Origin of the sequence: Cupriavidus taiwanensis LMG 19424, assembly GCF_000069785.1 — a bacterium.
Classification (GTDB): Bacteria; Pseudomonadota; Gammaproteobacteria; order Burkholderiales; family Burkholderiaceae; genus Cupriavidus; species Cupriavidus taiwanensis.
Genome location: NC_010530.1, coordinates 1,653,969 through 1,879,342, shown reverse-complemented (window position 1 = coordinate 1,879,342; position 225,374 = coordinate 1,653,969). Strand labels below are relative to the sequence as shown.

General features: G+C 67.6%; 202 protein-coding genes and 3 pseudogenes (2 of these 205 cut by a window edge). 97 read left to right on the top strand and 108 right to left on the bottom strand.

The window, feature by feature from the left end; translation table 11 throughout:
• The 4 genes from RALTA_RS24020 to RALTA_RS24005 form a co-directional block, all read left to right on the top strand.
• Window positions 1-577, top strand: partial view of an enoyl-CoA hydratase/isomerase family protein gene (locus tag RALTA_RS24020; protein WP_012356551.1) — the 3' portion only. It extends 197 nt beyond the left edge of the window; 577 of the gene's 774 nt are visible here — the last part of the coding sequence; its start codon lies beyond the left edge, outside the window; its stop codon occupies window positions 575-577.
• Window positions 578-622: 45 nt separating this feature from the next.
• A complete protein-coding gene (locus RALTA_RS24015; protein ID WP_012356550.1) occupies window positions 623-1,585 on the top strand; it encodes a tripartite tricarboxylate transporter substrate binding protein in 963 nt (320 codons plus the stop codon).
• 65 nt (window positions 1,586-1,650) lie between these two features.
• Window positions 1,651-2,346, top strand: coding sequence for a TetR/AcrR family transcriptional regulator (locus RALTA_RS24010; RefSeq protein ID WP_242405275.1), 696 nt, complete (start codon window positions 1,651-1,653; stop codon window positions 2,344-2,346).
• A gap of 132 nt (window positions 2,347-2,478) precedes the next feature.
• Entirely contained in the window at window positions 2,479-3,204 is a 726-nt protein-coding gene (locus RALTA_RS24005) for an IclR family transcriptional regulator (RefSeq protein ID WP_157877231.1), read from the top strand.
• Window positions 3,205-3,220: 16 nt separating this feature from the next.
• Here RALTA_RS24005 and RALTA_RS24000 read toward each other — a convergent pair whose 3' ends face one another.
• Window positions 3,221-4,123 carry an HpcH/HpaI aldolase/citrate lyase family protein gene (locus RALTA_RS24000; RefSeq protein ID WP_197536825.1) on the bottom strand — a complete coding sequence of 301 codons (903 nt, stop codon included), beginning with the start codon at window positions 4,121-4,123 and terminating at the stop codon, window positions 3,221-3,223.
• A gap of 174 nt (window positions 4,124-4,297) precedes the next feature.
• Between RALTA_RS24000 and RALTA_RS23995 the strand changes: the two genes are divergently transcribed.
• From RALTA_RS23995 to RALTA_RS23965, 7 genes are all read left to right on the top strand, one after another.
• Complete coding sequence (locus RALTA_RS23995; protein ID WP_012356546.1) at window positions 4,298-5,746, top strand: MmgE/PrpD family protein; 1,449 nt, start codon at window positions 4,298-4,300, stop codon at window positions 5,744-5,746.
• Window positions 5,743-6,279: a MaoC family dehydratase gene (locus RALTA_RS23990; protein ID WP_012356545.1), complete on the top strand. Its 537-nt coding sequence runs from the start codon at window positions 5,743-5,745 to the stop codon at window positions 6,277-6,279. Before RALTA_RS23995 ends, RALTA_RS23990 begins: the two co-directional genes overlap by 4 nt.
• A gap of 26 nt (window positions 6,280-6,305) precedes the next feature.
• Window positions 6,306-7,520 carry an acyl-CoA dehydrogenase family protein gene (locus RALTA_RS23985; RefSeq protein WP_242405274.1) on the top strand — a complete coding sequence of 405 codons (1,215 nt, stop codon included), beginning with the start codon at window positions 6,306-6,308 and terminating at the stop codon, window positions 7,518-7,520.
• Window positions 7,517-8,005 carry a MaoC family dehydratase gene (locus RALTA_RS23980; protein ID WP_012356543.1) on the top strand — a complete coding sequence of 163 codons (489 nt, stop codon included), beginning with the start codon at window positions 7,517-7,519 and terminating at the stop codon, window positions 8,003-8,005. Before RALTA_RS23985 ends, RALTA_RS23980 begins: the two co-directional genes overlap by 4 nt.
• Complete coding sequence (locus RALTA_RS23975) at window positions 8,002-9,243, top strand: CaiB/BaiF CoA transferase family protein (protein WP_012356542.1); 1,242 nt, start codon at window positions 8,002-8,004, stop codon at window positions 9,241-9,243. Before RALTA_RS23980 ends, RALTA_RS23975 begins: the two co-directional genes overlap by 4 nt.
• Before the next feature lie 56 nt (window positions 9,244-9,299).
• Window positions 9,300-10,229, top strand: a complete 930-nt coding sequence (locus tag RALTA_RS23970; protein WP_012356541.1) for an HpcH/HpaI aldolase/citrate lyase family protein — start codon at window positions 9,300-9,302, stop codon at window positions 10,227-10,229.
• A 94-nt stretch (window positions 10,230-10,323) separates the two neighbouring features.
• Entirely contained in the window at window positions 10,324-11,361 is a 1,038-nt protein-coding gene (locus tag RALTA_RS23965) for a Bug family tripartite tricarboxylate transporter substrate binding protein (protein WP_050976520.1), read from the top strand.
• A gap of 129 nt (window positions 11,362-11,490) precedes the next feature.
• On the opposite strand, the gene RALTA_RS23960 is transcribed toward RALTA_RS23965, so the two are convergent.
• Window positions 11,491-12,066: a TMEM175 family protein gene (locus RALTA_RS23960; protein ID WP_012356539.1), complete on the bottom strand. Its 576-nt coding sequence runs from the start codon at window positions 12,064-12,066 to the stop codon at window positions 11,491-11,493.
• A 399-nt stretch (window positions 12,067-12,465) separates the two neighbouring features.
• Here RALTA_RS23960 and RALTA_RS23955 point away from each other — a divergent pair, with 399 nt between their 5' ends.
• From RALTA_RS23955 to RALTA_RS23935, 5 genes are all read left to right on the top strand, one after another.
• Entirely contained in the window at window positions 12,466-14,793 is a 2,328-nt protein-coding gene (locus tag RALTA_RS23955) for an FdhF/YdeP family oxidoreductase (RefSeq protein ID WP_012356538.1), read from the top strand.
• A gap of 230 nt (window positions 14,794-15,023) precedes the next feature.
• Window positions 15,024-15,869: a formate dehydrogenase accessory sulfurtransferase FdhD gene (gene fdhD / locus RALTA_RS23950; protein WP_012356537.1), complete on the top strand. Its 846-nt coding sequence runs from the start codon at window positions 15,024-15,026 to the stop codon at window positions 15,867-15,869.
• The gene (locus RALTA_RS23945) at window positions 15,863-17,074 is read left to right on the top strand and encodes a molybdopterin molybdotransferase MoeA (RefSeq protein ID WP_012356536.1); all 1,212 of its coding nucleotides are present in this window, start codon (window positions 15,863-15,865) and stop codon (window positions 17,072-17,074) included. The genes fdhD and RALTA_RS23945 overlap by 7 nt, the downstream gene beginning before the upstream one ends.
• A gap of 72 nt (window positions 17,075-17,146) precedes the next feature.
• Window positions 17,147-18,592, top strand: coding sequence for an aminotransferase-like domain-containing protein (locus RALTA_RS23940; RefSeq protein ID WP_012356535.1), 1,446 nt, complete (start codon window positions 17,147-17,149; stop codon window positions 18,590-18,592).
• Window position 18,593: 1 nt separating this feature from the next.
• Window positions 18,594-18,854, top strand: a complete 261-nt coding sequence (locus tag RALTA_RS23935; protein WP_012356534.1) for a helix-turn-helix domain-containing protein — start codon at window positions 18,594-18,596, stop codon at window positions 18,852-18,854.
• Between the two features lie 25 nt (window positions 18,855-18,879).
• On the opposite strand, the gene moaA is transcribed toward RALTA_RS23935, so the two are convergent.
• The 9 genes from moaA to RALTA_RS23900 all read right to left on the bottom strand — a co-directional run bounded on the left by moaA (window position 18,880) and on the right by RALTA_RS23900 (window position 27,717).
• Window positions 18,880-19,980: a GTP 3',8-cyclase MoaA gene (gene moaA / locus RALTA_RS23930; protein ID WP_041232811.1), complete on the bottom strand. Its 1,101-nt coding sequence runs from the start codon at window positions 19,978-19,980 to the stop codon at window positions 18,880-18,882.
• 126 nt (window positions 19,981-20,106) lie between these two features.
• On the bottom strand, window positions 20,107-20,937 hold the full coding sequence (locus tag RALTA_RS23925) for an HlyD family efflux transporter periplasmic adaptor subunit (protein WP_012356532.1): 831 nt from the start codon (window positions 20,935-20,937) through the stop codon (window positions 20,107-20,109).
• Window positions 20,934-21,146, bottom strand: a complete 213-nt coding sequence (locus tag RALTA_RS23920) for a DUF1656 domain-containing protein (RefSeq protein ID WP_012356531.1) — start codon at window positions 21,144-21,146, stop codon at window positions 20,934-20,936. Before RALTA_RS23920 ends, RALTA_RS23925 begins: the two co-directional genes overlap by 4 nt.
• A complete protein-coding gene (locus RALTA_RS23915; RefSeq protein ID WP_050976519.1) occupies window positions 21,133-23,205 on the bottom strand; it encodes an FUSC family protein in 2,073 nt (690 codons plus the stop codon). Before RALTA_RS23915 ends, RALTA_RS23920 begins: the two co-directional genes overlap by 14 nt.
• Before the next feature lie 5 nt (window positions 23,206-23,210).
• Window positions 23,211-23,360: a DUF2474 family protein gene (locus RALTA_RS29230; protein ID WP_012356529.1), complete on the bottom strand. Its 150-nt coding sequence runs from the start codon at window positions 23,358-23,360 to the stop codon at window positions 23,211-23,213.
• Window positions 23,360-24,367 carry a cytochrome d ubiquinol oxidase subunit II gene (cydB, locus tag RALTA_RS23910; protein ID WP_041232809.1) on the bottom strand — a complete coding sequence of 336 codons (1,008 nt, stop codon included), beginning with the start codon at window positions 24,365-24,367 and terminating at the stop codon, window positions 23,360-23,362. Before cydB ends, RALTA_RS29230 begins: the two co-directional genes overlap by 1 nt.
• Window positions 24,368-24,380: 13 nt before the next feature.
• On the bottom strand, window positions 24,381-25,820 hold the full coding sequence (locus tag RALTA_RS23905; protein ID WP_012356527.1) for a cytochrome ubiquinol oxidase subunit I: 1,440 nt from the start codon (window positions 25,818-25,820) through the stop codon (window positions 24,381-24,383).
• A gap of 311 nt (window positions 25,821-26,131) precedes the next feature.
• The gene (locus RALTA_RS30985) at window positions 26,132-26,254 is read right to left on the bottom strand and encodes an MFS transporter small subunit (protein ID WP_256504671.1); all 123 of its coding nucleotides are present in this window, start codon (window positions 26,252-26,254) and stop codon (window positions 26,132-26,134) included.
• Between the two features lie 35 nt (window positions 26,255-26,289).
• Window positions 26,290-27,717: an L-lactate MFS transporter gene (locus tag RALTA_RS23900; protein ID WP_012356526.1), complete on the bottom strand. Its 1,428-nt coding sequence runs from the start codon at window positions 27,715-27,717 to the stop codon at window positions 26,290-26,292.
• Between the two features lie 491 nt (window positions 27,718-28,208).
• Here RALTA_RS23900 and RALTA_RS23895 point away from each other — a divergent pair, with 491 nt between their 5' ends.
• Both RALTA_RS23895 and RALTA_RS23890 read left to right on the top strand, forming a co-directional pair.
• Window positions 28,209-29,600: a sigma-54-dependent transcriptional regulator gene (locus tag RALTA_RS23895; protein ID WP_081479515.1), complete on the top strand. Its 1,392-nt coding sequence runs from the start codon at window positions 28,209-28,211 to the stop codon at window positions 29,598-29,600.
• Entirely contained in the window at window positions 29,597-31,651 is a 2,055-nt protein-coding gene (locus RALTA_RS23890; protein WP_012356524.1) for a sensor histidine kinase, read from the top strand. The genes RALTA_RS23895 and RALTA_RS23890 overlap by 4 nt, the downstream gene beginning before the upstream one ends.
• A 157-nt stretch (window positions 31,652-31,808) precedes the next feature.
• Here RALTA_RS23890 and RALTA_RS23885 read toward each other — a convergent pair whose 3' ends face one another.
• Together RALTA_RS23885 and RALTA_RS23880 are read right to left on the bottom strand one after the other, a co-directional pair.
• A complete protein-coding gene (locus RALTA_RS23885) occupies window positions 31,809-32,612 on the bottom strand; it encodes an SDR family NAD(P)-dependent oxidoreductase (protein WP_012356523.1) in 804 nt (267 codons plus the stop codon).
• Between the two features lie 156 nt (window positions 32,613-32,768).
• Window positions 32,769-33,707 carry a LysR family transcriptional regulator gene (locus RALTA_RS23880; protein WP_012356522.1) on the bottom strand — a complete coding sequence of 313 codons (939 nt, stop codon included), beginning with the start codon at window positions 33,705-33,707 and terminating at the stop codon, window positions 32,769-32,771.
• A 122-nt stretch (window positions 33,708-33,829) separates the two neighbouring features.
• Here RALTA_RS23880 and RALTA_RS23875 point away from each other — a divergent pair, with 122 nt between their 5' ends.
• Window positions 33,830-34,594 (top strand): SDR family oxidoreductase, encoded by a 765-nt coding sequence (locus tag RALTA_RS23875; protein WP_012356521.1) that lies wholly within the window; start codon window positions 33,830-33,832, stop codon window positions 34,592-34,594.
• A 197-nt stretch (window positions 34,595-34,791) separates the two neighbouring features.
• Here RALTA_RS23875 and aac(3) read toward each other — a convergent pair whose 3' ends face one another.
• Together aac(3) and RALTA_RS23865 are read right to left on the bottom strand one after the other, a co-directional pair.
• A complete protein-coding gene (aac(3), locus tag RALTA_RS23870) occupies window positions 34,792-35,607 on the bottom strand; it encodes an aminoglycoside 3-N-acetyltransferase (protein ID WP_012356520.1) in 816 nt (271 codons plus the stop codon).
• Between the two features lie 206 nt (window positions 35,608-35,813).
• Window positions 35,814-36,764 (bottom strand): AraC family transcriptional regulator, encoded by a 951-nt coding sequence (locus RALTA_RS23865; RefSeq protein ID WP_012356519.1) that lies wholly within the window; start codon window positions 36,762-36,764, stop codon window positions 35,814-35,816.
• 330 nt (window positions 36,765-37,094) lie between these two features.
• Here RALTA_RS23865 and RALTA_RS23860 point away from each other — a divergent pair, with 330 nt between their 5' ends.
• Window positions 37,095-37,919, top strand: a complete 825-nt coding sequence (locus RALTA_RS23860) for an alpha/beta fold hydrolase (RefSeq protein WP_041232608.1) — start codon at window positions 37,095-37,097, stop codon at window positions 37,917-37,919.
• A 130-nt stretch (window positions 37,920-38,049) separates the two neighbouring features.
• On the opposite strand, the gene RALTA_RS23855 is transcribed toward RALTA_RS23860, so the two are convergent.
• A complete protein-coding gene (locus tag RALTA_RS23855; protein WP_012356517.1) occupies window positions 38,050-38,985 on the bottom strand; it encodes an alpha/beta fold hydrolase in 936 nt (311 codons plus the stop codon).
• A 215-nt stretch (window positions 38,986-39,200) separates the two neighbouring features.
• Window positions 39,201-39,698, bottom strand: a complete 498-nt coding sequence (locus RALTA_RS23850) for a DUF2306 domain-containing protein (RefSeq protein ID WP_025584680.1) — start codon at window positions 39,696-39,698, stop codon at window positions 39,201-39,203.
• A 376-nt stretch (window positions 39,699-40,074) separates the two neighbouring features.
• Here RALTA_RS23850 and RALTA_RS23845 point away from each other — a divergent pair, with 376 nt between their 5' ends.
• Window positions 40,075-41,091, top strand: coding sequence for an ABC transporter substrate-binding protein (locus RALTA_RS23845; protein WP_157877228.1), 1,017 nt, complete (start codon window positions 40,075-40,077; stop codon window positions 41,089-41,091).
• Window positions 41,092-41,341: 250 nt separating this feature from the next.
• Here RALTA_RS23845 and RALTA_RS23840 read toward each other — a convergent pair whose 3' ends face one another.
• The 3 genes from RALTA_RS23840 to RALTA_RS23835 are packed head-to-tail and all read right to left on the bottom strand — an operon-like array spanning window position 41,342 to window position 44,169.
• Window positions 41,342-42,751 carry a DUF2252 domain-containing protein gene (locus RALTA_RS23840; protein ID WP_012356514.1) on the bottom strand — a complete coding sequence of 470 codons (1,410 nt, stop codon included), beginning with the start codon at window positions 42,749-42,751 and terminating at the stop codon, window positions 41,342-41,344.
• 45 nt (window positions 42,752-42,796) lie between these two features.
• Window positions 42,797-43,327, bottom strand: a complete 531-nt coding sequence (locus RALTA_RS29225) for a hypothetical protein (protein ID WP_012356513.1) — start codon at window positions 43,325-43,327, stop codon at window positions 42,797-42,799.
• Between the two features lie 11 nt (window positions 43,328-43,338).
• Complete coding sequence (locus RALTA_RS23835) at window positions 43,339-44,169, bottom strand: DUF2092 domain-containing protein (protein WP_012356512.1); 831 nt, start codon at window positions 44,167-44,169, stop codon at window positions 43,339-43,341.
• Between the two features lie 601 nt (window positions 44,170-44,770).
• On the opposite strand from RALTA_RS23835, the gene RALTA_RS23830 reads away from it, so the two are divergent.
• The gene (locus RALTA_RS23830; RefSeq protein WP_025584690.1) at window positions 44,771-45,127 is read left to right on the top strand and encodes an EF-hand domain-containing protein; all 357 of its coding nucleotides are present in this window, start codon (window positions 44,771-44,773) and stop codon (window positions 45,125-45,127) included.
• Between the two features lie 115 nt (window positions 45,128-45,242).
• Here the strand turns inward: RALTA_RS23830 and RALTA_RS23825 are convergent, their stop codons facing one another.
• Both RALTA_RS23825 and RALTA_RS23820 read right to left on the bottom strand, forming a co-directional pair.
• The gene (locus RALTA_RS23825; protein ID WP_012356510.1) at window positions 45,243-45,584 is read right to left on the bottom strand and encodes a YciI family protein; all 342 of its coding nucleotides are present in this window, start codon (window positions 45,582-45,584) and stop codon (window positions 45,243-45,245) included.
• 113 nt (window positions 45,585-45,697) lie between these two features.
• On the bottom strand, window positions 45,698-46,651 hold the full coding sequence (locus tag RALTA_RS23820) for a LysR family transcriptional regulator (RefSeq protein ID WP_012356509.1): 954 nt from the start codon (window positions 46,649-46,651) through the stop codon (window positions 45,698-45,700).
• Between the two features lie 327 nt (window positions 46,652-46,978).
• Between RALTA_RS23820 and RALTA_RS23815 the strand changes: the two genes are divergently transcribed.
• The 15 genes from RALTA_RS23815 (at window position 46,979) to RALTA_RS23745 (ending at window position 65,313) form a co-directional block, all read left to right on the top strand.
• Window positions 46,979-48,439: a form I ribulose bisphosphate carboxylase large subunit gene (locus RALTA_RS23815; protein WP_012356508.1), complete on the top strand. Its 1,461-nt coding sequence runs from the start codon at window positions 46,979-46,981 to the stop codon at window positions 48,437-48,439.
• Window positions 48,440-48,487: 48 nt separating this feature from the next.
• Entirely contained in the window at window positions 48,488-48,907 is a 420-nt protein-coding gene (locus RALTA_RS23810) for a ribulose bisphosphate carboxylase small subunit (protein WP_012356507.1), read from the top strand.
• Between the two features lie 160 nt (window positions 48,908-49,067).
• Window positions 49,068-50,015, top strand: a complete 948-nt coding sequence (cbbX, locus tag RALTA_RS23805) for a CbbX protein (RefSeq protein ID WP_041232607.1) — start codon at window positions 49,068-49,070, stop codon at window positions 50,013-50,015.
• 3 nt (window positions 50,016-50,018) lie between these two features.
• On the top strand, window positions 50,019-50,783 hold the full coding sequence (locus RALTA_RS23800) for an HAD family hydrolase (RefSeq protein ID WP_012356505.1): 765 nt from the start codon (window positions 50,019-50,021) through the stop codon (window positions 50,781-50,783).
• A 1-nt stretch (window position 50,784) separates the two neighbouring features.
• On the top strand, window positions 50,785-51,486 hold the full coding sequence (gene rpe, locus RALTA_RS23795; protein WP_012356504.1) for a ribulose-phosphate 3-epimerase: 702 nt from the start codon (window positions 50,785-50,787) through the stop codon (window positions 51,484-51,486).
• A 52-nt stretch (window positions 51,487-51,538) separates the two neighbouring features.
• Entirely contained in the window at window positions 51,539-52,633 is a 1,095-nt protein-coding gene (locus tag RALTA_RS23790) for a class 1 fructose-bisphosphatase (protein ID WP_012356503.1), read from the top strand.
• A gap of 10 nt (window positions 52,634-52,643) precedes the next feature.
• On the top strand, window positions 52,644-53,522 hold the full coding sequence (locus RALTA_RS23785; RefSeq protein ID WP_012356502.1) for a phosphoribulokinase: 879 nt from the start codon (window positions 52,644-52,646) through the stop codon (window positions 53,520-53,522).
• Window positions 53,523-53,531: 9 nt separating this feature from the next.
• Window positions 53,532-55,544 (top strand): transketolase, encoded by a 2,013-nt coding sequence (tkt, locus tag RALTA_RS23780; RefSeq protein WP_012356501.1) that lies wholly within the window; start codon window positions 53,532-53,534, stop codon window positions 55,542-55,544.
• Entirely contained in the window at window positions 55,544-56,257 is a 714-nt protein-coding gene (gene gph / locus RALTA_RS23775; protein ID WP_012356500.1) for a phosphoglycolate phosphatase, read from the top strand. The genes tkt and gph overlap by 1 nt, the downstream gene beginning before the upstream one ends.
• A gap of 57 nt (window positions 56,258-56,314) precedes the next feature.
• Window positions 56,315-57,325, top strand: coding sequence for a type I glyceraldehyde-3-phosphate dehydrogenase (gene gap, locus RALTA_RS23770; protein ID WP_012356499.1), 1,011 nt, complete (start codon window positions 56,315-56,317; stop codon window positions 57,323-57,325).
• Window positions 57,326-57,334: 9 nt separating this feature from the next.
• The gene (locus RALTA_RS23765) at window positions 57,335-58,573 is read left to right on the top strand and encodes a phosphoglycerate kinase (protein WP_012356498.1); all 1,239 of its coding nucleotides are present in this window, start codon (window positions 57,335-57,337) and stop codon (window positions 58,571-58,573) included.
• A gap of 38 nt (window positions 58,574-58,611) precedes the next feature.
• The gene (gene fba, locus RALTA_RS23760) at window positions 58,612-59,649 is read left to right on the top strand and encodes a class II fructose-bisphosphate aldolase (RefSeq protein WP_012356497.1); all 1,038 of its coding nucleotides are present in this window, start codon (window positions 58,612-58,614) and stop codon (window positions 59,647-59,649) included.
• Between the two features lie 230 nt (window positions 59,650-59,879).
• The gene (locus tag RALTA_RS23755) at window positions 59,880-62,153 is read left to right on the top strand and encodes an FdhF/YdeP family oxidoreductase (RefSeq protein WP_012356496.1); all 2,274 of its coding nucleotides are present in this window, start codon (window positions 59,880-59,882) and stop codon (window positions 62,151-62,153) included.
• Between the two features lie 114 nt (window positions 62,154-62,267).
• Complete coding sequence (locus tag RALTA_RS23750; RefSeq protein WP_012356495.1) at window positions 62,268-65,057, top strand: ATP-dependent Clp protease ATP-binding subunit; 2,790 nt, start codon at window positions 62,268-62,270, stop codon at window positions 65,055-65,057.
• Window positions 65,058-65,115: 58 nt separating this feature from the next.
• Entirely contained in the window at window positions 65,116-65,313 is a 198-nt protein-coding gene (locus RALTA_RS23745; RefSeq protein WP_012356494.1) for a hypothetical protein, read from the top strand.
• 82 nt (window positions 65,314-65,395) lie between these two features.
• Here RALTA_RS23745 and RALTA_RS23740 read toward each other — a convergent pair whose 3' ends face one another.
• The 5 genes and pseudogenes from RALTA_RS23740 to fdnG form a co-directional block, all read right to left on the bottom strand.
• Window positions 65,396-66,352 carry a Dyp-type peroxidase gene (locus RALTA_RS23740; RefSeq protein ID WP_041232606.1) on the bottom strand — a complete coding sequence of 319 codons (957 nt, stop codon included), beginning with the start codon at window positions 66,350-66,352 and terminating at the stop codon, window positions 65,396-65,398.
• A gap of 93 nt (window positions 66,353-66,445) precedes the next feature.
• Window positions 66,446-67,309 (bottom strand): formate dehydrogenase accessory protein FdhE, encoded by an 864-nt coding sequence (fdhE, locus tag RALTA_RS23735; protein WP_041232605.1) that lies wholly within the window; start codon window positions 67,307-67,309, stop codon window positions 66,446-66,448.
• The gene (locus tag RALTA_RS23730; protein WP_012356491.1) at window positions 67,306-67,971 is read right to left on the bottom strand and encodes a formate dehydrogenase subunit gamma; all 666 of its coding nucleotides are present in this window, start codon (window positions 67,969-67,971) and stop codon (window positions 67,306-67,308) included. The genes fdhE and RALTA_RS23730 overlap by 4 nt, the downstream gene beginning before the upstream one ends.
• Window positions 67,968-68,882, bottom strand: coding sequence for a formate dehydrogenase subunit beta (gene fdxH, locus RALTA_RS23725; RefSeq protein WP_012356490.1), 915 nt, complete (start codon window positions 68,880-68,882; stop codon window positions 67,968-67,970). The genes RALTA_RS23730 and fdxH overlap by 4 nt, the downstream gene beginning before the upstream one ends.
• Window positions 68,879-71,963, bottom strand: a pseudogene (gene fdnG, locus RALTA_RS23720) (formate dehydrogenase-N subunit alpha). Before fdnG ends, fdxH begins: the two are co-directional and overlap by 4 nt.
• A gap of 460 nt (window positions 71,964-72,423) precedes the next feature.
• Between fdnG and RALTA_RS23715 the strand changes: the two are divergent.
• The 3 genes from RALTA_RS23715 to RALTA_RS23705 all read left to right on the top strand — a co-directional run bounded on the left by RALTA_RS23715 (window position 72,424) and on the right by RALTA_RS23705 (window position 75,275).
• Window positions 72,424-73,341, top strand: coding sequence for an IclR family transcriptional regulator (locus RALTA_RS23715; RefSeq protein ID WP_041232604.1), 918 nt, complete (start codon window positions 72,424-72,426; stop codon window positions 73,339-73,341).
• 47 nt (window positions 73,342-73,388) lie between these two features.
• Window positions 73,389-74,201, top strand: a complete 813-nt coding sequence (locus tag RALTA_RS23710; RefSeq protein ID WP_041232603.1) for an SDR family oxidoreductase — start codon at window positions 73,389-73,391, stop codon at window positions 74,199-74,201.
• A 96-nt stretch (window positions 74,202-74,297) separates the two neighbouring features.
• Window positions 74,298-75,275, top strand: coding sequence for a tripartite tricarboxylate transporter substrate binding protein (locus RALTA_RS23705; protein WP_041232602.1), 978 nt, complete (start codon window positions 74,298-74,300; stop codon window positions 75,273-75,275).
• Window positions 75,276-75,297: 22 nt separating this feature from the next.
• Here RALTA_RS23705 and RALTA_RS23700 read toward each other — a convergent pair whose 3' ends face one another.
• From RALTA_RS23700 to RALTA_RS23690, 3 genes are all read right to left on the bottom strand, one after another.
• Window positions 75,298-76,689, bottom strand: a complete 1,392-nt coding sequence (locus RALTA_RS23700) for an MFS transporter (RefSeq protein WP_081479514.1) — start codon at window positions 76,687-76,689, stop codon at window positions 75,298-75,300.
• Between the two features lie 131 nt (window positions 76,690-76,820).
• Window positions 76,821-79,460 (bottom strand): ATP-binding protein, encoded by a 2,640-nt coding sequence (locus tag RALTA_RS23695; protein ID WP_012356482.1) that lies wholly within the window; start codon window positions 79,458-79,460, stop codon window positions 76,821-76,823.
• A 35-nt stretch (window positions 79,461-79,495) separates the two neighbouring features.
• Complete coding sequence (locus tag RALTA_RS23690) at window positions 79,496-80,143, bottom strand: response regulator transcription factor (RefSeq protein WP_025584721.1); 648 nt, start codon at window positions 80,141-80,143, stop codon at window positions 79,496-79,498.
• A gap of 404 nt (window positions 80,144-80,547) precedes the next feature.
• On the opposite strand from RALTA_RS23690, the gene RALTA_RS29220 reads away from it, so the two are divergent.
• Window positions 80,548-80,712, top strand: coding sequence for an FmdB family zinc ribbon protein (locus RALTA_RS29220; RefSeq protein WP_018008406.1), 165 nt, complete (start codon window positions 80,548-80,550; stop codon window positions 80,710-80,712).
• 143 nt (window positions 80,713-80,855) lie between these two features.
• Complete coding sequence (locus RALTA_RS23680; RefSeq protein ID WP_012356479.1) at window positions 80,856-81,110, top strand: hypothetical protein; 255 nt, start codon at window positions 80,856-80,858, stop codon at window positions 81,108-81,110.
• A gap of 27 nt (window positions 81,111-81,137) precedes the next feature.
• Here the strand turns inward: RALTA_RS23680 and RALTA_RS23675 are convergent, their stop codons facing one another.
• Together RALTA_RS23675 and folE are read right to left on the bottom strand one after the other, a co-directional pair.
• Window positions 81,138-81,581: a BLUF domain-containing protein gene (locus RALTA_RS23675; RefSeq protein ID WP_012356478.1), complete on the bottom strand. Its 444-nt coding sequence runs from the start codon at window positions 81,579-81,581 to the stop codon at window positions 81,138-81,140.
• Window positions 81,582-81,659: 78 nt separating this feature from the next.
• On the bottom strand, window positions 81,660-82,406 hold the full coding sequence (gene folE, locus RALTA_RS23670) for a GTP cyclohydrolase I (RefSeq protein WP_012356477.1): 747 nt from the start codon (window positions 82,404-82,406) through the stop codon (window positions 81,660-81,662).
• 296 nt (window positions 82,407-82,702) lie between these two features.
• Between folE and RALTA_RS23665 the strand changes: the two genes are divergently transcribed.
• A complete protein-coding gene (locus RALTA_RS23665; RefSeq protein WP_025584725.1) occupies window positions 82,703-82,894 on the top strand; it encodes a hypothetical protein in 192 nt (63 codons plus the stop codon).
• Between the two features lie 9 nt (window positions 82,895-82,903).
• On the opposite strand, the gene RALTA_RS23660 is transcribed toward RALTA_RS23665, so the two are convergent.
• From RALTA_RS23660 to RALTA_RS23650, 3 genes are read right to left on the bottom strand one after another with little or no spacing between them, the layout of a single operon-like run.
• Window positions 82,904-84,157, bottom strand: coding sequence for an arsenic transporter (locus tag RALTA_RS23660; protein WP_012356475.1), 1,254 nt, complete (start codon window positions 84,155-84,157; stop codon window positions 82,904-82,906).
• Window positions 84,158-84,191: 34 nt separating this feature from the next.
• Window positions 84,192-86,315 (bottom strand): penicillin-binding protein 1A, encoded by a 2,124-nt coding sequence (locus RALTA_RS23655; protein ID WP_041232601.1) that lies wholly within the window; start codon window positions 86,313-86,315, stop codon window positions 84,192-84,194.
• 32 nt (window positions 86,316-86,347) lie between these two features.
• Complete coding sequence (locus RALTA_RS23650) at window positions 86,348-87,322, bottom strand: alpha/beta hydrolase (protein ID WP_025584731.1); 975 nt, start codon at window positions 87,320-87,322, stop codon at window positions 86,348-86,350.
• Window positions 87,323-87,511: 189 nt separating this feature from the next.
• Between RALTA_RS23650 and RALTA_RS23645 the strand changes: the two genes are divergently transcribed.
• A complete protein-coding gene (locus RALTA_RS23645) occupies window positions 87,512-87,754 on the top strand; it encodes a hypothetical protein (protein ID WP_012356472.1) in 243 nt (80 codons plus the stop codon).
• A 69-nt stretch (window positions 87,755-87,823) separates the two neighbouring features.
• On the opposite strand, the gene RALTA_RS23640 is transcribed toward RALTA_RS23645, so the two are convergent.
• From RALTA_RS23640 to RALTA_RS23590, 11 genes are all read right to left on the bottom strand, one after another.
• Window positions 87,824-88,225, bottom strand: a complete 402-nt coding sequence (locus tag RALTA_RS23640) for a DUF779 domain-containing protein (RefSeq protein WP_012356471.1) — start codon at window positions 88,223-88,225, stop codon at window positions 87,824-87,826.
• 2 nt (window positions 88,226-88,227) lie between these two features.
• The gene (adh, locus tag RALTA_RS23635; protein ID WP_025584734.1) at window positions 88,228-89,748 is read right to left on the bottom strand and encodes an aldehyde dehydrogenase; all 1,521 of its coding nucleotides are present in this window, start codon (window positions 89,746-89,748) and stop codon (window positions 88,228-88,230) included.
• Window positions 89,749-90,145: 397 nt separating this feature from the next.
• A complete protein-coding gene (locus tag RALTA_RS23630; RefSeq protein ID WP_041232600.1) occupies window positions 90,146-91,429 on the bottom strand; it encodes a cytochrome c in 1,284 nt (427 codons plus the stop codon).
• Window positions 91,429-91,989 (bottom strand): (2Fe-2S)-binding protein, encoded by a 561-nt coding sequence (locus tag RALTA_RS23625; RefSeq protein ID WP_012356468.1) that lies wholly within the window; start codon window positions 91,987-91,989, stop codon window positions 91,429-91,431. The genes RALTA_RS23630 and RALTA_RS23625 overlap by 1 nt, the downstream gene beginning before the upstream one ends.
• Window positions 91,986-94,820: a xanthine dehydrogenase family protein molybdopterin-binding subunit gene (locus RALTA_RS23620; RefSeq protein ID WP_012356467.1), complete on the bottom strand. Its 2,835-nt coding sequence runs from the start codon at window positions 94,818-94,820 to the stop codon at window positions 91,986-91,988. Before RALTA_RS23620 ends, RALTA_RS23625 begins: the two co-directional genes overlap by 4 nt.
• 312 nt (window positions 94,821-95,132) lie before the next feature.
• Window positions 95,133-97,613 (bottom strand): GcvT family protein, encoded by a 2,481-nt coding sequence (locus RALTA_RS23615; protein ID WP_012356466.1) that lies wholly within the window; start codon window positions 97,611-97,613, stop codon window positions 95,133-95,135.
• Window positions 97,614-97,702: 89 nt separating this feature from the next.
• Window positions 97,703-98,554, bottom strand: a complete 852-nt coding sequence (locus tag RALTA_RS23610; RefSeq protein ID WP_012356465.1) for an EamA family transporter — start codon at window positions 98,552-98,554, stop codon at window positions 97,703-97,705.
• A gap of 114 nt (window positions 98,555-98,668) precedes the next feature.
• Entirely contained in the window at window positions 98,669-99,802 is a 1,134-nt protein-coding gene (locus RALTA_RS23605) for a 2-aminoethylphosphonate--pyruvate transaminase (RefSeq protein ID WP_012356464.1), read from the bottom strand.
• 36 nt (window positions 99,803-99,838) lie between these two features.
• Window positions 99,839-101,659, bottom strand: coding sequence for a putative 2-aminoethylphosphonate ABC transporter permease subunit (locus RALTA_RS23600; protein ID WP_041232599.1), 1,821 nt, complete (start codon window positions 101,657-101,659; stop codon window positions 99,839-99,841).
• Window positions 101,650-102,792: a putative 2-aminoethylphosphonate ABC transporter ATP-binding protein gene (locus tag RALTA_RS23595; RefSeq protein ID WP_012356462.1), complete on the bottom strand. Its 1,143-nt coding sequence runs from the start codon at window positions 102,790-102,792 to the stop codon at window positions 101,650-101,652. Before RALTA_RS23595 ends, RALTA_RS23600 begins: the two co-directional genes overlap by 10 nt.
• Window positions 102,793-102,885: 93 nt before the next feature.
• On the bottom strand, window positions 102,886-103,920 hold the full coding sequence (locus RALTA_RS23590; protein WP_041232598.1) for a putative 2-aminoethylphosphonate ABC transporter substrate-binding protein: 1,035 nt from the start codon (window positions 103,918-103,920) through the stop codon (window positions 102,886-102,888).
• A 264-nt stretch (window positions 103,921-104,184) separates the two neighbouring features.
• Here RALTA_RS23590 and RALTA_RS23585 point away from each other — a divergent pair, with 264 nt between their 5' ends.
• From RALTA_RS23585 to RALTA_RS23570, 4 genes are all read left to right on the top strand, one after another.
• The gene (locus tag RALTA_RS23585) at window positions 104,185-104,907 is read left to right on the top strand and encodes a phosphonate utilization associated transcriptional regulator (RefSeq protein WP_012356460.1); all 723 of its coding nucleotides are present in this window, start codon (window positions 104,185-104,187) and stop codon (window positions 104,905-104,907) included.
• A 77-nt stretch (window positions 104,908-104,984) separates the two neighbouring features.
• The gene (gene phnA / locus RALTA_RS23580; RefSeq protein WP_012356459.1) at window positions 104,985-106,247 is read left to right on the top strand and encodes a phosphonoacetate hydrolase; all 1,263 of its coding nucleotides are present in this window, start codon (window positions 104,985-104,987) and stop codon (window positions 106,245-106,247) included.
• Between the two features lie 62 nt (window positions 106,248-106,309).
• Window positions 106,310-107,773: a phosphonoacetaldehyde dehydrogenase gene (gene phnY, locus RALTA_RS23575; RefSeq protein ID WP_012356458.1), complete on the top strand. Its 1,464-nt coding sequence runs from the start codon at window positions 106,310-106,312 to the stop codon at window positions 107,771-107,773.
• Between the two features lie 253 nt (window positions 107,774-108,026).
• Entirely contained in the window at window positions 108,027-108,782 is a 756-nt protein-coding gene (locus RALTA_RS23570; RefSeq protein WP_012356457.1) for a DeoR/GlpR family DNA-binding transcription regulator, read from the top strand.
• Between the two features lie 69 nt (window positions 108,783-108,851).
• On the opposite strand, the gene RALTA_RS23565 is transcribed toward RALTA_RS23570, so the two are convergent.
• The 6 genes from RALTA_RS23565 to RALTA_RS23540 all read right to left on the bottom strand — a co-directional run bounded on the left by RALTA_RS23565 (window position 108,852) and on the right by RALTA_RS23540 (window position 115,225).
• Window positions 108,852-109,772, bottom strand: a complete 921-nt coding sequence (locus RALTA_RS23565) for a helix-turn-helix domain-containing protein (RefSeq protein WP_012356456.1) — start codon at window positions 109,770-109,772, stop codon at window positions 108,852-108,854.
• 109 nt (window positions 109,773-109,881) lie between these two features.
• The gene (locus RALTA_RS23560; RefSeq protein WP_012356455.1) at window positions 109,882-111,204 is read right to left on the bottom strand and encodes an aminotransferase-like domain-containing protein; all 1,323 of its coding nucleotides are present in this window, start codon (window positions 111,202-111,204) and stop codon (window positions 109,882-109,884) included.
• A 269-nt stretch (window positions 111,205-111,473) separates the two neighbouring features.
• Window positions 111,474-112,724, bottom strand: a complete 1,251-nt coding sequence (locus RALTA_RS23555; RefSeq protein ID WP_012356454.1) for a fatty acid desaturase — start codon at window positions 112,722-112,724, stop codon at window positions 111,474-111,476.
• Complete coding sequence (locus tag RALTA_RS23550) at window positions 112,717-113,268, bottom strand: PaaI family thioesterase (RefSeq protein ID WP_012356453.1); 552 nt, start codon at window positions 113,266-113,268, stop codon at window positions 112,717-112,719. Before RALTA_RS23550 ends, RALTA_RS23555 begins: the two co-directional genes overlap by 8 nt.
• Complete coding sequence (locus RALTA_RS23545; protein WP_012356452.1) at window positions 113,265-114,452, bottom strand: radical SAM protein; 1,188 nt, start codon at window positions 114,450-114,452, stop codon at window positions 113,265-113,267. The genes RALTA_RS23550 and RALTA_RS23545 overlap by 4 nt, the downstream gene beginning before the upstream one ends.
• Before the next feature lie 29 nt (window positions 114,453-114,481).
• Window positions 114,482-115,225 (bottom strand): ferritin-like fold-containing protein, encoded by a 744-nt coding sequence (locus RALTA_RS23540; protein WP_242405273.1) that lies wholly within the window; start codon window positions 115,223-115,225, stop codon window positions 114,482-114,484.
• Between the two features lie 396 nt (window positions 115,226-115,621).
• On the opposite strand from RALTA_RS23540, the gene gdhA reads away from it, so the two are divergent.
• Window positions 115,622-116,965 carry an NADP-specific glutamate dehydrogenase gene (gdhA, locus tag RALTA_RS23535; protein ID WP_012356450.1) on the top strand — a complete coding sequence of 448 codons (1,344 nt, stop codon included), beginning with the start codon at window positions 115,622-115,624 and terminating at the stop codon, window positions 116,963-116,965.
• 46 nt (window positions 116,966-117,011) lie between these two features.
• Here gdhA and RALTA_RS23530 read toward each other — a convergent pair whose 3' ends face one another.
• The 5 genes from RALTA_RS23530 to RALTA_RS23510 form a co-directional block, all read right to left on the bottom strand.
• Window positions 117,012-117,362, bottom strand: a complete 351-nt coding sequence (locus RALTA_RS23530) for a hypothetical protein (protein WP_012356449.1) — start codon at window positions 117,360-117,362, stop codon at window positions 117,012-117,014.
• Window positions 117,359-117,658, bottom strand: a complete 300-nt coding sequence (locus RALTA_RS23525; RefSeq protein WP_232347798.1) for a hypothetical protein — start codon at window positions 117,656-117,658, stop codon at window positions 117,359-117,361. Before RALTA_RS23525 ends, RALTA_RS23530 begins: the two co-directional genes overlap by 4 nt.
• A gap of 72 nt (window positions 117,659-117,730) precedes the next feature.
• Window positions 117,731-118,159, bottom strand: a complete 429-nt coding sequence (locus RALTA_RS23520; RefSeq protein ID WP_012356447.1) for a hypothetical protein — start codon at window positions 118,157-118,159, stop codon at window positions 117,731-117,733.
• Between the two features lie 26 nt (window positions 118,160-118,185).
• Entirely contained in the window at window positions 118,186-119,091 is a 906-nt protein-coding gene (locus tag RALTA_RS23515) for a hypothetical protein (protein ID WP_012356446.1), read from the bottom strand.
• Complete coding sequence (locus RALTA_RS23510; protein WP_050976518.1) at window positions 119,088-119,600, bottom strand: C39 family peptidase; 513 nt, start codon at window positions 119,598-119,600, stop codon at window positions 119,088-119,090. The genes RALTA_RS23515 and RALTA_RS23510 overlap by 4 nt, the downstream gene beginning before the upstream one ends.
• A 441-nt stretch (window positions 119,601-120,041) precedes the next feature.
• Between RALTA_RS23510 and RALTA_RS23505 the strand changes: the two genes are divergently transcribed.
• Complete coding sequence (locus tag RALTA_RS23505) at window positions 120,042-120,347, top strand: DUF1272 domain-containing protein (RefSeq protein WP_012356443.1); 306 nt, start codon at window positions 120,042-120,044, stop codon at window positions 120,345-120,347.
• Here RALTA_RS23505 and RALTA_RS23500 read toward each other — a convergent pair.
• A complete protein-coding gene (locus RALTA_RS23500; RefSeq protein WP_025584762.1) occupies window positions 120,344-120,778 on the bottom strand; it encodes a phasin family protein in 435 nt (144 codons plus the stop codon). The two genes, RALTA_RS23505 and RALTA_RS23500, sit on opposite strands and share 4 nt — an antisense overlap.
• Before the next feature lie 282 nt (window positions 120,779-121,060).
• Here RALTA_RS23500 and RALTA_RS23495 point away from each other — a divergent pair, with 282 nt between their 5' ends.
• Both RALTA_RS23495 and RALTA_RS23490 read left to right on the top strand, forming a co-directional pair.
• Window positions 121,061-122,602, top strand: coding sequence for a methyl-accepting chemotaxis protein (locus RALTA_RS23495; protein WP_025584764.1), 1,542 nt, complete (start codon window positions 121,061-121,063; stop codon window positions 122,600-122,602).
• Between the two features lie 348 nt (window positions 122,603-122,950).
• Entirely contained in the window at window positions 122,951-125,188 is a 2,238-nt protein-coding gene (locus tag RALTA_RS23490; RefSeq protein ID WP_012356440.1) for an NADP-dependent isocitrate dehydrogenase, read from the top strand.
• An 84-nt stretch (window positions 125,189-125,272) separates the two neighbouring features.
• On the opposite strand, the gene RALTA_RS23485 is transcribed toward RALTA_RS23490, so the two are convergent.
• On the bottom strand, window positions 125,273-125,500 hold the full coding sequence (locus tag RALTA_RS23485; RefSeq protein ID WP_012356439.1) for a hypothetical protein: 228 nt from the start codon (window positions 125,498-125,500) through the stop codon (window positions 125,273-125,275).
• A 282-nt stretch (window positions 125,501-125,782) separates the two neighbouring features.
• On the opposite strand from RALTA_RS23485, the gene RALTA_RS23480 reads away from it, so the two are divergent.
• The 4 genes from RALTA_RS23480 (at window position 125,783) to RALTA_RS23465 (ending at window position 127,324) form a co-directional block, all read left to right on the top strand.
• Window positions 125,783-125,986 (top strand): cold-shock protein, encoded by a 204-nt coding sequence (locus RALTA_RS23480; RefSeq protein WP_012356438.1) that lies wholly within the window; start codon window positions 125,783-125,785, stop codon window positions 125,984-125,986.
• Between the two features lie 181 nt (window positions 125,987-126,167).
• Entirely contained in the window at window positions 126,168-126,467 is a 300-nt protein-coding gene (locus RALTA_RS23475) for a hypothetical protein (protein WP_012356437.1), read from the top strand.
• 67 nt (window positions 126,468-126,534) lie between these two features.
• Entirely contained in the window at window positions 126,535-126,861 is a 327-nt protein-coding gene (locus RALTA_RS23470; protein ID WP_012356436.1) for a hypothetical protein, read from the top strand.
• Between the two features lie 88 nt (window positions 126,862-126,949).
• Window positions 126,950-127,324: a hypothetical protein gene (locus RALTA_RS23465; RefSeq protein ID WP_012356435.1), complete on the top strand. Its 375-nt coding sequence runs from the start codon at window positions 126,950-126,952 to the stop codon at window positions 127,322-127,324.
• Between the two features lie 66 nt (window positions 127,325-127,390).
• On the opposite strand, the gene RALTA_RS23460 is transcribed toward RALTA_RS23465, so the two are convergent.
• From RALTA_RS23460 to RALTA_RS23445, 4 genes are all read right to left on the bottom strand, one after another.
• Entirely contained in the window at window positions 127,391-127,645 is a 255-nt protein-coding gene (locus tag RALTA_RS23460) for a hypothetical protein (protein WP_012356434.1), read from the bottom strand.
• A gap of 86 nt (window positions 127,646-127,731) precedes the next feature.
• Complete coding sequence (gene infA / locus RALTA_RS23455) at window positions 127,732-127,953, bottom strand: translation initiation factor IF-1 (protein WP_008646230.1); 222 nt, start codon at window positions 127,951-127,953, stop codon at window positions 127,732-127,734.
• Window positions 127,954-128,047: 94 nt separating this feature from the next.
• Entirely contained in the window at window positions 128,048-128,281 is a 234-nt protein-coding gene (locus RALTA_RS23450; protein ID WP_012356433.1) for a hypothetical protein, read from the bottom strand.
• 468 nt (window positions 128,282-128,749) lie between these two features.
• Window positions 128,750-129,658: a LysR family transcriptional regulator gene (locus tag RALTA_RS23445; protein WP_012356432.1), complete on the bottom strand. Its 909-nt coding sequence runs from the start codon at window positions 129,656-129,658 to the stop codon at window positions 128,750-128,752.
• Between the two features lie 148 nt (window positions 129,659-129,806).
• On the opposite strand from RALTA_RS23445, the gene RALTA_RS23440 reads away from it, so the two are divergent.
• Together RALTA_RS23440 and ycaC are read left to right on the top strand one after the other, a co-directional pair.
• Entirely contained in the window at window positions 129,807-130,484 is a 678-nt protein-coding gene (locus tag RALTA_RS23440; protein ID WP_012356431.1) for an isochorismatase family protein, read from the top strand.
• 85 nt (window positions 130,485-130,569) lie between these two features.
• Window positions 130,570-131,196, top strand: coding sequence for an isochorismate family cysteine hydrolase YcaC (ycaC, locus tag RALTA_RS23435; protein ID WP_012356430.1), 627 nt, complete (start codon window positions 130,570-130,572; stop codon window positions 131,194-131,196).
• 103 nt (window positions 131,197-131,299) lie between these two features.
• On the opposite strand, the gene RALTA_RS23430 is transcribed toward ycaC, so the two are convergent.
• From RALTA_RS23430 to RALTA_RS23415, 4 genes are all read right to left on the bottom strand, one after another.
• Window positions 131,300-132,658 (bottom strand): MFS transporter, encoded by a 1,359-nt coding sequence (locus RALTA_RS23430; protein ID WP_012356429.1) that lies wholly within the window; start codon window positions 132,656-132,658, stop codon window positions 131,300-131,302.
• A 49-nt stretch (window positions 132,659-132,707) separates the two neighbouring features.
• Window positions 132,708-134,312, bottom strand: coding sequence for a benzoate-CoA ligase family protein (locus RALTA_RS23425; protein ID WP_012356428.1), 1,605 nt, complete (start codon window positions 134,310-134,312; stop codon window positions 132,708-132,710).
• A gap of 85 nt (window positions 134,313-134,397) precedes the next feature.
• The gene (locus RALTA_RS23420) at window positions 134,398-135,945 is read right to left on the bottom strand and encodes a 3,4-dehydroadipyl-CoA semialdehyde dehydrogenase (RefSeq protein ID WP_012356427.1); all 1,548 of its coding nucleotides are present in this window, start codon (window positions 135,943-135,945) and stop codon (window positions 134,398-134,400) included.
• 9 nt (window positions 135,946-135,954) lie between these two features.
• On the bottom strand, window positions 135,955-136,419 hold the full coding sequence (locus RALTA_RS23415; protein ID WP_012356426.1) for a DUF4863 family protein: 465 nt from the start codon (window positions 136,417-136,419) through the stop codon (window positions 135,955-135,957).
• Window positions 136,420-136,508: 89 nt separating this feature from the next.
• Between RALTA_RS23415 and RALTA_RS23410 the strand changes: the two genes are divergently transcribed.
• The 4 genes from RALTA_RS23410 (at window position 136,509) to boxA (ending at window position 142,104) form a co-directional block, all read left to right on the top strand.
• Window positions 136,509-137,471: a helix-turn-helix transcriptional regulator gene (locus RALTA_RS23410; protein ID WP_012356425.1), complete on the top strand. Its 963-nt coding sequence runs from the start codon at window positions 136,509-136,511 to the stop codon at window positions 137,469-137,471.
• 158 nt (window positions 137,472-137,629) lie between these two features.
• Complete coding sequence (gene boxC / locus RALTA_RS23405; protein WP_041232597.1) at window positions 137,630-139,288, top strand: 2,3-epoxybenzoyl-CoA dihydrolase; 1,659 nt, start codon at window positions 137,630-137,632, stop codon at window positions 139,286-139,288.
• Window positions 139,289-139,351: 63 nt separating this feature from the next.
• A complete protein-coding gene (gene boxB, locus RALTA_RS23400; RefSeq protein WP_012356423.1) occupies window positions 139,352-140,779 on the top strand; it encodes a benzoyl-CoA 2,3-epoxidase subunit BoxB in 1,428 nt (475 codons plus the stop codon).
• Between the two features lie 44 nt (window positions 140,780-140,823).
• On the top strand, window positions 140,824-142,104 hold the full coding sequence (gene boxA / locus RALTA_RS23395) for a benzoyl-CoA 2,3-epoxidase subunit BoxA (protein WP_012356422.1): 1,281 nt from the start codon (window positions 140,824-140,826) through the stop codon (window positions 142,102-142,104).
• 95 nt (window positions 142,105-142,199) lie between these two features.
• Here the strand turns inward: boxA and paaX are convergent, their stop codons facing one another.
• Complete coding sequence (gene paaX / locus RALTA_RS23390; protein WP_012356421.1) at window positions 142,200-143,123, bottom strand: phenylacetic acid degradation operon negative regulatory protein PaaX; 924 nt, start codon at window positions 143,121-143,123, stop codon at window positions 142,200-142,202.
• Window positions 143,124-143,250: 127 nt separating this feature from the next.
• Here paaX and paaA point away from each other — a divergent pair, with 127 nt between their 5' ends.
• The 9 genes from paaA (at window position 143,251) to RALTA_RS23345 (ending at window position 152,384) form a co-directional block, all read left to right on the top strand.
• Window positions 143,251-144,249: a 1,2-phenylacetyl-CoA epoxidase subunit PaaA gene (gene paaA / locus RALTA_RS23385; protein ID WP_012356420.1), complete on the top strand. Its 999-nt coding sequence runs from the start codon at window positions 143,251-143,253 to the stop codon at window positions 144,247-144,249.
• Window positions 144,250-144,305: 56 nt separating this feature from the next.
• Window positions 144,306-144,587 carry a 1,2-phenylacetyl-CoA epoxidase subunit PaaB gene (gene paaB, locus RALTA_RS23380; protein WP_012356419.1) on the top strand — a complete coding sequence of 94 codons (282 nt, stop codon included), beginning with the start codon at window positions 144,306-144,308 and terminating at the stop codon, window positions 144,585-144,587.
• 13 nt (window positions 144,588-144,600) lie between these two features.
• Window positions 144,601-145,353: a 1,2-phenylacetyl-CoA epoxidase subunit PaaC gene (gene paaC, locus RALTA_RS23375; RefSeq protein ID WP_012356418.1), complete on the top strand. Its 753-nt coding sequence runs from the start codon at window positions 144,601-144,603 to the stop codon at window positions 145,351-145,353.
• 5 nt (window positions 145,354-145,358) lie between these two features.
• A complete protein-coding gene (gene paaD, locus RALTA_RS23370) occupies window positions 145,359-145,874 on the top strand; it encodes a 1,2-phenylacetyl-CoA epoxidase subunit PaaD (RefSeq protein WP_041232596.1) in 516 nt (171 codons plus the stop codon).
• Window positions 145,875-145,891: 17 nt separating this feature from the next.
• Window positions 145,892-146,968, top strand: coding sequence for a 1,2-phenylacetyl-CoA epoxidase subunit PaaE (paaE, locus tag RALTA_RS23365; RefSeq protein WP_012356416.1), 1,077 nt, complete (start codon window positions 145,892-145,894; stop codon window positions 146,966-146,968).
• Window positions 146,969-147,172: 204 nt separating this feature from the next.
• Window positions 147,173-148,837, top strand: a complete 1,665-nt coding sequence (paaN, locus tag RALTA_RS23360) for a phenylacetic acid degradation protein PaaN (protein WP_012356415.1) — start codon at window positions 147,173-147,175, stop codon at window positions 148,835-148,837.
• Between the two features lie 72 nt (window positions 148,838-148,909).
• Window positions 148,910-150,259 carry a phenylacetate--CoA ligase PaaK gene (gene paaK / locus RALTA_RS23355; RefSeq protein ID WP_012356414.1) on the top strand — a complete coding sequence of 450 codons (1,350 nt, stop codon included), beginning with the start codon at window positions 148,910-148,912 and terminating at the stop codon, window positions 150,257-150,259.
• Between the two features lie 155 nt (window positions 150,260-150,414).
• Window positions 150,415-150,723 (top strand): DUF485 domain-containing protein, encoded by a 309-nt coding sequence (locus RALTA_RS23350; protein WP_012356413.1) that lies wholly within the window; start codon window positions 150,415-150,417, stop codon window positions 150,721-150,723.
• On the top strand, window positions 150,720-152,384 hold the full coding sequence (locus tag RALTA_RS23345) for a cation acetate symporter (RefSeq protein ID WP_012356412.1): 1,665 nt from the start codon (window positions 150,720-150,722) through the stop codon (window positions 152,382-152,384). Before RALTA_RS23350 ends, RALTA_RS23345 begins: the two co-directional genes overlap by 4 nt.
• Before the next feature lie 22 nt (window positions 152,385-152,406).
• On the opposite strand, the gene fusA is transcribed toward RALTA_RS23345, so the two are convergent.
• From fusA to RALTA_RS29210, 3 genes and pseudogenes are all read right to left on the bottom strand, one after another.
• Window positions 152,407-154,470, bottom strand: coding sequence for an elongation factor G (gene fusA, locus RALTA_RS23340; protein WP_012356411.1), 2,064 nt, complete (start codon window positions 154,468-154,470; stop codon window positions 152,407-152,409).
• Window positions 154,471-154,671: 201 nt separating this feature from the next.
• Window positions 154,672-154,809 (bottom strand): annotated as a pseudogene (locus RALTA_RS29215) (short-chain dehydrogenase/reductase); the annotation flags it as partial.
• 67 nt (window positions 154,810-154,876) lie between these two features.
• A pseudogene (locus tag RALTA_RS29210) lies at window positions 154,877-155,656 on the bottom strand (LysR family transcriptional regulator); the annotation flags it as partial.
• Window positions 155,657-156,332: 676 nt separating this feature from the next.
• Between RALTA_RS29210 and RALTA_RS23330 the strand changes: the two are divergent.
• Window positions 156,333-157,106: an SDR family NAD(P)-dependent oxidoreductase gene (locus RALTA_RS23330; RefSeq protein ID WP_041232594.1), complete on the top strand. Its 774-nt coding sequence runs from the start codon at window positions 156,333-156,335 to the stop codon at window positions 157,104-157,106.
• Here RALTA_RS23330 and pdeM read toward each other — a convergent pair.
• The 8 genes from pdeM to RALTA_RS23290 form a co-directional block, all read right to left on the bottom strand.
• On the bottom strand, window positions 157,091-157,798 hold the full coding sequence (gene pdeM / locus RALTA_RS23325; protein ID WP_012356407.1) for a ligase-associated DNA damage response endonuclease PdeM: 708 nt from the start codon (window positions 157,796-157,798) through the stop codon (window positions 157,091-157,093). The genes RALTA_RS23330 and pdeM overlap by 16 nt on opposite strands.
• On the bottom strand, window positions 157,795-160,500 hold the full coding sequence (locus RALTA_RS23320; RefSeq protein ID WP_041232593.1) for a ligase-associated DNA damage response DEXH box helicase: 2,706 nt from the start codon (window positions 160,498-160,500) through the stop codon (window positions 157,795-157,797). Before RALTA_RS23320 ends, pdeM begins: the two co-directional genes overlap by 4 nt.
• Window positions 160,497-162,170: an ATP-dependent DNA ligase gene (locus RALTA_RS23315; protein WP_012356405.1), complete on the bottom strand. Its 1,674-nt coding sequence runs from the start codon at window positions 162,168-162,170 to the stop codon at window positions 160,497-160,499. Before RALTA_RS23315 ends, RALTA_RS23320 begins: the two co-directional genes overlap by 4 nt.
• Window positions 162,167-163,288 carry a ligase-associated DNA damage response exonuclease gene (locus tag RALTA_RS23310; RefSeq protein WP_012356404.1) on the bottom strand — a complete coding sequence of 374 codons (1,122 nt, stop codon included), beginning with the start codon at window positions 163,286-163,288 and terminating at the stop codon, window positions 162,167-162,169. Before RALTA_RS23310 ends, RALTA_RS23315 begins: the two co-directional genes overlap by 4 nt.
• A gap of 253 nt (window positions 163,289-163,541) precedes the next feature.
• Complete coding sequence (locus RALTA_RS23305; RefSeq protein ID WP_012356403.1) at window positions 163,542-164,987, bottom strand: NAD(P)/FAD-dependent oxidoreductase; 1,446 nt, start codon at window positions 164,985-164,987, stop codon at window positions 163,542-163,544.
• A gap of 16 nt (window positions 164,988-165,003) precedes the next feature.
• Window positions 165,004-165,405 carry a nuclear transport factor 2 family protein gene (locus RALTA_RS23300; protein WP_012356402.1) on the bottom strand — a complete coding sequence of 134 codons (402 nt, stop codon included), beginning with the start codon at window positions 165,403-165,405 and terminating at the stop codon, window positions 165,004-165,006.
• A gap of 139 nt (window positions 165,406-165,544) precedes the next feature.
• A complete protein-coding gene (gene pdxR, locus RALTA_RS23295; protein ID WP_041232592.1) occupies window positions 165,545-167,107 on the bottom strand; it encodes a MocR-like pyridoxine biosynthesis transcription factor PdxR in 1,563 nt (520 codons plus the stop codon).
• Between the two features lie 76 nt (window positions 167,108-167,183).
• Window positions 167,184-168,620: an amino acid permease gene (locus RALTA_RS23290; RefSeq protein WP_012356400.1), complete on the bottom strand. Its 1,437-nt coding sequence runs from the start codon at window positions 168,618-168,620 to the stop codon at window positions 167,184-167,186.
• Between the two features lie 334 nt (window positions 168,621-168,954).
• Between RALTA_RS23290 and RALTA_RS23285 the strand changes: the two genes are divergently transcribed.
• From RALTA_RS23285 to RALTA_RS23275, 3 genes are all read left to right on the top strand, one after another.
• Entirely contained in the window at window positions 168,955-169,803 is an 849-nt protein-coding gene (locus RALTA_RS23285; protein ID WP_041232801.1) for an IclR family transcriptional regulator, read from the top strand.
• A gap of 120 nt (window positions 169,804-169,923) precedes the next feature.
• Complete coding sequence (locus tag RALTA_RS23280) at window positions 169,924-170,880, top strand: AAA family ATPase (protein WP_050976560.1); 957 nt, start codon at window positions 169,924-169,926, stop codon at window positions 170,878-170,880.
• Entirely contained in the window at window positions 170,877-172,598 is a 1,722-nt protein-coding gene (locus RALTA_RS23275; RefSeq protein WP_041232590.1) for a cobaltochelatase CobT-related protein, read from the top strand. Before RALTA_RS23280 ends, RALTA_RS23275 begins: the two co-directional genes overlap by 4 nt.
• A gap of 39 nt (window positions 172,599-172,637) precedes the next feature.
• On the opposite strand, the gene RALTA_RS23270 is transcribed toward RALTA_RS23275, so the two are convergent.
• The 4 genes from RALTA_RS23270 to RALTA_RS23255 are packed head-to-tail and all read right to left on the bottom strand — an operon-like array spanning window position 172,638 to window position 175,252.
• Entirely contained in the window at window positions 172,638-172,967 is a 330-nt protein-coding gene (locus RALTA_RS23270; protein ID WP_012356396.1) for a 2Fe-2S iron-sulfur cluster-binding protein, read from the bottom strand.
• A 33-nt stretch (window positions 172,968-173,000) separates the two neighbouring features.
• The gene (locus RALTA_RS23265) at window positions 173,001-173,318 is read right to left on the bottom strand and encodes a hypothetical protein (RefSeq protein WP_012356395.1); all 318 of its coding nucleotides are present in this window, start codon (window positions 173,316-173,318) and stop codon (window positions 173,001-173,003) included.
• A gap of 1 nt (window position 173,319) precedes the next feature.
• Complete coding sequence (locus tag RALTA_RS23260) at window positions 173,320-173,655, bottom strand: 2Fe-2S iron-sulfur cluster-binding protein (protein WP_012356394.1); 336 nt, start codon at window positions 173,653-173,655, stop codon at window positions 173,320-173,322.
• Between the two features lie 58 nt (window positions 173,656-173,713).
• Window positions 173,714-175,252 (bottom strand): hypothetical protein, encoded by a 1,539-nt coding sequence (locus tag RALTA_RS23255; protein ID WP_012356393.1) that lies wholly within the window; start codon window positions 175,250-175,252, stop codon window positions 173,714-173,716.
• 359 nt (window positions 175,253-175,611) lie between these two features.
• Between RALTA_RS23255 and RALTA_RS23250 the strand changes: the two genes are divergently transcribed.
• The 10 genes from RALTA_RS23250 to RALTA_RS23205 all read left to right on the top strand — a co-directional run bounded on the left by RALTA_RS23250 (window position 175,612) and on the right by RALTA_RS23205 (window position 185,443).
• Window positions 175,612-176,379 (top strand): sulfite exporter TauE/SafE family protein, encoded by a 768-nt coding sequence (locus tag RALTA_RS23250; RefSeq protein WP_050976559.1) that lies wholly within the window; start codon window positions 175,612-175,614, stop codon window positions 176,377-176,379.
• 61 nt (window positions 176,380-176,440) lie between these two features.
• Window positions 176,441-177,373: an ornithine cyclodeaminase family protein gene (locus RALTA_RS23245; RefSeq protein WP_041232589.1), complete on the top strand. Its 933-nt coding sequence runs from the start codon at window positions 176,441-176,443 to the stop codon at window positions 177,371-177,373.
• Window positions 177,374-177,544: 171 nt separating this feature from the next.
• Window positions 177,545-178,276, top strand: coding sequence for a TenA family transcriptional regulator (locus RALTA_RS23240; protein WP_012356390.1), 732 nt, complete (start codon window positions 177,545-177,547; stop codon window positions 178,274-178,276).
• A 25-nt stretch (window positions 178,277-178,301) separates the two neighbouring features.
• Complete coding sequence (locus RALTA_RS23235; protein ID WP_012356389.1) at window positions 178,302-179,747, top strand: aldehyde dehydrogenase family protein; 1,446 nt, start codon at window positions 178,302-178,304, stop codon at window positions 179,745-179,747.
• A 28-nt stretch (window positions 179,748-179,775) separates the two neighbouring features.
• A complete protein-coding gene (locus RALTA_RS23230) occupies window positions 179,776-180,255 on the top strand; it encodes a GlcG/HbpS family heme-binding protein (RefSeq protein ID WP_012356388.1) in 480 nt (159 codons plus the stop codon).
• Window positions 180,256-180,276: 21 nt separating this feature from the next.
• Window positions 180,277-181,278, top strand: coding sequence for a 2Fe-2S iron-sulfur cluster-binding protein (locus tag RALTA_RS23225; protein WP_012356387.1), 1,002 nt, complete (start codon window positions 180,277-180,279; stop codon window positions 181,276-181,278).
• 71 nt (window positions 181,279-181,349) lie between these two features.
• The gene (locus tag RALTA_RS23220; protein ID WP_012356386.1) at window positions 181,350-182,060 is read left to right on the top strand and encodes a GntR family transcriptional regulator; all 711 of its coding nucleotides are present in this window, start codon (window positions 181,350-181,352) and stop codon (window positions 182,058-182,060) included.
• 108 nt (window positions 182,061-182,168) lie between these two features.
• Window positions 182,169-182,345 (top strand): hypothetical protein, encoded by a 177-nt coding sequence (locus RALTA_RS30665; protein WP_012356385.1) that lies wholly within the window; start codon window positions 182,169-182,171, stop codon window positions 182,343-182,345.
• A 258-nt stretch (window positions 182,346-182,603) separates the two neighbouring features.
• Window positions 182,604-184,094, top strand: coding sequence for an amidase (locus tag RALTA_RS23210; protein WP_012356384.1), 1,491 nt, complete (start codon window positions 182,604-182,606; stop codon window positions 184,092-184,094).
• Between the two features lie 44 nt (window positions 184,095-184,138).
• Entirely contained in the window at window positions 184,139-185,443 is a 1,305-nt protein-coding gene (locus tag RALTA_RS23205) for an MFS transporter (RefSeq protein ID WP_012356383.1), read from the top strand.
• A 27-nt stretch (window positions 185,444-185,470) separates the two neighbouring features.
• Here the strand turns inward: RALTA_RS23205 and RALTA_RS23200 are convergent, their stop codons facing one another.
• The 8 genes from RALTA_RS23200 to RALTA_RS23165 form a co-directional block, all read right to left on the bottom strand.
• Entirely contained in the window at window positions 185,471-186,241 is a 771-nt protein-coding gene (locus RALTA_RS23200) for a TSUP family transporter (protein ID WP_012356382.1), read from the bottom strand.
• Entirely contained in the window at window positions 186,238-187,272 is a 1,035-nt protein-coding gene (gene pta, locus RALTA_RS23195; RefSeq protein WP_012356381.1) for a phosphate acetyltransferase, read from the bottom strand. The genes RALTA_RS23200 and pta overlap by 4 nt, the downstream gene beginning before the upstream one ends.
• Before the next feature lie 232 nt (window positions 187,273-187,504).
• On the bottom strand, window positions 187,505-189,271 hold the full coding sequence (gene xsc, locus RALTA_RS23190; RefSeq protein ID WP_041232799.1) for a sulfoacetaldehyde acetyltransferase: 1,767 nt from the start codon (window positions 189,269-189,271) through the stop codon (window positions 187,505-187,507).
• Between the two features lie 399 nt (window positions 189,272-189,670).
• A complete protein-coding gene (locus tag RALTA_RS23185) occupies window positions 189,671-190,846 on the bottom strand; it encodes a c-type cytochrome (RefSeq protein ID WP_012356379.1) in 1,176 nt (391 codons plus the stop codon).
• 40 nt (window positions 190,847-190,886) lie between these two features.
• Window positions 190,887-191,765: an ABC transporter ATP-binding protein gene (locus RALTA_RS23180; RefSeq protein WP_193352071.1), complete on the bottom strand. Its 879-nt coding sequence runs from the start codon at window positions 191,763-191,765 to the stop codon at window positions 190,887-190,889.
• Window positions 191,759-192,820 carry an ABC transporter permease gene (locus RALTA_RS23175; protein WP_025584827.1) on the bottom strand — a complete coding sequence of 354 codons (1,062 nt, stop codon included), beginning with the start codon at window positions 192,818-192,820 and terminating at the stop codon, window positions 191,759-191,761. Before RALTA_RS23175 ends, RALTA_RS23180 begins: the two co-directional genes overlap by 7 nt.
• A gap of 4 nt (window positions 192,821-192,824) precedes the next feature.
• Window positions 192,825-193,841: an ABC transporter substrate-binding protein gene (locus RALTA_RS23170; protein WP_025584828.1), complete on the bottom strand. Its 1,017-nt coding sequence runs from the start codon at window positions 193,839-193,841 to the stop codon at window positions 192,825-192,827.
• A 45-nt stretch (window positions 193,842-193,886) separates the two neighbouring features.
• Complete coding sequence (locus RALTA_RS23165; RefSeq protein ID WP_041232588.1) at window positions 193,887-194,984, bottom strand: LLM class flavin-dependent oxidoreductase; 1,098 nt, start codon at window positions 194,982-194,984, stop codon at window positions 193,887-193,889.
• A gap of 194 nt (window positions 194,985-195,178) precedes the next feature.
• On the opposite strand from RALTA_RS23165, the gene RALTA_RS23160 reads away from it, so the two are divergent.
• The 3 genes from RALTA_RS23160 to RALTA_RS23150 all read left to right on the top strand — a co-directional run bounded on the left by RALTA_RS23160 (window position 195,179) and on the right by RALTA_RS23150 (window position 198,733).
• Window positions 195,179-196,390: an acyl-CoA dehydrogenase family protein gene (locus RALTA_RS23160; protein WP_012356374.1), complete on the top strand. Its 1,212-nt coding sequence runs from the start codon at window positions 195,179-195,181 to the stop codon at window positions 196,388-196,390.
• 106 nt (window positions 196,391-196,496) lie between these two features.
• Window positions 196,497-197,114 carry a cysteine dioxygenase family protein gene (locus RALTA_RS23155; protein ID WP_012356373.1) on the top strand — a complete coding sequence of 206 codons (618 nt, stop codon included), beginning with the start codon at window positions 196,497-196,499 and terminating at the stop codon, window positions 197,112-197,114.
• Window positions 197,111-198,733, top strand: coding sequence for a rhodanese-related sulfurtransferase (locus RALTA_RS23150; RefSeq protein ID WP_012356372.1), 1,623 nt, complete (start codon window positions 197,111-197,113; stop codon window positions 198,731-198,733). Before RALTA_RS23155 ends, RALTA_RS23150 begins: the two co-directional genes overlap by 4 nt.
• 70 nt (window positions 198,734-198,803) lie before the next feature.
• Here RALTA_RS23150 and RALTA_RS23145 read toward each other — a convergent pair whose 3' ends face one another.
• Both RALTA_RS23145 and RALTA_RS23140 read right to left on the bottom strand, forming a co-directional pair.
• Window positions 198,804-199,163: a type II toxin-antitoxin system PemK/MazF family toxin gene (locus RALTA_RS23145; protein ID WP_012356371.1), complete on the bottom strand. Its 360-nt coding sequence runs from the start codon at window positions 199,161-199,163 to the stop codon at window positions 198,804-198,806.
• Window positions 199,156-199,386, bottom strand: a complete 231-nt coding sequence (locus RALTA_RS23140; RefSeq protein ID WP_041232797.1) for a hypothetical protein — start codon at window positions 199,384-199,386, stop codon at window positions 199,156-199,158. The genes RALTA_RS23145 and RALTA_RS23140 overlap by 8 nt, the downstream gene beginning before the upstream one ends.
• Window positions 199,387-199,660: 274 nt before the next feature.
• Between RALTA_RS23140 and RALTA_RS23135 the strand changes: the two genes are divergently transcribed.
• From RALTA_RS23135 to RALTA_RS23120, 4 genes are all read left to right on the top strand, one after another.
• Window positions 199,661-200,107, top strand: coding sequence for a hypothetical protein (locus RALTA_RS23135; RefSeq protein WP_012356369.1), 447 nt, complete (start codon window positions 199,661-199,663; stop codon window positions 200,105-200,107).
• A 217-nt stretch (window positions 200,108-200,324) separates the two neighbouring features.
• A complete protein-coding gene (locus tag RALTA_RS23130) occupies window positions 200,325-201,773 on the top strand; it encodes a TolC family protein (protein WP_041232587.1) in 1,449 nt (482 codons plus the stop codon).
• A 2-nt stretch (window positions 201,774-201,775) separates the two neighbouring features.
• Entirely contained in the window at window positions 201,776-202,936 is a 1,161-nt protein-coding gene (locus RALTA_RS23125) for an efflux RND transporter periplasmic adaptor subunit (RefSeq protein WP_012356367.1), read from the top strand.
• A 6-nt stretch (window positions 202,937-202,942) separates the two neighbouring features.
• Complete coding sequence (locus RALTA_RS23120) at window positions 202,943-206,059, top strand: efflux RND transporter permease subunit (protein WP_012356366.1); 3,117 nt, start codon at window positions 202,943-202,945, stop codon at window positions 206,057-206,059.
• A gap of 263 nt (window positions 206,060-206,322) precedes the next feature.
• Here the strand turns inward: RALTA_RS23120 and RALTA_RS23115 are convergent, their stop codons facing one another.
• From RALTA_RS23115 to RALTA_RS23085, 7 genes are all read right to left on the bottom strand, one after another.
• Window positions 206,323-206,907 carry a methyltransferase domain-containing protein gene (locus RALTA_RS23115; protein ID WP_012356365.1) on the bottom strand — a complete coding sequence of 195 codons (585 nt, stop codon included), beginning with the start codon at window positions 206,905-206,907 and terminating at the stop codon, window positions 206,323-206,325.
• 11 nt (window positions 206,908-206,918) lie between these two features.
• Window positions 206,919-207,269: a hypothetical protein gene (locus RALTA_RS23110; protein WP_012356364.1), complete on the bottom strand. Its 351-nt coding sequence runs from the start codon at window positions 207,267-207,269 to the stop codon at window positions 206,919-206,921.
• A gap of 169 nt (window positions 207,270-207,438) precedes the next feature.
• The gene (locus RALTA_RS23105; protein WP_012356363.1) at window positions 207,439-208,554 is read right to left on the bottom strand and encodes an NAD(P)H-dependent flavin oxidoreductase; all 1,116 of its coding nucleotides are present in this window, start codon (window positions 208,552-208,554) and stop codon (window positions 207,439-207,441) included.
• Window positions 208,555-208,620: 66 nt separating this feature from the next.
• The gene (locus RALTA_RS23100) at window positions 208,621-209,508 is read right to left on the bottom strand and encodes a LysR family transcriptional regulator (RefSeq protein WP_012356362.1); all 888 of its coding nucleotides are present in this window, start codon (window positions 209,506-209,508) and stop codon (window positions 208,621-208,623) included.
• Between the two features lie 119 nt (window positions 209,509-209,627).
• Entirely contained in the window at window positions 209,628-210,245 is a 618-nt protein-coding gene (locus RALTA_RS23095) for an FMN-dependent NADH-azoreductase (RefSeq protein ID WP_012356361.1), read from the bottom strand.
• Complete coding sequence (locus tag RALTA_RS23090) at window positions 210,242-210,703, bottom strand: GNAT family N-acetyltransferase (protein WP_012356360.1); 462 nt, start codon at window positions 210,701-210,703, stop codon at window positions 210,242-210,244. Before RALTA_RS23090 ends, RALTA_RS23095 begins: the two co-directional genes overlap by 4 nt.
• Window positions 210,700-211,200 carry a carboxymuconolactone decarboxylase family protein gene (locus RALTA_RS23085; RefSeq protein ID WP_012356359.1) on the bottom strand — a complete coding sequence of 167 codons (501 nt, stop codon included), beginning with the start codon at window positions 211,198-211,200 and terminating at the stop codon, window positions 210,700-210,702. The genes RALTA_RS23090 and RALTA_RS23085 overlap by 4 nt, the downstream gene beginning before the upstream one ends.
• Before the next feature lie 67 nt (window positions 211,201-211,267).
• Here RALTA_RS23085 and RALTA_RS23080 point away from each other — a divergent pair, with 67 nt between their 5' ends.
• Entirely contained in the window at window positions 211,268-211,783 is a 516-nt protein-coding gene (locus RALTA_RS23080) for a MarR family winged helix-turn-helix transcriptional regulator (RefSeq protein ID WP_012356358.1), read from the top strand.
• Window positions 211,784-211,820: 37 nt separating this feature from the next.
• Here the strand turns inward: RALTA_RS23080 and RALTA_RS23075 are convergent, their stop codons facing one another.
• Window positions 211,821-214,286, bottom strand: a complete 2,466-nt coding sequence (locus RALTA_RS23075) for a DUF3772 domain-containing protein (RefSeq protein ID WP_012356357.1) — start codon at window positions 214,284-214,286, stop codon at window positions 211,821-211,823.
• A gap of 469 nt (window positions 214,287-214,755) precedes the next feature.
• Between RALTA_RS23075 and RALTA_RS23070 the strand changes: the two genes are divergently transcribed.
• Both RALTA_RS23070 and RALTA_RS23065 read left to right on the top strand, forming a co-directional pair.
• Window positions 214,756-215,424: an alpha/beta hydrolase gene (locus RALTA_RS23070; RefSeq protein WP_012356356.1), complete on the top strand. Its 669-nt coding sequence runs from the start codon at window positions 214,756-214,758 to the stop codon at window positions 215,422-215,424.
• 171 nt (window positions 215,425-215,595) lie between these two features.
• Window positions 215,596-216,330: a BON domain-containing protein gene (locus tag RALTA_RS23065; RefSeq protein ID WP_012356355.1), complete on the top strand. Its 735-nt coding sequence runs from the start codon at window positions 215,596-215,598 to the stop codon at window positions 216,328-216,330.
• Between the two features lie 12 nt (window positions 216,331-216,342).
• Here the strand turns inward: RALTA_RS23065 and RALTA_RS23060 are convergent, their stop codons facing one another.
• From RALTA_RS23060 to RALTA_RS23050, 3 genes are all read right to left on the bottom strand, one after another.
• The gene (locus RALTA_RS23060; protein ID WP_012356354.1) at window positions 216,343-217,065 is read right to left on the bottom strand and encodes a GntR family transcriptional regulator; all 723 of its coding nucleotides are present in this window, start codon (window positions 217,063-217,065) and stop codon (window positions 216,343-216,345) included.
• An 89-nt stretch (window positions 217,066-217,154) separates the two neighbouring features.
• Window positions 217,155-218,483: an MFS transporter gene (locus RALTA_RS23055; RefSeq protein ID WP_012356353.1), complete on the bottom strand. Its 1,329-nt coding sequence runs from the start codon at window positions 218,481-218,483 to the stop codon at window positions 217,155-217,157.
• 121 nt (window positions 218,484-218,604) lie between these two features.
• Window positions 218,605-220,260 (bottom strand): GMC family oxidoreductase, encoded by a 1,656-nt coding sequence (locus tag RALTA_RS23050; protein WP_012356352.1) that lies wholly within the window; start codon window positions 220,258-220,260, stop codon window positions 218,605-218,607.
• Window positions 220,261-220,391: 131 nt separating this feature from the next.
• On the opposite strand from RALTA_RS23050, the gene RALTA_RS23045 reads away from it, so the two are divergent.
• The gene (locus RALTA_RS23045) at window positions 220,392-221,216 is read left to right on the top strand and encodes an IclR family transcriptional regulator (protein WP_012356351.1); all 825 of its coding nucleotides are present in this window, start codon (window positions 220,392-220,394) and stop codon (window positions 221,214-221,216) included.
• Between the two features lie 22 nt (window positions 221,217-221,238).
• Here RALTA_RS23045 and RALTA_RS23040 read toward each other — a convergent pair whose 3' ends face one another.
• From RALTA_RS23040 to RALTA_RS23030, 3 genes are all read right to left on the bottom strand, one after another.
• Complete coding sequence (locus RALTA_RS23040; RefSeq protein WP_012356350.1) at window positions 221,239-221,871, bottom strand: uracil-DNA glycosylase family protein; 633 nt, start codon at window positions 221,869-221,871, stop codon at window positions 221,239-221,241.
• 53 nt (window positions 221,872-221,924) lie between these two features.
• Complete coding sequence (locus tag RALTA_RS23035) at window positions 221,925-222,539, bottom strand: hypothetical protein (protein ID WP_041232585.1); 615 nt, start codon at window positions 222,537-222,539, stop codon at window positions 221,925-221,927.
• Window positions 222,540-222,616: 77 nt separating this feature from the next.
• Complete coding sequence (locus RALTA_RS23030; RefSeq protein ID WP_012356348.1) at window positions 222,617-223,294, bottom strand: VIT1/CCC1 transporter family protein; 678 nt, start codon at window positions 223,292-223,294, stop codon at window positions 222,617-222,619.
• Between the two features lie 439 nt (window positions 223,295-223,733).
• Between RALTA_RS23030 and RALTA_RS23025 the strand changes: the two genes are divergently transcribed.
• Window positions 223,734-225,242, top strand: a complete 1,509-nt coding sequence (locus RALTA_RS23025; RefSeq protein WP_012356347.1) for a PQQ-dependent sugar dehydrogenase — start codon at window positions 223,734-223,736, stop codon at window positions 225,240-225,242.
• Between the two features lie 30 nt (window positions 225,243-225,272).
• Here RALTA_RS23025 and RALTA_RS23020 read toward each other — a convergent pair whose 3' ends face one another.
• On the bottom strand, window positions 225,273-225,374 hold the end of the coding sequence (locus RALTA_RS23020; RefSeq protein WP_041232584.1) for a tripartite tricarboxylate transporter substrate binding protein. It continues 909 nt past the right edge of the window; the window shows 102 of its 1,011 coding nt (coding positions 910-1,011); the start codon falls outside the window, past its right edge; the stop codon is at window positions 225,273-225,275.

Genomic DNA, 225,374 nt, shown 5'->3' with positions numbered 1-225,374 from the left:
TTCGCGGCGCGACGGCGCCGCGGCGCCGCGCAGCGCCTCGCGCATCAATCCGATCTACCTCGAGGCCTTGCGCATCTTCGGCTTCGGCAAGCCGATCGTGGCGGCGATCGAGGGGCCGGCAGTGGGTGGTGGCCTGGGCCTGGCGCTGGCGGCGGATTTTCGCGTGTCGTGCACAGAGGCCCGCTTTTCCGCCAACTTCAACCGTCTCGGCTTTCACCCCGGGTTTGCGCTCTCGTACACGCTGCCCGCGCTGATCGGCAAGCAGATGGCGGCCTGGATGCTCTACACCGGCACCCGCGTCGACGGCGCCCGCGCCAGGGAGATGGGGCTGGTGGACTTCATCGTGCCCAGGGACGAAGTGCGAGCGGCGGCGCTTGCGCTGGCGCGCGAACTGGCCACCTCGTCCCCGCGCGCGCTGCAGTCGACGCGCCAGACGCTCAAAGCCGATTCGCTCAGCCACATCCGCAACGCGATCGCGCGCGAGAGCGCGGAGCAGGCCGTCCAGTTTGCCGGGCCGGACATCGCCGAAGGGGTGAGGGCCATGGCGGAAAGGCGCCCCCCGGTCTTTGCAGACTGACGCCTGCAGGGCAGGCAAGGAACCTCGACAAACGGAGACAAGGACATGCAACGCAGACAATTTGGCGCCACCCTGCTGGCGGGCGCGGCAGCGCTGGGATTTCCCTGCATCGCGCGAGCGCAGGGCAAGGTGATTCGCGTGATCGTGCCGTTCACGGCGGGCAGCGGCTCGGACGAGGGCGCGCGCTTTTACGCCGAGCAGATCGGCAAGGCACTGGGGCGTCCGATCGTGGTGGAAAACAAGCCCGGGGCCAGCGGCCTGATCGCCGTACGCACCGTGCTGTCCGAGCCCGCGGACGGCAACACCATCCTGCTCGGCAGCAACTCGCTGATCGCGGTGAATCCGGTGATGGTGAAGAACCTCGGCTACGACCCGTTCAAGGACCTGGTGCCGCTGCACGGCCTGGCGATCTCCGCAGCGGCCTTTGTGACCGGCAATGATTCGCCCTACCACACCATTGCGGACGTGGTTGCCCGCTACAAGGCCAGCGGCAAGCCGATTTCAGTGGGCAACTATTCCGAGGGCTACCGGCTGGTCGGCGAGTGGCTGGCCCAGGCCACCGGCATCAAGACCACGCCCGTGCCCTACAAGGGCGGAGCACCCATGGTGACGGACCTGGTCGGCAACCGGCTGGATATCGCGCTGAACGACATCACCGGTATCGCGCCCATGGCAAAGGCCGGCAAGCTGCGCGTGCTCGCCATCACCGGCGCGGTGCGCGACAAGCTTCTGCCCGATGTCCTGACCATGAAGGAGGCAGGCTATGCGGACTTCGAGTCCTATGTGTGGTCGTCGTTCTCGATGAAGGCCGGCACCCCGCAAGACAAGCTCAAGGAGCTTGCCGCGGCAATTGCGGCCGCCCAGAAGACGGAAGAGGCCAAGGCGTACCAGGCCAAGCGCGCGGGTACGTTCCTGAGCAAGGCGCTTGGCGAGTTGGGCGACTTCCAGCGCGCGGAATACCAGCGCTTCAAGCGCGTGGCGGAAAAGGCCAATATCCAGCCTGCCTGAGCCGCACGGCCCGTCGCCATGCCGGCCATTGCAAGCGCGGCGGCCGGCATGCGCGGCAGCGGCGCATGCTGGCTGCGCGCGGGCGCAGGCTGGAAAGTGTCCCTTTCCCTTCGGTACAATCTGGACCGCGCGCGACTTTACTTTCCCTACCCATGAAACCGCAATCCAGTCGCACCCAGGAGCAACGGCGTGAGGAATCCGTCAGCCGCATGGTGCAGGCCGCTATCGAGCTGATTTCCGAAAAAGGCCTGGCGGGGCTGACGATGAATGAAGTTGGCACCAAGGCCGGCTATAGCCGCGGCCTGGCGCACACCCACTTCGGCTCCAAGGAAAAGCTGCTGGCGGAGTGCCTGGAACACCTGTCGCGTGAATTCAATGCCCAGCGCAAGAAGGACGGCAGCGATACCAGTGGCATTCATGGCATCTATTCGCTGGTGGATGCCTACACCCAGCGCCCGGAAAGCGCGGTCAACAGTATCCGCGCGATGTTCTTCATCGTGCTCGACTCTTCAGTGGCCGACTCGCCGCTGCACGGCTTTGTCCACGACTACAATGAAAAGAACATGGCCTACGTCGAGTACAAGCTCAACGAGGCCAAGGCCCTGGGGCAGATCCGCGCGGACGTTGATGCAAAGTCCGCGGCCTTCATCCTGATGAGCCTGCTGCGCGGTATCTCCGTGCATCGCCTGAACCGGGCCTCCATGGACCCGGCCGCCGTGAAGGCGGAAATCCTGCGAATGATCGGGGAGTGGTTGCTGTAGAAGACCCATCGCCATGGCGATGTTGGGGAGGGGGCTGAAACGGCAAGCACGTGAGCGACGCCGGACAGTCCAGGCACGGCAACGCAGCGCCGAGCAGGCGCGCGCCAGGGAGGGACGGCTATGGACAGCGGCATGGTCAAGTCGGCAAATCGCGTGTTCGACCTGCTGGAACTGTTCGAGCGCGTGCGACGGCCGCTGCGCGTCGGCGAGATCGCCGAGCGCCTCGGCATCCCGCAGTCCAGTGTCTCGATGCTGCTGCGGACCATGGTCGCGCGCGGCTACATGGAGTTCGACGCGCAGTTGCGCACCTATTGCCCGTCGGTGCGAGTCGCCTTCCTGTGCGGCTGGACCACGCGCAGGCAAGGCGCGGGCGCATCGGTGCACGACGCCATGCGCCGGCTGTCGAGCGAAACCGGCGAAACCGTGCTGCTGGGCCGCCAGAGCGGCAACATGCTCCAATACCTGTCCGTGATCGAATCCAGCCATGCGCTGCGTCTGTCGGTTGCGTCGGGCATCGTCCGGCCGATGCATCGCACCGCGATCGGCATCATGCTGATGAGCCGCATGGACGACGAGCAGATCGGACGCCTGCTGCGCCGCTACAACGCCGAGGCGGACACCGGCGAGCCCCCGGCACGGCCCGCCGAAATCCTGCGCGAAGTCGAGCTGGCGCGTCGCCAGGGCTACTACGAATCGGCCAGCCTGGCCACGCCGGGGGCCGGCGTGATTGCCACGCTGATGGCCACACCCATCCGCGGACAATGGCTGGGCATCGGCACCGGTGGCCCGGTGGCGCGCCTGCACGCGCGCCGGAAAAAACTGCTGGCCGCGGTGCTGGCCGTGGCGCAGGACTGTTGAGCGCCGGCGCGCGCGTTCAGCGGCCGGGCCGTTCCCCGCGCGCCCGGATGGCATCGAGGCGCGCCAGCAGGCGCGTGGCCTGTTCCAGGTGCAGGCGCTCGACCATGCGTCCCTCCAGGTTGATTACGCCCGCAGCGGCATGCTCGGGCCGCGCGAAGGCCGCGACGATCGCCTGCGCCTCGGCCGTGGCGGCGTCCGACGGCGTGAACGCCGCATTGGCCGGATCGACCTGCGACGGGTGGATCAGTGTCTTGCCGTCAAAACCCATCCTGACCGACTGCAGCACTTCATGGTCGAAGCCGGCGCGGTTGCCGAAGTCATTCCACACACCGTCGAGCACGTCCGTGCCGTAGCGCTTTGCCGCCAGCACCACCGACATCAGCCAGGGTAGCAGGTACCCGCGGTTGTCGCCCGGATAAACGCCGGTTTCCCTGGCCAGGTCATTGGTGCCCACCACCAGGCAGTCGAGTCGCACCTGCCGGCGCTGGCCGGCTTGCAGGATGCCGTCGATATGGTGGATCGAGGCAGCGGTTTCGACCATGGCCCATAGCCTGGGCGCCGGCCCATTGGCGATGGCGCCGATGGCCGCGGCGAAGCGCTCCAGGTCCGCACCGGTGTCGACCTTCGGCAGCAGGATGGCATCGGCCCCGCAGGAGGCGGTCACGCGCAGGTCGGCATCGAACTCGGTGGTTGCCAGCGCATTGACCCGGATCACCGTTTCATGCGCCGTAAACGGCTGCGCGGCAAACGCGCTGGCCAGGTTGTCCCTGGCCTGGGCTTTCATCGCCGGGGCCACGGCGTCTTCCAGGTCGAACACGATGGCGTCGCAGGGCAGGTGACGGGCTTTCTCGATGGCGCGGGTGTTGGTGGCAGGCACATACAGCACGGAGCGGCGGGGTGCGGGCTTGGTCATGGTCATCAGTGATGGCGTCGTGGACGCGAAAGGTGGACGAAGGCGAATAAGGCGGCCATGCAGCGGCCATGCGCGGCACGGGCGCCCCGCATGGCCACGGAAGAAAGTTTCGGTCACGCACGCCCGCACATCCATCACATATGTGATGGATGTCAGCGGCCGGCATTCATCACATATGTGATGCAGCGCCAGCCGGCCTTCGCCAATACTGGGTCCATCGACAACAACATGGCGCCGGCCGATGCGGCGATGCTTCCGGTGGAACCTGACCATACCTTCGACAACACCACGGACCGCACCGGCTTCACCCGGGCGCTGGCCGACTGGACCAGCACGGTCGACGATGCCGAGCTTGGCGGGCCGGCCTTCGCCTGGGCACGCCATGCCATGCTCGACTGGATCGCGGTGACCCTCGCCGCCGCGCGCGAGCCGCTGGTCGAAATGCTCGTCGCCGAATATGCCGGCCTGCGCGACTTGCCGTGCGCGCTGGTGGGTAGCCCGCTGCGGGCCGAACCGGCGCAGGCCGCGCTGATCAACGGCGCCGCGGGACATGCCCTGGACTTCGACGACGTTGCTTCGGCGATGCGAGGACACCCGACCGTGCCGGTGGCACCCGCGGCGCTGGCGGTGGCCCAGGTGACCGGCGCGAGCGGCAAGGAACTGCTGCGCGCGCTGATCCTCGGCCATGAAGTCGAAAGCCGGATCGGCGAGGTGGTGGGGGAGGAGCAGTATCGCCTCGGCCTGCACCCGACCGGCGCCACCGGCACGCTGGGCGCCGCCGCCGCCTGCGCGCGGCTGGGGGGCCTCGATCCGGTCCGCACGGCCCATGCGCTCGGACTCGCCGCGACGCAGGCCGCGGGGCTCAAATGCATGTTCGGCACCATGGCCAAGCCGCTGCACGCGGGCAAGGCCGCCATGAACGGCGTGATCGCGGCCCGCCTGGCCGCGCGCGGCTTCACGGCCAATGCCAGCGGCATCGAGTGCGAGCAGGGCTTCGGCCGCACCCAGGCGCCCGCAGCGCTGGCGTTCCCGCCCACGTTCGAGCGTCGCGCGGGCATGGCGATCGAACGCACCCTGTTCAAGTTCCATGCGTCCTGCTACCTCACGCATTCCACCATCGAAGCCGTGCGCCAGGCTTGTCGCGAGCATCGTATCGACCTGGACGCGCTCGAGTCGATGACCATCTTCGTGTCCGGCCCGCATCGCGGCGTGTGCGATATCGCCAACCCGCAGACCGGCCTGGAGATCAAGTTCGCGATCCAGCATCTGGCGGCGCTGGCGATGGACGGCGCGCCTACGGCGTCGCTCGCGCTGTACTCGCCCGAGACCGCGCTCGCGCCGCGCTATGTCAGGGCGCGGCAGCGGATCGGGTTGCAGGTCGTGCCGGGTCCCGACCGCAACGCCGCCACGGTCGAGATCGTGACGCGCGACGGCCGCACGCTGCGCGCGGAGGCCAATGTCGCGGTGCCGGCCGACGACCTTGCCATGCAGTGGCGCCGCCTGGTCGACAAGGCGCAGGCCATCGTCGTGCCGCGCATCGGCGCGGCCAAGTTCGCGAAGCTGGTGTCGGTGGTCGACACGCTGGACCGGCTTCCTTCCGTCGAACCCTTGTTTGAGGCAATGCAATGACAACCATCGATCCCGCTATTGAGTGCGCCCCCGAGATTCCCGTCGATCCGCTAGTTGCCCACCTGAAAGCCGAGGCCAGGCTGCGCGCCCGCGGCAACCGCTACGAGGACTTCGAGCCGGGCCGGCGCTTCGACCACCACTGGGGCCGTACCGTCACCGCGGCGGACAACACCATGTTCTCGGTGCTGACGCTGCACTACAACCCGCAATACACCAATGAGGCGGTGGCGCGCGCCAACGGGCACCCCGGCGTGCCGGTCAATCCGCTGCTGGTGTTCAACACCGTGTTCGGCCTGTCGGTGGAGGACCTGTCCGAGGGCGGTGGTCCCTTTCTCGGGGTCGACGAGCTGGCCTATCTGCGGCCGGTCTACCCCGGCGAGACGCTCTATGCCAGCTCCGTGGTGGTGTCGCGCAGGCTGGCGAGCAACCGGCCCGGCTACGGCATCGTCACGTGGCACACGCGGGGCACCAATCAGCAGGGCGATGCAGTGATCGAGTTCAAGCGTACCAATTTGGTCAGGACGAGGGGATAAGCATGTCAGGAGACGGTCTGGGTTACATGACGGAAGCGCGTTGCATGATCCGCGATGCGGCGCGCGAATTCACCATGAAAGAGGTGCTGCCGGTGGCCAACGCGCTGGACGGCCCGGATGCGGAGATCCCGATGTCGCTGCGCGACAAGATGGCCGAGATGGGCTACTTCGGCATCACCATCCCGGAGGAGTACGGCGGCCTGGGCCTCGGCATCTTCGAGTACTGCCTGATTTGCGAGCAGCTGTCGCGCGGCTGGATGTCGGTGGCGTCGATCGTGGCGCGTGCGCAGGGCGGCTGGATCATGAAGTCGATGCCCGAGGAAATGCGGCGCGAATACCTGCCGCGCGTGGTGCGCGGCGAATTCCTCAATGCCAGCGCGCTGTCCGAGCCGGATACCGGTTCCGACCTGGCCTCGATCTCGTGCCGCGCGGAGCTGGACGGGGATGAATGGGTACTGACCGGCAACAAGTACTGGTGCACCTTCGCCGACGGCGCCGACTACCTGATCGTGTTCGCGCGGACTTCCGCGCCGCCTTCGCCCGACAAGCGCTGGGAAGGCATCTCGTGCTTCATGATCGAGAAGCAGCGCGGCGGCTTTCCGCCCGGCATGACCGGCTCGCCGATCCCCAAGATCGGGTATTTCGGCTGGAAGACCTTCGAGCTGGCGCTCGACGGCGTGCGCGTGCCAAAGCGCAACCTGATGGGCCCGGAGGGCAAGGCCTTCCTGCTGATGGCCAAGGGGCTGGAGGGCGCCCGCGCGCATACCGCGGCGCGTGCGATCGGGCTGGCGCAGGGCGCGCTGGAAGACGCCGTCGCTTATTCGCTGGAGCGCCGCCAGTTCGGCATGCCGATTGCCGAGTACCAGGCGATCCGCTTCAAGATCGCCACCATGGCCACCGAGATCGAGGCCGCGCGCCAGTTGCTCTATTTCGTCTGCAATGAGATCGACAGCGGGCGCCGCTGCGACAAGGAGGCGTCGATGGTGAAGTACTTCGCCTCGGAGATGGCGGAGCGCGTAACCTCGCAGGCGCTGCAGATCTTCGGCGGCGCGGGCTATACCAAGCTGTTCCCGGTCGAGCGCTACTGGCGCGACGCGCGCCTCACCAAGATCTTCGAAGGCACTTCAGAGATCCAGCAACGCATCATCGCCAACAGCCTGCTCGGCAAGTCCGAGGTCGAGGGCATGATCGCCGGTCGCGCTTTCGGCGGGCAGGTCCGGCAGTCGAAGGAGGCCGCATGAAACCCTGCGCACTCACCAGCTCCGACGGGTACTTCGAGCACTTCGAGCCCGGCATGCTGATCCGCCATGCGCGCGGCAAGACGGTGACCGAGATGGACAACGTCATGCTGACCAACATGGTCATGAATACGGCCGAAGGGCACTTCAACGAAGACGCGATGCGGCGTGCCGCCGGCGGCATCTTCGCGCAGCGCGTGGTCTTCGGCGGGATCAACCTGTCGATGGTGCTCGGGCTTGCGGCGCAGGACACCGCCGAGCAATGCCTGCAAGAACTGACGCTGGACAAGATCCGCCTGTCGCATCCGGTGTTCCACGGCGACACGCTCTACGCCTTCACCGAGGTGCTGGGCAAGGAGGACTCCGACCGCGAGGATGCCGGCATCATCCGCTTCCGCCACTACGGCGTAAACCAGGACGACAAACTCTGCGTGCAGGCGGAGCGTACCGCGCTGGTCAAGCGCAAGAGCCATTGGGGCGGGCGATGAGCGCGCATGGCCGCACCAGGGGCGCCCTCGATGGCATGGTGGTGCTCGACCTGACCCAGATGCTGGCCGGCCCCTATTGCTCGATGATGCTCGCCGACCAAGGCGCGCGCGTGATCAAGATCGAGCCGCCCGGCGGCGACCAGACCCGGCGCAACGGCCCGCATCTCGACGGCGCATTGCGGATGGAGTCAGGCGGCTTTGGCGGCTACTTCGGCTCGATCAACCGCAACAAGGAATCGCTGGTGCTGGACCTGAAGCAGCCCGCCGGGCGTGAGACCTTGCTGCGGCTGGTGCGCGGCGCCGACGTGCTGGTCGAGAACTACCGCGCCGGCGTGATGGAACGCTTCGGGCTGGGCTATGAACGGCTCGCAGAGGAGAACCCGAAGCTGGTGTACGCGGCGCTGCGCGGTTTCGGCGACCCGCGCAGCGGCGAGAGCGCCTACGCCGGCTGGCCCGCGTACGATCCCGTCGCGCAGGCCATGGGCGGCATCATGGGGATTACCGGACCGCAGCGCGGCGGCGCACCGACCAAGATCGGCCCGGGCGTCGGCGATATCGTGCCCGCCATGTTCCTGGCCTACGGCATTGCGGCGGCGTGCTGGCATGCGCAGCGCACCGGTCGCGGCCAGTTCGTCGATGTGGCCATGGTCGACGCCGTGCTGGCCGTGTGCGAGCGCATGGTGTTCCAGTACAGCGCCTCGGCGCAGGCGCCGGGACCCGAGGGCAACGGCCATCCGCTGCTGTGCCCGTTCGGGCTGTTCCCGGCCAGCGATGGCTATATCAGCCTGGGTGTGCCGAACGACCGCTTCTGGCGGCTGCTGGTGGAACGGATGGGCCATCCGCCATGGGCCGACGATCCGCGCTTTGCCACCAACGAACTGCGCGTTCGCCACCGCGCCGAGGTGGAGCAGGCGGTCGCCGACTGGACCGTGCGCCACACCAAGCGCGCGCTTGCCGGGATGCTGGGCGGCGAGGTGCCGTTCGGGCCGGTGTTCGATGCCGCCGACATCTTTGACGATCCGCATTTCCGCATCCGCGGGATGCTGGTCGAGGCCGAGCAGCCCGGCGCAGCGCGCGCGCTGACGATTGCCGGCAGTCCGGTACGCATGAGCGCCACACCCGGAGGCGTACGGCATCGGGCGCCCATGACCGGCGAGCATACCGACTGCACCCTGGCCGACCTCGGCTTCGATGCCGGCGAGATCGCGGTGCTGCGCGCGCAGGGCGTGGTGCAGTAGGGGCACGCCGCCATGACTGACAGACAACACTAGTACAACAAGCAGGAGACAACATCATGCAGGAGAAAATCAAGCGGCTACGCCGCTGCCAGCTGTCGGTGCCAGGCTCGAGCGAGAAGATGATGGCCAAGGCCGCGGGCATGGGCGTGGACTTCGTCTTCCTCGACCTGGAAGACGCCGTCGCGCCCAGCGAAAAGCGCCCGGCCCGGCGCAAGATCGTCGATGCGCTCAACGGGCTCGACTGGGGCCGCACCACGCGCTGCGTGCGCATCAACGACCTGACCACCGAGTACGCCTACGAGGACATCATCGAAGTGGTCGAAGGCGCCGGCCGCAACCTCGATGTCATCATGCTGCCGAAGGCCATGTCGGCGGCGGATGTGCAGTTCGTCGACAAGCTGCTGTCGATGATGGAGAAGAAGCTCGGCCTGCGCCACCGTATCGGCATCGACGTGCTGATCGAGGAGGTCGAGGCAATGATGAACGTCGAAGCCATCGCGGCGTCGACGCCGCGGCTGGAATGCCTGATCTTCGGCATGGGCGACTACTCGGCCAGCCAGGGCGTGTCGATGCGCGACATTGGCGGCAGCGGCGGCAGCGGCGGCAGCGGCGGCTATCCGGGCGACATCTGGCACTACCAGCGCCAGCGGCTGACGATTGCCGCGCGCGCCCACCGGCTCGATGCCGTCGATGGCCCGTTCGCCGACTTCCGCAGCCCCGACGCGTTCCGCGAGGAAGCGCGCCGCGCCATGATTCTCGGCATGGTCGGCAAGTGGGCCATCCATCCGTCGCAGGTCGAACTGGCACAGGATGTCTTTTCGCCGGCCGCTGCCGACGTGGCGCGTGCCCGCGACATGATCCGCGCTTATGACGAAGCGCTGTCGCAAGGCCTGGGCGCGGTCCAGTACGAGGGCAAGATGATCGACATCGCCTCGGTCCGCATCGTCAGGAACCTGGTGCAGCGCGCCGACCTGATCGGCATGTAGCGGCATGCCATCCGTGCCGGCCGTGGCGCCTTGCCGCGGCCAGAGTGCCCGCGGCCATCGCGGGCGCGGGCTTGAAGCATTCGGGAGAAGACCCATGCATTCCATACCTGGTCCGGGCAACGACTTGGCCGCGGATACCGTCAACCTGCGCCGGCGCCAACTGCTCGGCGCCGCGGCGGGGGCGGCTGTGCTGCCCTGGCTGATGCCACGCCACGCGCTTGCCAACGACTGGCCCTCGCGTCCCATCCGCATCATCGCGGCGCAGGCGCCGGGCTCGTCCAACGACAGCACTGCGCGCGCGTTCGCCGAGTTCTTCTCCGCCAGGCTCAAGGTGCCGGTAGTGGTTGAAAACAAGCCAGGCGGCATCGGCATGATCGCCGCCGAGGCCGTGGCCCGTGCCAAGCCCGACGGATACACGCTGCTCTGTACGTTGCACAGCCAGCTGGCGCAGGCGCCGGTGCTGCTGAAGAAGCCGCCCATCGACCCGTCGCGCGACCTCACTCCGGTCGCGTCGATCAGTACCGGCGTCGGCGTGATGGTGGCGACCAAGGGGCTGCCCGCCAGCACCTTCAAGGAACTGATCGCGCTGGCGCAGAAGCGGCCGGTCAGCGTCGGCAACTACGGCATCGGCTCGGGCTGGCAACTGATGGTGGCCCAGCTGAAGAAGCTGACCGGGGCCCAGCTCGACATCATCAACTACAAGGGCACGGGGGCGATGATCGGCGACCTCCTTGCCGGGCATATTGATATCGGCGCCGGTTCGCTGCTCGGCATGTCAGGTGGGTTGGCGTCCGGCGGGCTCAAGCCGCTGCTGGTGATTTCCGGGCCGCGCTCTGCCAAGCTGCCCGGGGTACCGACCTGGGCCGATGAAGGCATCTCCGACCCGGTTTTCAGCAATCTGGCGGAATGCAACATGCTGTTGGGACCCGCCGGGCTGCCTGCCGACATCGTCGCCAGCCTGGCGGCGTTGGTACGGCAGTCGGTCACGGAGTCGGAGGCCGTCAGGAATGTGCGCGAGCAGCTTGGCAGCCAGGACACGCCGTTGACCGGCGAAGCGCTGCAACGGTTCATCGGGCGCACCTGGCCGACCTACCAGTCCATGACCCGGACAGTGGGACTCAAGATGGAATGATGGCCAAGGGCGAGGCCGGTGCCGCGGCCCGTGGTCATGCACCGGTTCGCCGGCTGTGCCGCCGGGCGATCCCGCATTTCGTTCGCCCGCAGCGCCCGACTCGCAAGAAGAGTTCCGGGGTGGGGCTTGTCAGTGATCGATGCGCTTCTCCACGCGCGGATCCGGAATGATCCACATGATTGCGACCAGGACATAAATGGCAACCCCGCCCCACGGGATGGCCAACGAAAGCACAATGGCCGCGGCATACAGGACGACCGAGAGCTTCCCCTTGAAATCGCGCCCGATCGCCGCGGACAATGGCGAGTCTTCCCCATGATGCCGGATCAACACATGCGTCAGGATGTAGTAGGCAATCCCGGCCATCATCAAAACCACCCCATACAGCGCCGTCGGCCATGGCGAAAGATGGTTCTCGGCAGTCCATCCGGTCACAAACGGGACCAGCGAAAGCCAGAAAAGCAAGTGAAGGTTGGCCCAGAGGATCGGTCCGTTGACGTCCTCGACGAGGCGGAACAAATGGTGATGATTATTCCAATAGATGCCGACGTAGACGTAGCTCAATACGTAGCTCAGGAACACCGGCAGCACAGGCGCTAACGCATCGAGATCGACGCCGTGCGGGGTCTTCATTTCCAGAACCATGATCGTGATGATGACTGCAATCACGCCGTCACTGAATGCTTCCAGTCGTTGCTTGTCCATGAGAAGTCCTTGTGCGCCAGCGCATGGTCTTTGATCATGGTTGTACACCTTGGGGCATGGTCCTGCGATACCAATTGCTGATGGGCGCGAACCTTGCTGCACTCGGCAGCGGAGTCAGGCAGGGCGCCCGTCGTGGCAGTGCCAGACACCGGCCATCCTATTATGGAGACAAGAGGGCTTCCTTCTTGCGGTGGAGGTAATGTAGAGCGCCCCGTCCGCTTTCGATCTGTTGGTCCCGATCCCGCAACGCAACACTGTACTCCCTGCCTGCCCGCCAATTTGTACACACCGGCCACCCCGCCGGAAATCTACTCTGGTGTCACCGCAACGAACCGGCCGTCCTCGCCCCGCAATGCAGGACGGACCGGACCGCGTCCCCCGTTACAGGACACCACGCCAATGAGCACCCCCAAGCCTGAAACAGGCCACATCGCCCCCTATACCCATCCCGCCGCCGGATGGGGTGCGCTGAAGTACGTTGCCATCAACCTGATCAAGGAGAAGGTGGCCGGCGGCAACTACAAGATGCTGTTCAAGCAGAACCAGGCCGATGGTTTCGACTGCCCCGGCTGTGCCTGGCCGGACCGCCAGCATGCCTCGACCTTCGAGTTCTGCGAGAACGGGGTCAAGGCAGTAGCGGCCGAGTCGACCAGCATGCGTGTGACGCCTGAGTTTCTCGCGCAGCACACGGTGACGTCGCTGATGACGCAGACGGACTACGAGCTGGAGCAGCACGGGCGCCTGACGCACCCGATGGCGTACGATGCGCAGACCGACAAGTACCGGCCGATCGCCTGGGACGAGGCCTTTGCGATGGTCGCGCGCCACCTGCGCGCATTGCCGGATCCGAACCAGGCCGCGTTCTATACCTCGGGCCGCGCCAGCAACGAGGCCGCGTTCCTGTACCAGCTGTTCGTGCGCGCCTATGGCACCAACAACTTCCCCGACTGCTCCAACATGTGCCACGAGGCCACCAGCCGCGGCCTGCCGCAGACCATCGGCGTGGGCAAGGCCACCGTGGTGCTGGATGACTTCGAGCACGCCGACACCATCCTGCTGTTCGGCCACAACGCGGCCACCAACCATCCGCGCATGCTGGGCGAACTGCGCGAATGCGCGCGGCGCGGCGCCACCATCGTGTCGATCAATCCGCTGCGCGAGCGCGGCGTGGAGCGCTTCACCAGCCCGCAGCATCCGGTGGAGATGCTGACCGGGTCCAGCACCAGGATCGCGTCGATGTTCGTGCAACCCCGCCTGGGCGGAGACTTTGCGCTGATCAAGGGCATGGCCAAGCGCCTGGTCGAACTGGACGACGAGGCCGTCCGCCACGGTCGCGAGCGCCTGATCGACGTGGACTTCGTGCGCGAGCACACCGTCGGCTTCAGCGATTTTGTCGATGACCTGCGTGCCGAAAGCTGGGCCGACATCATTGCCGAGTCGGGCGTGCCGCAGGAAGATATCGACGCCTTGACCCAGGTCTATGCCCGCGGAAAGCGCGTGATCGCCTGCTGGGGCATGGGGCTGACGCAACACAAGCATTCGGTGCCGACGGTGCAGATCCTGTCCAACCTGATGATGATGCGCGGCAATATCGGCCGACCGGGTGCCGGGCTGCTGCCGGTGCGCGGGCATTCCAACGTGCAGGGCGACCGCACGGTGGGAATCGAGGAGAAGCCCGAGCCGGAATTCCTCGATCGCCTGCAGGCCGCCTTCGGCTTCGAGCCGCCGCGCCAGCACGGCTATGACGTGGTGCACACCATCTCGGCGATGCTGGCGGGCAAGGTCAAGGTCTTTGTCGGGCTGGGCGGCAACTTCTCCACCGCCACGCCGGATACGCCGCGCACCTACGCGGCGCTGCGCCAGTGCGACCTGACCGTGCACATTGCCACCAAGCTCAACCGCAGCCACCTCGTGCATGGCAAGGAAGCCCTGATCCTGCCGACGCTGGGCCGCACCGAGATCGACCAGCAGGACGGCGTGGCGCAGGGCGTCACGGTCGAGGACTCGGTCTGCATGGTCCATATCTCCTTCGGCATGAACGCGCCGGCATCGCCGCACCTGTTGTCGGAGATCGCCATCGTCGCGCGCATGGCGGCGGCCACCCTGGGCTCGGAGCAGATCGACTGGCTCTGGTATGCACAGGACTACGCCCGTATCCGCGATGCCATCGAGCAGGTGATCGACGGCTTCGACAGCTATAACGAGCGCGTGGCGGTGCCGGGCGGCTTCCACCTGACGCCGCCGGCGTGCCACCGGGTCTGGCATACGCCATCGGGCAAGGCGCAGTTCCTGGTCAACCGCATCGACAAGGACACCCCCATCAGCCGTGCGCGCCAGCAGTATGGCGACCGGCTGATGGTGATGATGACCACGCGCTCGCACGACCAGTACAACACCACGATCTATGGGCTGGACGACCGCTATCGCGGGGTGTTCGGCCTGCGCCGGGTGGTCTTCATCAACCCCGCGGACCGTGAGCGGCTCGGCCTGGAGGCGGGGCAGCACGTCGATATCACCAGCGTCTGGGACGACGGCGTGCAGCGCCATGTCGAGGACTTCGTGCTGGTCGACTACGACATCCCGCAGGGCTGCCTGGGCGCCTACTATCCCGAGACCAATCCGCTGGTGCCGCTGGAGAGCACCGGCGATGGCTGCGGCACGCCGACGTCGAAGTCGGTGCCGGTGCTGCTGACGCCGTCACGGCACCAGCAAACCGCGATGGGCTGATCCGACGGCCGCGCAAGATCACTTGTCTAGCGGCCGACGCCCCTGGTGAACGCTCCCCTCTCCCGCTGCGCGGGAGAGGGGTGGGGGAGAGGGCCGGAGCGTCGACGAAGTACAGCGCGTCGGTATGCCAGTGCCTGCCCTCTCCCCCCGGCCCCTCTCCCGCAAGCGGGCGAGGGGAGAAACCGGCCGCGCGCAAAAGCACTGCATCGATCTTCTTCAAGAGACCCCACATGGAATCCACCCAACTGCTCGAACACACCGGCTTTGAAGCGCGCGGCATCGTGCGGCACAAGCGCAGCACGGCGCAGCGGGCCACCGACAATGTCGCCGAGGAGCTGCCGGTGGCGCTGGTGTACAACGGCATCTCGCACGCCGTGATGATGTGCACGCCGCTGGACCTCGAGGCCTTCGCGGTCGGCTTCTCGCTGACCGAGGGCATCGTTGCGCGCAACGCGGAAATCCACGATCTCGAGGTGCGCATGCATGCGCACGCCGCCGAAGTGCAGATGGAGATCAGCGAACACGCCTTCGCCACCATGCGCGCGCGCCGGCGCGCGCTGGCCGGGCGCACCGGCTGCGGCGTGTGCGGCATCGAAAGCATCGCGCTGCTGGACCTGGAGCCGGCGCGCATGCCGGAGCCGGCCGCCCGGATCGCGCCGTCGCGCGCCATGATCGAGCGCGCCGTCGCCGCGCTGCCGTCGCACCAGCGGCTGATGCAGGCCACCGGCGGCGTCCATGCCGCGGCCTGGTGCGATGCCGGCGGCGAGATCCTCCATGTGTTCGAGGACGTCGGCCGCCACAATGGCCTGGACAAGCTGATCGGCCACCTGGCGATGCAGCGCGTGGACATGGCGGACGGTTTCGTGCTGCTGTCCAGCCGCGCCAGCTATGAACTGGTGCGCAAGGTCGCGCGCATGAACATCCAGATGCTGGCGACGATCTCGGCGCCGACCGCGCTCGCCATCCGCATCGCCGAGCAGGCCGGTGTGCGCCTGCTCAGCTTCTGCCGGCAGGACGGTTATGTCGACTACACCAGCGCGTCAATCGAAGGCGCGTGCGGAGACGCGGCATGCTGAACTTCGACGAGGCCCAGGCCGTCTTCGCGATGTGCGCGCAGCCGGTGCGCGAGACCGAGACCGTGTGGCTGGGCCTGCTGACCGGCCGCGTGCTGGCCCGCGACGTGGCCGCGGTGATCGATACGCCGGCGGCCGACCGCAGCGCCATGGATGGCTATGCGGTGCGCTGCGCGGACTGCCGAGCCGATGCCTGCCTGCCGTTGCAGCAGGTGGTCTATGCCGGCACGCAGCCGCAGCCGCTGCTGCCCGGCCATGCCATCCGCATCTACACGGGCGGCGTGATCCCGCCCGGCGCCGATGCCGTGGTCGCGCTGGAGGATGCCGACGAGACTTACCAGGGTATGGTTTGCGCGCGGGCGCCGCTGCCCGGCCAGCATATCCGCCGCCAGGGCGAGGATGCGCGCCGGGGCGACCTGCTGCTATCGGCCGGCACCCTGCTGCATGCCGGCCATATTGCCGCGCTGGCATCGCAAGGCATGGCCGAGGTTGAAGTCTGCCGTCTGGTCGAGGTGGCGATCCTGACCTCCGGCGACGAGGTCGCCGTGCACGACGAGCCGCGCGATGTGTACCAGGTGCATGACGTCAACGGTCCCATGCTGGAATCAATGGTGCAGGCGATGGGCGCGGTGGTCAGCTGCCACCGCCATGTGCGCGACGACGAGCGCGCGCTGCACGACATGCTGCGCGAGCTGGCCGGCGCCGCCGACCTGGTGCTGGTCACCGGCGGAGCCTCGGTCGGGCAGCGCGACCTGGTGGCGGCGGCGCTGGCTTCCGCCGGTGGCGAGCTGCTTTGCCGCGGCGTCAACATGAAGCCCGGCAAGCCGGTCACGGTGGGGCGCCTGCGCGGCAAGCCCGTGGTGTGCCTGCCGGGCAATCCCGCCGCGGCCTATGCCACCTTCGCGCTGCTGGTGACGCCCTTGCTGCGGCGCCTGCAAGGGCGCGCCGAGCTGTTTCCGCCGGTCGGCCGGGTGCGGGCGGCGCTCGCGGGCACGCGTCCGCACCGCGGCGACGCGTTCTGGCGCGTGGGCGAGATCGGCAATGTCGGGGGACGCGACAGCTTCGTGCAGGTCAATGCACAGCAGGGCGCGGCGTCCGTGTCCGCGCTCGGCCAGGCCTGCGGCTTCGTGCGGGTGGAACCCCAATGCGCCGGATCCCTGCAAAACGTGCCGCTGCCGTACTATGATCTCCACCGTTGGCTCAGCTGAGGGCTGCGGCGCGCGGGCCGCGCCGGCAACGGGCGGGGGCCGCTGGGCACGGCAAGCAAGGGGGAGCGCGGCGTGAAACTCTATGAAAAGCTGGCTGCGGATATCGAGGCCCTGGTGCAACAGGGCGTGCTGCTGCCCGGCGAGCGGATTCCCTCGGTGCGTCAGACCAGCCAGCACCACCGCATGAGCATTACCACCGTGATCCGCGCCTATGTGCTGCTGGAAAGCCGCGGCATCATCGAAAGCCGGCCGCAGTCCGGCTACTTCGTGCGCGCGCGGGCGGGCGAGCCGGTGGCCGCGCTGCGCCCGTCGCGGCCGAGCGCCAGGCCTTCGGCGGTGGACGTCAGCGCGCTGGTGCTGTCGACGCTGCGCTCGATCCGCTCGGACGAGGCCGTGCCGCTGGGTTCGCCCTATCCGGATCCCGCGCTGTTCCCGTGGCAGCGCATCAACCAGTACGCCAACAATATCGCGCGCCGCTATGCCAAGTGGACCATGCTGGACGACCTGCCGCCCGGCAGCCCCGAGCTGATCCGGCAGATCTCGCGCCGCTATCTCGAAAACGGCTACGCCATCGACCCGAACGAGGTCATCGTCACCATTGGGGCGACCGAGGCGATCAACCTGTGCCTGCAGGCGGTGGCCAAACCGGGCGATACCATCGCGGTGGAGTCCCCGACCTACTACGCCATGCTGCACGCCATCGAACGGCTGGGCATGCGCGCCATCGAGGTCGCGACCGATCCCGCCGAGGGCATCGACATCGAAGCGCTGGCGCGGCTGATCGATGAAAAGGGCGTCGCCGCCTGCATGGTGATGCCCAACTTCCAGAACCCGCTGGGTTTCCAGATGCCGGACGAGAGGAAGCGTGCGCTGGTGGCGATGCTGACCGCAAAGGACATACCGGTCATCGAGAACGACGTCTACGGCGAGCTGTATTACGGCGAGGCCCATCCCAGTTCATTGAAGGCCTATGACGAGGCCGGCATCGTGCTGCATTGTTCCTCGTTTTCCAAGACGCTGACCAATGCCTACCGCATCGGCTGGGCGCTGCCGGGGCGCTACCGCGAGGCCGTGGAACGGCTCAAGTTCCTCAATACGCTGACCACGCCGGCGATCCCGCAGCTGGCGATCGCCGAGTTCCTGAAGAACGATGGCTACGACTTCCATCTGCGGCGCGTGCGCAAGGCTTATGCGCAGCAGGCCAGCATCATGGCGGCCACGGTGCGGCGGTTCTTTCCGGACGGCACCACGACCTCGCAACCGGCGGGGGGCTACGTGCTGTGGGTACAGCTGCCCGCGGGCATCGACGCGATGGAGATGTACCACGCCGCGCTGGAGCACCGCATTACCGTGGCGCCGGGGCATATGTTCGCGCCGGGCGCGACCTACCGGCACTGCATCCGGCTGAACTACAGCGGGGAATGGTCGCCCGGCATCGAGTCGGCGGTGCAGACGCTGGGCAAGATCGCGCAGCATCTGCTGGCGCGCAGCCGCGAGCAAAGTGAGGATGAACGCTAGCATGCAAGACGCCGATATCGATCCCGCCATCGTCGCGGTGCTCCAGGTGCTGTGCCAGGCTGGCCGCGACGGCGGGGGCCCGTGGTCGCTGGCCCGGATCGCCAAGCGTTCCGGCCTGCCGATGAGCGTGCTGCGGCGCGTGCTGACGCAGCTGCAGGCGGCCGGACTGGCCGACATGTCGATCGACGAGGCAGGGCGCGGCCATGCGAGCCTGACCCCGGCCGGCGCGGAGCTCGCCGCACAGGTTTTCCCGCAAGCCTGACAGCGTGCCGGCGCCGGGCCGCGGCTCAGCCCCCGACCAGCGACATGCGTACCGTGGGATATTGCCGCTTGCCGCTGGCAAGCTGTTGCGCGCGCAGTTCCGAGTAGCGGTCGCCGCGGGCCTGCCATGCCTGCCGGATCGCCAGCGCCAGGTCTTGCTGCGGGCGCGCGGCGTCCAGGTGCTGGCGCAGGTCGACCGAACGGGTGGCAAACAGGCACAGGTGCAGCCGGCCATCGACCGACACGCGGGCGCGGGTGCAGTCGCCGCAGAACGGCTGCGATACGCTGGAGATAAAGCCTAGCTTCAGGCTGCCGTCGGCCAGCAGGAAATTGCTGGCGGTCTCGCCGGCGCGCCGGGCGAGCGGCAGCAGCGCATGCGCGCGCTCGATCCTGCCGCGCAATTCCTCCGACGGCACCACGCGCGCTTGCGACCAGCCGCTGGGGCCTTCCACGTCCATATACTCGATAAAGCGCAGCGTGACGCCGCTGCCGCGGAAGTGTTCGACCAGCGGCAGCACCTGGCCGTCATTGGTGCCGCGCTCGACCACGCAGTTGACCTTGACCGGGGCCAGGCCGGCGGCGCGGGCCGCCTCGATACCCTCCAGCACGCGGCCGACCGGAACGTCCACATCGTTCATGGCGCGGAAGATGCCGTCGTCCAGGCTGTCGAGACTGACCGTGACCCGGCCCAGCCCGGCGTCGCGCAGGGCGCGGGCCTTGCGCGCCAGCAGGCTGCCGTTGGTGGTCATCGCCACGGCCACCGGCTTGCCCTCCCGCGTGCGCATCGCGGCAATCCGTTCGACCAGGGTCTCGATGCCCTTGCGCAGCAGCGGCTCGCCACCGGTCAGGCGCACCTTCTCGACCCCCAGGCCGACAAAGGCGCGCACAATGCGCAGCAGTTCGTCGTCGGAGAGGCGTTGCGCTGGCGTGAGGAAGGGATAGTCGCGCCCGAAGCGTGACTTGGGCATGCAGTAGGTGCAGCGGAAATTGCACTGATCGATCACCGACAGGCGCAGGTCGCGCAGCGGACGCCCGAGCTGGTCCAGCAGCGCTGGCGTGCTGGGGCCGGGCGCGGCGGCGGGATGGCCGGACGTGGCCGGCAAGGCTTGCACAGGCGCTGCTTGCATGGGCGTTGCTTGCATGGGGAGTCTCCGTGGGCGTATGCCGTCCATCGTAGGCGCCGGCGGCCGCGCCGCAGGCGTACAAAGCGGCTGGCGCGCAAGCAGAACAGTTGGCGCCCGGGCGCGACGGCGTCAGGGATGCGGCTCGCGGATGCGCACCGTGGCGGTCTGGCCGGCGATCAGCCGGACCCCGTCCGGGACCGGATCGAGCGCGATGCGCACCGGAATGCGTTGCGCCAGCCGCACCCAGTTGAAAGTCGGGTTAACGCTCGGCAGCAGGTTCGGTCCGAGCGCACGGTCCTGGTCCTCGATGCCGGGCGCGATGCTCTGCACATGTCCGTGCAGGGGCGCTGGCTGGCCCATGACATGCACTTCGGCGGCGCTGCCGATCCGGATAGCGGGCAGCTTGGTCTCCTCGAAATAGCCCTCGACGTATTGCGAGCCGCTTGCCACCACCGACAGGGCCGGCTTGCCGCGGGTGGCGAAGTCGCCGGCGCGCGGCAGGCGGTCGCTGACCTGGCCGTCGACCGGGCTGGTGACGCGGCAGCGCGCCAGGTCCAGCGCGGCGACGTCGACGGCGGCCTGGGCCTGGTCGAGGCGCGCCTGTGCGGCAGATACGGCAGCGGCGGCGTCCGCATTGGGGAGCCGCCGCGTCAGCGCCAGTGCCGCGCGTGCCGACGCGGCCTCGGCCTGCGCCTGCTTCAGGCGCAGGCGGAAGCGCTCCGGATCCACCTCGAAGAGCACCTGGCCGCGTTGCACCCGTGCGTTGTCGCCGATCAGCACGGCCGTGACCGGACCCGAGACATCGGGCGCGACCTGGATCACCGCGGCGCGCACGTGGCCGTCGCGAGTCCATGGCGCCGCGGTGTAGTACTGCCACAGGTGCCAGGCGGTCAGCGCCGCGGCGGCCACCGCGGCCAGGGTCACCGCAACCGGGACGAGCAGCGAGAGCTTTCGAATCATGATGGGGCCTGCCAGACGAGCGCGACGATGGCGCCCAATACGAGGATGTACAGCGAGAGGTTGAACAAGGACCGGTGCCATACGATGCGGTAGAAGCCGACCCGGACCAGCGCGGCACGCAGTGCGGCGGTGACCGCGAACGCGACCAGCATCCACACCACGGTGGCGGGCACGAACACGCCATACAGGTCGAATTCAGTGGCGTGCATGGCGTCCGTCCTGGTCATGGGGATAGAGGGCAAGGCGCAGCGTGGCCAGCGCCGCCAGGGCGGCACGCGGGCTGCCATGTGCGGGGGTGGCCAGCGCCGCGAATGCCGCGTCGATCTGCGCAGCCAGCGCCGGCGCCGGCGGGATGGCATGGCCGGCACGCGCGCAGCGGCGGTAGTGCCGTGCGACCCCGGCAAGCACGCGGGCAACTGCACGGTCCGTGGCGCGCCGCAGCGCCAGCACGGCAACTTCGACCAGGAAGTCGGCCAGCGCATTGGCCGCCTGTTCATGGCTGGCATGGTTGCGGCGCGTCAGCGGCGGCCACTGGCGCAGCAGGCGGTCCAGCAGGCGGCCGCGCAGCCGCGCGCTGTTGACCGGCGCGCGCGGATGGGCGGCCAGCGCGATCTCGTTCCAGTTGGCGCGCGCCAGCCGGTATGCCACCAGCTGCTGGCCGAACGGCTGCATCAGCACCGCCCACAGCGCGGCGAATACCAGTGCCGCCAGGCTCGCCAGGCTGCCATTGAAAATGCCGGCAAAACTCGCCGTCCCCAGGTTCTGCGGCCCTGGGAACGACGCCGCGGTCACGGCCAGCAGCACGCCGAACAACGCGAAGCGCGGCTGCGTGGTCATCGCGCCGATCACCAGGTAAGGCCCGAACAGCAGCGCGGCGAGCGAGCCGAAGTCATGGGCCAGCTGCAGCACCACGAACTGGTAGTACCAGGACAGCAGCGCGCAGGCCACGCTCCACGCGATCACGCGGCCGGCCACCAGCCGCGGCTCGGGCGTGCAGGCGATGAAGCAGCTGGCCAGCGCCGCCAGGCCGACCGGCACGGCGCCGTCGACCCAGCCGGATGCCATCCACAGCAGGCCGGCCACCAGCGTCGCCGAGCCCGCCGTGGCGGCGCGGAACAATAGCTGCGCGTGGTCATGGTGCCGCGCCTGGCCGGCCGGCTCCACGCGGTAACGCAGCGCCGCGGGGTCGCTGCCGCCCTGGCGCAGGCTGGCCTGCAGCAGGCGGCAGTCCTGCCAGAGGTCGCCCAGTTCATCGAGGTAGACGCAGGCCGCCGCAACCAGCCGCGCGTGCCAGTCGGCGGGCGCGGCCGGTGCCCGGCCCGCCGGGTACCACGACGGCGGCGGGCGCGACGAGCCGGCCGCACCGGCGATCCAGGCCAGCGTGGCGCGCAGGCGCTGCGCGACGTGCTCAGGCATGCCGGCCCGATGCCGGCGCAGCGCGTCCGCGGTGTCGGCCAGTGCCAGCACCAGCGGCAGCAGCGCGGTCATGCGCTGGTGCAGCGCGCGTGCGCGCCGCAGCGTGTGCGCGTTGCCGGATTCATAGGCGAGCTGCGCCATCTGGGTTTCCAGCGCGAGGATATCGGCGGCGAGCGTGCTGAAGCTGTCGTGGCGTTGCCCCGCGCTGGCGCCGCCGGCCAGCATGTCGGTGGTCCAGCGCGAGGCGTGGTCCATCCATGCTGCCGCGCGTGCGGCCAGCGCCGGCGCGGTGCGCGACGGGAACACCACCGCGCTGACCACGCTGGCGCAGACGATGCCGATCACGATCTCCTCGATGCGCGTCAGCGCGATGTCGAACACCGTGCCGGGGTGGGTCACGGTCGGCAGCGCCACGATCGGCAGCGTATAGGCGGCCAGCAGGCAGATGTAGTTGCGCGGTGCCGGCTCCAGCAAGGACAGGTAGAGCAGGGTGCCGGTCCAGCAGGCGATCGCCGCCATCAGCAGCATGGGCTGGTCGACCAGCCAGGGCACCAGCGCCACCGCGCCGATGGCCCCCAGCAGCGTGCCGATGACGCGGTAGGCGCCCTTGGCATGCGTCGCCCCGGCGAGCGGGCTGGATACCAGGTAGACCGTCGCCATGGCCCAGTAGGGCCGCGGCAGGCCCAGCGCCAGCGCCGTGCCGAGCGCCAGCATCGCCGCGCCGAACACCTTGAGCGAGTGCAGCCACGGCGCAAGGTCGGGGGCGCCCGCCCACGCCGCGCCGAGCGCGCCGGCCATCCCGGCAGGGCGTGGCCGTGGCGTGGCGGGAGAGAGCGGGCGGGAAGCGGACATGGGCGTCAGTGCGCGAGGCCCGCGGCGCGCATCAGCAGCTTCATCAGGCTGGCGCAGGCGAACACCGTGCCGACTCCGGCCAGCCACAGCGCCAGCAGCCAGCCGAGGCGGGCCGCCAGCGGTGCGCTCGCCTTCTTGTGCGCAGTCCTGGCCATCAGTGGTACCCCTCGCCGCGGCGGACCTTGCCGCGGAACACGTAGTACGACCACGAGGTGTAGGCCAGGATGATCGGCACGATGAAGAGCGTGCCGACCAGCGCGAAGCCCTGGCTTTGCGGCGGCGACGAGGCGTCGAAGATCGAGACCGACGGCGGGATGATGTTGGGCCAGATGCTGATGGCCAGCCCGGTATAGCCCATGAAGACCATCAGCAGCGCATACAGGAACGGCGACACATTGGGCTGCCGGCGCAGCGACCGGTAGATGCCCCAGGCCGAACCCAGCACCAGCAGCGGCACCGGCAGGAAGAACACCAGGTTGGGCAGCGCAAACCAGCGCTGCGCGATCTCCGGGTGGGTCAGCGGCGTCCAGATGCTGACCGCACCCACCATCGCCAGCATCACGCCGGTCAGTACGTTGGTCACGCGCAGCATGGTCCACTGCAGCCGGCCCTCGGTCTTCATGATGAGCCAGGTGACACCGAGGAATGCGTACGTGATCACCACGCCGACGCCGCAGAACAGCGGGAACGGCGCCAGCCAGTCGAGCGCGCCGCCGCTGAAGGTGGCGCCGTCCATGGCGATGCCGTCGATATAGGCCCCCAGCGTCACGCCCTGGAAGAAGGCGGCGACCACCGAGCCCCAGGTGAATGCGGCGTCCCAGTACGGGCGGCTGCGGTCGCTGGCCTTGAAGCGGAATTCGAACGCGACGCCGCGGAAAATGAGCCCCAGCAGCATGAACACCAGCGGCAGGTAGAAGGCGCTGAGCAGCACCGAATACGCCAGCGGGAAGGCGCCCAGCAGCGCGGCGCCGCCCAGCACCAGCCAGGTTTCATTGCCGTCCCACACCGGCGCGACGGTATTCATCATCACGTCGCGGTCATGGCGGTCGCCGACGAAGGGAAAGAGGATGCCGATGCCGAGGTCGAATCCGTCCATGATGACGTACATCATCACGCCGAAGAAGATCAGGGCGGCCCAGATAACGGGAAGGTTGATACCCATGTCGATCACCTGTTCAAGACTCGCGGCGGCCGTGCGGGGCCATCGCGTTGGGTGTGGAAGCCGCGGCCATGGCGGCGGGAACGACGCTGCCAGGACCGTAGGACGGCGCGTCGTGCGAATGCGCGTCAGGCGCGGGGCCGGCGCTGGCCAGCTTCAGCATGTAGCGGATGCCCACGCCAAAGCAGACGAAATAGACCACCACGAACAGCGCCAGCGACAGCGCCACCGGGCCCGCCTGATGCGCGGAGACGGCATCGTGGGTGCGCATCAGTCCATAGACCACCCACGGCTGGCGACCGATCTCGGTGGTCATCCAGCCGGCCAGCAGCGCGATCAGGCCGGCGGGCCCCATCGCCACCGCCAGCCGCAGGAACGCCCGCGAGCGGTACACGGCGCCGTTGCGGCGCAGGATCCAGCCGAGCAGGCCGAACAGGATCATCGCCACGCCCAGGCCCACCATGGCGCGGAAGGTGAAGAACACCACGGTGGCGTTGGGACGGTCCTCCTTCGGGAAGTCCTTGAGCCCGCGAATCTGGCCGTCCAGGCTGTGCGTCAGGATCAGGCTGCCCAGGCGCGGGATCTCGATGGCGTAGCGGGTTTCCTCGCGTTCCATGTCGGGAATGCCAAAGACGATCAGCGGGAAGCCGCCTTTGTCGCCGCTGGGGGCGGTATTCCAGTGGCCTTCCATCGCCGCGATCTTGGCGGGCTGGTGCGCCAGCGTGTTGAGCCCATGCGCGTCGCCTACCACCGCTTGCAGCGGCGCGGCCACCAGCACCATCCACAGCGCCATCGACAGCATCTTGCGCGCGGCGGGCACGGCGCGGCCATGCAACAGCTGCCAGGCCGACGCCGCCGCGACGAACAGCGCCGTGGACAGCAGCGCCGCGATGACCATGTGTGCCAGGCGATAGGGGAACGACGGATTGAAGATCACCTCGAGCCAGTCGGTCGGCACCACCTTGCCGGCGACGACGACGTAGCCGGCCGGCGTATGCATCCAGCTGTTGGAGGCCAGGATCCAGGTCGACGAGATCAGCGTGCCCAGCGCCACCATCACCGTCGCGAAGAAGTGCAGCCCCGGCCCGACGCGGTTCCAGCCAAACAGCATCACGCCGAGGAAGCCGGCTTCCAGGAAGAACGCCGTCAGCACTTCGTAGGTCAGCAGCGGGCCGGTGATGCTGCCGGCGAACTGCGAGAAGCCGGACCAGTTGGTGCCGAACTCATAGGCCATGACCAGGCCGGAAACGACCCCCATGCCGAAGTTCAGCGCGAAGATCTTGATCCAGAACTGGTACAGGGTGCGGTACGCCGGGTCTTTGGTGTAGAGCCAGCGCCCTTCCAGGAAGGCCAGGAAACACGCCAGCCCGATGGTGATGGCGGGAAACAGGATATGAAAGGAAACCGTGAATCCGAACTGGATCCGGGCGAGGTCCAGCGCTGTGAGTCCGTGCATCGTTGTGATCTCCGTGGGGTTGCCGCCGGCACGACGGCATGTCGCGCGACACTACGGACAAGGGTAGGGAATACGGCGGGGCTGGCAGGGATACAGTTTTTGCGGATGTGGGCAAGCTCAGTTGTTCAGGCTGTCCCTGATGCCTCTCGACGCCCCGATTGTTTGCTCCCCTCTCCCGCTTGCGGGAGAGGGGCGGGGGAGAGGGCCGGCGCTGGCGATAGCGAGGGCATTCACTTCGTGGCAGCGCTTGCCCTCTCCCCAACCCTCTCCCAGAGGGAGGGGGAGTACCCAATCGGCAATGGCAAATGCGCTCAACTGAACAGCGCCAGCGCCTTGCCCAGGGTGGACCATATGCCGGTGCCGAGCGGAATCAATACGTAGGCCCAGAACGCAAACAGCAGCAGCGTCTTGCCGAAGGTGCGATCGTCTTGCATGGCGAATCTCCGTGCGATGGATGATGGAACGCCGCTCAAACCGCGCCGGCAGCTTCGCGCAGATGATGCCGCGCATGCACCGGCCGCATCAGCAGGTTGCACGCGAAGCCAACCACCAGCAGGCCCGCCATGATGTGCAGGGTATCGACATAGACTTCCGACCTCGGCACCCCGAGCGCGAGCTTGTACTCGCGGATGTAGTTGACCAGCGCCGGCCCGGCGATGCCCGCGGCGGCCCAGGCGGTCAGCAGGCGGCCATGGATGCCGCCGACGTAGGCGGTGCCGAACATGTCCGCCAGGTAGGCGGGAATGGTGCTGAAACCGCCGCCATACATGGTCAGGATCAGGAAGTAGCAGGCCACGAACAGGGCCACGTTGCCGGATGCGCCCACCGCCGGCACCGCCATGTAGAGCGCCGCGCCGAAGGCGAAGAAGATGGCGTAGGTGAGCTTGCGGCCGAAGTAGTCGCTGGCGGAGCTCCACAGGAAGCGCCCGGTCATGTTGCCAATGCTGAGCAGGCCGACAAAGCCCGCCGCGGCCGCGGCGGTGATGGTGCCCTTGAAGGTCTCCTGGATCATCACCGCGGCCTGGCCCAGCACGCCGATGCCGGCCGTGATGTTGAGGAACAGGATCAGCCACAGCAGGTAGAACTGCGGCGTCTTCAGGGCCTGGTCGATATGCACGTTGGCGTGCGTCACCATCTTGCTCGGCCTGGCAGGAGGGACGTAGCCCGGCGGGCTCCATCCCGGGGCCGGGATGCGAATCGCGAGCGCGCCGATCGACATCGAGATGAAGTAGATCACGCCCATCACCAGGAAGGTCTCCGCCACCCCGGCGCTGGTGGCGCTCTTGAAATGGTTCATCAGCGCCACCGACAGCGGCGCGCCGATCATCGCGCCGCCGCCGAAGCCCATGATCGCCATTCCCGTGGCCATGCCGCGCCTATCCGGGAACCAGCGGATCAGCGTCGACACCGGCGAGACGTAGCCCAGGCCCAGGCCGATGCCGCCCAGTACGCCGTAGCCCAGGTAGAGCAGCCAGATCTGGTGCAGCCAGATGCCGAGCGCCGAGACCACGAAGCCGCCGCCGAAACAGCAGGCCGCGGTGAACATGGTGCGCCGGGGGCCGACCTTCTCCAGCCACTTGCCGGCAAATGCGGCCGAGATGCCGAGGAAGAAGATCGCCAGCGAGAACACCCAGCCCAGCGTGGTCAGCTGCCAGTCGCCGGGCGCGGATTGCGTAACGCCGAGGATGCGGGTCAGCGGCTCGTTGAACACCGAGAAGGCGTAGGCCTGGCCGATGCACAGGTGCACCGCCAGCGCGGCCGGGGGCACCATCCAGCGGTTGAAGCCGGGCCGGGCGATGATGGCCTCCTTGGAAAAGCGCGAGGGGCGCGCGCTGCTCGTGTTGGTGGGGATGCGCGGGGTGGGCGAGGGCGTCTGCGCTTGCGCGGGATATGGCATGAAGTTGTCTCCTACCTGGAAGTGGCAGCCTCTTGTTGCGCGGGGCGCGGCGGGCTGGAGCGCGTCGTCCAGCAAGAGCTGTGCCCAAGGCGCAAGTCCTTTGCCGTCAACGAATCACGCCGCGAGGCCCGCGCGCGGGGCGGATGCGATGGACAAAATGTCCGGGCGCCGGCCCCTTGCCCGCGCCAAAATGTCCATCCGCTGCCGGGTGGCCGGGGTCGGGCTCGGTTTAACTCCCAATACAGCTGGCCGGCCGACTGTCGCTAGACTCTCTCCCTACCCGGAAACGTTAGTACCACCGAAACATCAAACGCCACCGTCATTCCCGCGAAGGCGGGAATCCAGCGTCTTTGAAGTCCCCCTAAGGGGACCAAAGTCACTGGGTCCCCGCCTTCGCGGGGACGACAACCACCGGTGACTGGAAATCAAGCTGGCACGGGCGAACGTGCATGGCTCTCTCCCGGCCTCTCCGCCCCGCAAAAACCAAAGTGATGAGCGAACGACAAAGCAACGCGGCCGATACCGACAACTGGCAGCGCCGCACCGTCCTGGTGGTGGATGACGAAGCCGGCATGCGTTCGTTCCTGTCGCGCGCGCTGGAGGGCAAGGTCGATGCCGTGCTGACCGCCGACAGCGCCGAAGCCGGCGCGGCGGTGCTGGAGCAGCGCCATGTCGACCTGATCCTGCTCGACGTGGCGCTGCCGGGCGCCAGCGGCGTGGAATGGCTCAAGGCGCTGCGCGCCGCCGGCAACCCCGCCGACGTGATCCTGATGACCGCCTTCGCCGACATGGAGACGGCCATCGAGGCGTTGCGCTCGGGCGCGGCGGACTTCATCGTCAAGCCGTTCCGCGTTGACCAGATGCTCAACGCGATCCGGCGCTGCTTCGATCGTGCGCGCCTGGCGCGCGAGAATTACCTGCTGCGCCGCGAGCTGGACCAGTACACCATCCACAAGCATGTGGTCGGCAACTCCGAGGCCATGCGCAAGGTGATGGCGCTGGTCGCGCGCGTCGCGCCGATGCCGTCGACGGTGCTGGTCACGGGCGAGTCCGGCACCGGCAAGGAAGTGGTGGCGCGCGAGCTGCACCGCCTGAGCGGACGGCAGGGCCAGTTCGTGCCGCTGAACTGCGGCGCGATGGCGCCGGAGCTGATCGAAAGCGAGCTGTTCGGCCACGCCCGCGGCGCCTTCACCGGCGCCGCCGGTGCGCGCCATGGCCTGTTCCTCTATGCGGACGGCGGCACGCTGTTCCTGGACGAGATCTCCGAATTGCCGCTGCCGATGCAGGCCAAGCTGCTGCGGGTGATCGAAGACCGGCGCATCCGCCCGCTCGGCACCGAGCGCGAGATGGTGGTGGATGTGCGCATCGTCGCGGCCTGCAACCGCAACCTGGCCCAGGAGGTGGCGGCCGGGCGCTTCCGCCAGGACCTGTATTACCGGCTCGACGTGGTTTCGATCGCAATCCCGCCGCTGCGCACGCGGCCGGAAGACATCGTGCCGCTGGCCGGGCATTTCTCCGAGCAGCTGTCCGCGCAGCTGGGGCTGCCCGTGGTGCCGCTGTCGCCCTCGCTGGTGCGCCTGCTCCAGGCCTATGACTGGCCGGGCAATGCGCGCGAGCTGCGCAACCTGGTGGAGCGGGCGCTGATCCTGGGCGAGTACCCGGTCGAGCTGCTGGCGCAGGGCGAACCCGGGCCAGCCACGCACGCGGCAGCCGATGACCATGCGCCGGCAGACGACGCCGTGCTGCTGGAATCGGTGGAGCGCCGGCACATCCTGCAGGTGCTGGCGTCCGAAGGCGGCAACCGCGCCGAAGCCGCGCGCCGGCTCGGCATTTCGCGGCGCACGCTGGACCGCAAGTGCCTGCAGTGGGGGCTGCGTCCTTGACCAGGCGAGACCCGCGCGGCCGGGCGCTGCTGCGCCGCTATCGCGCGTCGCTGCGCGCCAAGCTGGTGTCGATCGTGATCGCGCCCTTGCTGGTGGCTCTGGTCGCGTTGCTGCTGCTGATGGCGCTGTGGGGCAACCGCACCTTCCAGGCCTTGCTGGCCTACAAGGTCAACAGCGACCTGCTGGTCGCCCACGAGTATTTCGAGCACATGGTCGGCGGCGTGAAGGACCGGGTGCTGCAGGAGGCCAGGTCGCACGCGCTGGTGGACGGGCTTGGCCGCGGCAGCGCCATGCCCGGCATCCTGGCGGAGGCGCGGCGCACGCACGGCCTCGATTTCCTGCAATTGCTCGATCCCAAAGGGCGGCTGCTTGCCGCTGCCCCGGCTGGTGCGGCAGAGACGGACGCTGCCGCCTGGCGCGTGGTGCAAAACGCCGCGACTGGCCGCGCCGATGCCGCCACCGACGCCTGGTCCGCTGCGCAGCTGGCCGCCGTCTCCGCCGACCTTGCCCGGCGCGCCCCGGTGACGCTGCGCGCCACCGCCAATGCGGCGCCGACCGAGCGCACCGTCGAAACGCGTGGCATGGTGGTGCACGCGGCGGCGCCGGTGTTCGATGCCACGGGCAAGCTGGTGGCCGTCCTGCACGGCGGCACGCTGCTCAACCACAACCTTGGCTTCATCGACACCATCAACGCGCTGGTCTACCAGCCCGAATCCCTGCCGCGCGGCAGCCAGGGCACGGCGACGCTGTTCCTGGACGACACCCGCATTGCCACCAACGTGCGGCTGTTCCATGGCGAGCGCGCCCTGGGCACGCGCGTCTCGCGCGAGGTGCGCGACCAGGTGCTGCTGCGCGGCGAAAAATGGCTGGACCTGGCCTTCGTCGTCAACGACCGCTACATGAGCGCCTACGAGCCCATCGTCGACAGCCGGGGCCAGCGCATCGGCATGCTCTACGTCGGCTACCTGGCCAGGCCCATCAGCCAGGCCAAAAACCTGGCGCTGGGCGTGCTGGTCGGCCTGTTCCTGCTGCTGGCCGTGGCGGGCGCGCTGTTCTCGCTGCTGTGGGCCAGGCGCGTGTTCATGCCGATGACGCGCATGGTCGGTACCATGCGCGCGCTCAAGGCCGGCAACGACCATGCGCGCGTCGGCCCGGTGCGCAGCGAGGATGAACTGGGCCAGCTGGCGCGCCAGTTCGACCAGCTGTTGTCGGACCTGCAGCAGCGCAATGCCGAACTCAGGGACTGGGGCGACTCGCTCGACCGCAAGGTCGCCGAGCGGACCCGCGAACTGGAGGACGCGAACGCGGTGCTGCGCGCCACGCGGCAGCAACTGATTACCTCGGAAAAACTTGCGCTGGCCGGGCAGCTGACCGCGGGCGTGGCCCATGAGATCAACAACCCGATCGCGGTGATCCAGGGCAACCTGGACGTGGCCCGCGATATCCTCGGCCCGGCGGCGGATCCGGTCCGGCATGAACTGCGGCTGATCGACGAGCAGGTGCGGCGCATCTACCTGCTGACCAACCGGCTGCTGCAGTTTGTCCGGCCCGAGGCATACGCCGGCAATACCGAGCGCCTGGACGTCGGCGAGGTCGCGGGCGGCTGCGTCGACCTGGTCCGGCATATGCTGAAGGACGCGGCCATCCGGGTCGAACTGGCCTTCACGGCGACACGCCGGGTGCGTATCAGCCGCAGCGAACTGCAGCAGGTCATCGTCAACCTGCTGACCAATGCCATCCATGCCATGCCGGACGGCGGCACCCTGACGCTGGCCACGCAAGACTGGGACGCGCACGGCGTGACACTGCATGTGCGCGACACTGGCCGCGGTATCCGCGCGGAAGACCTGCCCAACCTGTTCAATCCGTTTTTCACCACCAAGAAGCAGATGGGGACCGGGCTTGGCCTGTCCATCAGCTACGCGCTGGTCGAGCGCTATGGCGGCCGCATTACCGTGGAAAGCACGGTCGGGCAGGGCGCGGAATTTATCGTCTGGCTGCGCGAAGACGGTTCCGCGGCAGGGGCGGAGCCGGATAACCGGGTCTCATGACGCCGCAGCCTCGGGGCTCAACGCCTCTGCCCCCTACCCATCCCGGCCTGGACGCGGTCGAGCAACTCCAGGGCTTCTGCCGGTATGCCAATGAAAATGGTTTCGTGCCTCGGATGGGATTTCTCTTGCATTGCGTTCTCCCAGGGTAGCGAGCTTCCTACCGAGCCACGCCGTAACGGGCTGCCGGCTGGTGACGTGACAGGTTGGGGCCAAGCGCGGCCCGGGCGGCCTCGAACGCCTTCCAGTCCGCGTCGTCGGGCAGTGACGGCACGGTAATCACTTCACCCTGGTCAAGTCCGGCCAGCGCGGCGTCGACCAGATCGTCGCCGCTCATCACGATGTCTTGCGGCAGGTTATCGACCGAGTGGCCTGCTGTGTCCCAGAACTCGGTGCGTGTCGCTCCGGGAAGCACCGCCTGTACGCGCACGCCCTTGCCGGCAAGCTCGTGCTGCAACGACTGGGTAAACGCCAGCACGAAGGCTTTCGAACCGCCATAGACGCCGTTCAGTAGCTCGGGAGCCACCGCGACGATCGACGCGATATTGATGATGGTGCCTTGGCCGCGCATCACGAACGCCGGCGCAACGGCATAAGTCAGGCGAGTCAACGCCGTAACGTTGAGCTCGATCATCGCCTGCATCTTGTCGACATCCGACACTAGCAGCGGTGCGGCGGCGCCGACGCCCGCATTGTTGACCAGCGCGGTGATGCTGGCATCGCCGCGCAACAGCGCTTCAATGCGGCGGACATCGGCAGCCTGGCCAAGGTCCGCGGTCACGATCTCGACCGAGCGGCCGGTGTCGTCGCTGATGCGGCGCGCCAGCTCCACGAGGCGGGACCGGTTGCGCGCGACCAGGATCAGATCGTGGCCGCGGCGGGCGAGGCGATCCGCATAGATCGCGCCGATGCCGGACGATGCGCCGGTGATGACGGCGGCGCCGGCGTTGATGTGAGTCGTCATGTCAAGGCTCCATGGGATTGAGGGGGCTGAAGCCAAGTCCAATCTGGCCGGCTGCATGACGTGAAGATTAGGGGCACCATGGCATGGCGCCAATGTCATATATCCCACCTTTTATGCCATAACGCTCAAGCGTGTTCGCTGCGGCGACAGATTCCACTACTGCTCGCCAGGTCGCGTCTTTGGGGCGGATGCGCCATTGGCATCCCAATACGGCGGGCTCCCGATAGCAGCACGGACGCATTCCGCGAAAGCGCGGAGTCGGGCAGGCGCACGCCGCCCGTCCGGATGCGCAATGTATATGGATTCCGGTATTGCCTGTAGCCCGATATCGACAACAGCAAGTGTGCCGCGGCGGATCGATGGGCCGGCAATGAACGTGGGCAACAAGGCGATGCCAAGCCCGGCCTCCGCCGCGTCACGCATCATATCGCCGTTATTTACCCGTAATGCGATGGGTGCGCGCACAATCTCGGTGCCGTCTTTGCCTTGCAGCCGCCAGTCAGCAGCCCCGCGATTCAGGTAGAAGATGCCGCGGTGATGGCGCAACTGCTCGGGGGAAGCAGGTGTTCCCCTATGGTCCAGATACGCCGGCGAAGCCACCAGCAAGCGGCGGCTGGGAGCCAGTTGCCACGCCACCAGGCGCGAGTCTTCCAGCGGCCCGTGGCGCACGACGGCATCGTAACCGTCAGCGGCGGCGTCTACGCGGCGGTCGTCCAGGTCGAGCGTCAGTTCCAGTTCCGGATGCTTTGCCAGAAAAGGGTAGAGCGCAGGCCCGAGATGCATGCGCCCGAAGGTGACCGGCGCGGAGATGCGCAATGGGCCGGCGAGGCGGCCGCGCCGCTCGGCCACGTCGGTGCTTGCCTCTTCCACCTCCCGCATGATTCTCGTCGCCCGGTCCAGAAATGCGTTGCCCTCGTCAGTTAGCAGCAGCTTGCGAGTCGTACGTCGCAGCAGCGTGGCGCCCAGGCCTCTTTCCAACTCGACGAGCCGGTCGCTGACGACCGATTTCGATAGATTGAGGCGCCTGGCCGCCTCGCTGATTGAACCAGCTTCGACCACCGTCACAAAACTGGCGATGCCTTCGAGCTTGAGCATTGTTCGGTAATTCCGGATAGTAATTCCGCAATCTTCAGTCTAGTGGCAACCAGTGGGGCGATCCATACTGGCTTGCAAGAGCACGCAGGATGTTCCTGTCTGCACACAGATGGAGATCAAATATGGAAAGGCTGTTGGGGAAAGTCGCAATCATCACTGGCGCAAGTTCCGGGATCGGGCGCGCTGTGGCGGAGCTCTTTGCCGCCGAGGGGGCGAAGGTCGTTGTTGGCGCGCGGCGGCAGGGAGAACTTGACGAACTTGTCGCGCACATCCGTACGGCCGGTGGCGAGGCCGCGGCACTGGCAGGCGATGTGCGCGCCGAAGACTATGCCAAGGCGTTGGTTGCGCTGGCGGTTCAGCAGTATGGTCGGCTCGACATCGCATTCAATAACGCTGGCACGCTGGGCGAAAGCGGTCCCAGCACAGAGGTGTCCGAGACCGGCTGGAATGACACCTTGGCGGTCAACCTGACCGGCTCCTTCCTGGGCGCCAAGCACCAGATCGCCCAGATGCTAAAGAACGGGGGCGGCTCGGTGATTTTTACCTCGACCTTCGTCGGCCATACTTGTGCCTTCCCCGGTGTGGCGGCTTACGCCGCGAGCAAGGCAGGGTTGATTGGCTTGACACAGACCCTGGCGACCGAATTCGGAGCGCAAGGCATACGTGTGAACTCGATCCTGCCAGGAGCGGTGGACACCGCTATGTACCGCAGTATGAACAACACCGCGGAATCGCAGGCGTTTGTTACCAACTTGCACGCGCTGAAGCGGGTGGCCACCCCGGAAGAACTGGCCCGTTCGGTGTTGTACCTGGCTTCGGATGATTCCGCTTTCGTGACGGGCACTGCTTCGCTGGTAGATGGTGGTCTTTCGGTTACGCGAACGTAATCCAATGCGGCCGCCCGAATGCGCCCGCCATGGGCGCCACAACGCCTAATCATTCGAGTTGCCAATCCGTGCTGAGCCTCGCGCGGCTATGGAGGCGCCAAGCCAAGAATGCCACTGTGCGCCAATTGTTCCGCGAGGTCCCGTCAGGCTTTGCAAAGGGGCGGATTGGGATTGGGAGGCCGCCCCGTCAGCTACGGTCATGCCGAGGACGGGGAATGGTGCTGCTCCAGATAGCTGACGCCAAAAGCCACAATATCCTGAGCATCGAACAAATAGCAGTGCGCACACCCAACTTGGCCTTCGGTGTGCCGGCCTAAGGCCACATAGGCCGTGGCCATTGTTTCCACCCCGTCGGGCTGCCCTTCAACGGCAAAGCAATCCAGAATTCCGTTCGAGTCGAACTCTTCTACGACTTCCCACACGGTATGGCCGTCCGCGCCTCGCAGGGGCATCTCATACGTGATCCGGCGCTTGCCCGGGATATCGGCAATGGCCTCGGCATAGTGCAGGATGGTCACAGAATCGAGGCCAGCGCCAAGAAGCAGGACTTTGCCGCCGCCATCAACGAAGCGCTCAAGTGGGGAGCCTTTGCCAAAGGCTTCACCAAGCCGATGGGGCTCGGTCAGATATCTTGCCCGCGGCCCAAGCGCAACCATGGATGCATCAGGATGGGCACTTCGCGTTGCACCTGGAGATGCGGCAAGGTACTGGTTGAGCAGACCAAAGCCGCGATATGTTCCTGCGGTTGCAGGATCGAATGGCGGCCAGTTGCGCCGGTCGTCTTCATCCATCCGCGCACCATTCAGCGTCTGTTCGTAAGGTGAGCGATCCCACGACGCATAGCTCATCAGCGTGCCTTCCGGGCCAACGGCGTCGCGAAGTGCTGCAACAATGGCGACAGCGCCCCCCTCGACAGGACCTATGGCCTTTAGCGAGGCATGTACCATCACAAGGTCGCCTGCATGAACCCCTAGTGAGCGAAGTTCGCAAGTGATTGTTGTTTGGTTTCGCATGTCCTGGTGGCCCCTCTCCGCGTTCTGACCCGTGCGACGTTTCAAGTGGAAAAATGTGCCGCCTGCCCCATCGACCCATCTGGACGCAGGCTTCCTGGCGTCAATGGCAACTGCAGAACCAACTCGGCCGTAAGTGCCTCGGCGGGTAAGCGGCTAGAGCGCGCCCTGGTGCCGTCATCAGGTTGGGCAGTCCCGGACAGCAGCGGTCACGCTCTCGCCGATGCGCGGCGAGCCCTTAGCGTCTGCGATGGCAGAACGCCGAAGTGGGCGCTGTAAAGAGCGGCGAACCGCCCGAAGTCCCATACACCGAATCGTCCGCAGATGCCGGAGACCGTATCGCCAGGCGCAGCATTGCATAGTGCCGCGCGGATGGCGTGCATGCGGTACAGCGCCAGATAGCGGTGGGGCCCCATGCCCAGGTATCGATGAAATACGTTGCGGACGCTGCGCTCGGACGCTTCGGCAGCCGCGCAGAGATCGTTCACAAAGATTGGCGTTTCGCCCATTAGATTGAGCAGGTCCAGTGCCCGGCTGAGAATCTGCCGATGGCGAGGCTTTTGCCGGATACTGGCCGCGCCTTCATCGATTGTCAGCACGGCGCGAAAGACCAGGTCGACCAGCTCGGTTCGCGCAGCGAGTTCAGCGCCTGGATATCGCAACTGGGCCGGATCATCGCGCTCGACACGCACGATCCGCCATATCGTCGTCAGTAGTGCAATCACGCCCCGGCGCCCGGTGCACACCAGGTTGTTGGACAGCAGCGTCGCGTCGAACTCGTCGGCATGGGTGTGGACCCAGTGCATCACCAACGGTGCAGAAATCGCAACTGTCACCCAGCTTGCTGCCCGCTCTGCAATGATGTGGAACATCCGGTCCGGCGCCATCCATCCGACGGTCTGCGCGTCGAAAGCCTGGCCATCGACGATAGTGCATTCCTGCGCACTCAGAGGGATGAAGATATTGAAGCAGTCGGGCATGCCGATGCCCGAATAGGCGGTGGACGCCCCCTCTCGGCCCATCATGATGGCCACCCCGCTCAGGTCGATCAGCTTCAGTCGCCAATCCCGTTGCGGCCTGGACCGCAACACGTACCTTCCCTGGACGCCGTAAAGCGCGGCCTCGAACTCATCGAATTCCGGGCAGACCAGTTGTGTCATCGGATCGCTCCCTGGTTGGTGCTTCGCATCCGGAGGCCTGGCAAAGACCAGGGGACATTTGCCGATTTTACGTAGCCAGGGATGAAGGTTTCAAGAAATGATGAACAGCCGTGCGGATGGAAAAAAGGGCGGTATGACAGGTAGCAAACCAGGGCCATATGGACGGGCCAGGCCAGTCGCGGAAGCCACGACAGCGGAGTCGTGCGCGGCGCTGGGTGATTCGTCGTACCACGGCAGCCATGCTGAATCCGCCTGTGTGTTCGCGCGGTGAACGCAGCCATGTACGCAAGCGCCCCTGCGAACAGGGGCAATCAACTGGGAGGCAATGCCATGCAGACGGTCAGGACCAGGGATGGTGTGGACATCTTCTACAAGGATTGGGGTAGCGGCCAGCCCATTGTCTTTTCTCATGGATGGCCGCTGAGCGCGGACGACTGGGACGCGCAGATGATGTTCTTCCTGAATCACGGGTTCCGCGTGATTGCGCATGATCGTCGCGGCCACGGCCGATCGACCCAGACCGCAAGCGGACATGACATGAACCACTATGCCGACGACCTGGCAACGCTGACGGCCCACCTGGACCTGAAAGACGCCGTCCACGTCGGGCATTCGACCGGCGGCGGCGAAGTGGTGCGCTATCTGGCGCGACACGGCGAAAGCCGAGTCGCGAAGGCCGTCCTGATTGCCGCTGTGCCGCCGCTGATGGTCAAGACGGAAGCCAATCCGGGCGGCTTGCCCAAGGAAGTCTTCGACGGCTTCCAGGCGCAGGTGGCCAACAACCGGGCGCAGTTTTACCGCGAGATCCCTGCAGGCCCCTTCTATGGCTTCAACCGCCCAGGTGTCAAGGCGGACGAAGGGGTAATCGCGAACTGGTGGCGCCAGGGCATGCAGGGCGGCGCCAAGGCACACTACGATGGCATCGTTGCATTCTCCCAGACGGACTTTACGGAAGATCTGAAGAAGATTACCGTGCCAACGCTGGTAATGCACGGCGACGACGACCAGATCGTCCCTTACGCCGACTCCGCGCCGCTCTCGGCAAAGCTGTTGCGCAACGGCATGCTGAAGACCTATAAGGGCTTCCCGCATGGCATGCCTACCACGCATGCCGAAACCATCAACGCGGACCTGCTGGCATTTATCCGGTCGTGATGGATATCAGGCCAGGTGCTCCATGGCCCGGCCTCGTTTCCATGTCCACTGGGGCAACAGGGGTTGCCCCTTTGCGACCGATCATCGGCAAGGAAAGTGCTTGTCAACTCTTGACCGCCTTGCGCAGAACTCACTTCCTGCTGTCAAGGGACGTCTTGGACAAAAATTCGTGAATGTAGCCGGATACGAGAGCGGGGTATTGGTGCTGGGGAGCGTGCCCTGTTTCGGAGAGGAAAACGAACTGTGCCTGCCGCATCTTTCCGATCAAAGGAAACCAGTTCTGTCCAGCGGTGCTTGTATCGTGGTCTCCAGCGATGACCAGGATAGGCAAATCCACCTGCTCCATGCGTTCGCGTCGACGCTCTTCGTCGTTGTGAAAGCCCTGCGCCGCGGTGAAGTACGGCGCGAACTCATCGGGCGTGGACGGTATCCTGGAAGCAACGCCAGCCCTTGCGTAGATCCGTTCGTGTGAGGCCTTGGCCTGGGCGCAGCTTGCCTCGGAGGCTGGCTCGAAGAACAGAACTTCCTCATCCGCGAGATCGTTCACCGGTTTGAATGCCCGTTCGAGAAACACCTGCTGCAGCGGGATCTCATTGTGCCCGGGAGGGTTGGTTCCAATCAGGATTGCCTGAGTTACGCGTTGGGTGTGCTCTAAAAGGTAGGTCTGAGCCACAAGACCACCCCACGACCAGCCGAGTATGACAAAGCGTTCAGCCCCGATTGCATTGGCGAATTCGTCGATGAACTTCGATGCCATCGCCATGGCATCGGGCATTTTTCCAGTCGAGTACGCGATGCCGGGATAGTCGACAGTGACGACGGTGTATCGCGACGCCAGTTCATCCAGGAACAATGGATCCCAGGTATCGAGCGTGCCGCGCAAGCGGTTGGCGAGAATGATCATCGGACCCCGACCGAACCTGCGATAGCCAATCCTGTCGTTTCCGACCGTCACGTACAACGTGTGGGCGGCCGCCGCCGAGACCGCGAGGTCGCGGGCGGCCGAACCGCCGGAGTCAGGGAGAACAGCCGACGACGACATGCAATAGGGGAACAGCCGATTCATGACAGCATCTCCTGGGAAGCTGGTGGCAACTTCACCACCGAATCATGGCAAACGGCCTGAGCGGATGGCGGACAAAATGCCGGCATGTCAGGCGAAAAGGGCATCGGTGGAATCCGGCATCGAGACACTGCGCAAATACTCCAGCCAACAGCCATGTCGGTTCATCGCTGTTACCCACCCACCGGCTACCTCCACCCAGCCGGCGCGGCGTAGGTTCAGAGGGTGACCGCCATTCGGCGCGAGCGCCGAATGCGCGAGACCTGGACGGCCGCGCCGATCAGGTAGATCAGGAAGGCGACGCCAACTATGGCTTTAAGCGTCGGGTCTTCCGGACCGGTGAAAGCCGGAGCGCCCACCGGCACGCGCGTGCCGGTCTCGGTCAATCCTGGAATCAGATGGAAAAACAGCGTGAGGGAGTAGCCCAATACTGCCGTGTAGCGCGCCACACCCGTTCCCCCGCGGCGTTCAGCAACACCGGCGATGGCTAGTACGACAAGCGTCAGTATCGCCAGTGCGTGGGGCGGTCCGAATCCGCCATGGTGGAAGATAAAGAGCCCCGTGAATGCTGTCGCTGCAGTCAGCCACGCGTAGAGACGGCCGGGGCGGGTAAGGGTTCCAATCTCGCCGTACTTGAACAACGCCACCAGGCCACAGGCCACCGCCACGAGGGCAATGGCGGTGTGAAACATTCCGAACGGGCTGAGGTTGAGCATGGCAAGCACTCCGGGTTCGCGGCTAGACGTTCAATCGCGGTGGGCTGGCATGGGCGCTAGCTGCGCAACAAGTGCGCGGCTAGCACCGTAAAGCGTGGAATTCGTCGTGAACTGCCAACACCTGGGCGATCCCAACTGGGCCAAGTGCCGGCGCATTGAGCAGATGATCTGCTCGCTTCAGCGGAAACGCTACGTAAAAACGGCAAAGTGAAAGCCTCCCTGACCGCCTGCTGGTCAGTACGTGCGGAACCGCACATATCTCTGCATCGAGGCCGCGTATCAAGACAAGGGGATTTAGCATGAACCTCTCTTTCTCCCTATGCGCCTCAGCTTTCTCGCGCCGAAACCAAAGGAAAGCAACAAGAAGGAGATACGCATGGACAGGCGCACTATCCTCGCAGGGGCCACAGCCTTAGCCGCCGCGTTGCTTGCCAGCCAGGGGGTAACGCACGCACAGCAACTTCGGAAGCCTTTCCGGGTTGGTGCGCTGTTCAACGGGGCAGCCGTCGTCGAAGGAAAGCCAAATCCGGTACTCGAAGGACTTCGCCATGGCCTGGCGCAACTCGGATATGTCGAAGGCGCCGATGTCATTTTCGATGCGCGTTTTGCCGAGGGGGTACTCGAACGCCTGCCCGAGCTTGCCGTTGAACTGGTCGGTAAGGGTGTCGACGTTATCGTCTCCTATGGTGGCCCCGCCACCAACGCAGCACGAAAAGCCACTACGACCGTTCCGATCGTAGCCTCAATCGTTGCAGACCCGGTGGCGATTGGTGTCGCCGCAACGCTGGAGAGACCCGGCGGTAATATCACCGGAGCGACAAACAATGACCCCGAGCTGCCCTCCCGGCAGTTCGACATCCTCAAGTCGCTTATCCCCAGACTTGAACGCGTTGCCATCCTCAGCGATTCAGACATTCCGGGAGTGGATGCCAACGGCTTGGCACCCATAGAGCGGGCCAACGTTACTGCCGCGCGCGCGGCTGGCTTGATCCCGCAATTGCTGAAAGTGCGCGGGCCAAAGCCTGACCTGGAGGCCGCGTTTGATGCCATGTACAGCGATCGCGCGCAGGCGCTTGTGGCGCTCGAAGTCCCTGCGCCGCTTGCAGAGCGCAAGCGCGTTGCGGCATTAGCCACAGAACGTCGGCTGCCGACCATGTTCTGGGGAGGAGCCGAAGACTCTGGCGGTCTGCTCAGCTACGGCACAAGCGTTTCAGCGAACTTTCCGCGCTTGCCAGCTATCATTGATCGGATATTCAAGGGCGCAAAGCCTGCCGATACGCCGTTCGAAGTCGTCTCACGTCGGCAACTCGCTATCAACCTCAGGACTGCTCGCGAGCTCGGATTGACGATTCCTCCCGATTTACTGAAGCGGGCTGATCGAGTCATCGAGTAAACGGCTTCACGTACAAGGGGCGGCGCATTGCCTGCACCGACTTTCCGGAACGGACGCCGTGCGCCCAGGTGCCGCGTGGCAGCTGCTCAACGACATTGCTGGCGCCCAACTGTGCGGGATGGTGCCTGTCGCATGAACAAGGCCCGCCACAAGACTCGTGGCGGTCGGCGAGCCGCGTCTTCCCTCGGTTTGCTTTCTCGGCTGGCTGACTGGCTTAAAGCCAGAGCGCTTCTTTTGCGCCGGGTCAGCTTCATACCCGGAAGTCCAGCGCCATCTCCTCGTCTCCACGGGCCTCGAGACGGCCTGTCCGACACGCGGTGATGAACTGGTCGTAGTCTGCTTCGTTTTGCTTCGCATAGGCGAATGCATATTCCACCAGGGCATCTGCCAGACGCTCGCCACTGCCGATGTACGATGAGATCTCAATGGCCTTTCCGCCCGCTTTTGCGTGGGCCCGGGCCAGTGCCCAGCCACACATGCGCGCATAGCCATTGAGGACCGTATTGCTCATGCGCTCCACTTCGGCCGACACCTTCATGTCCCGCAACTGCCGGAAATAGAAGTGACGATTGGCGGGGCCGGTGGTCCACCCCAGGAACGAATCGCTGGCGGCCTGAAGCAGGCGCTGGCCAGCAACGACGCGCTCTCCCTGATGTGAGGGGCCGGTTGCCGGAAAATAGGTGGCGATGACGGAGGGCCGCGCCTCCTTGACTTGCAGAAAAAGAGGATTTCCGTGGCAATCGACGAAGAGCATGATGAGGCAGAACGTTCCCACGCTGCCAACGCCAACGACCTTGAATGCAATGTCGTGAAGTTCGTACTGCGAGATCAATGCACGGCGGTCGAACGGCAGTGTTTGCACATAGGCGTCAAAGGCCTTGGCGAGCTTTCCCTTCCACGCGTCGGTATTTGCCCATTTCTCTTCGCCAAGCAACGAGTTTGGGCCGCTGGGGTGGAAGAGTGCCGGAGGGGCATCCTGAATGGTCCAGCGGCCGTCCTGCAAGGTAGCCATCTTGGTCAGGACGCTTTCGTTGGTCCGGCTTGCCGCCTTCTTGCCGGTCTTCGCAATCAATTGCCGGCCTTCGTCGCTCACCGCACGGTCCATCATTCGGTCGAAGGTGATGACTTCGTGCCAGAGATCCAGTGAGCTGAGTTCCGAGTATTCGCGGATCCTGTCGCTGTACTCCTGCACTGCGGTTGACACGCATTCGGCAATTGCTCCGCGGTCCACGCCCATCTGATCGCCAGCGACGGCGAAACTGGCCGCGAGTCGCTTCAGATCCCATTCCCAGGGACCGGGAGCGGCTTCGTCAAAGTCGTTCAAATCGAAGACGAGCTGTCGTTCCGGGGTCGCAAAGCCGCCAAAGTTCGACAAATGCGCGTCCCCGCAAAGGGGAAGGATGATGCCGGTGTTGACGGTGCCGGCGAGGTCGTGCGCCTGCAGTACTGCACTACCTCGAAAGAACGTGAAAGGCGAAACGGACATCCGTCCGTATCGGAGCGGTACGAGCGCCTCAACGCGGCCCGCACTGTTCGCTTTCAGTAGTTCGATCGGATCTCGCCTGGTGTCGCCGATGTTTGCGTGCTGGGAGCGTCTGACTTGCTGTCGTGCCTGGCGACCAAAGTCTTGCCGCGCGGATGCATTCTGTGAAGCAGCCATTTGCATACCTCTTGCATTTGCCACAGCTGGTTTATGCCGCCATTTTCAGTACGGTGGATTCACCACGACAAACTGCGATCCCTGCGGCTGATACCAGGTGTTGCCACATTGCTGGTACACCATGCCGCCATAGTTGACCGGCACGCACCCGGGCGGCACTGATCGCACCATCGACCCTATCACCGCCGATGTCATGGCGACGGTCGCAGTGACCGCAGCAGCAGTGGCGACGGGATGGTAATCGTTGTCCCATCCTCCGTGGCAGCAGCCTCCGCCCTCAACGTTGACATTCACATTGCGGCTTGTATTAACGTTGACATTCCGGGTAGCGTTCACGCTGTTCACGCTGGTACTGCGGACGTCGTTCGTCCGCGCGTCCGCTCGCTGGTTGTTGATCTGCCGCCCGCCGCCACCTCCGCCGCCTGCGTGCGCTGCGGCGCGGCCCCCGCCTGCGTGGGCTCCAGCGTGTCCTCCGCCGCCTCCAGGCCGGGCATCAACGGTAGGGATGCAGAGCACAGTCGCCAGACCGATAGCGGTGGCCCATCCGGTACAGCGCTTGGCAATCGTATGTTTCATGGCGACCTCTTTTACCTGTTCTTCATGGGAACAAACTCCGCCGCTTTGGCACCGGCTGGTGGCGTGAAGGTAAAGACGGACTGGGTAAAACGGGGACTGAGATTCCAGCGGATCCATGACACTGACTGCGGCCTTGCCTCGTCGGATCGGTTGGTGATCACCAGCTTGCGCGGTAGCGGTCGAGGTCCGGTGGCAATCCATATTTGCCAATCGATTTCCCCCTGGCGGAACGCATATTGATCGCATAGCGTCCCATCGACGATGTCCTGGCCGGCATTCATCGCCGAACTGATGCTATCCAGCGGTGCTTGTGGCGTGCCCCAGAGGAAAAGGTCTGCCATGGGAATTTCGACGCCGAAACGCGCGCGCAAGCGCTCCACCAGGTCAGCGAGATTGTTATCGAAGGTGGCCCTGGAATAGTATTTTTGCTCCGGCATGTACAGCACAACTGTCTTGCCGTCGTACATCAAATCGCGCGCCGAACGCGCGCTGCGCATCTGCGCCCGCAACTTGTTTGGGCGTTGCACGTCCAGTTTTGCGCTGGCCGTGTGCAACAGCTTTTGCCCGTCAGTGAGTACCCGTTCCCCGGAGAGATCTACAGCGACCTGGAACTGCGTGAGCGTCTGCAGGTAGCGTCCCATGTCGCGCAGCGCCTGGACGGAAGCGGGATCGACGGCATTCGTTGCCGGCGTTGCGCCGCCCGCAGCCGGTGAGGGTGCACTGGTTGGCGCGGATGGCGAGTTGCCTGATGCGCCAGGCGTGCCGGGACTGGCCTGCTGCGACATACTGCTGCAAGCCGCCAGAGAAAGTGCAAGAAGGCCCAGAATCGCGATGCGCACCATATATATCTCCGGAAAAGAACAGGCGGGCGAGGCTAAAGACGTGCGAGAGGGTGCTTCGCGGCTGTTGCCGGCCGCTATTGCGGTGCAACGATCGCGCAGGCGCTGCCGGTCCGTGTTTCATGGGCGGTTGGCGGCTTGGCCCTCCTACATACTTGCAGCGGCAGGCCTATGGGGGAAGTGAATATTTTGGCCTGTTGATCTAACTGAATTGGAGTTCGCCGATCTGTTGCGTTCCAACCGTAGAGAGACAGGCCGTTTGGGGCGGAACCGGACTCGGCGCTACTTCTGAATTCCATGAGAGAGACGGAGTTTGTGCCCGTAAGGGGGTGCCTTACTCTCGGAATGGATGCCTGACTAAAAAATTCTTCACGCAGCCAAAAAAAGATTCACTTCTGCCACGTCAGATGTTGGGACACCATGCGCTCACCTTTACCCATTTTGCCCAATGGAGGATTCCGGACTAAAACTGCTCATGCATGCCAATGGCGCATCCTTCGCCTGTGCCAGGGTAACCGGCGCGCTGCTGTGTTGGTGCTTCGGTGCCGGAAATACAGGCAGGGTTCCTGCGGAAGTAAAACACAAGGACGATCTGAGGAGAGCGATGATGATAAGAAAATTACCTGCAATCGGTTTCGCGGCACTGACGGCATTTATGTCCCTTGGGGCGGTTGCCCAGTCTGCGCAAGGGAGTGGATCAGCGCCTGGCGAAGTTCCGAAAGCACCGCCGACCACCGCACAGGCCAAGGCCCTTATCGCGGAGAAATTCAAGGCGGCCGACAGCAATCATGATGGCAAGCTCACCCGTGACGAGGCGCAGGCGGGGATGCCGCAGGTCTACGCGCATTTTGACAAGATCGATGTCAAAAAGCAGGGTTCCGTTACCGAGCGCCAGATCGGTGCGTACTGGTCGTCAAAGACCAAGGCACAGATGCAGAAGGAAAGTCCGATCTGGAACTAGAGCGCGGAGGGCTTGGCCCGAGATCTGTCACGCTGACGGGGCGAGCGGAGCACACTGTACCTCCGCTCGCTTGTCGTACCTGGTGGTGATGCCGCCGCGGGACGGACCTTGCCCATCAACTCTCGGGATCATCGCCAAACTCGCGGAGTTCCTGCGAGCAGCGGCAAGCCTTGGCGATCTTCCCAGCCCACAGGATGGCGACTTCGCGCGATGGGAGCCGCAGGACACAGAAGCCGCCGTCGAACTCCTTCATCTGGGGATAGGTTTCGGTGGTGACCGTGCCGTCCGGGGCGACCATGAGCGGCGCGACATCCGCGTTGATCCCGCCACCAAACGCGTACACGCCTGCAGCCTTCGCCTCGCGTATGACCTCGCGCGCCGCTTCGCCCACGGCAGCGAGCTCCTCGGCGGGAACCTTCATCGCCGCTGCAGGAAAGGAGATCAGGTAATTCGCCATCGTTCTGTGCTCCGGTTGAGATCGGTGATGTTTGTCAGGTCTAACGGGTGATGGGGCCGTCTGTCACGCGCCCTGGTACGAATGATCGCACGCTCCTGGAAATGGCAGGACCCTCACCGCCCCCCACGCCGCCTCGCCAGCAAGCCGCTAAACTCCCTCCCCAAAAACTCCGCCGCATGCTCCAGCAAATAAGCCCGGCAACTCTCACCCGCCGGCGATAACCGCTTGCTCGCCATATGCGCGACATGCCAGATGCGCTCGATCGGCGTGCCGGTCACGTCCAGCAGCGCGATCTCGCCGGTGCGCAACTCCAGCGCCATGGTATGCAGCGACAGCAGGCTGATGCCCATGCCGGCCATCACCGCCTGCTTGATGGTCTCGTTGCTGCCCAGCGTGATGATCTTGGCCGGCGTGAACAGGTGGTCGCGGAACATGTATTCGGCCACGGTGCGGGTGCCTGAGCCGGGTTCGCGCAGCAGGAAGGTCTCATGCCGCAGTTCCTGCAGATCGAATTGCGCGGCGTCGTGCAGCGGGTGCCGCGGCGAGGCCACCAGTACGTGCGGATGCGCGGCGATGGGTTCGGAGACGGCGTCCAGCTCGCGCGGCGGGCGGCCCATCAGGGCGAGGTCGATGGCGTTGTCCTGCAGCAGCTGCAGAAGGGTTTCGCGATTGCCTTCGGCGATGCGCAGTTCCACGCCCGGGTGGAGCGCGGTGAAGCCGGCCAGCAGCTTGGGCGCGAAGTACTTCGCGGTGCTGATCAGGCCGATTGTGATCGAGCCACGGTCGACGTCCTTGACTGCCTGCAGCCCTTCCTCGGCGTCCTTGACCTCGCCCAGGATGCGCAGCGCATGGTGCAGCAGGCGGTCGCCAGGCTCTGTCAGCGTCAGTTGCCGGCCGACGCGCTCGAACAGCGCAAGCCCCACCACGGATTCCAGCTGCTTGACCTGCATCGACACCGCGGGCTGGGTCAGGTGCAGCTCTTCGGCCGCGCGCACGAAGCTGGCGTGCCTTGCCACGGTGACGAAGATCTGCAGCTGGCGAAGGGTGAGGGCGCGCAGGAAGGACATGGGCAGTTGGGAAATTCAGTCCAAGGTATCAATTCCTACTGTCATTCCCGCGAAGGCGGGAATCCAGCGTCTTTCACGTCCCCTCCGGGGAGAAAGTCACTGGGTTCCCGCCTTCGCGGGAACGACGGTCGCTGACTGAGAGCATTAGAGCAGTAGGGGCGGCTTTTGGACGGTCGCTTCATGTGCGGTCTGGTGCGCACTTAAAGGACCACTTAAGGGATAGCTTATGCGGTGACTAAGAATATCTGAATTTACCTTATAGAGGTGCGCTTATATCTTTGCATCAACGCAGCAGCCACGAACGCTCAACCACGCAAGGAGACAAGCATGAACGCACCCGAACCGGTCCAAGGCAAGCCGCGCAAGCGCTATGACGCCGGCGTCATGAAGTACAAGGAAATGGGGTACTGGGACGCGGACTACGAGCCCAAGGACACCGACCTGCTGGCGCTGTTCCGCATCACGCCGCAGGATGGCGTGGACCCGGTCGAGGCCGCCGCCGCGGTGGCCGGCGAATCCTCCACCGCCACCTGGACGGTGGTGTGGACCGACCGCCTGACCGCGTGCGACATGTACCGCGCCAAGGCCTACCGCGTCGATCCGGTGCCGAACAACCCGGAGCAGTTCTTCTGCTACGTGGCCTATGACCTGTCGCTGTTCGAGGAAGGCTCGATCGCCAACCTGACCGCGTCGATCATCGGCAACGTGTTCAGCTTCAAGCCGATCAAGGCGGCGCGGCTGGAAGACATGCGCTTCCCGGTGGCCTATGTGAAGACCTTCGCCGGCCCGTCGACCGGCATCATTGTCGAGCGCGAGCGTCTGGACAAGTTCGGCCGCCCGCTGCTGGGCGCCACCACCAAGCCCAAGCTCGGCCTGTCGGGCCGCAACTACGGCCGCGTGGTGTATGAGGGGCTGAAAGGCGGCCTGGACTTCATGAAGGACGACGAGAACATCAACTCGCAGCCGTTCATGCACTGGCGCGACCGCTTCCTGTTCGTGATGGACGCGGTCAACAAGGCCTCGGCCGCCACCGGCGAGGTCAAGGGCAGCTACCTCAACGTGACCGCCGGCACCATGGAAGAGATGTACCGGCGCGCGGAGTTCGCCAAGTCGCTGGGCTCGGTCATCATCATGGTCGACCTGATCGTGGGCTGGACCTGCATCCAGTCGATGAGCAACTGGTGCCGCCAGAACGACATGATCCTGCACCTGCACCGCGCGGGCCACGGCACCTACACGCGCCAGAAGAACCACGGCGTGTCGTTCCGCGTGATCGCCAAGTGGCTGCGCCTGGCCGGCGTGGACCACATGCACACCGGCACCGCGGTGGGCAAACTCGAAGGCGATCCGCTGACCGTGCAGGGCTACTACAACGTCTGCCGCGATGCCTACACCCGTACCGACCTGACCCGCGGGCTGTTCTTCGACCAGGACTGGGCCTCGCTGCGCAAGGTGATGCCGGTGGCCTCGGGCGGCATCCACGCCGGCCAGATGCACCAGCTGATCAGCCTGTTCGGCGACGACGTGGTGCTGCAGTTCGGCGGCGGCACCATCGGCCACCCGCAAGGGATCCAGGCCGGCGCCACCGCCAACCGGGTCGCGCTGGAGGCAATGGTGCTGGCGCGCAACGAGGGGCGCGACATCCTCAACGAAGGGCCGGAGATCCTGCGCGATGCCGCGCGCTGGTGCGGGCCGCTGCGCGCCGCGCTCGATACCTGGGGCGACATCACCTTCAACTACACGCCGACCGATACCTCGGACTTCGTGCCCACCGCCTCGGTGGCCTGACCCCGGCTGGATGCCACCACCGCGAACACCACAGAACGAGAGGACATCATGCGTATCACTCAAGGCACCTTTTCCTTCCTGCCCGAACTGACCGACGAACAGATCACGAAGCAGCTCGAGTACTGCCTGAACAAGGGCTGGGCAGTCGGCATCGAGTACACCGACGACCCGCATCCGCGCAACACCTACTGGGAGATGTTCGGGCTGCCGATGTTCGACCTGCGCGATGCCGCCGGCATCCTGCTGGAGATCAACAATGCGCGCAACACCTTTCCCAACCACTACATCCGCGTCACGGCCTTTGACTCGACGCATACGGTGGAATCGGTGGTGATGTCGTTCATCGTCAATCGTCCTGCCGATGAACCGGGCTTCCGCCTGGTGCGACAGGAAGAGCCGGGCCGCACGCTGCGCTACTCGATCGAGAGCTACGCCGTGCAGGCCCGGCCCGAGGGCAGCCGCTACTGAGCGGCGCCGTCTGAGCCGCGCAGCGCCGCCACGGCGCTGCCGCCAGCGATTTCCTGACGCTGCACGCCAGCGGCCGCGCGGCCTGATCGCCGCGCGCCGGGGGGACGCTGCGCCTCGAATTCCGCGAACCGATTGATCGATTGACTCTCAGGGAGCCGTCATGTCCGCACCCGAAACCACTGCGCCGCTGCAGTCGGCTGGCATATTGCCCCCAGCGGCGCCCGCAGCCGTGCCGGGATCTCTCGCCGAATCGCTGGACAGCTCAGGCATCACCGAACTGCTGGCCCAGCTCGACCGCGAGCTGATCGGGCTGAAGCCGGTGAAAGCGCGCATCCGCGACATCGCCGCCTTGCTGCTGGTGGACAAGCTGCGCGCCGCGCGCGGCTTCAGCGCGGGCGCGCCCAGCCTGCACATGTGCTTCACCGGCAATCCCGGCACCGGCAAGACCACCGTGGCCATGCGCATGGCGCAGATCCTGCACCAGCTGGGCTACGTGCGGCGCGGCCACCTGGTGGCGGTGACCCGCGACGACCTGGTCGGCCAGTACATCGGCCATACCGCGCCCAAGACCAAGGAGATCCTGAAGAAGGCCATGGGCGGGGTGCTCTTCATCGACGAGGCGTACTACCTCTACCGCCCGGAGAACGAGCGCGACTACGGCCAGGAAGCCATCGAGATCCTGCTGCAGGTGATGGAGAACCACCGCGAAGACCTGGTGGTGATCCTGGCCGGCTACAAGGACCGCATGGACCGCTTCTTCGAATCGAACCCGGGCATGTCGTCGCGCGTTGCCCACCATATCGACTTCCCCGACTACCAGCTCGACGAGCTGCGCCGCATCGCCGAGCTGATGCTGGACGAGATGCAGTACCGGTTCGACGACGACAGCCGGGCCGTGTTTGCCGACTACCTGGCCCGGCGCATGGCGCAGCCGCATTTCGCCAATGCGCGCAGCGTGCGCAATGCGCTCGACCGCGCGCGCCTGCGCCATGCGTCACGGCTGCTCGACGATCCCGGCACGGCGGTGGACGACCGTGCCCTGACCACCATCACGGCCGGCGACCTGCTCGCCAGCCGCGTGTTCTCGCAGCCTCAGGCCGCGGAGTAAGCCATGAAAGCCCTGATCTTCGATGTCGACGGCACCCTTGCCGATACCGAGAGCGCGCACCTGCGGGCCTTCAATGCCGCCTTTGCCGAAGTCGGCCTGGACTGGTGCTGGGACGAGGCCCTCTACACGCGCCTGCTCAGGGTGGCTGGGGGCAAGGAACGGCTGATGCATTACTGGCGCATGGTCGACCCCGAAGAGGCGCGCGGCTGCAAGGTCGGGGAAACGATCGACGCAGTGCATGCCGTCAAGACCCGCCACTACGCCGAACTGGCCGGCAGCGGCCAGCTGCCGCTGCGCCCGGGCATTGCGCGGCTGATCGACGAGGCCGGCCGCGCCGGCGTGCCCGTCGCCATTGCCACCACCACCACACCGGCCAATCTGGACGTGCTGCTGCGCTTGCCGCTGGGGGCGGACTGGCGCGCGCGCTTCGCCGCGATCTGCGATGCCGGCACGATCGCGGCAAAGAAGCCCGCGCCCGACGTCTACCTGGCTGTGCTGCAGCGGCTGGGCCTGGAAGCGGCCGAGTGCCTGGCGATCGAGGACTCGGAGAACGGCCTGCGTGCCGCGCAGGCGGCCGGCATTGCCACCGTGGTCACGCCCACGGCCTACACCGGCCACGACCGTTTCGACGGCGCGCTGCTGGTGCTGCCGCACCTGGGCGACCCGGCGCAGCCGTTGCCGCAGCAGCTGCCGGGCGCGGCGCAGCGCTGGGTTGACCTGGGCGCACTGCGCAACTGGCATCGCGGCACCCTGTTCGAGGCAGCCTGACATGCATAGCAACGACCAACGAGCCGTGCGCCTTGCGCCGTCCATCCTGTCGGCGGATTTCGCGCGGCTGGGCGAAGAGGTGTGCGCGGTCGAGGCCGGCGGCGCGGACCTGATCCACTTCGACGTGATGGACAACCACTACGTGCCCAACCTGACCATCGGGCCGATGGTGTGCGAGGCGATCCGGCCGCTGGTCTCGGTTCCCATCGACGTGCACCTGATGGTGGAGCCGGTGGACGCGCTGATCCCGCTGTTTGCCCGGGCCGGCGCGGGGATCATCAGTTTCCATCCGGAGGCGAGCCGCCACGTGGACCGCACCATCGGGCTGATCCGGGACCACGGCTGCAAGGCCGGGCTGGTGCTCAACCCGGCCACGCCGCTGGGCTGGCTCGACCACACGCTGGCGCAGCTGGACCTGGTGCTGCTGATGAGCGTGAATCCGGGCTTCGGCGGCCAGGCCTTTATCCCCGGGGTGCTCGACAAGGTGCGCCAGGTGCGCGCACGCATCGACCGGCAGCAGGCGGCCGGCGGACGCGAGGTCTGGCTGGAGGTCGATGGCGGCGTCAAGGCCGACAACATCGGCGCGATCGCGCGCGCGGGGGCCGACACCTTCGTCGCCGGCAGCGCTGTCTTCGGCGCGCCGGATGTCGATGGCGGCTACGCGGGCATCCTGCGGCGCCTGCGCGAGGCCGTCGCCACGTAGCCGGCATGCCGCCCCCCACAAGAACACATAGCCAATCCAGAGGAGACCTGTCATGCCTGAAGTGCAAAGGATGACCCTGACGCAGTTCCTGATCGAGCAGCGCCGCCGCTACCCGGACGCCAGCGGCGGCTTCAACGGCCTGATCCTCAATGTCGCCATGGCCTGCAAGGAGATCGCGCGCGCGGTGGCCTTCGGCGCGCTGGGCGGCCTGCACGGCAGGGCCGGCGGCCCGGACGCAGCCGGCGCGGCCATCAACGTGCAGGGCGAGGTCCAGCAGAAGCTGGACGTGCTCAGCAATGACACCTTCCTGCGCGTCAACGAATGGGGCGGGTACCTCGCCGGCATGGCCTCGGAAGAAATGGAGGCGCCGTACCAGATTCCCGCGCACTACCCGCGCGGCAAGTACCTGCTGGTGTTCGATCCGCTCGATGGCTCTTCCAACATCGACGTCAATGTCTCGGTGGGCAGCATCTTCTCGGTGCTGCGCGCGCCGGAGGGCACCGCCGATGTCACCGAGCAGGCCTTCCTGCAGCCCGGCACGGCGCAGGTAGCGGCGGGCTACGCGCTCTATGGCCCCACCACCATGCTGGTGCTGACGGTGGGCAACGGTGTCAATGGCTTCACGCTGGATCCCAACCTGGGGGAGTTCTTCCTGACCCATCCGGACCTGCGCGTGCCCGCCGATACCCGGGAATTTGCCATCAACGCCTCCAACAGCCGCTTCTGGGAGGCACCCATCAGGCAATACGTGTCGGAGTGCCTGGCCGGCCAGACCGGGCCGCGGGGCAAGGATTTCAACATGCGCTGGATCGCCTCGATGGTGGCCGAGGCGCACCGCATCCTGATGCGCGGCGGCGTCTTCATGTACCCGCGCGACACCAAGGATCCGGCCAGGCCGGGGCGACTGCGCCTGCTCTATGAGGCCAACCCGATCGCGTTCCTGATGGAGCAGGCCGGCGGGCGCGCCAGCACCGGGCGCCAGGCGCTGATGTCGGTGGCGCCGAACGCGCTGCACCAGCGCATTGGCGTGATCTTCGGCTCGCGCCATGAAGTGGAGCGGATCGAGCGCTACCACAACGAACAGACCGACCCCGACCTTCCCAATCCCCTGTTCAACGAGCGCAGCCTGTTCCGCGCGTCCGCCTGAGGCACCTGCCATGTCAGAACGTTATCCCATCATCGCCATCACCGGCTCCTCCGGCGCAGGCACCACCTCGGTGACCCGTACCTTCGAAAATATCTTCCGGCGCGAGGGCGTGAAGTCGGTGGTGATCGAAGGCGACAGCTTCCACCGCTACGACCGCGCCGAGATGAAGATCAAGATGGCCGAGGCCGAGCGCACCGGCAACATGAACTTCAGCCACTTCGGCGAAGAGAACAACCTGTTCAGCGAACTGGAAGGGCTGTTCCGTTCCTATTCGGAAACCGGCACCGGCATGCACCGGCACTACCTGCACAGCCCCGAGGAAGCGGCGCCGTTCGGGCAGGAACCCGGAACCTTCACGCCATGGGAGCCGTTGCCGGAGGACACCGACCTGCTGTTCTACGAGGGTTTGCACGGCGGCGTGGTCACCGACGAGGTCAATATCGCGCGGTATCCCAACCTGCTGATCGGCGTGGTGCCGGTGATCAACCTGGAGTGGATCCAGAAGCTGTGGCGCGACAAGAAGCAGCGCGGCTACTCGACCGAGGCCGTGACCGACACCATCCTGCGCCGCATGCCGGACTACGTGAACTACATCTGCCCGCAGTTCTCGCGCACGCATGTGAATTTCCAGCGGGTGCCGTGCGTGGACACCTCCAACCCCTTTATCGCACGCGAGATTCCCGCGCCCGATGAAAGCATGGTGGTGATCCGCTTTGCCAACCCCAAGGGAATCGACTTCCAGTACCTGCTGAGCATGATCCACGACTCCTTCATGTCGCGCGCCAACACCATCGTGGTCCCGGGCGGAAAGATGGAACTGGCCATGCAGCTGATCTTCACGCCCTTCGTGCTGCGCATGATGGAACGCCGCAAGCGCGCCACCCAGTAAGGAGCCGAGATGAACGCACCCGAACGCATCGACTCCGCGGCGCGCTGCGCCAACGTGCTGCGCTTTCTCGCCGCCGACGCGGTGGAGCAGGCCCGCTCCGGCCACCCCGGCGCACCGATGGGCATGGCCGAGATGGCCGAAGTGCTGTGGCGGCGCCACCTGCGCCACAACCCGGCCAACCCGGCCTGGCCCGACCGCGACCGCTTCGTGCTGTCCAACGGCCATGCCTCCATGCTGCTGTATGCGCTGCTGCACCTGAGCGGCTATGACGTGCCGATGGCGCAGCTGCGCCAGTTCCGCCAGCTGCACGCGATCACGCCGGGCCATCCGGAAGTGGGCGTGACGCCGGGCATCGAGACCACTACGGGACCGCTGGGGCAGGGGCTGGCCAATGCCGTCGGCATGGCGTTGGCCGAAAAGCTGCTGGCCGCCACCTTCAACCGGCCCGGCTTCGACATCGTCGACCACCACACCTATGTGTTCCTCGGCGATGGCTGCCTGATGGAAGGGCTCAGCCACGAGGCCGCCTCGCTGGCGGGGACGCTCAGGCTGGGCAAGCTGATCTGCCTGTACGACGACAACGGCATTTCCATCGACGGTGACGTGTCCGGGTGGTTTGCCGACGACACGCCGCAGCGCTTTGCCGCCTACGGCTGGCATGTGGTCGCCGGCGTCGACGGGCACGACGCGCATGCCATCGACGCCGCGCTGCAGGCGGCCAAGGCCGAGCGCGACCGGCCCACGCTGATCTGCTGCCGCACCGTGATCGGCCAGGGCGCGCCGGCCAAGGCCGGCGGCCACGACGTGCATGGCGCGCCGCTGGGCGCGGCCGAAATCGCCGCGATGCGCGCGGCGCTGGGCTGGGAAGCGCCACCGTTCACGGTGCCCGCCGACGTGGCCGATGCCTGGGATGCGCGCGCGCAGGGCGCCGCGCGCGAGGCCGAATGGGAGGCGCGCTTCACCGGCTATTGCGCCGCCTACCCGGAACTGGCCGATGCGTTCGTGCGGCGCGTGCATGGCCGCCTGCCCGAGGGCTTCGATGCGCAGCTGCTGGCGCTGCTGGATGCGCCCTCGCCGCTGCAGGACAAGATCGCCACGCGCAAGGCCTCGCAGCTGTGCCTGGAGGCGCTGACCCCCGCCTTGCCCGAGCTGCTGGGCGGCTCGGCCGACCTGACCGGCTCCAACCTGACCAACGTCAAGGCCTCGGTCTGGGTCAACCATGCCGGCCACGGCAACTACGTCAGCTACGGCGTGCGCGAGTTCGGCATGGCCGCGGTGATGAACGGCATTGCGCTGCATGGGGGGCTGATTCCCTACGGCGGCACCTTCATGACTTTCTCGGACTACTCGCGCAACGCCATCCGCATGGCGGCACTGATGCGCCTGCGCGTGGTCCACGTGCTGACCCATGACTCCATCGGCCTGGGCGAGGACGGTCCCACGCACCAGCCGGTGGAGCACGCCGCCAGCCTGCGGCTGATTCCCAACAACCGGGTCTGGCGCCCCTGCGACGGCGCCGAAACCGCGTTCGCGTGGCTGGCCGCGCTGCGGCGCGAGGACGGACCGACCTGCCTGGTGCTGTCGCGCCAGGCGCTGACGCCGTTCGCGCGCGATGCGGCGCAGCGCGACGCGATCGCGCGCGGCGGCTACGTTTTGCGCGATGCACCGGCACCACGCGTGGTGCTGGTCGCGACCGGCTCCGAGGTGGAAATTGCCATGCGCGCGGCCGCGCAGCTGGCCGATGCAGGCATCGCCGCACGCGTGGTGTCGATGCCCTGCGTCGAGCTGTTCTACGCGCAGGACGCGGCGTACCGCGACACGGTGCTGCCGCCAGGCGTGCCGCGCGTCAGCATCGAAGCCGGCAGCACCTGGTTCTGGCGCGGCGTGGTGGGCGAGCGGGGCCGGGCGCTGGGCCTCGACACCTTTGGCGAGTCGGCGCCCGCCGAGGCGCTGTACCAGCATTTCGGCCTGACCCCGGATCATGTCGCGGCAGCTGCGCTGGCCGTACTGGAGGATGCGTGATGACTACCCATGCCATCCATTCCATCAATGCCATGCCCTGCACCGCGGTGCTGATCGACCTCGACGGCACGCTGGTCGACAGCGCGCCGGATATCGTTGGCGCGGCCAGCCTGATGCTGGCCGATCTCGGCAGTCCGCCGCTGCCGTTCGACACCGTGGCCGGCTTTATCGGCCGCGGCGTGCCCAACCTGGTGCGGCGCGTGCTGGAAACCGCGCAACTCGCTACGCACATCGACGCCGCCGACGCGGTGGCGCTGTTCCATCGCCACTATGCCGGCACCAACGGCCGCCTCGGCACCGTGTTCCCCGGCGTGGAAAGCGGCCTCGCCGCGCTCCGGCGCGAGGGCTATCGCCTGGCATGCGTCACCAACAAGCCGCGCGCGCTCGCGGTCCCGCTGCTGGCCATGACCGGCCTGGCGGCCTACCTGGAGGTGCTGGTCGCCGGCGATTCCATTGCGCAGATGAAGCCGGATCCCGAACCGCTGCGCCATGCCTGCCGCCTGCTCGACGTCGATCCCGCGCATGGCGTGCTGGTGGGGGATTCAGCGGTGGACGTGCAGGCGGCGCGCGCGGCCGGCATGCCGGTCTGCCTGGTGCGCTATGGCTACGCCGGCCCCGGTGGGCCGGCCTCCCTCGGCCCTGATGCGCTGGTCGATTCGTTCGAGGCATTGCCGGCGCTGCTGAGGCCGGCATGGCTGGCGCCGGCGGCCTGAGCCACCGCCCGCGCGCGCCACGCAGGGAAGGATTCAAGACAACGACATGGAGACAGCATGACTATCAAGGTTGCCATCAATGGCTATGGCCGCATCGGCCGCAATGTGCTGCGCGCCCACTATGAAGGCGGCAAGCGGCACGACATCGAGATCGTCGCCATCAATGACCTCGGCAACGCCGCCACCAATGCCCACCTGACCCAGTACGACACCGTCCACGGGCGCTTTCCCGGCGAGGTCGCGGTCGATGGCGATGCCTTCCGCGTGAACGGCGACCGCATCCGCGTGCTGGCCCAGCGCAACCCGGCGGAATTGCCTTGGGGCGAACTGGGCGTGGATGTGGTGATGGAGTGCACCGGCCTTTTCACCACCAAGGACAAGGCCTCGGCCCACCTGAAGGGCGGCGCGAAGAAGGTGATCATCTCCGCCCCCGGCGGCAAGGACGTCGATGCCACCATCGTCTATGGCGTGAACCACCACGTGCTGAAGGCGACCGACACGGTCATCTCCAACGCCTCGTGCACCACCAATTGCCTGGCGCCGCTGGTCAAGCCGCTGCATGAAAAGCTGGGCGTGGTGAACGGCCTGATGACCACCGTCCATGCCTATACCAACGACCAGGTGCTGACCGACGTCTACCACGAAGACCTGCGCCGCGCGCGCTCGGCCACCATGTCGATGATCCCCACCAAGACCGGCGCGGCCGCGGCGGTGGGGCTGGTGCTGCCGGAGCTGGACGGGCGGCTGGATGGCTTTGCGGTGCGCGTGCCGACCATCAATGTGTCGCTGGTCGACCTGTCCTTCGTCGCCGCGCGGCCCACCACCGTCGAGGAAGTGAACGGCATCCTGCAGGCCGCGGCGCAGGGCGAGCTCAAGGGCATCCTTAACTACAACGCGGCGCCGCTGGTCTCGGTGGATTTCAACCACAACCCGGCCTCGTCGACCTTCGACGCCACCCTGACCAAGGTCAACGGCACGCTGGTCAAGGTCTCGGCCTGGTACGACAACGAATGGGGCTTCTCCAACCGCATGCTGGATACCGCGGTGGCGCTGGCCGGTGCCCGCTAGCAGGAGGCCATGATGAGCGAATCCCATGCTACGCACGCGCTGCCGCCATCCCCGGCGCCGCACACGCTGGCCGCGCTGCTCGCCAATGGCGGGCTGGCCGGCAAGCGCGTCTTCATTCGCGCCGACCTCAACGTCCCGCAGGACCCCGCCGGACAGATTACCGACGACACCCGTATCCGCGCTTCGGTGCCCGCCATCGCGGCCTGCCTGCAGGCTGGCGCCGCGGTGATGGTCACCTCGCACCTCGGCCGGCCCGAGGAAGGGCAGCCCGACCCGCGCCACAGCCTGGCGCCGGTGGGGCGCCGCTTGTCGGAGCTGCTGAGCCGCCAGGTGCCGCTGCTGTCCGGCTGGATCGAGGGCGGCTTCCAGGTGCCGCCCGGCCAGGTGGTGCTGCTGGAAAACTGCCGCATGAACCAGGGCGAGAAGAAGAACAGCGATGAGCTGGCGCAGAAGATGGCGCGGCTGTGCGATGTCTACGTCAACGATGCCTTCGGCACCGCACACCGCGCCGAAGCCACCACCCACGGCATCGCCAAGTACGCGCCGATCGCCTGCGCCGGCCCGCTGCTGGCCGCCGAGATCGACGCGCTGGGCAAGGCGCTGGGCCAGCCGGCGCGTCCGCTGGTGGCCATCGTGGCCGGCTCCAAGGTCTCGACCAAGCTGACCATCCTGAAGTCGCTGGCCGACAAGGTCGACCACCTGATCGTCGGCGGCGGCATCGCCAACACCTTCATGCTGGCCGCCGGCCTGAAGATCGGCAAGTCGCTGGCCGAGGCCGACCTGGTCGCCGACGCCAGGGCCATCATCGACATCATGGCCGCGCGCGGCGCATCGGTGCCCATCCCCGTGGATGTGGTCTGCGCCAAGGAATTCAGCGCCACCGCTACCGCTACGGTCAAGGACGTCAAGGACGTGGCCGACGACGACATGATTCTGGACATCGGTCCCAGGACCGCCGCGCTGCTGGCGGAGCAACTGAAGGCTGCCGGCACCATCGTCTGGAACGGCCCGGTGGGCGTGTTCGAGTTCGACCCCTTCGGCAACGGCACCAGGGTGCTGGCCGAAGCCATCGCCGAGTCGAAGGCATTCTCGATCGCCGGCGGCGGCGACACGCTGGCGGCCATCGCCAAGTACGGCATTGCCGACCGCGTGGGCTACATCTCCACCGGCGGCGGCGCGTTCCTGGAATTCCTGGAAGGCAAGACGCTGCCCGCACTGGCCGTGCTGGCGCAACGCGCGGCCGCCTGATCGCTCACCCACTCCGCATCAAGCCAAGGAGACTCATCATGGCACTCATATCCCTGCGCCAGCTGCTCGACCACGCGGGAGAGTTCGGCTACGGCGTGCCGGCCTTCAACGTCAACAACCTGGAACAGATCCACGCGATCATGGAGGCGGCGGAGGAAACCGACAGCCCCGTGATCCTGCAGGCCTCGGCCGGTGCCCGCAAATATGCGGGCGAGGCCTACCTGCGCCACATGGTGCTGGCCGCCGCCGAGACCCACCCGGACATTCCCATCGTGCTGCACCAGGACCACGGCTCCAGCCCGGCGGTGTGCCAGGCGTCGATCCGCTCGGGCTTCACCAGCGTGATGATGGACGGCTCGCTGCGCGAGGACATGAAGACGCCGTCCGACTACGACTACAACGTCGACGTCACGCGGCGCGTGTGCGAGATGGCGCATGCGGTCGGCGTCTCGGTCGAAGGCGAGCTGGGCTGCCTCGGTTCGCTGGAAACCGGCCAGGCGGGCGAAGAAGACGGTGTCGGCGCGGCGGGCACGCTGTCGCGCGACATGATGCTGACCGACCCGGCGCAGGCGCGCGACTTCGTCGCCCGCACCGGCGTGGACGCGCTTGCCATTGCCATCGGCACCAGCCACGGCGCCTACAAGTTCTCGCGCCAGCCCACCGGCGACATCCTGGCGATCGACCGCATCCGCGCGATCCACGAGCAGATTCCCGACACCCACCTGGTCATGCACGGCTCCAGCTCGGTGCCGCAGGAATGGCTGGAAATCATCCGCCAGTACGGCGGCGACATCAAGGAGACCTACGGCGTGCCGGTCGAGGAGATCCTGCGCGGCATCCGCAACGGCGTGCGCAAGGTGAATATCGACACCGACATCCGCCTGGCCATGACCGGCGCCATCCGCAAGTCGCTGGCCGAGGACCGTAGCGAGTTCGATCCGCGCAAGGCGTTGCTGGCGGCCAAGAAGGGCGCGCGGGGCGTGGTCAGGTTGCGCTTCGAGGCCTTCGGCTGTGCCGGGCAGGCTGGGCGGATCAAGCCGGTGGCGATGGAGAGGATGGCGGGTCTCTATCGCTGACACCGCCCGCAGCATCACCACCCCACGCATGCGCTCCCCTCTCCCGCTTGCGGGAGAGGGGTGGGGGAGAGGGCCGAAGCCTCAACGAAGTCAAGCGCTTCAGTACTGCCACCGCCGGCCCTCTCCCACGGCCACTCTCCCGCTTGCGGGGGAGGGTAGCAGACCGGCAGCCCTGCCAAAAGTAAGCGCGTATTCAACGCCAACCCCTAGGGGCGGCACAAGGAGCAATCATGGCCAAGCTACGCGATGTACCCGGTATCCGCAAATACGACGGCCCCGCCGGAGGCTGGGGAGCGCTGAAGGCAACCGCCACGGCGATCCGGCTGCAGATGGATACCGTCAAGGCCCCGATCACGCTGCTGCGCACCAACCAGCCCGACGGCTTCGACTGCCCCGGCTGCGCGTGGCCCGACAAGGAGCACCGGTCGACCTTCCAGTTCTGCGAAAACGGCGCCAAGGCCGTCACCTGGGAGGCCACGACCAAGCGCGTGACGCCGGAATTCTTCGCGGCCAACACGGTGTCGGCGCTGCTGAACCGCACCGATTTCGAACTGGAAGACCAGGGCCGCCTGACGCATCCACTCGTCTATGACCGCGCCACCGACACCTTCAGGCCGGTGGAATGGGAAACCGCGTTCGCCCGCATGGGCGAAATCCTGCGCGGACTGTCGCCGGATCAGGTCGAGTTCTATACGTCCGGCCGGGCCTCCAACGAGGCCGCCTACCTGTACCAGCTGTTCGCGCGGGAGTACGGCACCAACAATTTTCCCGATTGCTCGAACATGTGCCACGAGCCGACCAGCGTGGGCCTGCCGCGCTCGATCGGCATCGGCAAGGGTACCGTGTCGCTGGACGACTTTGACCAGTGCGAGCTGATCATCTCGATCGGGCACAACCCGGGAACCAACCATCCGCGCATGATGGGAACGCTGCACGAGGCATCGCGGCGCAAGGTGCCGATCCTGGTGTTCAACCCGTTGCGCGAACGCGCGCTCGAGCGCTTCGCCGACCCGCAGAACATGCTGGAGATGGCGACCTATGGTTCCACCCGCATCGCGTCGTCGTACTTCCTGGTGCGGGCCGGAGGCGATGCCGCCGCCATCAAGGGGGTCATGAAAGCACTGCTGGAGCTGGAAGCCACCCAGGGCAACGTGCTGGACCACGACTTCATCGCCGGCCACACCGAGGGCTTTGCCGCGCTGGCGGAGGACCTGGCTGCGACCGAATGGGCGGATATCGAAAAGACCAGCGGCCTTGCGCGTGCCGACCTGGAACGGGTCGCCGCGGCGTATGCCAAGTCGAACGCCACCATCGTCACCTATGGCATGGGCGTGACACAGCACAACGAAGGCACGGCCAATGTCCGCCTGCTGTGCGACCTGCTGATGCTGCGCGGCAACTTCGGCAAGCCCGGCGCCGGCATCTGCCCCTTGCGCGGCCACTCCAACGTGCAGGGCAACCGGACCGTCGGCATCACCGAGAAACCCTCGGCGGAGTTCCTGCAGCGGCTCGCGGACACGTTCGGCTTCCGTCCGCCGGCAGCGCACGGGCACGATGCCGTGCGGGCCATGCAGGCGATGATCGACGGCAGCGCCAGGGCGCTGTTTTGCCTGGGCGGAAACTTCGCGGTCGCGCTGCCTGATCCGGACCAGTGCTTCCCTGCCATGGGCAAGCTTGACCTGAGCGTCCATGTCGGCACCAAGCTCAATCGCACCCACCTGCTGGTGGCGCGGGAGACATATCTGCTGCCCTGCCTCGGCCGCACCGAACTGGATGTGCAGGAAACCGGGCCGCAATCGGTCACGGTGGAGGATTCGATGTCGATGGTCCACGCCTCGGCCGGCAGGCTGGCGCCGGCCTCCGCGTTGCTGCGCTCGGAGCCGGCCATCGTCGCGGGCATTGCCACCGCAACCCTGCCGGACAGCAGGGTGCCGTGGCTGGAGCTGGTTGCCGACTATGACCGGATCCGCGACCTGATCGAGCAGACCGTGCCGGGCTTCGACGACTTCAACACGCGCGTGCGCGTGCCTGGCGGATTCCGCATGCCGTTGCCGCCCACCGAACGCAGATGGGAAACCCCGTCGGGAAAGGCGGAGTTCTACGTGTTCAAGGGACTGCAGGAAGACAAACAGGTCCATGCCGACGATGTGCTGCGGCTGGTGACGATCCGCAGCCATGACCAGTACAACACCACCATCTACGCCATGGATGACCGCTACCGGGGCGTGTTCGGGCGCCGCGATGTGCTGTTCATGAACGCGGCCGACCTGGCTGCGCGCGGCCTGGAACATGGCGACCTGGTCGATATCGAGACCATTGCGGCGGGCCGGCAACTGCGGTTCGACAAGCTGACCGCGATCGAATACGACATTGCGCCGGGCTCGGTCGCCGCCTACTATCCGGAGGCCAACAGGCTGGTGCCGCTCGACTACATTGACGAGGACAGCGGCACGCCGTCCTACAAGTCCGTGCCGGTGCGCGTGCTGCGCTCGACGGTGACGTAATGGCACGCCACGCCTCTTTTCCTTGATTCCACGCGCCGTTGCAAGCCGCACCGGCGGCGTGCCGCGGCGTTTCGTTGACGCTGAACGCGACCTGTCTGTGGAGGAAAGCCCATCATGCCGACCCTATGTGAAATCTGCAGTGCGCGCCCGGCCGTGGCGCGCGTCACGGTGGTTCAGGACGGCCAGCGCAAGTCCATGTCCATTTGCGACTACGACTACCGGCAGCTGCTGCGCCACCAGGACATGCTCAACCCGTTCGATTCGCTGCTGGGCGGGGGCGGCCTGTCCCGCTTCTTCGGCGGCCTCGGCAATGGCGCGGACGACGAGGCGCAGGGCGGCTTCGCCGCCGAAGTGCCACGCGAATCCGTCGACGTGACCGACGCCTTCAGCGAACAGACGCTGGAGCTGCTGCAGCGCGCGGCGGAAAAGGCCCATGAGCTGCGGCGCAATGAACTGGACACCGAGCACCTGCTCTATGTGCTGTCCGATACCGATGTCTGCGTGGCACTGCTCAAGGAGCTCAAGCTATCGCCGCAAGACCTGCGCGGCTATATCGACGCGCATGCGCAAACCGGCAGCGCCGCGCCGGACGCCGCGGTCGACCGGATGACGATCTCGCCGCGCCTGAAGAAGGCGTTCCAGTATGCGTTCCAGGCGTCGCGCGAGCTGGGGCATTCCTATGTTGGCCCGGAGCACCTGCTGATCGGGCTCGCCTCGGTGCCCGACAGTATCGCCGGGACGCTGCTGAAGAAGTACGGCGTCACGCCTGAGGCGCTGCGCCAGAAGGTGGTGAAGGTGGTGGGCAAGGGCGCGGAGGATGGCCGCGTCGACACGCCGACGGGCACGCCCACGCTCGACAAGTTCGGACGCGACCTGACCGCGATCGCGCGGCAGGGCAAGCTCGACCCGGTGCTGGGCCGGGCGCAGGAGATCGAGAACACGATCGAGGTGCTGGCGCGGCGCAAAAAGAATAACCCGGTGCTGATCGGGGAGCCCGGCGTGGGCAAGACCGCGATCGTGGAAGGGCTGGCGCAGCGCATCGTCAACGGCGACGTGCCGGAGGTGCTGCGCGGCAAACGCCTGGTCGAGATCAACCTCAATGCCATGGTGGCGGGGGCGAAGTACCGCGGCGAGTTCGAGGAACGTGCCAAGCAGCTGATCGATGAGGTCACCGCCCGGAACGATGAACTGATCCTGTTCATCGACGAGCTGCACACCATCGTCGGGGCCGGACAGGGCGGCGGCGAGGGCGGCCTGGACGTTGCCAACGTGCTCAAGCCCGCGCTGGCGCGCGGCGAACTGAGCCTGATCGGCGCGACCACGCTGAACGAGTACCAGAAGTACATCGAGAAAGACGCGGCGCTGGAACGGCGCTTCCAGCCGGTGCTGGTGCCCGAGCCCACCGTGGAGCAGACCATCGTCATCCTGCGCGGCCTGCGCGACAAGCTCGAGGCGCACCACCAGGTCACCTTTGCCGACGATGCATTCGTGGCCGCGGCAGAAATGTCGGACCGCTACATCACATCGCGCTTCCTGCCGGACAAGGCCATCGACCTGATCGACCAGGCCGCGGCGCGCGTGCGCATCGGCGCGACCTCGCGGCCCGCCGACATCCAGGAACTGGAGGCGGAGATCGCGCAGCTCAAGCGCGAGCAGGACTATGCCGCGTCGCGCAAGCGCTTTGACGAGGCCAAGGCCTTCGAGGACCGCATCACCGGCAAGCAAAAGCGGCTCGATGAGCTGACGGAGGCATGGCAGCGCAAGACCGGCTCGGAAACACTGGAAGTCACGGTCGCGGCCATTGCCGAGGTGGTGTCGCGGCTGACCGGCATCCCGGTGACCGATCTCACGCAAGAGGAACGCCAGAAGCTGCTGAAGATGGAAGAGCGGCTGCGCGAGCGCATCGTGGGGCAGGATGACGCGGTGGTCGCGGTGAGCGACGCGGTGCGCCTGTCGCGCGCGGGGCTCGGCCAGGCCAACCGGCCGATCGCGACCTTTCTCTTCCTCGGGCCGACTGGCGTGGGCAAGACCGAGCTGGCCAAGGCGCTCGCGGAATCCGTGTTCGGCGACGAACAGGCCATCATCCGTATCGACATGTCCGAGTACATGGAGCGCCATGCGGTGGCACGTCTGATTGGCGCGCCGCCGGGCTATGTCGGCTACGACGAGGGCGGGCAGCTGACCGAGCGGGTCCGCCGCCAGCCCTATAGCGTGATCCTGCTGGACGAGATCGAGAAGGCCCACCCCGACGTGTACAACGTGCTGCTGCAGGTCTTCGACGACGGTCGCCTGACCGACGGCAAGGGCCGCGTGGTGGATTTCAGCAACACCGTCATCATCGCCACGAGCAACCTGGGCGCCCCGATCATCATGGAGAACCTGGAGAAGTCAGAGGCATCCCGCATGGATGACAAGGCGCTGCGCGAAGCGCTGATGAAGGTGCTGAAGGGACACTTCCGGCCCGAGTTTCTCAATCGCATCGATGACATCATCGTGTTCCACGCGCTTTCGCGCGAGAACATCCGCGCGATCGTGCAGATCCAGCTCGAGCGCGTCGCGCGCACTGCCGCCGCGCAGGATATTGCGGTCAGGTTCGATGCGGCGCTGATCGATCATCTGGTCGAGGTGGGCTACCAGCCGGAGTTCGGTGCGCGCGAGCTGCGGCGCCAGATCCGCCAGCAGGTCGAAACCGCGCTGGCGCGGCAGATACTGGGCGACAAGCTGAAATCCGGGGACAGTGTCGAGGTGGGCTTCGACCAGGAGCGCGAGGCGGCGACCTTCAGGAAGCTGGAAGCGGCGCGCAAGCCGAAGGCCGGCAAGGCGAGTGCCAAGGCTGCTGCGCCCGGCAAGGGGGATGGCGGTAAGGGGGATGGCGCCGTTGCTGCCGGTGATGCCGCAGCCTGAGCGCGGCGGGCAACCACGCACGCGATAACGCAGGGAATTCTACGCCGGAGGTTCAACCATGCAGGAGTTCGACTTTTACCTCAACCTGAAGAAACCGACGCTGGGACTCTATGTGCGCAAGGGGGCGGGGCTTCCCGATCTTGCCGATGCCGCGCAGTGGCGGCTTGAAGGAACCGTCGCCGAGACCGATGTGCCGCCCGATGTCCTGAAAGGACTCAGTGCCAACGGTCACGCCTTCCAGGAGCTGGGCGGCTGACCGCGCCAGGCGCGGCCGCGATGGGCCCGAGGGATCGCGGCCGCCAATCGGAAGGAAGGGGAGGCTAGGGCAGGCGGCCGCGTCATTGCCCGGCGCCGCCGCGGTCCGCCAGCGCTTCGAGCAGGTCGGCCGACGGGACAAAGAACAGGCCGCCGGTGACGGCCCGGCTGAAATCGAGCAGCCGGTCGTAATTGCCGGGCGGCCTGCCGACGAACATGTTCTCGAGCATCTGCTCGATCGGGGCCGGCGAGCGGGCGTAGGCGATGAAGTAGGTGCCGAACTCGCCCGCACCCGGGCGGCCAAACACCATGTTGTTGCGCAGGATCTTGACTTCCTGCCCGTTGTCGTCAAGCGTGGTCAGCGCGCTGTGCGAGTTCGATGGCTTGACACTGGCGTCCAGCTCGATGTCCGACAGCTTCCTGCGGCCGATGATCAGTTCCTGCGCCTCGACCGGCAACGCGTTCCACCCTGCCATGTCGTGCAGGTACTTCTGCACCATGACGTAGCTGCCGCCCGCGAACCCGGCGTCTTCTTCCCCGATTACCGTGAAGCCCGCGGCTTCGCGGCCGGTCGGATTTTCGGTGCCGTCGACGAAACCGATCATCGCCCGCATGTCGAAGTTGCGAAAGCCATGCACCTCGTCGACCACCCGCACCGCGTCGCCCAGCTTGCCTAGCAGCTGCGTGGCCAGCTCGAAGCACAGGTCCATCGCTTCGGCGCGGATGTGCAACAGCAGATCGCCTGGCGTTGCCGGGGCCATGCGCTCGCCGGCACCGAATTCGCGGAAGGGATGCAGCGCAGCGGGGCGGGGCGCGCCGAAGAGGCGGTCCCATGCGTCCGAGCCGAAGCCGCAGACACAGGACAGGTTGCCGTCCGGTACGCGATGGCCGACTGCACGCACCACCGCGGCGACGTCGGCGCACCATGCACGCACGGTTTCAGCGTGCGCGTCGCCATCGGCAAGCGTTGCGACGAGGAAGATCGCGCTGCGGGTGATGGAACTTGCAACGGCCTGGGGTTCGGGAAGACTGGTTGGCATAGGCATCTGTAGGGGTTCGGGCTGATCCGTCTGTGCGCAAACGGGCGAGACTTCCACGCATAAGCGTACACGAACTACCTGGGTGCCCGGGTCTCATCCCGGCAAGGCGAACGGATTGAACCCGGTACGTTGAAAGCCTTCCCCCGCCACGGCATCGTCGAGCGCCAGCGTGGCCAGATCATCGGCCACCGCTTCGGCATGCGGATCCCGCTCCAGCGACACCACCTTCAGATAACCGCGGCACACGCCGCAGCTCTCGGCTCGCACCGTGGCTTCGGCGGTATCGAAGCTGAGGTAGTCGAGGTCGGCGGCGGAGCCGCAGTTGCTGCATTTGGCCCGCACCATGTGCCACGCGCTTTCGCACAGCGGGCAATGCAGGTAGCGCATGCCGTGGTGCTCGCCGCTCAGGATCAGGCTTGCCACCGGGGCGGTGCCGCACAGCGGGCAGACCGGCGGCTCGGCGCTGCCGCCGGGGGGCAGCGGCGCCGCACGCGCGGCGCTGGCGCATTGCAGGGACAGCGCGGCCCACAGCAACGGCGCAATCGCCGCCGGCACGGCGTCGAAGCGGCCCGCGGCCAGCGCCTGCGTGGCCGCCAGGCGTTCCGCCGCGGCAAGGCCGCGCAGTGCTGCGAGATGGGGTGCGACCGGCGCGGGAACGTCTTGCGCAAGCCGCTCGATCAGACGGTCGAGCAGGCCCATGCAATGCCCCGCATGCGCAATCGCGCCGCCTGCCAGCGGCCCGCATGCGCCGGCTTCGGGCAGCAGGGTCGCCTGCACCTCGGTCACGCGGGCGGCCCAGTGCAGGTAAGGGGCATGGTCGTGGCCTTCGGCCAGCGCATGCAGGCGCGCGGCGCGGCGGCTGTAAAGCTGGGAAAGGTCGGACTGGATCAGCGGCGCGAAATGCCGCGAGGCCTGGTCCGGCGGCAGCGCCTCCGGCATGTGCGGATGCTGCGTCATTGCCCATGCCCCTTTGCGTTCGCCGCCCGCGCCTCTTTCGCTTCCAGTTCGCCATGCCACCGGTCATGGTGCTGCCTGGCCCACGCGCGCGAGACATAGCCGGTCACCATCCCCGTGATCGAGCCGCGTACCCAGATCGCCAGATAGATGTGGCCCAGGATCAGCAGGATCAGCCCGATCCCGGCCACGGCATGGGCCAGGATCGCCAGGCGCAGGACAACAATCGGAAAATATTCGGCGAAATACGTGCGCCACATGACCAGCCCGGAGACCAGCAGCACCAGTATCGAAGCCATGATCAGCCAGAACAGCACTTTCTGGCCGGCGTTGTACTTGCCGATCCGCAGCGGTTCGCCGCCATGCCGGTTCATCAGCACGTCGCGGATGCGGCGGAACCAGATCGCGTCAGTGCGCGCCGGCAGGTTGTCGCCCACGAAGCGCGCGAACATGAAGCAAAGGCCGGCAAACACCGCAATGCCGAGGAACGGGTGCAGCAGGCGCGCCAGCTGCGGCGTGCCCAGCAGGCCGCTCATCCAGCTCACCGTCGGGAAGAACCATGAAATGCCCGACACCGCGGCAAGGAAGAAGCACAGCACGACCGCCCAGTGGCACAGCCGCTCGGCGAATTTCGTGCGCAGGATGCTGTCGTCGGGGCGCGTCATTTCCCGTCTCCGCTTGTCGTGCCGTCAGTGGCGGGATCACTCGCGCCGTCGTGGCCGGTGTCGGTGGTATTCGGGCCGACCGCCATGAAATGCGCGGCCATGCCCACGACCGCGGCCGCGCCGACGACCGCGGCGGTGGGTTTCAGGCCATCCTTCCAGCCTGCGACCAGGGTGCTGATCTCCGGATTCTTCGGCAGGCCCGCGTAGCGCTCCGCGTCGTCGGCATGCTGCAGCACGTACATCACGTGGGTGCCGCCGACCCCCGCCGGGTCATAGACGCCGGCGTTGGCATAGCCGCGCTCGTTGAGCTCGGCTACGCGCTCGGCGCCAAGCGACTGCATCTCCGCCTTCGAGCCGAAGGCGATGGCGCCGGTGGGGCAGGTCTTGACGCAGGCCGGCTCCTGTCCGACCGCGACGCGGTCGGAGCACAGCGTGCATTTGTAGGCCTTGTTGTCCAGCTTCGAGATGCGCGGCACGTCGAACGGGCAGCCGGCGACGCAATAGCCGCAGCCGATGCACAGGTCGGACTGGAAATCGACGATGCCGTTCGCATACTGCACGATGGCGCCAGGCGCGGGACAGGCTTTCAGGCAGCCGGGATCCTCGCAATGCATGCAGCCGTCCTTGCGGATCAGCCATTCCAGCTTGCCGGCCTGATCCTCATGCTCGGTGAAGCGCATCAGGGTCCAGGTGTTGGGCGACAGGTCGCGCGGATTGTCGTAGATGCCGACGTTCTCCTGCACGTCGCCGCGCAGGTCGTTCCATTCGTTGCAGGCGACCTGGCACGCCTTGCAGCCGATGCAGATCGACACGTCGATCAGCTTGGCTACTTCCATCTGGTGGTCGCGGATGCGCGGCGCCGGCGTCAGCTCGGACGAAGCCGAGCGGCGGATGATGTTCTGTGAGTTCATGCCCGGGCTCCGGCCATCTTTTCAATGTTGACGAGGAATGCCTTGAATTCCGGCGTTTGCGAATTGGCGTCGCCCACGCCCGGCGCCAGGGTGTTGGCGAGATAGCCCTTGCGGGTCGCGCCTTCGAAGCCCCAGTGGCAGGGGATGCCGACCTGCTCGACCGTTTGCCCGGCCACCTGCAGCGAGCGCATGCGCTTGGTCACCACGGCCTTGGCGGTGATGTAGCCGCGCCGGGTGGTGATCTTCACCGTGTCGCCGTGGCCGATGCCCTTGTCGGCGGCCAGCTTCTCGCCGATCTCGACGAACTGCTCGGGCTGCAGCATGGCGTTCAGGTGCGAGTGCTTGGTCCAGTGGCGGAACAGCTCGGTCACCGAATAGGTCGTGGCGACGTAAGGGAAGTCGGTGCGGTTGCCCAGCCGCTGCGCATCGTTCTGGAAGATGCGCGCGGTCGGGTTGTGGGTGACCGTGGCATGCAGCGGATTCTTTGCGAGCGGGCTCTCCACCGGCTCGTAGTGCTCGGGGAAGGGGCCGTCGATCATGCCGCCGGCAGAGAACAGCCGGCCCACGCCTTCGGGCAGCATGATGAAAGGCCCGACCGGTGTGCCCGGCGCCGCAGTCAGCGGAAAATCCGGCACGTCGGCGCCCGTCCATTGCTGGCCGTTCCAATGCAGGATCTGGCGCCTGGGGTCCCAGGGTCGGCCCATCTCATCCATCGAGGCGCGGTTGTAGAGGATGCGGCGGTTGGCGGGCCAGGACCAGGCCCAGCCCGGCGTATTGCCGAGCCCCGTGTCGGTGTTGTCGCGCCTGGCCATCTGGTTGCCGGCCTCGGTCCAGGAGCCGGTGAAGATCCAGCAGTAGCTCGAGGTGGTGCCGTCGTCGCGCAGCTGCGCGAACGAATCCAGCAGCTGGCCCTTGCGCAGGACCTTGTTCCCGGTGTCGTCGAAAGCGTCCGCCAGCGCGTAGCCGTTGGCCTCCTTGGCCATTTCCTCGGGATGCGGGTGGTGGGGGTCGTGGTAGGTGTCGGCGTCCCAGGTCATGTGCAGCACCTGTTCGGGACACGCGCCGCCTTCAGTCTCGTACAGCCAGTTCCATCATGATGCCCGCGAGGATGGCCGGGTCATGGCGCGCCTCGCCCGGCGGCTGCTGGCCGGCGTAGTGCCATTGGAGCCAGCGGCCGGAATTGACCACGGTGCCGTCCTCCTCGGCAAAGCAGCTCGACGGCAGCCGGAACACCTCGGTCATGATCTCCTCGGTCCTGACGTCGTTGAACTTGCCTTCGTTGCGCCAGAAGTTGGAGGTCTCGGTCACCAGCGGGTCGATGACCACGAGGAACTTCAGTTTCGACAGGGCGGCGGACGACTTGTTCTTGTCCGGCATTGCCGCCAGCGGATTAAAGCCCTGGACGATATAGCCGTTGACCTTGCCCTCGTACATCAGGTCGAAGTACGCCAGCATGTCGTAGCTGCGGTCCCATTTCGGCAGCAGGTCGTAAGCCCAGTCGTTCTGCGCCGTGGCATGCTTGCCGAACAGGTTCTTCTGCAAGGAGACGAAGAACTTGGGCAGGTTTTTCCAGTAGTTGACCTGGTCTGGCAGCAGCGCCCTGGGCGTGGCATCCGCCAGGTATTGCCTCAGCGTCTGCTGCCCGTCCTTGGGCAGGTCCATATAGCCCGGCAGCCGTACCGACAGCAGGCCCAGGTCGGTATAGCCCTGGATATTCGAGTGCCCGCGCAGCGCGTTCACGCCGCCGCCAGGCATGCCGACATTGCCGAGCAGCAGCTGGATCATTGCCGCGCCGCGGATGATCTGCGCGCCGCCGGTGTGGTGCGTCCAGCCCAGCGCATACAGCCACGTCAGGGTCTTGTCCTTCGCCGCGCACGTGCCGACGATCTCGGCAATCTGCAGGAAGTCCGCCTGCTTCACGCCGGTGATTTCCTCGACCTTCTCCGGCGTGTAGCGCGATACATGCTGCTTCAGCAGGCTCAGCACGCAGCGCGGGTGTCGCATCGACGGATCGCGCCGGGCGTTGCCCGCGCCGTCGAGTTCATAGGTCCAGGACGATTTATCGTAGCGCTTGCTTTCGGCATCGAAGCCCGAGAACAGCCCCTCGTCGAAGCCGAAATCCTCGCGCACGATCAGCGCTGCGTTGGTGTACGCGCGCACGTAGTCGCGCTGGATCTTGTCGTGCTGCAGCAGCCAGTTGACCAGGCCCATCAGGAAGGCCGTATCCGAGCCCGCGCGGATCGGCGAGAAGATATCGGCCACCGCGGCCGTGCGGTTGAAGCGCGGATCGATGACGATGACCCTGGCCTTGTTCCGGATCTTGGCTTCGATCACCCACTTGAAGCCGACGGGATGGGCCTCCGCGGGATTGCCGCCCATGACCATGACGACATTGGCGTTCTTGATGTCCACCCAGTGGTTGGTCATCGCGCCGCGCCCGAACGACGGACCGAGTGCGGACACCGTGGGCCCGTGGCACAGCCGCGCCTGGCAGTCCAGCGCCAGCATGCCCAGCGAGCGGGCAAACTTGAAGTCGAGCACGCCGGTTTCGTTGGACGCCGCCGACGAGGCGAGCATGCCCGAACTGAGCCAGCGGTTCACCAGCTGGCCCTTCTCGTTGCGCGCGATGAAGTGCTTGTCGCGGTCGTCCTTGAGCAGGCGCGCGATGCGCCGGGTCGCGTCGTCCCAGCTGATGCGCACCCATTCCTTCGACCCCGGCGCACGGTATTCCGGGTACAGCAGCCGGTTTTTCGAATGGACGATGTCGAGCAGCCCCGCGCCCTTGGGACACAGCGAACCGCGGCTGACCGGATGGTCGGGATCGCCCTCGATGTGGAAGATGCGTGGCTTTGCGTTCCGGGCACCATCCCCGAGCGAATACATCAGCAGGCCGCAGCCGACCGAGCAGTAGGTGCAATTGTTGCGCGTCTCCTTGGCACGCAGCAGCTTGTAGGGCCGCACGCCCGCCGGGGTTTGCCCCCATGCCGGCGCCATGCCCAGGGCCGCGGCAGAAGCCGCGAAAGAACCGGCGCCAAGGATCTTGAGGAACCGCCTCCGTCCAATGCTGGTGGGTGTAGTCATCGTGGTCTCATCGTCATTTTTCCGCCGGCCCGCGGATGAACGGGCCGGGGGTCTCCGCCTTTTTTATGTCCGACAAGGAATGAATGCGCGCGCAGGCCCGCTGCGCGGTGTCGGCGCAGTGAGTGAGCCATCCTTGATGGGAACTGCCGCCTTGGGCAGCGTGTCAGGTCGTCTCCGGGCGTCGGGTCAGCGTTGCTGCGCCCGCCAGCGTCGCCGGCATGATCCGCGCCTTTTGCGCAAAGATATCCGCGTGCCAACCGAAGGACAATTCAGCGATTCTTTGCCGGGGCATAAGCAATCCGTTAAGTGACGCCTGTGGGCGCGAAGGGGGGCCGGCGCCTGCACCGGCCGGTCGAATGGTGTCCATGAACACGGTTTCTAGGGCACATGCTTTCCTTACATAGCGCCCCCGGCCAGCCGCCTTTGCTGCAATCTAATGGGCCTGCCCGGAGCGCCGCCCATGAAACGCACCACCACCATTCCGACGCCGCCGCCCGATGCCGCGCACAGCCCGGTGCCGGCCGACGTGCCGGTGGGCAATGGCTGTGCCGATGACCGCAATTTCGTCACGGCGCTGGCGCGCGGCATGGAGCTGTTGCGCGCGTTCGGGCCGCAGGACGATTACCTGGGCAATGCGGAACTGTCGCGGCGCACGGGCATTCCGCGTCCGACGGTGTCGCGGCTGACCTATACGCTGGCCACGCTGGGCTACCTGACCTATATCGAAGCATCGGAAAAGTACCGGCTGGGGCAGGGCGCGATGGTGCTGGGGCATCGCTATGTCGGCGGTGCCGGCATCCGCGAGATCGCGCAGCCGTTGATGCAATCGCTGGCGTTCGCGACGGATTGCACCGTGGCGCTGGCGATGCCGGACCGCCACGCCATGGTCTACCTGGAAAGCTGCCAGCCGCGTGGTGCGCTGGTGATCCGGCTGACGCCCGGTGCGCGGCTGCCGATGGCCACGTCGGCAATCGGGCGGGCGTGGCTGGCGGGGCTGGACGCGCCTCGCCGCGAGGCCGCACTGGCGGAATTGGCGCGCCACTACGGCGAGCGCTGGCCGTGCGTGCGCGCGGGGGTGGAGCGCGCGCTGCGCGACCATGCGCAGCGCGGGTTCTGCGTGGCGCATGCCGAGTGGGACCGCACCGTCAGCGGCGCGGCGGCGCCGCTGCGGCTGGAGGGCAGCAGCGAGGTGCTGGCGCTGAATATCGGCGGCGCCGCGGCGCGGCTGTCGCCGGAAATCCTGGAGGCCAATCTTGGCCCGCGCGTGCGCGAGCTGGCGCAGACGCTGCAGGGGCGGCTGTGGCAGCCTGGCGGCGCGCGCGCAACCGCGCGCTTTGCCTCCGCGCAGCCGGAGCCAGGCGAGGGCAAGCCTGCCTGACGCGCCGGGCACGGAAGCGGTATTCGAATTCAACGAGGAGACAACCCATGGAAGTACGCAACAAGACCGTCGTGGTGACCGGCGCGGCCACCGGCATCGGCCGTGCCCTGGCGCTGGCCTTTGCGCAGGCCGGTGCGCGCGGCGTGGCCGTGGCTGACCTGAACGCGGCCGGCGCCGCCACGGTGGCGGCCGAGGTCCAGGCCGCCGTGCCCGCCTGCCAGGTGTTTGCCCAGCCGGTCGACGTGGCCGACGCGGCCGCGGTGCAAGGGCTGGCCGACCTGGCCACGCAGCGCTTCGGCCAGGTCGACATCTTCTGTTCCAACGCCGGCATCATCCTGCGCAAGGGCCTGGAGGCCAGCGCCGGCGACTGGCAGCGCATCTGGGAAATCAACGTGATGGCGCACATTCATGCGGCAAAGGCGGTGCTGCCGCAGATGCTGGAGCGTGGCGACGGCTACTTCGTCAACACGGTGTCGGCCGCCGGCTTGCTGTCGCAGATCGGCTCGGCACCCTATGCGGTGACCAAGCATGCCGCCATCGGCTTTGCCGAGTGGCTGTCTATCACCTACGGCGACCGCGGCATCAAGGTCAGCTGCATCTGCCCTCAGGGCGTGCAGACCAACATGCTGTTCGGCGAGAACGGCGAGCGCAAGGGCTTCCTGCAGGAGGGCTCGGTCACCGCCGAGCATGTCGCCGCGGTAACGCTGGAGGGCGTGGCCGACGAGCGCTTCCTGATCTTGCCGCACCCCGAAGTGCTTGAGTACTATCGCCGCAAGGGCCAGGACTATGACCGCTGGCTGCGCGGCATGCGCCGCCTGCACGACAAGGTGATGCAGGAGTTCGGCGGCATCGCGGTCTGAAAGGGGCGGGCAGCCTGGCAGGTTCCGGCGGCGGCATTGCCGCCGCCTTCACAAGGCGCGCGGCCACGCAGCCGCGCGCAACCGGAGGAGCATCCCATGCGTTTCGGTACCGTTGCCGCGGCGGCAGTGCTTGCCGCATCCACCCTGGCCGGCCCTGCCGCCGCGCAGGCACAGGGCTATCCCGCCAAGCCCATCCGCATCGTGGTCGGCTTCCCCACCGGGGGCGCGCCCGACACGCTGGCGCGCATCGTCTCGGAGAAGATCTCGCCCGCATGGGGGCAGCCCGTGGTGGTCGACAACAAGCCCGGCGCGGGCGGCAACATCGGCGCCGAGGCCGTGGCCCACGCGCCGGCCGACGGCCATACGCTGGCGCTAGGCACCGTCGGCACGCATTCGATCAACGGCGCGCTGTACAGCAAGATGCCGTACGACATGGTCAAGGACTTCACGCCGGTGATCCTGATCGCCTCGACGCCCAACGTGCTGGTGGTCAATCCCGGCGTGCCGGCCAAGAACGTGGCGGAGCTGATCGCGCTGGCCAAGGCCCGGCCGGGCGGCCTGACCTTCGGCACGCCCGGCATCGGCACCTCGCCGCATGTGGCCGGCGAAATGTTCAACACGATGGCGGGCGTCAAGATCACGCATGTCCCTTACAAGGGCCGCGCCATGGCCATCCCCGACCTGCTCGGCGGCCATATCACCATGATGTTCGACAACCTGCCGTCGGCCCTGCCCGTGGTGCGCGAGGGCAAGCTGCGCGCAATCGGCATCACCAGCGCGAAGCGCTCGGCCTCGGCGCCGGATATCCCGACGCTGGCCGAGCAGGGCTTGCCGGGCTTCGAGGCGGATTCCTGGTTCGCGGTGTTCGCGCCGGCGAATACGCCGAAAGACGTGGTGGCCCGGCTCAACACCGAGCTGAACCGCATCTTCACGCTGCCCGACGTGCAGGCGAAGCTGAAGACGCTGGGCCTGGACCCGGTGCTGGGCACGCCGGAAAAGCTGGCCGCGTACCAGCGCCAGGAAATCGCCAAGTGGGCGAGGGTGGTGAAGGAGTCGGGGGCGAAGGCGGAGTAGGTATCACCCGCGACTCGGAAGCTCACGCATCCGGCTCCACCGCCTCCCGCACCGCGGTCTCTGCTCGGGGATCGCGCAACCGGCTCAGGCTGATCATCGCCCCCACCGCCGCCACCGCTGCCGCCACATACAACGCCGTGCGCGCCGCGCCGGCCGGCGACAGGCTGAACAGCAGCGCCACCAGTGCCGTGCCGGTGGTCTGCCCCAGCAGCCGCGTCGTAGCCTGCGCCCCGCTGGCGCCGCCGCTGCGTTCGCGCGGGGTGGCGCCGATCATGGCGCGGTTGTTGGGGGACTGGAAGAAGCCAAAGCCGGTGCCGCACATGGCCATGCGCCAGGCGATGTCGAAGCTGCCCGCATCGGGCCCGAGGGTGGCCAGTCCGACCAGGCCGCCGCCCAGCATGGCCAGGCCGATGCCGGCGAGGATGCTGGCCGGATAGCGGTCCGACAGCCGGCCCGAGACGGCCGCCATCACCGCCACCATCAGCGGCCACGGCGTGATCAGCAGGCCGGTCTCCTGCAGCGAGCGGCCGAGCTGGTATTCGAGATAGAACGGCAGCGCCACGAACGACAACATCTGCGTCATGAACGAGCAGAACGAAGTCCCTACCGCCAGCGTGAAGGCACGGCTGGCGAACAGGTCCACCGGCACCAGCGGCGCGGCGCGGCCGCGCTGGCGCCGCACCAGCAGCCAGCCCAGCCCCACCGCGAGCGCCACGCCGGCGCAGCCGGCCAGGCGCCAGCCGGGGTGGCCGAGGCCATCGACGCTGAGGATAAACATGCCGAACACCAGCGCCGACAGCAGCGCGCTCGGGTAATCGAAGCTGCGCGGCTGCGGCGGCGTCGATGGCAGCGCGGTCCGGCTGAGCGCCAGCGCGGCGATGGCCACCGGCACATTGACCGCGAACAGCCATGGCCAGCTGGCCACCGCCAGGATCAGCGCGCCCAGCGACGGCCCCACGGCGATGGTCACGCCCACCACCAGGGCATTGAGGCCGATGCCGCGGCCCAGGCGCGTGGGCGGGTAGATAAAGCGCACCAGCGCGGTGTTGACGCTCATGATGCCGGCGCCGCCGATGCCCTGCAGCACGCGCGCGGCCACCAGCATCGGCAGGTTGACCGCCAGTGCGCACAGCAGCGAGCCCACCAGGAAGGTGGCCAGCCCCGCCCGGTAGACGCGCTTGTAGCCGAGGATATCGCCCAGCGACGACAGCGGCAGCAGGCATACGGTCACCGTCAGCTGGTAGGCGTTGACGACCCAGATGGTGCTGGCGGGATCGGCCTGCAGTTCGCGCGAGATCGAGGGCAGCGCGATATTGGCGATCGAGCCGTCGAGCACGGCCATGATCAGGCCGAAGAAAACGGTAAGGATCGCCCAGGTTCGCTGGGGCTGGGGAAGGCCTTGTTCTGGCGACATTGGGGGAGACATTGGAGACAATGCCGCGCCCGGATCGGATCAGCTGGCCAGGCGGGCCACGGCGCGGCGCTGCCATTATGGTCGCGCGCAGCCTTGCTCGCAAATCCGCCGATTGTGGTAATGCGGTGCCGCTAGGGGCCCGCCGCGGCACCCAGCGCGTAGCGCTGCAGCCGCTTGTACAGGGTGTCGGCCGCTTCGGCCATCGCCGGGGCCCAGCCGGAGGCCGCGTCGCACAGTGCCTCCAGGGCCCGGCATTCGCTGACGATGGACTGGCGCCGCACGATCATGAATGCGCCCGCCGCGGCATGTACCCAGTGCCGCAGGCCGGCAAGGTCCTGCTGCGCGAGGATGCGGGCCAGCGCCGGCAGGTCCTGCCGCAGTTGCCGGCGCAGCATGTCGTCGTAGCGGCGGCGCGGGGCTTCCACTGCGCCCGGTTCGAGCTGGTGCGCGGAGGCGCCGGCATGGCTGGCGGCGCCAGGCAGGCCGCGCAGGCAGGCTTGCAGGTCCTGCAGCGAAGCGGGCTTGGCCAGGTAACCGGAGAAGCCGCGCAGGCGCCGGTCGTGCTCGGGGTCGCTGCATGCCACCGCGCTGAAGGCCAGTACCGGCAGGCCTGGATGCCTGGCCTGGACGGCGTGCAGCAAGGCCTGGCCGTCCATGCCCGGCATATGCAGGTCGGTCAGCACCGCGTCGACGCGCGTGCGTTCGAGCACCGCCAGCGCCTGCTCGCCGGTGGCCGTGACGATGGGGTGGCAGCCGAGCGCCTGCAACTGCTCGGCGATCAGGGACTGGTTCAGCGCATTGTCTTCCGCGACAAGGATGGTGAGGGATGACGCGGCGGGCGCGGGCAGCGCAGGCGCTGCGGGGCAGGGCATGGTGGTCGGCTCCTGTGTCGCGCCGGTGGCGGCCGCCACGGCGTCGAGCAGCGCGCGATGGCTGATCGCCGAGGCCTCCAGCATGCCGGGGCGGTGCTGACGCGGGCGATGCGGGCCGTCGGTCGTGAGCCGCACCACCACCAGTGGCGCGGCCTGGCGCAGCGCATCCAGCGCCGCTGGCGCAAACGCTTCGGTCGCGACCACGGTAGCCGGCGGGTCACGCTGCGCGCATGCCTGCGCCGCGGCGACGGAGGCCACCCGCCCGGTGCGCCAGCCCGCCGTCTTGAGCCAGGCTTCGATCGAGGCGCCGGTGCGTTCATCCTGCGACAGCACCAGCACATGGCCAGTGCGCGCCACGCTGGCCGCCGGGGGCGCCTGCCGGTCCGCCTGCGCCAGGGGCAGCGGCACCGACACCGTGAACGCGCTGCCCACGTCCGGCACGCTGTCGACCGCGATGCTGCCGCCCATCAGCTCGCACAGCCTTGCGCAGATCGACAACCCCAGCCCGGTGCCGCCATAGCGGCTGGCGGCAGCGGCATCGCCCTGCACGAAGGGCTGGAACACGCGCGCCGCCAGCGCCGGTGCCATGCCGATACCGGAATCGCTGACGCGGCAGACCAGCCGCTGCGTGCCCTGCGCATCGGCCTGCAGTTCGCCGCTCAGCGTGATGCGGCCGCTGGCGGTGAACTTGAAGGCGTTGTTCAGCAGGTTGTTGAAGACCTGCACCAGCCGTGTGCGATCGCCGACGACTTCCGTGTCCAGCGTCGGCGACAGCTGCAGCGAGAAACGGATCGGGCGGCCCGCCACCATGGGCGCATAGGCCAGCGCCAGGCTTTCCAGGGCCTCGACCGGACGGAACGGCGCGTTCACCAGCGCCAGCTGGCCCGCATCGATCTTGGAGAAGTCCAGCACATCGTTGACGATGCGGCGCAGCGACCCGGCCGCGGTCTCGAGCGCGCGCAGCCGTGCCGCGTGCGGCGCCATGCCGCTGCTGCGCGCCAGCAGCTCCAGGTTGCCCAGCAGCGCGTTCAAGGGCGTGCGGATCTCGTGGCTCATCGCGGCAAAGAAGGTCGAGCGCACGCGCAGCATCGCTTCGGTGGCCTGCTGCGCGGAGCGCAGTTCGCGCTGCAGCGCCTCCTGCACGGTGCAGTCCTGGACCGCGCAGAACAGCACGGCTTCATCGCGGTAGCGCGCCGGGGCATAAGTGACCTGCAGGAAGCGCGGTGCCGCGTCGGCGGGGCCGGGCGGCGCGGGGGCCGCGACGGTGATGCTGGACACGGATGCGGGCCCGCTGCCGGCCCCGCACGGCGCCCGGTCCAGCGCCTCGGCCACCGCGGCGGGCAGGGCTTCGTGCGGCCGGGCGCGCAGCAGCGACACAGCCAGCGGATTGCAGGCCAGCACGGCATGGTCGTGCTGGCGCACGATGCACAGGCCAACCGGCGTGGCGCTTACCAGCACCTGGTTCATCCGCTCGGTTTCCAGCGCACGCCGGGCCTGCGCCTGCGAGCGCCGCAGCAGCTGGCGGTTCCACCAGCGCGCGGCGAGCACGATGGCGCCGGTCAGCAGCAGCATCGCGCCGCCGATCACCGCCAGTTCGGCCGCCAGCGCTTCGCCCGGCAACCCCGGGTCGCGGAGGTCCGGCGCGCCGCGGCGCACGAACGACGCTTCGTCCTGCAGCCGCTGCGACACCATGCCGACATAATGCGCCACCAGGCTGCGGTGATCGTCCAGGTGCTGGTCCGCCACCAGCCATGCCAGCAGCATGCCCGCGCACAGCACAATGGCGATCAGCGCCGCGATGGTCACCGAGTACAGGTGTTGCTGGCGGCGGGCGTGGCCGGCCAGCGCGTCGAAGGTGCTGGCCAGGGTGTCGCGGATGGGGTCAGGGTCTTGCTGCATGGTCCTGTGGCGGTCAGGGCAAGGTCGGATCGGGGTCAGATCAGCCCGCTTTCATAGGCGTAGCGGATCAGGGCGGTGTTGGTCTGCACCCCCAGCTTGCGCATGGCCACGGTCTTCTGGCTGGAGACGGTGCTGACCGAGCGCCCCAGCTTGGCGGCGATCTCGGTGAGCTGCGCGCCCTGCGCAAAGAGCCGGATGACCTCGAGCTCGCGCTGGGTCGGCTCGCGGGCGGGCGTGCCGGCCAGCGCCGCGCGCTGCAGCGCGGCCTGCACCGCGGGCGAGCAGAAGCAGCCCCTGCCGAACGCGGCGTGGGCGCAGGCGCGCACCACTTCCTCGAGCGGATCTTCCTTGCTGACGTAGCCGCGCACGCCAAGCTTCATGGCGCGGCGGACGATGGCGGCGTTGGCGCGGGCGCTGATCACCACCACCCGCGTCGCGGGATGGTGGCGCGCCAGGCGGCTGAGCAGGTTGAAGCCGTCCAGCGAGGCGTCGCCGTGGCCCATGCAGAAATCGGTGATGGCGATATCGGCGGGATGCCGCGCCAGCGTGCCCAGCAACTCGGTGCCGTTGCGGCATTCGGCGCTGATCTGGACGCGCGCGCTGCGCTGCAGGCAGTCGCGCAGCGCGGCCATCACCAGGGGATGGTCGTCGGCCAGGGCAACGCGCAGGACTCGGTCGTTCATGGGCAATCTCCAGGTGAGACGCAACCGGTTTCGTGCCGGTGGCGCCGTGCGGTGGCGTCATCACAAGACTCGGATTCTGGCCAGATTCCGCGCCTCGCTGAATCGGAATTCCGCTAGTTCCTGCAGCCCGGCGGCGTGCGAAGGCGGCCGGATCCGGCCTGCGATGACATGTCTGGATGTTCGGCGCCCTGCCGCACCGGCTTGAGCCGGGTTTGCGCGGGATCCCGTCGCTTGCCTGGCGATACACCCATTGCGGGAGATCAATGCATGGCCAAGTGCCGCCCCGGCGACATCTGCGGCCGCCCGGCGGCGCACCGGAATTCTCTGGCTTTGCGGAGCGGGCCGCTGTCCTAGAATGAACCTGACACGCGCCCCGCGGCGTGTGCAACGCGTGGGGGAATGCCATGCCTGTCTATCAATACCGCTGCGAGAAGTGCGGCCATGTGTTCGAGAAAACCGAGCATCTCGCGGAACACGCCTCTGCCCATCCACCGTGCCCGAATTGCGGCAGCCAGTCCGTGCAGCACGCACCGGCGCCGTTCGTCGCGGTGACCCAGCGCAAGAGCTGAGTTTCTAACAATAAGTCCCAGGAGAGTGCGGGCGCGCCGCCGGCCGGATGCCGGGGCGCGTCCTGCTTCATGCGTGGCGCCTGCGGTGCCACGCGCGTTCGCGCTGCGCGCAAGCGGCGATCTCAACCTTGACGGAGGATGCCATGGCAACGAGACCGTTCACTGAATTTCCCGCCGACGAGCAGCAGCAGGTCGTGGACGCATGCAGGCATGTCGGGCTGGCGGCCGAGATGTTCGACATCAGCGACGAGCGCGACGGCGACGGCGCGCGGCGTGTCAGCGTACGCCGCGTCGGCACCGACAAGACCAGCGTCTATGAAGCCGGCGCCGGCACGGCCTGGATGGAAGAGTTCGAGAGCGACCTGGAGTGCGGCCTGTACGGGCCGGTCACGGTGTAGCGCCGCGCCGGCGCTCGCCGGCGTGTCTCAGTGCCGGCCCCGCTCGCCGGCGCGCGACACCACCGATGCGCCGGCGATCAATTCCTTGAGCAGCGCCAGCGAGGCGGCGCCGCCGGTGCGGTAGGGGTCCAGCTCGGCGCCCGCCGAGAACTTGAGCAGGGTGGCGGTATTGAGCCGCGCCGCATTGACCTGCCCCATCGCCCAGCCGGCGAAGTCGCGCGTGCAGGTTTCCTCGAAATGCAGCAGGGTCACGTCATGGTGGCGCGGATCGCGCGCGATCGACTGGAACAGCTGCGACACCGCCTGCCGGTCGCCTTCCAGCGCCTGCAGGAAGATGCCGTTGCCATGGCACAGCACCCCGGTGATGCCGTGGCGCGGATTGCGCTCCAGGCTGGTGGCCAGGATGGCATCGAGCAGCGCGGCATCGATGGCCTGGCGGGCACGGCTGGCATAGAGCAGTCGGACTAGCATGGTCTTGGCGCTCCTTATCTGTCGCGCTTGTGTGCGCTCCTTGTGCGCGCTCCGGGATGGCCGGGCCGGGGCAGGCGGCTAGCCGCGGTTATGGTTCAGCAGCGTGAGGAATTCGCGGCGCAGGCTGTCGTCCTTCAGGAACGAGCCGCGCATCACGCTGTTGGTCATCTTGGCGTCGGTGTCGCGCACGCCGCGCCAATGCATGCAGAAGTGCTCGGCCTCCATCACGATGGCCAGGCCGTCCGGACTCATCTTTTCCTGCAGCAGGTCGGCCACCTGCGCCACCGCCTCTTCCTGGATCTGCGGTCGGCACATGATCCATTCGGCCAGGCGCGCGTACTTGGACAGCCCGATCAGGTTGGAATGCTGGTTCGGCATCACCCCGATCCACAGCTTGCCGATGATCGGGCACAGGTGGTGCGAGCAGGCGCTGCGCACGCGCAGCGGCCCGACGATCATCAGTTCGTTAAGCTGGCCGACGTTGGGGAATTCCGTCACCGGCGGGGCCTTGGCATAGCGCCCGGCGAAGATTTCCTTCAGGTACATCTTGGCCACGCGGCGCGCGGTTTCCTGCGTGTTGTGGTCGTTGTCGACGTCGATGACCAGCGCCCGCAGCACGTCCTGCAGCCGGGCCTGGACTTCGGCCTGCAGTTGTTCCATTTCGCCGGGCTCGATGTAGCGGGCGATATTGTCGTTGGCATGGAAGCGCTCCTGCGCGGCTTCCAGCCGCGCGCGGATGCGGGCCGAGACGCTGCCGGCGGGATGGCTGGCACTGTCGCCGGCGTTGCTGTCCTGTGCGCGGTGCGCGGCGTCCTTGGTGGTCATGGATGGGCGTGGTGATGGCGTGAAAGGCTGCGCGGCGGGGGTGTGCCGGATTCACTATATGGCAGATGCCGTGGCCTCACAACCCGCGCGGTGGCGGGAAAAGGACGCCGCGGTGGGTCGGATGCGCCACAACCGGCACGCCTTCCATGAAGAGTTCGTGACATCGCTCAAGCCCGCCACGCACGGCGCCGACAAGCCCACATAATGTCTGAACAACACCCGGCAGCCCGTTGCAGGCTGCCGGCACCCGGCCGCTGCCAAGCGCGGCCTGACGCTTTGTCGGGATCCACCTCATCATGCCAATCGCCTTTCCGTGCAGCAGCCTGATGTTGCTCCATGTGGTGACAGTGCCGGTACCGGCCACGCCGGTGGAAACCGGCGTGGCGGAACACCATGCCAGTGCCGTGCGCCTCGGCGCGGGGGGACTGCGCCGGCCATTGTCGCCGGCGCCGCGCAGCCCCGCGGCGCAGCTTCCCGCCAGCGGCTGAGCCGGCGGCCTAAAGCAGCAGCAGCGCCAGCGCCGGCAGCATGGCCGCCGGCATCACCACGGCACCCACGCGCAGGAACTGGCCGGCGCTGACCATATGCCCCTCGCGCCGCAGCGCAGTGAGCCACAGCAGCGTCGCGAGCGAGCCGGTGACCGAGAGGTTGGGGCCCAGGTCGATGCCGACCAGCACCGCGCCGCTGACCGCGTGCGAGGCCTGCCCCGCCGCCAGCGCCGAAGCCCCGATCAGTCCGGCCGGCAGGTTGTTGACGACATTGCCCGCCAGCGCCACCACCGCGCCCACGCCCAGCAGCGCCAGCGCGCCGCCGTCGCGCGAGGCGGCCGCGACCGCGTCGGCAAGATGGCGGATCACCGCGGTCTGCTCCAGCGCCGCCACCAGCACGAACAGGCCTGCCACCATCGGCAGCACGCCCCATGACACCTCGCGCAGCGTCGGCAGCAGCAGTTCGCGCCGGGTAGCGCAGACCAGCAGCAGCGTGGCCACGCCGGCGGCGCAGGTGGGCCAGCCCAGCGCGTTGCCGCGCAGCGAGGCCACCAGCAGCACCAGCCCGGTCAGCACGATGCCCAGCGCGCTCATCCACGCCTGCCGCGACAGCGGCGGCACCGGCACGTCATGGGCGATGGGCTCGGCCAGCGCCGCGCGCTGGGTCCACCACAGCGCCGCCAGCGTGGCCAGGATCGCGGCCACCGACGGCAGCGCGAAGCTGGCCAGCCATCCGGCCAGCGGCGGCATGCGCTCGCCGAAAATCACCAGGTTGGCCGGGTTCGAGATCGGTAGCACGAAACTGGCCGCATTGGCGATAAAGGCGCAGGCGTACAGGTAGGGCAGCGGCTGGCGCACGCGTGCGGCGCGGGTTGCGGCCAGCACCGCGGGCGTCAGCACCACCGCGGTGGCGTCGTTGGACATGAAGGCCGTCACCAGCGTGCCGAAGCCGTACACCAGCAGGAACAGCCGCGGTGCCGAGCCCCGCGCCTGCCGCACGGCGAGCGCGGCAACGTGGTCGAACAGGCCGGTCTTGCGGGCCAGTTCCGAGATCAGCATCATGCCGGCCAGGAACAGGTACACGTCGTAGCCCCGCAGCACCGCGGCGAAGGCCTCGGGCAGCGCCATCAGGCCGGTGGCGCACAGCAGCAGGGCGCCGCAGGCAGCCCAGAAGGCTTCAGGCAGGCGGAAGGGACGGAACAGTACGCCGGCAGTGGTCAGCGCGGCAACCGACCAGATCAGCAGCGGGCTGTGGCTGGACATCGGGGGTGGGACGGAAAGCGGGAAAGCGGCAAGTCTACAGCGAGTTGTCGGCCGGCGCTGCCGGCGCGTCGGTGCCTGGCGCCGTGCTGGTAACGGGGGTCGGCGCGGCCGGGGCGGCCGCGCCGGTTGCCGGCGGGGAAGGGGCGCCGAGATTGCTTGCGACCGGATCGGTCAGCGACTGGCTGCCAGGTGCAGTGGCCGGCGCAGAGGTCGGGGCCGGCGGCGGCAAGCCGATCGCGGCGATGCCATGGCTGCCGTCGGCGTTCTCGGCGTACATCCAGTCGCCGCCCGCCCGCACCACGCCGGCGGGTGCCTGCGCGCCGGCCTCCGGCACGCCGGCGAGGCGCCCTTCCATGTAGGCGGCCCACACCGGCAGCGCGGTGGTCGCGCCGAACTCGTGCTCGCCCAGGCTGCGGTTGTCGTCATAGCCCATCCACGCCACCGTGACCACGCCGCCGGCATAGCCGGCGAACCACCCGTCCACCGAGTCGTTGGTGGTGCCGGTCTTGCCGGCCACGTCGTCGCGGCGCAGGTAGCGGCGCACGCCGCTGCCGGTGCCGGCATCGACCACGCTGCGCAGCAGGCTGTCCATCACGAAGGCGTTGCGCGCGCTGATCACCGGCGGCGCGGGGCGTTCCTCCGCGTCCTGCCCGGCGCTGAACAGCACGTTGCCCTCGCTGTCGGTGATGCGCTCGATCAGGTAGGGCGCGATGCGGTGGCCGCCGTTGGCGAACACGCCATAGGCTGCCGCCAGGCGCAGCGGCGAGGTGGTGCCGGCGCCCAGCGCCAGCGGCAGGTAGCGCGGCAGCCGTTTGGGCGAGAAGCCGAAGCGGCTGGCGAATTCCACCGCATACGGGATGCCGATCGCCTGCAGCGTGCGGATCGCGGGCAGGTTGCGCGATTCGGCCAGCGCCTGGCGCACGGTGATGGGACCGGCAAAGCGCCCGTCGTCGTTGGACGGCTGCCAGCGCGAACCATTGGGCAGCGGCGCGTCGTTGATCAGCGTGCCGGGCGACACGCCGCGCTCCAGCGCCGCGGCATAGATAAACGGCTTGAAGGTCGAGCCGGGCTGGCGCAGCGCCTGGGTGGCGTGGTTGAAGCGGCTGGTGTCAAAGTCGGCGCCGCCGACCATGGCCTCGATCGCGCCGGTGCTGGTGTCGAGCGAGACCAGCGCGGCCTGCGGGCCTTGCGACAGGTCCTTGACGAACTTGCGGTGGCGGCGGGCATAGCTTTCCAGCCCGCCGTGCACGGCGTCGTAGGCCAGGGTCTGGCGCACCGATGACACCGTGGTGTAGACGTTCAGGCCGCGTGTGTAGGCCTCGTCGCCGAAGCGCTCGCGCGCGAGCTGGCGCGCCAGTTCGGCCACGTACTCCGCATGGCCGGCAAAGCTGCCGGGGCTGTCGTCGCTGATCGCCAGGCGCGCGGCGCGGGCTTCGCGGTAATCGTCCTGGCTGATCATGCCCAGCGCCAGCATGCGTCCCAGCACATACTCCTGGCGCCGCTTGGCGCGCGCGAAGTTGGCCACCGGGTTCATCGTCGACGGCGCCTTCGGCAGGCCCGCCAGCATCGCGGTCTCGGCCAGCGACAGCGACGCCAGCGGCTTGCCGAAGTACGCGTGCGCGGCGCTGCCGAAGCCGTATGCATGCTCGCCCAGGTAGACCTGGTTCATGTACAGCTCGAGGATGCGGTCCTTGGGCAGTGCGTGGTCGATGCGCCAGGCCAGCAGCATCTCGTACCATTTGCGCGCCAGCGTCTTCTCGCGCGACAGGTAGAAGGCCCGCGCCACCTGCATGGTGATGGTGGAAGCGCCCTGGGCGTAGCCCTGGCCAAGGTTCGCCAGCGCGGCGCGGAATACGCCTGCCACATCGATGCCCTCGTGCTCGTAGAACTGGTCGTCCTCGGCCGCGAGCAGCGCCTGGACCATGCGCCGCGGCATCTGCTCGAAGGGGATGAACTCGCGGTGCTCGCTGCCGAACTCGCCGATCTGGACGTTGTCGCTGGTGTAGATGCGCAGCGGGACATCGGGCCGGTAGTCGCGCAGCGCATCGACCGGGGGGAGCTGCCGCAGGCTGACCACGGCGGCAAAGCCGGCCAGCAGGGCGCCGGCGGCAGCCAGTGCCAGTGCGGCGCCGCCTGCCTTGACTGCGAATGTTTTCATGGGCCGCATTTTAACCGCAGCCACGGGCCGGATCAGCGACTGGCCGCCAGCGGCAGCGGATTGCCCAGCTCGTCATGGTCGACCGGCAGCGGCGCCGGGGCGTCAGGCGGTACCGGCCGTGGCGGCGGATTTTGCGTCGGATCTTGCGTCGGATGTGGCGGCGGCGGCTCAGGCTCGACGGCGGCCGCGCGCAAGCGCGCCAGGCTGTGCTGGCGTGCGAATTCGCACAGCGACAGCCAGGTTTCCTCGCGTTCGATGATGGTGAAGTGATCCGTGTCCGGCATGGTCTGCAGCGCTACCGGGCCCGGCCAGGCCGCCATCAGCCGTTCCGAGCAGGCGTGCGGCACCACTTCGTCGGTGGCGGCCAGCAGCACCTTGGTGCTTTGCACCACCTTCTTGCAATGCGCGATCGAGTCGAAGTGGTGGCGCATCAGCTGGCGCAAAGGCACCAGCGGAAAGCGCTTGCGCACCAGTTCCAGCAGCGAGTCATAGGGCGTGATCAGCTGCAGGCTCTCGAAGTCCTGCAGGTCCGCCAGCTGGATCGCCACGCCGGTACCCAGGCTGCGCCCGACCACGTGCACGCGCGTGTCCGGAAACACGCGCCGCACGTGCAGCAGGAACTGGCTGGCATCGGCCACCGCCGCGCTCTCGGACGGGCGCCCGTCGGAGTGGCCCAGGCCGCGGTAATCGTAGGTGGCAAAGCCCATGCCCGCGGGCAGCCAGCGCGCGTATTGCAGCGTTTCCAGCACATCTTCGCCGCGGCCGGGCAGGTAGAACAGCAGGTCGCGCACGGCGTCGCCGGGCGCGTGGTAGATATAGCCGCGCACCACGCCGCCGGGAATGACGTGCGAATAGCCGATGATGCCGTCCGGCAGGTCGCGTGGCGGGCGCCGGCGCGCGTCGAACAGCAGCCGGTCCTGGTTCAGGGTCAGGTAGGTCCAGTAGCAGGCGAAGCCGCTGGCGGTCATCAGCGCGGCTGCCAGCGCGCGGCGGGTGGTCAGTGGCATGGCATTCGTCAGTGGCCGCGGCCTGGCGTGGCGCATGTGCGCGGGCCTTGCCGCCCAGCCGCGCAGCCTACCCTATTTTTGCCGGGGGCGCCGCCGCGGCGCAAGCCGGTCGGCGCAGTTCTTGTACGATATGCCTCATTCAGGCGCGCGCACCCCACCCAGACGACGCGCCTTCAGGGAGCCAATCGCATGAGCGAACAGAAGCACGAGCAGTACCGCGCCGAAGAGGCGCAGGCCATGGAACGCGTGGTCGCCGCCACGCGGCAGGTGCAGGTAGCCTTCACGGCGCTGCAGGCCCACTATCCGCCGCAGGGCAGCGGCAAGCCGTCGAAGCTGGCGCTGCAGACCTTCGACGCGGCGCTGCAGGCGCTGGAGGACGCCCAGGCCAGGTTCGACGAGATCCTGAACGACCTGCTCGACGAGAAGCGCTGAACCGCCGTGCGGAACGCCGGACACGGCGTGCGGGCATGAGCCGCCCGCACGCCATGCCGGCGGATGGCCTCACGGTTCCGGCTGTTGCGCCAGCCACGCGGCCTCCGCGTCGCTGAACAGCTCGGAGCGCGTCAGGAACCGCCTGCCCGTGCGTCCTTCCAGCGAGAACATCCCGCCGGCGCCCGGCACCACGTCGATCACCAGCCGTGTGTGGCGCCAGTACTCGAACTGCGCGCGCGTCATGTAGAACGCGGCGCCGCCAATCCGGCCCAGGCAGACATCGCCCGGGCCCACCAGCAACTCGCCCGCGGGATAGCACATCGGCGCGCTGCCATCGCAGCAGCCGCCGGACTGGTGGAACATCAGCGGGCCGTGCCGCGCGGCCAGCTCGGCGATCAGCGCGAGCGCGGCCGGCGTTGCCACCACGCGCTCGACCGGCGCTGCGGCCGGCGCGGAGCCCGTGCCCGCCATGGTCAGAAGAACCCCAGCGCGTTGGGGCTGTAGCTCACCAGCAGGTTCTTGGTCTGCTGGTAGTGGTCAAGCATCATGCGATGGTTCTCGCGGCCGATGCCGGACTGCTTGTAGCCGCCGAACGCGGCATGCGCCGGGTAGGCGTGGTAGCAGTTGGTCCACACGCGGCCGGCCTGGATGCCGCGGCCCATGCGGAACGCGCGCGCGCCGTCGCGCGTCCAGACCCCTGCGCCAAGGCCGTAGAGCGTGTCGTTGGCGATGGCGAGCGCCTCTTCCTCGTCCTTGAAGGTGGTGACCGAGACCACCGGCCCGAAGATCTCTTCCTGGAAGATGCGCATCTTGTTGTGTCCGGCGAAGACGGTCGGCTTGACGTAGTAGCCGCCGGACAGGTCGCCGTCCAGCACGTTGCGTTCGCCGCCGCTGAGGCACTGCGCGCCTTCCTTGCGGCCCAGGTCGATGTACGACAGGATCTTCTCCAGCTGTTCGGCCGATGCCTGCGCGCCGATCATGGTGCCGGTGTCGAGCGGATGGCCCTGGCGGATCGCGGCGACGCGCTTGAGCGCGCGTTCCATGAAGCGGTCATAGATCGACTCCTGGATCAGCGCGCGCGACGGGCAGGTGCAGACCTCGCCCTGGTTCAGCGCGAACATGGCAAAGCCTTCCAGTGCCTTGTCGAAGAAGGCGTCGTCGGCGGCGAGCACGTCCTCGAAGAAGATGTTGGGCGACTTGCCGCCCAGTTCCAGCGTGACCGGGATCAGGTTCTGCGAGGCGTACTGCATGATCAGCCGGCCAGTGGTGGTCTCGCCGGTGAATGCCACCTTGCTGATGCGCGGGCTCGACGCCAGCGGCTTGCCGGCTTCCAGGCCGAAGCCGTTGATCACGTTGACCACGCCCGGCGGCAGCAGGTCGCCGATGACTTCCATCAGCACCAGGATCGAGGCAGGCGTCTGCTCGGCGGGCTTCAGCACCACGCAGTTGCCGGCGGCAAGCGCCGGGGCCAGCTTCCAGGTGGCCATCAGCAGCGGGAAGTTCCACGGGATGATCTGGCCGACCACGCCCAGCGGCTCATGGAAGTGGTAGGCGATGGTGTCGCCGTCGATCTCGGAAATGCCGCCCTCCTGCGCGCGGATGCAGCCCGCGAAGTAGCGGAAGTGGTCCACCGCCAGCGGCAGGTCGGCGGCGGTGGTCTCGCGCACCGGCTTGCCGTTGTCGATGCTCTCAGCCACCGCCAGCAGCTTCAGGTTGGCCTCGATGCGGTCGGCGATGCGGTTCAGGATATTGGCGCGCTCGGTGGTCGAGGTGCGCGCCCACGCGGCCTTGGCGGCGTGCGCGGCATCCAGCGCGGCGTCGACGTCCTGCTGGTTCGAGCGCGGCACGCGCGTGAACGGCTTGCCGGTGATCGGCGTGATGGACTCGAAGTACTCGCCCCCGGCGGGCGGCACCCACTGGCCGCCAATGTAGTTGTCGTACTGCTGCTTGTAGGGGTTGCTGACGCCCAGCTGGGCGATTTCCGCCATGTTCATGTCTCGCTCCGTTCGAGTGATCTGTGTGGTGCCGCCACGGCGTGGGCCGTGCGCACGGGAGCAGATCGCAAGAGGTGTGCCGGGGCGGGGAGGGCGGAAAAGAGGGGGAAAACGGAATATCTGGCCGCGCAATCTGGCCTGGTGTGCCAGCGCGTGACAGCGGGTGTTCAAGATTGGAACACTCGCGGAGTTGTTATGCGAGTGCGTTGGCGATTGCCGTTAACCCGCGCAATCGCTCCCCTCTCCCCGCGAAGTGGGAGAGGGGCGGGGGAGAGGGCCGGAGCATCCACGAAGAACGGCGCTTCGGTATGCCAGCGCCCGCCCTCTCCCCCGGCCCCTCTCCCGCAAGCGGGAGAGGGGAGCAAAACGGCGGGATGATTCGCGCCGCCGTCAGTCGTCAATGCCCCGGCCCGGCCGCGCGCAGCGCCTTCACATCACCCGGTTTCACATCGGCCGGCTGCCCACCCCACGTCGCCCGCAGGTAGTTGGCCAGCTGCGCCAGCTCCTCATCGCTCATGCGTTCCGCAAAGCCGGGCATCTCCTGCATCGCCTCCACGCCCGGAAAGCGTTGTGCCGCGATGCCATCGAGCAGCGACACGAGCAGGTTGCGCGCATCGGCGTTGCGCACCGTCGAATTGCCGGCCATCGATACCGCCACGTGCGGCTTGCCTTCGCCCTCGCGTCCGTGGCAGCCGGCGCAGACCGCGACGTAGTGGCGGCGGCCCGGTACCAGTTGCGCGGCGTCGGCGCTCACGGCCTTCACCGGCTGCGGCGCGGGCGGCTGGTCGCCGAGCAGGTAGGTGGTCATCGCCGCCAGGTCGCCCGGGTTCAGGTACTGGCTGCTCAGATGCACCACCGGGTACATCTCGCCGAAGGCCGAGCCCTGCGGCGCGATGCCGGTGGCGAAGAACTGCTGCAGGTCGGCGGCGGTCCAGCCGCGCGCGGCCAGCCCGGCGGGCGTGATGTCCGGCGCGCCGACACGCGCCAGCGCGGAGCCGGCCAGCGGCTTCGACAGGTCCAGCCGGCCGAACGCGGCGCGCGGCGTGTGGCACTCGGCGCAGTGGCCCAGCGCGTTGGACAGGTAGCGGCCGCGCTGCCACGACGCCGAATTGCCCTGCGAAGCATCCGGCAGCTTGTCCTCGAGGAACAGCAGGTTCCAGCCCGCCAGCGCGAAGCGCAGGTTGTACGGGAACTGCAGGTCGTGCGGGCGGTTGGCCACGGGGGCCGGCTTCACCTGCATCAGGTAGGCGTACATGGCATCCGAATCCGCGCGCGACAGGCCGCGGTACGAGGTGTACGGCATCGCCGGGTAGAGCTGCTTGCCAGGGGCCTTGCCGTCATGCAGCGCCTTGTAGAAATCGTCCGCGCTCCAGTTGCCGATGCCGTGGGTCTTGTCCGGCGTGATGTTGGTGCCGTAGAAGGTGCCGAAGGGCGAGGCCAGCTCCACGCCGCCGGCAAACGGTGCGCCTTCCGGCGCGGTATGGCAGGCGGCGCAATCCGCAGCGCGCACCAGGTAGCGGCCGCGCGCGATCTGTTCGGCCGGCGACAACTGCGCCTTGGGCGCCTGGTCGGCTGCGGGCGCAATGGCTTCGGTGCGGCTGCCGCAGCCGGCCATGACCGCGGCCGCGGCCAGCGCTGCCAGCGCGGCGCGCGTGGCGATCATCAGGGGCGTGCGCTGCATCACTTGTCGCTCCCGCTGTCCAGCACCAGGCCCGGCGTGCTGGTGATCACGTCCCTGACCGCCTCGTAGTAGCGCACGTAGCCGGTGCAGCGGCAGATATGGCCGTCGAGCGCCCGGGTGATGGTGGCTTCGACCTGGTCCTTCGGCACCGGCTTGCGCCTGAGCTGTTCCACCAGGATGGTGGCGCCGTTGACGAAGCCCGGCGTGCAGTAGCCACACTGGAAGCTGAAATGCTCCAGGAACTTCTGCTGCACCGGCGTCAGCTCGACCACCTCGCCTTGCTCGTTGCGCTTGCCGTGGCCTTCCACGGTGCGCACCTTGCGGCCGTTGAACCAGTGCGCACCGGTGATGCAGCTGCGCACTTCCTCGCTGGTGCCGTCGGGCTTGTCGTGGATCACCACGCAGGCGTGGCAGATGCCCTGGCCGCAGCCCAGCCGCGAGCCGGTCAGGTCCAGGTATTCGTGCAGGAAATCGATCATCATCAGGCCTTCGGGCACGTCGACCGGGCCGACGTCCTTGCCGTTGATGTGGAGCGTGATGGGCTGGGTGGCGATGCTCATGCCAGTACCTCCTGGATCTTGGCCGCCGTCACCGGCAGGTCGGTGAAGCGGTGGCCGATGGCATGCGCGATGCCGTTGACGATGGCGCCCACCACCGGGATCATCACCACCTCGGCGATGCCCTTGGGCGGGTCGGTTTCGGTGACCGGCGGCAGCACCGTGCCGGTCTGGCTCCACACCGCCACGTCGCTGGCGCGCGGCAGGTGGTAGCGGTTGAAGTTCCAGGTGCCGTTGCCGGGGCCGTCCTCGTACAGCGGAAGGTATTCGTGCAGCGCGTGGCCGATGCCCATGGCAATGCCGCCCTGCAGCTGGCCGGACACCAGTTGCGGCGACAGCTGCGTGCCGCATTCCATGATCGAGTGGTGCGACAGGATCTCCACCTTGCCGCTGGCCTCGTGCACCGACAGCTCCACGAAGGTGCCGACCGCGCTGTAGTAGGTCACCGCGGCGTTGTTGCGCTGCGTGGGCGCGATATGGACCTTGCTGCGATCGAGCACATGCCAGCCGCCGGCGGTGCGCATGCGCGCCTTGCGCGCGGCATCGGCGCCATCGCCGTAGCGCACCGACAGGCCATCGACCGGCAGCCGCGCAGCCTGTCCGTTGATGTCGAAATCGGCCTCGCTCCATTGCCAGCGGTTGAAGGCGTGCACGGTGGCGCCGGTCACCAGCCCCAGCTCATGCGCCTTGGCCGCGAGCTGCTCCAGCGGCAGCGCCTGCAGGCCACCGGCGCTGAGCTTGCCGTCGACCCAGCGCGCGTCTTCCACGCGCACCACCAGTGAAGCGGCCTGGCCGCCGCCGATGCCCTGGCTCCAGATCGCCATCGCCGCCGGCCACAGGCCGTGAAGGAACACCACGCGGGCGGCCTCGCGCGTGCTGTGCGTGAAGTAGTAGGCCGAGTTGGTGGCGCTGGCGGGCGACGCATAGGCCGGCGACCAGCGCGGGTTGGCCGACAGCCTGTCCTGCTCGGCCTGGCTCATCAGGTAGGGGTCGCCGGAGGTGGTCACCGGCAGGTCGGTCCAGTCGGTGACGGAGGTGCGCACCTCGCCCGCCGGCTTGCCCAGCCAGCGCGCCACCGCGGCGGCCTGCGAGGTCGACATGCCGGTGCCGATCTCGGCGCCGGAGTGATGCAGCACGATGCTGCCGTCGGCCTTCAGTTCGACCTTGGCGAACGACGCTTCCGCGCCCGTGCCAAAGTCCTTCTGCACGCAGGCAAAGCCCACGCCATAGCGGCGACCCGGGTGGGCGGCTTCATACTCCGCCTTCTTGCTGGCGCGATGGGTCCACAGCGGATAGGCCTTTGCCGCCTCCAGCACCTCGTCGACGCGGATCGCGCCGGCGGGGATTGCCCCCTGCGTGTTCTTCATGCCCGAGCGCAGCGCGTTCTTCAGCCGGAACTCGATCGGGTCGAGCTTGAGCTGCTCGGCGAACTCGTCGACCATCATCTCGGTCGCGGCCATGCTCTGCAGCGTGCCGTAGCCGCGCGCAGAACCAGCGTCGACGGCGCGCGAGGCGATCGCCACGGCGGTCAGGTCGTTCTTCGGGAAGTAATAGATCGATTGCGCCGCGGTGGCGCCCACCATCGCCACCGACGGCGAGAAGTTGGAGCGCCCGCCGCCGTTGGCTTCCAGGTCGCCCTGGAAGGCCTGGAACAGGCCGGTCTTGCGGTCCACCGCGATGCGGTAGCGCATCCGGAAGGCATGGCGCTTGATCGAGGTCTGGAACTGCTCGTAGCGGTCGTTGGCCAGCCGCACTGGCCTGCCGTCGGCGTACAGCGCCGTGACCAGGCCGTAGAACGGGAAGTTGTAGTGGTCCTTGGAGCCGTAGCCCACCGTGTAGCACGGGTGCAGGAACACCTGCTTCACCGGGAACGCGCCCCTGGCCTTCGCCAGCATCTCGGCCACGCTTTCGGCGACCTCGTTCGGCCCTTGCGTCGGCACCACCATGTGCAGCGCCTGCGCGGCGGCGTCGTACCAGCAATTGGCGTTGTCGGGCTCGAGCGCGGCGGTATCGACCGACTGCGAGTTGTATTCGCGCTCCAGCACCAGCCAGTCGTCGGATGGCCTGGCCAGTTGCGCGCGGATCTGGGCGGCGTGGTGCATGCCCTGTTCGCCGAGCTGGCCGTGGTCCTTGCCGTCCGGCCAGACCGGCTGGTGCTTGCGCATCATGCTGGGGAACACCGGCGCGTGCTTCAGGCTGGAGAACACATCGTCGTCATAGGGCGTGGCGCCGCCCACGCGCACGAAGCGGAAGGTGCCCCACGGGTCGCGTTCCAGCGGGCCGGTCTTCGCGCCATAGCGGATCACGTCGTCGCGGAACTTGAGCTTGTCCTTGGCAAAGCGGAAGCGCGCGAAGTCGTGGTAGATCAGGATCGCCACGGCGTGGCCCAGGTAGGCCGGCGTCTTGCCCTCGGGCAGCAGCATGTCGTCGCCGTAGAAGGCGGGGAAGGCGACGCCGTCGCGGGCCAGGTCATCGGCGGTGACAACGCGATCGGGCCTGAGTTCATCGCCCAGCACGCCGAGGTCGAAGCCCGCATAGACACGGTCGGCCCGGGTTGCGCGCAGGATGAAGGCGTGCGACTGCTGCCGCGGCCAGTGCGGCATGTCGCGCGAGCGGATATCGCGCGCAAACACCTTGGCGCCGGTGACCTTGGCGATGCCGTCGATGCGGAACCGTGGGGCGCCGGCCCTGGCGTCCCACTGCACGGGGGTCAGGATCTTGTCTTCGAACAAGGCCGCGAAAGCCTTGCCGCCGATGGGTGCGATATAGACCGACACCCCGGCCACGACGCTGGCTTTGAGGAAGGTGCGTCGTGAAGGGTTGAAGCTGGGCATGGATTTCCTTGGGGATGGCGCAAGATTGCGCGGCAAGGGCAGCCATCCGCGGGCCAGCCCGAAAGCTGGCGCGGATACGGTTCAGGTGTTCAGGGAGCGCGGCCGCGATGTGCGGCCGCTGCAGGGCATGGCGTGCCGCCAGTCACTACGGCTGCGGCGCGGGTGAATCGGGGCGGGGCATGGTTGTCATGGTCCTGGCGCTGAACGGCTGCGCTGACCCCGCGATTGTCGCCGTGGCCTAGGGTTTACCTCAAGGCGGGGCGTTGAATAGTGGTTATCAGCCGGCGCGAATATTCCCCGCCGGCTGTCCGCTCAAGCCTTCGGCCGCGCCGATGCCGGATCGTAGGGCGCGCGCAGGTGCACGCGCGCCGGCAGCAGCGTGCCGGCCAGGTCGACATGGTAGGTGCCGGCTTCCAGCCATGCGGTATCGGCCGGTCCATCCTCGCGCGCCAGCAAGGCCATGCCCAAGGGGCAGCCCAGCGTATGGCCGAAGGCGGCCGAACTGAGCGAGCCCACCGCGCGCACGCTGCCGTCGGGGCCGGTGCGCAGCACGGCTTCGCCGCCCCACAGCATGGCGTCGCTGGCGCCGTCGACCGTCACGACCACCATGCGCCGCGTGGGCGCGCCCGCCTGCCGCAGCCGCAGCAGCGCGTCACGCCCGCGGAAGTTCATGCCGCTGGCAAGCTTGCAGGCGAATGACAGTCCCGCCTCGAACGGATTGACCGAAGGCGACAGCTCGCGGCCCCAGGCGCGGTAGCCCTTTTCCAGCCGCAGCGATTCGATCGCGTAGTAGCCGGCATTGACCAGCCCGAGCGTGCGGCCCGCCTCGTGCAGGGTCTCGTACACGCCCACCGCGAATTCCACCGGCACGTACAGCTCCCAGCCCAGCTCGCCCACGTAAGTGAGCCGCGTGGCGCGCACGGTGGCATAGCCCAGGTCGATCTTGCGCGAACTGCCGAAGGGAAAGCCCTCATTGGAGAAATCCGCGCGCGATACCCGCTGCAGCAGCTCGCGCGAGCGCGGTCCCATCACCGCCAGCACCGCGTACTGGCCGGTGACGTCGACGATCACGCAGCGCTGGTCGGCCGGGATCAGCCGCTCGATATAGCTGAAGTCGCGCGTGGTCTGCGCCGACCCCGTCACCACCAGGTACTGGTCTTGCGCCAGCCGCGTCACGGTCAGGTCGGACTCATAGGTGCCGCGCTCGTTGAGCATCGCGGTATAGACAGTCTGGCCGGGCGGCACCGCCACGTCGTTGCTCATCACGTACTGCAGCACCGCCTCGGCGTCGGCGCCCTTGACCAGGTACTTGGAGAACGAGCTCATGTCGAACAGCGCCACGCCCTCGCGGCAGGCACGGTGTTCGGTGCCGCTCCACGGCAGCCAGTTCTGCTGGCCGAAGGCATATTCGATTTGCGGCGACGTGCCCGGCGGCGCGAAAAAGTTGGGCCGCTCCCAGCCCATCTTGCTGCCGAAGTTGGCACCGGCATCGCGCAGGTGTGCATACAGCGCGGAGCGGCGGAACGGCCGTGCGGTCTCCAGTTCGCGGTTCGGCCAGGGCATCGCGTAATGCAGCCCGAGCGTTTCCTTGACGCGGTCGTGCAGCCAGCCCTGGTTGCCGTTGAAGCCGGCGAAGCGGCGGATATCGACCGGCCACAGGTCCATGGTCGGCTCGCCCGCGACGATCCATTCCGCCAGCGCCATGCCGGCGCCGCCGGCGGACGCGATGCCCATCGAGTTGAAGCCCGCGCCGACGTAGAAATTGCGCAGCTCCGGCGCCTCGCCCAGGATGAAATTGTTGTCCGGCGTGAACGATTCCGGGCCGTTGTAGAACTGCTTGACCTGCGCCGTTTCTAGCGCCGGCACGCGCACCAGCGCGTTTTCCATCAGCACCTGGAACTGGTCCCAGTCATCGGGCAGCAGCTGGAACTCGAACGGCTCGGGGATGCCCTGCATGCCCCACGGCTTGGCGTCCGGCTCGAATCCGCCCATCACCAGCCCGCCCACTTCCTCCTTGAAGTAGATAAACCCGTCGGGGTCGCGCATCACTGGCAGGTCGGGATGCACGCCGGCAATACGCTCGGTGACGATGTAGTAGTGCTCGGCCGAATGCAGCGGGACGGTCACGCCGCACATCAGCCCCACCTGGCGTGCCCACTGCCCGGCGCAATTGACCACGATCTCGGCTTCGATGCGGCCTTCGTCGCCGGCCTTGTTGCGCCAGCTGACGCCGGAGGCGCGGCCGTCGCGGGTATGGACCGCGGTGATCTTCGTGTCTTGCGCGATACGGGCGCCGCGGCTGCGCGCGCCGCGTGCCAGCGCCTGCGTCAGGTCGGTCGGGTTGGCCTTGCCGTCGCCGGGCAGCCAAACCGCGCCCAGCAAGTCGTCGGTACGCATCACGGGCCACAGTTCGCCGGCCTGCGCGGGCGAGATCACCTCGCATTCCACCCCGTAGGCGCGCGCCACCGCCGCGGTGCGGCGCAGTTGCGTCATCCGTTCGGCGGTGCGCGCGACCGACAGCGAGCCGCATTGCTTCCAGCCGGTGCCAAGGCCGGTTTCCGCTTCCAGTTCGCTGTAGAGCTGCGTGGAATAGCGAATCAGCTTCGTCATGCTTTCCTGCGAGCGCAACTGGCCGACCAGGCCGGCCGCGTGCCACGTGGTGCCGCACGACAGCTGGCCTTGCTCGAGCAGCACCACGTCGGTCCAGCCGAGCCGGGTCAGGTGGTAGGCCACGCTGCAGCCGATGATGCCGCCGCCGATGATGACGACGCGGGTTTGGGAAGGGATGGACATGGTGTTCAGCGCGCGGGGCGAAGGCGGTGGAGGATGATTGCCATGGTATGCCACAAAACGCCAATAAACAACGCAAAACGCAACAAACCTCAGCGCGCCAGTTGCAGTGTGACGATGCCCGCCAGCACCAGCGCGGTAGCCACCACGCGGCGGCGATCGAAGGCTTCGCGCAGCAGGAAGTGGCCCAGCAGCGCGGCAAAGATCACGCTCGACTCGCGCAGCGCCGCCAGCTTGGCCACCGGCGCCAGCGTCATGGCCCACAGCATCAGCGCGTACGAGCCCACGCGGTTGATGCCGCCGATGCCGGCGCGCTTCCATTCCGTGCGCAGCAACGCCGTCAGCGCCGTGCCGCGGCGGACGAAGGCATAGCCGGGCATGAACACATGCGACATCGCCTGCAGCCAGACGATGTAGGTCAGCACCTCGCCATGGCGCTTGACCGCGGTGCCGTCGATCACGGTGCCGCCCGCCAGGCAGGCCCCGGCCAGCAGCGCGAAGCCGAGCAGGTCGGGCGCCTGCCGCCGCCAGTGCACCAGGCTGACCAGTCCGAAGCAGATCAGCGCGATGCCGGCATAGCCGCCAAGCCCCAGCTTTTCGCTGCCGGTCAGCAACAGCAGGATCGCCACCATCATCGGCGCCGAGCCGCGCATCAGCGGATACGCCTGGCTGAAGTCGCCGCGGTTATAGGCGGCCACCAGCGACAGCTTGTAGACCACCTCCAGCGCCACCGTGGCCAGCAGGAATGGCCATACCTGCGGTGCCGGCATCGGCACCACGAACAGGAACGGCAGCGCCACCAGCAGGCAGAAGGTGTCGATCAGCGCCATCGAAGACAGCCGGTCGCCGCCGATCTTGACGATGGCGTTCCACGACGCATGCATCAGCGCCGACAGCATCACGGCGGCAAAGGCAAGGCCGTGGAAATCGGGGGGGAGGGACATGAAGGGGAGTTGTTCTTGTGATCTGCTGGTGCATTCGTACGCCCGCTTGTTTGCTCTCCTCTCCCGCGCGCGGGAGAGGGGAACTTGCTGCTGGCGTCGGAGATAAAAAACGACTTACGCCGCCTCCGCCAGCCGCCCCTGCATCTCGATCCCCATCTCCCTCAGCACTTCGCCGATCGCCGTCACCACGTTGCGCATCTCGTTGTCGTCGATCGCGCCGATGCAGCCGACGCGGAAGGTTTCCACCTGGGTCAGCTTGCCCGGGTACAGGATGTAGCCGCGCTCGCGCACCTTGGCGTAGAAGGTCTTGAAGTCATAGCGCGCATCCGCCGGCGCATGGAAGGTGACGATGATCGGCGCCTGCACCGCCGTGGGCAGGAAGGTGCGGAAGCCCAGCGCCGCCATGCCCTTGACCAGCGTGTCGCAGTTGCGGCGATAGCGCGCGCCGCGCACCGGCTGGCCGCCTTCTTCCAGGAACTGGTCCAGCGCCGCGCGGAAGGCCGCCACCACGTGCGTGGGCGGGGTGAAGCGCCACTGCGTGGTCTTCTGCATGTACACATACTGGTCGTGCAGGTCGAGCGCCAGCGAATGGCTGTTGCCCTGGCTGGCTTCCAGCACGTCCTTCTTCACCAGCACGAAGCCCATGCCGGGCACGCCCTCGATGCATTTGCCGGTGGCCGCAACCAGCGCGTCGAAGGGCATGGTGCGGGCATCGATCTCGATCGCGCCGAACGAGCTCATGGCGTCGACGATCAGGCCCTTGCCCAGCCGCTGGCACAGCAGGGCGATGTCCTGCAGCGGGTTGAGCACGCCCGCGCCGGTCTCGCAATGCACCTGCGCCACATGCGTGATCGACGGGTCGCGCCGCAGCGCGTCTTCGATCAGCGCGGCGCTGGCGGGCTGGTCTTCAGGGATCGGCAGTTCCACGCTGGCGCGCCCGAGCACCTTGCAGATCTTCAGGATGCGCTGGCAGTAGGCGCCGTTCTGCGGCACCAGCACCTTGCCGTCGCGCGGCACCACGTTGGCGATGGCGGCTTCGACCGAGAAGGTGCCGCTGCCCTGCATCGGCACGCAGACATGGGTGCCTTCGCCGTGGACGATGCGCACCAGGTCGTCGCACAGGCTGCGGGTGATGGTGTTGAAGGCGGCGTCCCACGAGCCCCAGTCGCGCAGCATGGCCTGCTTGGTGGCGAGCGAGGTGGTCAGGGGGCCGGGGGTCAGAAGGATCGGGTCATTGCCGCGGATCATGTTGAGCTCCTGATTGGGAAGGCTGGAAAGGGAAGGTCAGTCGTTGCCCTGGCCCTGGCGCCAGGCCTGGGTCTTGCAATCGAGCACGCGTTGCAGCAGGTAATAGAGCAGGCAGGCGAAGGCCGAGGTCAGCACCACCAGCGTGGCCATGGCCGCCGCCGGGCCGATGTCGCCGGACTCGTCCAGGTTGACGATCTCGACCGAGGCCAGCTTGGTGTCGGCGCCGTACAGGAACACCACCGCCGAAACCGTGGTCATCGCATTGATGAACAGGTAGCGCGAGATCTCCAGGATGGCGGGCAGGCAGGCCGGCACCGTGACCTTGAAGAAGGTCTTGTAGAACGGCACCTTGAGCGACGCCGACACGGCCTCGAACTCGCTGTCGAGCTGCTTGAGCGCGGTCACCGCCGTCAGGTGGCACGACGCGTAGTAGTGGACGATGGTCACCAGCACCAGGATGCCCAGCGTCTGGTACAGCCCGTGCAGGGGATTGGCCTGCGGCACGAAGAAGAAGATGTAGCCCAGGCCCAGCACCAGTCCCGGCACGCCCATCGGCAGCACCGCCATCAGCCGCACGAAGCCGCGCAGCCAGTCCATGCCGCGGGTCTTCTCCAGCAGGTAGGCGGTGGCAAAGATGAACACCGGCCCGATCACCGCGGCCAGGCCCGCCATGCGCAGGCTGTTCAGGTACGAGTCGACCACGCCGCCCTCGACCAGCCCGACGCGGTAGTGGTTCAGCGACAGCGAGAAGTTGTACGGCCACAGTTTGACGAAGGACGCATACACCGCCATGCCCATCACCGCCAGCATCAGCGCCGCCATCAGCCAGCAGAACACCGCCATGGCCAGATCGAAGCGGGGGCTGCGGCGCGGCACGTAGGGCACCGAGCGCGCCGACATCAGCGCCATCTGGCGGCGCTGCACGCGGGCGTCGACGCAGTACGTCACGGCCACCGGCACCAGCAGCATCAGCGACACCACCGCGCCCTGCGAGAAGTCCTGCATGCCGATCACCAGCTTGTAGATGTCGGTCGCCAGCATATGGAAGTTGCCGCCGATCACCTTCGGGATGCCGAAATCCGAGATCGCATAGGTGAACACCACCATGGCGGCGCTGACCAGCCCGTAGCGCGCGCCGGGCACGGTGATGGTGAAGAACTTGCGCACGGTCGAGGTGCCCAGCGCATCGGCGGCCTCATACAGCCGCGCGTCCGTCAGCGACAGCGCGGTGATCAGGATCATCAGCGCGTGCGGAAAGGTGGCGAACACCAGCGACGCGACGATGCCCAGCGGCCCGTAGATCTGCGTGCTGCCCATCCACGGCTTGAGCAGTCCCTGGTTGCCGAACCAGAAGATGAAGGAGATGGCCGCCAGCAGCGAGGGCGCCAGCAGGGGGATCAGCGCCAGGTTGCGCAGCAGGCCCTTGCAGGCGATGCGGCTGCGCGTGAGCGCATAGGCAAAGCCGAATGCCAGCGGCACCGTGATGCAGGTGGCCAGCGCCGAGACCCACAGGCTGTTCCACACCGAGCGCAGCAGCGCGGGCGACTCGAAGTAGGCGCGGAAGTGCGCGATGCCGGCGAGGGTACCGTCGCGGTTCTGCACGCTCTTGGCCAGGATCATCACGATCGGCGCCAGCACGAAGCAGGCCAGCGCCAGCGCGGCCAGCGCCAGCAGCACGTGCGCAAGGCGGTCGGTCCAGTGTGCGCGCACCGACGTTGCGACCAGCCCCGGCGGCGCCGGCTGCGCGTCCGGATGGGCAGGTGCCGCCGGCGCGCTGGCGGGGGCGGGGGAGAGCGTATCGGTAGCCGGCATGGTGGCAGACGTGGTGGCCGGCGCCGCAGTGAGGGTCATGCGCATGCGTGGCGGAAGATGCGGATACGGTCAGCGGGAATGGCCAGGCGCAGCCGGTCGCCGGTGTGCGGGCGCAGCTCGTGCAGGTCATTGAGCGAGAGGTCGGCATAGAGCGCGCCACCGGACGCACCGGGGGCACCCGCCGGCGCGGGGGCGGCGTCCGGCAGCCGCAGCGTCAGTCGCGAGAAGGCGCCGAGGAACTCGATCTTGTCGACGGTGGCCTCCAGCACATTGGGGCCATGCTGTTCGACGCCGCGCACGCAGACGTCTTCGGGGCGAAAGAACACCTGCACGTCCTCGTCCGGGCAGCAGCCCGCGGGCGCGGCACAGCGCATGCGCACGCCGCCCAGGTGCAGCTCGCCGTCGCCGCAGACCCGCGCGCCCAGCATGTTGGTCTTGCCGACGAAGTCCGCCGCGAACGGCGTGGCCGGGCGCTGGTAGACCTGCGCCGGGGTGCCGACCTGCTCGATCGCGCCCTGGTTCATCACCACGATGCGGTCCGCCATCGACAGCGCTTCTTCCTGGTCATGCGTGACCAGGATGGTGGTGATGTTCAGCCGCTGCTGCAGCGCGCGGATCTCGCTGCGCAGCCGCACCCGCACGCGCGCGTCGAGCGCCGACAGCGGCTCGTCGAGCAACAGCAGTCCGGGCGACGTGGCCAGCGCGCGCGCAATCGCCACGCGCTGCTGCTGGCCGCCGGACAGCTGCGCCGGGTACTGGTTGCCGCGATCGGGCAGGCCCACCAGCGTCAGCAGTTCGGCGACGCGGGCGCGGCGCTGGTCGCGCGGCATGCGCCGGTTGACCAGGCCGTAGGCGACGTTGTCGGCCACGGTCAGGTTGGGGAACAGCGCGTAGGACTGGAACACGATGCCGTAGTCGCGTTCCATCGGCGGCAGCGCGGAGATATCGCGTCCGCCCTGGTGGATGGTGCCGGCGTTCTGCGACTCCAGCCCCGCAATGATGCGCAGCAGCGTGGTCTTGCCGCAGCCCGACGGGCCCAGGAAGCACAGCAGCTCGCCCTGGCGCACGTCGAGGTCGATGTTGTGCAGGGCGACGAAGGCGCCGCTGCTGCCGCCGAAGCGCTTGTGGATGCCTTTCAGGCTGAGGTAGGTCTCGGCCGTGGATGTGGAGGTCTGCATGGCGTGGGGCCTGTTGTGTTCTGTTGGGGGCCCGGCTGCCGCCAGCCCATGACGCGGGCTGGCGGCAGCCGGTACAGGACGGCGCTCAGGCGCTCAGGGCTGCTTCTCCGACTTGCTGGCGTAGCGCTTCTGCCATTCGGCCAGCACGCGCTCGCGGTTCTTCGCGATATAGCCGAAATCGTTCTTGACCAGCATCTGCTCGTAGTTGGCCGGGATGGTCTCGACCTTCCTTGCCACGCCGGGGTAGGCGACGATGGCCCAGTCCCTGGCGAAGAGCTGGTTGGCCTCCTTGCTGGCCAGCCAGTCCAGGTAACGCTGTGCGGCCTCCATCTTCTTCGTGCCCTTGACGATGCCGGCGGCCTCGATGTCGTAGCCCAGGCCCTCCTTGGGGAAGATCATCTCGATCGGCGCGCCCGAGGCCAGGGTCTTGTGCGCACGCAGTTCGAACGAGATCCCGATCGGGAATTCGCCGGAGCCGGCCTGCTTGCAGGGCTTGGACCCGGAATGCGTGTATTGCGCGATGTTCTCGTGCAGCGCGTCCATGTATTTCCAGCCTTCCTGCTCGCCGTAGAGCTGCAGCCAGGCGGTCACGTCCAGGAAGCCCGTGCCGGACGACGCCGGGTTAGGCATGACGATGGCGCCCTTGTAGACCGGCTTGGCCAGGTCTTTCCAGGTTTCGGGGCGCGGCAGGTTGCGTTTCTTGGCCTCGACGGTGTTGAAGCAGATCGTGGCGCCCCAGACATCCAGGCCCACCCAGGATGGCGGCGTGGCCTTGTCGCTGTAGTCGCGCGTCAGCTTTTCAAAGCCCTTGGGGGTGTAGGGCACCAGCATCCCTTCCTGCTTGAGCAGTTCCAGGCTCGACGCCGCCAGCCCGGCGATCACGTCGGCCTGCGGGTTGGCTTTCTCGGCCAGCGCCTTGGCGGTGATGACGCCGGTCGAATCGCGCACGTATTTCAGTTCGATATCGGGCGCCACTTTGGCAAAGCCCTCGGCATAGGGCTTGAGGGTCTCGATCTCCCACGCCGTATAGACGGTGAGCGTGGTCTTCTGGGCCAGCGCGGTGCCGGAGGCGGCTAGCGCAAGCAGGGTGGCGGCGGTGCGCAGGGTGGTGGTGAAGGACGGTTGCATGGGGACTCCTTCCGGCATTGTAGGTGGAGAAATGTGTCAATGTGGTGAATCTGTTGCAATGCCGCGGGGCGCCTTGCACAACATTGAATCACCGTAAAACCCTTGTGCTACAACACTTGCAAGACATGTGCCTGAATTCTGGCGCTTGCTCCGTCACCCATCTGACCGCGCCGATGCCTTGATTGTTGACAATATACAAACCGCTTGCTTTAATGGCAATAAGGATTTTCGATACTGCTGAATCCGTCACAAACGGGGGTTTTCATGTCACGCCAAGCGCCGCTGGCGAGCGAAATCACCATCCTGCAGAGCCAGTCGCTGACCACGCTGGTGCAGCGCGAACTGGAGCTGCGGATCATGTCCGGCGAACTTGCGCCCGGCGCCAAGCTCAATGAGATCGAAGTCGCGGGCCAGCTCAATGTGTCGCGCGGTCCGGTGCGCGAGGCCTTCCGTGCCCTGGAGCAGGCCGGCCTGCTGCGCACCGAGAAGAACCGCGGCGTGTATGTGCGCGCCATCTCGGTGGAGGAAGCCGATGAGATCTATGAACTGCGCGCCGTGCTGGATGAATTCATCGGCCGGCAACTGGCGGCGCGCATCACGCCCGAGGGCCTGCGCGAACTGCGCGCCATGGTGGAGGCGCTCGATGCGGCGAGCCAGGCGCGCGATGTCGATGAATACACGCGGCTGAACCTGTCGTTCCACGACCGCATGGTCGAGCTGGCCGGCAACCGCAAGCTGCTCGAGACCTACCGGCGCCTGGTCAAGGAACTGACGCTGTTCCGGCGCGAGGCGCTGTCGCGCAGCCACGCCGCCATGCCCGATTCCACCCGCGAGCACCGCGCCATCGTCTCGGCGATTGCCGCGCGCGACGGCGAACTGGCCGCGCGCCTGATGCGCGAGCACGTCGAGCGCGGCCGCGCGCGCATGCATGCCGCGGTGGCCTCGCCCGGCGCCGTCGGCGGCACCGGCACCGATGCCGCAGCCTGAACCCGACCGCATCCACCGCATCCACCGCATCCACCGCAGCTTCCGCCATACGACTGCCTACCGCACAGGAAACGACCATGCCTGACAACAACGCCCGCACCATCACCGTCAACCAGCGCACCTATCGCTGGATGCAGCAGCCCGTCGTGGTGGTCTGCGTTGACGGCTGCGAGTTCGATTACCTGGAGGCCGCCGCGGCCAGCGGCCGCGCGCCTTACCTGAAGCGGCTGCTGGACGCCGGTTCGGCCTTCCGCGGCGCCTGCGTGGTGCCGACCTTCACCAATCCCAACAACCTTTCCATCGTCTGCGGCGCACCGCCCGCGGTGCATGGCATCTGCGGCAACTACTTTTTTGACCGCAGCGCCAACGGCGGGCGCGGCGAGGAAGTGATGATGAACGACCCCAAGTACCTGCGCGCGGGCACCATCCTGGCCGCCTTTGCCGAGGACGGCGCCAGCGTCGCCGTGGTCACCGCCAAGGACAAGCTGCGCCGGCTGCTGGGCCACGGCATGCGCGGCATCTGTTTCTCGTCGGAGAAGGCCGACCAGGCCACCGTGGCCGAGAACGGCATCGACGGCGTGCTGGAGCTGGTAGGCATGCCGGTGCCGGACGTCTATAGCGCGGAGCTGTCCGAGTTTGTCTTCGCCGCGGGCGTGCGGCTGATGGAAACGCGCCGTCCGGACCTGATGTACCTGTCCACCACCGACTATATCCAGCACAAGTTCGCGCCCGGCTCGGACGGCGCCAATGCCTTCTACGCAATGATGGACAAGTACCTGGCGCGGCTGGACGAGCTGGGCTGCGTGGTGGCGCTGACCGCCGACCACGGCATGAACGCCAAGCATGACGAGGCCACCAAGGCGCCCAACGTGATCTACCTGCAGGACCAGCTCGACGCCTGGCTGGGCCGCGGCGTGGAGGCGGGCGGCGCGCGCGTGATCCTGCCGATCACCGATCCCTATGTGGTCCACCATGGCGCGCTGGGCTCCTACGCCACCATCTACCTGCCCGACGATGCCGACGCCGCCGCCATCCAGGCGCGCCTGTCGGACCTGGAGGGCGTGGAAAGCGTGCTGACCAACGCCGACGCCTGCGCGCGTTTCGAGCTGCCGTCCGACCGCGTCGGCGACCTGGTGGTCACCAGCGACAAGCACGTGGTGCTGGGCACCAGCCAAAGCCGCCATGACCTGTCCGGCCTCGATGCGCCGCTGCGCTCGCACGGCGGCGTGTCGGAACAGACCGTGCCGCTGGTGTTCAACCGCGCCACCGGCGGCATTCCCGGCAAGGCCGTGCTGCGCAATTTCGACATCTTCGATGTCGCGCTGAACCACCTGCACTGAACGCCTGGATCGCAGCGGCGGTGCAAGCCGCCGCCTGAACACGCATTTTCCGGAGGATACTCATGAACGCCCCCCAATTTCCCGCTGGCGCCGTCAGCCCCCATTTCCGCGCCGAGGCGCTGCGCATCGACGGCCAGAAGATCGTTCGCGAGCGCGTGATCGAAGTGCGCAATCCGTTCGACGGATCGCTGGTGGGCACCGTGCCCAAGGCCACGCTGGAAGACGTGCGCCGCGCGTTCGAGGTGGGCCAGGCCTACCGCGCCACGCTGACGCGCTACGAGCGCGCCGCCATCCTGAACCGCGCCGCGGCCTTGCTGCGCGAGCGCACCGAGGAGGCGTCGGACCTGATCACGCTGGAATCCGGCCTGTCCAAGAAGGACTCGCTCTATGAGATCGGCCGCGTCGCCGACGTGCTCGGCTTTGCCGCCACCGAGGCGCTGCGCGACGACGGCCAGCTGTTCTCGTGCGACCTGACGCCGCACGGCAAGAAGCGCCGCGTGATGACCCAGCGCGAGCCGCTGATGGGCGTGATCAGCGCCATCACGCCGTTCAACCACCCGATGAACCAGGTCGCGCACAAGGTCGCGCCGTCGATTGCCACCAACAACCGCATGGTGCTCAAGCCGTCGGAGAAGGTGCCGCTGTCGGCGTTCTACCTGGCCGACCTGCTGTATGAAGCCGGCCTGCCGCCGCAGATGTTCCAGGTGGTCACCGGCGATCCGCGCGAGATCGCCGATGAACTGATCACGCACCCGGCGGTGGACCTTGTCACCTTTACCGGCGGTGTCGCGATCGGCAAGTACATTGCCAGCAAGGCCGGCTACAAGCGCGTGGTGCTCGAGCTGGGCGGCAACGATCCGCTGATCGTGCTGGACGATGCCGACCTCGACCGCGCCTCCGACCTGGCGGTGCAGGGCTCGTACAAGAACTCCGGCCAGCGCTGCACCGCGGTCAAGCGCATGCTGGTGCATCAGGCGGTGGCGGCGCGCTTTACCGAACTGGTGGTGGAGAAGACCCGCGCCTGGAAGCATGGCGACCCGATGGACCGCAGCGTCGACATGGGCACCGTCATCGACGAGCAGGCCGCGCAACTGTTCGAGGCCCGCGTCAACGAGGCGGTGGCGCAGGGCGCGCGGCTGCTGGTCGGCAACCAGCGCCGCGGCGCCAGCTATTCGCCGACGGTGCTGGACCGCGTCGATCCGTCGATGACCGTCGTGCGCGAGGAAACCTTCGGTCCGGTCTCGCCCATCATCACCTTCCGCGACGTCGACGACGCCATCCGCATTTCCAACGGCACGGCGTTCGGGCTGTCGTCAGGGGTCTGCACCAACAATATCGAGGCCTTCACCAGGATCGCCAATTCGCTGCATGTGGGCACCGTGAACCTGTGGGAAGTGCCTGGCTACCGCATCGAGCTGACGCCGTTCGGGGGGATCAAGGATTCGGGGCTGGGCTACAAGGAGGGGGTGCAGGAGGCGGCGAAGAGTTTTACGAACTTGAAGACGATTACGTTGCCGTGGGGGTGAGGCCCTGAAGGCATGACCCGGACGCTGTTTTGCTCCACTCTCCCGCTTGCGGGAGAGGGGCCGGGGGAGAGGGCCGGCGCTGGCAATCACGACAGCCCTCACTTCGTGGAGGCTTCGGCCCTCTCCCCAACCCTCTCCCGCAAGCGGGAGAGGGAGCCTGCCAGCGGTCGTTTTCAGGGCAGGGCGCCTTCGCACGCCAAGGATAGGCTGCGCTAAAATCAGCCCCCAAGTCCCCGACCCACCCGGAGTCCCCGTGCTCGCCGAACAACGGCAGAAATACATCCTCGACCAGCTGTCCGCGACCGGCGCGCTGGCCATCAGCGAGCTGGTGAGCGAGCTCGACGTGTCGCGCGAAACCATCCGGCGCGATCTCAACGCGCTGGCCACGCGCGGGCTGCTGGTACTGACCCACGGCGGCGCGCTGGCGCCGGACCGGACCGAGCCCGATACCCAGACCCGCGCCCAGGTCAATGCCGAGGGCAAGCGCGCCATCGGCGTGCGCGCGGCGGAGCTGGTGCGCGACGGCGCCTCGCTGATCCTGGACTACGGCACCACCACGCATGCGGTGGCGCAGGCGCTGCACGGGCACCACAACCTGCTGGTCTACACCAACGACCTGGCCATCGCCCAGCTGCTGGGCCGGCGCAACGGCAACCGCGTAATCGTGCTGGGCGGCGAACTGCAGGACAACGAAGACGCCACGCATGGCTGGGACACCATCGAGCAGCTGTCGCGCTACCACACCGACTTTGCCTTTATCGGCATCGGCGGCATCACGCCGCGCGGCGAGATCTGCGACTTCTCGCGCGCCGCGGCGGAGCTGCGCAGCCGCATGCTGCTGGCCGCCGACGTGGCCTGCGTGGTCGCCGACCACACCAAGTTCGGCCGCAACACCGGCGTCACCATCAAGCATGCGGAACTGGCGGCCTGGGTGATTACCGACATGGCGCCGGAGCCTGAGCTGGGGGCGGCGCTGAAGGAGCGCGGGACGAAGCTGCTGATTGCCTGAGCTGCCGGTGCCTTGGCGCTCTGGATATAATCCTCGCCTCACCGTTTTTGCGAAGGCGGGTGGAGCTTCTCATGCGTCAAGCGATTCCGGCATTTTCTCCCGCCTGCACGCCATTCGATAGACGGATGGCGTTACGCCGCAGATCTTCTTGAACTGCTTGGAGAACTGGGCGTTATCGCTGAAGCCGCAGGCTAGCGCCACACCTTCAATCGAAAGCTCGTCACGGCGCAAGGCGGCGCAGGCAGATTCGATGCGCTTATGCAGGACGTAGCGATAGGGCGGCAGGCCAGTGGCGTCCTTGAACACGCGAGTGAAATAGTAAGGGCTGAGGCCCGCTTGCCGGGCCAATGTCTCCAGCGTTATGCGATGCGTGAGGTGCGCGTCTATGTACTCATCCAGCTGTTTCATGCGCGCGATAGCCAACGCCGGCATGCGGCCGCCAACGCGAGGCCCTTTGCCGTAGCACGTCACGATATGCGCCGCTACGAGGCGTGCATACGTCTCACCGATTAGCGCGCCGTGTGGATTGCCGTTGCGCAGTTCCCGGTCGAGCGCCTCAAAGGCGTTGAGCACGAAGTTGTCTGGCGCCTGGGCAAAGGTTGGCACACCGTCAAAACCTGTGACGCCGAGCTCGTCGGCGACTTCGTGCAGCGTGCAGTCATGCAGCGTCATGAGGCACAGGCTGCCGAGCGGACGCACATAGCGCACGCTGTGGCTGCATCCGTTTGGCACGTAAGCGGTGGAACCGCGACGCTGCACTTCAGTACGCAGTCTGCCGTCGATGCGGCGCTCCGCGATCGAGAGCGGATTGAGCTTGACCATCAGATAGTGCCCGTCAATGGCGTGCTCGCCGGTCTGGAACAGTGCATCGTCGCGCCGCTCGAAATACAACGCTTTCCAGTCGTACGGCGTGCTGCTGCGCACAGGCGCGACGGAAAACAACGAGGCATGGTGGTCCGGATTGCGGAAATCGAGCTTGCGCACCGTCATCGAGGCAGTCCTTTAGGTATGTGCTCGATTCTACCAACGCGCCAACGGTGTCCAATGCCCGCGAAGTGGGTAGATCCTCCGGAAATTTCGCGCTTTCAGGTATGAATTTTCAGTTTTTGACCTTGCGCATTCCGTCGGCCGGAATGGCCGGAGGCAGAGCGCCGTTGCAGCTGGCGCGCAGCGCCTGGGCCAGTCTGGAGGCGCCGATGTCAGCGGACTCGGCGTCGACGGTCGAGTACGACAGGCGGAGGGTATTACGTTCGGGAGTATCGGCAAAGAATGCGGCGCCCGGCACGAAGACTACGCCGGCTTGAATAGCGGCCTGCAGCACCCGCGCGGTGTCTACCTGCGGTGCGAATCGGGCCCACAGGAACATCCCGCCTTCCGGGACATTGAAATGGATAGCCTCGCCCAGGTGGCGGTGCAGTCCGCTAATCAGCGCGTCGCGTCGCTCACGGTACGCGTTCCGTAGCAGCTCGAACCGGGGCTGCAACCGTCCGTTAGCCAGATATGCCGCAACGAGCTGCTGGGAGAGACTGCATGTGTGGAGATCGATCGCCTGCTTAACCAGCGCAGCGCGGTCGAACACCGATGGGGGTAAGACCATCCAGCCGGCGCGCAGGCCAGGAGACAGGATCTTGGAAAACGACGACAGGTAAAGCACGCGACACTGCGCAGCACTTTCCGCTGCGAGCGCCACGATGCTGGCGACGGGGTCGCCGCAGAGTCGCAGTTCGCCATAGGGATCATCCTCGATGATGTAGGTTCCGTTGGAACCGGCAAAGTGGGTGAGTTGCTGCCGCCGTTCCAGGGAGAGTGTGCGCCCGCTGGGATTACCGAAGTTCGGGACGACGTAAATGGCCTTGACCGGATGACGCGAGGCATAGGACTCGATCCAGTCCACATCGATGCCCGCTTCATCGGAGGGCACGGAGACGATGTTGGCCTCGGCAAGGCCGAATGCCTGCAGCGCCGCCAGATACGACGGCCGTTCCACCAGCACCGTGTCGCCAGGGTTGAGCAGAGTACGCGCCGCGAGATCCAGGCCTTGTTGCGAGCCAGATGTGACCAGGATGCCAGCCGGACTCGCGGCGATACCGCGATGCCGCAGCAGGTGCATGATCTGTTCGCGCAGTGCTGGTTCGCCTTCGGTCAGTCCGTACTGAAACGCGGACGTAGCGTCGCTGTCCACGACTGCCGCAAGCGATTCGCGCAGGCCTGCCGCATCGAACAGGTCCGACGCAGGTATTCCACCTGCAAGTGAGATGACGCCGGGCATCTTGCTGTACTTCAGCAGGTCTCGCACAGCGGAACTCTGCACGCGGCCTACGCGACTGGCGAAGCCCTCCGCATTGGGGAATTTGGCGGAAGGGTGTAAATGAGCGTTCGGGAGGATTCCGGCGGCAACATTGGTAATCTGTTTGGTGTCCATGTCGAGGGGAATGTCGGAAGTCGCGGAAGGGAATGATAGGTGGCCGGTCCGGCTACAGCTTGTCGGCGTGCAGCACGAAGAGAGAGGAAGCAGAAAGGCCCATCATCCAGGCCTTGGGGTTGGCGAACCGGAAGACCACCACTCCCTAAAACCGATCTGGCACGCATTGGCCGGGGTGCCGGCAGGCGCCACCGAGATCCCGAGGATCCTGATCGCGAGGTAGACGAGGTGGGCGGCGCCAATGTGGGACTCGGTCATAGAACTCTTTGCTAGAGCGCGGTAAACGAGTCGAACGTCGGCTCGCTGGCCGCAATCGGTGCGCCGCCATGGGCGAGATAGTCCACCGGGATTTCGCTCATGGGCCGTAGTGCGTTATTGACCGCTGCGCAGAACCCCCACGTCTCGCTATGCAGCGGTCGATTCTGCGCGATCCATTCGGGTCGGACATAGAGTGTGTTAGTCCAGTCGCCGCGCGGGTTGCTGTGGTGATAATCGTGTACCGGCATATCCCCTGGCACTACCAACAAGCGCAGCGGCAGGAACCAGCACAGCATCCGTAGCCACCACCCCGCGCGTTGCAGTACATGCCTGACTGCGCTTCCGCATCGACAGGGATAGGGACATCCCATGAAGCGTGCGGAGGTCTGCTGCTGCAGCCATGCGGCCCTGCGCTCGTCCGCCCCTTGCACGCGGAACCATTTGTGCTCGCCGGCAAAGGTCAGCAGGGCCGCATTCTGGAAGCCGACCGTGAGCGGAATTGCCCATACCACCAGAAAGACAGGCCACAGGTTGAACCATGTCAGCGCGCATCCGGCAGCGGCATAGGCGAGTATGGCCGCCATACGGCGCAGTGGCAGCGCACCGACGAAGTTGGCGCGGCCACGCGCCAACGTGTAGCGCAAATGAAAGCGTGGGTTTACCAGCGCCCAGCCGACGGCCAGCCAAAGCGTTTCCAATTGGCGCCCGGGGCGAAGACCGATGCCGTACAGCACATCGGCGTCCGGGTCCCCTTTGCCGGAGAAGTAGCGCGCGTGGTGATCGATTGCGTGATCCTGCCGAAATTGCTCATATGGCAACGTCAGAAGCAGCAACGACACGACATCGACAAACATCCTGTTCACGCTTGCTCGGCGAGAAAATGCCTCATGTATACCTCCGTGGCAGATCACCAAGAAGAATTTTCGCGCAGCGTGTACGGTCAGCAGCCAACCGGGCAGCAGCGCGAGCCACCAAGCGCCGCCCCGCGCGTATGCAAGGCACGAAAGCGCCACCCCGGTGGTCAACGCCAGCGTGTTGAGCGCAACGTGCGACCAGGGGCCGAGAAGGATGGCGGGTTGTTGGCCGGGCAAGGCCTTGCCCGTCAACCAGGTCAGGAAGCGCTGGACAGTGCGATACAGCGGGCCAGGCAGGAAACTGCCGGCATCGCGCATGGATTCGCGCACGTGCCGCTGCTCGGCGCGATCCCCCGCCGCGATGCAGATGCGCGCCGCGCGCTGCAAGATGGAGCGTGTCTTAGGCATGTTGCTGCAGGGTATCGTTGAAAATCGTTCGCCAGTTTCCCGCCGGTGCTCCCGCCGGGTCTCTCGCTGGAAGACGTGCCAGGGCGACGATGCCGCTTGCCTGGGTGCTGGTGCCGCCGTCAGGTGCGAGCAGGCCCGCCTCGATAAATGCCAGTGAATCCGTGCGCCTCACCACGCGGCACTCGAGCGTAGGGAGCGCGATGCGCACCGGCTTCATGAAATCGATCGACAGGTGTACCGTTCCGCACGTGCGGCCGCGGAACTGCAGGATGCCGGCGGTCGATATGCCACAGTCGATCATTCCAGCGATCACTGCACCATTGAGCGCCGATGTTCCGAGGCCTCCCATGTGAGAATCGAGTTGCCGCACCAGACGGAGCCGGACTACGGCAGGGTCGGTCAGGTCAAGCTCCGCGCCCATGTGGCGCAGCACCGGCAGCGCGTTCAGGCGCTGCTGCCATTGCGCGCGATCCTCGGCGGCAACGGGCAGGCGCAGCCCCTGCGCCCGCGACTGCGCATGTTCGTGGCTCGCGACGAAGCTCATGTCAGAATTTCCTCGGAGGCGGATGCCGCGCGCCGGGCGGGGGGCACCGTGCCGGTACTTTTGGCGGACCTGTCCGCGGCCGTTTTACCTGGCGTCTTCCGATAAGGTGACCAAATGAACTGGCGCCAGTAAGACTCGGCCACTTCCACCCACGTGCGCAGGGTTTCCGTCGATGCCAGCGAGCACGCCAGGCTGACGATGAGCCAGCTGTAGACCGCCTGGCTGTCGCGGCAGCCTTCACAGTGGCCGGATGTGCAGCAGCGCTCCAGCGTCTGCAAGTCGGCTTTCCATGTGTTGAAGAACGTCAGGCCGGGATTGCCGTTAGCCAAGCGCTGCTGGTTGTCAGGGTGATCCTGGCTGATGCTCGGGCACGTGTCGTAGCCGAAAGTGCCACACCATGCCTGGCCGGTAACCATTGCCTCGATATGTGCAGGATGGTTCAGGACCGTATTCGGGAAGAGCTGGCGGACGCGCAGCATTTCACGTAGCAACAATTGCTCGTTGCGCATGCGCAGGGGGTGTCCCGTGTTGTACTGGCTATAGAAGTTGAAGGTCACCGTGTTACCGTTCTCCTGAATTCGGCGTACGGTCGGCTCTATGTACGAGATGCCGCCTTCGGTCACGGCATAGACATAACATGCGCGCGGATCGTCTTTGTAGTTGGCCAGCGTGGTCTCGAACAGGCCAGAGAATCTGCGCCCGCCGGGCCGGATGGCGCGCAATTCATCGTCCAGCGGTCCGCCGCCGAACAGCGTAATGAAGACCGTCACATCCTCGAATGGCGCGGTATTCGGGAATGGCTTGAGGCCATTGGTGGAGATCGAGACAAAGCGCATGCGTTCCACAAAGGCGGCAATTCGGTCCACAAACAGCGTCGGCTCTCCGCCGATTAGCAGCGCTGCATTCACCTTTTGCTTGCGCTGTGCATCGATGAATGTGGTCCACTGAGCCAGGTTCTTGGCCTCAGGCGCACGCTTGTCGTGGCCAAACTCAAAGAACCAGCAGCCCTTGCAGCGGATATTGCATGCGTTCGTCAGGTGATACTCGGCCGCCCGCACGCGCGCAGAAAAGCTGCGTACCGCATTGAAGCGCTCGGTCAGTGCGGGATCCCGAGCAAGGAGCCCAGGCAAACGCTCAGCGATCAGATGCTTGCGTTGCTGGTGCAGCGAATCTGTTTCGCTCATGGCGCCTCCTCAAACAAACGCGCGGTTGGTCAGTCCGGCACGAGCAAGCCCATCGCCGTCAGGCGCGGCACCGTTTTCTTGATGAACTGATTGCGCAAGGCCTCGTTGCTTGTCTTACGTAGGCCCCACTTGATATAGAGTCGCGAGCGCTGGGAGTCGGAGCGCCCGAACAGATCGAGCAGGTGCGGCCACAGCCGGCTCAGGGCCTGCTGGGCGGCAATTCGGCCTTCATCGGTCATGCAGGCCTCATTGATAATGCGGTAGCCGTGCGCGACGTGGGTATGCTCATCGCTGATAATCTGCTTGATGAAGATGTCGGCGAACGGCTTGTAGCTGCAGTCGGCGAATTCGAGGAGGTGTTCAAGTACGACCGCCTCGCCAATGAACGAGAAGATGCCGCGCTCCATCCAGTTCCTGACTCCGCGCACCAGCTCGTTCGGGTAGTAAGGACGCTCCAGAAAATGTTGGCGGAGCATGTGACCCGTGTCGACGCCGAGTTCGGCGAGCACGTCTGCACTAAGCCGGTAATGCTGGATCTCCTCCGATGCCCGCTCGCAGCAAACCTGTTTCTCGAAGGCATTGGGCGCCAGGTTGTAAAAGATCTGGGTATAGTCGTCCGCGCCCGTAAGCTCGCCTTCCGTATGGACGAGCATCAGCCGTATGGCGAGCTCCTGATACTCCGACGGCATGTTGCGAAAGTCTGACGCATTTCGGACAGACCCCGGCCCGGCGAGTATCGCAATCTCATGCTGTACGGTGGTTGTTGAGCTCATTTCTCCCTCTCGTTCTTTATGTTGTGACGAGCGGAGTGTAGGGAGCAGTGACTAGTGCCATGCGTCCAGGAATGCCATCTTTGTGCGTTATTGCCGTGATTATTTCTGAGGACAGATTTAAGGGTGACTTCAGATGCTGTCCGCTGATCGCACGGAAATCCCCGCCTGATGCACCAAAATACAGCTTTGATGCTGCTGTCACAGGTGTTTTGACTGTCGTGTGCCCCATGGCGGTGCTAAAGTGCTGGGTTGTCGGACCGGCACGGTTAGTCGTGCCCGTCCGATAAACCGGAGGCGACCCACCTTCCATCGGCGCAACGCCAGACGGCACCGCAGACCGGCATCCAGCCGGCAAGGCTGCCGCATCCAGCCACTCCAGCACAGCAAGAGACATCCGTGAATTCTCCTTCCCTTGAAGCATTTCTGGCGGGGGTTGCCCGCCGCGACCCCAATCAACCCGAATTCCTCCAGGCCGTGAAGGAAGTCATGATGACGCTGTGGCCGTTCGTCGAGCGCAATCCGCGCTACGCCGACCAGGCCTTGCTCGAACGCCTGGTCGAGCCCGAGCGCGTGATCCAGTTCCGCGTGGCATGGACCGACGACCAGAACCGCGTGCAGGTCAACCGCGCCTTCCGCGTGCAGCACAGCTCGGCCATCGGCCCGTTCAAGGGCGGCATGCGCTTCCACCCGACCGTGAACCTGTCGGTGCTGAAGTTCCTGGGTTTCGAGCAGACCTTCAAGAACGCGCTGACCACGCTGCCCATGGGCGGCGGCAAGGGCGGATCGGACTTCGATCCCAAGGGCAAGTCGGATGGTGAAGTGATGCGCTTCTGCCAGGCGCTGGTGACCGAGCTGTACCGCCACCTGGGCCCGGATACCGACATCCCGGCCGGCGACATCGGCGTGGGCGCGCGCGAGGTCGGCTTTATGGCCGGCATGATGAAGAAGCTGTCGAACCAGTCGGCCTGCGTGTTTACCGGCAAGGGCCTGGCCTATGGCGGCAGCCTGATGCGCCCGGAAGCGACCGGCTACGGCACCGTCTACTTCGCCCAGGAAATGCTGCACCGTCGCGGACGCGGCTTCGACGGGCTGCGCGTGCTGATCTCCGGCTCGGGCAACGTGGCGCAGTACGCGGCCGAGAAGGCAATCGAGCTGGGCGCCAAGGTGCTGACGCTGTCCGACTCCGGCGGCGTGCTGCACTACCCGCAGGGCATGACCACCGAGCAACTGGCCGAAGTGATGGCCTTCAAGAATGAAGAGCGCGGCCGCCTGTCGGACTTTGCCGCCCGCCACGGCATGACCTTCGAGGCCGGCCGCACCCCGTGGCACGTGCCCGCCGACGTGGCGCTGCCGTGCGCGACGCAGAACGAACTCGACGGCAACGACGCCGAGACCCTGCTCGGCAATGGCGTGATCTGCGTCGCCGAAGGCGCCAACATGCCGTCGACGCTGGAGGCGGTGGACCGCTTTGTCGACGCCAAGATCCTGTACGCGCCGGGCAAGGCCAGCAACGCCGGCGGCGTGGCCACCTCCGGCCTGGAGATGTCGCAGAACGCGATGCGCCTGTCCTGGCACCATGCCGAGGTCGACGAGAAGCTGCACGCGATCATGAAGGACATCCACCAGAACTGCATCCACCACGGCCAGAAGGCGGATGGCTACATCAATTACGTCGAAGGCGCGAACATCGCCGGCTTCGTCAAGGTGGCCGACGCGATGCTGGCGCAGGGCGTGATCTGACGGGAAAGCGGCGGCCGGCGCGATGCCGGCCGCTATCCCGAGGCAGCTACTGCTGCCGGCGCTGCTCTGCCGGCGGCCGGGTTGTGGCCGCGGCAGCGGAGCGGCGAGCCCTGGCCCGATGGCATAGCAGCAGCGACAGGCACAAGCTTAGACACGCACCCGCGAACGCTTCATCGAGCGGTAAGCGCGGCCTGGCCGGCATCAGCATGGAATAGACGCACAGGTTGAGCGCCAGCACCCCAGCCAGCGCAGCGGCCGCCCAGCCATACAGGCGCCGGTGAAGCGCCGGGATAAACCAATACCTGGGCGCCAGCACGATGAGCACGATGACGGTGTAACCGAACATGGCGATGCCGGGGACGGTGAGCTGGAGATCTGCGATCGGGGTGCCTGTCATCTGCGACGCTCCGCATTGGTGAAGTAGCCGGGATTGTCTTTCTCGATCTTGCAGTGGAGCAGCGCCATCAGCAGGCTCATCACCGGGCCGAAGCATGCGCGGTAGAGTGTTGGCGCGGCTTCGCCGCCGAGGGTCTGCCACAGCAACAGACAGTTTGCTGCCAGCGCCGCGCCCAATATCATCGCCGTGCGCAGATAGCGCTCGGCATACAGGGACGGGAACAGCAGGTACCTGGGCACAAGATAGAAGAAGACCAGGCCGTTGCAGAGCGCCTGAAGTCTTTCGTAGTCAGTCATGCCTAAGTCCATGTCCATGAAAGGTTCCGGGCGGCCGGCGGCGATGGCGCCGGCCCGTTAATCTGACGTGCGTCAGCAAGCCAGCCCGGCAGCGCCGCATTTCTGCAGCGGCGGCTGGGGGAGTGCAGGGATGAACGGCGCGGCGCCGGTTACCAGCACGGTGCCGACCCTTGGCAAGCTTGACGCGATGCCACCCAGGAAGCCGGAGGTAAAGCCCGTTCCCGCGTTCCACGCCAGCCCGGCGGCGGTGGGGTTGGGCGTATTCACCCAATAGGCCCCGCCATTGGCGATCGCGCCGGCGGTCGCCGCAACCCCGGCAATGACGACCGGTGCCACCGACCCTTCCACCGCTTCCATTTCCGTCGCCGACAGATGGCTGATGTACCGGCCTGATACGGTGTCCGCACGCTCGATCTCTTCGAATGTCACCGCCTTGGCGCAAGCCGTGCCGCCGAGGCTGGCCAGCGCCACCGCGGCCAGGGTCTTCTGAACCAGATCCATGGATTTTCTCCTTAGCTCAAAGCGAGTTATTGCAAACGTTCCCTTGCGGGCATGGCGCCCAGCTTTACTACCGTACCGAGCGTGATCTGCGCACCCCCGCGGCCGCTGACATTGGCGTTGCCGCTCAGTGAAATGGTGGTCCGGTCGCTGGCGCGATAGCCCAGGCCAAAGACCAGTGCGGTTTGTGTGTTGCGTTGCGCGGGCAGTCCTCGAGGATTGCTGTCTGCCTGCTGCAACTGCCAGTTGATGCCGCCGTAGAGCGTGACGGTCTCGTTGGCGGCAAATCCCACCTGCGGCGTCAGCATCAACACGTTGCCCGGCGTCGCGATGCCGTCATGCCGCGGCAGGTTCAGGCGATAGGAGGCATTCAGGCTGAGCACCACCGGATCGATCGAGCGATAGAGCGTGCCGCCGGCGGTGAAGCTGCTGAAGTACGAGACAGCATTGCCGCTGTGTTCCACCGCGCCGGTCTCCACGAAGCCGACCAGGCCGGGGCTGCCTTGCTCCTTGAGCAGGCGGTGGCTGATGGCCAAAGTGAGGCTGGAAAAGCGGGTGCTATGGCTGGACTGCTGATCGATGCCCTCGAACAGCGTCCGCTCACTCGTATATGAGCCGGTGCCGGAAAACGACAGTTCGGTATTCGCCGAATAGCCGTAGCGCAAGCCGGCATACGCCACCAGCGAATCGACATTGCGCGTCTTGGGCACGACCCCGGTCGCCACGGGAATGATGTTGGGCCCCACCTGGATATAGATGGGACCACTGGCCGCGGTGCCGCTGCCCTCCTGGTTGAAGTAGGACAAGCCGGCTTCGGCTCGCCACCGGTTCTGGGCCGTCAGCAAGTCTTCCAGCGTGGGTACGATTTGCGACCACGCGTGGCATGGGGCGAACGCGGCCGCGGCGGTGGCTACGCGTGTCAGGCGGCGGATCATGGCCGGAACGGTCTCAGGGTCAACCCGGCGAACCGGGCTGGAATCGGCCGCATGAAGGCCGGATTTGCGGCCCGCCTTGCGTCGCGCGGCATCACGATCAAGGCGCGGCCGGGGTAGTTCCGGTTCAGCCGGGTGGTCCACAGCCTCAGGAAATCCGTCGTGCTGTAGATGCGGTTGCCTAGCGAAGGATCGGCCAGTTCCACCGAATGCGCATCGATACTGCGGAGGACCGAAAAGTGATTGTCGTTACCGACGTGGAGAAACACGATCGCGGGCACATTGATCTGCCGCAGGGCCTCGAGCGACAGCGCATAGCCGCGCGCTTCGTAGCCAAAATGCGTTGCCGCGGCCGACAGGGTGCTGAGCGTGGCCGGTCCCTTGGCGGCGATCTGCTTCAGGACGTCGGTCTCGCTGACCGCTTCTCCGTAGTAGTGCCGCAGCAGCGTGGCCAGCGCCGCGGCGCCGCACGAATAGTCATACTGTTGCCGGACCACGCCTTCATCGCGCATCGCCTTCCATGAGCGCACCGGCGACTCGACTGCAGCGGCGTGGCTAACCTGTCCAAGTGCCAGCGCCAGCAACGTGATGGTGTGGCGTTGCAGTGCAGACTGTCCGCGGCAAGGCCTCCAGGGGTGAGCACATCGCATGGATGAAAATAATTCTCATTGCTGTCGATGTGCTGCAGGTTAGCGGCCCGGCCGCGCTGGCGGCGTTCGCGTATTCAGCAATGGCGTGCAGCGATGGCTGCACGAGGCTGCGAGCTGTCTGCGGAGAGGGAAGAATCTTCCGGGCGACCATGCCAGCGTCGGCCAGCGCGGTCAGCGGTCGAAAGCGTGGCGGGGGTATCGGCGCGCAGCAGCGGGCAGGGCAGGTCAGCCGACCCGCGCATGCGGAATCCGGCTACGATACCGGGATTCCAAAACCGTTCACAAGATCAGGAAGCGAGCACCATGCTGGAACTCAGACCAGGCTGCGAACACTGCAACAAGCCCCTGCCGCCGGACTCCACCGAAGCGCGCATCTGCTCGTATGAATGCACCTTCTGCACGGGCTGCGTCGAACTGCTGGGCAATGTCTGCCCGAACTGCGGGGGTGGCTTCGCGCCGCGGCCGGTGCGGCCGGCGCGCGACTGGAAGAACGGCAATTACCTGGGCAACGACCCGGCCAGTACCAAGGTGAAACACCGGCCGGTGGACCTTGCCGCGCATGCGCGCCTGGTCGAGGCGGTTGGACAGGTCGTGCCAGAGCGGCGCTAGCCGCGGGATTTCGTTTTCGGCTGGAGCAGTTCGCCGGCCTCCTTCACGTTCTGTTCGGCGCGCTGGCTGATCACGGCAAGCGCCTCGGCTTGCGCCTTCTGCGCCGTTTCGGCCAGCGCGCGCATGTTTTCCAGCGCCTGGTGCAGCTGCTGTTGCACGAACTCGCTGTGCCTGGTCATCGCCTCCGCCGGATTGCTTGCCGTGCCGTACTGCTGGGCGGCCGCCTGCAGCTGCTGCATGGTCTGGGCGAAGATCTCCTGCTGCTTCTTCACGATGGCCTGCATGCCTTCATAGGCCAGCCGGTTGGCCTCGGCCAGGGCCTCGATGTCCTTGCGGCGCGCTTCGATCACCGCGCTCATGTCCACGCCTGGCAGGCGGAACTGTTCCATCATCCTGGTGAAATCGGCAAAGGGATTGGGAGGCGTGGCCATGCTGGGTCTCCTGGTGGAAGGACTGGCAGGTCGGCCGGCGGCGGGGACGGCGTGCGCCTTTTGGCCGGGATCCTGTCCACTATAGCCGGTATCCGCACACTTCTGGCCGTCAATCGAGGAAGACCCTAAAGTTACCGCCGCCCCTGCCGTTGGCATCCATAGCCCGCCTGTGCGTCGGCCCGAGCCGGCCCGCCCGCGGACGATGAGAGCGAAGAGCGTTGCGCCGAGCCGTTTCGTGTGCGGCAGCACTTCGCCATGACCAATGCTAATCAGGTAGAAGAAATGAAGAATCTAGGTATCGGGGTTCGCCTCGGCATCGGTTTTGGGGTGGTATTGCTGCTGTCGGCGCTGATGACGGTATTCGGCATGATGCGGCTGCAGCAGGTGGCCGAGCGCACCCACGCGATGATGCAGCAACCGCTGACCAAGGAGCGGCTGGTCAGCGACTGGTACCGCCTCATGCATACCAGCGTGCGCCGCACCACCGCGGTGGCGCGCAGCGCCGACCCGTCACTGGGCCAGTTCTTTGCCGCCGAGACCAAGGCCTCGATCGAAGGCATTGCGCAGCTGCGCGACAAGCTGCAGCCGATGCTCAGCTCCGAGCAGGAAAAGGCTGCGTTCCAGAAGATCCTGAGCGTGCGCGACCCGTACAACAATGGCCGCGACAAGATCACCAGGCTCAAGCAGGAAGGCCTGACCGAGGAAGCCAACCAGGTGCTGGAGAAAGAGTTCGTGCCCGCCGGCGACGCCTACCTGGCCGAGATCCAGAAGCTGCTCGACATCCAGCGTGCCAGCATCGACGCCACCGCGCGCGAGATCAACGCCATCTACGTCAATGCGCGCAACAGCCTGATCGGGCTGGGCGTGGTGGTGCTGGGGATCGGCATTGCGTTCGCGTTCTGGCTGACCATCGGCATTACGCGTCCGCTGCATCGGGCGGTGGCGGTGGCACGCACCGTGGCCTCGGGCGACCTGACCAGCCGCATCGAGGTCGACAGCCGCGACGAGACCGGCCAGCTGCTGCAGGCGCTGGCGGACATGAACGCCAATATCCTGCGCATCGTGCGCCAGGTGCGCGCCGGTACCGAATCGATCGTGTCCGGCACCAGCCAGATCGCGGCAGGCAACACCGACCTGTCGCAGCGCACCGAGGAACAGGCCTCGTCGCTGCAGCAGACCGCGGCCAGCATGGAAGAGCTGACCAGCATCGTGCGCCAGAACGCGGACAATGCGCGCCAGGCCAGCACGCTGGCGGTCAACGCGTCCGATATCGCGGCCAAGGGTGGCGAAGTCGCGGGCAAGGTGGCCGAGACCATGGAAGAGATCAACGGCGCGTCGAAGAAGGTGGTCGACATCATCGCCGTCATCGAAGGCATTGCGTTCCAGACCAATATCCTGGCACTGAACGCCGCGGTGGAAGCCGCGCGCGCCGGCGAGCAAGGCCGCGGCTTCGCGGTGGTGGCGGGCGAAGTGCGAACCCTGGCGCAGCGCAGCGCGACCGCGGCCAAGGAAATCAAGGCGCTGATCGGCGATTCGGTCGATCGCGTCGAGAAGGGCTCGATGCTGGTGACGCAGTCGGGCCAGACCATGGAAGAGATCGTCGCGGCAGTCAAGCGCGTGACCGACATCATGGGCGAGATCAGCGCGGCGTCGGCCGAGCAGAGCTCGGGCATCGAGCAGGTGAACCAGGCGGTGACGCAGATGGATACGGTGACGCAGCAGAACGCGGCGCTGGTGGAAGAAGCCGCGGCGGCGGCAGGTTCGCTGGAGGAACAGGCGCAGCGGCTGAAGGAGGCGGTGGCGACGTTCAGGCTGGCGGCCTGACGGGCCAGCCGGCGGTTTTCCCTCTCCCCAAGGGGGAGAGGGCTGGCGCCCCCCCCCGGTATGGATGTGATCCGTCGGTGGCACCTGCGGTCAGTCGGCGTGCCCTTGCCTGTCCCTACATAGCAGAGCGGCCGCCTGGACGGCACCGTTGAGGTGCAACGAACGCCATCCGGCGCCGCAAGCCGGGTGCCAACCCAAATTTCTGCCCGATTGCCGCCCCGGATGCGGTGGTTTTCAGATTCCTGAAAGCAAACTGAGGCAAAATTCTACTTTTCGCCTAGTTTGTTGCCCTGACCGTGACCCGGCAGGCAGAAGTCCCACCCACCGATAGAGGATCTGAGAGAAGCAATGAGTACCCAGCAACCCACCATCATCTACACGCTGACCGACGAAGCCCCGCTGCTGGCGACCAGTGCGTTCCTCCCGATCATCCAGACCTTCACCAAGCCGGCCGGCATCAACGTGACCACCAGTGATATCTCGGTGGCTGGCCGTATCCTGGGTGAGTTCCCCGACTTCCTGACCGAAGAACAGCGCGTGCCGGACAACCTGGCCGAGCTGGGCAAGCTGACGCAGCTGCCGGACACCAACATCATCAAGCTGCCGAACATCTCGGCCTCGGTGCACCAACTGGTCAGCGCCATCCGCGAACTGCAGGGCAAGGGCTACAAGGTGCCCGACTACCCGGAAGACCCGAAGACCGACGAAGAAAAGGCGATCCAGAAGCGCTATTCCAAGTGCCTGGGCTCGGCCGTGAACCCGGTCCTGCGCGAAGGCAACTCCGACCGCCGTGCCCCCGCCGCGGTCAAGAACTACGCGCGCAAGCACCCGCACAGCATGGGCGAGTGGAGCATGGCCTCGCGCACGCACGTGGCGCACATGAAGCACGGCGACTTCTATCACGGCGAAAAGTCGATGACGCTGGACCGCGCGCGCGACGTCAAGATGGAGCTGATCACCAAGAGCGGCAAGACCATCGTGCTCAAGCCCAAGGTGTCGCTGCAGGACGGCGAGATCATCGACAGCATGTTCATGAGCAAGAAGGCCCTGTGCGCCTTCTATGAAGAGCAGTTCGAAGACGCGCGCAAGACCGGCGTGATGCTGTCGCTGCACGTCAAGGCGACCATGATGAAGGTGTCGCACCCGATCGTGTTCGGCCACGCCGTCAAGATTTTCTACAAGGAAGCGTTCGCCAAGCACGGCGCGCTGTTCGACGAACTGGGCGTCAATGTCAACAACGGCCTGGTCAACCTGTACGAGAAGATCGAGTCGCTGCCCAGCTCCAAGCGCGAAGAGATCATCCGCGACCTGCACGCCTGCCACGAGCATCGCCCGGAACTGGCAATGGTGGACTCGGCCAAGGGCATCTCGAACCTGCACGCGCCGAACGACGTGATCGTCGATGCCTCGATGCCGGCCATGATCCGCATCGGCGGCAAGATGTGGGGCGCCGACGGCCGTCCGAAGGACACCAAGGCCGTGATCCCGGAGAGCACCTTTGCCCGGATCTACCAGGAGATCATCAACTTCTGCAAGACCAACGGCAACTTCGACCCGACCACCATGGGCACCGTGCCCAACGTGGGCCTGATGGCGCAGAAGGCGGAAGAGTACGGCTCGCACGACAAGACCTTCGAGATCGCCGAAGACGGCGTCGCCAACATCGTCGACCTGGCCACCGGTGAGGTGCTGCTGACGCAGAACGTCGAGCAGGGCGACATCTGGCGCATGTGCCAGGTCAAGGACGCGCCGATCCGCGACTGGGTCAAGCTGGCTGTCACGCGCGCGCGCAACTCGGGCATGCCGGCGGTGTTCTGGCTGGACCCGTACCGTCCGCACGAGGCCGAGCTGATCAAGAAGGTAGAAACGTACCTGAAGGACCACGACACCAGCGGCCTGGACATCCAGATCATGTCGCAGGTGCGCGCCATGCGCTACACGCTGGAACGCGTGATCCGCGGCCTGGACACCATCTCGGTGACCGGCAACATCCTGCGCGACTACCTGACCGACCTGTTCCCGATCATGGAGCTGGGCACCAGCGCCAAGATGCTGTCGATCGTGCCGCTGATGGCCGGCGGCGGCATGTATGAAACGGGTGCCGGCGGCTCGGCGCCGAAGCACGTCAAGCAACTGGTGGAGGAAAACCACCTGCGCTGGGATTCGCTGGGCGAGTTCCTGGCGCTGGCGGTGTCGCTGGAAGACGTTGGCATCAAGACCGGCAATGCCCGCGCCAAGATCCTGGCCAAGACGCTGGATGCCGCCACCGGCAAGCTGCTCGACAACAACAAGAGCCCGTCGCCGAAGACCGGCGAGCTGGATAACCGCGGCAGCCAGTTCTACCTGGCGATGTACTGGGCCCAGGAACTGGCCGCGCAGTCGGACGACGCGGAACTGGCCGCCAAGTTCGCGCCGCTGGCCAGGACGCTGACCGACAACGAGCAGAAGATCGTTGGCGAACTCGCCGCGGTGCAAGGCCAGCCGGTGGACATCGGCGGCTACTACCAGCCGGACGCCGCCAAGCTCAGCGCCGCGATGCGCCCGAGCCAGACGCTGAACGCCGCGCTGGCCTCGGTGGCAGCCTGAGCGCCGCCGGCCCGCGTGGCGGGCCGGCCGTGAGCAAGACCCCGGACCCTGGTCCGGGGTTTTTCGTTTGTGCCGCGGGTGCGCCTATTGCTGTGGCGTTTGCGCAGGCAAGTCCCACCCTTGTTCGGGCCCGCTCTTCTGGTCGCGGTAGGTCCACAGCGCGCCGCAATCCTGGCAGACGAAGCTGCTGATGGTGATGGCTGCCGAACGCGGCGGCTTGATGCGGCGAGTGTCGGTGATGCGCAGTGCGGCATGCCCGGGGGCGCCGCGCACATGGCGTTCAATGGCCTGGCAGGCAGTGCAGAGTGTCATCCGTGGTGTTCCGTTCGATGGGCCACTGTAGCATGCATGCCGCGTGCGGAACGGCAAGACCCTCAACCCGCACTTTGCCTGCGATTCTGCAGGGATTCGGCGAAGTTCGTTGACTTGGTGGGGGGTGACCTGTATAAGGGTGGTTGCAGGATCAATCAAGCAGCAATCTCGAAGTCCAGGTGCTTGCCCACACGGCGCCACTTATTCTCCAAGTTACTTCCTTGATCGTCATGCCTTGCCGGCGCTTTTGTCAGGCGAGAAACAATTATTGAGGAATCCAACATGGAAACCGGTACCGTCAAGTGGTTCAACGATTCGAAGGGTTTTGGCTTCATTACGCCTGATGCAGGCGGCAACGACCTGTTCGCGCACTTCTCCGAAATCCAGGGCAGCGGCTTCAAGTCGCTGGCGGAAGGCCAGAAGGTGCGTTACGTTGCCGGCGTCGGCCAGAAGGGCCCGGCCGCAACCAAGATCGAACCGATCTGAGTCGCACCGAACCCAGTTGAGCTGAGCGCCCCGGCGCCAGTTCGATGAAAAAAGAGCTCCGCTATCGCGGAGCTTTTTTATTTTGGCCGGCACGATGCCCGCCAATGGCGAAATAAAGCCACTGCGCAGCGTGCAACAGGCGTAGAGTGGGGGCAAGACCACGATTGCGCCGGAGGCTGCCATGGATATCTATCCCGCTGCGACATACAAGGGGTATGACCTCTATCCCCTGGTGTACAAGCACGCCATCACGCGCGCGTGGCCCGAGCCTCGGCCCGACCGCTCTTTCGATGCCGCGGTGGTGATCTGCCTCGAGGGTGAGTCGCCCGAAGGCGCGCAGGCGCGCACGTTCCGCCTGGAAGCCACGCCGTGGGACAACGTCGGCGGCGCACGCCGCGGCGTGCTGCGCTATGCCGAGGCCATCATCAACGGCGCGGTGCCGGGGCTTTCGATGGCATCGCCTGGCGTGCCGGCGTCCTGAGCGAAACAGGGCGCGCCGGTCCGGAATTTCTTCCCATCAACGCGGTGCGATGCCGCATGGAGCCGTCGTGAGCGACAGCAGCCCCAGCCGAAGTCCCGGCAACAATGTTCCCGGCAGCACGCCCTTTGCCAGCTACAAGGGCTTTGACCTCTACCCCCTGGTTTACCGCCACCAGCCCCAGCAGGCCTGGCCGCGCACCAAGCCCGACAACAGTTTCCTGGCTTCGATCGTGATCTGCCGCGAAGGCTATCGGCCCGGCGAGGACCATGCGCGCGTGTTTCGCGTCGGGCAGTCGCGCTGGGAGAACATCGGCACGGCGCGCCGCGGCGCGCTGCAGTTCGGCGAAGACATCATCGACGGGCTGGTTGCCGGCGAAACCGTGGCGTCGCTCTAGGCGCCGGTATTTGCAGGGTGCCGATCCGTCCGGCGCGTTGCGCAACCGGAGGCGGCGGTGTTATCCGCAGACTGCAAGGAGTCCGTTCATGGACATGCGTACGGGATCATCCGGTTTTTTATGCACGTTGCCCGGCGAGGGCAAAGGCATCACCTATCACGTGGCGATCTGCTTTATCGATGCGGAGCGTCCCACAGGGGTGCTGTTCACCAGCTTCGTGGGCGTGGGGCGGCGTTCGTTCGGCGTGCTGACCGATCCTGCCGCCTTGCGGGGCGAGCTTGCCACCAGCGGCGAGGCCTTGTGCCGCCTGGCCATCGGCCAGGTGGTGCGTGACCAGTTGCACGACAAGTCGCGCGAGGGCGACTACCTGCTGGACCTGGCCGCCGCCCCCTGGGATGGCGAGTTGCGTTCGGTCGGCGCCGGGCTCAGGACGGCCCGGCCGCATGTGCGCGTGCTTGGCTGACGCGCCGGCGCGTCAGGGATAACGCCGGCGTCGTGCGCGGGCACGCCGGCGCTTTGCGCGCCAGTATCAGATGTGGAACACCGGGTCGCCGTGGCGCTCCAGCAGCGCTTCGATCAGCGCCATGTCGGTGATTTCCGGGGTGCGGTCTTCCACCGCGCGCGACGGCCCGCAATAGGTGGCGGTGACGTGGCGCCTGACCGTCAGCACGCCCGCTGCCGGCGGCGCGACTTCCACGGCCTGCCACGGCGCGTGCCGGTAGCTGCCCGGTTGCCAGCCTTCCGGCGTCAGATGCAGGGCTTCCCATTCTTCGATGACGGACATGATCGGTTCTCCTTGATTGAGGGATAGGGCGTTGAGGAAACGGCACGCACCGCTGCGGCGCATGCCATGGCGCGGGCACGTCAGGCTTACGACTTGTGCCGGTAGTTGATGCGTCCCTTGGTCAGGTCATAGGGCGACATCTCCAGCGTGACGCGATCGCCCGCCAGCACGCGGATGCGGTTCTTCTTCAACCGCCCGGACGAATACGCCCAGACTTCGAAGCCGTTTTCCAGGATCACGCGAAAGCGGTTGTCGGGCAGCACTTCCGACACCTTGCCGCCAAATTCGACCAGTTCTTCTTTTGCCAAGGAGGCTCCTTGCTTGTAGCCGCGCGGCTTGCGCGCGTGCTGTGGTGGCGGCCAGCCGGTGACGGCGGACCGAGGGGATGGGGCTTGCCGCGGCTTACTGCTGGCGCAGCCGTGCTGCGGCATGTTCGCCCGCGCGGCGGGCCGCCTGACGGGCACGCGCTTCCGAGCGGTGGGTGTCGTGGCGCATGGCCACGTTGGCGACGATGCGTTCGGCGCCATTGCGGTATTCCGCAATCATGTAGGTCGCGAACCAGAGGCCGGGTTCCTGCTCGATCGGGTAGACGGAAACGGTATAGGGGCTGTGCTGGATAGGGGTGACTCGATTCAATGTGTTACCTGTTCATGGGCGCGGCCGTGGGCGGCGCGGGGCATCGGCAAGCCGATGCGGCGCGGGGCCCGATGGCGGCGTCAGCCGTTGCGATAGGCCAGGCTCTGGCCCGTGCGGCAGCACGGGCGTTGCATCTGGCGTGAAGGGGACCATGCCTGCGCAAGCCGGTGCGCCGCCGTACCGGGCTGCCGTTGGCAGCGGTACGGGCGATGGTTGCGGAGCGGACCAGCCGCCGGTCGGAAAAGGGTGATGGGCCTTCTGGCCCGAAGACGCAGGTGTCGGGTATCGGCCCGGGTTTGCGCCCGATATGCCGCTGCTGGAGTGCTTGCAGTGCGTGCGCCGCGGCAGATGTGCAGCAGTATGGCGTTGCCGGCCTGGTCTGCACATGGGATGCCGGATGATACCACTTCCAGGCCAACCCTGCCCGGGTGACGGCCGCTGCCCGTGGCGCCGGTGCGCTGCCGGCGATCAGGATTCGTCGATCCGGGCGAAGCGCTGCGTCAGGAAATCGATCAGCTCGCGCACCGACGGCAGCAGCCCGCGCCGCGACGGAAACACGGCGTGGATCACGCCGCCCTTGACCGACCATTCCGGCAATACCTTCACCAGGCGGCCATCGCGCAGCTCGTCGGTCATCATCATCACCGGCAGCTGCACGACGCCGGCGCCGGCCACCGCCGCGGCGCGCAGCATGATCATGTCGTCGGTGACCAGCCGGGGCTTGTGGTGCAGGTCGGCGCTGGCGCCGCCAGGGCCGGACAGCGACCACGTGTGCGAAGGGCGGGGCGGGCCCAGGTCCAGCGTAGGGAGGCGGTTCAGGTCCGCCGGCGTCAGCAGCGGCCCGTGGTGGGCCAGCAACGCGGGGCTCGCGACAAAGCACCAGGCGCGCTGGGCCAGCACCCGCATCACCAGGTCGCTGTCTTCCAGCGGCGGCACCCGCACGCGCACGGCCAGGTCGATACCCTCGGCCACCACGTCGACACGCCGGTTGGTTGCCTCCAGATGCACGATGACCTTGGGGTTGGCCGCCATGAAGTCGGCGACCATCTCGCCCACGCGCGCATGCAGCAGCGCCACCGGGCAGGTCATGCGCACCAGGCCGCTGGGCTCGGCGCGGCTTTGCTCGATCGCGCTCTCGGCGGCCTCGGCCTCGACCAGCATGGCCTTGCAGTGGGCGTAATAGGTCTGCCCCAGTTCGGTCACCGAAAAGCGCCGTGTCGAGCGCTGGATCAGGCGCACGCCCAGGCGCTCTTCCAGCAGCGCCACGCGCCGGCTGAGCTTGGACTTGGGGATGCCCAGGACACGCCCTGCCGGGGCAAAGCCCTGGTGGTCGACCACCTGCGCGAAGTAGTACAGGTCATTGAGGTCCGGATGCAAAAGCCGCTCCTGTCGTCCTGCCAGTAGGACGCTGAGGGCAGATTTTCCGGCCTACCGGGCGGATTTGCCAAGTCCTATGCTTTCGCAACACCGTCGGTTCCGGATGGTCCGGTCCGCCGGTTTTGCCCACCGCATAGGAGAATGCCCCATGACCACACCCGCCAATTTCAACGGAAAGCGTCCGGCCATCGATCCCGCCGATACGGCAATGCTGCTGATCGACCACCAGAGTGGCCTGTTCCAGACCGTGGGCGATATGCCGATGCCCGAGCTGCGCCTGCGCGCCGCCGCGCTGGCCAGGATGGCGACGCTGAGCAAGCTGCCGGTGATCACCACCGCTTCGGTGCCGCAGGGCCCCAACGGCCCGCTGATCCCCGAGATCCATGAAAACGCCCCGCATGCCAAATACGTCGCACGCAAGGGCGAGATCAACGCCTGGGACAACCCGGACTTCGTCGCCGCCGTGCGCGAGACCGGCAAAAAGACCCTGATCATCGCCGGCACCATCACCAGCGTGTGCATGGCGTTCCCGTCGATCAGCGCGGTGGCGGACGGCTACAAGGTCTTCGCGGTGGTCGACGCCTCCGGCACCTATTCCAAGATGGCGCAGGAAATCACGCTGGCGCGCATCGTCCAGGCCGGCGTGGTGCCGATGGACACCGCCGCAGTGGCGTCGGAGCTGCAGCAGACCTGGAACCGCGCGGACGCGCAGCAATGGGCCGAGGTCTACACCAAGATCTTCCCGGCCTACCAGTTGCTGATCGAAAGCTACATGAAGGCGCAGGAAGTCGAGAAGAAGCACGAGGTACTGGACTCCCAGCGCTGACGTCCTAACCTGTAGGCACTGCTTCTCAACGCGGGCGCGGCCAGGGATCCCGGCCGCGCCCGCAATTTCTCCACAGGAGCGCGCCATGAGTAAGCCCTACAAACGCCTGGACAAGACCCAGGCAGCCGTGCTGATGGTCGACCACCAGGCCGGCCTGCTGTCGCTGGTGCGGGACATCGAGCCCGACAAGTTCAAGAACAACGTGTTGGCGCTGGCCGACCTGGCCAAGTACTTCAAGCTGCCGACGGTGCTGACGACCAGCTTCGAGGATGGCCCCAACGGGCCGATGGTGCCTGAACTGAAGGCCATGTTCCCGGATGCGCCGTTCATTCCCCGCCCCGGCCAGATCAACGCCTGGGACAACGAAGACTTCGTCGCGGCGGTGCGCGCCACCGGCAAGAAGCAGCTGCTGATCGCCGGCGTGGTCACGGAGGTATGCGTGGCGTTCCCGGCGCTGTCGGCGATCGAAGAAGGCTTTGACGTGTTCGTCGTGACCGATGCCTCGGGCACCTTCAATGAAATCACGCGCGATTCGGCCTGGCACCGGATGTCGGAAGCCGGCGCGCAACTGATGACATGGTTCGGCGTGGCGTGCGAGTTGCACCGCGACTGGCGCAATGACATCGAAGGCCTGGGCACGCTGTTCTCGAACCACATTCCGGACTACCGGAACCTGATCACGGCCTATACCACGGTGAAGGGCGGGAAGTAGGAACACCCCTGGGCAAGCCGCTGGTTAGCTCCCCTCTCCCGCCCGGCGGGAGAGGGGGCAAACAATGGGCATGCGGGAGGACTCAAGTCACAAGCCATTTCCCTCAGGCTTCCCGCACCGCTGCCCGCACCGGCGCAGCGACTTCCGCCTGCGCCGAGGCCGAGCGCCTGTGGTTGATCATCGATACCGCCCCGGCCGCGATCACCGCGGGGATCGCCATCGCCATGAAATTCTGCTGCAGCGGCAGCGACATCCCGACCAGCACGCCGATCACGATCGGCGCCAGGATGGCACCGCTGCGGCCCACGCCCGAAGCCCAGCCGATGCCGGTGCCGCGCACCGCCATCGGATAGAACTGGCCCGCGTAGGCATAGGTGACGATCTGCGTGCCGATGGTGGATGCGCCCGCCAGGCCCACCACCACGAACAGCGCGGCGCTGGGCATCGGATAGCCCAGCAGCGTGATCGACACCGCTGCCAGCGCATACATGCCGATCAGCACGTGCTTGATGGGCAGGCGGTCGGCCAGCCAGCCGCCGCCGATCGCGCCCAGCATCGCGCCGAAGTTCAGCACCAGCACGAAGGTCAGTGCCGAACCCAGGCTGTAGCCAGCGCCTGCCATCAGCTTGGCCAGCCACGAGCTGAGCGCGTACACCATGAACAGGCACATGAAGAACGCCACCCAGAACATCACCGTGCTGACGCCGCGGCCGTCCTGGAACAGGCGGCGGATCGGGGCGCTGCCGGCCGCGCCCTCATCGGCGGGCAGGACAAAGACATCGCCGGCCTGCGGCCGGTGCGACGGCGCGAGCCGCGACACCACTGCCTGCAGCGTCGCGGTCTGGCCGGTGCGGATCAGGTAGGGCATCGATTCCGGCAGCGCGCGCAGCACCAGCGGGATCAGCACCACCGGCAGGCCGGCGGCGAGGAACACCGACTGCCAGCCGTAGCTTTCGATCAGCCCCTTGCCGAGCAGCGCGGCCAGCATGCCGCCGACCGAATAGCCGCTGAACATCAGCGTCACCAGCGTGCCGCGCAGCTTGCGCGGCGAGTACTCGGTCATCTGCGCCACCACGTTGGGCATCACGCCGCCGATGCCCAGCCCCGCGAGGAAGCGCGTGACGCTGAAGCTGACAGGGTCGCTGGTCAGGCCCGCCGCCGCGGTGAACACGCTGAACAGCGCGATGCAGATGGCGATGGCGCGCCGGCGGCCGATGCGGTCGGCCACGGTGCCGAGAAAGATCGCGCCGAACATCATGCCGAACAGCGCCGAGCTGACCATGAAGCCGGCGCTGGTGGCAGTCACGCCCATTTCCTTCATGATCGACGGCAGGGCAATGCCCGCCACCGCCAGGTCATAGCCGTCGAAGATGATGATCAGCGCGCACCAGAACAGGATGAGCGCGTGGAAGCGGTTGAAGCGGGCCGTGTCGGCCAGCTGGTGGACATCGATCTGACGCATGGTTTGTCTCCGGACAGGGTTGGGGTGCGGCGGCGGGCGGCGTTGCCGCTCACGCCACCGCGGCGGCACGCTCTGCGGCGGCCTGCAGTTCTCGTTCGCGCAGCATGAAGCGCTGGATCTTGCCGGTGGCGGTCTTGGGCAGCGCATCCACGAAGGCAATGGCGCGCGGGTATTTGTAGGCCGCCAGCCGTTCCTTGACGAAGGCCTTCAGTTCGTCCTCGGCCAGCTGCGCGCCGGCCTTCAGCACCACGAAGGCCTTGGTCTTGACCAGCCCGTCGTGGTCGGGCACGCCGATCACCGCCGCCTCCAGTACCGCGGGATGCTGCACCAGGGTGGCCTCGACCTCGAACGGCGACACGTAGATGCCGCTGACCTTGAGCATGTCGTCGCTGCGTCCGGCGTAGCTGTAGGTGCCGTCGGGGTTGCGCACGTATTTGTCGCCGCTCTTGGTCCAGCCGCCGCGGAAGGTCTCGCGCGACTTCTCGCGGTTGGCCCAGTACATCATCGCCGCGCTGGGGCCCTGGATATACAGGTCGCCGATCTCGCCGTCGGGCACCGGGCGGCCGTCTTCGTCGCGCAGCTCGATGGTGTAGCCCGGCACCGGCCAGCCGGTGGTGCCGTAGCGCACCTGGCCGGGGCGGTTCGACAGGAAGATGTGCAGCATTTCGGTGGAACCGATGCCGTCGATGATCTCGCAGCCGAAGTGCGCGGTGAAACGCTCGCCGAGGTCCGCCGGCAGCGCTTCGCCGGCCGACGAGCACAAGCGCAGCGCTACCTCGGCGCGGCCCGGCAGCGCCGGGGAGGCGAGCAGGCCGGCGTATCCGGTCGGCGCGCCGAAGAACACCGTCGGCTGGTGCTGCAGCCAGCGCCGGACGGTGGCTTCGGGCGTGGGCCGCTCGGCCATCAGCACCACGGTGGCGCCGACGCTGAGCGGAAAGCTCAGGCCGTTGCCCAGGCCGTAGGCGAAATACAGCTTGGCCGCGGAGAAGCACACGTCCTGTTCGCGCAGGCCGAGCACCGGCCCGGCATAGAGCGCCGCGGTCCAGTACGGGTTGCCGTGGCTGTGCACCACGCCCTTGGGCTGGCCGGTCGAGCCGGACGAGTAGAGCCAGAAGCCGGGATCGTCGCAACCGGTGGCGGCGGGCGACTGCAGCGGCGCCTGCGCGGCAAGCGCCGCGTCCAGCGGGGCCGTGCCCTCGGGCAGCGGTGCCTGTGCGCGCGACACCAGCACCTGCCGTACCTCATGGCCCGGCCGTGCCAGCGCATCCTGCAACACCGGCAGCAGCGCCGCCGACACCAGCACCGCCTGCGCGCGGCTGTGCTGCAGCATGTAGGCGTAGTCGTCGGCGGTGAGCAGGGTGTTGACGGCCACGGGCACGATGCCGGCGTACATCGCGCCGAGGAAGCAGACCGGCCAGTCGGTGCAGTCGTGCATCAGCAGCAGCACGCGCTCTTCGCGGCGGATGCCGGCGGCGAGCAGCGCCGCGGCCAGGCGCCGCACCTGCAGCCCGAGTTCGCCATAGGTGAGCTGGCCGTCGTCGTCCAGATAGGCCACCTTGCCGGGACGGCCGGCATTGCAGGCGAGCAGGTGTGCGGCAAAGTTGAAAGTCTCGCCGGGTGGCGGGACCGGTGGCGCTGCGGGCGTGGCGTTCATGGGTTGTCTCCCCGTTACTGGTGTACGGTGTGCCGCGCGGCGCCATGCGGATGTGGCGGCGCGGGAATGCGGTGGGCCGGATCTCTCAGGCCAGGGTGCCGAGCACCGCGGTGCTGGCCTGGATGGCGCAGCGGCGGTGATAGAAGTGCAGGGCGCGCAGGCCGCCCAGCTCTTCGCCGCCGCCCGCGCGGCCCGGACCGCCGTGCAGCGATTGCGGCATGACGTTGCCGTGGCCGGTATGCAGCTGCGCCACGTCGGGCGAAATCACATGGACGCGGCCGTGGCTGTCCGCCAGTTCGAGCGCGGCGGCGCCGAGCGCGGCCGCGTCGCTGCCATAGAGCGAGGCCACCAGCGACCCCTGGCCACGGCGCACCAGGGCCAGGGCGTGGGCCGTATCCCGATAGGGCAGCAGCGTGGCGACCGGGCCGAATACTTCGGTATCGTGCACCGTGCCGGCCGCGTCCGCATCGGTCACCCCCAGCAGCGTCGGGCCGATGCAGCAGGCCACCGCCGGGTCGGCATCGACCAGGGGCTGGCGGGAACCGTCATGCAGCACCTGTGCGTGACGGCGCAGCCCGTCCAGGCCCGCCTGCACCGCGTCGAACTGCGCGCGGCTGACCAGCGCGCCCATGCGCACCGTGTCATGGCGCGGATTGCCCACCGTCACTTTCGACAGCCGTGCGCCGATGGCCTCGGTAGCCCGGGCATACAGGGCCTCGGGCACGAACACGCGCCGGATCGCGGTGCATTTCTGGCCGGACTTGACCGTCATCTCGCGCACGACTTCCTTCGCCAGCAAATCGAAGGCGGCGCTGTCGGCGCCGTCCTGCGGCAGCAGCACGGCGGCATTGATGCTGTCCGCTTCAATATTCACGCGCACCGAGCGCCGCGCGATGGCCGGATGCGAACGGATCACTGCCGCGGTGTCGGCCGAACCGGTGAACGACACCACGTCGAACGGCTGCAGTGCGTCCAGCATCCCCGCGGCGCTGCCGCACACCACCGACAGCGCGCCCGCCGGCAGTATCCCGGCCTCGACCACGTCGCGCACCATGCGCTGGGTCAGCCAGGCCGTGGCGGTCGCGGGTTTGACGATCACGGGCACGCCCGCCAGCAGTGCCGGCGCGGCTTTCTCCCACAGGCCCCAGGCCGGGAAGTTGAAGGCATTGATAAACAGCGCCACGCCGCGCGTGGGCACCAGCACGTGCTGCGACTGGAACAGCGGGTCCTTGCCCAGCCTGGCAGCTTCGCCGTCCGGCAAGTGATGCCGGTCGCCGAGGGTATCGCCGAGCCGGGCGTAAGTGCCCAGCGTGAAGATGCCGCCATCGATGTCGACCGCCGAGTCGTTGCGCACCGTGCCGCTGTTGGCGGTGGCGATGTCGTAATAGGCATCGCGATTGGCCTGCAGCACCTTGACCACCTCGCCCAGCAGCGCGGCGCGTTGCCGGTAGGTCAGCGCGCGCAGCGCGGCGCCGCCTTGCTCGCGGGCGAAGGCGAAGCCGGCCGCAAGGTCCAGGCCGGTGGCGTCGACGCGCACCAGTTCATTGCCGAGCACCGGGTCGAACAGTGCGGTGCCGGCGCCGCTGCCGCGTTGCCAGGTGCCGCCAAGGTAATTGGAAAGGAGTTCAGTCATGGGGAGATCTCAGCGCGTGAAGTCGATACGGCCTTGCGGCAGCAGGTACAGCACCAGCGCACGGCCGCTGCTGACGGTGGGGCGATGGGCGCTGCCCGGCGGGCACACCAGCCAGCCGGCGGGGCGGCCGTCGAACCGTGCCTCGCTGTCGAGCGGCATGATCAGGTCGATTTCGCCGAGGGGATGGGTGTGGTGCGGGCCGGCCACGTCCTGCATGTCGACCACGTCGACCGAAAAGCCGTGCAGGTCGCCGGCGGGCTTGAAGATGCGGCCATAGCGGATGCCGCCGCCCTCGCGGTCGCATAGCCAGCCTGCGGCCACGCCGGCCTGGCATGACGCCGTCAACTGCTGGTAGAGGGGGCTGCCGGCGCCATGCCGGTCGTTCAGCCAGGCATCGAGCGCCGCATCGAGCGGGCGGCCGGCCAGTTGCGCGGTGAGGCTGGCAATCTGGCTGCGGAATTCAGTGGGGGACATAGGAAAGGGGCTCCGTCTGATTCGCCAGTTGCCTTCACTGGCCTCATGCATTATTGTGCATGTATGAAAAATAGAGCCGCAGGCAAACCATGTCAAGCACTATATTGCATGATGCTGGGTTAACCCGGGATACAGAACTGCACCATGGTTCGGATGGCGGGGCCGCCAACGGAGCGCAGAAGAATCCCTTCCTGGTCTCGCTAGGCGAGCGCGTGCGCCAGCAGCGTGCCTGCCGCGGCCTGACCCGCAAGGCCGCCGCGCAGGCGGCCGGGGTTTCCGAACGTCACCTCGCCAACCTGGAATACGGCAGCGGCAACGCCTCCATCCTCGTGCTGCAGCACGTCGCCGAGGCCCTGCAGTGCTCGCTGGCCGGGCTGCTGGGCGACGTCACCACGTCATCGCCGGAATGGATCCTGTTGCGCGAACTGCTGGAGCACCGCGACGAAGCCACGCTGCGGCGCGTGCGGATCGCCGTGGGCCAGATGCTGGGCACCGGTGGCGAAAATGCAGCCCAGGCGGCGCGCAGCCCGCGCGTGGCGCTGATCGGGCTGCGCGGCGCCGGCAAGACCACGCTGGGCGGCATGCTGGCCGAGGACCTGGATTTTCCGTTCGTGGAACTGAGCCGCGAGATCGAGAAATTCGCCGGCTGCAGCATTTCCGAGATCCAGGGCCTGTATGGCATGAACGCCTATCGCCGCTACGAGCGGCGGGCGCTGGAGGAGGCCATCCAGATCTATCCCGAGGCCGTGATCGCCACGCCGGGCGGCCTGGTGTCGGACCCGGCCACCTTCAACCTGCTGCTGGCCCACTGCACCACGGTGTGGCTGCAGGCCGAGCCCGAAGACCATATGGAGCGGGTGCGGGCGCAGGGCGATTTCCGCCCGATGGCTGCCAGCAGGGAGGCCATGGAAGACCTGCGCCAGATCCTGGCCGGCCGCGCCGCCTTTTATTCCAAGGCGGAGTTCGCGCTGGACACCAGCGCGCAGCCGCTTGACGCCACCTTTGCCGCCCTGCGTGGGCTGGTGCGGCAGGCGTTGCGCATGCCGTTGTGACGTGTCCTGCGCCATAGCATGGCGCGAAGGGCATTGCCAGTCACGCCTCATTGAATCTGCACAATAATGCTTGCTGAAGCCTGACGTAATGAACTATAGTTCGTTAAACCAGATTCCAGTCAATGCACGATAGTGCAGTTTCGCAGAGGAGACCCGCCGTGACCACCGCCCCCCGCGTCGACTACCAGACCGATCCTTCCCAATACAAGCATCTGAAGCTGGCATTCGACGGTCCCGTCGCCACGCTGGCGGTGGACATCGACGAGAACGCCGGACTGCGTCCGGGCTACAAGCTCAAGCTCAACAGCTATGACCTCGGCGTCGACATCGAGCTGAACGACGCGCTCAACCGTGTCCGCTTCGAGCATCCGGAAGTCCGCACCGTGGTCATCACCAGCGGCAAGGACAAGGTGTTCTGCTCGGGCGCCAACATCTTCATGCTTGGCGTCAGCAGCCATGCGTGGAAGGTCAACTTCTGCAAGTTCACCAACGAAACCCGCAACGGTATCGAGGATTCCTCGGCGCATAGCGGCCTGAAGTTCCTGGCCGCGGTGAACGGCGCCTGCGCCGGCGGCGGCTATGAACTGGCGCTGGCCTGCGACGAGATCCTGCTGGTGGACGACCGCTCGTCAGCGGTGAGCCTGCCGGAAGTGCCGCTGCTCGGCGTGCTGCCGGGCACCGGCGGCCTGACCCGCGTGACCGACAAGCGCCATGTGCGCCACGACCTGGCCGATATCTTCTGCACCACCACCGAGGGCGTGCGCGGACAGCGCGCCAAGGACTGGCGCCTGGTCGACGATATCGCCAAGCCGGCGGTGTTCGCGCAGAAGGTGCAGGAGCGCGCGCTGGCGCTGGCCGCGCAGAGCGACCGCCCGGCCGATGCACAGGGCGTGGCGCTCATGCCGCTGGAGCGCACCATTGAAGCCGATGCGCTGCGCTACACGCATGTGACCGTCGAGATCGACCGCGCCGGCCGCACCGCCACCTTCACGGTGAAGGCGCCGACGGGCCCGCAGCCGCAGAACATCGAGGACATCGTGCAAGCCGGCGCCGCCTGGTACCCGCTGCAACTGGCGCGCGAGCTGGAAGACGCGATCCTGTCGATGCGCACCAACGAGCTGGACATCGGCACCTGGCTGATCAAGACCAGCGGCGACGCCGCCGCGGTGCTGGCCAACGATGCCACGCTGCTGGCGCACAAGGACCACTGGTTCGTGCGCGAGACCATCGGCCTGCTGCGCCGCACGCTGAGCCGCCTGGACGTGTCGTCGCGCAGCCTGTTCGCGCTGATCGAGCCGGATTCGTGCTTTGCCGGCACATTCCTGGAACTGGCGCTGGCCTGCGACCGCAGCTACCACCTGGCGCTGCCCGACGACGAGGCGCGCGCGCCGAAGATTACCGTGGCCGACGTCAACTTCGGTCTGTACCCCATGGCTACCGGCCAGAGCCGCCTGGGCCGCCGCTTCTACGACGAGCAGCCCGCGCTGGATGCCGTGCGCGCCAAAGCCGGCCAGCCGCTCGATGCCGATGCCGCGCATGCCCTCGGCCTGGTCACGGCTAATCCCGACGATATCGACTGGACCGACGAGGTGCGCATCGCGCTGGAAGAGCGCGTGGCGATGTCGCCCGATGCGCTCACCGGCATGGAAGCCAACCTGCGCTTCAACGGCCAGGAAAACATGTTCACCCGCATCTTCGGCCGCCTGACCGCGTGGCAGAACTGGATCTTCCAGCGCCCCAACGCGGTCGGCGAAAAGGGGGCGCTCAAGGTCTACGGCAAGGGCGACAAGGCCGCCTTCGACTGGAACCGCGTCTGATTCCGCACCGATCCCGCACCGATCCGCACCGCACGACAACCGCATCGTCCCCAGGAGACCACCATGTCCGGCATCAACTACAGCGACAAGATCCCCAACAACGTCAACCTGAGCGAGGACCGCACCCTGCAGCGCGCGCTCGAGCAGTGGCAGCCCAACTACCTGAGCTGGTGGAACGACATGGGCCCGGAAGGCTCGCACAGCCATGACATCTACCTGCGCACCGCGATCAGCGTCGATCCCCAGGGCTGGGCCCACTTCGGCCACGTCAAGATGCCGGACTACCGCTGGGGCATCTTCCTGAACCCGGCCGAGGCCGACCGCAAGATCCACTTCGGCGACCACAAGGGCGAGGCCGCGTGGCAGGACGTGCCCGGCGAGTACCGCGCCAACCTGCGCCGCATCATCGTGACGCAGGGCGATACCGAGCCGGCGTCGGTCGAGCAGCAGCGCCACCTCGGCCTGACCGCGCCCAGCATGTACGACCTGCGCAACCTGTTCCAGGTCAACGTGGAAGAAGGCCGCCACCTGTGGGCCATGGTCTACCTGCTGCACAAGTACTTCGGCCGCGATGGCCGCGAAGAGGGCGAGGCGCTGCTGGAGCGCCGCAGCGGCCAGCAGGACAACCCGCGCATCCTGCAGGCATTCAACGAACAGACGCCCGACTGGCTGTCGTTCTTCATGTTCACCTACTTCACCGACCGCGACGGCAAGTTCCAGCTGTGCGCGCTGGCCGAGAGCGCCTTCGACCCGCTGGCACGGACCACAAAATTCATGCTGACCGAGGAAGCGCACCACATGTTCGTCGGCGAGAGCGGCGTGTCGCGCGTGATCCAGCGCACCTGCCAGGTGATGAACGAACTGAAGACCGACGATCCGGCCAGGCTGCGCGCCGCCGGCGTGATCGACCTGCCGACCATCCAGCGCTACCTGAACTTCCACTACAGCGTCACCATCGACCTGTTCGGCGCCGATGAGTCGAGCAATGCCGCCACCTTCTACAGCACCGGCCTGAAGGGCCGCTACGAAGAGGGCAAGCGCATGGACGACCATGTGCTCAAGGGCCAGACCTACCGCATCCTGCAGGCGCAGAACGGCCAGCTGACGGAGAAGGAGGTGCCGATGCTCAACGCCCTCAATGAAGTGCTGCGCGACGACTACATCAAGGACAGCATGGCCGGCGTCGAGCGCTGGAACAAGGTGATCGACAAGGCCGGCATCCCGTTCCGCCTGACGGTGCCGCACAAGGCCTTCCACCGCAATATCGGCGCGCTGGCCGGCGTCAAGGTATCACCCGACGGCCGCGTGGTCTCCGACGCCGAATGGCGCGATTTCCGCGACCAGTGGCTGCCCACCGAAGGCGACCGCGCCTTCGTCGCCAGCCTGATGGGTCGCGTGGTCGAGCCGGGCAAGTTCGCCAACTGGATCGCGCCGCCGGTGATGGGCATCAACCGCCAGCCGGTGGATTTCGAGTACGTGCGGTTTAACTGATCCACGGTGTCATCAACTGCTCCCTGTTTGCTCTGGAGACCGCCATGGACATGGCAGAAATTCAAGTCATCAAGCAGCACCTGATCGATCCCGAGATCTGCATCCGCTGCAACACCTGCGAAGCCACCTGCCCGGTGGGCGCGATCACCCATGACTCGCGCAACTATGTGGTCGATGCGGACAAGTGCAACCTGTGCATGGCCTGCATTTCCCCGTGTCCGACCGGCTCGATCGATAACTGGCGCGATATGCCGAAACTGCGCGCCTACAGTGTCGAGGAACAACTGACATGGGACGCACTGCCGGAGCCGTTGTCGCCCGAGCAGCTCGCCGACCTGGCCCCCGGTGCCGACATGCAGTCCGCAGTGCCGGAGATTCCTGCGGCATCGCCGCTGGCCGGCACCGTCGAGGAAGCCTTCAGCACCGCGCGTTACGGCGCCACCGTGCCGCCGTGGTCCGCCGCCCATGCCTACACCAACCTGTACGGCGCGAAGTCGGCGAGCAAGACCATCACCGCCACGGTGACCGGCAACGTGCGCGTGACCGAGGTCGGCCGCGAATACGACACGCACCACATCGTGCTGGATTTCGGCACCACGCCGTTCCCGGTGCTGGAAGGACAGTCGATCGGCATCGTGCCGCCAGGCACGGACGCCAGCGGCCGCCCGCACCACGCGCGCCAGTACTCCATCGCCAGTCCGCGCAACGGCGAGCGGCCCGGCTACAACAACCTGTCACTGACCATCAAGCGGGTGCTGCAGGACCACGACGGCAATCCCGTGCGCGGCATCGGCTCGAACTACATGTGCGACCTGAAGGTGGGCGACAAGGTGGAAGTGATCGGGCCGTTCGGCGCCAGCTTCCTGATGCCCAACCATCCGCGCTCGAATATCGTGATGATCTGCACGGGCACCGGCAGCGCGCCGATGCGCGCGATGACCGAATGGCGCCGCCGGCTGCGCAAGGCCGGCAAGTTCGACAGCGGCAAGCTGATGCTGTTCTTCGGCGCGCGCAGCAAGGAAGAGCTGCCGTATTTCGGGCCGCTGCAGAACCTGCCGAAGGATTTCATCGACATCAACCTGGCGTTCTCGCGCACGCCGGGGCAGCCCAGGCGGTATGTGCAGGACCTGATGCGCGAACGCGCGGCAGACCTCGCGGCGCTGCTGGCTTCACCCGACACGTACTTCTATGTCTGCGGGCTGAAGAGCATGGAGGAGGGCGTGGTGCTGGCCTTGCGCGACGTGGCGCAGCAGGCGGGGTTGCATTGGGAATCCCTGGCGGAAGGATTGAAGCGGGAAGGGCGGTTGCATCTGGAGACGTACTGAAGGCGAGGCGTCGCAGATAGCGCCATCGCCGCCCGCACAGGCTCCCCTCGCCCGCGCGCGGGAGAGGGGAGCAGACCGGTGGGTTTCGCGGGATGTCAGGCATGCTTGAACCGTTTGCGCAATTCGTTCGACGCATCGGCCAACCCGCCCTCCGCCACCTCCACCACCCCATGCAGGTATTCCTCGCTCGCCTCCAGCAGCGCCCCATACATCCCGCTGCACATCCCCCGCGCCGTCCGCCCCGGCCAGTCCTGCGGCAGCAGCGCCTCCGGCAGGTTCGGGTCGCGCAGCAGCACGCGCCGGTATTCATGGACCAGCAGCGTCCTGACAAAGAACGCATCGACCGGCGGCAAGTCTGCCGCTTCCTCCGCCAGTGGTGAAAATCGCCGCAGCAGCGCCTGCCACGCGTGCGCCACATCGCCCAGCTTGAAGGTCTGGTGCATCAGCGCCTGCAGCGGCCGGATCGAGAATGCTGCCAGGCTGCTTGCCTCCATCACCGCCACGTAGTCCTGCGCGCGCGCTGACTGGATAATCTCTCGCAGCGAGCCAAGGTCCGCACTGGGATGCGCCATGACCCCGGGCGCGATCGCGCCGAAGCCTTCCCACAGCAACTCCCGCTTCAGCTTCTGCCGGACGGTGGCGCGCACGTCACCGCGCACCATCACCAGCGTCCAGCGGCCATCCCATTCCTGCGCCTCGCCCGCATAGATGCGCTTGCCGGCGTGCACGACGCGTTGCAGGCCGGCTTCCGACAGGCCGTAATAGCTGCGCCGGCCAATCCTGGTGGCGGCGAGCCAGTCGTCCGCGGTCAGCCGGAACGTAGCGGTCCGCACCAGCCGGTCGTTGATGCCGAACGGCGCCGCGAGGCGGATCAGGCTCCCCAGCCACACTGCCTGCGGCCGTGGCGCCACCACGTCGCCGAATAGCGTCACCAGCAAGGAATTTGCACCCAGCTTGAGGCCGCGCGCCAGCCGGGCAATGCGCGGGGAGGGCTGTTGCGGGTCGGGAGCGGTCGCCATCGCGGTCCTAAAAGTGATACACAATCGTTGATTGCTTGAATCAAATTGTATCACTACCATGCATTGCAACTAATGCGGTTGACGCAAATCAAGACCCCGGGCGGGGCCCGACAAAAGCGGAGCAGGCATGTACGCACAGCTGGTGGAGACAGGAGCAACAAGGCTCCGCGCGATGGAAGAGATGGACCCGCAGGAGCGCGCGTTCCAGGCCCGCGTGGATGACGGCATCAAGATCGAGGCCAAGGACTGGATGCCCGAGGCCTACCGCAAGACCCTGGTTCGCCAGATCTCCCAGCACGCGCATTCGGAAATCGTCGGCCAGCTGCCGGAAGGCAACTGGGTCACCCGCGCGCCCACGCTGGAGCGCAAGGCGGTGCTGCTGGCCAAGATCCAGGATGAAGCCGGGCACGGCCTGTACCTGTACAGCGCCGCCGAGACGCTGGGCGTGTCGCGCGACCAGATGCTGGGCGACCTGCATTCGGGCAAGGCCAAGTATTCCAGCATCTTCAACTACCCCACGCTGTCCTGGGCCGACATCGGCATGATCGGCTGGCTGGTCGACGGCTCGGCCATCATCAACCAGGTGCCGCTGTGCCGCTGCTCGTACGGCCCGTATGCGCGCGCCATGGTGCGCGTATGCAAGGAAGAGTCGTTCCACCAGCGCCAGGGCTACGACATCCTGCTGAAGCTGTGCAACGGCACGCCCGAACAGAAGCAGATGGCGCAGGATGCGCTCAACCGCTGGTGGTGGCCCGCGCTGATGATGTTCGGCCCATCCGACGGCGATTCGCCCAACAGCGCGCAGTCGATGCAATGGCGCATCAAGCTGTTCTCCAACGACGAGCTGCGCCAGAAGATGGTCGACCAGACCGTGCCGCAGGCCGAATACCTGGGCCTGACCATTCCCGACCCGAAGCTGAAGTGGAACGAGGAACGCGGCCACTATGACTTCGGCGAGATCGATTGGTCCGAGTTCTACAACGTGATCCAGGGCAACGGCCCGTGCAATCGCGACCGCCTGCGCACCCGCGTCAAGGCCTGGGACGACGGCGCATGGTTCCGCGACGCACTGGTGGCCCACGCGGACAAGCAGGCCGGCAAGCAGCCGCAGCAAGCCGCCGCCTGACCCATGCGGCGCAGCGCGCCGCTCCCCCATCGAATCGCTTGACACAGGAGGTTGCCATGAAAGAGTGGCCGCTTTGGGAGATCTTTATCCGCAGCCAGCACGGCCTGGCCCACAAGCACGTGGGCAGCCTGCACGCGCCCGACGGCGAAATGGCGATCAACAACGCCCGCGACGTCTACACGCGCCGCAACGAAGGCGTCAGCGTCTGGGTGGTCAGGGCCAGCGACGTGATCGCCAGCAGCCCCGGCGACAAGGGCCCGCTGTTCGAGCCCGCCAACAGCAAGGTCTACCGCCACCCGACGTTCTTCCCGATGCCGGAAGCGGTCAAGCACATCTGATACGGCGCGGACCATGACGAACCACAAGCTCGAATATTTGCTGCGCCTCGGCGATTCCACCCTGGTGCTCGGCCAGCGCCTGTCGGAATGGTGCGGCCGCGGCCCGGCGCTGGAAGAGGACATCGCGCTGACCAACGTCGCGCTCGACCTGATCGGCCAGACCCGCCTGTGGCTCGGCTATGCCGCGGAAGTGGAGGGCGCGGGGCGCACCGCCGACCACCTTGCATTCCTGCGCGATGCGCACCAGTTCCGCAACCTGCTGCTGGTGGAACAGCCCAACGGCAGCTATGCCGATACGCTGGCGCGCCAGTTCCTGTTCGATACGTGGCACTACTTTCAGCTTGAGGCGCTGCAGCGCTCGACCGATGCGCGCATCGCGGAGATCGCCGCCAAGTCGCTCAAGGAAGTGACCTACCACGTGCGCCGCAGCGCCGACCTGGTGGTGCGCCTGGGCGATGGCAGCGAGGAAAGCCACCGCCGCATGCAGGACGCGTTCGACGACCTGTGGATGTTCACCGGCGAGCTGTTCGAAGCCGATGCGGCCGAGACCGCGCTGGCGAACGAAGGCGTGATTCCCGCTCCCGGCACGCTGGCCGAGCCCTGGCAGCGCCATGTCGGCGAGGTACTGGAAGAAGCCACGCTGCGCGTGCCCGCCGGCCAGTGGGCGCAAAGCGGCGGCCGCCACGGCCGTCATACCGAACACCTCGGCTACCTGCTGGCCGAGATGCAGTTCCTTCAGCGCGCCTATCCCGGCGCGCAGTGGTGAGCGTCATGACCGCGCAAGCGCTGGCGCGTCCCGCCGTGGAGCAGGTCTGGACCTGGCTCGACACGGTGGCGGACCCTGAAATTCCGGTGATTTCCGTGGTGGACCTCGGCATCGTGCGCGACGTGGCGTGGGAAGGCGATGCCTGCGTTGTCACCATCACGCCGACCTATTCCGGTTGCCCGGCCATGACCGTGATCCGCGAAGGCATCGAAAGCGCGCTCGCCGCGCAGGGCGTGGACCAGGTGCGCGTGCAGACGCAACTGGCGCCGGCGTGGACCACCGACTGGATGACGCCGCGTGGCAAGGCCAGCCTCACCGGCTATGGCATCGCGCCGCCGGCGCAACAGGTGATCGATATCAGCGGCATCAGCCGGAAGACATCGCCGGCGCTGGTGGTGGCCTGCCCGCACTGCGGCTCGCGCCATACCCGGCTGGTCAGCCAGTTCGGCTCGACCGCATGCAAGGCGCTGTACCGCTGCGGCGACTGCAAGGAGCCGTTCGACTACTTCAAGGCTCACTGAGAAGGAAAGGTGGGGAGATGAGCAAATTCCATGAACTGACGGTGGCCTCGGTCACGCGCGAGACCCGCGACGCGGTCGCCGTGACCTTTGCCGTGCCGGACGAGCTGGCCGATGCCTACCGCTACGTGCAGGGCCAGCACCTGACGCTGCGCGCCGGCATCGATGGCGAAGACGTGCGCCGCTCGTACTCGATCTGCTCGGCGGTGCAGGATGCGCAGCTGCGCGTGGCGATCAAGCGCGTCGACGGCGGACTGTTCTCCAACTGGGCCATCGAACAGTTGCAGCCGGGAATGAAGCTGGAAGTGATGCCGCCGTCCGGGCACTTCCACGTGCCGCTGTCCGCCACGCATGCGAAGCACTACGTTGCGTTCGCCGCCGGCAGCGGCATCACGCCGATGCTGTCGATCATCAAGACCACGCTGCAGGCGGAGCCGGACAGCCGCTTCACGCTGTTCTACGGCAACCGCGCCTCGTCGTCGGTGCTGTTCAAGGAAGAGCTGGAAGACCTGAAGGATACCTACCTGCAGCGCTTCAACCTGGTGTTCGTGCTCAGCCGCGAGCAGCTCGACATCGACCTGTTCAACGGCCGCATCGACGGCGACAAGGTCAACGCGCTGCTCAAGCACTGGGTCAGGCCGCAGGACATCGACGTCGCCTTTATCTGCGGCCCGCATTCGATGATGGAAGAGGTCTCGCAGGCGCTGCTCGACAACGGCGTCGACAAGACCCGCATCAAGCGCGAGCTGTTCGCCACCAGCATCCCCGCGGCGCGGCCCGCCGCGCATGCGCACAAGCAGGTCGGCCAGCAGCAGTGCGAGGTGACCGTGATCCAGGACGGCCGCACCCGTTCCTTCACGCTGGAAAAGAACAAGGAGACCGTGCTCGACGCCGCGCTGGCGCAGGGCATCGAGCTGCCGTACTCCTGCAAGGGCGGCGTCTGCTCGACCTGCCGCTGCAAGCGCATCGAAGGCGAGGTCGACATGGACGTCAACTTCGCGCTGGAAGACTACGAAGTCGCGCGCGGCTTCATCCTGAGCTGCCAGAGCTACGCCGTCAGCGACAGGCTGGTGATCGATTTCGACCAGGAAACCTGAAGCGTTGTCCTGCCACGCCTACCTACTCAAAACTCTTGAGACTTCCGAAACTCACGACAACGCTTTTCCTTGTCGTTCCCGCGCAGGCGGGAAACCCAGTGACTTTTGAAGACGCTGGATTCCCGCCTGCGCGGGAATGACGGTGGTTGTTTTTACGCTGTCGCGAACCAAGGAAAGCCCAATCACTCGCCCCCGGAGCAAGCCGTGTCCCATCCGTTTTTCGAACGCCACCAGGCGCTGCTGGAACAAGCCACCCAAGCCATCGCCACGCGCGGCTACTGGAGCCCGTTCGCTGAAATGCCGAGCCCGAAGGTCTATGGTGAGACCGCCAATGCCGACGGCAAGGCCGCCTTCGAGGCCCGCCTGAACCAGCCGTTCGCGCTGTCGCAGCCGGGCACCGTCGGCCAGGCCGGCAAGGAAGTCTCGCCGTACGGCCCGGAACTGGGCGTCACTTACCCCAGGCCTGACCTGGACCAGCTCTTTGCCGGCGTGGCCCAAGGTATGCCCGCCTGGCGCAAGGCCGGGCCGGAGGCATGGGTAGGCGTATCGCTGGAAATCCTGCAGCGCCTGAACCGCCGCAGCTTCGAGATCGCCTACGCCGTCATGCACACCACGGGGCAGGCCTTCATGATGGCCTTCCAGGCCGGCGGCCCGCACGCGCAGGACCGCGGCCTGGAAGCCGTGGCCTACGCCTGGGACGAACTGCGCCGCATCCCGAAGCAAGCCACGTGGGAGAAGCCGCAAGGCAAAAACGACCCGCTGCGCATGGAAAAGCGCTACACCGTGGTGCCGCGCGGCGTGGGCCTGGTGATCGGCTGCTGCACGTTCCCGACCTGGAACGGCTATCCCGGCCTGTTCGCCAGCCTGGCGACCGGCAATGCGGTGGTGGTCAAGCCGCACCCGGGCGCGATCCTGCCGCTGGCAATCACCGTCGAGGTGGCGCGTGAAGTGCTGGATGAAGCCGGCTTCGACCCGAACATCGTCACGCTGGTGGCCAACGACCCGAGCGAGCGCATGGCGTCGAAGCTGGCGTTGCGCCCGGAAGTGCGCCTGATCGACTTTACCGGCAGCACCGCCAACGGCGACTGGCTGGAGCGCAACGCGCACCAGGCGCAGGTGTACACCGAGAAGGCAGGCGTCAACCAGATCGTCATTGACTCCACCGCGGACTTCAAGGGCATGGTGCGCAATATCGCCTTCTCGCTGTCGCTGTACTCGGGCCAGATGTGCACGGCGCCGCAGAACATCTACGTGCCGAAGGACGGCATCGACACGCCGGAAGGGCGCGTCAGCTTCGACCAGGTCGCCGCGGCGATCGGCGAGGCGGTCGGCAAGCTGACCGGCGATCCGGCCAAGGCGGTGGAACTGATCGGAGCCATCCAGAACGACGGCGTGGTGGAACGGATCGAAGCGTCGCGCGCGCTGGGCGAGATCGTTGCCGACAGCCGCGTGCTCGAACATCCCGAGTTTCCGGGCGCGCGCATCCGCACGCCGCTGGTGCTGAAGGTCGATGCCAGCAACGAGGCGAAGATCATGCAGGAACTGTTCGGCCCCATCTCCTTCGTCGTGGCGACCGACAGCACCGCGCACAGCATCGAACTGGCGCACCGCGGCGCGAAGACGCACGGCGCGCTGACGCTGTCGGCCTATACCACCGACGCGGGCGTGACCGAACGCATCCGCGATGCCGCGGAAGACGCCGGCGTGGCGCTGTCGCTCAACCTGACCGGCGGCGTCTTCGTCAACCAGTCGGCCGCGTTCAGCGACTTCCACGCCACCGGTGCCAACCCCGCGGCCAATGCATCGCTGTCGGATGCGGCCTTCGTCGCCAACCGCTTCCGCGTGGTCCAGAGCCGCTCGCCTATCTGATCGCAAGGCCTGCAGTACCCAGGCGCCGGCCCCCCTCGCACGCGGCGCCATCATAACGAGATGGAGTAGACAATGGTGCAACGCAACCCCAACCCCAATGAGCTGGAGCCGATCGAGCGCGCCAGCCGCGACGAACTGCAGGCGCTGCAGCTGCAACGGCTCAAATGGAGCGTGCGCCATGCCTATGACAACGTGCCGCATTACCGCAAGGCGTTCCAGGTGGCCGGGGTGCATCCGGACGATCTGAAGTCGCTGTCCGACCTGTCGAAGTTCCCGTTCCTGACCAAGCAGGACCTGCGCGACAACTACCCGTTCGGCATGTTTGCGGTGCCGCGCGAGCAGGTGACGCGCGTGCATGCGTCGAGCGGCACCACGGGCAAGCCGACCGTGGTCGGCTATACCGCGAAGGACATCGATACCTGGGCAAGCGTGGTGGCGCGGTCCATCCGCGCCGCGGGGGGACGCGCCGGTGACCTGGTCCATGTCAGCTATGGCTACGGGCTGTTCACCGGCGGGCTGGGCGCGCACTACGGCGCCGAGAAGGCGGGCTGCACGGTGATCCCGATGTCCGGCGGACAGACCGAGAAACAGGTACAGCTGATCCGCGAGTTCCAGCCCGACATCATCATGGTGACGCCGTCGTACATGCTGAACCTGATCGAGGAGATGGAGCGCCAGGGCATGGATCCGTCCGAAAGCTCGCTGAAGGTCGGCATCTTCGGCGCCGAGCCCTGGACCGACGCGATGCGCGCGGAGATCGAGGCGCGCGCCGGCATCGACGCGGTGGACATCTACGGCCTGTCCGAGGTGATGGGGCCGGGCGTGGCGTGCGAATGCATCGAGAGCAAGGACGGCCCGGTGATCTGGGAAGACCATTTCTATGCCGAGATCATCGACCCGGTGACCGGCGAGATATTGCCGGATGGCTCGGAAGGCGAGCTGGTCTTTACCTCGCTGACCAAGGAAGCGCTGCCGGTGATCCGCTACCGCACCCGCGACCTGACGCGCCTGCTGCCGCCGACTTCGCGGTCGATGCGCCGCATCGGCAAGATCACGGGGCGCTCGGATGACATGCTGATCATCCGCGGCGTCAACGTGTTCCCGTCGCAGATCGAGGAACTGATCCTGAAGGCACCGGCGCTGGCGCCGCAGTACCAGCTGGTGGTGACGCGCGACGGTCACCTCGACAAGCTGGAGGTGCGGGTCGAGGCGCGGCCGGAGCGCTCCGCGTCGCTGTCGGCGGATGACCGGGCGGCGCTGGAGCGGGACCTGAAGGACCAGATCAAGACCTATGTCGGCGTGACCACGCGGGTGCAGGTGGTGGCGGCCGAGGGGATCGAGCGCACCACGGTCGGCAAGGCGCGGCGTGTGGTGGATATGCGGCCGAAGGTGACACACGAGCAACCGGTCGGCGCTATCTGACAACGCTGCAATTTCACCCACACCGCTGGCATAGGCTCCCCTCTCCCGCGCGCGGGAGAGGGGAGCACACCAGCGGCATTCAAGACGCAACGAACGAAACTCCACGATGGCGACCACCCAGAGCCGCCACACCCCCCTGCGCCAAAGGAGACACCATGGACGCGCGACAACTGGAAACCATCCAGAACCACCCCGACTTTATCCGCCTGATCCACGGCCGCACGCGGCTGGGCTGGTCGCTGACGCTGGTCATGCTGGCGATTTACTTCGGCTTCATCCTGCTGCTGGCCTTTTCGCCCGCCACGCTCGGCACGCCGTTCGCCGGGGGCGTCATGACGGTGGGTATCCCCGTAGGCGTCGCAGTGATCGTCGCCGCCGTGCTGCTGACCGCCATCTACGTCCACCGCGCCAACCGCGACCTGGATCCGCTCAACGAACGCGTGCGCAAGGAGTGCGAAGCATGAAGCCGGTACACCGTTTCCTCGGCGCGGCCCTGTGCGGGCTCGCGAGCACGGCCGCCACGGCGGCCCCCGCGATCCAGGGCGAAGCCGCGCAGCGGCCGCTGAACTGGAGCGCCATCGTGATGTTCATGCTGTTCGTGCTGTTCACGCTCGGCATCACCCGCTGGGCCGCGCGGCGCACGCGTTCGGCGTCGGACTTCTATGCGGCCGGCGGCGGTCTCACCGGCTTCCAGAACGGCCTGGCGATCGCCGGCGACATGGTCTCGGCCGCGTCCTTCCTCGGCATCTCGGCCATGATGTTCGACAAGGGCTACGACGGCCTGATCTACGCGCTCGGCGTGGTGGCGGGCTGGCCGATTATCCTGTTCATCGTCGCCGAACGCCTGCGCAACCTGGGCCGCTACACCTTTGCCGACGTGGTCTCGTACCGGCTGGCGCAGAAGCCGGTGCGCATCACCGCAGCGTGCGGCACGCTGACGGTGGTCATCATGTACCTGGTCGCGCAGATGGTCGGCGCCGGCAAGCTGATCGAGCTGCTGTTCGGCACCAGCTATGAATCGGCGGTGGTCATCGTCGGCGCGCTGATGGTGCTGTACGTGATGTTCGGCGGCATGCTGGCGACGACCTGGGTGCAGATCATCAAGGCGCTGCTGCTGCTCGGCGGCGTGACCTTCATGGCGGTGATGGTGCTGGCCCATTTCGGCTTCAGTCCTGAAGCCATCTTTGCCAGCGCGGCCAAGGTGCATGACAAGGGCACGGCGATCCTGGCGCCGGGCGGGCTGGTGTCCAACCCGATCGATGCGATCTCGCTTGGCGTCGGCATGATGTTCGGCACCGCCGGCCTGCCGCACATCCTGATGCGCTTCTTCACCGTGGCGGATGCCAGGGAAGCGCGCAAGTCCGTGCTCTACGCCACCGGCTTCATCGGCTACTTCTACGTGCTGATCCTGGTGGTGGGCTTCGGCGCGATCGTGATGGTGGGCGCGGACCCGGCCTATCGCGACGCGGCGGGCAAGCTGATCGGCGGCAGCAACATGGTGGCCGTGCACCTGTCGCACGTGATCGGCGGCGACCTGTTCCTCGGCTTTATCTCGGCCGTGGCGTTCGCGACCATCCTGGCGGTGGTGGCGGGGCTTGCGCTGTCGGGCGCGTCGGCGGTGTCGCATGACCTCTACGCCAACGTGTTCCGCCGCGGGCAGGCCAGCGAGAAGGACGAGATCCGCGTGTCGAAGATCGCCACGCTGGTGATCGGCCTGCTGGCGATGGTGCTGGGCGTGATGTTCGAGAAGCAGAACATCGCCTTCCTGTCCGGGCTGGTGCTGGCGATCGCAGCGTCGGTCAACTTCCCGGTGCTGTTCCTGTCGATGTTCTGGAAGGGGCTGACCACGCGCGGCGCGGTGGCCGGCAGCCTGGCGGGGCTGGTGTCGGCGGTGGTGCTGCTGGTGCTGGGTCCGGCCGTGTGGGTGGGGATCCTCAAGCACCAGCAGGCGATCTTCCCGTATGCCAACCCGGCGCTGTTCTCGATGACGCTGGCCTTTGCCGCCGCCTGGCTGGTGTCGATGCTGGACCGCTCGGCGCAGGCGAGCGCCGAACGCCAGCGCTACGGCGCACAGTTCGTGCGCGCCATGACCGGCATCGGCGCAGCCGGTGCCAGCCAGCACTGAGCCCGCACGAATCCGGCCGCGCTCAGTCGGTGTCCTGCTGCGCCTTGTGGCGGGACGCCATCTTTTCCTGCTGCGCCGGCGGCACGTTGTCGTAATGGCTGAACTGGATGGTGTAGCTGCCGTGGCCGCCGGTCATGCTGTTCAGCCGTGACTGGTAGTCGTTCAGCTCCGACAGCGGCACCTGCCCGGCAACGATCACACTGTTGCCGGCACCGGTGCGGGTGCCATGCACCTGGCCGCGCTTGGCGGACAGGTCGCCGATGACATCGCCCATCGCGGTGCCCGGCACCGTGACCTCGATCTCGACGATCGGCTCCAGCACGCTGGGGCGGGCCTTCATCACCGCGTCGATAAACGCCTTGCGCCCCGCCGTGGCGAACGCCACTTCCTTGGAATCGACCGGATGGCTCTTGCCGTCGTACACGGTCACGCGCACGTCCTGCATCGCAAAGCCGGCCAGCGGACCGCTTTCCAGCACCTGGCGGATGCCTTTCTCTACCGCGGGGATGAACTGGCCGGGAATCGCGCCGCCCTTGACCGCATCGATGAACTCGAAGCCTTCGCCGCGCGGCAGCGGCTCCACGCGCAGCATCACCTCGCCGAACTGGCCGGCGCCGCCCGTCTGCTTCTTGTGGCGGTGGTGGCCCTCGGCCTTGCCGGCAATGGTTTCGCGATAGGCGATCTTCGGCGGCCGCGTGGCGACTTCCAGCTTGTACTGCTCGGTCAGCCGCTCCAGCGCGCAGCGCAGGTGGAACTCGCCCAGTCCGAACACCACGGTCTCGTTGGTGCCGGCCGGATGCTCGACGCGCAGGCAGGGGTCTTCGGCGCTGAGCTTGTGCAGCACCTCGGCCAGCCGCTGCTCGTTGCCGCGCCGCGCCGGCTCGATCGCCAGGCCGTAGATCGGCGTGGGAAACTCCAGCGGCGTCAGGTGGATGTCGCCATCCTCGGTGGCGTCGTGCAGCACCGCGTCGAAGCCGAGTTCATCGACCTTGGCCACCGCGCAGATATTGCCCGGGCCGGCGCGCTGCACCTCCTGCGTCTCCTTGCCTTGCAGCAACAGCAGGTGCGCCACCTTGAACGGCTGGCGGCCCTCGCCGATATAGAGCTGGCTGTCGCGCGTGACGGTGCCCTGGTGGATGCGGAACACCGCCAGCTTGCCGACATAGGGATCGACCACCACCTTGAATACGTGCGCCAGCACGTGCTTGTCCGGCACCGGCTCGGCCCGCACCGCCTTGCGTTTCTCGGTGCCGTCCTCGGCAGTGCCGGTCGAGCGGTAGAACAGCGGCGGGTTGCCTTCGGTGGGATTGGGCAGCAGCCGCACGAAGACATCGAGCAGTTCCGCGATACCGGCGCCGGTGGCGGCCGAGGTAAAGCAGATCGGCACCAGGTGGCCTTCGCGCAGCGCACGCTCGAATGGCGCGTGCAGTTGCTCCGGCGTGATGGCCTCGCCTTGCTCCAGGTACACCTCCATCAGCTCCGGATCGATCTCGATCACCTGGTCGATCAGCGCTTCATGCGCCGACGCCACCGATAAAAAATCCGACTCGCCGGCCGGATTGAAGAAGCAGTCCACCACCTTGCCGCCGTTTCCGGCCGGCAGGTTGATGGGCAGGCATTCCTTGCCGAACGCCTCCTGGATCTCCGCCAGCAGCGCGGGCAGGTCGACCTTCTCGCCGTCGATACCGTTGATGACGATCATCCGGCACAGTTGCCGCGACTGCGCCCAGGCCATGGCGCGGCGCGTGGTCATTTCGATCCCGGTCTGCGCGTTGATAACGATGGCCGCGGTCTCGACCGCCGCCAGGGCACTGATCGCAAGGCCGGAAAAATCGGGATATCCCGGTGTATCGAGCAGGTAGATGCGGGTGTCGCGGTAGTCGACGTGGGTGATGGCGGAACTGAGCGAGCGCTTGTACTTGCGCTCCAGCGGATCGCTGTCGCTGACCGTGGAGCCGCGCTCCACGCTGCCCGGGGTGTGCAGCGCACCCCCCTTGTGCAGCAGCGCTTCGACCAGCGAGGTCTTGCCGCTTCCCGCATGCCCGAGCAGGGCAACGGTGCGGATGGCATCGGGACTGTCGTGCATGGTGGCTCTCTCGTCCGGCAATGGCTGTCAGGGCATTATTGGCCAAATTCGCCGGAAGCGACATATGCCAGTGTCGGCATCGGGACAAAGCCTGATACAGCAACGTGGTGAAGTGGTGCGGCCGGCGCTTGGCCGGCCGCCTACCCGTCTCGCGCATGGCTGCAACGCAGCAATCCGGTAAGACTGCTGCGCCGCAACAGATCAGGCAGTGGCGTGGTCGGTCGACACCGCCACCGCATGCCATGCGGCCAGTTCGCTTTCCACCTTGCGGTTCTTCTCGGCGATGCGGGCCACCGTATCCGAGCCCAGCGGCAGCCGCACCGGCGGGTTGCCGCTGTCGCGATCCCGGCATCTGGCTGCGGTGCGGGTAGTACATGTACAGCCCGACCTGGCTGCTGCTGTATCCGGGCAGGATGGCCCTGAGGCGCCCGCTGACCAGGTCGTCATGGACCATGTAGGCGGGAAGCTGGCCGATGCCGATGCCGGCGCGTACCGCCTCGACCTCGGTCTCCACATCGTTGAAGCTGGCCACCGCCGGGATCTCCCGGTACACCAGGTTGCCGTCCACGTGCAATTCCCATGGCACCATGCGGCCGGTGGCCGGGCGGCGGAAGCCGGTGCACGGGTGCCGCATCAGTTCGTCGAGCGTGGCCGGCGCGCCGTGCCGCGCGAGGTAATCCGGCGCCGCGCAGATGACCAGCGGCAGGTCGCACAGGCGCCGCGCCACCAGGTTCTGGCCCGGGCTGGTGCCGACGCGGAAGCCGACGTCGATCCTGGCTTCGACCAGGTCGGTGAAGAGGTCGCTCAGTACCACGTCGAAGCCGATGCCGGGATGCTGTTCGCGGAAGCCCTTGACCAGCGGCACCAGCACGCGGCTGCCGAGCGACGGCGGCGCGGTCAGGCGGATCAGTCCGTCGTCTTCGCTGCGGCTGGCGCGGACCTGTTCGAGCGCTTCGTCGAGCTGGCGCATGCCCGGCGCGGTCAGTTCGAACAGGCGTGCGCCTTCCTCGGTCAGGCTGAGCTTGCGCGTGGTCCGGTGCAGCAGGCGGACGCCCAGATAGGTCTCCAGCGTGCGCACGGCCTTGCTCGCCGCCTGCGGCGTGACACCGGCCTCGACCGCGGCACGCCGGAAGCTGCCGACGCGCACCACGCCGAGGAAGAGGGTGAGGACCCGGGCGTTGTCCATGACTGGCAATCTGAGGAGGTGGGAGGCGGCCATCATATCGCGGTGCGCAAGACGGAGCGCAGCACGCACGGACCACGTTGATTGCCGGGGCCTCGCCACGGCTTCCCTGTCATGCGTTTGTAATTAAGGCGCTGGCTGTCTTTGTAATCCATGGATCGGTGGCGCCGGCGGCAGGTGTGCAAGCGTGGAGCGGCCACCGATGCGCCACCCGATGCGTCTGCAGCCCAAGGCACGAATGTTGCGGGACTTCATGTCAGCGATGGGTATATCGCTGGCCCGAGAGTCATTTGACCGGGTCGACCATCCACCCGCCACAAGGCGTCGGTTGAGGCCGCGTCGGGACCTTTGGGACAAGGAGAGCTGTCATGAATATCGTCTGGCTTGTTGGAGCCGTGGTCATCATTCTCGCGGTACTCAGCTTCTTCGGCTTGCGCTAGGCCACATCGCGTAGCGTGCCGCGCGGCGCCGCCAGCGCACCAGCCGCGACATGCGCGTACCGCCGGCATCGCATGATGCCGTTGCTGCAGTGCGGCGTGGCGGCGCCACGCCCGCTTCTCTGATTTCCCCTTGATTTCCCCCGCCGGGCGAATTTCATCTGTTCCGACGACGAGCTTTTGCGCGTGTCCTGCCAACAATGTCCGGCCAAGACAGCGACAAACCATCCGAGGAGACAGACATGAGCACGCATCCGTTCGACCTGACCGGCAAGGTGGCACTGGTGACCGGCGGCAATGGCGGCATTGGCCTGGGCATTGCCGAAGGACTGGCCGCGGCCGGTGCCGATATCGCGATCTGGGGCACCAACGCGGACAAGAACGCCGCCGCGGCGGACCGGCTGGGCCGGCACGGACGCAAGGTGCATACGGAGCTGTGCGACGTGGGCGACGAGCAGGCGGTCGATGCCGCGATGGCGCGCACGGTGGCGGCGCTCGGCCGCATTGACGGCTGCTTTGCCAACGCCGGCGTCGGCAGCGGCAGCAAGGCACCGTTCGACCAGATCGCGACCGAGGTCTGGCGCCGGACCCTGCGCGTCAACCTGGACGGGGCGTTCTTCACGCTGCGCGCCGCGGTGCGGCAGATGCTGGCGCAGGGCGACGGTGGCGTGCTGTGCAGCACGGCTTCGGTTGCCGCCATCGAAGGGGCGCCGCGCGCCGAACACTACGCCGCCACCAAGGGCGGCGTGATTTCGATGATGCGTGGGCTCGCCGTCGAGTATGCGCGCATGGGCATCCGCGCCCATTCGATCCTGCCGGGCTGGATCAAGACCGAGATGACCAGCGCGGCGCAGGGCAACGATGCCTTCCAGGAGATGGTGCACAAGCGCGTGCCGATGCGCCGCTGGGGCGAGGGCAGCGACTTCGCCGGCATCGCGGTCTACCTGATGAGCCCGGCCTCGGCCTACCACACCGGCGATACCTTCGTCATCGACGGCGGCTATACGTTGTTCTGACGCGCCGTGCGCGCCGGCCAGACCCTGCCGCCACCGACGACATAGGCGCGCTCATCGGCCTGCGGCCGCACCGTGGCATGCCCGGTGAAGGCGCCGAACGCCGGCAGGATGGCGCCCCGCGGCCCGAACAGGAAGCAGGGCAGGCGCAGGCGGTCCGCGCCGCTGCCGCGCAGCAGGCAGGCCGGGTGCAGGTGGCCTGCCAGTACATAGCCGAGCGGCGAAGCGCCGGGCATATGGCACAGGGCGAACGGGCCCGCCAAGGCGGGCTCGGACACCACGGCAATGTCCAGCGATGCAGGCGGGTCGCCGGCGCGGGCATCGTGGTTGCCGCGGACCAGCGTGCAGCGCAAAGGCGCGGGCAAGCCGTGGCGCCAGTCGTACAGCGCTTGCAGCACCGATGGCGTACGCGAGGCGCGCGCATGCAGGAAGTCGCCCAGGAACACCAGTTCATCGACGGGCAGCTGCCGCACCAGCCGGGTCAGCAGCGCCAGGTTGTCGCCGGTGGTGCCATGCGGCACAGGCTGGCCCAGCGCGCGGAACGCCGCGGCCTTGCCGAAGTGCACGTCCGCCACCATCAGCATGCCGGCCGCCGGCCACCACAGCGCGTGTTCCGGCAGCAGCCACAGGGTTTCGCCGGCCGCCGACACGGGCAGCGCGCCGCCCTGCTGCAAGGTGCGGGCGTCGGGCGTCATAGCAGCGGCAATGGCTTCGACGGCTTGCGCGGGCGCCGCGGCCGTCGCGGCGTCCTGCCGGATGGGCCGGCATGGTCGGCCATGCCGAAGCGCGCGGCCTCGGCCACGGCATCGGCCATGGCTTCGGCCGGCATGCCCGCCGCTTCGCCGGGCTCTGGCCCGGCCGCCAGTTCGAGGTCGGCCAGCATCCGTGCGATGCGGTCGGCGAGCTTTTCGGTGCTGAGCTTCTCGCGCAGGAATTCCACCACCAGCGGGAACGACAGCGGGGTGGGCCGCTTCAGCGCGTGCAGGTCGAGCTTCAGCGCCGCCAGCCGCTCCAGCGTTGCGGCGAGCCGGTGCGCGTCCAGTTCCTGCATCAGCACTTCGCGTTCGGCCTGGCCCAGCAGCAGGTTGCCGGGATCGTGCTTGCGGAAGACCTCGTAGAACAGGCTGGACGACGCCTGCAGCTGGCGCGCGCTCCTGGGCGCGCCGGGGTAGCCCTGGAAGATCAGCCCGGCGATGCGGGCAATCTCTCGAAAACGGCGCAACGACAGTTCGCCCGCGTTCAGGCTGCCCAGCACGTCGGCGGCCAGGTCGCGCCGGCGCTCATCGGCCAATACCTGCGGCAGCCAGCGGGCCCAGTCCACCGGCGCCGACGCCAGCAATTCCAGCCCGTAGTCGTTGACCGCCACCGAGAACGTGGCCGGCACCTGCTGCCCCAGCCGCCATGCCAGCAGGCTGCCCAGGCCAAGGTGGACCGAGCGGCCGGCAAACGGATAGAGGAACAGGTGCCAGCCCTCGCGCGAATGCAGCGACTCGGCCAGCAGGGTGTGGCGCGTGGGCAGGGCCGACCACTGCGCCTGCAGGTCCACCAGCGGCTGGATCAGCGGCAGCTCGGGGGTGTCGCGCGGATCCAGCCGGCCCGCCGCGGCGGCCGCGAGCGTGTCGATCACGGCCTCGGCCAGCTCGGTCGACATCGGCATCTTGCCGCCGTTCCAGCGCGGCACCACCGGGCGGCGGCCGGTCGCACGGCGCACGAAGGCGGTCATTTCCTGCACCCGCACCAGCTCCAGCAGCCGGCCGCCGAACAGGAAGCAGTCGCCCGGCGCCAGCCGCGCGATAAAGCCTTCTTCCACCGATCCCAGCGACGCGCCGCCGGTGCCTGCGCGGCTCCAGTAGCGCACCTGCATGGTGGCATCGCTGACGATGGTGCCCACGCTCATGCGGTGGCGCCGCGCCAGCCCCGCGTCCGGCACGCGCCAGACGCCATCGTCGTCGGGCACGGCGCGGCGGAAATCCGGGTACGCCGTCAGCGTGACGCCACCCTGGCGCACGAAGTCCAGGCACCACTGCCATTCCTCGCCGGTCAGGCCGCGGTAGGCCCAGGCCGAGCGCACCTCGGCCAGCAACGCTTCGGGCCGGAAGCCGCCGCCCAGCGCCACCGTCACCAGGTGCTGCACCAGCACGTCGAGCGGCTTGTCGGGCGACTCGCGCGCCTCGATCCGTCCCGCCCGCACCGCATGCCGCGCGGCCACGGCCTCGACCAGTTCCAGGCTGTGCGTGGGCACCACCGTCACGCGCGAGGCGCGGCCCGGCGCGTGGCCGGAGCGCCCGGCGCGCTGCAGCAGGCGCGCCACTCCCTTGGGCGATCCCACCTGCAGCACGCGCTCCACCGGCAGGAAGTCGACGCCAAGGTCCAGGCTGGAGGTGCACACCACCGCGCGCAGCGCGCCGTTCTTCAGGTTCAGCTCGACCCATTCGCGCACCGCGCGGTCTAGCGAGCCGTGGTGCAGGGCAATCTCGCCCGCCCACTCCGGGCGCGCGTCGAGTAGCGCCTGGTACCACAGCTCGGCCTGCGAGCGCGTATTGAGGAACACCAGCGTGGTGCCGCCTTGAGCCAGTTCTTCGACCACATGCGGCAGCATCGACAGGCCCAGGTGGCCGGCAAACGGGAAGCGGCTGGCGTTGTCGGGCAGCAGGGTATCGATCACCAGTGTCTTCGGGGTATGGCCGTGCACCAGCACGCGCCGCTCGCCAGGCACGCCGCTCAGCAGCACGTCGGCCGCGTGCGGCAGGTTGCCGAGCGTGGCCGACAGCCCCCACACCATCAGCGCGGGCTGCCATTGCCGCAGCCGCGCCAGCGCCAGCTGCACCTGCACGCCGCGCTTGTTGCCCAGCAGCTCGTGCCATTCGTCGACCACCACCATGCGCACGCGCCGCAGGGTGTCGTGCGCGTCGGCACGGGTCAGCATCAGGTTCAGGCTTTCGGGCGTGGTCACCAGTGCGGTCGGCAGGCGGCGCTGCTGCGCCGCGCGCTCGGCGCTGCCGGTGTCGCCGGTGCGCAGCGCGACGGTCCAGTCGAGGCCCAGCTCGGCCAGCGGCGCCTGCAGCGCGCGCGTGGTGTCGGCGGCGAGCGCGCGCATCGGCGTCAGCCACAGCACCGTCAGCGGCGGCGCGGGCTTGTCGTGCGACGGGGCCGCGCGCGGCGTGGCGAATGCCATCAGCGCGCCGAGCCACGCCGCATAGGTCTTGCCGGTGCCTGTGGTGGCATGCAGCAACCCGCTCTGGCCGCGCGCGATCGCGGTCCAGACTTCGCGCTGGAAGGCGAAGGGCTGCCAGCCGCGCGCATCGAACAGCGCCTGCATGCCTTGGGCCACGGTCAATGGCGGCGGGGTGGGCGCCGATTCGATCGCTGGCCGGCGCGCGCCGCGCGGCGGGTTCATGCCGCATCCTCCCGCGGCGCGCCGGTGGCCGGCAGCATCGCTTCGAGCGTGGCCAGCGTGTCGGCCTCGTCGATCGGCTTGTCCGTGCGCCAGCGCAGCATGCGCGGAAAGCGCACCGCAATGCCGCTCTTGTGGCGGCCGCTGCGGGCAATGCCTTCGAAGCCGAGCTCGAAGACCTGGGTCGGCTCCACGCTGCGAACGGGGCCAAACTTCTCGACCGTGGTCCGGCGCACGATGGCATCGACCGCACGCATCTCGTCGTCGGTCAGCCCGGAATAGGCCTTGGCGAAGGGCACCAGCGCCCGCCCCGGCGTGCCGGGCGGGCCGTTCCAGACCGCGAAGGTGAAATCGGTATAGAGGCTGGCGCGGCGGCCGTGGCCGCGCTGCGCATAGACCAGCACGGCATCGACCGAGTACGGGTCGATCTTCCACTTCCACCAGACCCCCACGTCCTTGGTGCGGCCCGCGCCATAGGCCGCGCCGGCCGCCTTCAGCATGAAGCCTTCCACACCGAGCTCGCGCGAGGCATCGCGCAGGCGGGCATAGCGTTCCCAGCTGTCGGCCTCGACCAGCGGACTCAGTTCCAGCGCGGGATGGACGTGCGCAGCCACCACCTGTTCCAGCCGCGCGCGTCGTTCGGCCTGCGGGCGGGTACGCCAGTCCTCGCCCTGCCACTCGAGCAGGTCGTACGCCATCAGGATCGCCGGCGCTTCGCGCAGCAGCCTGGCGCTCAGCGTCTTGCGGCCGATGCGCTGCTGCAGCAACGCAAACGGCTGCACGCGTCCCTGCTGCCAGATCACGATCTCGCCGTCGAGCACGGTGCCGTCCGGCAACGTCGCGGCGGCTTGCTGCAGTTCCGGGAAGCGCTCGGTGATCAGTTCCTCGCCGCGCGACCACAGCCAGGTCTGGCCGCCGCGCCGCACCAGCTGGGCGCGGATGCCATCCCACTTCCATTCGACCAGCCACGCGCCGGGCGTGCCCAGCACGGTGTCGAACTGTTCGGCCGGGGCTTGCAGCGGGTGGGCCAGGAAAAACGGATACGGCTGGCCGCCGGCGCGCAGCGCCCGGTCGTCTTCGTCCTCGGGCGCCAGCAGCGCCAGGAAGCGCGCCGCGTCGGGCCGCGCCGACAGATCGGTGTAGCCGACCATGCGCTCGGCCACACGCTTGGGATCGATGCCGGCCACCTCGCCCAGCGCCCGTGTCACCAGCAGGCGCGACACACCCACGCGAAACGCGCCGGTGATCAGCTTGAACAGCACCAGCCGGCCATGCGCGTCGAGCGGTCGCCACAGCGCATCCAGCCGCGGCATCAGCGCGTCCGGCGGCAGGCCGCGCAGCGGCAGCAGGCGCTGCTCGACCCATTCGGCCAGGCCGGCGTGGTCCGCATCGCGCGGGTCCGGCAGCAGCAGCGCGATGGTCTCGGCGAGATCGCCGACCGCCTGGTAGCTTTCCTCGAACAGCCAGTCGGGCAGGTCGGCGGCCTGTCGCGCCAGGTCGCGCAGCAGCGATACCGGCACGATCTGGCGCGGCTTGCCGCCCGCCAGGAAATAGACGGCCCAGGCGGCGTCCTCGGCCGGCGCGCTGCGCAGGTAATCGACCAGCGCGCCCAGACGTGCCTTGGTCGACGTGGTGCCGTCCAGCGCGGCATAGAGGTCGGCGAAGGCCTTCATGGCGCGGCCTCTTCCTGGCCCGCTTCGGCCGACGGCGCCAGCTCTGCGCGCGCCGCTTCATCGTCGTCGCCGTACTCGGTATCGAAGGCCTGCGCCTGCCAGCCGCGCTCGCTCAGATAGCGCACCATCACCGGCACGTTGCCGTGGGTCACGATGATGCGTGCGGCGCCGGTGGCGCTGATCGCCTGCAGCAGACCGGGCCAGTCGGCATGGTCGGACAGCGCGAAGCCTCGGTCCACGCCCCGGCGGCGGCGCGTGCCGCGCAGCTGCATCCAGCCGCTGGCGAAGGCATCGGAGGCATCGCCGAAACGCCGCAGCCAAGGCGAACGTTGTGCCGATGGCGGCGCCACCACCAGCGCCTGGCGCAGCAGCGGGCTGCGCGCCGGCAGCTCGGTGGCCAGCGCCATCGGCGGAAGCGCGACGCCGGCCTCGGCATAGGCGGCGTTGAGCTGCGTCAGCGCGCCATGCACGATCACCGGCCCAGGCATGCCATCGCCACCGGCATGCCGCAGCAGGCCGTGCAGGATGCGCTGCGCCTTGCCGAAGGTATAGGCGTAGACGATGCTGGCCCGCCCGACGCGGGAATTGGCCTGCCACCAGTCGAAAATCTCGGCCATCAGCGTGGCCTGCGGCGGCCAGCGGTAGATCGGCAGGCCGAAGGTGCTTTCGGTGATGAAGGTGTCGCAGGGCACCGGCTCGAACGGGTCGCAGGTGCCGTCGGCTTCCAGCTTGTAGTCGCCCGAGGCCACCCAGACCTGCCCGCCATGCTCCAGCCGCACCTGCGCAGAGCCCAGCACATGCCCGGCCGGATGCAGGCTCAGCGTAACGCCATGGTGGGTAATGCGTTCGCCGTAGCGCAGGGTGTCGAGTTGGATGCCAGGCAGCCGCGCCAGCAGCACGCCGCGGCCGGGCGCGGCACACAGATAGTGCGCATGGCCGAAGCGGGCATGGTCGGAGTGCGCGTGCGTGATAACGGCGCGCTCGACCGGGCGCCATGGATCGATGTAGAAATCGCCGGGCGGGCAATAGAGGCCTTCCGGGCGGGCAACGATCAGGTCGCCGGGGCTGGCGGAGTCTGGGAGCTGCCGGGTGGTTTCCAAGCGTGCCTCCTGATGCACTGCAGCCGGTGCGCGGCCGCGATGCTCCCGCGGAGGGAGACCTGGGCATCATACTGCGCTAAGCCACGCGGTGTGGAGGCGGTGGGGGCTGGTTCGGGTGTCGGTGGCGGTCTGACAATATGCAGGCCCTATAGGCTGTGCTTCGGCGCAACCGCGCTGACTGTTTGCTCCCCTCTCCCGCCGGGCGGGAGAGGGGAGCGATCACGCTGGGCGGTGGCAAACGCAGTCGTGCTCGGCAAGCCGCGCCGCACCTTCAGAACACGTCGTCCTTCCAGTGATACCAGTGATACAGCACCCGCTGTCCCAACCTCCGGAACGGCGCGAACATCTGCGATTCGACCATCTCGCGCACGTTGGGGAACGGCAGCGGCGAGCGGAAGATGGGCAGTTCCGGCAGCGCCGAGGACTTGCCGGCGATCAGCGCCGCCAGGCGCTTGCCGGCCTGGGCGGAATACATCACGCCGTTGCCGCCGTAGCCCATGGCGTAGTAGATCGACTGCGCCGGGTCGGGCTGGGTGATGCGCGGCATCATGTCGTGGCTGACGTCGACCCAGCCCCACCAGGAATAGTCGATCTGGATGCCCTGCAGCGCGGGGAATTTGCGGTGCATGTCCGCGATCAGCTTCTGCTTGTACTGGTCTTGCGGAGCATCGTTGCCGGTGATGGCGCTGCGGCTGCCGATCTGCAGGCGGCCGTCGGGCATCAGCCGGTAGTAGTGGCGCAGGATGCGGGTGTCGGTGATGACCTGCGTGGTGCGGAAGTTGCACGCGGCCAGCTCGTCCGCCGTGAGCGGGCGTGTGACGATGGAGTTCGACAGGATCGGGAACAGCCGGTTCTTCAGCTCGCGGTGCAGCGACTGCGAGGTATAGCCGCCGGTGGCCACGCCCACGGCGCGCGCGCGCACGATGCCGCCGGGGGTGCGCAGGTAGTGCACGCCGTTGCGCGTTTCCCAGCCGGTCACGGGGCTGGACGGATGCACCTTCGCGCCAAGCGCGCGCGCGCGGCGCAGGTAGCCGAAGGCGAGCTTGCCGGCATGGATGCCGATGCCCTCGGGCTCGTGCATCGCGCCCGCGGCTTCCTTGTCGTCGACGTATTCGCGCCGCACGGTGTCGGCGTCAAGGATGCGCGCGTCGTAGTTGAACACCTCGCGCAGGATTTTCGCTTCCTTCTCCAGCGCGGGCATTACCTTGTCGCGGTGCGCGATATACAGGTGGCCGCCGGGCTGCGGATCGCAGTCGATGTCCTTGATCAGCCCCTTGAAGGTCTCCATGCCGTCGCAGACCTCCTGGTGCAGGCGCAGCGCGGTATCGAGGCCGTAGCGCTGGATCCACTGCGAGCGCTTGAGCCGGCCCGACGCGCATTGCGCCTGGCCGCCGTTGCGCGTGCTGCAGCCCCAGCTGACGCGGTTGGCCTCGAGCACGGTGGCCTTGATGCCGTATTCCTGCGCCAGGAAGATGGCGCAGGTCAGGCCGGTGAAGCCGGAGCCGATGATGGCCACGTCGACATCGATGTCATGCGTGATCGGGCCGTCGTCGGCGGGCGGCTCTCCCGCGGTGCCGATCCAGTAAGTTGGGGCGTATTCCCGGCCATGGCCGGGCGTGGGCGTGTGCAGCGGATCGTAGGCGGGGTCGTACGGCCGGGTCGGGGCGGTCGACTGCTCGCCGGCCAGGAGGCTGCTGCGGGGGGCTACGGCTTGCATGGCGCGTCTCCTCGCTTCAGGCTACGGCTGCCACCGGCGGGCGGTCCTTGCGGTAGGCGTTCTTCACCGCGATCTTGCCGCCGCGGAAGGTGAACACGTCGACCATGCGCGCTTCGATGCGCGCGCCGTCGGCGCGGGTGCCGCGGAAGGTGGATTCGCTGACGCCGCGGTCGCCGACGACAAAGTGGTCGCCATCGACCCATTGCGCATCGGGGAAGGTCTGCCAGGCCAGCTGGAAGCCTTCGCGCACCGCCTCGCGGCCGACGAAGCTGCGGCCGAGCAGGTCAGGGCCGGCCACGCCGTGGAAGACGCAATCATCGGCCATGCAGGCCATCAGCGCGTCGATATCGTGGCGGTTCCAGGCGTCGTTGAAGGCTTGCAGCAGTTCGATGCCGGCGGCGGTATTGTCCTTGGACATGGCTTGGTCTCCGTGAGTGTTGTGGGCCGGTCCGTGTGGAACTGGCCATGACTCGAGGATAGGGAAACCGGCCGCGGCGCTGTAGCGCCAGTTCGGGACTATCGCTTGGGCCAGCGGCGCAGGCGCGGCCGGGCCGCGCTCAGGCGGCGGGGCGGGCTCGGGAAGTGACGGCGGCGGGGGGCGTTGCGCTGCCCGCGGTGGCCTGCAGTTCACGCGCGACGCCGGCCAGCACGCGGATGCCGGGCTCGATGCGGTCCAGCGAGATCGACGAGTAGCCCAGCCGGAAGCCGTTGCGCGGCGCGGGCTCGGCCATGAAGAAGACGCTGCCGGGCTCGATCAGCACGCCTTGCAGCTCCGCCAGCCGCGCCAGTGCATCGGCGTCGAGCCAGGACGGCCCTTCGATCCAGCAGGAGGCCCCGCCGGCGATGGGCACCGCATGGAAATCCGGCATATGCGCGGCCAGCGCGGCCAGCACCGCTTCGGCGCGCTCGCGGTGCGCGGCGGCGAGCCGGCGCAGGTGCGCGTCATAGTGGCCGAGCGACAGGAACAGCGAGAACGCGCGCTGGATATAAGCAGACGGATGCCGCAGCATCAGCCGGCGCGCGCCGCGCAGCTCCGCGATCAGCGCGGCCGGGCCGACGATGTAGCCGATGCGCAGGCCCGGCGCCAGGCTCTTGGACAGGCTGCCGACGTAGATCACGCGGTTGCTGCGGTCCAGGCTCTTGAGCGTGGGCGTGGGATCGCCTTCGAAGCGGCTCTCGGCCTCGTAGTCGTCCTCGATCAGCACGAAGTCGGCTTCCTCGGCCTGCCGCAGCAGCGCCTGGCGCCGCGCCAGCGGCATGGTGACGGTGGTCGGGCACTGGTGGCCCGGGGTCACGTAGACGTAGTCGCACGCGCGCTGCGCATCGGACAGCATCAGGCCCCCGTCATCGACCGGCAGCGGCACCAGGTTCGACGTGTGCGAGCCGAAGATATTGCGCGCGTCCGGATAGCCGGGGTCCTCGATGCCCACCGGCGTGTCGGGGCTGACCAGCAGGTCGGCCAGCAGGTACAGCGCCTGCTGCGCGCCTACGGTGACCACGATCTCGTCGGTGCCGGCCCAGACCCCGCGGCGCGGCAGCACGCGGGTGCGGATCTGCTGCACCAGCGACTCGTCGTCGCGCAGGATCATGTCCTGGGCCCAGTCGTGGATGTCGAGCACGCTCAGCGCCTTCAGGCAGCATTCGCGCCAGTCCGCGGTGGGGAACAGCGCCGGGTCGTACTGGCCGTAGATGAAGGGGTAGGGGTAGTCGCGCCAGTTGGCGCGCTTGACGATATTGCGCTGCTGCGTGGGGCGGAACACGAAACGCCGTTCCCAGTCGGGCTCGCCCGCGCGCGCCGGCACCGGCTCGCCGCGCAGCGAGGCCACGCCGCTGACGCGGGTGCCGAGGATGCCGGGGTTGACGAAGTAGCCGCTGCGCTCGCGCGCGACCAGGTAGCCCTCGTCGACCAGCTGCTGGTAGGCCAGCACCACCGTGTTGCGCGCCACGCGCAGCTGCGCCGACAGCTCGCGGCTGCTCGGCAGCGGTTCGCCTTGCGGCAGCTGCTCGTCGAGGATGGCCGAGACCAGCATCTGCCGGATCTTGCCCTGCAGGCTCAGGCCCGACAGGGCGTGCTGCTGGAACAGCTGGGACCACATCGTGGCGGGGGACTTGAGGCTCATGGTGCGGGGGCAAAAACAACGACACTGCAAACGACACAGCGCGCCAGCTTACTGCACTGGCGCGCCGCGTGGCACATCAATACTTGTGGAGGTCAGGCCTTGGCATTTCGGCCAGCGGCACTACCGGCTCGGCGCCACGGCGAAACAGTTGCCGCGCGCCGTAGGCAATCAGCAGGATCAGCAGGCTGATGACCCCCAGCGCAAGCGGCGTGCGCTGGTCGGGGATAAAGGCCATGGCGACCACGATGCCCAGCATGCCCAGGATCGCGACATAGGTGAGGTACGGGTAGCACCACATGCGCACCCGCAGCTGGCCGGGGGCCTCGCGCTCCAGCCGCGAACGCAGGCGCAGCTGCGAGATCGCGATCAGGATGTAGACGAAGATCGCCACCGTGCCGTACGAATTCACCAGGAAGGCGAACACCGTATCAGGCGAGACATAGGACATCACCACCGCGCCGTAGCCGAACAGCGTCGCCACCAGGATGGCGCGCACCGGCACGCCGTTGCGGCTGACGCGGGCCAGCGACTGCGGTGCGTCGCCGCGGCGCGTCAGCGCAAACAGCATGCGCGAGGAAGCGTACAGGCCCGAGTTCAGCGCCGACAGCACCGCGGTCAGCACGATCGCGTTCATGATCTGCGCGGCCGCCGGCACGCCCATCACGTTCAGCGCGCTGACGTACGGCGTGGCGATGCTGGTGGAATTCCACGGCACCAGGCACACCACCAGCAGGATCGAACCGACATAGAACACCAGCACACGCGTGATGACCGAGCTGGTCGCCTTGGCCACGGCCTTCTGCGGCTCGGCGGTCTCGGCGGCGGCGATGGTGACGATCTCGGCGCCGAAGTAGAAGCCGGTGGCCGCCACCGCGCCGGTCAGCACCGGCACGATGCCGTTGGGCATGAAGCCGCCGTTGGCGGTCAGGTTGGCCACCTCCATGCCGTGCGACCCGGGAGCCAGGCCCAGCACGTAGACGCCGGCGACGAACAGGAACACCATGATCGCCGCCACCTTGATCGAGGCGAACCAGAATTCGAACTCGCCGAAGGACTTGACCGATACCAGGTTGGTCAGCGTCAGCATCACCAGCAGCACCAGGCTGATGATCCAGTTTGGCACGTCGGGCAGCCAGTAACGCACCAGGTCCGCCCCCGCCACCGCTTCGAGTGCCACCACGATGACCCAGAAGTACCAGTACATCCAGCCGGTCAGGAAGCCAGCCAGGTTGCCCACCGCCGGGCGATCGCGCCAGGCTTCGCGTGCATACTCGTAGAAGCCGCCGCCGCCGGGCATGGCGCAGGCCATCTCGCCCAGCATGCGCATCACCAGCACCACCAGCAGGCCGGTGATCAGGAACGAAAGGACCGCGGCCGGGCCGGCCGACTTGATGACGACGCCGCTGCCGACAAAGAGCCCCGCGCCGATCACGCCGCCGAGCGCGATCATGGTCATGTGGCGTTGCTTGAGGCCGTGGGATAGTCCGTTGCCGGACGATGGTTGTTGGATCATGTTGTGTCTCCTGTGCTGCGCTTGCTGTCGGTACTGCGTTGCAGCCAGTCCAGCGATTAAGGCAGGCGCCACGGCTTCTCTTCGGTATAGGTGGCGGGGCAGTAAATGCCAGCCTGGGGCCGTGGTCGTTCAGTATTTGCAATCCCGGGAGAGGATGGCCTATCCGTACATGTCGACTTGTCTCCGGTGTTCGCTTAAAAAATGGAACCAGAAGTTCCAAAAAATTATTGTTTAACCGGAATGTAGGCCGTCTGCTCGGGAAGGTCAACCAGAAGTTTCGATAATTGATATGATTTGACTCTGAAAATGAAACTTACCTATGATGGAGCCAGGCATGAACGATATGCGCTTCGCCAAAAGTGAAGCCAGGCCGGACGGAGACACGCCGGCGCTGCGCTTGTTCGGCCTGCTCGAGGTCATCGCGGAGAAGGACCAGTCCTTCAATCTGCAGGCGCTGGTGGAAGAGACCGGCCTGCCCAAGCCCACGCTGCACCGCATGCTGCAGCAGCTGGAGGCGGCCGGACTGATCCAGCGCAACGGCGACGGGCGGCAATACGGCACCGGCCTGCGGCTGCGCCGGCTGGCGGAGAACCTGTTGCTCAACAGCACGTCGCACGGCGCGCGTCACATGGTGCTGCGCCGGCTGGTGGAAGAGGTGGGCGAAAGCTGCAACCTGACCGCGTTCTCCGGCGGCGAGGTGCTGTACCTCGATCGCGTCGAGACCGCTGCGCCGCTGCGCTTCTACCTGCATCCGGGTTCGCGCGTGCCGGCGCACTGCTCTGCCACCGGCAAGCTGTTCCTGGCGCAGCTGGCGCCGGCGCAGCGGCAGCGTCTGCTGGCCAACGTGGAGCTGGAGCGCTACACGCAGAACACGCTGACCGACCATGCGCAGCTGGAGTCGGAACTGGAGCGCGTGAAGCGCGACGGCTACGCCATGGACGACGAGGAATTCCTGCCGGGGCTGGTCTGCATCGGCGTGCTGGTGCCGGCGGCAGACGGCGGCAAGTCCAACCTGGGGCTGGCGCTGCAGGCCCCGGTGATGCGGGTGCCGCGCGACAAGGCGGTGCAGCTGCTGCCCGCGCTGCAGCGGGCGGCGGCAGCGCTGGCGAAGATCGAGGCCGACAGCGCCGGCAGCTGGCAGGGCGGCGCCGAGGCCACGGAAGCCGCGGAAGAGGACGAATAGCGCACGGCGTCACGCGGAAATGCTCCGCTTGCCGCCGTGCCGATTGGCATGGATGGCGAGAAGCCACGAGGCAACGAGGAGCACAAGGTGACGCAAGAGCAGTTTGGCAAGCCGGACCGGATGATTCCGGTGCGCAGCGTGTTCGGCATCGATTCCGGCCTGATGGTGCCGGCTTTCAGCCAGCGCGATGACCACGTGCCGGAGATCGATCCGGCCTACCGCTTCCAGCCCGAGGTGACGCTGGCGATCCTGTCGGGTTTTATGCGCGACCGTCGCGTGATGGTGCAGGGCCTGCACGGCAGCGGCAAGTCGACCCATATCGAGCAGGTGGCCGCGCGGCTGAACTGGCCCTGCGTGCGCGTCAACCTCGACGGCCATATCAGCCGGCTCGACCTGGTCGGCAAGGATGCCATCGTGGTGCGCGATGGCCGCCAGGTCACCGAGTTCCAGGAAGGCATCGTGCCGTGGGCGCTGCAGCGCCCGGTGGCGCTGATCTTCGACGAATACGACGCGGGCCGGCCCGACGTGATGTTCGTGATCCAGCGCATCCTGGAGCGCGACGGCAAGTTCACGCTGCTGGACCAGAACCGCGTGATCCGCCCCCATCCTTCGTTCCGTCTCTTTGCCACCTCCAACACCGTGGGACTCGGCAACGTCAATGGGCTCTATCACGGCACGCAGTTGCTCAACCACGCGCAGATCGACCGCTGGAACGTGGTGGCGACGCTGGACTACCTGCCTCACGAAGAAGAGGCGGGCATCGTGCTGGCACGCGTGCCGGAGCTGGACGACGCCGACGGGCGCGCGCTGGTCGATGCCATGGTGGCGCTGGCCGGCCTGACCCGGCGCGGCTTTGCCGCGGGCGATGTGTCGGCGCTGATGTCGCCGCGCACCGTGATCAGCTGGGCCGAGAACTGCCAGATCTTCCGCGACCCCGCGCTCGCGTTCCGGCTGACCTTCCTGAACAAGTGCGACGAGGCCGAGCGCCCGGTGGTGGCGGAGTACTACCAGCGCTGCTTCGGCCACCTGCCGGGCGAGGCCGCCGGCACCAGCGCCGCGACGGAGCCGGCGCAATGAATGCGGCGGCGCTCGCCCGGCGCTTGCGCCGGCGCCAGCGGCAGGATGAACTGTCCGGCGCGGCGGTGCGCGCGCTCACCGGCGATGCGGCGCTGCATTTCCGCGATGGCCAGCTCTGGCGCGCGCTGCGTCCGGTGCCGCTGCATGCGCCGCACCTGCGCACCGATGCGGACACCGACACCGCCGCGTGCCTGCGCGGCGCAGCCGATGGCGCCGCGCTGCGCCAGGCGCATTCCGACGCCGCGCTGCACCGGCGGCTGTGCCCGGCCGATGCGGTCGAGCGCCTGGTGTTCGAGCTGCTCGAACAGCTGCGCTGCGAGACCCGCCTGCCGCGCGGCATGTCCGGGGTCGAGGCCAACCTGCGCCATCGCTTTCTGGCGTGGTCGCGCGCCTACCATCGTTCCGGGCTGACCGACGGGCATCTCGGCATCCTGCTCTATACCGTGGCGCAGGTGGCGTGGTCGCGCCTCTGCGGCGAGCCGGTGCTGGAAGAGACCGAAGACCTGATCGAGGCCACGCGCGCGGCCATCGTGCCGATGCTGGGCACCGCGCTGGCGGGGCTGCGCGCGCAACGCCACGACCAGGCCGCGTACGCCGTGCATGCGCTGACGCTGGCGCATGCGGTGGCGCAGATGATCCGCACCGAAGCGCCGCGTGCAGGCGAAGACGACGACCATGCCGCTTCCGCCGCGCGTGCCGGGTTTGCGCTGTGGCTCGACTTCGACGAACCGCCCGTGGAAGACTTCGCCCTGGCCGACAGCGGCCACAGCCGCGTGCTGGCCGACGCCACCGATGGCTACCGCATCTACACCACCCGCTACGACCGCGAAGTGCGCGCCGCCACGCTGGTGCGCCGCGCCTTGCTGGAGGAATACCGCACGCGGCTGGACGCACGCATCGCGCGCGCGGGCGTCAACATCGCCCGGCTGGCGCGCCGCCTGCGTGCCGCGTTGTCGCAGCCGCGCGTGGACGGCTGGTCCTTCGGCGAGGAAAGCGGCCGCATCGATGGCCGCCGCCTGGCGCAGCTGGTCAGCTCGCCCGCCGAACGCCGCCTGTTCCGCCAGGAAGCGCACAAGGCCCATGCCGACTGCGTGGTCGGCTTCCTGATCGACTGCTCCGGCTCGATGAAGGCGCAGGCCGAGCCGCTCACGCTGCTGATCGACATGCTCACACGGGCGCTCGATCAGGCCGGCGTGGCCACCGAGGTGCTCGGCTTCACCACCAATGCGTGGAACGGCGGGCGCGCGCGCAGCGACTGGCTCGCGCGCGGCCGCCCGCAACACCCCGGCCGGCTCAACGAAACCTGCCACATGGTATTCAAGGACGCGCAGCGCAGCTGGCGGCGCGCGCGCACCGACATCACGGCGATGCTGAAAGCCGACCTGTTCCGCGAAGGCGTGGATGGCGAGGCGGTCGAATGGGCCTGCGCGCGCCTGCATGCCAGCGGCAAGGCACGGCGCATCCTGGTGGTGGTGTCCGACGGCAGTCCCATGGATACCGCGACCGGGCAGGCCAACGACGCCTGCTACCTCGACAACCACCTGAAGGCCGTGGTGGCGCGGCACGAGGCGCTGCGCGATGTGGAAATACTCGGGCTCGGGGTCGGGCTGGACCTGAGCCCGTATTACCGGCACACCCTCGCGCTGGACCTGTCGCAGCCGGTGGATATGGCGATGCTCGACGAGGTGGCGGGGCTGGTGGGGGCGAGGCGGCGGTAGTGGCCGCGCCATCGGCGCCCGATGGCGCGCACCGCTGGTTCAGTCGCCGCTGGCTGCGGCCGGCCGGGGCCGCTCGGCCATGGTCTTCGGCTGCCACGAGACCGCGATATCGCCCGCCATGAAGGTCTGGCATGCCAGCCGGAATCCATCGGCCAGCTCGGCTTCGGTCAGCAGCTTCCTTTCCTTCGGCTTGACCGCATCGGTATGCTCGCGGCCTTGCTCGATGCGGCACTTGCAGGTGCCGCACAAGCCGCCGCCGCATTTGAACGGGATGCCGCCCTGTTCGCGCAGCGATACGCGCAGCAGGTTGCTGTTGGCCGGTGCACTGACGGTCTTGCCGTGGTTGGTGAGGAAGGTGATCTGGATCATGGCGATAAATGCCTGGCGTGCAGGTGTAAGGCTTCAGGGCCGGCCGTCCACGGCAACCGGCACGGGGACGAGGGTAATGTCCATGCTGCCGAAGCTGGCCAGCTGGCGCAGCGCGTCGCGGGCGGCATCGAGCGTGGCGTACTTGTCGAGGAATCGGGTCGACACCAGGTTGACGACGCCGGGCGGCGTGTCTTCCCGTATGCGGACCTTGGTATCGGCGGCCAGCTCGGCAATGACGAAACGGGCGGTGCGCTTGCCGTAGAAGACGTAGTCATAGGCCTCGACGGCCGTGATGCCGTCGGTGGGTTCGGTATGGAACTGGCCGGGGCGGCTGGTCAGCAGCACGAACATGTCAGGCTCCTGCGCTCGCCCCGGCCAGCGCGGCAGCGGCCGGCACATCGTCCTGGGCCAGTTCGATGTCATGCTCGATCCACAGCTGGCAGGTCAGCCGGTAGCCCTGTTCGAGCCGCTCGCCAAGCTGCTTCTTTTCCTTCCAGTTGGGCGGCGGCAGGTGCTCCGCGCCGGCGATCACGCGGCACGCGCACTTCGAGCATTTGCCCATGCCGCATTCGTAGCGCAGGTTGGGGTAGGGGAACTGCCGGATGCCGGCGCGGACCACCAGGTTGGTCCTGGGACCGACCTCGTCGGTAAAGGTCTGGCCGAGCTTGTGCAGGGTGACGGTTGGCATCGTTATCTGGGCAGAGGTCACGAAACAGGTCAGGGAAAATCGTTGCGGTGCGGCGTCGCTACGACCACAACACCATCGCCGCCACGGTGGAGCAGGCCAGCCCGATCAGCACGGGGATCAGCAGCGCGCGCACCGCCTCGAGCACCGGCACGCGGGCAAAGCCGGCCACCGCGATCAGCGACGACCACGCCACCAGCGTGCCGCCGCCGGTCCAGACCGCGCCCATCTGCCCTACCGCCGCCAGCGTGGCGGGGTCGAAGCCGACCACCGGTCCCAGTGCACCGGCCAGCGTGCCGGTCAGCGGCAGGCCGGCGAAGCCGGAGCCGTCGATGCCGGTGATCATGCCGACCAGCAGTACGCCGAAGGCGACCAGCATGTGGTTGTCGGGAATCAGGTGCTGGTAGGCCTGGATCAGCTCGAACAGCAGGCTGGGCGCCTTGCCCGGCGGCAGGCCAAGGATGTGCGCCGCGGTCTCGCCGGCGCCGACGAAGAAGAAGCCCGCGATCGGCAGCACCGAACCCATGGCCTTGAAGGCGAAGACGAAGCCGTCGGTGATGTGCTCCGGGCAAACGTCCAGCATGCGGCGCGGGCCCTCCGCGGCCAGCGTCGCCAGCATCATCAGCACCGCGGCAACCCCGCCCACAAGCGCGGCCGCGTCGCCGCCCTTCAGGTCTTGTACGCCGGCGCCCAGCTTGGGCAGCACCATCACGGCGACCACGGCGAGGAAGGCCAGCGGCGTCACGATGGCAAAGCACTTGGACCACTTCACCCGCCGCTGCGCGACCATCAACAGGCTGGCTTCGATATTGCTGTCGGTGGCCAGGGGTTCGGCATGGGCGGTGCCCTTCGCGATCTCGGCCTTGTCGAAGGTGATGCCGCCATCGATCGCTTCGGCGCTGCCGCCGGCGCGTGCCTGCCAGCGGTCGAGCAGCGTGCCGCAGGCCGGCACGATGTGCTTGCGCATCGACAGGTAGGCCAGGCACAGCGCAATGCTGCCGGTAATCAGCGACAGCGCCAGCGCGCGGTCGGCCACCACCGCGGCGCTGACCGCCGCGCCGGCGGCCTTGGCGCTGATGCCGGGCGCGACGCCGATCACATAGTCGGACGACAGCGCCATGCCTTGTCCGGCGATGGCAATCGCCATCGCCCCCGCCAGCGGCGGCAGTCCGGCTGCGATCGCGGCCGGCAGCAGGATGGCCGACACCAGCGGCACCGCAGGCGTCGGCCAGAAGAACAGCGAGATCAGGTAGGTGATGCCCGCCAGGATAAAGAACGCGGAATGCCCGTTCTTCATTACCACGCGGAAGGGCTCGACCATGCGGATGTCCGAGCGCAGCGTCTTGAGCGCATTGAGCAGCGCCGTCATGAAGGCGATCACCAGGAAGATGTTGAACAGCTCCCGCGCGGCGACCAGGCTGGCCGAAAACACCCCGGCCAGCGCCGACACCGGGCTGCCGGTCAGCGCAAACACCACCAGGGCGGTGCCGACGATCGACGGGACGACAACATTGGCGCGCAGGATCATCGTCAGCACGATGACTGCTACCCCTGACAGATAGATCCAGTGCGCGGCACCGATCACGACTTGTTGTGACATGAAGACTCCCTGGGGGCGGAGGGGGTTGGGGGGCGGTTTCACCGGACTGCGTTGGTCCGTGTCGGTATACTATATTCCAGCGCTGTTTGGCGCCAAGCGTTTTTTCATTGGGATTAACGCGCATGCCGGAACGGTGCAGTGGCCCGCAAAACCGCACATTTATTGGGATTTCCGGCTGTTGCATGCCATATGGTGGTGCGTCGGCCTGGCCATGAGTTGCCGTCGCGCCATATCAGCATGTAGACTGTATACCAATATGGTTCAATTCCCACCGGGAATGCGTGCAAGATGGGCGGGGCGCACAGGCGACGTCCCGTTAGCGCGCCCGCCGTCCCGCCGCCATGCTTTTTCCGGACCCCATGACCGACGCCATGCCCGCTACATTGCTGTCGCTGCTGCCCCCGGGCCTTTCCGCTCCGGACTACCTGTGGATGGGCGCGCTCATCCTGGCCGGCGCCTGCCTTCAGGGCGTGGGCGGGATTGGCTTTGCCATGCTGTGCGCGCCGCTGGGCGCGATCTTTTTCCCGGAACTGGTGCCGGGGCCGCTGCTGGCGATGGGTTGCTGCCTGTCGCTGATGGGCGCGCTGCGCGAGCGTGACGCCATCGTCTGGCCTGTCGCCGGCTTTGCCCTGGTGGGACGGGCGCTCGGCGGCGCGGCGGCGGTGCTGACCATCGCCTGGCTGGCGCCCGGGCCGCTGTCGGTGCTGTTCTCGCTGTCGATCCTGGCCGCGGTGGCGCTGAGCCTGCTTGGCTGGCGCCTGCTGCCGGGCGCTCGCAATGTGGTGATCGCCGGCACGCTGTCCGGGTTCATGGGAACCATCACCTCGGCCGGCGCTCCGCCGTTCGCACTGGTCATGCAGCACATGCCGCCGGCGCCGATGCGCGCGACCATGGGCTGCATCCTCTCGGGCGGGGCGGTGCTGTCGCTGGCCATGCTGACGCTGGCCGGGCGCTTCGGCATGCCGCAACTTTTGCTGGCACTGTCGCTCGCTCCGTTCCTGCTGGCCGGCTTCGCGCTGTCGAACCGGCTGCGCGGGCGCGTTTCCGCCAGCACCGTGCGCCGCTTGCTGCTGGGCTTGTGCGCGGCCGGCGCGCTGGGCGTGCTCGGCCGCGCGGCGTTTGCCTGAGGGGCGGCGCAACGCTTTCGGATATCCCGGTTTTTCAGATCAACCCACCAGCGGAGTTTCCATGCAGCACATCTCAGACGCCATGATCGATGCCCATGTCACCCCGGAAGCGGCCCTCGAGGTCATGGCGTCGGCGTTTTCCAGCTTCGGGCGCGGCGATGCCGCAATGCAGGCGCGGATCCGCACCGAGGCCGGGGGCGTCAAGCTGTCCACGCTGGGCGCGGTGATCCCCACGCAGGGCGTGGCCGGGGCCAAGGTCTACACCACCATCAATGGCCAGTTTTCCTTCGTCATCCTGATCTTCTCCACCGACGACGGCCGCCCGCTGGCTTCGTTCGACGCCGGCGCCATCACGCGCCTGCGCACCGCCGCCTGCACCACGCTGGCGGCGCAGCGGCTGGCCCGCGCCGGCGCGCGCACGCTGGCCTTGTTCGGTGCCGGCACGCAGGGCGCGCAGCACGCGCGCCAGCTCAGCGCCGCGCTCGGGCTCGAGCGCATCCTGGTGTCAGACCCGCACGCCGACGCCGCCATGCCGGAACGGCTGTCGGCGCAGTGCGGCATCCCGGTCGCGCTGGCCGAGCCGGATGCCGCGGTGGCCGAGGCTGACATCATTGTCACCGCCTCGCGCGCGACCACACCCCTGTTCTCCGGTGCGGCCATCCGTCCGGGCGCCTTCGTCGCCGCCATCGGCTCCAGCCTGCCCCACACGCGCGAACTGGACGACACCGCACTGCGCCGCGCCGCCGCCGTGGTGGTGGAGTGGCGCCCGCAATCGACGCGCGAGGCGGGCGATATCGTGCTGGCCGGTCCCGGCGCGCTGCCGCCGGAAAAAATCGTCGAACTGGCCGACGTGGTCATCGGCAAGGTGTCGCCGCGGCAGCGCGATGACGACATCGTGATCTACAAGTCGGTCGGCGTGGGGCTGGAAGACGTCGCCTTGGCGGGATACGCGTGGTCGCGTATCGCGGGCGAAGCGGATCGCCGTGCTGGCTGACGCCCGCCGCCTCGGAAGTCTCGGGTAAACACTGACGTGGATGAGTCAACAGAGCCCTTGTCGCCCCCGAGGAACTGTATATAGTATACAAACATGCCGGGACACACCGAAGCCAGCTTTCCGGCATCCCCACCCATCGCATCGCCTCACACCGACAACCAGGAGCCCGTCATGGCCGAACTGATGAACCGCGAAGCATTCCGAGCCGCCCTCGAACAAGCGATCAAGGGCAAGAGCGCCAACCAGGCACCGTTCAGCGTGGCCTGGGCCAGCGGCAAGCTGACCCGTGCCCATCTCGCGCGCTGGGCCGAGAACCACTACCACTACGTCGGGCCGTTCGCGGATTACCTGGGCTACATCTATGCGCGCACGCCGGATCGCTACACCGAGGCCAAGGACTTCCTGCTGGCCAACATGTACGAGGAAGAGATCGGTGGGGACCGCCACACCGACCTGCTGATCCGCTTTGCCGAAGCCTGCGGCACCACGCGCGAGCGCGTGATCGACCCGGACAATATGTCGCCCACCACGCGCGGCCTGCAGAGCTGGTGCTACGCAGTGGCGATGCGCGAGGACCCGATCGTCGCCGTGGCCGGCCTGGTGGTGGGGCTGGAATCGCAGGTGCCGTCGATCTACCGCAAGCAGACGCCGACGCTGCGCGACAAGTACCAGTTCACCGACGAAGAGGTCGAGTTCTTCGACCTGCATATCGTCTCGGACGAGATCCACGGCGAGCGCGGCTACCAGATCGTGCTGGAGCACGCCAACACGCCGGAACTGCAGCAGCGCTGCCTGAAGATCTGCGAGATCGGCGCGCAGATGCGGCTGCTGTACACCACCGCGCTGTATCACGACTACGTCGAGAAAGAGCTGCCGCTGCCCGAACTCGACATGGCTGCCTGAGCGCCGTCACGCAACGGGATCGACGATGACCGTATTCCTGAACCATATCGACGGCGAATGGACCGCCTGCCAGTCGGGCCGGACCTTCGACAACATCAACCCGGCCGATACCGCGGACCTCGTGGGCCGCTTCCAGGCGTCGTCCGCGGTGGACGCGCACGCGGCCGTGGCGGCCGCGGCAGCGGCCTTTGCCGGCTGGAAAAAGACCCCGGTCGGCAAGCGCGCCGCCATCCTCAACCGCGCGGCCGAGCACCTGGAGGCCAACGCCGACAGCATCGCCGCCGAGCTGACCCGCGAAGAGGGCAAGGCGCTGGCGCTGGCGCGCGACGAGGTGCTGCGCTCGGCCCAGACGCTGCGCTTCTATGCCGTGGAAGGGCAGACCTTCACCGGCGAAGTGTTTCCGAACGACGATCCCGACCAGCTGGTTTACAGCCAGCGCGAGCCGCTGGGGGTGGTGACGGTGATCGCGCCGTGGAATTTCCCGGTATCGATTCCCGCCCGAAAGATCGCGCCGGCGCTGGTGACCGGCAACACGGTGGTGTTCAAGCCGTCGTCCGAGGCGCCGCTGTCCGGCTACCGGCTGGCCGAGGCGCTGGTCAAGGCCGGGCTGCCCAAGGGCGTGCTGAACTTCATCACCGGCAGCGCCGCCGAGATCGGCGCAGCCATCACGGAGGCGCCGGCGGTGCGCGCGATCTCGTTCACCGGCTCGTCGCGCGCGGGTGAGCAAATCCATCGGGCGGTGCCACTGACCACCCGCACGCAGATGGAACTGGGCGGCAAGAACCCGCTGATCGTGATGGAGGATGCGGACCTGGACCGCGCTGTCGATCTCACCATCAAGGGCGGCTTCTCGCTGTCGGGTCAGGCCTGCACCGGCACCAGCCGCGTGCTGGTGGGCGAAGCCGTGAAGGCGGCCTATACCGAACGCCTGCTGGCGAAGGTCGCAACGCTCAAGGTCGGCAGCGGCATGGCGCCGGGCATGGATCTGGGGCCGCTGGCCTCGCAAAAGCAGCTGGAAACCGTGCTGCGCTACATCGACATCGGCAGGTCCGAGGCGACGCTGCTCTGTGGCGGCATGCGCCTGACCGGCGGCGATTTCGACAAGGGCTACTACGTCGCGCCGACGGTATTCACCGACGTGACGCAGCAGATGCGGATTGCGCGCGAGGAGATCTTCGGCCCGGTGATCGCCATCCTCGGCTTCACCGACTACGCCGACGCCATCGCCAAGGCCAACGATACCGAATACGGTCTGGCCGCGGCCATCGTCACCAGCAACCCGCGCTACATCCACCACTTCGCCAGCGACATCGAGGCGGGCACGGTCAAGATCAACCGCACCACCACCGGCAACCTGGTCAACGCACCGTTCGGCGGTGTGAAGCGGTCGAGCACGTCGACCTTCCGCGAATCGGGCCGCACCGGGCTGGAGTTCTATACGCAGGTCAAGACCGTCTACCGGGGCGCATGAGCCCGTCCCGCAGCAAGGAGTCATCGTCATGAAGAAAGCCATCAAGCTGGAACTGCGCGAAGCGCGCCACATGGTTGCCGCCGCGATCCGGCGCTCGGAAGAGATCGGCGTGCTGGAATCGATCTGCGTGGTCGACGAGGGCGGTTATCCGCTCGCGCTCGAGCGCATGGACGGCGCCCGCATCACCGGGCCGCAGATCGCGTGGAACAAGGCGTTTACCGCTGCGGGCCACAAGCGCTCCACGCACCTGTTCACCACGCCGCCGAACGGCCCGGCGCTGCCGGGCAACGAGGCCTTCGGCATCCAGTGGAGCTTCGAGGGCAAGTTCGCCGCTTTTGTCGGCGGCTTCCCGATCGTGGTGAACGACGAAGTGATCGGCGGCATCGGCCTGTCCGGCGGCAACGGCGAGCAGGACACGCAGGCTGGCCTGGCGGCACTGCAGGCGCTGGCCGAACTGCTGGCACCGCAGGACCTGCGTGTGCTGGTGCAGGCCGACATCAAGAAGTAAGCGCGCTCGCCGGGAGGTTCCATGTCATACCGCATCCAGGTCGCCGAAACGGAGCAGGTTTTCTTTGTCGAGCGCGGCGAGACGCTGCTGCAGGCCGCGCAGCGCGCCGGCGTTGCCTTGCGCCACGACTGCCAGCTGGGCGGCTGCGGCACCTGCCGCATCCGCTTGCTCGACGGGCAGGTGCGCTATGACGAGGAACCGTTCGGCCTGGCCCCCGACGAGGCCGCCGCCGGTTACGCGCTGGCGTGCCAGGCGCAGCCGCAGGCCGACCTGGTCATCAGCACGGCGCGCGACGACGAGGCCTGCGCCGAACCGGCGCGACATCGCGCGGTGGTGCGTGCAGTGCGGCCGCTGTCGGCCGACGTCTTGCACGTCGAACTGGAGGTGCCCGGCGCGGGTACGCTCGACTACCGGCCGGGCCAGTACCTGAAGCTGCTGAGCAGCGAAGGCCTCGCGCGCAGCTTCTCGATGGCTTCGGTGCCGCGCGACGGGCGCATCGACCTGCACGTGCGGCGCATTCCCGGCGGCGCCTTTACCGACGGCATCCTGCCGCGCATGCGCGCCGGCGATGCCATCGAGGTCGAGTTGCCGCTGGGCAGCTTCTTCTACCGCGCGCGCGACTACCGGCCGCTGCTGATGGTGGCCACCGGCACCGGACTGGCACCGATCAAGGCGATCCTGGAATCGCTGATGGACGATCCCGACTGCCCGCCGGTGTCGTTGTACTGGGGCATGCGGCAGGCGCAGGACCTGTACCTGCACGGCGAGATCCCGGCCTGGGGGGACCGGCTCTACGACTTCCGCTACGCGCCGGTCCTGTCGCGCGCCGGCGCGGACTGGCAGGGCAGGCGAGGCTATGTGCATGACGCGGCGCTGGCCGACCTGGGCGACCTGAGCGAATACGCCATCTACCTGTGCGGCTCGCCCGACATGATCCGTGACGCGCGTGCGGCCTTTATTGCGCATGGGGCGAGCCCCGACCACCTCTACGCCGACAGCTTCACGTTCCAGCACCCTTGTTAAGACATGGCGGTATGGCATAAATGGCTGGTATACAATGACGCCAGCCTCTCTGCTTACGCCTCTGCCGACCCATGTCCCTCACTCCGTCTTCTGCCGCGCCCGCCGAGCCGCTGAGCCTCGGTGCCAGCCACTCGCCGCTGTTCGCCCTTGTCACCGACAAGCTGCGCGAAGGCATCCTGAACGGCAAATATGCCCCGGGCGAACGGCTGGTTGAGAACAAGCTCTCGGCGGAACTGGGCGTATCGCGCATTCCGGTGCGCGAGGCGCTGCGCGCGCTCGCCAGCGAAGGGCTGGTGGTGATCGAGCCGCGCCGCGGCGCGACCGTGGCCAGCCTGTCGCCGGTGATTGCGCGCGAGATGGTCGAAGTGCGTGCCACGCTGGAGGGCCTCAACGCCAAGCTCGCCGCGCAGCGGCGCGACCCGGCGCTGGTGGCGGAGCTGGAAAACGTCTTGCGGCAGGGCATGGAGGCCGCGGCGCAGGGCCGCGCGGATGAACTGCTGGCGCTCAATACGCGCTTCCACGAAGTGCTCGGCACCATCGCGGCCAACAGCGTGCTGCAGGAAATGATGCGTTCGCTGCGCGAGCGCACCGCTGTGCTGTTCGGCCCGGCCAACGTGGTGCGCGCGCGCCAGAACTGGGACGAGCATGCGCAGATCCTGCAGGCGGTCATTGCCGGCGACGCCGATCTCGCGGCCCTGCTGGCCGCGCGCCATGTCTACAGCGCCGCCAAGGCGGCCGACCTGCCAGTGGACGGGCAGGGCAGCGCGGCGCAAGCGGCCTGAACGCCCCGGCTGGACTTGATGCACGCCCGCAGGGCACGGCGTGCCCCGGTATGACGCAGTGCACCAATTTAGTGTATACTGTAGTCATTCAAGGTCACGAGATTTGCCATGCAGTCGTCCGAGCAACGCTATCTTTCCCAACCCATCGGCCAGCAGTTGTTGGGCCACTTTGCCGCGCGCGATGCGGTGCGCCACGCCATGCCGCTGGTACCGCTGCGGTGGCGCGATATCGGCCGCTTTTTCCTTGCGCTGGGCGGCCGAGCGCCACGCCGCGGCCATTGCTGAGCCGCACTGACTAACGCGCGACGCGGCTGCCGTCGCGCGGCCCCGCTGTTCCCTCCTTGCTGCCTGGCACGCGTCCTGCGGGCCATTCTCCCTGTCATCCAAGCATCCCCGAGCGCCGCCGCACGGTGTTCTTCGCGCGCATTCTCCTTGCGCTGTGCTCGATTCGGAATATAGTATACCAACGCAGTCGAAACACGCCTGAGCCCCTCATACGCCCCCACCGCGCCGAACGCGCGCGGATCACGACAAGGAGCCGATGTGAACCTGCCGGACTGGACGACTGGCGGCTTTCCGCCGCTATGGGAGGTGGCGCAGCGGCTTGCCGCTGGCACGGTGTCGTCGGAGCAACTGGTGGATGCCTGCGAGGCGGCGCAGCGGCAATGGCACGGCATCATCAACGCGCTGGTGCTGTCGGATTTCGACGCGGCCCGCGCTGCGGCGCGCGACAGCGACCGGCGCCGCCGTGGCGGGCACGCACGCGGCGTGCTCGACGGCGTGCCGTTCTCGGTCAAGGAGTCGTTCGACGTTGCCGGCTGGCCCACCACCTGCGGCAATCCGGCGCTGCGCGGGCACGTGGCCGGGCGCGACGCGGCGGTGGTGCAGCGGCTGCGCGATGCCGGCGCGATCTTGCTCGGCAAGACCAATGTCCCGCTCGGCCTGCGCGACTGGCAGAGCTACAACGCGATCTACGGCACCACCCGCAACCCGCACGATCCGGCGCGCACGCCGGGCGGCTCGTCCGGCGGCAGCGCCGCGGCGGTCTGCGCCGGCCTGTCGTTTTTCGACGTGGGTTCCGACATCGGTTCGTCGCTGCGCAACCCGGCGCACTACTGCGGCATTTTCTCGCTCAAGCCGAGCCACGGGCTGGTGCCGCTGGCCGGCCACGGCACCGGCGCCGCACGCTTTGGCGAGCAGGACATCAATGTCGCCGGCCCGCTGGCGCGTAGCGCGCGCGACCTGGAGCCGGTATTGCGCGTTATCGCGGGCCCGCACGGTGACGACGCACTGCCTTATCGCCTGCAGTGGCCGGAATGCCCGCGCCGCAAGCTCGCCGATTTCCGCATCGCCGTGCTGCCCACCCATGCCCAGGCGCCAGCGGACGACGAGGTCGCCGCGCAGATCGAGAAGTTGGGCCAGTGGCTGGCGGAGCAAGGTGCCCACGTCGGCTGGCATGAACGGCCGGACTTCGACGCCGGCGAACTCTGGCATGCCTACGTGACGCTGCTGCGCGCCACCACCTCGGTCCACATGGATGATGCGGCCTTCGCCGATGCGCTGGCCCGCAGCGCCACCGCCACCGCTGGCGAGCGCGACTACGCGGCCCTGCAGTACACCGGCGCAACGCTGTGCCATCGCGACTGGCTGCGCCTGCAGGTCACGCGTGAGCGATTTGCCGCCGCATGGCGCAGCTTCTTCACCCGCTACGACGTGCTGCTGTGCCCGGCCGCCGCCACCACGGCGTTTGCGCTCGACGAGGCCGGCGAGCCGTGGCAACGCACGCTCACCGTCAACGGCCGCCCGCAGCCGATGACCACGCAGTTGTTCTGGGCCGGCCATTCCGGGCTGTGCGGCCTGCCTTCCGCGGTGGCGCCGATCGGGCCCGGTGCCGGTGGGCTGCCGGTCGGCGTGCAGATTGTCGCCGGCCGCTACCAGGATCTCACCGCCTTGCGTTTTGCCTGCCTGCTGGAGGAAGCAGGCTACGCCTACCGGACGCCAAGGCTGCCGCAGTCCTCGGCGCACCACAACTGACCACAACCAACCACAACACATCACACACCACAGGGGAGGGGATCATGTTCGATTGGTTCCGTGATTTGTCGCGCATGGAGCGCAAGGGATTCTATGGCGCGTTCCTGGGGCATGCCGTCGACGTGTTCGACTTCATGATTTATTCCTTCCTCATTTCCACGCTGCTGGGGCAGTGGGGCATGAGCAAGTCGACGGCGGGGGCGATCGTCACCTGGACGCTGGTGTCATCGCTGGTCGGGGCCATCGGCGCCGGCATCCTGGCCGACCGCTATGGCCGCGTGCGTGTGCTGCGCTGGACCATCATCGTGTTCGCGGGCGCGTGCTTCCTGTGCGGGCTGGCGCAGTCGCCGGAGCAGCTGATGGTGTTCCGCATGATCCAGGGGCTGGGGTTCGGCGGCGAGTCGTCGCTTTGCATGGTGCTGGTGACCGAGATGATCCGCAACCCGGCGCACCGCGGCAAATATTCGGGCTTTACCGCGAGCAGCTATTCCTTCGGCTGGGGCGCGGCGGCGATCGTGTATGCCATCACGTTCAGCGTGCTGCCGGCCGAGACCGCATGGCGTGTCTGCTTCTTCCTCGGCATCCTGCCGGCCCTGGTGGTGATCTACCTGCGCCGCAACCTGGAGGAGCCCGAGATCTTCCTGAAGAGCCGCGCCGCCGGCAACCACGGCTCGGCGCTGGCGGGGCTGGGCCGGCTGTTCCGCGGGCCGCTGCTGGCCAAGACGCTGCTGTGCAGCCTGCTGTCCGGCGGCATGCTGGGGGCCTACTACGCCATTGCCACGTGGCTGCCCACCTTTCTCAAGACCGAGCGCGGCCTGTCGGTGTTCGGCACCAGCTCGTACCTGACGGTCACCATCATCGGCTCACTGGCCGGCTACGTGGCGGGCGCCTATGCCACTGACCGCTGGGGCCGGCGGCTGACGTACATCGTCTTCGCGGCGGGCGCGTTTATCGCGGCGCTGGTCTACATGGTGATCCCGGTATCCAACACCTCCATGCTGTTCCTGGGCTTCCCGCTTGGGGTGCTGATGCAGGGCGTGTTCGCCGGCATCGGCGCAACCATCGCCGAATCCTATCCCAACGATATCCGCGCGACCGGGTACGGCGTCTCCTACAACGCCGGCCGCGTGATCGGATCGCTGTTTCCGTTGTCGGTGGGATGGCTCAGCTCGGGGCACACCTCGCTGCCGACCGCGATCGCGATCGTCGCGGGGGTAGGCTATGCGATGGTGGTGGTGGCCGCGGCACTGCTGCCCGAAACCACCGGCATGGACCTGGAGCAGGCTGGCGGCGGTGGCGGCAAGGAAGACACCGCACCGCTGGCGCGGCCGGCGGGGACGGTGGCCTGACAGCAAGCGGAGGACGCTGCCGGCGCCTCAGCGCAACCACGCCGAAAGCGCCGGCAGCATCAAGCTCACCCCGATCCCGATCAGCACGCCAAACGCCACGCGCCGCGTCGTGGTCGGCGAGAACGGCGGCGGAAAGCGCCGGCCCAGCAGCGTGGCGATCACCACTACCGGCACCCCGACCGCGGCCTGCAGCCAGATCGCGGCATCCAGCTGCCCTTGCCAGGCAGAGAACAGCGTGCGCACGGACGAGGTTACGGTGAAGACCAGGATCAGCGCGCAGCGGATTTCCACCGGCTTCATTGGCTGCCGGTAGAACTGGAAGATCAGCGGCGGCCCGGAGACGCCGAACATGCCGCTCAGCAGGCCGCCGAAGACGCCGCTCATGAAGAAGCTGCCGTCGCCGGAGCGTTGCGGCAGCGGCTCGGGTCTGAAGGCGGCGCTCAGGCCGCCGTACAGGATCACCGCGCCCAACAGCAGCTGCAGCAGCGTGGCGGCGGTGCTGCTCAGGTATTCGAGCACCAGCACGCCGACCAGCACCGAAGGCAGGATGCCGATCGCCGCCGCGCCCACGGCGCGCCAGTCGATATGCTGGAACTTGCCGGGCAGCGCGCAGGCGCTGTTGGCCAGCGTCACCAGACTGACCACGGCGGCGACGGTGGCCACCGGCGCCAGACCCAGCCCGCTGGTGGCGCCCATCACGATCATGCCGAGGCCAAAGCCGGTCACCGTCTGGAAATAGGTGCCGGCACCGAGCAGCGCTTGCAGGCACAGCAGCGGCAACAACAATTCTGCCTTCATGCCGCCGCCTGCTCGCCCTTGGGTGCCTGCGCCGCGGTGGCTTGCGCCTGGACCACGGTGACGGCGATCACATGGAACACGTCGTCGGCGCTGCAGCCGCGCGAGAGGTCATTGGCCGGCTTGTTCAGTCCCTGCAGCATCGGGCCGATGGCCTTGGCGCCGCCGACGCGCTCGGCCAGCTTGTAGCCGATATTGCCGGCCTCCAGGCTGGGGAACACCAGCACGTTGGCGTGGCCGTTCACCTGCGAATGCGCGACCTTGCGTGCGGCGATCTCGGCGACGATGGCGGCATCGAGCTGCACGTCGCCGTCGATGGCCAAACCGGGGCGCTGCGCGCGTACGCGCTCGGTGGCGGCCACGACCTTGTCCACGGCGGCATGGTGGGCGCTGCCGCTGGTCGAGAACGACAGCATCGCCACGCGCGGCTCGTCGTTCAGCAGGGCGCGCGCGCTGTCGGCGGCGGCCATGGCGATATCGGCCAGGGCCTCGGCATCCGGGTCGACCACCAGTCCGCAATCAGAGAAGATCAGCCCGCCCTTGAGCGTGTGGAAGGGCTCGCACAGCATCATCAGGAAGAAGCTCGACACCAGCCGGAAGCCCGGCGCCAAGCCGATCAGCTGGATCGCGTTGCGCACGACGTCGGCGGTGGTGTGGGCGGCGCCCGCGACCGAACCGTCGGCATGGCCCAGCCTCACCATCAGGTTGGCAAAGGACAGCGGGTCCAGCACGGCGCGCTTTGCTTCGTCCAGCGTCATGCCCTTTTTCTGGCGCAGCGCGAAGAGCTGCTGGGCGAAGGACGGCGTCAGCGCCGAGGTGGCGGGGTCGACCAGCGTCATGCCCTCCAGCGCAATGCCGTGGATGGCCGCGGCGGCATTGATCTGGCGTGGGTCGCCAACCAGCACGATACGCGCGATGCCTTCCTGGACGGCGCGCTGCGCGGCCTGCAGGATGCGCGGGTCATCGGCCTCGCACAGCACGATGCGGCGGGGCGCGGCGCGGGCGCGGTCGATGATGCGGAGGATGGGTTTCATGGTGGGATGGGCTCTGTAAAACGGAAAAAAGGGCCAGCGCCTTGCGCTATGCCCTTGGTGTTCTCCCCTCTCCCGCTTGCGGGAGAGGGGCCGGGGGAGAGGGCAGGCGCTCGCCATGCCGAGGCGCTTTACTTCATGGATGCGCCGGCCCTCTCCCCAACCCTCTCCCGCAAGCGGGAGAGGGAGCACACCACCAGCTAGCGAGATGCACTAGCGGGATGCAATGCGCCGATCAGACGTAGTCCTTGTACTTGTCCAGGTAGCGCACCGGCTTGGCCAGCGCATCGCGGCGGAACGGGTCGCCCAGTTCACGCGTGCACATGATCTCGATGATCGTGGTCTTGCCATGATTCATCTGCAGGTCGATGGCGCGCTTCAGGGCCGGGCCGACGTCTTCCAGGCGGTCCACCACGATGCCTTCGGCGCCCATGGCCTTGGCGATGCCGGCGAAGCTCTGGTTGTCGAGCTCGCCCGCGACGAAGCGGCGGTTGTAGAAGTCCACCTGGTTCTTCTTCTCCGCGCCCCACTGGCGGTTGTGGAACACCACCGCGGTCACCGGGATGTTGTGGCGCACGCAGGTCATGGTTTCCATCAGGCTCATGCCCCAGGCGCCATCACCGGCATACGACACGGCCGGGCGGTGCGGTGCCGCAACCTTGGCGCCGATGATGGTGGGGAAGGCGTAGCCGCAGTTGCCCCAGCTCATCGCCGCGAAGAAGCTGCGCGGCTTCTCGAAGCGCAGGTAGCTGTTGGCCACCGAGTTGATATTGCCGATGTCGGTGGACACCATCACGTCTTCCGGCATGGCCTTTTCCAGCTCGCGCAGCACCTGGCGCGGATGCAGGTAGTGGCCGCCGGTGGGCGTGCGCTCGTTCTTCTGCTCTTCGATCATGTCCAGGCTGTACGGGTCGCGCTCGTGCGTCCAGTCGTCCAGCTCCTTCTCCCAAGCCGCCTTTTCGTTTGCGATCTCGGTGGCGCGGCCGTCGCGGGTGGCGTCGCAGGCCAGCGTGCGGCCGGCCAGGCGCTGGGTCAGCGCGATGGCGGCAGCCTTGGCGTCGCCGCAGATGCCCACCGAGATCTTCTTCACCAGGCCCAGCATCTTGTGGTCGGCATCGATCTGGATGATCTTGGCGTTCTTCGGCCAGTAATCCATGCCGTGCTGCGGCAGCGTGCCGAACGGGCCCAGGCGCGAGCCCAGCGCCACCACCACGTCGGCGCGCGAGATCAGCTTCATCGCCGCCTTCGAGCCCTGGTAGCCCAGCGGGCCGCACCACAGCGGGTGGCTGGCCGGGAACGAGTCGTTGTGCAGGTAGCTGTTGACCACCGGTGCGCCCAGGCGCTCGGCCAGTGCCTTGCATTCCTCGATGGCATCGGCCATCACCACGCCGCCGCCCGAGATGATCACCGGGAACTTGGCGTTGGCCAGCAGCTCGGCCGCTTCGTTCAGGCTCTGCTCGCCGCCGGGGCCGCGGTCGAGGTGCTGCGGCTTCGGAATCTCGGCGGTGATCTTGCCGTAGAAGTGGTCGCGCGGGATGTTCAGCTGGGTCGGGCCCATTTCGGCCTTCGCGCGGTCGAAGCAGCGCGCGGTGAATTCGGCCATGCGCGCGGGGTTGGTGACGTGGCCCTGGTACTTGGTGAACTCCTGGAACATCGGCAGCTGGTTGGCCTCCTGGAAGCCGCCCAGGCCGATGCCCATGGTGCCGGCCTCCGGCGTGACGATCACCACCGGGCTGTGGGCCCAGTAGGCGGCGGCGATCGAAGTCACGCAGTTGGAGATGCCGGGACCGTTCTGGCCGATCACCACGCCGTGCCGGCCCGACACGCGGGCGTAGCCATCGGCCATGTGGCCGGCGCCTTGCTCATGCACCACCGGGATCAGGCGGATGCCTGCCGGCGCGAAGATGTCCATCGCGTCCATGAAGGCAGAACCCATGATGCCGAACATGTCGGTCACGCCGTTGGCGGCCAGCGTTTCGACGAAGGCTTCGGACGGGGTCATGGTTTGCGGGCCGGCCGGCACCTGGGCGTCCTTCGCGGCGGCCGAGCCACCGGAAACGGCGGGATTCGAGGTGGTTTCGAGGTCGCGCATGGCGTTGTCTCCTGATGAGGGTGTTATAAAGTGGAACAAGGCGTTCCGGAAAATTGCCTGTTGGGGGAAATGTAGGCGGAAGACTTCTGTTGGTCAATAGAAAGTTTTGGTTTACGGAATGAAAACGATGAAAAATTGAGACAAACTGCATTATCGAGTGGTGTATGAGGCGCTTCGGACGCAAAAATGGACGCGGACGTGCGGCAGCCACTGGTGGGCAAGCCCTCAAGCGGCGGCAGCGGCGAGACGTTCGGGATGTCGATGGGGGCAGATCGCACCGGGAACCGGTGCGGCCCACGCGCGGGCAGCTCAGTGGACGAAGCCGCCCTTGACGAAGCGCACCGGCTCGTCGTCCATGCGCAGCAACAGCGCCGTAAGGCCGTCTGCGCCGGGGGAGGGGGCGCGTTGGCTGCCGGCCGCCGGGCCGGAGACGCAGACGAGGTCTGCGTCGGACCAGGCCCGGCCCGGGGTGCCGCGGGCACGCAGCCAGCCGGCGCGGTCGGCTAGCAGTTGCGTGCCGGCCAGGCGGGCGGGCGCCTGGCCGGAGATTGCCGCGACGGCCTGCCAGGCATGCGCGGAGGCCGCAGTGCAGCCGGCCCGGAAGCGCGGCACCTGCGCCGGCGGGCGGCCGTCGGCCGTGACCAGCACGGTCAGGAAGCGGGGATCTTCGAACGGCAGCGCGCTGGCGCCGTCGACGGCCACCAGCCGCACGCGCTGCCCACCGCGCCATGCGGACAGGGCCACTGGCGCGGCGCCGGCGCAGCGGACCGCCATCTCGGGCAGCTGCAGCGGCACCGGCCAGTTGCCGGCGCTGCCGCTGCCGGCCGACAGCGCCTTCATGTAATCGATCACGGCCCAGGCCTCGCCGTCGCCAAGCCGGTCACGGAAGGCGGGCATGGTGGGCTGCCCGTGCCGGTCGCGCATGCCGGCCAGCACGTGCCAGAACAGCTCGCCGTCGGCGCGCCGCGCCAGCAGCGGGCCGGCCAGCGTCGGCGGCCATACCGCCAGGCTGGCGGCGAGCGGCCCTTCGCCGCGTCCGTCGGTGCCGTGGCAGGCGGCGCAATGCTGGGCATAGACGCGCGCGCCGAGGGCAATGGTGTCGACGGAAAAACGCGCCGGGCTGGTGTGAAAGCTGGTGGGCGCGGCCGGCACGAACAGCAGCGATACGCTGGGCCACGGCGCAGCCACCAGTGCCAGCGCACCGGCGGCGAGCAGCACGCCGCGGCGGCGGCGCCAGGCCAGGGCCAACGCCACGGCGAGCACGGCAACGGCCAGCGCGCACAGAGTCAGGCCGAGCTGGCGTGCCAGGCCGAGGTCGATCAGCAGGGTCTCGCCGGCCACGCGCCATGTCCACGGCCAGGCGGGCTGGCCATGGCTGTCGCCGGTCAGGCCCAGCGCATGCCACAGCGCAAGCAGGCCGCGCTGCAGCGCCTCGATCAGCACCAGCAGCGCATTCAGCCATGCCTGCGGCGGCGGGCCGCTCATCGGGCGGTCCGCGTGGAAGAGTACGGCGCCATGCCTGCCATTACCAGCTGGCGTCGAGCCCCAGGTGACGCAGCGCCTCATGGCGCAACGCGGTCAGCCGCGGGTCGCCGCGATGGCGTGGATAGGGCAGGTCGACCCGGATTTCGGCGGCAATGCGCGCGGGGCGCTGGCTGAAGACGATGACGCGCTGCGCCAGGAACAGCGCCTCTTCCACGTCGTGCGTGACCAGCAGTGCCGAGAAGCGCGAGCGCTGCCACAGCTCTACCAGGTCGCTCTGCATGGCCAGCCGCGTCAGCGAATCGAGCTTGCCCAGCGGCTCGTCCAGCACCAGCAGCCGCGGATCGTTGACCAGCGCGCGCGCCAGCGCCACGCGCTGCGCCATGCCGCCGGACAACTGGTGCGGGAAAGCGCGCGCGAACGATTCCAGCCCGACCCGGCGCAGCGCGTCGTCGACGCGATGGCGCTGCTGCGCGAGGATGCCCTGTGCCTGCAGACCGAGCGCGACGTTGTCCCATACGCGGCGCCACGGATACAGTGTGGGATCCTGGAACACCACGATGCGCGAAGGATCCGGCTGCGCAATGGGCACGCCGTCCTGCAGGATTTCGCCGGAGGTGGGCTGGTCCAGGCCCGCGACCAGCCGCAGCAGCGTGGACTTGCCGCAGCCGCTGGGGCCTAGCAGGGCGACGAATTCCCCCGGCGCGACGTTGAGGCTGACATCGTCAAGAACCTGCAGCCGCTCGTTGCCATGACCGAACCAGTGGCTGACCTGCCGGATATCGATACGGGCGCCGGCCAGTACGCCCGAGTCTTCGCTGCCCGCCGCGTCAACTCCGTTCTCTCGCTTGCGGGAGAGGGGAGCCTTCTTCAAGCGCGGAAAGGACCCCGAGGCTTTCAACCGCTCCACCACACTCACCATTTCACCGTCCCCTTCTGCCACGACAGCACGCGGTCGCGCGCGGCGAACAGCAGCGTAATCACGCCCGAGAACAGCAGCGCCATCACGATCAGCGCCGCATACATGTTCACGTACGAGGCCCAGCCCTGGGCCCAGGTCAGGTACCAGCCGAGGCCCGACTTTACGCCCATCATTTCCGCGGTGACCAGCACCGAGAATGAAGCGCCGAGGCCCATGAAGAGGCCAACGAATACCTGCGGCAGCGCCGCGGGGATCGCCACGCGCAGCACCAGGAACCAGCCCGAGGCGCCCAGCGTGCGTGCCACGTCGTAATAGCTCTTGTTGACGCCGGCCACGCCCGACCAGGTCAGCACCGCGACCGGGAACGCCGTGGCCAGCGCGATCAGGAACACCGCGGCGGAATAGCTCGACGGGAAGAAGTAGAACGTCAGCGGCAGCAGCGCAGTCGAGGGCAGCGGCCCCAGCACGCGCAGCACCGGATGCACCCAGTAGCCGATGCGCCGCGACCAGCCGATCGACACGCCCACCAGAAAGCCCGCCAGACCGCCATACCCGACGCCCAGCCCGAGCAGCTTCAGTGTGTTCAGCGCACTCTCGCCCAGCCGCGGCCAGTCGTCCGCATACACCTCGATCAGCGCCTGCGGCGGCGCGAAGAACGGCGTGGGCAGGATCGCGGTCTTGGCGGTCAGGATTTCCCAGGCCGACAGCGCGACGGGCAGCGCCACCAGCCACGGCCCCGCAGCGCGCAACGCGGCCAGTGGACGTTGCGCTGTCCGGGCGCGCTGGCCGGCCAGCGCCACCACGGCGAGCACGGCCGCGCCCGCCAATGCCGCGATGCCAAGCTCCGCGGTATACGCCCAGTCGCTGAAGCCCACTGCCTGGTTGGGCCATTGCCACGTCAGCGCACCAAACGCCGCCCACGCCAGCGCGGCGAGGATGCCAGTGGCCCACACCGGGCTGGCGTGGCGGGATGCGGCGTCGCTTGCGTACGCTGCGGGCGCAGCGGAGGACGGGCGCCCGAGACCGGGCTCGAGCGCGCTTTGGCTTGTGGTCATGGCATTACCCCAGCACGTTGGCGTAGACGTGCTGCGCCAGGCGTTTGGCATCGGTGGACTTCTTCAGCACGCCGATGCGGCGGAAATCGTCGGCATAGAACGCGATCTCGTCGCGCAGGTCGACGCCGGTGGGGTGGTGGGTGTAGGTCAGCGTGGCGTAGAGCTTGCGCAGGTCGTCCGGATTGATCTTGGGCGAGTACCTGGCAAACACCTTCGCGGCTTCGTTGGGATTCTCGTTGACATAGTCGGTGGCCTGCACGATGGCGCGCGCCAGCGATGTCGCCGCGGGGCGGTCGTTGCGCACCAGTTCGCCGCGCGCGCCGACCACGCAGCAGACCTTGCGCGCGTACTCGCCGGTGAGGTTGGTGGCCAGTTCCACGTAGGCGCCGTTGGTGCGCTTTTCCAGCAGGTAAAGATTGGGGTCGCCGTCGGCGATGGCCTGGATCTCGCCCTTGTCGACCGCCACGCCCAGCAGGTCGGCCGGGTACTGGCGCCAGGTGACGTCCTTGTCCGGGTCGATGCCGTGCTTGGCCAGCAGGATGGTGAAGAAGTGCTTGCCCGGCGCCGCCAGGTCGCTGACGCCGACGGTCTTGCCCTTCAGTTGCTGCAGCGTGGTGACGCCCGCGGCCTTCGATCCCACCAGCCGCACGCAGCCGCCGTGCGAGCTGCCGATGATCTTGACGTCGAAGCCGGCTTCGAGCGGCTTGAGCCAGCGGTGGATCATGCCGACCGCGGCGTCGGCCTTGCCCGTTGCGATCGATTCCAGCAACTGGTCGGTCGAGCCGCTGTAGTTGATCAGGTCGACCTGCAGGCCGTTCTTCTCGAAGAAGCCTTTCTCCTGCGCCACCACCACCGGCGTCAGGCAAAAGGAATTCTGGTTCCAGGCAAAGGTCAGCTTGCGCGGCGCTGACCAGGCCTGCCGGCCCAGGATCAGCGCCGGGGCGGCCACCGCCGCGGCGCCGGCAAGCCGCAATACGCGGCGTCGGCGCGGGTCGGCATGGTTGCTGTGGTTCTGGCTCATATGGGATTCCCGTCTTGGTGTTGTGGTGCAGTGGAGTGGTTGCACTCAGGCAGCCTGGCGCTGCGCCCCTTGTGCGGCGTCGTGCTGCGCCACCAGGGCGCGCACGCGCGGGATCAGCTCGCGGCCGTAGTCGATGGCGTCTTCCAGCGGATCGAAGCCGCGGACCAGGAAGGTGGTGACGCCCAGCTCGTAGTAGGCCAGCAGCGCCTGCGCGACCTGCTCGGGCGTGCCGACCAGCGCGGTGGAGTTGGAGCGACCGCCGGTCTCGCGCGCGATCGCGGTCCACAGGCGCTGGTCGACGCGGTCGCCCCGCTCGGCCGCCGCCAGCAGGCGGCGCGCCCCCTCGCTTTGCTGCGGCCCGCCGCGGCTGTAGCCGGCCTGTACGCGCAGTGCGCGGGTGCGTTCGAGGATGCGGTCGGCGCGGGCCCAGGCCTTGTCCTCGGTATCGGCCAGGATAGGGCGGAACGATACCGAGAAGCGCACCGTGCGGCCGTGCCGCGCGGCTTCGGCGCGCACGCGCGCGGTCAGCTCGCGCACCTGGTCGAGCGACTCGCCCCACAGCGCGTAGACGTCGGCATGCTTGCCGGCGACCGCCAGCGCGGCGGCCGAGGCGCCGCCGAAATAGACCGGCACGTGTGGCTGCTGCGCCGGCTTGACCTCCGAGAAGCCCTGGGTAAAGCGGTAGAACTCCCCTTCGTGGTCGAACGGCGTGGTCTCGGTCCAGATGCGGCGCAGGATGTGCAGGTACTCGTCGGTACGCGCATAGCGCTGGTCGTGGTCGAGGAAGTCGCCATCGCGCTGCTGCTCGCTGTCCGAGCCGCCGGAGATCACATGCACGCCCAGGCGGCCGCCGCTGAACTGGTCGAGCGTGGCAATCTGGCGCGCGGCCAGCGTCGGCGCGGTAAAGCCGGGGCGGTGCGCCAGCATGAAATGGATGCGCTCGGTCACGCTGGCGGCGTAGGCGATGGTCAGCGTCGCCGATGGCCCGGTGGAGTGGTGCGGCACCAGGATGCGGTCGAAGCCGGCCTGTTCATGCGCCTGGGCAAACGCGCGCACGTAGTCGCGATCGATCACCGGACCTGAGGGCGGATGGATTTCGGATTGCTTCTGGCTCTGGATCATGCCGATGAAATCGACGCTCATATGCGTTCTCCTGGAAGTCGGTGTCGGATTGGATTGGGGCTGAGGCAGAAAGTACGACAGCGGCGCGGCTGCGCTAACGAATAAAAACGACGCTCCATATTCAATAAGCATCGTTTTCGCCGGGCTACGACGGCGCTACGCTAGGCGGCATTCGATGCGCACCGCGCGCTGATTTTTTTCCGGAGTCCTGTTCCATGTCTTCGACGTCTGCCCTGCGCCGGCTGCCCGGCAGCGATGCGCGCCTTGGCGAGGTGCTGGCCGCGCTGTCCGCGCGCTTTGCCGGCGATGCCGGCGCGCACGATGCCGCGGCCAGCTTCCCGCACGACAACTTTGCGCAGCTGCATGCCCATGGCCTGATCGCGCAGGTGGTGCCGCGCGCGCACGGCGGCGGCGGGGCGGGCCTGGCGCAGGCGCGCCGCATCGTGGCCGCGCTGGCCGGCGGCGACGCCGCGACCGCGCTGGTGCTGACCATGACCTATCTGCAGCACCGCGCCATCGCCCGCGCCGATTCGCACTGGCCGGCGGCGCTGCGCGAACAGGTCTTCGCCAGCGCCGTACAGGAGGGCGCGCTGATCAATTCGCTGCGCGTGGAACCGCAGCTGGGCTCGCCCGCGCGCGGCGGCCTGCCGGCCACGGTGGCGACGCGCGTGGCCGACGGCTGGCGCGTCAGCGGCCGCAAGCTGTACAGCACCGGCATCCCCGCCTTGCGCTGGCTTGCGGTGTGGGCGCGCACGGACGAAGTCCAGCCGCGCGTGGGTGTGTTCCTGGTGCCTGGGCCCGCCGCCGGCATCGCCGGCGTGCGCATCGTCGAGAACTGGAACCACCTGGGCCTGCGTGCCTCCGGCAGCCACGAGACCGTGCTCGACAATGTCTGGATTCCGCCGGACCACGCGGTCGATATCCGTCCGCCCTCGGCGTGGGCGCCGGCCGGCGCCAGCCAGGCGGACCTCGACGCCAACGCCGACCAGCAGGCCTGGATGGTGGTGCTGCTGGGCAGCCTGTATGACGCGGTGGCGCGCGCGGCGTCGGCCTGGCTCAATGACTTCGTGCGCGAGCGCGCGCCCGGCAGCCTCGGCGCGCCGCTGGCCACGCTGCCGCGCGTGCAGGAGGCCGTCGGCGAGATCGCCGCGCTGCTGCGGGTCAACCAGGTGTTGCTCGACGATGCCGCGGCGCGCACCGACGCGGGCGAGCCGCCGGCCATCGCCGACAGCGGCCTGCTGAAATTCACCGTGACCGGCAATGCCATCCGCGCGGCGGAACTGGCGCTGCAGCTGTCGGGCAACCATGGGCTGAGCCGCAACCACCCGCTCGAGCGCCACTATCGCGACGTGTTGTGCAGCCGCATCCATACGCCGCAGAACGATTCGATCCTGCTCGCCGCCGGGCGCGCGCAGCTTGGCATGTAAAGCGCTGCCGCGCCTGCCGTGCTATGTTTGCAGGGCCAGCGCCCCGCAGAGGGCCGCATGGCCGGCCCCCGCCGGCAACCACAACGAGACACTCCGGAGCATTCCCATGGGCAGTTCCCCCGATCCCGACGCGCTGGCGCCGCTGCGCGATTTCATCACCGGCCTGGCCACGCTGCTCGACCAGCATCCCGACGAGCCCCGCATCCTGCGTGAAGGCGGGGCCTTGCTGGCAAAGCTGGTGGCGCGCGATGACTGGCTGCCCGAAGCGTGGGCCCGGCCGCACCCCGAGTACTACCAGCAGCACCTGCTGCATTGCGATTCCGCCGAGCGCTTCTCCATCGTCAGCTTTGTCTGGGGGCCGGGCCAGCGCACGCCGATTCACGACCACACTGTATGGGGCCTGATCGGCATGCTGCGCGGCGCCGAAGACGCGCAAGCCTTCGCGCTCGATGCCGCCGGGCGCCCGGTCGCGAGCGGCGCGAGCGTGCGCCTGCTGCCCGGGCAGGTGGAAGCCGTGTCGCCGTCCGTGGGCGATATCCACCGCGTCAACAACGTCTACGACGACCGCGTCTCGGTCAGCATCCATGTCTACGGCGCCAATATCGGCGCGGTGCGCCGCTCGGTCTACGCCGAGGACGGCACCCGCAAGCCCTTTGTCTCCGGCTATTCCAACCAGACCCTGCCCAACCCGTGGGACCGTTCCCGCGAACTTGCCCAGTCATGAGCACCGTACCCGCTACGCCGGCCGCGCCGGCCTTTCCGACGGTTTCGCCCGAGGCCGTGCGCAACGCCCTGCGCAACCGCGAAGAGATTGCGCTGATCGACGTGCGCGAGGAAGATCCCTTCGCGCAGGCGCACCCGCTGTGGGCCGCCAACTTCCCGCTGTCGCGGCTGGAGCTGGACGCGTGGGCGCGCATCCCGCGTCGCGATACGCTGGTCGTGGTCTACGGCGAGCATGCCGGCACTGACCTGGCGCCACGCGCGGCGGCGGTGCTGCAAGGGCTGGGCTATACCCGCGTGCATCTGCTGGAAGGCGGGCTGCGTGCGTGGATCGACGGCGGCGGCGAGGTGTTCCGCGACGTCAACGTGCCGAGCAAGTCGTTCGGCGAAGTGGTGGAAGCCGCGCGCCATACGCCGTCGCTGGCGGCCGAGGAAGTGCAGGCACTGATCGACAGCCGGGCCGACGTGGTGATCGTCGACGCGCGCCGCTTCGACGAGTACCAGACCATGAGCATCCCCACCGCCACCAGCGTGCCGGGCGCCGAGCTGGTGCTGCGCGTGCGCGAGCTCGCCCCCGATCCGCGCACGCGCGTGATCGTCAACTGTGCGGGCCGCACGCGCAGCATCATCGGCACGCAATCGCTGGTGAACGCGGGGATCCCCAACCCGGTGGCGGCGCTGCGCAACGGCACCATCGGCTGGACCCTGGCCGGCCAGCAACTGGACCATGGCGCCAGCCGCCGCGCCCCGGCCGCGGTCAGCGACGCCAATCGCGACAGCGCCCGCCGCGGCGCGCGCGAGATCGCCGACAGGGCCGGCGTGCGGCGCATTGCGCTGGCGCAGCTGGACACGCTGCAGGCGCCCGGTCGCACCGTGTACCGCTTCGATGTGCGCACGCCCGAGGAATTCGCCGACGGCCACCTGCCGGGCTTCGCCAACGCGCCGGGCGGGCAGCTGGTGCAGGAGACCGACCACAGCGCGCCGGTGCGCGGCGCGCGCATCGTGCTGGCGGACGATGACGACGTGCGGGCCGGCATGACGGGATCCTGGCTGGCGCAGATGGGCTGGGAGGTGTGGGTGTTGGAACCGGTGGCTGCATCGGCGCGCAGCGAAACCGGTGCGGTGTCCGCGCAGGGGCCAGCGCCGGCGCCGGTAGCCAGCGTCGGCACGGCGCAGCTGGCCGCGTGGCTGGATGCCGGCGACGGCAGCACCGCCGTGCTGGATTTCACCACCAGCGCCAACTACGTCAAGCGCCATATCCCGGGCGCGTATTTTGTCATTCGCGCCCAGCTGGCCGACGCGCTGGCCCGCATCCCGCGGCCGCGGCGCTACGTGCTCACCTGCGGCACCAGCCTGCTGGCGCGCTTTGCCGCCGCCGACCTGCGGCGCCTGACCGATGCGGAGGTGTTGGTGCTGGAAGGCGGCACGCAGGCGTGGATCGGCGCAGGGCTGCCGCTGGAGAGTGGCGAGACGCGGCTGGCCTCGGACCGCACCGACCGCTATCGCCGCCCCTATGAAGGCACCGACAACCCGCGCGAGGCGATGCAGGGCTACCTGGACTGGGAATTCGGCCTGATCGCGCAGCTGGAGCGCGACGGGACGCATGGGTTCAGGGTGGTGTAGGGCGGCTGCATGATATGCAGTGACGCTGCATATCATGCAGCGACGCAGCCGTTCTGCATCGCTGCAAGGCCTAGAGCCGCAGCAGCAGGCGCATGGCCTCTTCCACCTTGCGCAGGTGATTGGCCGCCAGCGTCGCCACCGGGCGGCTGCCCAGGAAACGGCGATTGGAGATTGCGCGGACCTGGTCGATCAACAGGTCCGTTTCACAGGCCAGGCCCGGCAGCTTGCCCAGCGCCACGCGCAGCGGAAAGCAATCCTCGATTTCGATCTGCGATGTCCCGGGTACGACAATGGTGGTTGGATGCCCGGCGTCGTTGAGCAGGTCGGTCTGCAATACCAGCGCTGGCCGGTTGCGCTTGGCCGGCTCTTCCCGGTGGGTCTGGGGGTTGAGATCGACCTCCCAGATCTGTCCCCGCTTCAGTTCAATCAAGGCCGTCTCCGGCCGCGCCGTCCATCTCTTCGTTGGCAGCGAGGTGCTTCCCCGATAACTTGCGGGACAGCATCGCAATACGGTTGGCCATCTCGCGCTCATTCTTCTCGCGAACGGCGTCGCGGATGTAGTCCGACGTTTTCTGCCCTGCCGCCATGGCCAGCGCGCGGGTTTGCTCCGCCAGGTCTTCGCCTGCGCGGAATGACAGGGTCGTGCCTTGCATAAGTGGCTCCGACAATGGGTAATACGCGAGTATAGCGCTCATTTGTCACCTGTTCCTGTATTACAAAATTGCAGACGGTCCGCTCCTGGTCCCCGGGCTCAAGGATCCGGAAAGCCTAGCGGGGCGGGCAATAGGAAGGCACGGGACAAATCTGAAAGACCTGAAAGGCGCGTGATCTCTCTGCAGCAAGGGAACGAACGTAACGATTCCCTGTCAATCGTAATCGTTCAGTTACAATGCTGTCCTGCAGCATCCCTGGCGCCCCGCAACACCCATGGCCCCAGCCGATGCCGCCACTGCCCCCGATCCAATGCGACTGTTGTTCCTGCTGCTGACTGCCATGTGCCTGTCGCTGCTCTCCTTTGGAGCAGCGGCGGACGCGCGCGCGGCCATGCCGGGAGTGCAGCAGGCGGGCGTGGACCTGATCGACATGGCGGCGGCCCAGCCTGTCGACGATCTGGGCCGGCTCGTGGTGCCCGGCGATGACGGGCTGAACGACGACGATATCTGCGACGACCCGCCCCCCGGGTACTGCAATATCTGGTCGGCCGACCTGCTCGATCCGCTCGACCTGCTCGACGAGATCGAAGAATCCAGCGCGCTGATTGCATTGCCCCCGGTGAAGCTGCTGCTGCCCACCGGCGACGTGGCCCAGCTCCCGCCAGGCCGCGCCGATCCGCCGCCTTCGGCCTTTTTCCGGCCGCCCATATTCCTCGCCTGACCGCTTTCCTGCGCCCGCATCGTGCGCGCTGCCGCATGCAGCCGCCCCGCCGCGGGCCGCGCCCCTTTGCCTGATCTCGCCAGCCTGCCTGCCGCCTGACCGCGCGGGCATGCCGACGCCGTCGTGCGTCCTGCCGTGATTGCGTCCCCTTGACGTCGTCACCCGGGGCGGGCGGCAGCGTGGCGGGAGGCAGACGTACCGCTTGCTTTCCCGACTCATGACAACAACCAAGCTGACCCTGATCGCGTCGCTTTCGCTGATGACGCTTGCCGCGGCCCCGGCCCAGGCCGGCGCCCAAGGTGGAACCACCGCGAAGGCATCGGACCTGGCCGGTGCCGCGCCCGCGCCCCGCGCACCGCTGTCCAAGCCGGCTGCCGCGCCGCTGCCGGGCGCCGCCATCCTGGCGGCCGCCGCCGTACCGAAAACCGCTCCTGCCGCCGCCGCCCCGGCCGGCCCCGCCTACTCGCTGCCCCAGTTGCTCGACCTGGCCCAGTCCACCAACAAGGGCGTGGCTGCCGCCGAGGCCAACGTCGACGCCGCCAGCGCCGCCATCAGCAGCGCCCGCGCCTATCCGAATCCGCAGGTCGAGGTGATGTACGGCCGCCTGTCAGGCAAGCAGCCGGGCGTGACCAGTGGCAACGCGCCCAGCTATGCGGTGGTGCAGAAGTTCGATTACCCGCACCAGCGCAGCCTGCGCGAGGCCATGGCGACCCGCGGGCTGGAATCGTCGCAAGCGGTGCGGCAGGGCTTCCGGGCCGACCTCGCGGCGCGCGTGAAGACCGCCTACTACGACGTGCTGCGCCGCGAGAGCGAGCTGCACGCGGCCGAGGAAGACCTGGCGATGATGCGCCAGATCCATTCCCGCGCGCGCCTGCGCGTGGAGGTGGGCGAGGCCCCGCGCTACGAGCTGATCAAGGCCGAGACCGAACTGCTGGCGTCGCAGAAGAGCCAGCAGACCGCCGAGCTGCGCGTGAACCAGGCCAAGGCCGCGCTGCGCCAGCAGGTGGGCGGCGCCATGCCGGGGCAGTTTTCGCTGGCGGGCACGCTGGGCCAGTCGCCCGACGTGCCGCCGCTGCAGGCACTGCGCGACACCATGATCGCCGGCAACGCCGAACTGGTCCAGCGCCGCACCGAGCTGGAGCGCGCGCAGTTGGGCGTGGACTACCAGAAGTCGCTGCGCTGGCCGGAAGTGGCACTGCGTGCCAGCACCGACCGCCAGCCTGACAACAACGTCTCGCAGATCGGCGTGATCCTGACCATCCCGCTGTGGGACCGCCGCAGCGGTCCGGTGGGCGAAGCCACGGCGCAGGCCACGCAGGCGCGCAGCGCGCTGGAGATGCGCGAGTTCGAGCTGACGCAGGAACTGGAAGCGGCCTACCGCCAGTACGAGATCAACCAGGCGCAGGTAACGGCGCTGGAGTCCGGCATCGTGCGCGAGGCCGAGTCGGCGCTGGGCGTGGCCGAAGCCGCCTACCGCTTCGGCGAGCGCGGCATCCTGGACTACCTCGATGCCCAGCGCGTGCTGCGTGGCGCGCGCAATGAGCTGATCGCCGCGCAGTACGACCTGCAGCTGGCCGCGATCCAGATCGAAAAGCTTATGTCGACTGCCCCGGGCGCCACCGCCGCGCCGGGCCTGCAGCCGACGTCCAACATCGAACAGAAATAACCATGCGTCCCAATTTCCTGCTTTCGCTGACGGCCGCCGCCGTCCTGACGTTCAGCCTGGCGGCCTGTTCCGACAAACCTGAGCCGGTGGCCGAAGCGCCCAAGCTGCCGCCCGGCGTGATCCAGCCAGAGGGCAACCTGCAAAAGGGCCTGAAGGTGGCCCCCGTGGCCACCTCCCCGTTCAGCGAGATGCTGCGCGTGGCCGGCCGCATTGATTTCGACGAGCAGCGCGTGTCGCGCATCGGCGCCAGCGTGACCGGCCGCGTGACCGACCTGTATGCCACGCTGGGCCAGGAAGTGAAGGCCGGCCAGGTGCTGGCGCGCCTGCACAGCAGCGAGCTGGGCGCGGCGCAGATGGCGTTCCTGAAAAGCGAAGCCCAGACCGAGCTGCAAGGCCGAAATGCCGAGCGCGCGCGCCAGCTGTTTGCCGCCGACGTGATCGGCCGCGGCGAACTGCAGCGCCGCGAAAGCGAGCTGGCGATCGCCTCGGCCGAGATGCGCGCCTACCGCGACCAGCTGCGCGTGCTGGGCATGTCGGCAAGCTCAATCGCCCAGCTGGCCAGGAGCGGCAGCATCAACTCGCATTCGCCGGTGTATTCCAGCATCAGCGGCACCGTGGTCGAGCGCAACGTGGCGCAAGGCCAGGTGGTGCAGCCCGCCGACGCGCTCTACACCGTGGCGGACCTGTCGCGGGTCTGGGTGGTGGCCGAGGTGCCCGAGCAGCAGGCCGCGCAGGTGGCCGAGGGCCAGAGCGTGGAGATCGAGGTGCCGTCGCTGGCCAACGGCGCCGGGCGCCAGACCATTACCGGCAAGCTGATCTACGTGGGCCGCACGGTCAATCCGCAATCGCGCACGGTGCTGGTCCGCACCGAGCTGGAGAACCGCGAAGGGCGGCTCAAGCCCGCCATGCTGGCGAGCATGCTGATTGCGGGCAAGCCGGTCGACCAGCTGGTGGTGCCGGCGGCAGCGGTGGTGCGCGACGGCAATGACGAGATGGTCTATGTCGAGATGCCGGGCAACAAATACCGCCTGACCCGCGTCAAGCTGGGCGCCGAGAGCGACGGCATGCGCGTGGTCCAGAACGGCGTGAAGGCCGGCGACCGCATTGTGGTCGAGGGCGCCTTCCACCTGGACAACGAGCGCAAGCGCCTCGAACAAGGGTAACCGGCCATGATGAAATCCCTAGTCGAAGCCGCCATCAAGCAGCGGCTGGTGGTGTGCGTCCTTGCCGTGGTGCTGTTCTTCTTCGGCCTGCGCGCTGCCACCAAGCTGTCGGTGGATGCGTTCCCGGACGTGACCAACGTGCAGGTGCAGATCGCCACCGAAGCCGCGGGCCGCTCGCCCGAGGAAGTGGAGCGCTTTGTCACCGTGCCGGTGGAAATGGCCATGACCGGCCTGCCCGGGCTGGAAGAAATGCGCTCGCTGAACAAGGCCGGCCTGTCGCTGATCACGCTGGTGTTCACCGATGCCACCGACGTGTACTTCGCGCGCCAGCTGGTGATGGAGCGCCTGATCGAAGTGGGCGGGCGCATGCCCGAGGGCGTCACGCCCGTGCTGGGGCCGGTCTCGACCGGCCTGGGCGAGGTCTACCAGTACACGCTGGACCGCGCCGACGACGGCAACCGCGAACTGACCCAGGAAGAGCTGGCCGAGCGCCGCATCGCCCAGGACTGGGTGGTGCGCCCGCTGCTGCGCTCGATTCCCGGCGTGGCCGAGATCAACTCGCAGGGCGGTTATGTGCGCCAGTACCAGGCGCTGGTCAACCCGGAGCGCATGCGCCATTACGGCGTGTCGATCCAGCAGGTCTACGAGGCGCTGGCGCGCAACAACGCCAACTCCGGCGGTGGCGTGCTGCCGCACTATGCCGAGCAGTACCTGATCCGCGGCGTCGGCCTGGCCAAGGGCGTCGAGGACCTCGGCAGCATCGTGCTGAAAGAAGTCAACGGTACGCCGGTCTACCTGCGCGATGTGGCCAATGTCACCATCGGCCATGAGGTGCGCCAGGGCGCGCTGGTCAAGAACGGCCAGACCGAGGCGGTCGGCGGCATCGTCATGATGATGCGCGGCGGCAATGCCAAGGAAGTGGTCAGCCGCGTCAAGGCCCGCGTCGCCGAGATCAACGAGCGCGGCATGCTGCCGGGCAAGCTGCAGATCGTGCCGTACTACGACCGCAGCGAACTGGTCGACGCGGCGCTGTGGACCGTGACCAAGGTGCTGCTCGAAGGCGTGGTGCTGGTGGTGATCGTGCTGTTCCTGTTCCTGGGCGACGTGCGTTCGTCGATCATCGTGCTGGCCACGCTGGTGCTGACGCCATTGCTGACGTTCATGGTGATGAACCAGGCGGGGCTGTCGGCCAACCTGATGTCGCTCGGAGGGCTGGCGATCGCCATCGGCCTGATGGTCGACGGCTCGGTGGTGGTGGTGGAGAACGCGTTCGAGCGGCTCGGCCACAAGGAGCCAGGACTGACCAAGACCGAGATCCTGGTCAAGGCCGTACAGGAAGTGGCCACGCCGGTGATCGTCGGCGTGGGCATCATCATCCTGGTGTTCCTGCCGCTGATGACGCTGTCGGGCATGGAAGGCAAGATGTTCGCGCCGCTGGCGTTCACCATCTCGATTGCGCTGGCGATCTCGCTGTTCCTGTCGCTGACGCTGTCGCCGGTGCTGTCGTCATATCTGCTCAAGGGCGGTGCCGAGCATGACACGTTCCTGATCGCCTTCATGAAGCGTCATTACCTGCGCCTGCTGCACTGGGCGCTGGGAAACAGCCGCAAGACCGTGCTCAGCGCTGTTGCGGCGTTCATCGCCACGTTGCTGATCGTGCCGCTGCTGGGTACCTCGTTCATTCCGGAGATGAAGGAAGGCTCGATCGTGCCGGCGATCGACCGTGTGCCCAACATCTCGCTGGAAGAGTCGATCAAGCTGGAGAAGGAAGCCAACAAGCTGGTGCTGAGCGTGCCGGGCGTGAAGTCGGTGGTGTCGGGCGTGGGCCGCGGCGAAAGCCCGGCCGACCCGCAGGGCCAGAACGAATCGACCCCGATCGCCAGCCTGAAGGACCGCGACGAATGGCCCGACGGCTGGACCCAGGACGATATCGCCAATGCCATCCGCGAAAAGCTCAAGGCCATTCCGGGCGTGCAGATCGTGATGGCGCAGCCGATTTCGGACCGCGTCGACGAGATGGTCAGCGGCGTGCGTTCCGACGTGGCGGTGAAGGTGTTCGGCGATGACCTGGACAAGCTGCGCGAACTGGCGGGCGAGATCGCCCGCGTCGCCGGCGGCATCCAGGGCTCGCAGGACATCCGCATCGAGCGCGTGTCGGGCCAGCAGTACCTGTCCATCGAGATCGACCGCCAGGCGATCGCGCGCTATGGCCTCAACGTGTCGGACATCCATGACGTGATCGAGATCGCCATCGGCGGCAAGCGCGCCACGGACATCTTCGAAGGCGAGCGCCGCTTCGCGGCGGCCGTGCGCCTGCCGGAAGAGTTCCGCAACAACGTGCAGTCGATCCGCCAGCTGCTGGTGAACACGCCGGACGGGACGCAGGTGCCGCTGCAGAGCGTGGCCAGGATCGAAGTCAATGACGGCCCGGCGCAGATCAGCCGAGAAATGGCCAAGCGCCGCGTGGTGGTGATGATCAACGTGAAGGACCGCGACCTCGGCGGCTTCGTCGCCGAACTGCAGCAGGCCGCGGACGCCAAGGTGAAGCTGCCCGAGGGCTATTACCTCGAGTGGGGCGGCCAGTTCCAGAACATGGAACGCGCCATGGGCCACCTGAAGATCATCGTGCCGGTCACCATTGCCGCGATCTTCTTCCTGCTGTTCCTGCTGTTCAACTCGCTGCGCTTTGCCACGCTGATCATCACGGTGCTGCCGTTCGCATCGATCGGCGGCATCATCGGGCTGTTCGTCACCGGCGAATACCTGTCGGTGCCGGCGTCGGTGGGCTTTATCGCGCTGTGGGGCATGGCGGTGCTGAACGGGGTGGTGCTGGTGTCGTACATCCGCACGCTGCGCGATTCCGGCCTGTCGCTCGACGAGGCGGTGGTGCAGGGCGCGACGCAGCGTTTCCGTCCGGTGATGATGACGGCGACCATCGCCATGCTGGGCCTGGTGCCGTTCCTGTTCTCGACCGGTCCCGGCTCTGAAGTGCAGCGGCCGCTGGCGGTGGTGGTGATCGGCGGGCTGATCACCTCGACGCTGCTGACGCTGGTGATGGTGCCGACGCTGTACCGCTGGTTCGATGACCGCAAGCCGGATCCGACCAGGGATGTGCCGGTATAAGCGGTCTCGCTGATCTGAATCGACCGCTTGTTTGCTCCCCTCTCCCGCCTGCGGGAGAGGGGCCGGGGGAGAGGGCAGGCACTGGCATACCGACGCGCATCACTTCGTCGATACACCGGCCCTCTCCCCAACCCTCTCCCGCAAGCGGGAGAGGGAGTACGCAAGCGGTCGATCAAGGACCGGTGTGCCTGGCAATTGCTCCAAAGACAACGCCCCATGCAAGTCGCTGCTTGCATGGGGCGTTTTTCTTTTCCGTGGTGGATCTACGCCAGCCGCATCTCCAGCTGCCTTGTCCAAAGTTCCAGCACGAAATCCGGTTCCTCGTGCCGGATATGCCGGTACAGCCCCCGTTGCGCGCCGATGGCTTCGTGCACCGCCTGCGCGGTGATCTGCTGCTCGGCGAACGGATGCCGGAAATGGCAGGCGACGATCACGCCGTCGTCGGCCAGCGTGCGCGCGGCCATTGCCGCGACTTCGTGCCAGTCGGGTTTGGGAAAGTAGTAGCCCAGTTCGGAAAACACCATCAGGTCAAAGCTGCCTTCCGGCCATTGCTGTGGCAATTCGCCGGTCAGCACGCATGCCTGCGGGAACGGTGCCAGCCGTTGCCGCGCCTGCTCGGCAGCGCTCTCGGCCAGCTCCATCGCTACCAGCGCATCGCAGCGCGGCGCCAGCGCCACGCTCAGGTGGCCGCCGCCGCAGCCGGGTTCGAAGGCGCGGGCGAAGCGCTCGCGCGGCAACGTGGCCAGCAGCAGGGCGCGCTTGCGCGCTTCGTACCAGCGCGTGCCGATGCCCCAGGGATCTTCATTGCGGCCGTACAGGCCGGCGAAATAGTCGCGGTCGACCGGCATGGCGTCAGGCCTCAGTAACCGTAGTACGGTGCCTCGCGGTAGTAGCCGGAAGGCTGCGGGCCGCACGGCACGTAGGCGCGGTCGTAGTCGCGGTAGCAGTAGCCCGGCGGTACCGCCGGCGCCGCGTATGAGACCGGCGCGGGGGCATAGGTGACGGGCGGCGGGGCCACGGGTGCCGCCACCACCGGTCCCGAGGCCAGCATGGCGCCCAGCGCCAGGCCGGCGAGCGCGCCGACCGCCAGCACTGCGCCGGCGTTCGAGCCGCCATGGTGGTGGTACCGGCCGCGCGCGGAAGCGGAGCCGGCGGCTACCAGGGTCGCGGCCAGGACCGCCGCGGCGACGATGCGGGTGGAGGGGCGCATTGCTAACTCCTTGTCATGCACAGCTTGTGTTCCTGAATGATGGACGCAAACCGGCGATCAAGGTGTTTCGGGCCCCGGGCCGACTTGTTAGCTTTGTAACCGCGGCTTGTAAGAGTCCCCATTTTTAACCTGTTGTAAGACGCGGCAAAACGGCGCTGTCCGAAACCGCTTATCCGAGCGTTTCCGCCAGCGTGCCCAGCGCGCGCACACTGGCGGCAAGTTCGCCGGCCAGCGCCGCGACCAGTTCCGCCGCGGGCAACGCGCGCGCCAGCGGCGCGGCCTGGCCGGCCCAATGCGCGGCAAAGTCTGCGCTGCCACGCGCCTTGGCGGCGGCATGCAGGGCCTTGCCGGCGTCGTAGGCGATCGGGTAGTCGGGCGTGGCGGGCGCGCTGGCGGCGGCACCCAGCTCGGTAAAGCGGTTGGCCAGGCCGCGCGCATGGCGGCCGGAAATGGCCCGGGTCAGCACGGTCGGCTTGCGCGCCTGCAGCAGTGCCTCGCGGTAGGGGCCGTCGGCGACGGTTTCGGGGCAGGCGATAAAGGCGGTGCCAAGCTGCGCGGCCTGTGCGCCGAGCGCCAGCGCCGCGGCAATGCCGGCACCGTCCATGATGCCGCCCGCGGCGATCACCGGCAGGCGGGTCTGGGTCGACAGCACGCGTACCAGCGCGAAGGTGCCCAGTCCCTCGTCGACGGCGGAGGGGTCGAACACGCCGCGATGGCCGCCGGCCTCGATGCCCTGCGCGACGATCGCGTCGATGCCGGCCGCCTCGATGGCACGCGCTTCATCGAGCGAGGTGGCGCTGGCCAGCAGCACGATGCCGGCGTCGCGCAGCGCGCGGATCCGCCCCGCATCGGGCAGCCCGAAATGGAAGCTGACCACGGCCGGGCGTTCTTCCAGCAGCATCGCGTGCATGGCTTCGTCGGTGACGTAGCTGCGGTAGATCTCGCGCAGCGTTGCGGGCGGGGTGGCGCCGAATTCGGCAAAGCGCGGAGCGAGGTAGGCCAGCCATGCCTGCTCGCGCGCGGCATCGGCGACGGCCGGCGCATGGCAGAACACATTGACGTTGAACGGGCCACTGGTCAGCGCGCGGGTCTCGCGGATGGCCTTGCGCGCGGCCTCGGCATCCATGGCACCAACGCCGAGCGAACCGAGCCCGCCGGCATTGGTGACGGCCGCGGCCAGCGCGGTCGTGCTGACACCGGCCATGGGGGCCTGGATGATGGGTGTGCGGATGCCAAGCTTGCGCAACAGGGGCAGGCGGTCAGCGGCGGAGGTGGCGTGGGTCAATTTGGCGCTCCTTTTTGCGGGGTCGAGGGCGATGGTGCGGCGATGGGTGGAGAGGGGACGGCAGGGTCAGCCATCGCGCAGTTCGCGCACGAAGGCGTCGCAGGCGTGCGTGGCATAGCCGGCACGCTTGACGATATACGTGTGCACCGCGCGCACCGGCACGGTCTGCACGTCGACCGCGTCACGGTGCAGCGCCAGCAGCGAGCGCGGGAGGATGGCCATTGCCGTGCCGGCGCTGACGCACGCCAGCATGGCGTGGTACGACGGCATCTCGGTGATAGCCAGGCGCTGGCGCATGTCGTCGGTGCCCTGCGCCAGCCAGTCTTCCGCGCACTGGCGGTAGGTGCAGCCCTTGGGGAAGGCGGCCAGGCGGCGCAACGCGACGTCCTGCGGCCCGCGCGCCTTGGGGTGGCTGCCGGGCAGCACCAGCTGCAGGTGCTCGGTGAACAGGTAGGTACCTTCCAGGCCGGGAGCCAGTTCGTCCATGTCGGCCGCGCGCGCCGGCCCTTCGCCGGGATGCGCCACCACGGCGCAATCGAGCCGGTGGTCGAGCACGGCGTCGACCAGCGCGCGCGTGGTGCCGGTGCGGATCTCGATTTCCACGCCGGGCCAGGCCGCGTGGAAGCGCGCCAGCGGCATCGGCAGGCGATTGGCGGCGGCGCTTTCCATGGTGCCGATGCGCAGGCGACCCGACGGCGCGGCGCCCTGCACCGACTGCCGCGCTTCTTCGGCCAGCGCCAGCATCTGGTTGGCATAGGCGAGCAGCCGGTGACCCTCGGGTGTCAGCAGCATGCGCTTGCTGTCGCGCTGGAACAGCGCCACGCCAAGCGCCTCTTCCAGCTGCTTGACGCGCGTGGTGACGTTGGACTGCACCCGGTCCAGCAGGCGCGCGGCGCGGGTGATGCTTTGCTCCGTAGCTACGGCGCGGAAGATTTCAAGTTCGGCCAGTTCCATCGGCGGTCGGGCGCGGCAGGGGGAAAGGAGGTTGTCTCGATATTCTCGATTGGAGAATATAACAAAGCGAACAATCTTTCCATGAGAATATCGTGGGGCGCCGCGCCGGCTCCGCCGCGTCAGGCGGGTGCCATCTCCCGCGGCCAGCCCGCCGGTACCCGCACGCTGTCCAGCGCCATTTGCGCAAAGTCCGGACCCCAGTTCATGCGTTCCAGGCGCATCACTTCGACCTGAGTGATGCCGATCGCCGCAAACACATACTTGAGGTATGGCGACAGGAAATCCTGCTGGCTGCCCGGCCCTTCGCGGAACGGGCCGCCGCACGTGACCACCGCCAGCACCGGCCGGTTCGCCAGCATGCCGACCTTGCCGGCCGGCGTATTCTGGAAGGTGCGGTTGGGCCGCACCACCAGGTCGATCCAGGCCTTGAGCGCCGACGGCACGGTGAAGTTATGCATCGGCGTCGAGATCAGCACGGCGTCGGCCGATTCCAGTTCGGCGATCAGCGTTTCCGACAGCGCCAGCGCCGCATGCTCGGCCGGGCCGCGCTGCTCGGGCGGCATCAGGCTGGCTTCGACGTGGGCGCGATCCGGGTGCGGCAGCGGCTGCTCGGCCAGGTCGCGCGCGATCACGCGCAGCGGGCCAGCGCCGATCTGGCCGAGCAGGCGCGCGGCGGCCTGCCGGCTGCCAGAGGCCTCGCCGCGGCTGCTGACGCTGAGGTGAAGCAAGGTAGTCATCGGTGGTTGTCCTCCAGGGGGAAATGGAAATGGAGCGCGCTCGCCAGCAGGTCGTTGCGGTAGTAGAAGCGGTGGCCGAGCACGTTGGCGAGTGGCGTATCGAGGACCAGCGTGCGGCAGCCGGCCTGGCGCGCCTCGTGTTTCAGCCGGTCCATCACCTGTTGCCCGTAGCCGCTGCTGCGCGCGTTCGCGTCGGTGACGAGGTCGTCGACATAGGCGTGGATGCCGCGGACCAGGTTTTCCTGCAGGCGCCAGCCGGCCAGTGCCACCGGCTTGCCGTGGTCCCATAGCACCAGCAGGCGATAGCCCGTCGCGGCCTGGCGGCGCCAGCGCGCCACCAGTTCCTCGGCCGATGCCAGGTGCGGACGCAATTGCCGCATCAGCGCAAAACAGGCGGCCACTTCGGTGTCATGTTCGGCATGCCGGAGTCCGGTGTGCGGAATGGTGGCGGTGTTCATGCGGCGCTCCGTGCGGGTTCGGCGGGCGGCGGCGGGAACTGCAGGCCGGCCGCAATCCGGTTCCATGCCTGGATTGCTGCGATCGAAGCGGCCAGGAAAGGGATCTCGCTCTCGCTGAAATGCTCGCGCACCCGGGCCAGCGCCTGCTGACGGGCGTGTTCCGCGCCGGCCCCCGCGCTGGCGCCCAGCACGGTCAAGGCCTCGGCCCAGCCCAGCGCCGCCTGCTCGCGCGCGGAATGGACGCCGGCTTCGCGCCAGACCGCGACCAGATCCAGCTTGCGCGCGTCCACGCCATGCCGGCGCGCCAGGTTCAGGTGGAACTGCAGGCAGAAGGCGCAGCCGTTGAGCTGCGAGACGCGCACCTTGACCAGCTCGGTCAAGCGCTTGTCGAGCCCCGAGTCATCCACGGCGGTGCCGAGCGCGCGCAGGGCCGCGTACACCGCGGGCGCGGCGCGCGTGAACGATTCGAACGTCATGCTGGCATGCGGATCCGGCATTGCGGGTCTCCTTCGGCGGAACTGGGTTAATATCAGAGTACGAACATAATATAAGAGTTCTGACATTATGCGCAAGACAACCTCCCGCGAGGGCGCCCCGGGCGCGGACATCTCTGCCGTTCCGGCGCCGGGCGAAGGCAAGCGCGGCGAGAGCGGCCACCTTGGCTACCTGCTGCGGCAGGCGGGCGCGGCCAATCGGCTGCGCATGGAGCGGGCGCTGGCCGACCTGAACGTGACGCCGCCGCAGTTCGTGGTGCTGACCATGCTGGGCGCGTATCCGGGGTTGTCCGGCGCCGACCTGGCGCGGCTGGCGCTGCTGACGCCGCAGACCGTCAGCGTGATCGTCGGCAACCTGGAGAAGGCGGGCCATATCGAGCGCGCGCCGCATCCGGTGCACGGCCGCATCCAGACCATCGCGCTGACGAAGCAGGGCAAGGCCTTGCTGGGCCAGTGCCGCGAACGCGTCATGGTCAACGAGGCCCGCCTGGCGGCGGGCCTGTCGGCGCAGGAAGAGCAGCTAATTCGCCGGTGGCTGGTGGCAGTGGCGGTCGACGCCGACGCGGCGGGTGAGGCCGCGTTATAGCGGCGATGATCGGCAAGGCGGCACTGCCGCCCGGCGATCAGCCGGTCGCCAGCGCGCGCTCCGGTTCCGGCCCGAACGGCGGCATGTTCTCCAGCCGCAGCGATTGCGGCACCGACAGCGAGATGCCGGCGGCGCGCAGCCGCTTGAGGATCTCGAACAGCAGGTCGCTGCGCGTGTTCGCGGCGATGCGCGGGCTGCCGACATAGCCGGTCACCGACAGCGTGATGCCGTTGGGCGCCAGCTGGCTGAACATCACGGACGGGGCGGGCACGTCGAGGATGCTTTCGTTCTCGCGGTAGACGTCGAGCAGCAGGTCGCGCAGCTGCTCGGGGTCGGTGTTCAGCGGGAAGGTAAGCTGCAGCGAGGCCACCCCCTGGGTGCTGTTGCTCATGGTGACATTGCGCAGGTTCTGCGAGATCAGCTGCGAATTGGGCACGATCACCGTGGAGCGGTCGCCCAGCTGGATCTCGGTGGCGCGCACATTGATGCGGCGGATGTCGCCCTCGACGCCGGCGATGCTGACCATGTCGCCCACCTTGACCGGGCGCTCGGTCAGCAGGATCAGGCCCGAGACGAAGTTCTTCACGATCTCCTGCAGGCCGAAGCCGATGCCGACCGACAGCGCGCTGACGATCCACGCCAGGTTGTCCCAGCGCACGCCCAGCAGCGACAGCGTCAGCAGCACCAGCAGCACATAGCCGACATTGCTGAACAGCGTGATCAGCGACGCGCGCAGGCCCGGCTCCATGCACAGCTTGGGCAGCAGCTCGGCATCGAGCCAGCGCCGCACGGTGCGCAGCAGCCAGATCCCCACGCCCAGCGCGACCAGCGCATTGAGGATGCGCTCGGGCATGATGTTCAGGCTGCGCAGCTTTTCGCCACCCAGCACGGTGACGAGGCTGTTGACCAGGTCGGCGGGGGTGGTGCCGAAGCCGCCGGTCAGCAGCGCCACCACGGCCAGCAGCAGCAACAGGCTGGCGCCGATGCCGGACAGGATGGTGGCGGCCTGTTCCAGGCGCGCATCGTCGACGCCAAACAGCTGCTTGATCACCTGGCCGCTGGCGTGCTGGGTCGAGAACAGGCTTTCGAACAGGTCGCGCGTCACCTGGGTCAGCAGGTACAGGCTGCACAGCACGATGTCGAACCAGACCAGCTCATAGGTCAGGAAGCGCGCGAAGCTGATATAGCCCGCCAGCAGCGCCACCATCGACACGATCACGATCAGCGTGACGCCAGCGTGGATCATGCCGGCCAGCGTGGCGCGCGCCTCGGGCTGCTCGCCCGCCGCCGCCAGCTCGTTGCGCACGCGGTTGGCGCGCAGCAGCGCCGCGCCGATGGTCAGCACCACCACCAGCGAGACCAGTCCGCGCCCCAGCAGCGTGACCTGCACGCTGGTATCGGCAATGCGGTTGAGCTGTTCCAGCGCGCCGGCCAGCAAGAGCAGCCCGGCCAGCACCGCGGGGAATGGCTTCATCGCCCGCGCCACCGGATCGGCCAGCGCGGGCAGCCGCCAGGACGGGTGGCGCGTGCACAGCAGCGCGCGCCCGAGGCCCGCGATCAGGGCGCTGGTCAGGGTCAGCTTGACCAGTCCGCCGTACAGCGTCAGCAGGTCCGGCGGCAGTTCATAGTTGCGGGTGAAGGCGTTGTAGACGATCTGCACCGCCAGCCCCGTGGTGGCCACCGTCGCGAGCGTGGTGGCCAGCGCCAGCGCACTGCGCCGCAGCCGGGTCGGCGGCAGCTTGTTCAGGCAGAACCAGGCCAGCGCGCGTTCGGCCAGGCGCTTGCCCAGCAGCCACACGCCCAGCGCGAGCAGCAGCAGGGCGATGGTGGCGGCGCGCTGCGACGGCTGCCACGCCAGCTGCACCATCGGCTCCACCTGGTCCAGGAACGCGGCCATGCGCGCGCGGTCCTCGGCGGCGGGGTTCACCATCGGCTTCCAGAACTGCGGGTTCAGGATGCTGTCCGAGCGCAGCGCCAGCTGGTCTTTCAGCTGGCTGCGCTGCAGCCGTGCAATCTGGCCGCTCAGGTTGGCGATGTTCTCCTTGCTCTCGGCCGCCTGCTTGAGCTGCGCATCGAGCTGCTGGCGCCGCGCATTCAGTTCGGCGCGCTGCCGGACCACCGCCGGGGCTTCCTTGGCGATGCCGTCCGATGGCGGGGGGCCCAGCACGTCGAGCTGCGCCTGCAGCTGGTTGCGCTGCGGCGCCAGCGCGGCGGACAGCTTGTCGACATCGGCATCGAGCTTGTGCAGGTCATGATCCAGCTCGTCCAGCTTGGTGGTGCCGTCGGGATCGGAGGCCTGCTGCTTGATGCGGTCCTGCTCGGTCTGCAGGCGCTTGAGTTCGGCGGTGGCTTCGGCGTGGGTCAGGGCGGGCGGCTGTTGCGCCTCGGTGGCGGAAGCGGCCTCGGATGCCGGCGCCGCGTTCGCGGCGGGCAGGGTGGCTGGCATCAGGTGGCATAGCGCAGCGAGCGCAAGGCCCAGTGCGAGCCGTGAAACGTTGCTCATGGCGGAATCTCGTCGGACGGTGACGGCTTGCGGCCGTCCGGCATCGACATGCGGGATCGCCTGTCGCGCCCGCACCCGGCAAGGGTGCGGCGCGGCGATCGGATGCGGGAACGGCCGGGACACCGGCAATGAACAGGGCGAGGGGACCGCTGCTCGCTGGCGATCCTCTCGGTGCATGGTCGGGCCAGTGACGATGCGGCCACGAGGGGCATCGAAAGCGGCTGGCCGCGGGCGGCCGGCCGGTGCAACGGGCCTTGCCGCGATTCGCGAAATTATAGGAAAGCGCATCCGCCACCCCGCCGCATGCTGCGGCGGATGGGGCACACCGTGACAAATTGATACGCATCCGTGCACGGACCGTCCTGTCGCCACGGATCGCCGCCGGCACGACCGCCGTCATCGCAGTAACATCGCGGACTTCGGGCCGTGCGCGGCCCTTACCTTAGTCTCGACATACTCAGGAGCACGCATGGCGGTTGCGTCAGGCACCGAAAAGACCCGGCTCGACGGCGAAGCCGGGCCGATTGAACTGCTGGTCGACCGGCCCGTGGGCGATCCGCGCGGCATTGCCGTGGTGGGCCACCCGCATCCGTTGCTGGGCGGCTCGGCCACGCACAAGGTGCCGCACCAGCTGGCCAAGGCGCTGGTGGCGCGCGGCTACCTGGCGGTGCGGCCGAATTTTCGCGGCGTGGACGGTTCCGGTGGCGCCCATGACCAGGGACGGGGCGAGACGCTGGACATGCTGGCGGTCGTCGCGCATCTGCGCGACACGCATCCCGGCCTGCCGCTGGCGCTGGCCGGCTTCTCCTTCGGCGCCTTCGTCATGGCCCATGTGGCCGCGGCGCTGGCGGCGCAGTCCGTGCCGATCCGCCACCTGGTGCTGGCCGGCACCCCTTATGGCCAGGTGAAAGCCCATCGCAGCTATGACACGCCCGCCGTGCCGTCCGATTGCCTGGTGGTCCATGGCGAGCGCGACGAGCGCGCGGAACTGGCAGCGCTGTTCGACTGGGCCCGGCCGCAGGCGCTGCCGGTGGTGGTGGTGCCGGGCGCGGATCACTTCTTCACCGGCAAGCTGCCGCTGCTGGGGCGCATCGTGGGGGGCTACCTCGACCGGCCCGCGCCCGGGGCAACCGTGTAAAAACTTCGATGCTCCCCGCGCTTGCGCGGCACCGCGGCGGCCAGGCCGGCGTGGTGCCGCACGGTGCCAGCCGCCTGCCGCCAGCCGCGGCGCGAGGCATGGATGATGCTACCGATAGCAGACACGGCGCCAGATACGGCGCAACCCGCGCGTTCAGATCGGAGGCAATCCATGAAAGACTATCCACCGTCGGAAATCAGGGAAACGTGGCGCAACCGGGGCTATGGCGAGCCGGACGATACCCGCCAGGCACACCACTGGCGCAGCGGCAATCCGGGCGGCTCGGGCTTTGGCTACGGGCAGGCGCGCTACGGCACGGAAGATGGCGAGGGCCCGCAAGACCAGTACCGTCCCGGCATCCCGGCGCGGACCGCCTCGCGCCGGTTGCCCAAGAACTACCAGCGCACCGATGCGCGCATTCGCGACGATCTGTGCGAACGGCTGGCGCATGCCGACGACGACGTCTCGGACGTGACCGTCGATGTCGGCTCCGGCATCGTCACGCTGACCGGCACCGTGGCCGACCGCGGCATCAAATTCCGCATTGAAGAACTGGCCGAAGACGTGCTCGGCGTGAACGAAGTCCGCAACAACCTGCAGGTGGCGCGCGCCGGGACCGGTGCGGATGAGGGACAGCGGCGCACGGGTGGCGGCGGCGGAGGCGTGCCCGGGCAGCGCCGCCTGGGCCAGCCGGCGGGCTGGCGACAGCCGGTGGGCGAGGTCGGCTCGGATGTGCTGTATATCGTGCAGTCGCGCGACGGACGCTTCCTGGCCGCGGAATCCGGCGAGGCCGTGCTGGTGCCGGAGATCGCGCAGGCCGGCTTGTTCGACGACCCCGATGAAGCCCGCGCCGCGGCGCATGAGCATTGCAGCCGCGGCTACCGCATCCTGGCCACGCGGCGCTGACGGCGCGCCGCGCTAGGCGTTGGGCACGGCAGGCGCGCTGGCCGGATCCGGGTGGATCTGCATCACGGCGGCGCGCTTCTCCAGCAGGTGCTGGCGCAGGATGGACGCCAGGCGCTTGCCGTCGCGGGCTTCCAGCGCGCGGATCATCTCTTCGTGGTCGTGCACCGCGCGGTCCCACTTGTCGGTCTGGTGGTTCGAGCGGAAGCGCATCGCCTTGAGCCGCCGGTTCAGCGTCAGGTAGGTTTGCAGCAGCGTCTGGTTGCGCGCCGCCGCGGCGATGCGGTCGTGGATTTCCTGGTTGCGGCTGTAGTAGCCGGGCAGGTCATTGCGGGCATGGCAGGCCAGCATGGCGTAATGCAGCGCCTTGATCTCGGCCAGTTCGGGCGCCGTGATGCGCTCGCACGCCAGCTCGCCGGCAAAGGCCTCCAGGCCGCTCATCAGCTCGAATGCCTCCCACGCCTCGGCTTCGCTCATGCGCGAGACGCTGGCGCCGCGGTTGGGCGAGATCTCGATCAGCCCCTCGGCGGCAAGCACCTTGAGCGCCTCGCGCAGCGGCGTACGGGAGATTCCCAGCGTTTCGCACAGTTCGCGCTCGTTCAGCTTCATGCCGGGCGCCAGCACCCCTTCGACGATGAAGTTGCGCAGGTGGTCGACCACGGTGTCGTGCAGCCGCTGGCGCACCACCTTGGGCAGGAGCGGGGCGGCGGCCGCGCCGGTGCCGTCCGTAGGTTGCATGCAATGTCCCTGTCATTAGCGTGGTGTCATTCTAAGACATTGCCGGCTTGCCGCAACGCTGGCCGCAACGCTGGCCGCGACGCTTGCGGTCAGCGCGCCGGGCCGCGCAGCGGCACGCCGCTTTCGCGCGGGGCGGCGGTTCCCGCGCGCCGCCCGATCAGCGCCACCGACAGCGCCGACACCACCCCCGCGAACGCCACGTAGGCGCAGATCTGCCAGGGCTGCCCGCCGCCCGACTTGAGCAGCGCCGTGGCGATGATGGGCGTGATGCCGGAAGCGAAGATGCCCGAGAACTGGTAGACGAACGAGATCCCGGTGTAGCGCACCCGGGCATCGAACAGTTCGCAGAACAGCGCTGCCTCCGGCCCGTAGACCGCAGCGTAGAGAATCCCGAACGGCACCACGATCGACAGCCACAGCAGCATGGTGTTGCCGCCGCTGTTCAGCATCAGCCAGAACGCGGGGAAGGCCGACAGCGCGGTGATCAGCGCGCCCCAGAAATACACCCGCGTGCGGCCGATGCGGTCGGACAGGTGGCCGAAGAACGGGATGAAGAAGCACATCGCGATTGCCGCCGCCATCACCCCGACCAGCGCCTGCGTGCGGCTGATATTGACGGTCTGGGTCAGGTAGGTGATCGAGAACACGCCGAAGATGTTGAAGAAGACGCCGTCGATATAGCGCGCACCCATGCCCTTGACGATATTGCCGGGGTAGCGCCGCATCATGTCGACAAAGGGAATCTGCGTTTCGGCATTGCGCTGCTTGATCACGGCGAATTCCGGCGTTTCCTTGACGTTGAGCCGGATATACATGCCGACGAACACCATCGCCGCCGAGATCAGGAACGCGACGCGCCAGCCCCAGGCCAGGAACTGGGCGTCCGTCAGGGTGAGCGACAGCAGCGCCACCACGCCCGAGGCCAGGCACAGCCCGATCGCCAGCCCGATCTGCGGCAGCGACGCGTAGAAGCCCTTCCTGTCCGCAGGTGCGTACTCATACGCCATCAGCACCGCGCCGCCCCATTCGCCGCCCAGGCCGATGCCCTGCAGCACGCGCAGCAGCAGCAACAGCACCGGCGCGAGGATGCCGATGCTGTCATAGGTCGGCACCAGCCCGATCAGGAAGGTGGAAACGCCCATGATCATCAGCGTCATCACCAGCATGCTCTTGCGGCCCACCTTGTCGCCGAAGTGTCCGAAGATCACGCCGCCGAGCGGGCGCGTGACAAAGCCCACCGCGAAGGTGGTGTAGGCCAGCATGGTGGCCACCAGCGGGTCGTCGCCGGGGAAGTACAGCTTGTTGAAGACCAGGCCGGCGACCACGCCGTACAGGAAGAAGTCATACCACTCGATGGTGGCGCCGATCACGGACGCCAGCGCGACCTTGCGGATCGCCTGTTCGTTGGGGCTAGTCATGCTTGTCTCCTCTGGTGGTGGGCGGCGTCCTCTGGAAGGATGGTTATGGACGCCGATGCGATGCGGGGCCTGGCCTGGTCGTTATCGATGCCTGGCCCCGCCGGTCTGCCGCGTCAGCGCTTCAGGCCGCGGCGGCCATCGGCGCCGCGACGTCGGCGTGGTGGGTCTCGCGCCGCGCGTCTTCGCGGATCAGGTCTGCAGCGCGCTCGGCCATCATCACGACCGGCACGTTGGTGTTACCCGAGACCAGCGTGGGCATCACCGAGCAGTCCACCACGCGCAGCCCGCCGATGCCGTGCACGCGCAGGCGTGCGTCGACCACCGCCAGCGGATCGGCGGCCGGGCCCATTTTCGCGGTGCCCGACGGATGGAAGATGGTGGCGCCGTACTCGCGGCAGAAATGCAGGATCTCGTCGTCGCTGCGCACGTCGTCGCCTGGCCGGAACTCGCGCCGCATCAGGGCGCGCATCGGTTCGGTCTGCGCCACGCGCCGCGCGTAGCGCACTGCGGCGATGGTGCAGCGCCGGTCCAGTTCGGCCGACAGGTAGTTGGGCTGCATCGATGGCGGCTCGAACGGGTCGGTCGAACGGATGTGCACGGTGCCGCGCGACGCCGGGCGCAGCTGGCACACGGAATACGTGCAGCCCGAGAACGGATGCACCATGCCGCCGGCCATGTCCGCCGACAGTGTCGAGAAATGGAACTGCGTGTCCGGCGTGGCGCTTTCGTGCGGCAAGGCGCGGCAGAACATCGCGCCCTGGTTGATACCGATCGCCAGCGGCCCCTTGCGCAGCAGCAGCCATTCCAGGCCCATGCGCGCCTTGCCGGTCAGTGTGCGCAGCTGGTCGTTGGTGGTGATGGGTTTGGCCACCTCATAGATGAGCCTGATCTGCAGGTGGTCCTGGAGGTTCTCGCCGACGCCCGGCAGCGCATGCACCACGGGTACGCCCAGCTCCTGCAGCAGCGGCGCGGGGCCGATGCCGGACAGCTGCAACAGCTGCGGCGACTGCAGCGCGCCGGCGCACAGGATCACCTCGCGCCGCGCGCGCAGGATATAGGGCTGGCCATGCTGGGTGTAGCGCACGCCCACGGCGCGCTTGCCTTCGAAAAGGATGCCGGTGGTGTGCGCATCGGTCTCGACGCGCAGGTTGGCGCGCCGGCGCGCCGGGCGCAGGTAGGCCACCGCGGTGGAGCATCGCCAGCCATTGCGCGTGGTGAGCTGGTAATACCCCACGCCTTCCTGGTCGCCGCTGTTGAAGTCGGTCTGGCGCGGCAGGCCCAGCGCCTGCCCGGCGGCGACGAAGGCATCGACCAGCGGATGGCGCCGGTCGATCGAGGTGGCATTGAGCGGGCCCCCGGTGCCGCGCGTCGGCCCGGCGCCGAGGTCGTTGTGCTCGAGCTTGCGGAAGTAGGGCAGGCAGTCGTCCCAGCCCCAGCCCGGATTGCCCAGCGCCGCCCAGTGGTCATAGTCCTCGCGCTGGCCGCGTACGTAGATCAGGCCGTTGATGGCGCTGCTGCCGCCCAGCGTGCGCCCGCGTGGCCAGTAAATGCGGCGGTTCAGCATGTTGGGGTCGGGATCGGTATAGAAGCCCCAGTTCACCTGCTTGTGGAACATGGTCTTGCCATAGCCGATCGGGATATGGATCCACGGGTAGCGGTCGGGCGGCCCCGCCTCGAGCAGGCAGACCGAATGGCGGCCATCTTCACTGAGGCGGTTGGCCAGCACGCACCCGGCCGAACCCGCGCCCACCACGATGTAGTCAACGGTTTGCGACATCGTCGCTGTCTCCTGTTTCTGGCCGGCGGGCGCGCTGCCCTCCGGCTTAGATTTATAATCTGAAACGTTCTGTTCCGGATTTTATTTTCGGAAGCCGGAATGGAAAGCCCAATCGCGAGGAGACGCCGGTTGTGAAACAGAACCTGACAATGCCGTTTCAGAATCGCACTGCAGCAGAGGACGAGGTGCCGGAGGAGGATGCCCGCAGCCTGCGCGTGCTGGCGGTGCTCTCCACCCTGGCCCGGGCCCAGCACCCGCAGACGCTGTCCCAGCTGTCGCAGCGCCTGCATGTACCCAAGGCGACACTGATGCGCCTGCTGGCGGCGATGGAGCGCAGCGGCTTCGTGGTGCGGATGCCGGCCGAGCGCGGCTATGTGCCCGGGCCGGCCGCGGCCGCGTTGTCGCTGCAGACGCTCAGGAGCCCGCCGCTGCTGCGCGAATGCCGCGGCATCCTGTCCCGCCTGGTGGCGCGGCTGGGCGAAACCTGCAACCTGACCGCGCTCGACGGCGACCGTGTGCTGTACGTGGAACGCGTGGAAACGCACGAGCCGCTGCGCCTGCAGCTGTCGCCCGGCATCCACGTGCCGCTGCACTGCACCGCCAGTGGCAAGCTGTTCCTGTCGGCGATGAACCGGCTCGAACGCCAGCAGACGCTAGGGCGCCTGGACCTCGCCGCGCACACGCCGCGCACGCTGTCCGAACCGCCCGCCCTCAATGCCGAACTCGATCGCCTGGCCGCGCGCGGCATCGGCGTGGACCACGAGGAATTCGTGCGCGGCATGTGCGCGGTGGCAGTGCCGGTGCGCGAACCCGATAGCACTGGCCCCGGCCGGGTGGTGGCCGCGATCGCCTGTCACGCGCCGACGGCGCGGGCCTCGCTGGAAGCGTTGCTGCGGGCGGTGCCGACGCTGCAGGGTGCGGCCAGGGAAATGGCGGCGGTGCTGTGCGCGCACTGAGCCGGGCTGCGGCGCTGTGCGCTCAGCTCGATGCGTTTGCGTGCGGCAGGATCCGCGCAACCCGCTCCCTTAACATCGGCAGCACCTCGGCCTCGAACCAGGGATGCTGCCTGAACCACGGCTGATTGCGCGGCGACGGGTGTGGCAGGGGGATAAACGCCGGCGCATAGTCCCGCCATGCCCTGACGGTTTCGGTCAGCGTGGGCTTGCGCCGCGCGCCGAGGAAATGCCGCTGAGCGTACTGCCCGACCAGCAGGGTCAGCGCGATCGATGGCAATTGCGCCAGCAGGCGGTCCATCCACAGGGGCGCGCATTCGGGGCGCGGCGGGTTGTCGCCGCTTTTGCCGCGGCCGGGATAGCACAAGCCCATCGGGATGATGGCGAATTGCGAGGCATCGCAGAAGGTGGCGTCGTCGACGCCGAGCCACTGCCGCAGCCGCTCTCCGCTGGCGTCGTTCCATGGAATGCCGGTCTCGTGCACGCGCGTTCCCGGCGCCTGGCCGACGATCAGGATGCGCGCGGCGGCGTCGGCGCGCACCACCGGACGCGGGCCCAGCGGCAGGTGCTGCGCGCAGGCGCGGCAGGCACGGACTTCGGCCAGCAGGGCCTCGAGCGCGGCAGGTTGGCGAAGCTCGGTTTTGCGCTTTACGTCCATTCCCGCCCCCCCGGACCGACTGTCATCAGTCGCGCGCACAGCCCGCGGCCGCGTCAAAAGCTCAGCGCGACCGAGACCACGGCGATCTGGTCGTGCGCGGCGGGATTGAACCAGTAGACCGCACCGGAGACGTGCTTGCCTTTCAATTGCGCAAACACGCCGCGCTGCACATTGCGGCCATTGTCGGGCACACGCGTGCGCTGGGCCGCCAGGCCGAGCCGCAGCCAGTCCCGGGGGCGCCAGGCGAGCTCGCTCCATGCATAGGCGTACCCGGACGGCTCGGCGTCCGGCACGTACTCGAACTCGATATAGGCATCGGCGTAGCGGCCGGTCAGGGTGGCCTCGAACCCGCCCACGACGCTGTGCGTGCTGCCCGTGACCACGCCGAGGATCGGCGTGAAATCGAGCCGCAGCGTATCACCCCATCCAAGGTTGTAGCCGACGAAGAACGAGTACGCATCCATGCCTTCGTAATTGCTGCGCGCCTCCAGATGCAAGACGCCGCGCTTGGCGATGGCGATGCCGGTGACATAGGCTTCGCTGCCGCGCGGCAGGTTGAGGTAAGCCGAGATCCCGCCGCTCCACGCCGGCGCCTCCGCGGTTGCGGGAGCGCCGCTGTCTTCAGCGGCGTGCAAGGGCAGCGGCGCGATCGCCGCGGCCAGCACCATACAGTGTGTGGCCAGTCGCGCGGCCCGCGTGGGCAGTGGTGTTGCCGGCCGCGCAGCGTTGCTTCCGGCCTGCATAGTCAGCCTCCAAGCGCGATGATGGCCATGGTCAGTGCAATCCCGACCACGGTCATCGCCGCACCCGCGATCCATCCGCCAAAGCCGGCATGGCGGCCAAGTGCGATGCCAGCCGCGAACAGCATCAGGATGGTCAGCACGCGCGATACCAGCAGCGCGGTGGCGACATCCGCAAACAAGAGAAACGGCAGGGCCACGGGGAACGTTGCAAGCACCACCAGCAGGAAGATGCCGGCCGCTGCCAGCAGATCCTGTGCGCCAAGCGCCGGACGCGCGGGCAGGTCGGCCGTGCGGGCGATGCGGCCGCGCATCGCTTCCAGTTCGGCATCGTCGACCAGCGTGCGCAGGGCCGGCGAAAGCGCATCGCGCAGGCGGGCGATAGCTTCGCCCGGATCGCCGGCATGGCGAACCGCCTTGACCAGGGACAGCCTGCGTCCGCGCTCGGTCAGCGTGCGCACCAGGTACATCACGGCGTCGGCCAGTCCCCAGGCCAGGTTGCAGCCCAACGCCGTGAAGAACATGGTGCGCGGGGCATCCGCCGGCGCGCCGACGGCCGACACGGCGCCCACGAAGGTCAGGGCCATGAACAGGCCGAAGCACGTCTCGCATACGCGGTCGACGGTATCGAGCAGTCGCGGCCGCGCCTGCGCCGCCTGAGGATCTAGGGAAGTAGTCAGCACTGGCTTGCACCCGGCAGCAGCTGCCCACGGCGAAGGTCTGCGACGAAGCCCTCGCACCCGTGCCCGGGGGCGACAGCACCGAAGCCTGCGGCGCCCGGGCGGGCAGTCTTCCGGGGGGCGCGACCACACGGCGAAGGCGGCGCCGCCGGCACTCGCCAACCGCCGCCGCGTTTACTGTAGGCAAAGATCCACACCGATGATAGCGGCGCCGGTGCGGAAAACTCCTTGCGGGAGGGTGCGTCCGCACATCCCTCATCGCTCAGCTTGTCCGGAATGCGCGCTTTCGAACCGATCTGCCGTGGCTGGCCGATGCCGCGGGCATGGGATAGTTTACAAGGGCAAGGCGCCCCTGCCGCCGGATCCGTCGGCGCAAGTCATGCGCGGCCGCGAAGCGGCTCCTACATGCCAGGCGGTGCCGCGGCCGTCACAGGAGCCCGCCATGCCCGACGCACTACGCAACGCGCTTCGCCACTTCGCCATCGCCTGCTGCCTGGGCCTTGCAGCCTGTGGGGGTGGTGGCGGGGGCGACAGCGGCGGTGCGGGCGACGCTGGCGGTGGCGGCGGTGGCGGCGGTGGAAATGGCGGCAGCGGCGGCACCAGTGGGAACGGCTCGCTCACGCTGGCGATCTCTGGCCTGCCGTCCGGGATCCCCGCGGCCATCACGGTATCGGGGCCGGGCCAGTTTCGCCAGGCCGTGGTGCAGTCGACCACGCTATCCAACCTGGCGCCCGGGAGCTATACCGTCACCGCAGACAGCGTGCTGACGGGCACTGCGTTGCGCAAGCCGCAACTGGCATCGCAGGTGGTCGCAGTGGCGGCGGGCACGGGTGCGACCGCCAGCGTGGCCTACGGTTCGCCCGAATCGATGCAGTTGTCGTTGACGCAGGTGCCCGGCGAATATTCCGCGCCGATCTACCTGACCGCGCCCGCCGGCGATGCGCGCCTGTTCGTGGTGGAGCGTGCCGGCCGTATCCGAATCGTGCGCGACGGCGCGCTGCTGGCCACGCCGTTTCTGAACATCGAGGCGCTGACCACCACCGACGGCGAGCGCGGACTGCTGTCGATGGCATTCGATCCGGACTATGCGAACAACGGCCGCTTCTACGTCTATTACACCGACACCGCTGGTGCCATCACCGTTGCGCGCTACCAGGTCTCGGCCGCCAACCCGGACCTCGCCGACACCGCGGGCACGGTGTTGCTGTCGATCCCGCACGGCACTTTCTCCAACCATAACGGCGGCCAGCTCGCGTTCGGCCCGGACCGCATGCTGTATATCGGCACGGGCGACGGCGGCGGTGGCGGCGATCCGGCGGGCAACGCCCGGAACCCGGCGACGCTGCTCGGCAAGATGCTGCGCATCGATGTCAGTGGTACGTCGGGCTACGGCGTGCCGGCCGGCAACCCCTTGCTGGGCCAGGCGGGCAGCCGCGGCGAGATCTGGGCGCTCGGGCTGCGCAACCCGTGGCGGTTCTCGTTCGATGCCGGGTTGCTCTATATTGCCGATGTCGGCCAGGACCAGCGCGAGGAAGTCGACGTCGCGCCGTCGGCCAGCGCGGGCCTGAACTACGGCTGGAACCTGACCGAGGGTACCGCCTGCGTGGGCGCCGCCACCTGCGACAAGAGCGGGCTGACCATGCCCGTGTTCGAGTACGGCCACGAGGCCGGCGGCTGTGCCATCGTCGGCGGCTACGTGTACCGCGGCAGCGCCAGCGCGGCGCTGCACGGGCGCTACTTCTACACCGATCTTTGCACCGGCAGGCTGCAGAGCTTCGTGTATCGCGATGGCGTTGCCACCGAACCGGTCGACTGGAACGTTACCGTCCCGGGCAGCGTGTTCTCGTTCGGCGTGGATGGCGCACAGGCGCTGTACGTGCTGGCCGATCCGGGCACGTCCGCGAACAGCGGGCGGGTCTACCGGATCGATGCCTCGGGCGGCGCGCCTTGATGCCGCGCGGCCGCCGTGCTTCTTGCTGCTTCAGGCGGCGTTGGTCTTGCGGCCGACGCCCTGGATCAGCTTGTTGACGCGCACCAGGTACTGGTCGAACATCCGGTTCGCTTGTTCCTGGCTGTCGATCGG

What these genes read in the sequence shown, in the direction of transcription:
- RALTA_RS24015 (WP_012356550.1), top strand. Translation starts at nt 623, where the DNA reads ATGCAACGCAGACAATTTGGCGCCACCCTGCTGGCGGGCGCGGCAGCG.
- RALTA_RS24010 (WP_242405275.1), top strand. Translation starts at nt 1,651, where the DNA reads ATGCTGGCTGCGCGCGGGCGCAGGCTGGAAAGTGTCCCTTTCCCTTCG.
- RALTA_RS24005 (WP_157877231.1), top strand. Translation starts at nt 2,479, where the DNA reads ATGGTCAAGTCGGCAAATCGCGTGTTCGACCTGCTGGAACTGTTCGAG.
- RALTA_RS24000 (WP_197536825.1), bottom strand. Translation starts at nt 4,123, where the DNA reads ATGACCATGACCAAGCCCGCACCCCGCCGCTCCGTGCTGTATGTGCCT.
- RALTA_RS23995 (WP_012356546.1), top strand. Translation starts at nt 4,298, where the DNA reads ATGCAGCGCCAGCCGGCCTTCGCCAATACTGGGTCCATCGACAACAAC.
- RALTA_RS23990 (WP_012356545.1), top strand. Translation starts at nt 5,743, where the DNA reads ATGACAACCATCGATCCCGCTATTGAGTGCGCCCCCGAGATTCCCGTC.
- RALTA_RS23985 (WP_242405274.1), top strand. Translation starts at nt 6,306, where the DNA reads ATGACGGAAGCGCGTTGCATGATCCGCGATGCGGCGCGCGAATTCACC.
- RALTA_RS23980 (WP_012356543.1), top strand. Translation starts at nt 7,517, where the DNA reads ATGAAACCCTGCGCACTCACCAGCTCCGACGGGTACTTCGAGCACTTC.
- RALTA_RS23975 (WP_012356542.1), top strand. Translation starts at nt 8,002, where the DNA reads ATGAGCGCGCATGGCCGCACCAGGGGCGCCCTCGATGGCATGGTGGTG.
- RALTA_RS23970 (WP_012356541.1), top strand. Translation starts at nt 9,300, where the DNA reads ATGCAGGAGAAAATCAAGCGGCTACGCCGCTGCCAGCTGTCGGTGCCA.
- RALTA_RS23965 (WP_050976520.1), top strand. Translation starts at nt 10,324, where the DNA reads ATGCATTCCATACCTGGTCCGGGCAACGACTTGGCCGCGGATACCGTC.
- RALTA_RS23960 (WP_012356539.1), bottom strand. Translation starts at nt 12,066, where the DNA reads ATGGACAAGCAACGACTGGAAGCATTCAGTGACGGCGTGATTGCAGTC.
- RALTA_RS23955 (WP_012356538.1), top strand. Translation starts at nt 12,466, where the DNA reads ATGAGCACCCCCAAGCCTGAAACAGGCCACATCGCCCCCTATACCCAT.
- fdhD (WP_012356537.1), top strand. Translation starts at nt 15,024, where the DNA reads ATGGAATCCACCCAACTGCTCGAACACACCGGCTTTGAAGCGCGCGGC.
- RALTA_RS23945 (WP_012356536.1), top strand. Translation starts at nt 15,863, where the DNA reads ATGCTGAACTTCGACGAGGCCCAGGCCGTCTTCGCGATGTGCGCGCAG.
- RALTA_RS23935 (WP_012356534.1), top strand. Translation starts at nt 18,594, where the DNA reads ATGCAAGACGCCGATATCGATCCCGCCATCGTCGCGGTGCTCCAGGTG.
- moaA (WP_041232811.1), bottom strand. Translation starts at nt 19,980, where the DNA reads ATGCAAGCAGCGCCTGTGCAAGCCTTGCCGGCCACGTCCGGCCATCCC.
- RALTA_RS23925 (WP_012356532.1), bottom strand. Translation starts at nt 20,937, where the DNA reads ATGATTCGAAAGCTCTCGCTGCTCGTCCCGGTTGCGGTGACCCTGGCC.
- RALTA_RS23920 (WP_012356531.1), bottom strand. Translation starts at nt 21,146, where the DNA reads ATGCACGCCACTGAATTCGACCTGTATGGCGTGTTCGTGCCCGCCACC.
- RALTA_RS23915 (WP_050976519.1), bottom strand. Translation starts at nt 23,205, where the DNA reads ATGTCCGCTTCCCGCCCGCTCTCTCCCGCCACGCCACGGCCACGCCCT.
- RALTA_RS29230 (WP_012356529.1), bottom strand. Translation starts at nt 23,360, where the DNA reads ATGGCCAGGACTGCGCACAAGAAGGCGAGCGCACCGCTGGCGGCCCGC.
- cydB (WP_041232809.1), bottom strand. Translation starts at nt 24,367, where the DNA reads ATGGGTATCAACCTTCCCGTTATCTGGGCCGCCCTGATCTTCTTCGGC.
- RALTA_RS23905 (WP_012356527.1), bottom strand. Translation starts at nt 25,820, where the DNA reads ATGCACGGACTCACAGCGCTGGACCTCGCCCGGATCCAGTTCGGATTC.
- RALTA_RS30985 (WP_256504671.1), bottom strand. Translation starts at nt 26,254, where the DNA reads ATGCAAGACGATCGCACCTTCGGCAAGACGCTGCTGCTGTTTGCGTTC.
- RALTA_RS23900 (WP_012356526.1), bottom strand. Translation starts at nt 27,717, where the DNA reads ATGCCATATCCCGCGCAAGCGCAGACGCCCTCGCCCACCCCGCGCATC.
- RALTA_RS23895 (WP_081479515.1), top strand. Translation starts at nt 28,209, where the DNA reads ATGAGCGAACGACAAAGCAACGCGGCCGATACCGACAACTGGCAGCGC.
- RALTA_RS23885 (WP_012356523.1), bottom strand. Translation starts at nt 32,612, where the DNA reads ATGACGACTCACATCAACGCCGGCGCCGCCGTCATCACCGGCGCATCG.
- RALTA_RS23880 (WP_012356522.1), bottom strand. Translation starts at nt 33,707, where the DNA reads ATGCTCAAGCTCGAAGGCATCGCCAGTTTTGTGACGGTGGTCGAAGCT.
- RALTA_RS23875 (WP_012356521.1), top strand. Translation starts at nt 33,830, where the DNA reads ATGGAAAGGCTGTTGGGGAAAGTCGCAATCATCACTGGCGCAAGTTCC.
- RALTA_RS23865 (WP_012356519.1), bottom strand. Translation starts at nt 36,764, where the DNA reads ATGACACAACTGGTCTGCCCGGAATTCGATGAGTTCGAGGCCGCGCTT.
- RALTA_RS23860 (WP_041232608.1), top strand. Translation starts at nt 37,095, where the DNA reads ATGCAGACGGTCAGGACCAGGGATGGTGTGGACATCTTCTACAAGGAT.
- RALTA_RS23855 (WP_012356517.1), bottom strand. Translation starts at nt 38,985, where the DNA reads ATGAATCGGCTGTTCCCCTATTGCATGTCGTCGTCGGCTGTTCTCCCT.
- RALTA_RS23850 (WP_025584680.1), bottom strand. Translation starts at nt 39,698, where the DNA reads ATGCTCAACCTCAGCCCGTTCGGAATGTTTCACACCGCCATTGCCCTC.
- RALTA_RS23845 (WP_157877228.1), top strand. Translation starts at nt 40,075, where the DNA reads ATGGACAGGCGCACTATCCTCGCAGGGGCCACAGCCTTAGCCGCCGCG.
- RALTA_RS23840 (WP_012356514.1), bottom strand. Translation starts at nt 42,751, where the DNA reads ATGGCTGCTTCACAGAATGCATCCGCGCGGCAAGACTTTGGTCGCCAG.
- RALTA_RS29225 (WP_012356513.1), bottom strand. Translation starts at nt 43,327, where the DNA reads ATGAAACATACGATTGCCAAGCGCTGTACCGGATGGGCCACCGCTATC.
- RALTA_RS23835 (WP_012356512.1), bottom strand. Translation starts at nt 44,169, where the DNA reads ATGGTGCGCATCGCGATTCTGGGCCTTCTTGCACTTTCTCTGGCGGCT.
- RALTA_RS23830 (WP_025584690.1), top strand. Translation starts at nt 44,771, where the DNA reads ATGATGATAAGAAAATTACCTGCAATCGGTTTCGCGGCACTGACGGCA.
- RALTA_RS23825 (WP_012356510.1), bottom strand. Translation starts at nt 45,584, where the DNA reads ATGGCGAATTACCTGATCTCCTTTCCTGCAGCGGCGATGAAGGTTCCC.
- RALTA_RS23820 (WP_012356509.1), bottom strand. Translation starts at nt 46,651, where the DNA reads ATGTCCTTCCTGCGCGCCCTCACCCTTCGCCAGCTGCAGATCTTCGTC.
- RALTA_RS23815 (WP_012356508.1), top strand. Translation starts at nt 46,979, where the DNA reads ATGAACGCACCCGAACCGGTCCAAGGCAAGCCGCGCAAGCGCTATGAC.
- RALTA_RS23810 (WP_012356507.1), top strand. Translation starts at nt 48,488, where the DNA reads ATGCGTATCACTCAAGGCACCTTTTCCTTCCTGCCCGAACTGACCGAC.
- cbbX (WP_041232607.1), top strand. Translation starts at nt 49,068, where the DNA reads ATGTCCGCACCCGAAACCACTGCGCCGCTGCAGTCGGCTGGCATATTG.
- RALTA_RS23800 (WP_012356505.1), top strand. Translation starts at nt 50,019, where the DNA reads ATGAAAGCCCTGATCTTCGATGTCGACGGCACCCTTGCCGATACCGAG.
- rpe (WP_012356504.1), top strand. Translation starts at nt 50,785, where the DNA reads ATGCATAGCAACGACCAACGAGCCGTGCGCCTTGCGCCGTCCATCCTG.
- RALTA_RS23790 (WP_012356503.1), top strand. Translation starts at nt 51,539, where the DNA reads ATGCCTGAAGTGCAAAGGATGACCCTGACGCAGTTCCTGATCGAGCAG.
- RALTA_RS23785 (WP_012356502.1), top strand. Translation starts at nt 52,644, where the DNA reads ATGTCAGAACGTTATCCCATCATCGCCATCACCGGCTCCTCCGGCGCA.
- tkt (WP_012356501.1), top strand. Translation starts at nt 53,532, where the DNA reads ATGAACGCACCCGAACGCATCGACTCCGCGGCGCGCTGCGCCAACGTG.
- gph (WP_012356500.1), top strand. Translation starts at nt 55,544, where the DNA reads ATGACTACCCATGCCATCCATTCCATCAATGCCATGCCCTGCACCGCG.
- gap (WP_012356499.1), top strand. Translation starts at nt 56,315, where the DNA reads ATGACTATCAAGGTTGCCATCAATGGCTATGGCCGCATCGGCCGCAAT.
- RALTA_RS23765 (WP_012356498.1), top strand. Translation starts at nt 57,335, where the DNA reads ATGATGAGCGAATCCCATGCTACGCACGCGCTGCCGCCATCCCCGGCG.
- fba (WP_012356497.1), top strand. Translation starts at nt 58,612, where the DNA reads ATGGCACTCATATCCCTGCGCCAGCTGCTCGACCACGCGGGAGAGTTC.
- RALTA_RS23755 (WP_012356496.1), top strand. Translation starts at nt 59,880, where the DNA reads ATGGCCAAGCTACGCGATGTACCCGGTATCCGCAAATACGACGGCCCC.
- RALTA_RS23750 (WP_012356495.1), top strand. Translation starts at nt 62,268, where the DNA reads ATGCCGACCCTATGTGAAATCTGCAGTGCGCGCCCGGCCGTGGCGCGC.
- RALTA_RS23745 (WP_012356494.1), top strand. Translation starts at nt 65,116, where the DNA reads ATGCAGGAGTTCGACTTTTACCTCAACCTGAAGAAACCGACGCTGGGA.
- RALTA_RS23740 (WP_041232606.1), bottom strand. Translation starts at nt 66,352, where the DNA reads ATGCCAACCAGTCTTCCCGAACCCCAGGCCGTTGCAAGTTCCATCACC.
- fdhE (WP_041232605.1), bottom strand. Translation starts at nt 67,309, where the DNA reads ATGACGCAGCATCCGCACATGCCGGAGGCGCTGCCGCCGGACCAGGCC.
- RALTA_RS23730 (WP_012356491.1), bottom strand. Translation starts at nt 67,971, where the DNA reads ATGACGCGCCCCGACGACAGCATCCTGCGCACGAAATTCGCCGAGCGG.
- fdxH (WP_012356490.1), bottom strand. Translation starts at nt 68,882, where the DNA reads ATGAACTCACAGAACATCATCCGCCGCTCGGCTTCGTCCGAGCTGACG.
- RALTA_RS23715 (WP_041232604.1), top strand. Translation starts at nt 72,424, where the DNA reads ATGAAACGCACCACCACCATTCCGACGCCGCCGCCCGATGCCGCGCAC.
- RALTA_RS23710 (WP_041232603.1), top strand. Translation starts at nt 73,389, where the DNA reads ATGGAAGTACGCAACAAGACCGTCGTGGTGACCGGCGCGGCCACCGGC.
- RALTA_RS23705 (WP_041232602.1), top strand. Translation starts at nt 74,298, where the DNA reads ATGCGTTTCGGTACCGTTGCCGCGGCGGCAGTGCTTGCCGCATCCACC.
- RALTA_RS23700 (WP_081479514.1), bottom strand. Translation starts at nt 76,689, where the DNA reads ATGTCGCCAGAACAAGGCCTTCCCCAGCCCCAGCGAACCTGGGCGATC.
- RALTA_RS23695 (WP_012356482.1), bottom strand. Translation starts at nt 79,460, where the DNA reads ATGCAGCAAGACCCTGACCCCATCCGCGACACCCTGGCCAGCACCTTC.
- RALTA_RS23690 (WP_025584721.1), bottom strand. Translation starts at nt 80,143, where the DNA reads ATGAACGACCGAGTCCTGCGCGTTGCCCTGGCCGACGACCATCCCCTG.
- RALTA_RS29220 (WP_018008406.1), top strand. Translation starts at nt 80,548, where the DNA reads ATGCCTGTCTATCAATACCGCTGCGAGAAGTGCGGCCATGTGTTCGAG.
- RALTA_RS23680 (WP_012356479.1), top strand. Translation starts at nt 80,856, where the DNA reads ATGGCAACGAGACCGTTCACTGAATTTCCCGCCGACGAGCAGCAGCAG.
- RALTA_RS23675 (WP_012356478.1), bottom strand. Translation starts at nt 81,581, where the DNA reads ATGCTAGTCCGACTGCTCTATGCCAGCCGTGCCCGCCAGGCCATCGAT.
- folE (WP_012356477.1), bottom strand. Translation starts at nt 82,406, where the DNA reads ATGACCACCAAGGACGCCGCGCACCGCGCACAGGACAGCAACGCCGGC.
- RALTA_RS23665 (WP_025584725.1), top strand. Translation starts at nt 82,703, where the DNA reads ATGCCAATCGCCTTTCCGTGCAGCAGCCTGATGTTGCTCCATGTGGTG.
- RALTA_RS23660 (WP_012356475.1), bottom strand. Translation starts at nt 84,157, where the DNA reads ATGTCCAGCCACAGCCCGCTGCTGATCTGGTCGGTTGCCGCGCTGACC.
- RALTA_RS23655 (WP_041232601.1), bottom strand. Translation starts at nt 86,315, where the DNA reads ATGAAAACATTCGCAGTCAAGGCAGGCGGCGCCGCACTGGCACTGGCT.
- RALTA_RS23650 (WP_025584731.1), bottom strand. Translation starts at nt 87,322, where the DNA reads ATGCCACTGACCACCCGCCGCGCGCTGGCAGCCGCGCTGATGACCGCC.
- RALTA_RS23645 (WP_012356472.1), top strand. Translation starts at nt 87,512, where the DNA reads ATGAGCGAACAGAAGCACGAGCAGTACCGCGCCGAAGAGGCGCAGGCC.
- RALTA_RS23640 (WP_012356471.1), bottom strand. Translation starts at nt 88,225, where the DNA reads ATGGCGGGCACGGGCTCCGCGCCGGCCGCAGCGCCGGTCGAGCGCGTG.
- adh (WP_025584734.1), bottom strand. Translation starts at nt 89,748, where the DNA reads ATGAACATGGCGGAAATCGCCCAGCTGGGCGTCAGCAACCCCTACAAG.
- RALTA_RS23630 (WP_041232600.1), bottom strand. Translation starts at nt 91,429, where the DNA reads ATGCAGCGCACGCCCCTGATGATCGCCACGCGCGCCGCGCTGGCAGCG.
- RALTA_RS23625 (WP_012356468.1), bottom strand. Translation starts at nt 91,989, where the DNA reads ATGAGCATCGCCACCCAGCCCATCACGCTCCACATCAACGGCAAGGAC.
- RALTA_RS23620 (WP_012356467.1), bottom strand. Translation starts at nt 94,820, where the DNA reads ATGCCCAGCTTCAACCCTTCACGACGCACCTTCCTCAAAGCCAGCGTC.
- RALTA_RS23615 (WP_012356466.1), bottom strand. Translation starts at nt 97,613, where the DNA reads ATGTCCATCCCTTCCCAAACCCGCGTCGTCATCATCGGCGGCGGCATC.
- RALTA_RS23610 (WP_012356465.1), bottom strand. Translation starts at nt 98,554, where the DNA reads ATGTCCCTCCCCCCCGATTTCCACGGCCTTGCCTTTGCCGCCGTGATG.
- RALTA_RS23605 (WP_012356464.1), bottom strand. Translation starts at nt 99,802, where the DNA reads ATGATCCGCGGCAATGACCCGATCCTTCTGACCCCCGGCCCCCTGACC.
- RALTA_RS23600 (WP_041232599.1), bottom strand. Translation starts at nt 101,659, where the DNA reads ATGCGCATGACCCTCACTGCGGCGCCGGCCACCACGTCTGCCACCATG.
- RALTA_RS23595 (WP_012356462.1), bottom strand. Translation starts at nt 102,792, where the DNA reads ATGCAGACCTCCACATCCACGGCCGAGACCTACCTCAGCCTGAAAGGC.
- RALTA_RS23590 (WP_041232598.1), bottom strand. Translation starts at nt 103,920, where the DNA reads ATGCAACCGTCCTTCACCACCACCCTGCGCACCGCCGCCACCCTGCTT.
- RALTA_RS23585 (WP_012356460.1), top strand. Translation starts at nt 104,185, where the DNA reads ATGTCACGCCAAGCGCCGCTGGCGAGCGAAATCACCATCCTGCAGAGC.
- phnA (WP_012356459.1), top strand. Translation starts at nt 104,985, where the DNA reads ATGCCTGACAACAACGCCCGCACCATCACCGTCAACCAGCGCACCTAT.
- phnY (WP_012356458.1), top strand. Translation starts at nt 106,310, where the DNA reads ATGAACGCCCCCCAATTTCCCGCTGGCGCCGTCAGCCCCCATTTCCGC.
- RALTA_RS23565 (WP_012356456.1), bottom strand. Translation starts at nt 109,772, where the DNA reads ATGACGGTGCGCAAGCTCGATTTCCGCAATCCGGACCACCATGCCTCG.
- RALTA_RS23560 (WP_012356455.1), bottom strand. Translation starts at nt 111,204, where the DNA reads ATGGACACCAAACAGATTACCAATGTTGCCGCCGGAATCCTCCCGAAC.
- RALTA_RS23555 (WP_012356454.1), bottom strand. Translation starts at nt 112,724, where the DNA reads ATGCCTAAGACACGCTCCATCTTGCAGCGCGCGGCGCGCATCTGCATC.
- RALTA_RS23550 (WP_012356453.1), bottom strand. Translation starts at nt 113,268, where the DNA reads ATGAGCTTCGTCGCGAGCCACGAACATGCGCAGTCGCGGGCGCAGGGG.
- RALTA_RS23545 (WP_012356452.1), bottom strand. Translation starts at nt 114,452, where the DNA reads ATGAGCGAAACAGATTCGCTGCACCAGCAACGCAAGCATCTGATCGCT.
- RALTA_RS23540 (WP_242405273.1), bottom strand. Translation starts at nt 115,225, where the DNA reads ATGAGCTCAACAACCACCGTACAGCATGAGATTGCGATACTCGCCGGG.
- RALTA_RS23530 (WP_012356449.1), bottom strand. Translation starts at nt 117,362, where the DNA reads ATGACAGGCACCCCGATCGCAGATCTCCAGCTCACCGTCCCCGGCATC.
- RALTA_RS23525 (WP_232347798.1), bottom strand. Translation starts at nt 117,658, where the DNA reads ATGACTGACTACGAAAGACTTCAGGCGCTCTGCAACGGCCTGGTCTTC.
- RALTA_RS23520 (WP_012356447.1), bottom strand. Translation starts at nt 118,159, where the DNA reads ATGGATCTGGTTCAGAAGACCCTGGCCGCGGTGGCGCTGGCCAGCCTC.
- RALTA_RS23515 (WP_012356446.1), bottom strand. Translation starts at nt 119,091, where the DNA reads ATGATCCGCCGCCTGACACGCGTAGCCACCGCCGCGGCCGCGTTCGCC.
- RALTA_RS23510 (WP_050976518.1), bottom strand. Translation starts at nt 119,600, where the DNA reads ATGCGCGATGAAGGCGTGGTCCGGCAACAGTATGACTATTCGTGCGGC.
- RALTA_RS23505 (WP_012356443.1), top strand. Translation starts at nt 120,042, where the DNA reads ATGCTGGAACTCAGACCAGGCTGCGAACACTGCAACAAGCCCCTGCCG.
- RALTA_RS23500 (WP_025584762.1), bottom strand. Translation starts at nt 120,778, where the DNA reads ATGGCCACGCCTCCCAATCCCTTTGCCGATTTCACCAGGATGATGGAA.
- RALTA_RS23495 (WP_025584764.1), top strand. Translation starts at nt 121,061, where the DNA reads ATGAAGAATCTAGGTATCGGGGTTCGCCTCGGCATCGGTTTTGGGGTG.
- RALTA_RS23490 (WP_012356440.1), top strand. Translation starts at nt 122,951, where the DNA reads ATGAGTACCCAGCAACCCACCATCATCTACACGCTGACCGACGAAGCC.
- RALTA_RS23485 (WP_012356439.1), bottom strand. Translation starts at nt 125,500, where the DNA reads ATGACACTCTGCACTGCCTGCCAGGCCATTGAACGCCATGTGCGCGGC.
- RALTA_RS23480 (WP_012356438.1), top strand. Translation starts at nt 125,783, where the DNA reads ATGGAAACCGGTACCGTCAAGTGGTTCAACGATTCGAAGGGTTTTGGC.
- RALTA_RS23475 (WP_012356437.1), top strand. Translation starts at nt 126,168, where the DNA reads ATGGATATCTATCCCGCTGCGACATACAAGGGGTATGACCTCTATCCC.
- RALTA_RS23465 (WP_012356435.1), top strand. Translation starts at nt 126,950, where the DNA reads ATGGACATGCGTACGGGATCATCCGGTTTTTTATGCACGTTGCCCGGC.
- RALTA_RS23460 (WP_012356434.1), bottom strand. Translation starts at nt 127,645, where the DNA reads ATGTCCGTCATCGAAGAATGGGAAGCCCTGCATCTGACGCCGGAAGGC.
- RALTA_RS23440 (WP_012356431.1), top strand. Translation starts at nt 129,807, where the DNA reads ATGACCACACCCGCCAATTTCAACGGAAAGCGTCCGGCCATCGATCCC.
- ycaC (WP_012356430.1), top strand. Translation starts at nt 130,570, where the DNA reads ATGAGTAAGCCCTACAAACGCCTGGACAAGACCCAGGCAGCCGTGCTG.
- RALTA_RS23430 (WP_012356429.1), bottom strand. Translation starts at nt 132,658, where the DNA reads ATGCGTCAGATCGATGTCCACCAGCTGGCCGACACGGCCCGCTTCAAC.
- RALTA_RS23425 (WP_012356428.1), bottom strand. Translation starts at nt 134,312, where the DNA reads ATGAACGCCACGCCCGCAGCGCCACCGGTCCCGCCACCCGGCGAGACT.
- RALTA_RS23420 (WP_012356427.1), bottom strand. Translation starts at nt 135,945, where the DNA reads ATGACTGAACTCCTTTCCAATTACCTTGGCGGCACCTGGCAACGCGGC.
- RALTA_RS23415 (WP_012356426.1), bottom strand. Translation starts at nt 136,419, where the DNA reads ATGTCCCCCACTGAATTCCGCAGCCAGATTGCCAGCCTCACCGCGCAA.
- RALTA_RS23410 (WP_012356425.1), top strand. Translation starts at nt 136,509, where the DNA reads ATGTCAAGCACTATATTGCATGATGCTGGGTTAACCCGGGATACAGAA.
- boxB (WP_012356423.1), top strand. Translation starts at nt 139,352, where the DNA reads ATGTCCGGCATCAACTACAGCGACAAGATCCCCAACAACGTCAACCTG.
- boxA (WP_012356422.1), top strand. Translation starts at nt 140,824, where the DNA reads ATGGACATGGCAGAAATTCAAGTCATCAAGCAGCACCTGATCGATCCC.
- paaX (WP_012356421.1), bottom strand. Translation starts at nt 143,123, where the DNA reads ATGGCGACCGCTCCCGACCCGCAACAGCCCTCCCCGCGCATTGCCCGG.
- paaA (WP_012356420.1), top strand. Translation starts at nt 143,251, where the DNA reads ATGTACGCACAGCTGGTGGAGACAGGAGCAACAAGGCTCCGCGCGATG.
- paaB (WP_012356419.1), top strand. Translation starts at nt 144,306, where the DNA reads ATGAAAGAGTGGCCGCTTTGGGAGATCTTTATCCGCAGCCAGCACGGC.
- paaC (WP_012356418.1), top strand. Translation starts at nt 144,601, where the DNA reads ATGACGAACCACAAGCTCGAATATTTGCTGCGCCTCGGCGATTCCACC.
- paaD (WP_041232596.1), top strand. Translation starts at nt 145,359, where the DNA reads ATGACCGCGCAAGCGCTGGCGCGTCCCGCCGTGGAGCAGGTCTGGACC.
- paaE (WP_012356416.1), top strand. Translation starts at nt 145,892, where the DNA reads ATGAGCAAATTCCATGAACTGACGGTGGCCTCGGTCACGCGCGAGACC.
- paaK (WP_012356414.1), top strand. Translation starts at nt 148,910, where the DNA reads ATGGTGCAACGCAACCCCAACCCCAATGAGCTGGAGCCGATCGAGCGC.
- RALTA_RS23350 (WP_012356413.1), top strand. Translation starts at nt 150,415, where the DNA reads ATGGACGCGCGACAACTGGAAACCATCCAGAACCACCCCGACTTTATC.
- RALTA_RS23345 (WP_012356412.1), top strand. Translation starts at nt 150,720, where the DNA reads ATGAAGCCGGTACACCGTTTCCTCGGCGCGGCCCTGTGCGGGCTCGCG.
- fusA (WP_012356411.1), bottom strand. Translation starts at nt 154,470, where the DNA reads ATGCACGACAGTCCCGATGCCATCCGCACCGTTGCCCTGCTCGGGCAT.
- RALTA_RS23330 (WP_041232594.1), top strand. Translation starts at nt 156,333, where the DNA reads ATGAGCACGCATCCGTTCGACCTGACCGGCAAGGTGGCACTGGTGACC.
- pdeM (WP_012356407.1), bottom strand. Translation starts at nt 157,798, where the DNA reads ATGACGCCCGACGCCCGCACCTTGCAGCAGGGCGGCGCGCTGCCCGTG.
- RALTA_RS23320 (WP_041232593.1), bottom strand. Translation starts at nt 160,500, where the DNA reads ATGAACCCGCCGCGCGGCGCGCGCCGGCCAGCGATCGAATCGGCGCCC.
- RALTA_RS23315 (WP_012356405.1), bottom strand. Translation starts at nt 162,170, where the DNA reads ATGAAGGCCTTCGCCGACCTCTATGCCGCGCTGGACGGCACCACGTCG.
- RALTA_RS23305 (WP_012356403.1), bottom strand. Translation starts at nt 164,987, where the DNA reads ATGCAAGCCGTAGCCCCCCGCAGCAGCCTCCTGGCCGGCGAGCAGTCG.
- RALTA_RS23300 (WP_012356402.1), bottom strand. Translation starts at nt 165,405, where the DNA reads ATGTCCAAGGACAATACCGCCGCCGGCATCGAACTGCTGCAAGCCTTC.
- pdxR (WP_041232592.1), bottom strand. Translation starts at nt 167,107, where the DNA reads ATGAGCCTCAAGTCCCCCGCCACGATGTGGTCCCAGCTGTTCCAGCAG.
- RALTA_RS23290 (WP_012356400.1), bottom strand. Translation starts at nt 168,620, where the DNA reads ATGATCCAACAACCATCGTCCGGCAACGGACTATCCCACGGCCTCAAG.
- RALTA_RS23285 (WP_041232801.1), top strand. Translation starts at nt 168,955, where the DNA reads ATGAACGATATGCGCTTCGCCAAAAGTGAAGCCAGGCCGGACGGAGAC.
- RALTA_RS23280 (WP_050976560.1), top strand. Translation starts at nt 169,924, where the DNA reads ATGATTCCGGTGCGCAGCGTGTTCGGCATCGATTCCGGCCTGATGGTG.
- RALTA_RS23275 (WP_041232590.1), top strand. Translation starts at nt 170,877, where the DNA reads ATGAATGCGGCGGCGCTCGCCCGGCGCTTGCGCCGGCGCCAGCGGCAG.
- RALTA_RS23270 (WP_012356396.1), bottom strand. Translation starts at nt 172,967, where the DNA reads ATGATCCAGATCACCTTCCTCACCAACCACGGCAAGACCGTCAGTGCA.
- RALTA_RS23265 (WP_012356395.1), bottom strand. Translation starts at nt 173,318, where the DNA reads ATGTTCGTGCTGCTGACCAGCCGCCCCGGCCAGTTCCATACCGAACCC.
- RALTA_RS23260 (WP_012356394.1), bottom strand. Translation starts at nt 173,655, where the DNA reads ATGCCAACCGTCACCCTGCACAAGCTCGGCCAGACCTTTACCGACGAG.
- RALTA_RS23255 (WP_012356393.1), bottom strand. Translation starts at nt 175,252, where the DNA reads ATGTCACAACAAGTCGTGATCGGTGCCGCGCACTGGATCTATCTGTCA.
- RALTA_RS23250 (WP_050976559.1), top strand. Translation starts at nt 175,612, where the DNA reads ATGACCGACGCCATGCCCGCTACATTGCTGTCGCTGCTGCCCCCGGGC.
- RALTA_RS23245 (WP_041232589.1), top strand. Translation starts at nt 176,441, where the DNA reads ATGCAGCACATCTCAGACGCCATGATCGATGCCCATGTCACCCCGGAA.
- RALTA_RS23240 (WP_012356390.1), top strand. Translation starts at nt 177,545, where the DNA reads ATGGCCGAACTGATGAACCGCGAAGCATTCCGAGCCGCCCTCGAACAA.
- RALTA_RS23235 (WP_012356389.1), top strand. Translation starts at nt 178,302, where the DNA reads ATGACCGTATTCCTGAACCATATCGACGGCGAATGGACCGCCTGCCAG.
- RALTA_RS23230 (WP_012356388.1), top strand. Translation starts at nt 179,776, where the DNA reads ATGAAGAAAGCCATCAAGCTGGAACTGCGCGAAGCGCGCCACATGGTT.
- RALTA_RS23225 (WP_012356387.1), top strand. Translation starts at nt 180,277, where the DNA reads ATGTCATACCGCATCCAGGTCGCCGAAACGGAGCAGGTTTTCTTTGTC.
- RALTA_RS23220 (WP_012356386.1), top strand. Translation starts at nt 181,350, where the DNA reads ATGTCCCTCACTCCGTCTTCTGCCGCGCCCGCCGAGCCGCTGAGCCTC.
- RALTA_RS30665 (WP_012356385.1), top strand. Translation starts at nt 182,169, where the DNA reads ATGCAGTCGTCCGAGCAACGCTATCTTTCCCAACCCATCGGCCAGCAG.
- RALTA_RS23205 (WP_012356383.1), top strand. Translation starts at nt 184,139, where the DNA reads ATGTTCGATTGGTTCCGTGATTTGTCGCGCATGGAGCGCAAGGGATTC.
- RALTA_RS23200 (WP_012356382.1), bottom strand. Translation starts at nt 186,241, where the DNA reads ATGAAGGCAGAATTGTTGTTGCCGCTGCTGTGCCTGCAAGCGCTGCTC.
- pta (WP_012356381.1), bottom strand. Translation starts at nt 187,272, where the DNA reads ATGAAACCCATCCTCCGCATCATCGACCGCGCCCGCGCCGCGCCCCGC.
- xsc (WP_041232799.1), bottom strand. Translation starts at nt 189,271, where the DNA reads ATGACCCCGTCCGAAGCCTTCGTCGAAACGCTGGCCGCCAACGGCGTG.
- RALTA_RS23185 (WP_012356379.1), bottom strand. Translation starts at nt 190,846, where the DNA reads ATGAGCGGCCCGCCGCCGCAGGCATGGCTGAATGCGCTGCTGGTGCTG.
- RALTA_RS23180 (WP_193352071.1), bottom strand. Translation starts at nt 191,765, where the DNA reads ATGGTGAGTGTGGTGGAGCGGTTGAAAGCCTCGGGGTCCTTTCCGCGC.
- RALTA_RS23175 (WP_025584827.1), bottom strand. Translation starts at nt 192,820, where the DNA reads ATGACCACAAGCCAAAGCGCGCTCGAGCCCGGTCTCGGGCGCCCGTCC.
- RALTA_RS23170 (WP_025584828.1), bottom strand. Translation starts at nt 193,841, where the DNA reads ATGAGCCAGAACCACAGCAACCATGCCGACCCGCGCCGACGCCGCGTA.
- RALTA_RS23165 (WP_041232588.1), bottom strand. Translation starts at nt 194,984, where the DNA reads ATGAGCGTCGATTTCATCGGCATGATCCAGAGCCAGAAGCAATCCGAA.
- RALTA_RS23160 (WP_012356374.1), top strand. Translation starts at nt 195,179, where the DNA reads ATGTCTTCGACGTCTGCCCTGCGCCGGCTGCCCGGCAGCGATGCGCGC.
- RALTA_RS23155 (WP_012356373.1), top strand. Translation starts at nt 196,497, where the DNA reads ATGGGCAGTTCCCCCGATCCCGACGCGCTGGCGCCGCTGCGCGATTTC.
- RALTA_RS23150 (WP_012356372.1), top strand. Translation starts at nt 197,111, where the DNA reads ATGAGCACCGTACCCGCTACGCCGGCCGCGCCGGCCTTTCCGACGGTT.
- RALTA_RS23140 (WP_041232797.1), bottom strand. Translation starts at nt 199,386, where the DNA reads ATGCAAGGCACGACCCTGTCATTCCGCGCAGGCGAAGACCTGGCGGAG.
- RALTA_RS23135 (WP_012356369.1), top strand. Translation starts at nt 199,661, where the DNA reads ATGGCCCCAGCCGATGCCGCCACTGCCCCCGATCCAATGCGACTGTTG.
- RALTA_RS23130 (WP_041232587.1), top strand. Translation starts at nt 200,325, where the DNA reads ATGACAACAACCAAGCTGACCCTGATCGCGTCGCTTTCGCTGATGACG.
- RALTA_RS23125 (WP_012356367.1), top strand. Translation starts at nt 201,776, where the DNA reads ATGCGTCCCAATTTCCTGCTTTCGCTGACGGCCGCCGCCGTCCTGACG.
- RALTA_RS23120 (WP_012356366.1), top strand. Translation starts at nt 202,943, where the DNA reads ATGATGAAATCCCTAGTCGAAGCCGCCATCAAGCAGCGGCTGGTGGTG.
- RALTA_RS23115 (WP_012356365.1), bottom strand. Translation starts at nt 206,907, where the DNA reads ATGCCGGTCGACCGCGACTATTTCGCCGGCCTGTACGGCCGCAATGAA.
- RALTA_RS23110 (WP_012356364.1), bottom strand. Translation starts at nt 207,269, where the DNA reads ATGCGCCCCTCCACCCGCATCGTCGCCGCGGCGGTCCTGGCCGCGACC.
- RALTA_RS23100 (WP_012356362.1), bottom strand. Translation starts at nt 209,508, where the DNA reads ATGGAACTGGCCGAACTTGAAATCTTCCGCGCCGTAGCTACGGAGCAA.
- RALTA_RS23095 (WP_012356361.1), bottom strand. Translation starts at nt 210,245, where the DNA reads ATGACTACCTTGCTTCACCTCAGCGTCAGCAGCCGCGGCGAGGCCTCT.
- RALTA_RS23090 (WP_012356360.1), bottom strand. Translation starts at nt 210,703, where the DNA reads ATGAACACCGCCACCATTCCGCACACCGGACTCCGGCATGCCGAACAT.
- RALTA_RS23085 (WP_012356359.1), bottom strand. Translation starts at nt 211,200, where the DNA reads ATGCCGGATCCGCATGCCAGCATGACGTTCGAATCGTTCACGCGCGCC.
- RALTA_RS23080 (WP_012356358.1), top strand. Translation starts at nt 211,268, where the DNA reads ATGCGCAAGACAACCTCCCGCGAGGGCGCCCCGGGCGCGGACATCTCT.
- RALTA_RS23075 (WP_012356357.1), bottom strand. Translation starts at nt 214,286, where the DNA reads ATGAGCAACGTTTCACGGCTCGCACTGGGCCTTGCGCTCGCTGCGCTA.
- RALTA_RS23070 (WP_012356356.1), top strand. Translation starts at nt 214,756, where the DNA reads ATGGCGGTTGCGTCAGGCACCGAAAAGACCCGGCTCGACGGCGAAGCC.
- RALTA_RS23065 (WP_012356355.1), top strand. Translation starts at nt 215,596, where the DNA reads ATGAAAGACTATCCACCGTCGGAAATCAGGGAAACGTGGCGCAACCGG.
- RALTA_RS23060 (WP_012356354.1), bottom strand. Translation starts at nt 217,065, where the DNA reads ATGCAACCTACGGACGGCACCGGCGCGGCCGCCGCCCCGCTCCTGCCC.
- RALTA_RS23055 (WP_012356353.1), bottom strand. Translation starts at nt 218,483, where the DNA reads ATGACTAGCCCCAACGAACAGGCGATCCGCAAGGTCGCGCTGGCGTCC.
- RALTA_RS23050 (WP_012356352.1), bottom strand. Translation starts at nt 220,260, where the DNA reads ATGTCGCAAACCGTTGACTACATCGTGGTGGGCGCGGGTTCGGCCGGG.
- RALTA_RS23040 (WP_012356350.1), bottom strand. Translation starts at nt 221,871, where the DNA reads ATGGACGTAAAGCGCAAAACCGAGCTTCGCCAACCTGCCGCGCTCGAG.
- RALTA_RS23035 (WP_041232585.1), bottom strand. Translation starts at nt 222,539, where the DNA reads ATGGTGCTGGCCGCGGCGATCGCGCCGCTGCCCTTGCACGCCGCTGAA.
- RALTA_RS23025 (WP_012356347.1), top strand. Translation starts at nt 223,734, where the DNA reads ATGCCCGACGCACTACGCAACGCGCTTCGCCACTTCGCCATCGCCTGC.